The sequence below is a fragment of the Acinetobacter seifertii genome (genome assembly GCF_000368065.1).
In the GTDB taxonomy this organism is placed as follows: Bacteria; Pseudomonadota; Gammaproteobacteria; order Pseudomonadales; family Moraxellaceae; genus Acinetobacter; species Acinetobacter seifertii.
This window is the reverse complement of sequence record NZ_KB851200.1, coordinates 607,886-798,418: the sequence shown is the minus strand read 5'-3', so window position 1 is coordinate 798,418 and position 190,533 is coordinate 607,886. Positions and strand designations below refer to the sequence as shown.

Annotated in this window: 174 protein-coding genes, 8 pseudogenes and 1 other annotated feature (1 of these 183 running past the window's edge); of the genes and pseudogenes, 73 read left to right on the top strand and 109 right to left on the bottom strand. The window is 37.8% G+C overall.

All coding sequences use genetic code 11. From position 1 onward, the window contains the following. Positions 1-57 precede the first annotated feature (57 nt). The 6 genes from F985_RS25760 to pepN all read right to left on the bottom strand — a co-directional run bounded on the left by F985_RS25760 (position 58) and on the right by pepN (position 8,351). Complete coding sequence (locus F985_RS25760; RefSeq protein ID WP_004700984.1) at positions 58-267, bottom strand: hypothetical protein; 210 nt, start codon at positions 265-267, stop codon at positions 58-60. A 165-nt stretch (positions 268-432) separates the two neighbouring features. Continuing rightward, positions 433-1,455, bottom strand: coding sequence for a Csu type fimbrial protein (locus tag F985_RS11205; RefSeq protein ID WP_004700982.1), 1,023 nt, complete (start codon positions 1,453-1,455; stop codon positions 433-435). Continuing rightward, positions 1,446-3,905, bottom strand: a complete 2,460-nt coding sequence (locus tag F985_RS11200; RefSeq protein WP_004700980.1) for a fimbria/pilus outer membrane usher protein — start codon at positions 3,903-3,905, stop codon at positions 1,446-1,448. Before F985_RS11200 ends, F985_RS11205 begins: the two co-directional genes overlap by 10 nt. A gap of 9 nt (positions 3,906-3,914) precedes the next feature. Continuing rightward, positions 3,915-4,616, bottom strand: coding sequence for a fimbrial biogenesis chaperone (locus F985_RS11195; RefSeq protein ID WP_004700979.1), 702 nt, complete (start codon positions 4,614-4,616; stop codon positions 3,915-3,917). Between the two features lie 92 nt (positions 4,617-4,708). Further along, positions 4,709-5,239 carry a Csu type fimbrial protein gene (locus tag F985_RS11190; protein ID WP_004700976.1) on the bottom strand — a complete coding sequence of 177 codons (531 nt, stop codon included), beginning with the start codon at positions 5,237-5,239 and terminating at the stop codon, positions 4,709-4,711. A gap of 505 nt (positions 5,240-5,744) precedes the next feature. After that, positions 5,745-8,351 (bottom strand): aminopeptidase N, encoded by a 2,607-nt coding sequence (pepN, locus tag F985_RS11185; protein WP_004700974.1) that lies wholly within the window; start codon positions 8,349-8,351, stop codon positions 5,745-5,747. Between the two features lie 319 nt (positions 8,352-8,670). Here pepN and F985_RS11180 point away from each other — a divergent pair, with 319 nt between their 5' ends. The 3 genes from F985_RS11180 (at position 8,671) to thiM (ending at position 11,097) form a co-directional block, all read left to right on the top strand. Continuing rightward, positions 8,671-8,928, top strand: a complete 258-nt coding sequence (locus tag F985_RS11180) for a hypothetical protein (RefSeq protein WP_004700972.1) — start codon at positions 8,671-8,673, stop codon at positions 8,926-8,928. Positions 8,929-9,079: 151 nt separating this feature from the next. Further along, positions 9,080-10,237, top strand: coding sequence for a hypothetical protein (locus tag F985_RS11175; protein ID WP_025469113.1), 1,158 nt, complete (start codon positions 9,080-9,082; stop codon positions 10,235-10,237). A 32-nt stretch (positions 10,238-10,269) separates the two neighbouring features. Beyond that, entirely contained in the window at positions 10,270-11,097 is an 828-nt protein-coding gene (gene thiM, locus F985_RS11170) for a hydroxyethylthiazole kinase (RefSeq protein ID WP_004700968.1), read from the top strand. Between the two features lie 28 nt (positions 11,098-11,125). Here thiM and F985_RS0104300 read toward each other — a convergent pair. The 3 genes and pseudogenes from F985_RS0104300 to F985_RS11160 form a co-directional block, all read right to left on the bottom strand. Next, positions 11,126-11,977: pseudogene (locus F985_RS0104300) on the bottom strand (AraC family transcriptional regulator). An 81-nt stretch (positions 11,978-12,058) separates the two neighbouring features. Beyond that, positions 12,059-12,418, bottom strand: coding sequence for a 5-carboxymethyl-2-hydroxymuconate Delta-isomerase (locus tag F985_RS11165; RefSeq protein ID WP_004700964.1), 360 nt, complete (start codon positions 12,416-12,418; stop codon positions 12,059-12,061). A 43-nt stretch (positions 12,419-12,461) separates the two neighbouring features. Continuing rightward, positions 12,462-14,174, bottom strand: coding sequence for an AAA family ATPase (locus F985_RS11160; protein WP_004700962.1), 1,713 nt, complete (start codon positions 14,172-14,174; stop codon positions 12,462-12,464). Between the two features lie 230 nt (positions 14,175-14,404). Between F985_RS11160 and mdh the strand changes: the two genes are divergently transcribed. After that, on the top strand, positions 14,405-15,577 hold the full coding sequence (gene mdh, locus F985_RS11155; RefSeq protein ID WP_004700961.1) for an iron-dependent methanol dehydrogenase: 1,173 nt from the start codon (positions 14,405-14,407) through the stop codon (positions 15,575-15,577). A 194-nt stretch (positions 15,578-15,771) separates the two neighbouring features. Beyond that, positions 15,772-16,740 carry an alpha/beta hydrolase gene (locus tag F985_RS11150; RefSeq protein WP_004700960.1) on the top strand — a complete coding sequence of 323 codons (969 nt, stop codon included), beginning with the start codon at positions 15,772-15,774 and terminating at the stop codon, positions 16,738-16,740. Here the strand turns inward: F985_RS11150 and F985_RS11145 are convergent. Beyond that, positions 16,737-17,927 carry a helix-turn-helix domain-containing protein gene (locus tag F985_RS11145; protein WP_004700959.1) on the bottom strand — a complete coding sequence of 397 codons (1,191 nt, stop codon included), beginning with the start codon at positions 17,925-17,927 and terminating at the stop codon, positions 16,737-16,739. The genes F985_RS11150 and F985_RS11145 overlap by 4 nt on opposite strands. Before the next feature lie 142 nt (positions 17,928-18,069). Between F985_RS11145 and exaC the strand changes: the two genes are divergently transcribed. The 5 genes from exaC (at position 18,070) to F985_RS11120 (ending at position 24,352) form a co-directional block, all read left to right on the top strand. Beyond that, positions 18,070-19,581: an acetaldehyde dehydrogenase ExaC gene (gene exaC / locus F985_RS11140; protein WP_004700957.1), complete on the top strand. Its 1,512-nt coding sequence runs from the start codon at positions 18,070-18,072 to the stop codon at positions 19,579-19,581. Between the two features lie 220 nt (positions 19,582-19,801). Beyond that, positions 19,802-21,238, top strand: coding sequence for an ethanolamine permease (gene eat, locus F985_RS11135; RefSeq protein ID WP_004700955.1), 1,437 nt, complete (start codon positions 19,802-19,804; stop codon positions 21,236-21,238). Between the two features lie 14 nt (positions 21,239-21,252). Further along, positions 21,253-22,638 (top strand): ethanolamine ammonia-lyase subunit EutB, encoded by a 1,386-nt coding sequence (locus F985_RS11130; RefSeq protein ID WP_004700953.1) that lies wholly within the window; start codon positions 21,253-21,255, stop codon positions 22,636-22,638. 10 nt (positions 22,639-22,648) lie between these two features. After that, positions 22,649-23,464 (top strand): ethanolamine ammonia-lyase subunit EutC, encoded by an 816-nt coding sequence (gene eutC, locus F985_RS11125; RefSeq protein WP_004700950.1) that lies wholly within the window; start codon positions 22,649-22,651, stop codon positions 23,462-23,464. A gap of 165 nt (positions 23,465-23,629) precedes the next feature. Beyond that, positions 23,630-24,352, top strand: a complete 723-nt coding sequence (locus F985_RS11120; RefSeq protein WP_004700949.1) for a glutamine amidotransferase — start codon at positions 23,630-23,632, stop codon at positions 24,350-24,352. 547 nt (positions 24,353-24,899) lie between these two features. Here F985_RS11120 and F985_RS11115 read toward each other — a convergent pair. Further along, positions 24,900-26,627 carry a glutamine--tRNA ligase/YqeY domain fusion protein gene (locus F985_RS11115; RefSeq protein ID WP_004700946.1) on the bottom strand — a complete coding sequence of 576 codons (1,728 nt, stop codon included), beginning with the start codon at positions 26,625-26,627 and terminating at the stop codon, positions 24,900-24,902. A gap of 168 nt (positions 26,628-26,795) precedes the next feature. On the opposite strand from F985_RS11115, the gene F985_RS11110 reads away from it, so the two are divergent. Further along, a complete protein-coding gene (locus F985_RS11110) occupies positions 26,796-27,305 on the top strand; it encodes a peptidylprolyl isomerase (RefSeq protein ID WP_004700945.1) in 510 nt (169 codons plus the stop codon). Between the two features lie 15 nt (positions 27,306-27,320). Next, on the top strand, positions 27,321-28,040 hold the full coding sequence (locus tag F985_RS11105) for a UDP-2,3-diacylglucosamine diphosphatase (RefSeq protein WP_004700943.1): 720 nt from the start codon (positions 27,321-27,323) through the stop codon (positions 28,038-28,040). A gap of 47 nt (positions 28,041-28,087) precedes the next feature. Here the strand turns inward: F985_RS11105 and F985_RS11100 are convergent. Beyond that, positions 28,088-28,853 (bottom strand): annotated as a pseudogene (locus tag F985_RS11100) (IS5-like element ISAba31 family transposase). Between the two features lie 45 nt (positions 28,854-28,898). Further along, positions 28,899-29,138 (bottom strand): hypothetical protein, encoded by a 240-nt coding sequence (locus tag F985_RS26110; protein ID WP_004700938.1) that lies wholly within the window; start codon positions 29,136-29,138, stop codon positions 28,899-28,901. A gap of 138 nt (positions 29,139-29,276) precedes the next feature. On the opposite strand from F985_RS26110, the gene nfsB reads away from it, so the two are divergent. Then, entirely contained in the window at positions 29,277-29,930 is a 654-nt protein-coding gene (gene nfsB / locus F985_RS11090; protein ID WP_004700937.1) for an oxygen-insensitive NAD(P)H nitroreductase, read from the top strand. Between the two features lie 36 nt (positions 29,931-29,966). Here nfsB and F985_RS11085 read toward each other — a convergent pair whose 3' ends face one another. The 5 genes from F985_RS11085 to tsaE all read right to left on the bottom strand — a co-directional run bounded on the left by F985_RS11085 (position 29,967) and on the right by tsaE (position 34,935). Then, the gene (locus F985_RS11085) at positions 29,967-30,824 is read right to left on the bottom strand and encodes a DMT family transporter (protein WP_025469112.1); all 858 of its coding nucleotides are present in this window, start codon (positions 30,822-30,824) and stop codon (positions 29,967-29,969) included. Positions 30,825-30,955: 131 nt separating this feature from the next. Beyond that, on the bottom strand, positions 30,956-31,468 hold the full coding sequence (hfq, locus tag F985_RS11080) for an RNA chaperone Hfq (protein ID WP_004700932.1): 513 nt from the start codon (positions 31,466-31,468) through the stop codon (positions 30,956-30,958). A gap of 94 nt (positions 31,469-31,562) precedes the next feature. Then, complete coding sequence (gene miaA, locus F985_RS11075) at positions 31,563-32,507, bottom strand: tRNA (adenosine(37)-N6)-dimethylallyltransferase MiaA (RefSeq protein ID WP_004700930.1); 945 nt, start codon at positions 32,505-32,507, stop codon at positions 31,563-31,565. 6 nt (positions 32,508-32,513) lie between these two features. Next, the gene (gene mutL / locus F985_RS11070) at positions 32,514-34,469 is read right to left on the bottom strand and encodes a DNA mismatch repair endonuclease MutL (protein ID WP_004700928.1); all 1,956 of its coding nucleotides are present in this window, start codon (positions 34,467-34,469) and stop codon (positions 32,514-32,516) included. Next, positions 34,462-34,935, bottom strand: coding sequence for a tRNA (adenosine(37)-N6)-threonylcarbamoyltransferase complex ATPase subunit type 1 TsaE (gene tsaE / locus F985_RS11065; protein ID WP_004700925.1), 474 nt, complete (start codon positions 34,933-34,935; stop codon positions 34,462-34,464). The genes mutL and tsaE overlap by 8 nt, the downstream gene beginning before the upstream one ends. A 119-nt stretch (positions 34,936-35,054) precedes the next feature. Here tsaE and F985_RS11060 point away from each other — a divergent pair, with 119 nt between their 5' ends. The 3 genes from F985_RS11060 to F985_RS11050 all read left to right on the top strand — a co-directional run bounded on the left by F985_RS11060 (position 35,055) and on the right by F985_RS11050 (position 36,930). Beyond that, the gene (locus F985_RS11060; protein ID WP_004700923.1) at positions 35,055-35,963 is read left to right on the top strand and encodes a pseudouridine synthase; all 909 of its coding nucleotides are present in this window, start codon (positions 35,055-35,057) and stop codon (positions 35,961-35,963) included. Positions 35,964-36,074: 111 nt separating this feature from the next. Then, the gene (locus F985_RS11055) at positions 36,075-36,383 is read left to right on the top strand and encodes a type II toxin-antitoxin system RelB/DinJ family antitoxin (RefSeq protein WP_004700921.1); all 309 of its coding nucleotides are present in this window, start codon (positions 36,075-36,077) and stop codon (positions 36,381-36,383) included. A 103-nt stretch (positions 36,384-36,486) separates the two neighbouring features. Continuing rightward, entirely contained in the window at positions 36,487-36,930 is a 444-nt protein-coding gene (locus F985_RS11050) for a GNAT family N-acetyltransferase (protein WP_004700919.1), read from the top strand. On the opposite strand, the gene F985_RS11045 is transcribed toward F985_RS11050, so the two are convergent. Then, positions 36,923-37,627, bottom strand: coding sequence for a pseudouridine synthase (locus F985_RS11045; RefSeq protein WP_004700917.1), 705 nt, complete (start codon positions 37,625-37,627; stop codon positions 36,923-36,925). The genes F985_RS11050 and F985_RS11045 overlap by 8 nt on opposite strands. Before the next feature lie 103 nt (positions 37,628-37,730). Beyond that, positions 37,731-37,949 carry a hypothetical protein gene (locus F985_RS11040; RefSeq protein ID WP_004700915.1) on the bottom strand — a complete coding sequence of 73 codons (219 nt, stop codon included), beginning with the start codon at positions 37,947-37,949 and terminating at the stop codon, positions 37,731-37,733. 254 nt (positions 37,950-38,203) lie between these two features. Between F985_RS11040 and F985_RS11035 the strand changes: the two genes are divergently transcribed. After that, the gene (locus F985_RS11035; protein WP_004700914.1) at positions 38,204-38,656 is read left to right on the top strand and encodes a DUF441 domain-containing protein; all 453 of its coding nucleotides are present in this window, start codon (positions 38,204-38,206) and stop codon (positions 38,654-38,656) included. 50 nt (positions 38,657-38,706) lie between these two features. On the opposite strand, the gene F985_RS11030 is transcribed toward F985_RS11035, so the two are convergent. Both F985_RS11030 and F985_RS11025 read right to left on the bottom strand, forming a co-directional pair. After that, positions 38,707-39,627, bottom strand: a complete 921-nt coding sequence (locus tag F985_RS11030) for a LysR family transcriptional regulator (protein WP_004700912.1) — start codon at positions 39,625-39,627, stop codon at positions 38,707-38,709. A gap of 260 nt (positions 39,628-39,887) precedes the next feature. Then, positions 39,888-40,316, bottom strand: a complete 429-nt coding sequence (locus F985_RS11025) for a hypothetical protein (protein WP_004700910.1) — start codon at positions 40,314-40,316, stop codon at positions 39,888-39,890. Between the two features lie 226 nt (positions 40,317-40,542). Here F985_RS11025 and F985_RS11020 point away from each other — a divergent pair, with 226 nt between their 5' ends. Beyond that, positions 40,543-41,742 (top strand): MFS transporter, encoded by a 1,200-nt coding sequence (locus F985_RS11020; RefSeq protein WP_004700908.1) that lies wholly within the window; start codon positions 40,543-40,545, stop codon positions 41,740-41,742. 26 nt (positions 41,743-41,768) lie between these two features. Here F985_RS11020 and F985_RS11015 read toward each other — a convergent pair whose 3' ends face one another. The 8 genes and pseudogenes from F985_RS11015 to F985_RS10975 form a co-directional block, all read right to left on the bottom strand. Then, complete coding sequence (locus tag F985_RS11015) at positions 41,769-42,752, bottom strand: ion transporter (RefSeq protein ID WP_004700906.1); 984 nt, start codon at positions 42,750-42,752, stop codon at positions 41,769-41,771. Between the two features lie 138 nt (positions 42,753-42,890). Next, positions 42,891-43,325: a hypothetical protein gene (locus F985_RS11010; RefSeq protein WP_004700904.1), complete on the bottom strand. Its 435-nt coding sequence runs from the start codon at positions 43,323-43,325 to the stop codon at positions 42,891-42,893. A gap of 229 nt (positions 43,326-43,554) precedes the next feature. Beyond that, complete coding sequence (locus tag F985_RS11005; protein WP_004700901.1) at positions 43,555-46,194, bottom strand: bifunctional aconitate hydratase 2/2-methylisocitrate dehydratase; 2,640 nt, start codon at positions 46,192-46,194, stop codon at positions 43,555-43,557. Between the two features lie 257 nt (positions 46,195-46,451). Further along, a complete protein-coding gene (locus F985_RS11000) occupies positions 46,452-46,814 on the bottom strand; it encodes a hypothetical protein (protein ID WP_031944452.1) in 363 nt (120 codons plus the stop codon). A gap of 133 nt (positions 46,815-46,947) precedes the next feature. Further along, a complete protein-coding gene (locus tag F985_RS10995; RefSeq protein ID WP_025469109.1) occupies positions 46,948-48,189 on the bottom strand; it encodes a lactonase family protein in 1,242 nt (413 codons plus the stop codon). 17 nt (positions 48,190-48,206) lie between these two features. Beyond that, positions 48,207-49,366 (bottom strand): IS3 family transposase gene (locus F985_RS10990; protein ID WP_085945698.1). Its coding sequence is split into 2 segments (ribosomal slippage): positions 48,207-49,132 and positions 49,132-49,366, totalling 1,161 coding nucleotides; the frame shifts between segments, so codons are not numbered across the junction. A gap of 310 nt (positions 49,367-49,676) precedes the next feature. After that, positions 49,677-54,182, bottom strand: a complete 4,506-nt coding sequence (locus tag F985_RS10980) for a translocation/assembly module TamB domain-containing protein (RefSeq protein WP_004700893.1) — start codon at positions 54,180-54,182, stop codon at positions 49,677-49,679. 26 nt (positions 54,183-54,208) lie between these two features. Next, positions 54,209-56,713, bottom strand: a pseudogene (locus tag F985_RS10975) (autotransporter assembly complex protein TamA); the annotation flags it as partial. 384 nt (positions 56,714-57,097) lie between these two features. Between F985_RS10975 and F985_RS10970 the strand changes: the two are divergent. After that, positions 57,098-58,420, top strand: coding sequence for an MFS transporter (locus F985_RS10970; protein ID WP_004700889.1), 1,323 nt, complete (start codon positions 57,098-57,100; stop codon positions 58,418-58,420). Positions 58,421-58,423: 3 nt separating this feature from the next. Next, positions 58,424-59,059 carry a 2-polyprenyl-3-methyl-6-methoxy-1,4-benzoquinone monooxygenase gene (gene coq7 / locus F985_RS10965; RefSeq protein WP_004700887.1) on the top strand — a complete coding sequence of 212 codons (636 nt, stop codon included), beginning with the start codon at positions 58,424-58,426 and terminating at the stop codon, positions 59,057-59,059. A gap of 46 nt (positions 59,060-59,105) precedes the next feature. On the opposite strand, the gene F985_RS10960 is transcribed toward coq7, so the two are convergent. Continuing rightward, positions 59,106-59,654 (bottom strand): DUF2799 domain-containing protein, encoded by a 549-nt coding sequence (locus F985_RS10960; protein WP_004700885.1) that lies wholly within the window; start codon positions 59,652-59,654, stop codon positions 59,106-59,108. 409 nt (positions 59,655-60,063) lie between these two features. On the opposite strand from F985_RS10960, the pseudogene F985_RS10955 reads away from it, so the two are divergent. Continuing rightward, a pseudogene (locus F985_RS10955) lies at positions 60,064-60,291 on the top strand (glutamine synthetase family protein); the annotation flags it as partial. A gap of 39 nt (positions 60,292-60,330) precedes the next feature. On the opposite strand, the gene F985_RS10950 reads toward F985_RS10955, so the two are convergent. After that, positions 60,331-61,550, bottom strand: a protein-coding gene (locus tag F985_RS10950) for an IS3 family transposase (protein WP_085945696.1) whose coding sequence is annotated in 2 segments (ribosomal slippage) — positions 60,331-61,274 and positions 61,274-61,550 — 1,221 coding nt in all. Because the reading frame shifts where the segments join, the coding sequence is not laid out codon by codon here. After that, positions 61,159-61,275, bottom strand: a sequence feature (AL1L pseudoknot). (Overlaps the previous gene by 117 nt.) Before the next feature lie 50 nt (positions 61,551-61,600). Here F985_RS10950 and F985_RS10940 point away from each other — a divergent pair. Continuing rightward, positions 61,601-62,800: pseudogene (locus tag F985_RS10940) on the top strand (glutamine synthetase family protein); the annotation flags it as partial. 76 nt (positions 62,801-62,876) lie between these two features. Here the strand turns inward: F985_RS10940 and F985_RS10935 are convergent. The 11 genes and pseudogenes from F985_RS10935 to F985_RS10885 form a co-directional block, all read right to left on the bottom strand. Further along, positions 62,877-63,113: pseudogene (locus tag F985_RS10935) on the bottom strand (winged helix-turn-helix domain-containing protein); the annotation flags it as partial. Between the two features lie 19 nt (positions 63,114-63,132). After that, positions 63,133-63,834, bottom strand: coding sequence for an IS1-like element ISPa14 family transposase (locus F985_RS10930; RefSeq protein ID WP_001223318.1), 702 nt, complete (start codon positions 63,832-63,834; stop codon positions 63,133-63,135). Positions 63,835-63,891: 57 nt separating this feature from the next. Further along, positions 63,892-64,389 (bottom strand): annotated as a pseudogene (locus F985_RS10925) (response regulator transcription factor); the annotation flags it as partial. 11 nt (positions 64,390-64,400) lie between these two features. Next, positions 64,401-67,055: a sensor histidine kinase gene (locus tag F985_RS10920; RefSeq protein ID WP_004700879.1), complete on the bottom strand. Its 2,655-nt coding sequence runs from the start codon at positions 67,053-67,055 to the stop codon at positions 64,401-64,403. 38 nt (positions 67,056-67,093) lie between these two features. Beyond that, on the bottom strand, positions 67,094-67,699 hold the full coding sequence (gene kdpC, locus F985_RS10915; protein WP_004700878.1) for a potassium-transporting ATPase subunit KdpC: 606 nt from the start codon (positions 67,697-67,699) through the stop codon (positions 67,094-67,096). 13 nt (positions 67,700-67,712) lie between these two features. Next, a complete protein-coding gene (kdpB, locus tag F985_RS10910) occupies positions 67,713-69,752 on the bottom strand; it encodes a potassium-transporting ATPase subunit KdpB (protein ID WP_085945701.1) in 2,040 nt (679 codons plus the stop codon). An 8-nt stretch (positions 69,753-69,760) separates the two neighbouring features. After that, entirely contained in the window at positions 69,761-71,470 is a 1,710-nt protein-coding gene (gene kdpA / locus F985_RS10905) for a potassium-transporting ATPase subunit KdpA (RefSeq protein WP_004700876.1), read from the bottom strand. Between the two features lie 258 nt (positions 71,471-71,728). Next, complete coding sequence (locus tag F985_RS10900; protein WP_004700875.1) at positions 71,729-72,166, bottom strand: 2-amino-4-hydroxy-6-hydroxymethyldihydropteridine diphosphokinase; 438 nt, start codon at positions 72,164-72,166, stop codon at positions 71,729-71,731. Then, positions 72,123-72,503, bottom strand: coding sequence for a dihydroneopterin aldolase (gene folB, locus F985_RS10895; RefSeq protein ID WP_004700874.1), 381 nt, complete (start codon positions 72,501-72,503; stop codon positions 72,123-72,125). The genes F985_RS10900 and folB overlap by 44 nt, the downstream gene beginning before the upstream one ends. A gap of 15 nt (positions 72,504-72,518) precedes the next feature. After that, a complete protein-coding gene (locus F985_RS10890) occupies positions 72,519-73,817 on the bottom strand; it encodes an ABC1 kinase family protein (RefSeq protein ID WP_004700873.1) in 1,299 nt (432 codons plus the stop codon). Positions 73,818-73,875: 58 nt separating this feature from the next. After that, positions 73,876-74,652 (bottom strand): HesA/MoeB/ThiF family protein, encoded by a 777-nt coding sequence (locus tag F985_RS10885; RefSeq protein WP_004700872.1) that lies wholly within the window; start codon positions 74,650-74,652, stop codon positions 73,876-73,878. Between the two features lie 172 nt (positions 74,653-74,824). Between F985_RS10885 and F985_RS10880 the strand changes: the two genes are divergently transcribed. Then, positions 74,825-75,403: a flavin reductase family protein gene (locus F985_RS10880; RefSeq protein WP_004700871.1), complete on the top strand. Its 579-nt coding sequence runs from the start codon at positions 74,825-74,827 to the stop codon at positions 75,401-75,403. Between the two features lie 59 nt (positions 75,404-75,462). Here F985_RS10880 and F985_RS10875 read toward each other — a convergent pair whose 3' ends face one another. The 3 genes from F985_RS10875 to F985_RS10865 all read right to left on the bottom strand — a co-directional run bounded on the left by F985_RS10875 (position 75,463) and on the right by F985_RS10865 (position 79,237). Beyond that, the gene (locus tag F985_RS10875) at positions 75,463-77,091 is read right to left on the bottom strand and encodes an AMP-binding protein (protein ID WP_004700870.1); all 1,629 of its coding nucleotides are present in this window, start codon (positions 77,089-77,091) and stop codon (positions 75,463-75,465) included. A gap of 220 nt (positions 77,092-77,311) precedes the next feature. Continuing rightward, positions 77,312-78,448 carry an acyl-CoA dehydrogenase family protein gene (locus tag F985_RS10870; RefSeq protein WP_004700869.1) on the bottom strand — a complete coding sequence of 379 codons (1,137 nt, stop codon included), beginning with the start codon at positions 78,446-78,448 and terminating at the stop codon, positions 77,312-77,314. A gap of 18 nt (positions 78,449-78,466) precedes the next feature. Continuing rightward, the gene (locus F985_RS10865; protein WP_004700868.1) at positions 78,467-79,237 is read right to left on the bottom strand and encodes a 3-hydroxyacyl-CoA dehydrogenase; all 771 of its coding nucleotides are present in this window, start codon (positions 79,235-79,237) and stop codon (positions 78,467-78,469) included. A gap of 166 nt (positions 79,238-79,403) precedes the next feature. Between F985_RS10865 and F985_RS10860 the strand changes: the two genes are divergently transcribed. Then, on the top strand, positions 79,404-80,429 hold the full coding sequence (locus F985_RS10860) for an AraC family transcriptional regulator (RefSeq protein WP_004700867.1): 1,026 nt from the start codon (positions 79,404-79,406) through the stop codon (positions 80,427-80,429). Positions 80,430-80,445: 16 nt separating this feature from the next. Here the strand turns inward: F985_RS10860 and prmC are convergent, their stop codons facing one another. Further along, entirely contained in the window at positions 80,446-81,258 is an 813-nt protein-coding gene (gene prmC / locus F985_RS10855) for a peptide chain release factor N(5)-glutamine methyltransferase (protein ID WP_004700865.1), read from the bottom strand. Then, complete coding sequence (gene prfA / locus F985_RS10850; protein WP_004700863.1) at positions 81,258-82,346, bottom strand: peptide chain release factor 1; 1,089 nt, start codon at positions 82,344-82,346, stop codon at positions 81,258-81,260. Before prfA ends, prmC begins: the two co-directional genes overlap by 1 nt. A 398-nt stretch (positions 82,347-82,744) precedes the next feature. On the opposite strand from prfA, the gene F985_RS10845 reads away from it, so the two are divergent. The 4 genes from F985_RS10845 (at position 82,745) to F985_RS10830 (ending at position 85,770) form a co-directional block, all read left to right on the top strand. After that, the gene (locus F985_RS10845; protein ID WP_004700861.1) at positions 82,745-83,164 is read left to right on the top strand and encodes a glycine zipper domain-containing protein; all 420 of its coding nucleotides are present in this window, start codon (positions 82,745-82,747) and stop codon (positions 83,162-83,164) included. Positions 83,165-83,400: 236 nt separating this feature from the next. Then, entirely contained in the window at positions 83,401-83,919 is a 519-nt protein-coding gene (locus tag F985_RS10840) for a hypothetical protein (protein WP_004700859.1), read from the top strand. A gap of 135 nt (positions 83,920-84,054) precedes the next feature. Beyond that, positions 84,055-85,059 (top strand): LLM class flavin-dependent oxidoreductase, encoded by a 1,005-nt coding sequence (locus tag F985_RS10835; RefSeq protein WP_004700857.1) that lies wholly within the window; start codon positions 84,055-84,057, stop codon positions 85,057-85,059. A 147-nt stretch (positions 85,060-85,206) separates the two neighbouring features. Beyond that, positions 85,207-85,770, top strand: coding sequence for an NAD(P)/FAD-dependent oxidoreductase (locus F985_RS10830; protein ID WP_004700855.1), 564 nt, complete (start codon positions 85,207-85,209; stop codon positions 85,768-85,770). A 40-nt stretch (positions 85,771-85,810) separates the two neighbouring features. On the opposite strand, the gene pgaD is transcribed toward F985_RS10830, so the two are convergent. The 5 genes from pgaD to ppsR all read right to left on the bottom strand — a co-directional run bounded on the left by pgaD (position 85,811) and on the right by ppsR (position 93,010). Beyond that, positions 85,811-86,275 carry a poly-beta-1,6-N-acetyl-D-glucosamine biosynthesis protein PgaD gene (gene pgaD, locus F985_RS10825; RefSeq protein ID WP_004700853.1) on the bottom strand — a complete coding sequence of 155 codons (465 nt, stop codon included), beginning with the start codon at positions 86,273-86,275 and terminating at the stop codon, positions 85,811-85,813. After that, positions 86,272-87,519 (bottom strand): poly-beta-1,6-N-acetyl-D-glucosamine synthase, encoded by a 1,248-nt coding sequence (pgaC, locus tag F985_RS10820; protein ID WP_004700851.1) that lies wholly within the window; start codon positions 87,517-87,519, stop codon positions 86,272-86,274. The genes pgaD and pgaC overlap by 4 nt, the downstream gene beginning before the upstream one ends. Beyond that, positions 87,519-89,348 carry a poly-beta-1,6-N-acetyl-D-glucosamine N-deacetylase PgaB gene (gene pgaB, locus F985_RS10815; protein WP_004700848.1) on the bottom strand — a complete coding sequence of 610 codons (1,830 nt, stop codon included), beginning with the start codon at positions 89,346-89,348 and terminating at the stop codon, positions 87,519-87,521. Before pgaB ends, pgaC begins: the two co-directional genes overlap by 1 nt. Beyond that, positions 89,348-91,786 carry a poly-beta-1,6 N-acetyl-D-glucosamine export porin PgaA gene (gene pgaA, locus F985_RS10810; RefSeq protein WP_004700846.1) on the bottom strand — a complete coding sequence of 813 codons (2,439 nt, stop codon included), beginning with the start codon at positions 91,784-91,786 and terminating at the stop codon, positions 89,348-89,350. Before pgaA ends, pgaB begins: the two co-directional genes overlap by 1 nt. A gap of 387 nt (positions 91,787-92,173) precedes the next feature. Next, on the bottom strand, positions 92,174-93,010 hold the full coding sequence (ppsR, locus tag F985_RS10805; RefSeq protein WP_004700844.1) for a posphoenolpyruvate synthetase regulatory kinase/phosphorylase PpsR: 837 nt from the start codon (positions 93,008-93,010) through the stop codon (positions 92,174-92,176). A 147-nt stretch (positions 93,011-93,157) separates the two neighbouring features. On the opposite strand from ppsR, the gene ppsA reads away from it, so the two are divergent. From ppsA to alr, 12 genes are all read left to right on the top strand, one after another. Further along, positions 93,158-95,545, top strand: coding sequence for a phosphoenolpyruvate synthase (gene ppsA / locus F985_RS10800; RefSeq protein WP_171057798.1), 2,388 nt, complete (start codon positions 93,158-93,160; stop codon positions 95,543-95,545). A gap of 64 nt (positions 95,546-95,609) precedes the next feature. Then, positions 95,610-96,365 (top strand): RDD family protein, encoded by a 756-nt coding sequence (locus F985_RS10795; RefSeq protein WP_004700841.1) that lies wholly within the window; start codon positions 95,610-95,612, stop codon positions 96,363-96,365. Between the two features lie 317 nt (positions 96,366-96,682). Next, positions 96,683-97,735, top strand: a complete 1,053-nt coding sequence (cyoA, locus tag F985_RS10790; RefSeq protein ID WP_004700839.1) for a ubiquinol oxidase subunit II — start codon at positions 96,683-96,685, stop codon at positions 97,733-97,735. A 3-nt stretch (positions 97,736-97,738) separates the two neighbouring features. Then, the gene (gene cyoB, locus F985_RS10785) at positions 97,739-99,730 is read left to right on the top strand and encodes a cytochrome o ubiquinol oxidase subunit I (RefSeq protein WP_004700837.1); all 1,992 of its coding nucleotides are present in this window, start codon (positions 97,739-97,741) and stop codon (positions 99,728-99,730) included. 4 nt (positions 99,731-99,734) lie between these two features. Next, a complete protein-coding gene (gene cyoC, locus F985_RS10780) occupies positions 99,735-100,355 on the top strand; it encodes a cytochrome o ubiquinol oxidase subunit III (protein WP_004700835.1) in 621 nt (206 codons plus the stop codon). Next, the gene (locus tag F985_RS10775) at positions 100,355-100,684 is read left to right on the top strand and encodes a cytochrome o ubiquinol oxidase subunit IV (protein ID WP_000094534.1); all 330 of its coding nucleotides are present in this window, start codon (positions 100,355-100,357) and stop codon (positions 100,682-100,684) included. Before cyoC ends, F985_RS10775 begins: the two co-directional genes overlap by 1 nt. Positions 100,685-100,694: 10 nt before the next feature. After that, positions 100,695-101,573, top strand: coding sequence for a heme o synthase (cyoE, locus tag F985_RS10770; RefSeq protein WP_004700833.1), 879 nt, complete (start codon positions 100,695-100,697; stop codon positions 101,571-101,573). 186 nt (positions 101,574-101,759) lie between these two features. Next, positions 101,760-102,143 carry a 30S ribosomal protein S6 gene (gene rpsF / locus F985_RS10765; protein ID WP_004700831.1) on the top strand — a complete coding sequence of 128 codons (384 nt, stop codon included), beginning with the start codon at positions 101,760-101,762 and terminating at the stop codon, positions 102,141-102,143. 11 nt (positions 102,144-102,154) lie between these two features. Next, entirely contained in the window at positions 102,155-102,382 is a 228-nt protein-coding gene (gene rpsR / locus F985_RS10760) for a 30S ribosomal protein S18 (protein ID WP_000090661.1), read from the top strand. An 8-nt stretch (positions 102,383-102,390) separates the two neighbouring features. Next, positions 102,391-102,837 carry a 50S ribosomal protein L9 gene (gene rplI, locus F985_RS10755; protein ID WP_004700828.1) on the top strand — a complete coding sequence of 149 codons (447 nt, stop codon included), beginning with the start codon at positions 102,391-102,393 and terminating at the stop codon, positions 102,835-102,837. A 201-nt stretch (positions 102,838-103,038) separates the two neighbouring features. Beyond that, positions 103,039-104,484 (top strand): replicative DNA helicase, encoded by a 1,446-nt coding sequence (gene dnaB / locus F985_RS10750; RefSeq protein ID WP_004700827.1) that lies wholly within the window; start codon positions 103,039-103,041, stop codon positions 104,482-104,484. Positions 104,485-104,516: 32 nt separating this feature from the next. Then, positions 104,517-105,587, top strand: a complete 1,071-nt coding sequence (alr, locus tag F985_RS10745) for an alanine racemase (RefSeq protein ID WP_025469107.1) — start codon at positions 104,517-104,519, stop codon at positions 105,585-105,587. A gap of 56 nt (positions 105,588-105,643) precedes the next feature. Here the strand turns inward: alr and F985_RS10740 are convergent, their stop codons facing one another. From F985_RS10740 to F985_RS10725, 4 genes are read right to left on the bottom strand one after another with little or no spacing between them, the layout of a single operon-like run. Continuing rightward, positions 105,644-106,378, bottom strand: a complete 735-nt coding sequence (locus F985_RS10740; RefSeq protein WP_004700824.1) for a proteasome-type protease — start codon at positions 106,376-106,378, stop codon at positions 105,644-105,646. Positions 106,379-106,394: 16 nt separating this feature from the next. Then, positions 106,395-107,174 carry a transglutaminase family protein gene (locus tag F985_RS10735; protein WP_004700822.1) on the bottom strand — a complete coding sequence of 260 codons (780 nt, stop codon included), beginning with the start codon at positions 107,172-107,174 and terminating at the stop codon, positions 106,395-106,397. Positions 107,175-107,176: 2 nt separating this feature from the next. Continuing rightward, complete coding sequence (locus F985_RS10730; protein ID WP_004700821.1) at positions 107,177-107,773, bottom strand: alpha-E domain-containing protein; 597 nt, start codon at positions 107,771-107,773, stop codon at positions 107,177-107,179. A 22-nt stretch (positions 107,774-107,795) separates the two neighbouring features. Further along, the gene (locus tag F985_RS10725; protein WP_004700819.1) at positions 107,796-109,352 is read right to left on the bottom strand and encodes a circularly permuted type 2 ATP-grasp protein; all 1,557 of its coding nucleotides are present in this window, start codon (positions 109,350-109,352) and stop codon (positions 107,796-107,798) included. 225 nt (positions 109,353-109,577) lie between these two features. On the opposite strand from F985_RS10725, the gene F985_RS26000 reads away from it, so the two are divergent. Beyond that, entirely contained in the window at positions 109,578-110,585 is a 1,008-nt protein-coding gene (locus F985_RS26000; protein ID WP_004700816.1) for a helix-turn-helix transcriptional regulator, read from the top strand. Between the two features lie 384 nt (positions 110,586-110,969). On the opposite strand, the gene mnmG is transcribed toward F985_RS26000, so the two are convergent. Beyond that, positions 110,970-112,850, bottom strand: a complete 1,881-nt coding sequence (gene mnmG, locus F985_RS10715; protein WP_004700814.1) for a tRNA uridine-5-carboxymethylaminomethyl(34) synthesis enzyme MnmG — start codon at positions 112,848-112,850, stop codon at positions 110,970-110,972. Between the two features lie 232 nt (positions 112,851-113,082). Between mnmG and F985_RS10710 the strand changes: the two genes are divergently transcribed. The 11 genes from F985_RS10710 to F985_RS10660 all read left to right on the top strand — a co-directional run bounded on the left by F985_RS10710 (position 113,083) and on the right by F985_RS10660 (position 123,592). After that, on the top strand, positions 113,083-113,376 hold the full coding sequence (locus tag F985_RS10710; RefSeq protein ID WP_004700812.1) for a hypothetical protein: 294 nt from the start codon (positions 113,083-113,085) through the stop codon (positions 113,374-113,376). 153 nt (positions 113,377-113,529) lie between these two features. Next, positions 113,530-114,435: a 50S ribosomal protein L11 methyltransferase gene (gene prmA / locus F985_RS10705; RefSeq protein WP_004700810.1), complete on the top strand. Its 906-nt coding sequence runs from the start codon at positions 113,530-113,532 to the stop codon at positions 114,433-114,435. A gap of 13 nt (positions 114,436-114,448) precedes the next feature. After that, positions 114,449-115,291 carry a zinc-ribbon and DUF3426 domain-containing protein gene (locus F985_RS10700; protein ID WP_004700807.1) on the top strand — a complete coding sequence of 281 codons (843 nt, stop codon included), beginning with the start codon at positions 114,449-114,451 and terminating at the stop codon, positions 115,289-115,291. A gap of 374 nt (positions 115,292-115,665) precedes the next feature. Beyond that, positions 115,666-115,935, top strand: a complete 270-nt coding sequence (fis, locus tag F985_RS10695; protein WP_001086304.1) for a DNA-binding transcriptional regulator Fis — start codon at positions 115,666-115,668, stop codon at positions 115,933-115,935. 88 nt (positions 115,936-116,023) lie between these two features. Then, the gene (gene purH / locus F985_RS10690; RefSeq protein WP_004700806.1) at positions 116,024-117,598 is read left to right on the top strand and encodes a bifunctional phosphoribosylaminoimidazolecarboxamide formyltransferase/IMP cyclohydrolase; all 1,575 of its coding nucleotides are present in this window, start codon (positions 116,024-116,026) and stop codon (positions 117,596-117,598) included. Positions 117,599-117,723: 125 nt separating this feature from the next. Further along, on the top strand, positions 117,724-119,010 hold the full coding sequence (gene purD, locus F985_RS10685) for a phosphoribosylamine--glycine ligase (RefSeq protein WP_004700803.1): 1,287 nt from the start codon (positions 117,724-117,726) through the stop codon (positions 119,008-119,010). A gap of 474 nt (positions 119,011-119,484) precedes the next feature. Next, positions 119,485-120,357, top strand: coding sequence for a MetQ/NlpA family ABC transporter substrate-binding protein (locus F985_RS10680; protein ID WP_004700802.1), 873 nt, complete (start codon positions 119,485-119,487; stop codon positions 120,355-120,357). A gap of 75 nt (positions 120,358-120,432) precedes the next feature. After that, a complete protein-coding gene (locus F985_RS10675) occupies positions 120,433-121,458 on the top strand; it encodes a methionine ABC transporter ATP-binding protein (protein ID WP_004700799.1) in 1,026 nt (341 codons plus the stop codon). After that, complete coding sequence (locus F985_RS10670) at positions 121,455-122,150, top strand: methionine ABC transporter permease (protein ID WP_004700797.1); 696 nt, start codon at positions 121,455-121,457, stop codon at positions 122,148-122,150. Before F985_RS10675 ends, F985_RS10670 begins: the two co-directional genes overlap by 4 nt. A gap of 147 nt (positions 122,151-122,297) precedes the next feature. Continuing rightward, complete coding sequence (gene gloB / locus F985_RS10665; protein WP_004700796.1) at positions 122,298-123,029, top strand: hydroxyacylglutathione hydrolase; 732 nt, start codon at positions 122,298-122,300, stop codon at positions 123,027-123,029. Positions 123,030-123,388: 359 nt separating this feature from the next. Further along, positions 123,389-123,592: a hypothetical protein gene (locus tag F985_RS10660; RefSeq protein WP_000758190.1), complete on the top strand. Its 204-nt coding sequence runs from the start codon at positions 123,389-123,391 to the stop codon at positions 123,590-123,592. A 241-nt stretch (positions 123,593-123,833) separates the two neighbouring features. Here F985_RS10660 and F985_RS10655 read toward each other — a convergent pair whose 3' ends face one another. Beyond that, positions 123,834-125,132 (bottom strand): dicarboxylate/amino acid:cation symporter, encoded by a 1,299-nt coding sequence (locus F985_RS10655; RefSeq protein WP_004700793.1) that lies wholly within the window; start codon positions 125,130-125,132, stop codon positions 123,834-123,836. Positions 125,133-125,610: 478 nt separating this feature from the next. Then, positions 125,611-126,168 (bottom strand): TetR/AcrR family transcriptional regulator, encoded by a 558-nt coding sequence (locus F985_RS10650; protein ID WP_004700790.1) that lies wholly within the window; start codon positions 126,166-126,168, stop codon positions 125,611-125,613. Positions 126,169-126,303: 135 nt separating this feature from the next. On the opposite strand from F985_RS10650, the gene F985_RS10645 reads away from it, so the two are divergent. Next, positions 126,304-127,506, top strand: coding sequence for an MFS transporter (locus tag F985_RS10645; protein WP_004700788.1), 1,203 nt, complete (start codon positions 126,304-126,306; stop codon positions 127,504-127,506). A gap of 38 nt (positions 127,507-127,544) precedes the next feature. Here the strand turns inward: F985_RS10645 and F985_RS10640 are convergent, their stop codons facing one another. The 4 genes from F985_RS10640 to F985_RS10625 form a co-directional block, all read right to left on the bottom strand. Continuing rightward, the gene (locus F985_RS10640) at positions 127,545-128,696 is read right to left on the bottom strand and encodes a sterol desaturase family protein (RefSeq protein WP_004700786.1); all 1,152 of its coding nucleotides are present in this window, start codon (positions 128,694-128,696) and stop codon (positions 127,545-127,547) included. A 206-nt stretch (positions 128,697-128,902) separates the two neighbouring features. Then, a complete protein-coding gene (locus F985_RS10635; RefSeq protein ID WP_004700783.1) occupies positions 128,903-130,252 on the bottom strand; it encodes a PQQ-dependent sugar dehydrogenase in 1,350 nt (449 codons plus the stop codon). A gap of 153 nt (positions 130,253-130,405) precedes the next feature. After that, complete coding sequence (locus tag F985_RS10630; RefSeq protein WP_004700782.1) at positions 130,406-130,852, bottom strand: PH domain-containing protein; 447 nt, start codon at positions 130,850-130,852, stop codon at positions 130,406-130,408. A gap of 69 nt (positions 130,853-130,921) precedes the next feature. Then, a complete protein-coding gene (locus tag F985_RS10625; protein ID WP_081401348.1) occupies positions 130,922-132,751 on the bottom strand; it encodes a DUF1302 domain-containing protein in 1,830 nt (609 codons plus the stop codon). Positions 132,752-132,951: 200 nt separating this feature from the next. On the opposite strand from F985_RS10625, the gene F985_RS10620 reads away from it, so the two are divergent. Then, on the top strand, positions 132,952-134,286 hold the full coding sequence (locus tag F985_RS10620; protein ID WP_004699130.1) for an ISNCY family transposase: 1,335 nt from the start codon (positions 132,952-132,954) through the stop codon (positions 134,284-134,286). 37 nt (positions 134,287-134,323) lie between these two features. On the opposite strand, the gene F985_RS10615 is transcribed toward F985_RS10620, so the two are convergent. Next, complete coding sequence (locus tag F985_RS10615) at positions 134,324-134,944, bottom strand: RBBP9/YdeN family alpha/beta hydrolase (protein ID WP_081401264.1); 621 nt, start codon at positions 134,942-134,944, stop codon at positions 134,324-134,326. 290 nt (positions 134,945-135,234) lie between these two features. Between F985_RS10615 and F985_RS10610 the strand changes: the two genes are divergently transcribed. Continuing rightward, positions 135,235-136,245, top strand: coding sequence for an AraC family transcriptional regulator (locus F985_RS10610; protein WP_004700775.1), 1,011 nt, complete (start codon positions 135,235-135,237; stop codon positions 136,243-136,245). Positions 136,246-136,337: 92 nt separating this feature from the next. Here F985_RS10610 and F985_RS10605 read toward each other — a convergent pair whose 3' ends face one another. The 7 genes from F985_RS10605 to F985_RS10575 form a co-directional block, all read right to left on the bottom strand. Continuing rightward, the gene (locus F985_RS10605; protein ID WP_004700773.1) at positions 136,338-137,348 is read right to left on the bottom strand and encodes a YeiH family protein; all 1,011 of its coding nucleotides are present in this window, start codon (positions 137,346-137,348) and stop codon (positions 136,338-136,340) included. Next, positions 137,341-137,649 carry a Rieske (2Fe-2S) protein gene (locus tag F985_RS10600; protein ID WP_081401347.1) on the bottom strand — a complete coding sequence of 103 codons (309 nt, stop codon included), beginning with the start codon at positions 137,647-137,649 and terminating at the stop codon, positions 137,341-137,343. Before F985_RS10600 ends, F985_RS10605 begins: the two co-directional genes overlap by 8 nt. A 14-nt stretch (positions 137,650-137,663) precedes the next feature. Beyond that, positions 137,664-138,320 carry a DsbA family oxidoreductase gene (locus tag F985_RS10595; RefSeq protein ID WP_004700768.1) on the bottom strand — a complete coding sequence of 219 codons (657 nt, stop codon included), beginning with the start codon at positions 138,318-138,320 and terminating at the stop codon, positions 137,664-137,666. After that, the gene (locus F985_RS10590; RefSeq protein WP_004700766.1) at positions 138,317-139,666 is read right to left on the bottom strand and encodes an MFS transporter; all 1,350 of its coding nucleotides are present in this window, start codon (positions 139,664-139,666) and stop codon (positions 138,317-138,319) included. Before F985_RS10590 ends, F985_RS10595 begins: the two co-directional genes overlap by 4 nt. Positions 139,667-139,783: 117 nt before the next feature. After that, positions 139,784-140,836, bottom strand: a complete 1,053-nt coding sequence (locus tag F985_RS10585; protein WP_004700764.1) for a beta-keto acid cleavage family enzyme — start codon at positions 140,834-140,836, stop codon at positions 139,784-139,786. Positions 140,837-140,895: 59 nt separating this feature from the next. Continuing rightward, positions 140,896-141,744: a TauD/TfdA dioxygenase family protein gene (locus tag F985_RS10580; protein WP_004700762.1), complete on the bottom strand. Its 849-nt coding sequence runs from the start codon at positions 141,742-141,744 to the stop codon at positions 140,896-140,898. A gap of 11 nt (positions 141,745-141,755) precedes the next feature. After that, complete coding sequence (locus F985_RS10575; protein WP_004700760.1) at positions 141,756-142,742, bottom strand: quinone oxidoreductase family protein; 987 nt, start codon at positions 142,740-142,742, stop codon at positions 141,756-141,758. 340 nt (positions 142,743-143,082) lie between these two features. Between F985_RS10575 and yddG the strand changes: the two genes are divergently transcribed. The 4 genes from yddG (at position 143,083) to F985_RS10555 (ending at position 146,035) form a co-directional block, all read left to right on the top strand. Continuing rightward, entirely contained in the window at positions 143,083-143,994 is a 912-nt protein-coding gene (gene yddG, locus F985_RS10570; RefSeq protein WP_004700759.1) for an aromatic amino acid DMT transporter YddG, read from the top strand. A gap of 294 nt (positions 143,995-144,288) precedes the next feature. Beyond that, positions 144,289-144,861: a nuclear transport factor 2 family protein gene (locus tag F985_RS10565; protein ID WP_004700757.1), complete on the top strand. Its 573-nt coding sequence runs from the start codon at positions 144,289-144,291 to the stop codon at positions 144,859-144,861. Then, positions 144,828-145,322: a chalcone isomerase family protein gene (locus F985_RS10560; RefSeq protein ID WP_004700755.1), complete on the top strand. Its 495-nt coding sequence runs from the start codon at positions 144,828-144,830 to the stop codon at positions 145,320-145,322. Before F985_RS10565 ends, F985_RS10560 begins: the two co-directional genes overlap by 34 nt. Before the next feature lie 17 nt (positions 145,323-145,339). Then, on the top strand, positions 145,340-146,035 hold the full coding sequence (locus F985_RS10555; RefSeq protein ID WP_004700752.1) for a response regulator transcription factor: 696 nt from the start codon (positions 145,340-145,342) through the stop codon (positions 146,033-146,035). Here the strand turns inward: F985_RS10555 and F985_RS10550 are convergent. From F985_RS10550 to F985_RS10505, 10 genes are all read right to left on the bottom strand, one after another. Then, the gene (locus F985_RS10550) at positions 146,032-147,360 is read right to left on the bottom strand and encodes a sensor histidine kinase (RefSeq protein ID WP_004700750.1); all 1,329 of its coding nucleotides are present in this window, start codon (positions 147,358-147,360) and stop codon (positions 146,032-146,034) included. The genes F985_RS10555 and F985_RS10550 overlap by 4 nt on opposite strands. 29 nt (positions 147,361-147,389) lie before the next feature. Further along, on the bottom strand, positions 147,390-148,439 hold the full coding sequence (locus F985_RS10545; protein WP_004700749.1) for an SAM-dependent methyltransferase: 1,050 nt from the start codon (positions 148,437-148,439) through the stop codon (positions 147,390-147,392). 8 nt (positions 148,440-148,447) lie between these two features. Continuing rightward, entirely contained in the window at positions 148,448-149,227 is a 780-nt protein-coding gene (locus F985_RS10540) for a DUF1295 domain-containing protein (protein ID WP_004700747.1), read from the bottom strand. 29 nt (positions 149,228-149,256) lie between these two features. Then, positions 149,257-150,456: an SAM-dependent methyltransferase gene (locus F985_RS10535; RefSeq protein ID WP_004700745.1), complete on the bottom strand. Its 1,200-nt coding sequence runs from the start codon at positions 150,454-150,456 to the stop codon at positions 149,257-149,259. After that, on the bottom strand, positions 150,453-151,244 hold the full coding sequence (locus F985_RS10530; RefSeq protein ID WP_004700744.1) for a DUF1365 domain-containing protein: 792 nt from the start codon (positions 151,242-151,244) through the stop codon (positions 150,453-150,455). Before F985_RS10530 ends, F985_RS10535 begins: the two co-directional genes overlap by 4 nt. Before the next feature lie 25 nt (positions 151,245-151,269). Beyond that, positions 151,270-152,532 carry an NAD(P)/FAD-dependent oxidoreductase gene (locus F985_RS10525; RefSeq protein WP_004700742.1) on the bottom strand — a complete coding sequence of 421 codons (1,263 nt, stop codon included), beginning with the start codon at positions 152,530-152,532 and terminating at the stop codon, positions 151,270-151,272. Beyond that, a complete protein-coding gene (locus F985_RS10520; protein WP_004700740.1) occupies positions 152,529-153,500 on the bottom strand; it encodes an acyl-CoA desaturase in 972 nt (323 codons plus the stop codon). The genes F985_RS10525 and F985_RS10520 overlap by 4 nt, the downstream gene beginning before the upstream one ends. Before the next feature lie 120 nt (positions 153,501-153,620). Next, positions 153,621-154,184: a lipocalin family protein gene (locus F985_RS10515; protein ID WP_004700738.1), complete on the bottom strand. Its 564-nt coding sequence runs from the start codon at positions 154,182-154,184 to the stop codon at positions 153,621-153,623. A 96-nt stretch (positions 154,185-154,280) separates the two neighbouring features. Beyond that, positions 154,281-155,684, bottom strand: coding sequence for a heavy metal sensor histidine kinase (locus tag F985_RS10510; protein ID WP_004700737.1), 1,404 nt, complete (start codon positions 155,682-155,684; stop codon positions 154,281-154,283). Continuing rightward, positions 155,681-156,352 (bottom strand): heavy metal response regulator transcription factor, encoded by a 672-nt coding sequence (locus F985_RS10505; RefSeq protein WP_004700735.1) that lies wholly within the window; start codon positions 156,350-156,352, stop codon positions 155,681-155,683. Before F985_RS10505 ends, F985_RS10510 begins: the two co-directional genes overlap by 4 nt. 125 nt (positions 156,353-156,477) lie before the next feature. Here F985_RS10505 and F985_RS10500 point away from each other — a divergent pair, with 125 nt between their 5' ends. Together F985_RS10500 and uraH are read left to right on the top strand one after the other, a co-directional pair. Continuing rightward, positions 156,478-156,945 carry a GlcG/HbpS family heme-binding protein gene (locus tag F985_RS10500; RefSeq protein WP_081401346.1) on the top strand — a complete coding sequence of 156 codons (468 nt, stop codon included), beginning with the start codon at positions 156,478-156,480 and terminating at the stop codon, positions 156,943-156,945. A 14-nt stretch (positions 156,946-156,959) separates the two neighbouring features. Next, a complete protein-coding gene (gene uraH / locus F985_RS10495; RefSeq protein ID WP_004700731.1) occupies positions 156,960-157,361 on the top strand; it encodes a hydroxyisourate hydrolase in 402 nt (133 codons plus the stop codon). Between the two features lie 57 nt (positions 157,362-157,418). On the opposite strand, the gene F985_RS10490 is transcribed toward uraH, so the two are convergent. The 5 genes from F985_RS10490 to F985_RS10470 form a co-directional block, all read right to left on the bottom strand. Continuing rightward, positions 157,419-158,126 carry a PqiC family protein gene (locus tag F985_RS10490; protein WP_004700729.1) on the bottom strand — a complete coding sequence of 236 codons (708 nt, stop codon included), beginning with the start codon at positions 158,124-158,126 and terminating at the stop codon, positions 157,419-157,421. After that, complete coding sequence (locus tag F985_RS10485) at positions 158,116-159,783, bottom strand: PqiB family protein (RefSeq protein WP_004700726.1); 1,668 nt, start codon at positions 159,781-159,783, stop codon at positions 158,116-158,118. The genes F985_RS10490 and F985_RS10485 overlap by 11 nt, the downstream gene beginning before the upstream one ends. Positions 159,784-159,790: 7 nt before the next feature. Continuing rightward, entirely contained in the window at positions 159,791-160,600 is an 810-nt protein-coding gene (locus tag F985_RS10480; RefSeq protein ID WP_004700724.1) for a paraquat-inducible protein A, read from the bottom strand. Next, complete coding sequence (locus F985_RS10475) at positions 160,597-161,205, bottom strand: paraquat-inducible protein A (RefSeq protein ID WP_004700722.1); 609 nt, start codon at positions 161,203-161,205, stop codon at positions 160,597-160,599. The genes F985_RS10480 and F985_RS10475 overlap by 4 nt, the downstream gene beginning before the upstream one ends. Positions 161,206-161,325: 120 nt before the next feature. Further along, complete coding sequence (locus F985_RS10470) at positions 161,326-162,210, bottom strand: LysR substrate-binding domain-containing protein (RefSeq protein WP_004700720.1); 885 nt, start codon at positions 162,208-162,210, stop codon at positions 161,326-161,328. Positions 162,211-162,302: 92 nt separating this feature from the next. On the opposite strand from F985_RS10470, the gene F985_RS10465 reads away from it, so the two are divergent. From F985_RS10465 to F985_RS10450, 4 genes are all read left to right on the top strand, one after another. Next, positions 162,303-162,620, top strand: a complete 318-nt coding sequence (locus F985_RS10465; protein ID WP_004700718.1) for a carboxymuconolactone decarboxylase family protein — start codon at positions 162,303-162,305, stop codon at positions 162,618-162,620. Further along, positions 162,611-163,021 (top strand): tautomerase family protein, encoded by a 411-nt coding sequence (locus F985_RS10460; protein ID WP_004700716.1) that lies wholly within the window; start codon positions 162,611-162,613, stop codon positions 163,019-163,021. Before F985_RS10465 ends, F985_RS10460 begins: the two co-directional genes overlap by 10 nt. A gap of 598 nt (positions 163,022-163,619) precedes the next feature. Continuing rightward, positions 163,620-165,305 carry an aspartate-alanine antiporter gene (aspT, locus tag F985_RS10455; protein WP_004700714.1) on the top strand — a complete coding sequence of 562 codons (1,686 nt, stop codon included), beginning with the start codon at positions 163,620-163,622 and terminating at the stop codon, positions 165,303-165,305. A gap of 56 nt (positions 165,306-165,361) precedes the next feature. Continuing rightward, positions 165,362-166,960 carry a bifunctional aspartate transaminase/aspartate 4-decarboxylase gene (locus tag F985_RS10450; RefSeq protein WP_004700712.1) on the top strand — a complete coding sequence of 533 codons (1,599 nt, stop codon included), beginning with the start codon at positions 165,362-165,364 and terminating at the stop codon, positions 166,958-166,960. Between the two features lie 64 nt (positions 166,961-167,024). Here the strand turns inward: F985_RS10450 and F985_RS10445 are convergent, their stop codons facing one another. The 3 genes from F985_RS10445 to F985_RS10435 all read right to left on the bottom strand — a co-directional run bounded on the left by F985_RS10445 (position 167,025) and on the right by F985_RS10435 (position 169,950). After that, positions 167,025-167,789 (bottom strand): SDR family oxidoreductase, encoded by a 765-nt coding sequence (locus tag F985_RS10445; RefSeq protein ID WP_004700710.1) that lies wholly within the window; start codon positions 167,787-167,789, stop codon positions 167,025-167,027. A 121-nt stretch (positions 167,790-167,910) separates the two neighbouring features. Next, complete coding sequence (ada, locus tag F985_RS10440; protein ID WP_004700708.1) at positions 167,911-168,978, bottom strand: bifunctional DNA-binding transcriptional regulator/O6-methylguanine-DNA methyltransferase Ada; 1,068 nt, start codon at positions 168,976-168,978, stop codon at positions 167,911-167,913. A gap of 78 nt (positions 168,979-169,056) precedes the next feature. Further along, complete coding sequence (locus F985_RS10435) at positions 169,057-169,950, bottom strand: DMT family transporter (RefSeq protein WP_004700707.1); 894 nt, start codon at positions 169,948-169,950, stop codon at positions 169,057-169,059. A 433-nt stretch (positions 169,951-170,383) separates the two neighbouring features. On the opposite strand from F985_RS10435, the gene F985_RS10430 reads away from it, so the two are divergent. Together F985_RS10430 and F985_RS10425 are read left to right on the top strand one after the other, a co-directional pair. Continuing rightward, positions 170,384-170,965 carry a TetR/AcrR family transcriptional regulator gene (locus F985_RS10430; protein WP_004700706.1) on the top strand — a complete coding sequence of 194 codons (582 nt, stop codon included), beginning with the start codon at positions 170,384-170,386 and terminating at the stop codon, positions 170,963-170,965. A gap of 92 nt (positions 170,966-171,057) precedes the next feature. Beyond that, positions 171,058-171,486 (top strand): CRISPR-associated endonuclease Cas1, encoded by a 429-nt coding sequence (locus F985_RS10425; protein ID WP_004700703.1) that lies wholly within the window; start codon positions 171,058-171,060, stop codon positions 171,484-171,486. Positions 171,487-171,522: 36 nt separating this feature from the next. Here the strand turns inward: F985_RS10425 and F985_RS10420 are convergent, their stop codons facing one another. The 5 genes from F985_RS10420 to F985_RS10405 all read right to left on the bottom strand — a co-directional run bounded on the left by F985_RS10420 (position 171,523) and on the right by F985_RS10405 (position 174,438). After that, positions 171,523-172,077 carry a TetR/AcrR family transcriptional regulator gene (locus F985_RS10420; RefSeq protein ID WP_025469105.1) on the bottom strand — a complete coding sequence of 185 codons (555 nt, stop codon included), beginning with the start codon at positions 172,075-172,077 and terminating at the stop codon, positions 171,523-171,525. A 774-nt stretch (positions 172,078-172,851) separates the two neighbouring features. Beyond that, positions 172,852-173,040, bottom strand: coding sequence for a hypothetical protein (locus F985_RS10415; protein WP_081401344.1), 189 nt, complete (start codon positions 173,038-173,040; stop codon positions 172,852-172,854). A gap of 143 nt (positions 173,041-173,183) precedes the next feature. Beyond that, positions 173,184-173,654 carry a hypothetical protein gene (locus F985_RS10410; RefSeq protein WP_004700695.1) on the bottom strand — a complete coding sequence of 157 codons (471 nt, stop codon included), beginning with the start codon at positions 173,652-173,654 and terminating at the stop codon, positions 173,184-173,186. A 96-nt stretch (positions 173,655-173,750) separates the two neighbouring features. Then, positions 173,751-173,900: a hypothetical protein gene (locus F985_RS25155; protein ID WP_004700692.1), complete on the bottom strand. Its 150-nt coding sequence runs from the start codon at positions 173,898-173,900 to the stop codon at positions 173,751-173,753. Between the two features lie 226 nt (positions 173,901-174,126). After that, on the bottom strand, positions 174,127-174,438 hold the full coding sequence (locus tag F985_RS10405; RefSeq protein WP_004700690.1) for a hypothetical protein: 312 nt from the start codon (positions 174,436-174,438) through the stop codon (positions 174,127-174,129). 424 nt (positions 174,439-174,862) lie between these two features. Here F985_RS10405 and F985_RS25900 point away from each other — a divergent pair, with 424 nt between their 5' ends. Next, positions 174,863-175,015 carry a hypothetical protein gene (locus tag F985_RS25900; protein ID WP_004700688.1) on the top strand — a complete coding sequence of 51 codons (153 nt, stop codon included), beginning with the start codon at positions 174,863-174,865 and terminating at the stop codon, positions 175,013-175,015. A gap of 226 nt (positions 175,016-175,241) precedes the next feature. Here F985_RS25900 and F985_RS10400 read toward each other — a convergent pair whose 3' ends face one another. Together F985_RS10400 and F985_RS10395 are read right to left on the bottom strand one after the other, a co-directional pair. Then, complete coding sequence (locus F985_RS10400) at positions 175,242-175,481, bottom strand: hypothetical protein (protein ID WP_025469103.1); 240 nt, start codon at positions 175,479-175,481, stop codon at positions 175,242-175,244. Positions 175,482-175,630: 149 nt separating this feature from the next. Then, entirely contained in the window at positions 175,631-175,852 is a 222-nt protein-coding gene (locus F985_RS10395; RefSeq protein WP_004700684.1) for a hypothetical protein, read from the bottom strand. A 260-nt stretch (positions 175,853-176,112) separates the two neighbouring features. Here F985_RS10395 and F985_RS25995 point away from each other — a divergent pair, with 260 nt between their 5' ends. Then, entirely contained in the window at positions 176,113-176,346 is a 234-nt protein-coding gene (locus F985_RS25995; RefSeq protein WP_004700678.1) for a hypothetical protein, read from the top strand. A 15-nt stretch (positions 176,347-176,361) separates the two neighbouring features. Here the strand turns inward: F985_RS25995 and F985_RS0104280 are convergent. From F985_RS0104280 to F985_RS10380, 3 genes and pseudogenes are all read right to left on the bottom strand, one after another. Further along, positions 176,362-176,556 (bottom strand): annotated as a pseudogene (locus F985_RS0104280) (LpxL/LpxP family acyltransferase); the annotation flags it as partial. Positions 176,557-176,624: 68 nt separating this feature from the next. Beyond that, a complete protein-coding gene (locus F985_RS10385; protein WP_004700676.1) occupies positions 176,625-177,017 on the bottom strand; it encodes a hypothetical protein in 393 nt (130 codons plus the stop codon). A 401-nt stretch (positions 177,018-177,418) separates the two neighbouring features. Continuing rightward, entirely contained in the window at positions 177,419-177,874 is a 456-nt protein-coding gene (locus tag F985_RS10380) for a hypothetical protein (protein ID WP_004700675.1), read from the bottom strand. Between the two features lie 451 nt (positions 177,875-178,325). Here F985_RS10380 and F985_RS25990 point away from each other — a divergent pair, with 451 nt between their 5' ends. After that, positions 178,326-178,559: a hypothetical protein gene (locus F985_RS25990; RefSeq protein ID WP_025469101.1), complete on the top strand. Its 234-nt coding sequence runs from the start codon at positions 178,326-178,328 to the stop codon at positions 178,557-178,559. Positions 178,560-178,598: 39 nt separating this feature from the next. Here F985_RS25990 and F985_RS10370 read toward each other — a convergent pair whose 3' ends face one another. The 7 genes from F985_RS10370 to csuAB form a co-directional block, all read right to left on the bottom strand. Then, complete coding sequence (locus F985_RS10370; protein WP_004700672.1) at positions 178,599-179,117, bottom strand: hypothetical protein; 519 nt, start codon at positions 179,115-179,117, stop codon at positions 178,599-178,601. Positions 179,118-179,230: 113 nt separating this feature from the next. After that, on the bottom strand, positions 179,231-180,250 hold the full coding sequence (gene csuE, locus F985_RS10365; protein ID WP_004700670.1) for a Csu fimbrial tip adhesin CsuE: 1,020 nt from the start codon (positions 180,248-180,250) through the stop codon (positions 179,231-179,233). Beyond that, on the bottom strand, positions 180,247-182,745 hold the full coding sequence (gene csuD / locus F985_RS10360; protein WP_004700668.1) for a Csu fimbrial usher CsuD: 2,499 nt from the start codon (positions 182,743-182,745) through the stop codon (positions 180,247-180,249). Before csuD ends, csuE begins: the two co-directional genes overlap by 4 nt. After that, a complete protein-coding gene (gene csuC, locus F985_RS10355; RefSeq protein WP_004700667.1) occupies positions 182,742-183,575 on the bottom strand; it encodes a Csu fimbrial biogenesis chaperone CsuC in 834 nt (277 codons plus the stop codon). Before csuC ends, csuD begins: the two co-directional genes overlap by 4 nt. Then, complete coding sequence (locus F985_RS10350) at positions 183,569-184,084, bottom strand: Csu type fimbrial protein (protein WP_004700666.1); 516 nt, start codon at positions 184,082-184,084, stop codon at positions 183,569-183,571. The genes csuC and F985_RS10350 overlap by 7 nt, the downstream gene beginning before the upstream one ends. A 4-nt stretch (positions 184,085-184,088) precedes the next feature. Then, the gene (locus F985_RS10345) at positions 184,089-184,637 is read right to left on the bottom strand and encodes a spore coat protein U domain-containing protein (RefSeq protein WP_004700663.1); all 549 of its coding nucleotides are present in this window, start codon (positions 184,635-184,637) and stop codon (positions 184,089-184,091) included. Positions 184,638-184,711: 74 nt separating this feature from the next. Next, positions 184,712-185,248, bottom strand: coding sequence for a Csu fimbrial major subunit CsuAB (gene csuAB, locus F985_RS10340; protein WP_004700661.1), 537 nt, complete (start codon positions 185,246-185,248; stop codon positions 184,712-184,714). 584 nt (positions 185,249-185,832) lie between these two features. Here csuAB and F985_RS10335 point away from each other — a divergent pair. The 3 genes from F985_RS10335 (at position 185,833) to F985_RS10325 (ending at position 187,943) form a co-directional block, all read left to right on the top strand. Further along, the gene (locus F985_RS10335; protein WP_004700660.1) at positions 185,833-186,471 is read left to right on the top strand and encodes a TetR/AcrR family transcriptional regulator; all 639 of its coding nucleotides are present in this window, start codon (positions 185,833-185,835) and stop codon (positions 186,469-186,471) included. 201 nt (positions 186,472-186,672) lie between these two features. After that, entirely contained in the window at positions 186,673-187,074 is a 402-nt protein-coding gene (locus tag F985_RS10330; protein ID WP_004700659.1) for a DoxX-like family protein, read from the top strand. Positions 187,075-187,109: 35 nt separating this feature from the next. Continuing rightward, a complete protein-coding gene (locus F985_RS10325) occupies positions 187,110-187,943 on the top strand; it encodes an SDR family NAD(P)-dependent oxidoreductase (RefSeq protein ID WP_004700658.1) in 834 nt (277 codons plus the stop codon). A gap of 144 nt (positions 187,944-188,087) precedes the next feature. On the opposite strand, the gene F985_RS10320 is transcribed toward F985_RS10325, so the two are convergent. After that, positions 188,088-189,923 carry a monovalent cation:proton antiporter-2 (CPA2) family protein gene (locus F985_RS10320; protein ID WP_004700655.1) on the bottom strand — a complete coding sequence of 612 codons (1,836 nt, stop codon included), beginning with the start codon at positions 189,921-189,923 and terminating at the stop codon, positions 188,088-188,090. A gap of 115 nt (positions 189,924-190,038) precedes the next feature. Continuing rightward, on the bottom strand, positions 190,039-190,533 hold the 3' end of the coding sequence (gene gltS / locus F985_RS10315; protein WP_004700653.1) for a sodium/glutamate symporter. The gene runs 741 nt beyond the window's last position; 495 of the gene's 1,236 nt are visible here — the last part of the coding sequence; its start codon lies off the right edge, out of view — the gene reads right to left on this strand; the stop codon is at positions 190,039-190,041.

The window sequence follows — 190,533 nt, the reverse complement described above, 5'->3', positions numbered from 1 at the left end:
AACCGCTCTATCTCTGATTTCAGGGGTGTATTTTACTTTTTTCATCGGGACATTCTCTCAAGAAAAGTGGTCTCCGACAAACCCGGTACGGTTCACATTTATATTAGAGACTTGCTCTATATAACGTTGCAACCCTGTAGGGGAATTCAATGATGCTTCTAAAGTTTTTAAATCTTGTACACTTGCATCAAAGTTATAGGTACATTCAGCAAAAGAGTTACTCATACCCAAAACACCTACTATTGTTGCTAAAATTATCTTTTTCACGTCATTATCCCTTTTTTATATTTGAACGTTTAGTATATATAAATACATAAATAATTTAACTAAATCCGATAAATGGCATACTTATCACTTCTTAATAATTAAAAAAAACTAAATCTTATAATTAATAAAACACTATCTCTTTTAAAGAAATAGTGCCTGAAATAATTAATAAGTCACTGTAACAACAACACTATCAGAGTAGCTACCGGGTCTACTTGCAATCGTAGTACCTTGCGGAATTTTTCCATAAACTGTAGTGGTTTGAGCATTACCTGTTCCAGTGCCAGATACTCCTCCCGTTCCCCCAACGCTATTCACTCCACCTGTAGCATCCCACACCGAACTATAAGCAGCATCTTTGTATAACTGATAGGGAATAAACTCATTATTACTATTGGCCATACGCCTGAACCCTCCGCTTATACGGTTATTGCCATCCCCTAAATAAATCGAATATGGCGTTCCAGAGTTACATGTCGTATTTACAGCACCTTGAGTCGTGTAGTCACGCTTAGTAATACCAATATCATTAATATTGCCGAAATCGACATTTGAGGTTGAGTTTAATTGGCAAAGCGTCGGTACCACAAAGTTCGCTGTTAAAGTTACATTTCCAGAACTCCAACTGATGACATCTCCTAAACATAACGCCGCTAGAAGATCCATATCCCAAAATAGTTGAACCGTAGCTGTATAGGTTCCTTGAGGATATGCAATGAGTGACCCCGTTCGCGCAGGTACCTTCACATTTACCGAGTAACTAAGAATATTATTTGAAGCGATTGTTACCACTGGACCATACCAAACATTCGAAGTTTGATTGGTTGTAGAAGAACCTGCTCCGCCTACCGTTGCAGTGACTGTATATGGTAACGATACGCTATTATTTGTAGTGGTTGCTCCTGTAAATACTGTCTTCATACACATAAATGGAGAAATTTGAGGTAGTAGTCCTCCATTCGTACAACTAATTGTTCCTGAAAAGTTTACAGTTGCATCACTATTAATATTTGCTGCCGTGTAAATAAACGTATTATTTGTGGTTCCAGCTACCGTACAGGCAGCATGTGTTGGACTAAAAAAAGCATAAACGAGATAAAATAAGCAAATACCTATAAAGTACTTTAAAGATAAGGAAATTTTTTTATAGCTCTCTATTTGAGCCTTATTCATAATATTTAATGACATATATAAGGTCCCAATTTTTTAGTTGAGTACTGATTACTGTTATATGTAAATTCAACTTGGCATGAACCATGATCAAGAAGATCTACCTCAAGTTTGTTTTGTTGTAATAGGTTTGGAATAAATACTTCACCGTCATAGCCCACTACGGCATCTTGTTGCTCATTAATTCGAACGCTATAACCCGGTAATAATGGTGAGTTGTTTTTATCAACTACTCTCACCAAACCTGAAATAACCTGATGAGCACCAAAGTCGACTAAAGTCCCTTGGCGATAGCCTACTACTGTTTTTTGATCTGTAGATTTAACATTCCAATTTAAAGGCAGATATGATGGATCTAAATAAATATGGTTCTCTCTATACGGCATAAGGCTTGGTATAAGAAACCTTCCAGACTTGTCCGTTGTTCCTAGATTTATCCCACCATTTAAAATTTGGCTTTGCGGTCCAGCATTGGTGACAACAGCATAACCATCTCCAATTTCATTGGCCGCAAATATACGGCCTGCTGCTGCAACTAAAGATCCTGTCGCTGAAAGTGCAACTTGGTCATTATCTCCAATTCGGTTATAGCGACCTGTCAGGTACGCAGCTCGTGCTCGGTAAGATCCATAGACCGATGCATTATTGTCATGCGTATCCTGATTGCGCTCAACATAACCACCCCATCCAAATGAACCAACTTGCGGTTCCGATAAAACAAATACTTCTTGGCGATAACTCAGCCTGCCACTATCACTAGATACGCTAGAAATTGCATTAACTCTGGTAGATGGTGTATAGCGAAGTGCAAAGTAAATGCCATAGTCCTTATGGTTTTCATAATCCTTATATGCAGAACTATAAAAGCCCCAGTTCTTGTTTAAACTTCCGCTTAAGTTAGCAGACAGTAACTTATACGAGTTATCACTGTATTTGATCTGGTTATAACCGACATAAATGCTATAGCCCGGATAGAAGTTATAATTAATCCCTGCCCTAATAATCTCGTCTGCCAGCGCGCTGTAGTTCAAATAATTTTGTGGCTCAGAAGTAATCTGGTTATCTTTTAAATATCGAATTTGAGACACACGGGCTAAGTCAAAATAGTTATCAAATACTTTGCGGTAGCTGGTGTTAAACGAAATATTTTTGCTAATTCGCCCTTCTAAACCAAGCAGAGCCGAATAGCCATTTTCATCTTTATACTGGCTTGCTGCAATATCGGCATTAATAACGCCCACACCAAACAGATTCTTGGCAAAGCCTGTTCCAACGTTGGAAAGACCATCTGTTGAAGCTTCTGCACCACCACTTAAGGTCAGTGAGTTGCTATAACCATAACGAATTGCACCAGAGGCAAAGGTGGCATCATCATAATCGTTTGAGTACAGTCCGTAGTTATAACGCGGAACCCCAACATCGACTGAAAACTCATTGATACCTTTTGCCAAAATCTTCGATGAAAAGTAGTAAGGTTTTTTAGTAATGGTTTGCTGACCTGTTGCATCAGTTGTTACCAGTGTGACTTCATTTCCTGAAATAAATGGGAGCTGCTTAACATCAAATGGGCCTGAAGGAACAAGGCCTGAATAAATCTTTTGCTGGTTAACGTATAAGTCCAGTGTAGAAGGTAGCGCCGCTGAACCGGAAAACTGTGGCAGCGCCGAAGTAACAATATCACCACGCTGAGTATAGGCACTCGACCACTGCAAACCGGCAAGACGTACACTACTGCCCCAGTCAGAACTGTTGGAAATAAAGTCACCTAGGGTATATATCCTAACTTTTTCAGGATCTACATATTGCCACTTGCTCTCTAAGCGCACCCACTTCTCATGGCTATAACTATTTTCATTATTACCGTTGTATAAAACACCTGATGAAAAATTACCAAGCGCGCTGTTAAAAATCCCTTCTGCCGAACCTGAGAAAATATTCTCATCATTGGTAATGGTGTGATACATGCTGTAATTCAGAATTGCAGCATTTAAAGGTTTCATTTTTAGTAAGTTGGTGTTTGTAGTCGGTTGACCAGTTAAGTCAACAGAATAATCACTCAACATACTCGCAGGAACCTGTAAGTTTAGAGACTGCTCATTTTCCAGATACTTAAACTGGATTCCTTTCAATTCATTAATACATACCCATTGGCTGTCAGGGATATGCTCATCCATTTTTATTCTTAGCGTTTTTAAGTCACCAGAGCGAATATATAGTTTTTCATCCTTAGATTGTTTTACAGAAAACAAGTCTTCAGAGGCATTTGAATTAATAGAAATATTTAGAAATAGCTGAGTAAAATTATTTTCTTGTTCTTGTCCATCCGTCTTTTCGTGCATATATTTATTATTGTTACTTATAGACTTAGGAACACTGGGAACCGTAGTGTTCGTATGATCTAAAAGTTGTTCAGCAAATAAATGTGCTGGAAAATATGCGACACATAAGACACCTATAATATATTTCATATAAGCCTCTTAAAGTGTGGTTTTTTTACCATTAACTGTTAGAGAAATACTGTATTTGTGATTTGGCTGATATGTAAAATTATTAATTGAATAATTTTTTGATTTTCCTGAAAGGATATAACCATTTACGGTATTTACTTTAATCGGATAACTTTTATTCTCTGTGTTATCTATAAGAATTAAGTCATTTAAAAGTGCATGTCTGTTACCAATATTACTAATATTCAAGAAAGTATCATTTTGCTTCGCATCAATTTTCCAGTTCAGTTGGGTAATCGCATCTTTATTCACTACAAATACAGGTAATGATGAGCGAAGTAATACATTTACACCTTGAGATGCTTTACGACTATCGATGGGTTTTGGTAATTCATCAAGAATAATACGATAAGTTTTTTCACCAGAAATTGGTTCTGGCTTAATGCGGACTACACGCAAATTATAAGAATCATTCGGTTTTAATTTTAAGAAAGGCGGACTAATTGCAATATCATCTGTTGGAATTAATTGATCTTGTCCAGCATTCTGAGTCCATTCAAATATACGTATTTGTAAGTCAGCACTTTCGTTCGACTGATTATATAAACTAATTGAGGACGCAGATTGATCACTCAATATTTCAACATTCACAGGAGAAAGACGTATTGAGGCAGCATTTAACATACTAGGCAAAAATAACAATAAAGTAGCAACAAAGATATTTTTTTTCATAACTTGCCCAGAATAACTTTTCTCAAATTAAGGTAGGGCTAGCTCTTACAAAAGAGCTAGCGACAACAATGAACAGAACTGATTTAAAAAAATTAATAAGTCACAGTCACAGTTACTGTATCAACATAGCTACCAGCGCTTGGCAAAGCTGAACCAGCAGGAAGACGACCATACACGTTCACTGTTTGTACTGCACCACTACCAGTTCCACTATAAGCTGTTGTAGCAATTCCAATCGCGGTACCGCGGCCTGTATCTGAATACAAGTTATAAGGGATATATTCGTTACTTGTTGCCCCACCGATCATTCGTCGTTGAGTAGATAAAACATTTTGACCACCATCAAATGACAAAGTCCATGGCACAGTGTTGTTACAAAGGACTTTAATTGCTGTACCGCCTGTCGTTGTGGTATCTGCATCAACATTACTAGTCAGAGAACTTAAAGTACCAAAGTCCAAAACCGCATTTGTTGTGGTACCTGTTGCAGAGGTATTAAGGACACAACTATTTGTTACTGTCGCCTTAACAGTTAATGTCCCCGTTGCTGTAGCGGCATTTGCTGCATTAACAGAAATTAATGCTATAGCAAGTGCTGATAAATAAAAAAAAGTCTTTTTCATGGTCAAAACCTTTTGAATGAAATTGTCGAATTAATAGATATAAAAAAATTAACTCTTATCCTTACAATCATTTTTATTTGACTGCTCTTTTAAAGCTTATTTTTTATTCCTATTTTTAAATATCATACATAAAAATAATTAAAATGCATGAGTTTGTTATTATTTTAATTTCTAATTAACAAAATATTTTTACTAAAACTTAATTTTCAGTGATAAGAGTTAATATTAATTTAATTCAAGCAATTGATTTATATAAACTTAAACCAAATAAAACAATTTTTATTCATAAAATTTAACTAAATATTTCAATTTATATTTTTATTGAACTTGGTCACATAAATCAATTTTTTAACCAAATAATTCACTTAAAATTAAAGTATTTTATTTTTTAATATATTTAAATAATACATTTAATATTAATTAAAAAACTTTATAGTTTAAAAATACAAAATAATGGTCAAAATAAAGGCCTCATACGAGACCTTTATTAAGTATTGTTAAATAATTAAACGCTTAACATACTATTTAAAGTCTCAGAAACGTTTTTAGATTTCACTTTAGGCTGTAATGCCTGCAAAGCTTGTTGCACTTGCGTACGTTGAGGCTCTGCAAGCGTATACCAGCGTGACAATACCTGTAATAAACGTGAACCTAAAATTGGATTTTTCTCGTCAAGATATTGCGCAAGATTAATAAAGTGCGCTACACCAAAGCCCCAAGTATTTTCAGGGTTATTTGACAAGCCACCACTTACAGCACGAATACGGTTTGGCGTCGTTAGGTCATAATCAGGATGTTGAGTTAAATACTCGATTGTTTCTGCTGTCGCATTTGGATTGGCTGCCTGAATCATAAACCATTGGTCTAAAGATAATGCTTCATCTTTAAAGCGGTTATAAAAATCAGTAAGTGCTTGCTTCGCTTGAGGCGCATTTTGCCAAACTAGTACACGTAATGCACCTAAACGTTCAGACATGTTACCTGTGTTTTGATATTGCTCATAAGCCAATTCAAATGCAGTTTGATCGCTCTGACGAGCCATCATCATCAGCATGATATTTTTTAATGCACGAACACCCATCGCTAAAGAAAATTCTTTTTGCAGGTCTGGGTCAAGCGTAAGATATGTATCTTTCCAGAAAGAACCTAACTCTTGTGCTAATCGATTCAGCAAGGCTTCACGTTTTACATGAACATCGGCTGGTGCATAGTCCTGATCAATACGGCTACCCAAATAACCTTCACTAGGTACATCAAATAAACGAGATGCTAAAAGTGGGTCACGGCCAACTAGTTCAGGTAAAGTGCTTTGAATAGCTTGAATGTAAGCATCGGCAGAATGGTCTTCTAACAAAATACGCTCAAGCAAGGTTTGAGTTGCTTGCCACTGGTTAAAACCATTGGTTTCATGCTGAATTAAGAAAGCTAATTCTGCATCGGTATAGTCAAATACAAGATTTACAGGCGCAGAGAAATTACGAAGTAACGAAACAACTGGTTGTTCAGTCACACCTGTGAATTCAATGGTTGCCTCGTCTTGATCAAACAAGTACACACCATCTTTAACATCATTAACGAATAAACTATCACTGTGCAATGTATATTGCTCGCCTGTTTTAGCATTAAATAGCGCTAAAGCCACAGGAATTGGAACAGCTTTTAAATTTGGATATTTAGGATGAGCTTTCAGACTTTGTTTAAAGCTTAAACGATAAGTTTGTGCTGCTGCATCGTACTCACCTTTTGCTTCAAGCTTTGGTGTACCCGGTTGGTTATACCAAGTTAAAAATGCAGATAAATCGACACCCGAACCTGCTGATAATGCAGCAACCCAGTCTTCTACAGTTACGGCTTGTCCGTCATGACGGCGGAAGTATTCGTCTGTTCCCTTACGGTATTTTTCTTTACCAAGTAAGGTCGACATCATGCGGTTAATTTCCGCACCTTTTTCATAGACTGTCGCAGTATAGAAGTTATTAATTTCTACAAAGTGGTCTGGACGTGGTGGATGCGATAATGGACCTGCATCTTCAGGAAATTGGTGTGATTTAAGTACAGCAACGTCATCAATACGTTGAACCGCAGCAGATTGTAAGTCTTCCGAGAAAGATTGATCACGAAATACCGTTAAACCTTCTTTTAAGCAGAGCTGGAACCAGTCACGGCAAGTAATACGGTTACCTGTCCAATTGTGGAAATACTCATGGGCAATCACCGACTGCACACGCATAATCGCTGCGTCCGTTGTGTATTCTTCATCAGCAAGTACACATGAAGTATTAAAGATATTTAAACCTTTATTTTCCATTGCACCCATATTGAACTGGCTTACCGCAACAATCATATAGTTGTCGAGGTCATACGCACGGCCGTAGTGTTCTTCATCCCAACGCATTGAATGTTTTAATGCTTCCATTGCGATATGGCATTTTGGAATGTCTTTCTCAATAGCATAGATTTCTAAGGCAACATCACGCCCTTCCGAAGTCGTATAACGATCTTTAAGTACAGCTAAGTCACCAATAACACAAGCAAACAAATAGCTTGGTTTTTTAGTTGGGTCTTGCCAAATTGCAAAGTGACGGTTTTCACCCGCTTCACCTGTTTCAAGCAAGTTACCATTCGCAAGTAATACTGGATATTTTTTGTCTGCTTCTACGCGTGTAGTAAAGACTGAAAGTACGTCTGGACGGTCTGGATAGAAGGTAATCTTGCGGAAGCCTTCAGGCTCGTTTTGCGTAACAAACAAATCACCAGCTTTATATAAGCCTTCAAGCTGAGTATTGGTTTCCGGATGAATAATCACTTGAGTCTGTAAAATGACTTCATCTGGTGCGTTAGTGATCACCAGTTGCTCACTATCGAGTAAATATTGTGCATGAGTAAGCTCTTGACCATTGAGCTGAATAGATTGCAACTCAAGGTCACGGCCCAACAGCACCAAGTCTCCAGCAGTTTGACGCTTCATGACTAAAGTTGAATCAACAATTGTTTTATCATCATAGACTTGAATATCAAGATTAATGGATTCAACCAAGAACGAAGGTTTTTGATAATCTTTTAAATAAACTGTTTGATCTGCCTGAACGGGAGGCTGTGCCGCAATATTCATCTTTATTCCTTATATACTTTTCGGAAACCGTAGTACAAATTTTATGAACTTGATCATACACATTCATACATACAATGTTTGCTTACCTTAATAAAATTAATGGGACTTGATTTATACATTTCAAATTAGAATCTGATTTTATTAGCACAGATTAGACCAAAATTACGATAATCGTTGTTTATATAATCAATCTATACAATAAAAATAAAACTCCTTTCGCTTTTAACATTTTATAGGAGCTGCTTACATTTTAGGCATGGTTCTTGCCTTATTGAATATACCAGTATAAGTATTTCGATCAGAACAAGAGGTAGCTACTATGGAATTAAAAACTTATTTACATCGTTTAGAAAATATTAAAGCTATTCATGATCTAGATGCAGCGGGACTCGACCATCATGTGATTGCCGTGTTTTTAACTGCTGAAGGTATTTCAATGACTGCTCAGGAGGTAACAACTATCGTTAATACTTATGACGCATTAGGTAAAGTGAAATTACCAAGTAAAAAAGTACAGGCGCTTATTAATGCTAAAAAACTTGGACAACATGATGAGAGCTTGCCGTGCCCTGTTTAATCTTAACTTTTAATCTCTTATGAAAACCTAAAGTCAAAATAAAGATTTTAGGTTTTCTATTTTTGCACCAAACAAAAATACAATCTCAGCTATCGGCAATGCGGCTGTGTATAATAGGTCAATCATGATTGATTTAAGTGTTCGGAGCGAAATGGCCTTACAAATTCTACAGAAACAGCTAGATGAAAGTAGCCATTGCCCACTCTGCCAAGCTTCAATGTATTGGGTAGATGCCGAACAATTTGAGCAAGACATTCAGTTTCATGAATGCAGTCATTGCCAGCACCGTGTATTTAAAGACACAAAAATGACGTGTCACTGTGACCAATGCACTAAACAAAGAAAGAAACTTTTACAGCAAACCCGCCTACAAGAACAACGCCAGTTTAAGTCAAAAGACCAACCTCAGCGTAGTCTGGAGCAACTTAGTTTTTTAAATAAACTTTTTCTGCTTAGCCTGCTCGATGATTATGCACGTGACGATGTTGCGCATGATGAATATATTCACTGGGACCAAATAAAATATCAGCCTATTACACCCAACTGGATGTTCCAAAATCATCTCATTAAACAGCTTCATAAAGATGGGATTTTAAATGCACAGGATCAATCTGACGAACCACAGTGCTTTTATTTAAACATTCGCCTAGATGGCTATAGTGACCCAAGCTTATTTAGTGTAGCCCAACAACTACGTCATTGGTTCTATGAAAACTTAAGTCTTGGTATTCCATTTCGTAGTGCCGATGAAGTGAAAGACGTCCTTTTTCAAGTGCTCTATCAAGAAATTATTCAGTTTACGCAGTTCTACTGCCGAACATGGGGTATTCAAATTGCGGGTAGCTCTAACTTTCAAACTTTTTGCTACCGTTTAATGGACTCATTGGCGATTGGTCAAATTTATTATTTGATTCAAACTGCACTCGAATATCTTTATAAACAAAAAGCTCTACAGCCACGTAATGAAAAGTTTATTAATACCAATTTATTAAAGAAAACTTTAGAGCAATATCGGGAACGGGCTTTAGTTGAAAAGTGGGAAACTTCAATGTTGCCACGCCCTTACAATATTCCTTACAGTAAAATGAGCCACATTTTGTTTAACCGCTTTTTAGGTTATGACGAACACATTTTTGTACAACCTGTATGGAAAGCATGGCGAAAAATTGAACCTCGGTTAAACTTTTACTCGGTTAAGCGTTGTATGCATTGTGGTTCAAATGATTTAAGTGTTGATTATGATGCAGCAGATTATGTTTCTTTGATTTGCGAAAGATGTAAGCATCAAGATCACTATTTTACCCGTTAAATTCGTTATCTCTGGCTTATAAGGATAATCAGATGACTTCAACATCAAACCTCATTGAACAGGTGATTGAAGCTTGGCAAAACATGCAGGCTCAAACGCCTCTTGTGCAATGCATCACCAATAGCGTTGCAGCCAACTATACAGCCAATGTGTTACTGGCTTCTGGTGCTTCACCAGCAATGATTGATAATCCTTATGAAGCAGAAAGTTTTACTAAAATTTCATCGGCTTTAAGCATTAATTTGGGCACACCTACTTCAGAGCAAATGCAAGCCATGCAAATTTCTGCCAAAACAGCACAGCTTAATAATGTTCCTTGGGTACTTGATCCAGTTGGTTACGGCCCAATTTTAGCTTGGCGTAGCCAAATGACAGACGAGCTTTTACAGTTCAAGCCAAGCGTTATTCGTGGTAATGCTTCAGAAATCAGTACGCTTGCAGGCAATCAGGTTCAATCTAAAGGTGTAGACAGCACTTTAAGTAGTGATCAAGCCTATCAACAAGCTTTTTCTCTCTTAACACATGCAAGCTGTATCGCTATTTCTGGCGAGTCAGACTATATCCTGTCTCATGAAATAGATGCAGTGATTCAAGTAAACGGCGGAAGTCCTTTACAACCTAAAATTACCGCAACAGGCTGTGCTTTAGGTGCGTTAATTGGCGCATATAGCGCTGTGACAACACCAACCATTGCTGCTCTTTCAGCTCATGTTCATTTTGCAATTGCAGGTAAACTTGCAGCAAATCAAGCGCAAACCATGGGAAGCTTTAGTAGCATCTTTATGGATTATATCCATATGCTAGATGACAACCTGATTGAACAATACGCAGATATCAAACTTTTAAACATACAGGCATAACCTAAGCTATGCCTGTATCAGATTAGACTCACTTTAGAAGTAAGTAAATGTCGGTAACAAGGTCGCACTCGTTCACTTCGTGCACAAAGTTGTGATAGTGAAAGAAAACTGGATAATCCCCTGCTTCTTCTGGTTGCTCAGGTAACCAGTTTCTAAAGATTTAATACACACTATCTTTAATCTGGTCATGGCTACCCAAATGTCTTACGGTTGCATAGCGCCCCGCAGGAATTTCACCTGTCTGCACGCCGTAACTATTTTCAGGTACAGCTTTTTCAATTGAACCTGCAATATCAAATCGAAACTCGTCAGGTGGTGTCTGATCTGGGTCAGCAAAAGGAATACCATAAGTTTTAGACTTGGTTACGGGCGATAAACCTGTTTCTTTACGCCAAGCAATAAAACGCGCAGCTGTTTCCAAGACTTTATCTGGACTTCCTAAATGCGATAGATAGGCAATCTTTTCAGCAGGACGCTCAACAATATTTACATTCATTTTTAGCTCACTTTTTGGAAGTGTAAAAACAAACTTCTGGTGCCAAGATTCCCAGTCTGGTTTATCTCTAAAAGCCCGAGGAGTTTGATCAAATGAACGCTTAAATGCACGAGTAAATGCCTCGGGACTGTCAAACCCTGCTTGTAATGCAATCTCAATAATCTTGAGATCGGGTTCAAAAGCCAGTTGAAAAGAGGCCCGCTTTAAACGAGAAAGTTGAATAAACTTCATTACATTTAAGCCAATATGAATGGCAAAAATGCGATGAAAATGAAACTTAGATAAGGTCGCAATCTGGCTCAATCGGTCAACATCTAAATCTTCATCTAAATGTCTTTGAATATAATCGCAAACCAGTTGCAGCTTTTGTGTATATACAGCCATACATTTATGTCTGTTCATTCGATAGCACTACTTTTACATAGTGCTCATCGCTATTCTTGATCGAAATTGCGTTTTTTATAGTTATACAACTTGCTTAAAATAATCTTCTCTTGGCATGTCAATTAGCTCAACACACAATTGAATTTCTTTATTAAACCCTTGTTGTAAATATCTTTTGTTGCTAAGTGCTGCTAATAATTGCTCACCCATAAGCTGTTTTTGTTCAGCCGTTCTTCCCGACAAAATATACGCCTTTACATGAATATAGGCTTGATCAGCTCCTAAGCCTATTAGGAAAACATCATCTTTACGTGCACGGCTTTTAATGTCTTCTGGACTAAATAACTCTGTCTCAATCAGTGTGCTATTAATTTCTTCAAGTAATTGTTTTGCGTTTAATCCAGTTAAGTTTTCTGAATAATCGACTACTACGTGCGGCATAGCCACCTCAATTTATGTAATAAGTAATTAAGCCAATCAAACTTTATTCAATAAATAATAAAGCTAATCGAACCTGATCATATCCCATTCGAGGACTAGTTGCTTCAACAATTGGTCTTAGTTTGATCGAACCATCATCAGAAAAATGATCTGGATTCTGACGTTTTTTCAATTTCTTATAAATTTTACGGACTTCTTCAACCACTTCTTCACCAGGATGAGCAACCGAAATATCCAGCTTTTGTTCTTTATGAAGTCGAGCCAAGTGATTAATAATCGTCGCTGGTGTCAGGCCACGTTCATGCGCAATGTCTTCAATTTCGTAGCCTTCTTCAAACAATGCACGTGTTTCATCTAGCGTTGCCGTAGCGTAATTTTGCTTGCCACCTTTTGCGAGTTTCTTCTCATTACGAGAAATCTCAGTTTCGTTTAAGGTGCCGCCACAATGACGAATAAAGGCTTTATGCTGAGCCGTTAAATCTACATCTGCAAAGTTATCTTCGGCTTCTTTTGAAAGCTCTTGGAAACGGCGATCCGCTTTGACCGCTAAACTATCTAACTCTAAAGCTTGTTCATTAATACCTAATAACTTTAATCCAGTTAAAGATTTTAAGCGCGAAAGCGCAACATAACCCTGACCTTTTTCAAAGGTGTTCATGAGGTTAATTTCTGCAGCTTCCAAAGTCATGCCTTGGCTTTTATGAATAGTAATCGCCCACGCTAAACGAAGTGGAATTTGCTGAAAACTTGCAATCACTTTGCCTGCTTCATTTTCAACTGACCATGTTTCAGGGGCAACGAGCAATGTCGTGCCATCGGTTAGTTTTACTTTCGGCAGTAAGCCATTTTCGTCATCTTCTTCAAAGCCGATAACTTCACCCAAGCTTCCATTGATATATCCCATATCAAAGTTGTTTTTGACAAACATAACTTTGGCATGCTTTTTCAGTGTGAGTTCTTCTGGTGCACGTACCGAGGATTTTAAAGTTTCTACCAGTTTCTCATTACCATCTAAAACGGCATTAAATTGATGCCCTTCATTATCAATTTCATTTAAGTGCTGATAATTGATATTGTCGACATCCATATTATGCGTATAAAGACGAGTAAAGGTCTCACCAATATCATGCGAGCGAGATTGACGCAGTGCGTGTAAATGATCTGATTGAATATTCTGCGCACGAATGGCATTTAAAATTTGATTGAGAATTTCATCGTCTTGACGGTGTTGTTCTGTTAAATAACATACGCGGAATTTGGCTTCGACCCATGCATCTGACATAAAACAAAACTTGTCGCGATTGGCTTCACCATTACGTCCTACAGGTGGTAACTGGAAGAAATCTCCAGCCACAATGACTTGAATGCCACCAAATGCCTCATCACTTTCTTTAAAATATTTTAGGACTTGATTGACCAGATTGAGCTGCTTTGCATGCAACATTGAGATTTCATCGATAACGAGAACTTGCGCATTTTCAAGGTGTTCCTTGAGATATTTACGCTCTTTCATACGTTTTAGGTCATCGTCAGTTAACTGATCTTTAATACCGATGCCCGCCCACGTATGAATGGTCATGCCGTTCATATGCGTTGCCGCAATACCTGTAGACGCCGTAATAGCCACCGGCACTTTACGTGCTTTTAGATATTGGATGTACTGATTGAGTGTATAGGTTTTCCCTGCACCAGCCGAACCGGTTAAAAAAACATTTTCACCTGCTTTGAGCAGTTTAAGCGCAGTTTCCTGTTTCATAATCTCATATGTACATCTTCAACAGCCCATAGCTTAACGATTTTCCCGAAAAAATTAAATGAATGAGCCAAATTTTATATAAAGTTATTAAAAATCAATAATTAAATCCCAAGTAATATTTGGTAGGTTTTTGGTAGGTAGGAAAATAATCTTCAGATCACAATACTAAGCCCATGGTGAGGCTCACCTGTAATAACAAACAATGGATTTATGGAAAAAGGAATCACTCCATGGCTTTTAAAAATATTGCAGATCAAACAAACGGTTTTTATATTCCTTGCGTATCACTCTTTGGACCAGGATGTGCTAAAGAAATTGGTATGAAGGCACAAAACCTCGGCGCAAAAAAAGCATTAATTGTGACCGATGAAGGCTTATTTAAATTTGGCGTTGCAGACCTTATCGCAAACTATTTAACTGAAGCAGGCGTTTCGAGCCATATTTTCCCGGGTGCAGAACCGAACCCAACCGATATTAATGTTCACAATGGCGTGAAAGCCTATAACGACAATGGCTGTGACTTTATTGTGTCTTTAGGTGGCGGTTCATCTCACGACTGTGCGAAAGGTATTGGCCTAGTTACTGCTGGCGGTGGTCATATTCGTGACTATGAGGGCATTGATAAAAGCAAAGTGCCAATGACACCACTGATTGCAGTAAATACAACGGCTGGTACTGCATCTGAAATGACTCGTTTCTGTATTATTACCAATACAGACACTCATGTAAAAATGGCAATTGTTGACTGGCGTTGTACCCCACTCATTGCAATTGACGACCCGAAACTCATGATTGCAAAACCAGCTGGTTTAACTGCTGCAACAGGTATGGATGCATTAACCCATGCAGTTGAAGCATATGTTTCTACAGCGGCAAACCCAATTACCGATGCGTGTGCAGAAAAAGCAATTACGATGATTAGCCAGTGGCTACAACCTGCTGTCGCAAACGGCGAAAATATCGAAGCACGTGATGCAATGAGCTACGCACAGTATTTGGCTGGTATGGCATTTAACAACGCGTCATTAGGCTATGTTCATGCCATGGCGCACCAGTTGGGCGGTTTCTATAACCTACCTCACGGCGTATGTAACGCAATCTTATTACCACACGTATGTGAATTTAACTTAATTGCTTGTCCAGATCGTTACGCAAAAATCGCCGAGTTAATGGGTGTAAGAACTCACGGGTTAACAGTGATGGAAGCTGCCTATGCTGCAATTGACGCCATTCGTAAACTGTCTGCATCGATTGGTATTCCATCTGGCTTAACCGAGCTTGGTGTAAAAACTGAAGACCTTGCGGTGATGGCAGATAATGCTCAAAAAGATGCATGTATGCTCACCAACCCTCGTAAAGCAAACCATGCACAAGTTGTGGAGATTTTTAAAGCAGCACTTTAATCTTGATGTGATAGCTTGTCCCTCTAGTAAGTCAAATCCCTCCGACCGGTGACTTACTTTTTAGGGAATACTTAGCTCCAGCGGTATTCCCTTTTTTTAAGAACGATACTTCAACCTTCTCTAAACCTGATTGACAATTCGCCCATTTCATTGAAGGATACTCAGCATGTCTTAATTACAATAGCTCGATAACAATGAATACATCTTTAGCTACTCAAACTTATGTTCCAGATATTTTAGGTACTGGCTATGAACAGCTCACCCTCAACTTTCCTAATGATTACGAAGGTAAAGTTGTAGCTACCTTAGTGCGTAAAAAGGCCGCTCAATCGACTCAAAAAGCCGTGCTGTATATTCATGGTTTTTTAGATTATTTCTTTCAAACCGAAATGGCTGAGCAATTCAATGCTCATGGTTATGACTTCTATGCACTCGATTTAAGAAAATATGGTCGCTCAAAGCTGCCTCATCAGATTTTCTATAATGTGCTTGATTTAAATGAATACGATGCTGAAATTACTCAAGCATTAGAGATTATTGGCAAAGAACAACACACCCAAATATTACTTGCAGGACATTCGACTGGCGGTTTGACAGCAACGCTTTATGCTGCCCATAACCCAAACCACCCTCTGATTAAAGGACTTTGGGCAAATAGTCCGTTTTATGACTTCAATTTAAGCTTGGTCGAGAAAAAATTGGGCATTCCAGTACTTAGTCGTGTAGGAAAATATCTACCAAAAGTTAAATTCCCAAGTCAATTAAACAAATGGTACACCGCGAGCCTTCACAAACAGCTCAAGGGCGAATGGGACTTTAATCTGGACTGGAAACCTACCTCTGCCCCGACAGTTCAACTCAGTTTTTTACATGCGATTCATACAGCACAAAAAGAAATACATCGCGGGGTTAAACTCAATATTCCCGCGCTGATTATGCATTCTCATCAGACTAAAAACCCTAAAAAATGGGGAACAGATGCGACTCAAAGCGATATCATTTTAGATGTTAAAGACATTGCCAAATTTGGTAAAAAAATGAAAGGCGATGTCTCTGTAGTTTCTATTCACAATGGATTGCATGACTTAGTGCTTTCAGGCCAGCCAGTACGGGAACAAGTCTATCAACAATTGTTCCAGTGGCTAGATCAAAAAATCACTTAACTGAGTTTAGGTGAGTCAAGGTATTTCACCAGCAGTTGATGCGCAGGATGTTCACTCGGTAATAGCTCCATAAGGCGTTCTACCGCATCAATTGCTTCAGGAAAATGAGCTAAATGCTTAAGTAATAAATCTGTTTCTTGTGTTTTAAAAATTGCATCACTTAAGCGTGATTCAAGACAGTCACGCCATGCACATAAAAACGGACTTTCCGTTTTTGCCAGAAATACACCTGTGTAAAGCTGCAAAGCTGAAGCTGCATATCCCGCATCTAGTGCTTGTTCAGCTTGTAAAAAATCAGCTTCAACATGTACAAGTAATCGATATGGACGTGAACCAAGCAAACCGCCCAAAATATCGCGTAGTTGAGACATTTCAGCTTTAAGCGTGCCCATGCTGACTTTACGTTCGCCATAGAGTGCCTGATAAAGATGCTCTAAAGTTAGACCATGTGGACATAAAGCCAATATCGTCAATATTTCAATTTGACGCGGCGTTAATAACAGACTTTTGCCATTAAATTTAACTTGTGGTGTCGAAAAAGCACGAATATGTAATTGCTGGCGCTGCTGCTCTAGCAAAGCGGATTGAATAATGGATGCACAACGTTCAGCAGCCAATATTCCTAAACTATTATGATTCTTCCAAGTGGTTGATAAATCAACAACCCCTAGAGTTTGTTTTGAGTATGGATCGATAATCGGCGCAGCATAACATACCCAATCATGAATCGATTCCATGTAATGTTCGTTTGAAAAAACACAGCTTGATTGTTGAGTTTTTAAAGATAACGCTAAGGCATTGGTGCCTACAAATTCTTCACGCCATTGCCCACCTTGTACAAAGTGAACACGCTCAGCTGCACTTTGCATTTGAGCACTTGTTGCCGTCCAGATAATCGTACTGCCGATATCACCGACAGCAATTACCATTGAAGATTGCTCTGCAATATGACGTAAGTCGTCGGCACATTGGCTTAAGGCCATATCTAAAGCGTTTTGTGAAGCAGTTTTTTTCTCGACTAAGGGAGCCGCAAAACGCTCTTTAGGAATCGCAGCAGAGGCTGACCGTTCCCATGAGCTTGCAATACTTTGGCCGAGTTTGGCAGCATTCTGAGGAGAGAGACTATTTTGCGTGCGCAGTTGATCAATCAACGTCCGTTGCTGCAATAAATCCTTTTTTGTGAACATTTGTAAATTCCTTATATATCCACATTTCTATTCCAACCTTTCTCCAACCTTCTTCTTTATATCCTAATTATACAAAGTACGAAAGTACCTACTGACAGGGTTCTTGTTAGTCTTTAGTCCTAAAAAGCAAAGGAATATTTATATGCGCTATATCGATCCAAATCAACCAGGCTCAAAAGTTCAATTTAAATCACAATACGAAAATTTTATTGGCGGTGAATGGGTTGCACCTGTAAAGGGTGCGTATTTTGACAATGTATCTCCTGTTGACGGAAAAGCTTTTACACGTATTCCACGCTCTAGTGCCGAAGATATTGAGCTCGCTCTTGATGCAGCGCACAAAGCAAAAGCGACATGGAATAAAGCATCACCAACGGTACGCTCAAATATCCTTTTAAAAATTGCTGATCGTTTAGAAGCAAATCTTGAAATGCTTGCTGTTGCAGAAACTTGGGATAACGGTAAAGCAGTGCGTGAAACTTTAGCAGCCGACCTTCCACTTGCGATTGACCATTTCCGTTATTTCGCTGGATGTATTCGTGCTCAAGAAGGTGGCATCTCTGAAATTGATGAAGATACCATTGCGTATCATTTCCACGAACCACTAGGTGTCGTTGGTCAAATCATTCCATGGAACTTCCCAATTTTAATGGCGGCATGGAAACTTGCACCTGCTTTAGCAGCTGGTAACTGTGTTGTGATTAAGCCAGCTGAACAAACGCCAGTAGGTATTTTGTTGGTGGCTGAACTCATTCAAGACATTTTACCGCCGGGTGTCCTTAATATTGTCAATGGTTTCGGTGCAGAAGTCGGCCGCCCGTTAGCGACAAACCCACGTATTGCAAAAATCGCATTCACAGGTTCAACTCAAACTGGACAAATGGTGATGCAATATGCGACCGAAAATATTATTCCAGTTACCTTAGAACTTGGCGGTAAGTCACCAAACCTTTTCTTTGAAGATATCATGGATAAAGAAGATGACTTCTTAGAAAAAACGCTTGAAGGCTTTGCCATGTTTGCCTTAAACCAAGGTGAAGTATGTACTTGTCCTTCTCGTGCTTTAGTACAAGAAAGCATTGCTGATCAGTTCTTAGAAATGGCTGTCGAGCGTGTAAAACGTATTAAAACTGGTCACCCACTTGATACTGAAACGATGATTGGTGCTCAAGCATCTTTGCAACAACAAGAGAAAATCTTACGTTGTATTAACACTGGTCGTGAAGAAGGTGCAGAGCTCTTACTTGGCGGTAGCGGCCGTAAAGAAGTAGGCGATGGTTACTATGTCGATCCGACTATTTTTAAAGGTCACAACAGCATGCAAGTTTTCCAAGAAGAAATTTTTGGACCTGTACTTGCTGTGACAACATTTAAAGACTTTGACGATGCAATTAAAATTGCCAATGACACCATGTATGGTTTAGGTGCAGGTGTTTGGTCACGTTCAGCTCACATTTCTTATCGTGCTGGTCGTGCTATTGAAGCGGGCCGTGTCTGGACAAACTGCTATAACATCTACCCTGCACATGCTGCATTTGGCGGTTACAAGAAGTCTGGTATTGGCCGTGAAAACCATAAGATGATGCTAGATCATTATCAACAAACTAAAAACTTGTTGGTGAGTTATTCAACTAAACCAATGGGCTTCTTCTAAGTTTCGCACCAAGTTGATACCAAACTATCAACACTACAAAGAAGTAAGATGACTAATTATATAGGAAGCCAGTAATTTAGATTGCTGGCTTCTTTATTTACGATTGTTAAGCTTGAATTTTTATCTTTTAGAATAAAAAAGTTCCATCTACTCTCTGAAGTGCTTCATTTAGGCATTGCTTTTGCATTGATTCATACAAACCCACTCGCAGGAGTATTGTATGAATCAACCAGAAACAGCTTCCGTCATTTCTTCAAGTACAGCAGTCTCATCAGCAGAATATTTTGCTCAGCGTCAACTTAAACAAGGTACGGTTGGTTGGTTACTCCTGATTGGTTTAGGCGTAGCTTATGTGATATCAGGTGATTTTGCTGGCTGGAACTTCGGTATAGCCCAAGGTGGCTGGGGGGGTATGTTTATTGCCACTGCCCTCGCTGCAATCATGTACCTATGTCTATGTCTTTCTATGTCAGAAATGTCCACCATGATGCCGACAGCAGGTGGCGGTTATAGTTTTGCACGTGCTGCCTTTGGCCCTTTTGGGGGTTATTTAACAGGAACAGCCATTTTAATTGAATACGCAATTGCTCCTGCGGCGATTGCCGTATTTATTGGTGGTTATTGTGAATCTTTATTTGGCATTAATGGCTGGATGATTTACCTCGCCTGCTACGCCATTTTTATGGGCATACATCTGAAAGGTGCCGGCGAAGCCTTAAAAATCATGTTCGCAATTACCCTTGTCGCTGCTGTTGCTCTGGTTGTATTTATTGTAGCAATGATTCCACACTTTAATGCACAAAATTTATTTGATATTCCAGTTGGTACAGGTGTAGGTGCAAGCAGTTTTCTACCTCATGGCTATTTAGGTATCTGGGCAGCGGTTCCCTTTGCAATCTGGTTTTTCCTTGCAGTTGAAGGTGTGCCATTAGCAGCCGAAGAAGCAAAAGATCCCGCCAAATCTCTCCCACGTGGTTTAATTGGTGCAATGCTCATATTAACGGCGTTTGCTATGCTCATTTTATTCTTAGGTGCGGGCGCAGCAGGTGCAAGTACTTTGCAAAACTCAGGTGCTCCCCTCGTAGATGCTCTGGTTAAAGTTTATGGCACCAACACTTGGCTTGCGACTTTCGTAAACTTTGTCGGTTTAGCAGGTTTAATCGCGAGTTTCTTTTCAATCATCTATGCCTATTCCCGTCAAATTTTTGCACTCTCTCGTGCTGGTTACTTACCGACCTCACTCTCTTTAACAAATAAAAATAAAGCGCCTTATCTGGCAATTATTATTCCGGGTATTATCGGGTTCTTGCTTTCACTCACCAAAGAAGGCGATTCACTGATTTTAATTGCTGTGTTCGGTGCAACTATTTCTTATGTGTTGATTCTCTTGTCCCACATCAAACTAAGACTATCTAAACCCGACATGCCTCGTCCTTATAAAACTCCTGGGGGAATCGTTACTTCAACTATTGCCTTAGTTCTAGCAGTCGCTGCTGTAGTTGCGGGCTTTGTTGTTAATCCGAAAGTTTGGTTTATTGCTGCCGCTATTTATATCGTATTTATTGCTTACTTTTTATTCTACAGCCGTTATCATTTAGTTAAAGGTACACCAGAAGAAGAGTTTGCAAATATTAAAGCCGCAGAACAAGAACTATAAAAAAGGATGCAACTATGAGTTATCGCAATATTGTCGCCAATCAACAGTATCACTTTGCTGACTTGAAGACCTTGATGGCAAAAGCAACGCCGTTACGTTCTGGCGATCAATTAGCAGGTGTAGCAGCCAGAGATGCAACCGAACATGTTGCGGCACAAATGACTTTGGCCGATGTACCGCTTAAAACCTTTTTAAATGAATTTGTGGTCGATTACGAAACCGATGAAATTACACGACTAATTATTGATGAACATGATCTGGCAGCCTTTGCCCCTATTTCACACTTTACAGTAGGTGATTTTCGAAATTGGTTACTGGGAGAAGAAGCAAATGCCCAAAGTTTAAAAGCATTAGCATCGGGTTTAACTCCTGAAATGGTAGCAGCTGTCAGCAAAATTATGCGCAATCAAGATTTGATTTATGTCGCCAGCAAATGTGAAGTGGTCACCCAATTTCGCAACACGATTGGTCTAAAAGGCCATCTTTCTACCCGCTTACAACCTAATCACCCGACCGATGATGTGCTTGGTATTTCTGCCAGTATTTTAGATGGTTTGATGTATGGCAATGGTGATGCAGTGATTGGCATTAACCCCGCCACAGATAACCTCCATAATTTGTCAGAACTATTAAAATTACTTGATCATGTCATTCAGGAATATCAAATTCCAACACAATCTTGTGTACTTACCCATATCAGCTCAGGCATTCAACTGGCTGAAAAAAATGTGCCAATTGATTTAATGTTTCAATCAATCGCTGGGACGCAACTGGCAAACGAAGGATTTGGAATTTCACTCGATTTACTACAAGAAGGATATGAAGCCACACTCGCACTCAAGCGCGGAACCATTGGACAAAATGTTATGTATTTTGAAACGGGTCAAGGCAGTGCTTTATCCAGCAATGCTCACCACGGCGTTGATCAGCAAACATTAGAAACACGTACTTATGCAGTGGCCCGTAAATACAATCCACTTTTAGTGAATACAGTCGTTGGCTTTATTGGTCCGGAATATCTTTTTAACGGTAAACAAATTATACGTGCGGGACTAGAAGACCACTTTTGCGGTAAGTTGCTTGGTGTCCCAATGGGCTGCGACATTTGTTACACCAACCATGCCGATGCAGACCAAAACGATATGGATGTTCTCCTTACTTTATTTGGTGCTGCGGGCATTAACTTTATTATGGGAATTCCCGGTTCGGATGATGTCATGCTCAACTATCAAACGACCTCATTCCATGATGCCCTCTATTTAAGACAACTCCTCGGTTTAAAACCCGCCCCTGAGTTTTCAGCTTGGCTTGAACAGCAAGGTATCTTTAAACAGCAAAACTCTCAAATCTGTTGGGCAGACCATATGCCTGACCAATTCTCTCGTCTGCTCATGAACTAGGGAGAACACCATGAAACTGAATCGTAATATTCAATATCCATCTTCTACTCATCAAGACCAGTGGGAAAAACTCAAACAGTTTACTGATGCCCGTATTGCTCTCGGCCGTGCTGGTTGTAGCATCCCCACACAAGCCTTACTTGAGTTCCAGTTGTCGCATGCACAAGCAAAAGATGCGGTTTATCAAGATATGGATGTTTCCTATTTATCTGAGCAATTAGCACAAAGACAGCTGCAAAGTCTTCATGTCCACAGCAACGCACCTAGTAAGGAAATCTATCTTAAACGTCCAGATTTAGGCCGTCAGCTTTCAAACCCATCAAAAGAAGCCTTAATTAAGAAGTATGCAGAAAATCCGCAACAATATGATGTTTGTATTGTGGTCGGTGATGGACTCTCAGCAAGAGCGATTGAAGCGAATGCTATTCCATTCATTACCGCGCTAAGTGAACAAGTTCAGCAAGAAAACTGGACTCTTGCACCCATTGCACTGGCAACAGGCAGTCGGGTTGCTTTAGGTGATGAGGTTGCTGAAATCTTTAAAGTATCCATGCTTGTTATGCTCATTGGTGAGCGCCCAGGTTTAAGCTCTCCTGATAGTATGGGAATTTACTACACGTGGAATGCATATTCAGGCTGCCTCGACGCCAAACGTAATTGTATTTCCAATGTCCGCTCAGCAGGCTTAAGTATTCCTGTTGCAGTACAAAGGTTAATCGCACTCATGAAAAAGTCAAAACAACTTGGCTTTTCAGGCGTTAATTTAAAAGATGAACATCAACTTGCAGATATAGGCCTTGAGACAACTCAAAAGCTATTATTTTAAAAGATGGAATATGCAAACAGATTCACTCAAAATAGGTAATCGTTTGCATAACAACATTATCTTAACGAAAAATATCAATTTTCAGGTATTGATGATTTATACAGATATTTTCTTCTTTATATTTATCGCTATACTCCACCTATTGATCTTCTATGAATCATTTGTATGAGCACAACAAACGCCTTCCCAAAAACTATTTATGCCATTCAGCATCTTGCTTTCGAAGACTTAGGTTCATTAGAAGATGTCTTTTATCAACTTGGCTTCCGCGTCCGTTATTTTGAAGCGGGTGTAGATGATTTAACTGCTGCTTTTGCACACGATGGATTAACTATTATTTTAGGTGGTCCAATCGGAGTTTATGAAACTGAAGATTATCCATTTTTAAAAGATGAAATTGCTTTGCTTAAACAACGCTTGGCAGCGGATAAACCTACACTTGGTATTTGTTTAGGTGCGCAGCTAATTGCTTATGCACTTGGTGCAAAAGTATATGCCGGTCATCAAAAAGAAATTGGTTGGAGCCCACTGAGCTTAAGTTTACGCCCTAATCAGGTATTATCTCCTTTACTTAATAATGTTCATGTCCTACATTGGCATGGTGATACTTTCGATCTTCCTGAAAATGCTGCCCTTTTGGCTAGCTCAGATATTTATACCAATCAGGCATTTGAAGTTGGTAATAATATTCTCGCGTTGCAGTTCCATATTGAAACTACTGAAGAACATTTTGAAAAATGGCTTATTGGCCATACATGTGAACTTCGTAGTGCCAATATTTCAATCCAGAAACTTCGTGAAGAAAATAAAAAATATGCTCAAAACCTCGAACATGCTGCTTTTGAAATAATTCAAAAATTCCTAAAAAGAATTGGTTATAGTACTTAAATGAAGTGGTTTCTAATGTTTCATGATCACTATTTTTTAACACTTGGTATTTTACGATTATTTTTTTAACAAAAAAACTTTATATTTTATTTTTAGAAACATTTCAGAAAAATTTCAGTGTATTATTAATTTGTAACATAAAATATACGCTGATTTACTATGGATATCTGGAAGTTTATTAAAAGCTTTAATACGGTTAATACTTATTTAATGCTTTCAACTATACTTCTCCTATTATTAGTTCTTTATTTTTATGTGATTAGTCCTACCTAAGCTTGTTTGCCAAGGAAGCGAAATCATAAAGAAAAAGAATATTATGATGAGAAGACCTCCGAAAAAAAGCCCAACCTTATAGTTGGGCTTTTTTAATATTTTCTATTTACTCACAACATATTTATAGTCTTGTGAAAAAGTAAGAGATAAGCAATCTCTGCTCTCTACTCACAACATGTTGCTCGTCTTGCGAAAAAATAAGAGATAAGTAATCTCTGCTATCTACTCACAACATGTTGTTCGTCTTGCGAAAAAGTAAGAGATAATTAATCTCTTATTTTTTCTCAGGTTTGAAGCTGTCCTTCAAATCAAGAACGCGGTTAAAGACTGGTTTTTCAGGAGTGTGATCATGTTGATCAGCAACAAAATAACCTTCACGTTCAAATTGGAAACGGTCTTCTGGTTTCGCTTGAGCTAAAGCAGGCTCAATCACAGCCTGTACCACTTTCAACGATTCTGGATTAAGGTTTGCCAAGAAGTCATCATCTGCATCAGGCGCTGCTTCAGTAAATAAACGATCATAAATACGCACCTCAGCAGGAATACCTTTTGTCGCAGATACCCAGTGAATTACGCCTTTTACTTTACGGCCTTCAGGGTTCTTACCTAAAGTTTCAGGATCAATTGAACACTTCAACTCAACCACTTCGCCATTTGCATCCTTAATAACTTCATCACACTTGATGACGTATGCATGGCGTAAACGCACTTCACCATCAGTTGTTAAGCGCTTAAAGCCTTTAGGAGGTACTTCTTCAAAGTCTTTGCGGTCAATATAGATTTCCTTGGTTAAAGGAATTACACGGTCACCCATATCCACATTAGGATGGCGAGCATGGGTAAGATCCATATCTTCTGGTAAATTGGTCAAAGTCACTTTAAGTGGGCTTAAAACAGCCATGCCGCGCGCAGCAGTATTTTCTAAAGATTGACGAATGCAGAACTCAAGCATTGCAACATCAACAATACCGTCAGTTTTAGACACACCTACACGTTTACAGAAATCACGTAAGCCCTCTGGCGTAAAGCCACGACGGCGCATACCGACAACTGTTGGCATACGTGGATCATCCCAACCATTTACATAACCACCTTCAACCAGCTTACGCAATTTACGTTTAGAGGTAATCGTATAGTCTACGTTTAAACGAGAAGATTCATATTGGTGTGGAACAGATTTAGATTTAACCTTTTCAACAATCCAGTCATAAAATGGACGGTGATCTTGGAACTCCAATGTGCAAAGTGAATGAGTGATTCCTTCAATTGCATCAGACAATGGATGAGCATAATCATACATTGGGTAGATTTTCCATTTGTCACCAGTTTGGTGATGCTCTGAATGCAAAACACGATACAAAATCGGGTCACGCATATGCACGTTCGGGCTTGCCATATCAATTTTGGCACGTAGAACTGCTTCACCTTCTTTGAGTTCACCGCTGCGCATCTGTTCAAAGCGAGCAAGATTCTCTTCTACAGAAGCATCACGATATGGCGAGTTTTTACCAGGTTCGACAAAATTACCGCGATTTAACTTAATTTCTTCCGGAGATTGCAAATCAACATAAGCATCACCTTGCTCAATTAACTGAATTGCCCATGCATAAAGCTGATCAAAATAACCCGATGCATAGCGTGGCTCACCATTCCAGTTAAAACCAAGCCATTTCACGTCATTGGCAATACCATCAACATATTCTTGTTCTTCTGCATCTGGGTTTGTGTCGTCAAACCGTAAATTACAAAGGCCATTGAACTCTTCAGCAACACCAAAGTTTAGACAGATTGCTTTTACGTGACCAATATGTAAATAACCATTTGGTTCTGGCGGAAAACGCGTTACGATTTGTTTTGCACGTCCGGCAGCCAAATCATCAGTAATGACTTGGCGAACAAAATCTAATCCAGCCTGTTGTTCTTGCTGCGCAGAATCGACAGAGGCATGAGTATTCGGTGTCGGGTTGTTTGGCAGGTTCGAGACAACATCATTAGGCTTCATAGTGTATCAATCACTTCTTTGTAGGTAAAATTTCGAAAAAATAAACGCTATCTTCATTTTTCACAAAGATTTTAACGTTTTTTACTTGCCTTGTAGTTTACAGTTTGCTTATGCTTCTCTCAACCAAAAAACCCATGGTCATAAGCCCATGTTTAGGAGATTAATGTAATGAGTTTTCCTCAAGTCGAATTAAACACCAATAAAGGTCGTATTGTTCTTGAACTAAATACTGAAAAAGCACCAAAAACAGTAGCAAACTTTTTAGAATACGTACGTGACGGTTTTTATGACGGCGTTATTTTCCACCGTGTCATTGATGGTTTCATGATCCAAGGCGGCGGGATGGATGAAAACTTCAAAGAAAAAGCAACTCGCGATGCGATTGAAAACGAAGCTGACAACGGCTTAAGCAATGATGTTGGTACAATTGCTATGGCACGTACTCAAGCGCCTCACTCTGCTTCAGCACAATTCTTCATTAACGTAAAAAATAACTCTTTCTTGAACCATACTTCAAAAACTGCTCAAGGTTGGGGTTATGCTGTATTTGGTAAAGTGGTTGAAGGTATGGACGTTGTAGAAGCAATCAAAGGTGTACGTACAGGTAACCGTGGTTATCACGCTGACGTTCCTTTAGAAAACGTTGTTATCGAATCTGCTAAAATTATTTCTGAATAATTTTAGGAATAAGCTGTGACCTATCTGTTTATTTCAGATTTACATTTGTCACCTGAACACCCTCGACTCGTTCGAGGGTTTTTAGATTTGTTGATACATTATCAAAATAAGCAAACACAGCTTTACATTTTAGGTGACTGGTTTAACGCTTGGATTGGTGACGATTATTCAGCCCCTTGGCTCGATGAAATTGTCGAAGCTTTAAAAGCATTTAATCAAAAAGGTAATCGAGTATACTTTCAAGTCGGTAATCGTGACTTTGCTCTAAATCAGGTTTTCCTGAATAAGTTTAATGGTGTATTACTCCCCGATATTTATTATCTTAATATTGCAGGCCATCGATACCGTTTAGAACATGGCGATGCGTTATGTACGGATGATATTTCTTATCAAAGATTTAAAAAAATTATTCGAAATCCCATTTTAGTCGCTTTTTTACGTCGAACACCTCTAAGTTTCCGCACGAAACTTGTCAATGGTTTCCGCAAAAGAAGTCATTCCGACAAACAACACAAAAGTTATGAGATTATGGATGTGAATGAACAAGCCGTGCTCTCCGCCCTAAAAGATATAGACATACTTATTCATGGACACACTCATCGTCCAGCTATTCATGAAGTACAGCATAAACAACGGATTGTACTCGGTGACTGGAAAGAAGATCACGCACAAATTTTAGAAATTGATCCCTCTTCAAATACGCAACAGCTCGAATTGATTGTCTGGAATTATTAGTTAGAAATTAGTCACTTTTTATTTGAACTTTTAGGGTTTGTTGACATTTACTGTTCATAATTAACCCTATAAAGGTAGCCATAAAAATATACATGCTAAAGCAACAGAACTTTGATAATTTCTTTTGAGCTTGTCATATCGAGTAGCTATTCCTCTAAATTGCTTTAATCTACAAAACATATTTTCAACTAAATGCCTGATTTTATATAAATACCAGTCCATATGGTCATTGTTCGATTGGCTATTTGTTTTCTTTGGTATATTCGCTTTAGTCCCTGTTTTCCTGATCTGTTCACGCAGTGGTTCTGAATCATAGCCTTTATCTGCACATACCACTTTTGTCTCTTTTAAATCTAATGTTGATATTAAATCAGGTGCAACTTTAACATCATGTGTGGTTCCATCGGTAATCATGAAATCAATAGGATTGCCATGTGCATCAACAATCAAATGTATTTTTGAGGAGTTTCCTCCTACACTTTTAGAAATAGATTGATTCGCTATGCCGGCAGAATGTTGATGAGCACGTACATGAGAGCCATCAATAAAAATCCACTCCATATCGGGGCATGAGGCTAGTAATTTGAATAATCTAAGAAACTTACCGCTGCTTGACCAACGATTAAAACGTTTGAAAATAGAGTTTGAATGACCAAAACAGCAAGGAATATCTCGCCACGGACAGCCTGTTCTAATTCTATAGAGAATAGCTTCAATAAAATTGCGTAAATTTGAGTTGTGGTGAATGGATAAATTACGCAGAATAACTTTCAACTTTTGCCAGTGTTGATCTGTCAGCATAGTACGAGGCATAGCGAATAGTAAAATTGGGTTTGGCGATTTGATTTTACTACTTCGCTATTTTTTTAAGCTAAAAGTGTCAACACACCCTAATTCTTTAATTTTTTTATTTAAATCAGAATCGTAAATCACACACATACTAGCAATAAATATAAATTTCCAACTTATATATGCATGATTGTGATAATCAATATATAAAATAAGAAGACTCAATACAAATATAAGAATAATAAAGGCTTTAACAACTCTAATTTCTCGCAGCTTACTCTTTGCATCTTTGGGCATTAAATCAAACATTTTCAATAAATTATTAAAAAATTTATATAAGTATTATATTTCTTTATCACATTAAAATGCAGATGTTTTCCTACAAAATCGCGTATCATGCCAAAGATTAGAACACTTCGATTGTAATAAGATTGATATGGAGTAAGTATGGATTTACTAAATACGGTTAAAAGTCGCTACACCACAAAAGCGTATGATCCTGAGAAAAAAATTCCTCAAGAAAAACTCAATAAATTATTAGAAATTTTACGCTTCACCCCTTCTTCAGTGAATATTCAACCTTGGCATTTCTTGGTGGCTGACAATCTTGCTGCTAAAGAACGCATTGCTAAAGCCTTAACAGGGCGATATGCCTATAATGCTCCTAAAGTTCTTGAGTCATCACATACGCTTATATTTTGTACAAGAACAGATATTTCACCCGAATATTTAAATCAATTACTTGAGCAAGATGATTTAAGCGGTCGATTTAAAGATGAAAAAGCAAAACTTGGTCAAAAAGATACACGTCATGGCTACGTTGAGTTTTATCGCAATGAACAAAAAAATTTATTTGGCTGGATGGAAAACCAAACTTTTATTGCTTTAGGACAACTACTTTTTGCAGCTGGTCTTGAAGGCATAGATGCAACCCCTATGGGTGGCTTCGACGAAGATATTCTAAATGAAGAATTTGGCTTAAAAGAAAAAGGCTTACGTAGCTCTGTCATTGTCTCACTTGGCTATAGAAGTGAAAATGATTTCAATGCGAAGTTGCCAAAATCTCGTCTGCCAGATGAAGTTATTTTTACACATTTATAAGATTAGCAGAGTTCAAAAGAACTGTCTTTTGAACTCCTATTTCATAGCTAAGGCTAAACAAACCAATCCACTTATTCCCAAAATCGTTCCTAAAATCGTTGGGAGTTTTAATTTTTCTTTATATAAAACTACACCACAAACTATCCCAAGTAATACCACTAGAATATTCATGCTTGCAAAGACAATCGCTGGTGAATCTTTAAGTAAAATATGTGCTTTAACATACAAGGCAATGTTTGAAAAATTAAGTACACCTAGTATTAATCCAGCCACAGTATTTTTAAAATTCCATGCTGACTTTTTTTGGAATAATAAATAAATTATTGATAATACAAAGGCTGTAATAAAAATCAGATTCAAAGTTAACGTAAATTGTAGCCCCAAACTACTCGTGTATTTTAACAAGACATCTACAGCAGCATAACCAAACCAGACACTCATTAACGCAAGAATTGCCTTTTTCGATTGATGGCCTGAAGTGCCATTTATCTGTCCAAATACGATTAAAATAACAGCAAAAATTCCTAAACCAATACCTAATAATTTAAGAGAACTAAACTGTTCATGAAAAAAGAAATAAGCTGCTAACAAAGAAAGTACTACAGATAGCCGCTGAGCGATTTCAGTTTTGACAATACCAGCATATTCTAATGATTTTGCAAGACACACAAAAATACTCGGTAGAATGATCCCTAATGCGAAAATTAGCCACCAAGGCGTGTTCTGTATAGATATATGCTGTATATCTGGCTTAAACCACCAATAGCATAACAAGCTTGCACTAGCATAATTCCATGCAATCATCTGCATGGGCTGGTATCCCTTTTTCTTTAAATTTTTTAGCAGCACGGAAACCAAAACACTGCACAGTGCTGCAGCAAATATTAATATCATTCGCAAAGAACCAATTAATTAACCGAAATTTGAAGAAATGAGATGAACTGAAGGCTAGCTAATTTACTTTTATATTTTTAAAGCCATAAAAAAACCAGTCAGTTTATGACTGGTTTTTTTATGGTAATCAATTAACGATTATTTTCGTCTTCTTGACCATCTTCAAATTTAGAATCGCCATCAAAACCGCCTTGGTGTCCACCGAAGCCGCCTTGACCGCCGAAGCCACCAGCTTGACCACCGAAGCCACCTTGACCGCCGAAGCCACCTTGACCGCCGAAGCCGCCACCTTGACCGCCGAAGCCACCTTGACCGCCGAAGCCACCTTGACCGCCGAAGCCGCCACCTTGACCGCCGCCAAAGCCAGTACCTTGACCACCGAAGCCACCTTGACTACCACCCTGAGCTGGGAAACCTGCACCTTGTGCACCTGCTGGACGAGGGTTACGAGCTGGAACAACCGTAGAAATAGCGTGTTTGTAAACCATTTGACTTACAGTATTTTTTAATAAAACAACATATTGGTCAAAAGATTCAATATGACCTTGTAATTTAATACCGTTAACAAGGAAAATAGAAACTGGGATACGTTCTTTACGGAGAGAATTTAAGAACGGATCTTGTAAAGTTTGACCTTTAGACATTTTTAACTCCAAAAAAAAATTTTTAAATCAGCGCAAAAAAACTATCTTTATTTTTCAACTAAAAATTATAAAAAGACAGTGTGCAAATTTTGCTTTATCCATAAGAGTTTCGCAAGTCTTCTTTCGCCTGCTTTATCGTCAAGTAAGTTTTAAAATCGTGTATTTCTTGCAAAGAACGTAACCACGTATATTGACGTTTGGCAAGTTGTCGTGTTGCAAATAAGGCTTTATCCTCCATTTCCTGCTTTTTTTTGAGACTCATATCACTTTTTAATAGAAATTCTAGAGCTTGTCGATAACCAACTGAACGCATAGAGGGTAAATTTTCATCTAAATCGTATTTTTCAATTAGAGACTCAACTTCACTCAAAAAACCGATACCCCACATTTTGCTCAATCTTTGCTCAATGCGTTGATGTAATTCTAACCGATCTGGAAGCAAAGCATAGTTATGAAATATGTATCGATATGGTACATTTTTTGGTTGTTCAGCCTGCAATTTAGTAATTGGTTGACCTGTAATACGATAAACTTCAAGCGCTCGGATAATTCTTTGCTTATCAGAAATCTTAAATTTTCCAGCAGCAATCGGATCTACTAGCAATAAATCATTATAAACGGCTTCCCAACCTTCATTTGCCGCTTTTTCTTCAATTGCTGCACGAACATTTGCATCAGCACTTGGTAAATTACTTGATAAGCCTTCCAAGAGCGCCTTGAAATACAACATGGTTCCTCCTACCAAAATAGGAGTTTTACCGCGCGAATGCATTTCATCAATTAAAGCACATGCATCTTCAACAAACTGAGCGGCCGAATAAACTTCAAGTGGGGAAATAATATCAATCAAATGATGTGGATATAGCTCCTGCTCTTCACGAGTGGGTTTAGCTGTACCTATATCCATATCTTTATAAACAAGTGCAGAATCAACTGAAATTAACTCAAAATTTCCACGCTCATAAAGTTCACATGCCAAAGCGGTTTTTCCGCTTGCAGTCGGTCCCATTAAATTGATGACGGGCAATTGATTTGACATGTAAAACTACTCTCCTCGAGCAAATAATTTATCTAGTTGAGATAATGGAAATGCACGCCAAGTTGGACGGCCATGATTACACTGACTCGCAAATTCAGTTTGTTCCATTTGGCGCAGCAAAGCATTCATCTCAGAAAGGCTGAGTTGTCTGTGCGCTCTCACTGCCCCATGACACGCCATACCTGCTAACAGTTCATCACGCTTTTGCAATAACCCTTGTGCTTCATCATTTGGATCTAAATCATTTAGAAGTTCTGGAATAAGATTTTCAAAATCCGCTTTTTGCAAGATAGCTGGCACACCACGCACAATCACTTGCTCGTCGCCATACAGATCAATCTCTAATCCTAAGCGTTCAAGCTGAGGTTTTAAATCTTCGACCCGCACAGCTTGCATACGACTAATTGAGATCACTTTAGGTATAAGCAACTGTTGAGACGTCCAAAACTCAGGTTTATCCCAAGCATTTTTCATTTGTTGCAGCAAAATACGTTCATGTGCTGCATGCATATCAACAATAATCAACCCTTCCGTATTTTGCGCCAGAATATAAATTCCATGAAGCTGAGCAATGGCAATACCTAATGGAAATTCATCGACTTTAGCAACAGGCTCAATATTTTCATCAACTGAAAAATTGGCAGCAGGTTGATCACGTAATGGAGCCAAGTAAGTCTTTAAGGCATTATTTAACTGCGCAGAACCATTATATTTTGGAGTTTGTTCTGCATAGTGAACAGCTTGTGGACGACTGTCATTAAAATCAGTTAAAAGTTCAGTAGACGGCTGATAACTACTCGGCTTGTCTAGTGTTGTATCAACAGCTTGCTCTGTACGATGCAATGTGAATTGTTCTTGATATTTAGGCTGAGGTTGTACCCATGAGGCCTGAGTATCGTCCACCTTCATAGCTTGGGCTAAATCAGCACTCGCTGTCTGAAATTGTGCTAGGGTTTCTTTAGCGTAATGTCTTACAAACTCATGTACTTCGCGTTGATTTAGAAAACGAATCTCATGTTTGGTTGGATGAACGTTAACATCAATATTTTCAGGATCAACTTCTAAGAAAAGTAAATAAGATGAATGCTGATGACCATGTAAAATACCGTCATAAGCCATTCTTAAAGCATGTGAAATGGTTTTATCTTTCACAATTCGGCCATTTACATAGACATATTGTAAGTCTGCTTGAGCACGTGCATCTGAAGGATGTCCTAACCAACCCGACAAACGCATGTTGATACTGTCAGCATCTATCCAGTAAGCATTTTGAACAAACTGTTGACCCAATAATTGCTGTACACGCTGAAATCTTAATTCACCGCTATCGGCTATTGGTAAATTAATCCGAATATTATCGTTATGCTCGAGTACAAAACGTATATCAAAATGTGTTAAAGCCAGACGACGTACAATTTCTTCAATATGACCAAATTCAGTTGTGGGCTTTTTTAAAAATTTACGGCGAGCAGGAACGTTAAAAAATAAATCCTGAACTCGAATATGAGTGCCCTTTTGTGCAGCCACAGCTTGTACTTGTTGGTGGTCAAAGGCTGTACCATTCACTTCAACCTGATGACCAATTCCGCTTTCATCTTGGCTACTGGTTAAAGTTAATCGTGAAACCGCAGCAATAGAAGCAAGCGCTTCACCACGGAAACCTAAACTGACGATTGCGTGTAAATCTTCTGCTGTTTTAATTTTACTTGTTGCATGACGCATGACTGCCAATGGTAAATCATCAGAATATATTCCATGCCCATTGTCAATGATCTCGATTAGTGTTGATCCGCCTTGTGCAATCCGCACAATCAGTTCAGTTGCACCCGCATCAATTGAGTTTTCTAATAATTCTTTTACAACCGATGAAGGACGCTCAATTACCTCCCCGGCAGCAATCTGGTTGGCTAACGCGGCGTCTAATGTATGAATACGACGTTGTGCTAGCTTTTCATCAGTCATGAAGCTGTTCCTGCAAAGTCTGGTACAAATGCTCTGTTGTTAAAGTTAAAGTGACGAAACGATTGAGTTCATCATCTGATTTTTGAATATCAATAACAATATCTGCCTGCGGTATTTCGTCTCCACCTTTCGATGGCCACTCAAATAAAAATAGTGCATCCTGAATGTCTAAATAATCACGAATTCCCATTAATTCAAGTTCGTAGGGGTCATTCAAACGATATAAGTCAAAATGAAAAATTTCTTTATTATTGATTTTGTATGGTTCAACAAGTGTATAGGTAGGACTTTTAACCGAGCCTTTATGCCCTAAAGACTGCAAAAAATAACGGGTTAATGTCGTTTTACCGGCACCCAAATCGCCAATCAAATAAATCACACCGGCCTGAACATGCTGCGCCAATGCCTGAGCTAAACGCTGGGTATCTTCTTCATGATTTAAGACAATTTTCAATGAATACGACATAACACACATAACATGATTCAAAATAATCGATATGATAACATTGCCCTGCTTTAAAGCCTACTTAAGTCCTTAACGATGGCTTTTTTTACACCACATTTATTAAATATTGACACAGTTTTATGTCTAGTCCGATTGAATTTTTCCCACCTATGATTGATGGCGTAAGCGCAAGCCAAGTCTATCTTCCGACTCAAACAAATGCTCAGACAATCTATCAATTTCTCTGCGAAAATTTTCCTCATATAAAAACAGTTGAGTGGCAACAACGTTTTCAAGATGGGCTTATTTACGCGGCAAATGGCGAAAAATTAACATTAGACAGCCCATATATAGCAAACACCCATATTTTTTATTATCGCTTTCTTGCTTATGAAGCCCACGTTCCGTTTGAACATCAAATTTTATTTGAAAATGATGACTTGCTTGTTGTAGATAAACCTCATTTTTTAACCATTAGTCCAACAGGGCAATATGTACAAGAAACGCTATTAGTCAGATTAAAAAAACAAACGGGCAATGAGTTTTTAACCCCAATCCATCGATTAGACCGTGAAACTGCGGGAGTCGTTTTATTTTGCAAACGGCCACAGTCACGCGGGGTTTACCAACAGTTATTTGCAGATCGTCAAGTTCATAAGATTTATCATGCAATCGCTCAATATAAAGCTGAATTAAAATTTCCTCAGACTTTAAAACTCTATTTAGATAAAGGTACGCCTTTTTATACAATGTGCGTTATTCCCCATACCAAAACCAATACAGAAACAAAAATTGAGTTGCTCGAGCATAACCAATCTTGGGCTAAATACTGTTTAACACCCACTACAGGAAAACAACATCAACTCCGTGTGCATTTAAGCCATTTGGGAATTTCGATTAAAAATGATCCGTTTTACCCAGTAGTTCAACATAAAACTGATGATGATTTTTCTCAACCGTTACAGCTATTAGCTAAGCAAATTTCTTTCATAGACCCCCTCACAAAACAGGAAATGGTTTTCAATTCTCGCTTTGAATTGACACTGTAATCATATCGTAATGACAAAAAGATTATTTTTTATGCTGAAAGACATTGAAATTACATTCCGATGGTTTAAAATAAATCCCTAAAAATTAAAAATCATTTGGTTTTGTTATTCATGCGAAAAACAGAAGTTTATCAGGTTCGACTTGACTCCCAAGAGAAAAAACAGGCTTTTGCTGTTTTTAAACAATTGGGGATTACCCCTGCCCAAGCAGTGCGACTGTTCTTTAAACAAGTCGTCTTAACTAAATCTATTCCTTTTGCGATCGAAAATCAGAACATTAATATGGAACAATTATTAAAACTGAGAAAAGCGAAAGCATCTTCCTTAAATCAGAACCCTTCAAGTTTAAATGAAGATGATGACCACGAAGATTTATTTGAAGAATTAAATGCCTTATTGGGTGAAAGTGACAACACTTAACAGTGTTGCATTTTTAAACAACTTTTAACGTCAATTGGCTTTTTTTTTAGTTATGCTCTCTTTGTAAAAACATAAACATAAACATAAATACAAGGAGCGCCTAATGATTGTAAGACGAGCGACCAAAGAAGATTTAACACAACTTGCTGTCCTATTTGATGAGTACCGTCAATTTTACGGTGCATCTTCGAATCTTGATGAATCACATCATTTTTTAAAACAACGTTTTGAAAATAAAGAAAGCGTATTTTTTATTCATATTAAAGATGAAAAAATCACTGGTTTTGTCCTTCTCTATTTAGGTTTTTCTTCAGTTGCTTGTTCAACTTATTACATCTTAGATGACGTATATGTCACTCCAATGTTCCGTCGTCAGGGTTCAGCAAAACAGCTTATTGATACAGCGATTTTATTTGCAAAACAAGAAAATGCTTTACGTATTAGCCTAGAGACTCAAACGAACAATCATGAATCTCACCGCCTCTATGAAAAAATGGGCTTCATTAAAGACAGTGAATTTCAGACATTTCATTGTTTTCTTAAATAATATTTTGAGCGAGTTGTTTTTCCTGCTCAGACAAATACACCCAATCCCCTTCCTCAATTTCAGGTAAGACCAGTTGGCCTATTTGATATCGATGCAGTATTTCGACTTTATTGCCAACAGCAGCAATCATTCTTTTGACTTGATGATATACACCTTGATGAATGGTCATCGTTAACTGATGAGTTCCAAGTAGTGCTACATCTGTAGCAGCAAATATCCCTTTTTCTTGGTGTAAATTAACGCCTTGAGTAAGCATTTCAATTTGTTCAGGTGTGACTGGGTCATAAGTCGTCACATGGTAAACCTTTGGAACATGTTTACGAGGATGCGTTAAAGCTTGAAGATATTTACCATCATCAGTAAGTAACAATAAGCCAGTTGTATCTTGATCTAAACGACCAATGGCTTGCACACCACGTTGAATAATAGTTTCAGGCAATAAGCTAAAAACGCTTTGATGATGCTGAGGATTGTGCGAACACTCGAAACCTTCCGGCTTTTTCAGAGCAATATAAATTTTTTCTCGATACAGATAATTTTGACCAAAAACAGAAAATTCAAAATTTTCAGGAGAGAATTGCTTTTTAAGATCACTCGCAACCTCTCCATCAATACTTACAGAACCATTTTTTATTAACTGCTGGCAATATTTACGTGAACCGAACCCTTGTGATTGCAAAATTTTTTCCAGCAGCATAAAGCTTTCTCTTTAAAACAAAACCATTATTTTAACGCAGTTTCAGAACTTTATTACCCTTTTTGCTTTATCAACTTTGTACTTAAGTCTCACCTTTTTAAAGTTATTCTTCAATGACGCGATAAATTTTCTCGTTTTGTTCACTTTCAAATAACAGTTCAGTCGTAGGCAAGATAATTTCATTATCCACAATAATATGTTCAATTCGCTGACTTAGCTTTAGAGGCTCATTATCATGTTCAACCAAATTCTTCTTTAGTTGAGCTTTCGCATCATAAATTTTTTCGAACTGGTCTTTAATTTTAATATCAACAATGTCCATATGAATCATCCTAAAATTACGATTAATGATTATTTTTATATCACAACATTTCAAAAGAAGAGTTTTTAACTTGTTAATTTATATAACATCGTTTCCAATCGTAACCAGAAAGCAAAACTCTTTATGATTGAATCATATAGACTAAAATTGTCATTACAAATTCATTCTCTAATCTTTGCAACTTTTAAATGCTTTCACATTTTGATTCTCAATTATTATACAATTCAAATTATTTGCTTTCCTTGCCACTCTCCATGCTTGCCCAATTCGATGTTAATTTAGTTGTTTTACTGGTTTTGCTGATTTGTGGCTTATTAAGCCAAAATGCTGCTGTAACAATTGCAGCAGGTGTGCTTATTGTGATTAAGATTACCCCGCTAAATGAGTTTTTTCCTTATATCCAAGCGCACGGTCTTAATTTAGGAATTCTTATTTTAACGATTGGCGTACTTACCCCCATTGCGAGTGGCAAACTTAGTGGAGAAAGTATTTTAAAATCGTTTGTTAGTTTTAAATCTTTGATTGCCATTGCAATCGGTCTACTTGTTGCTTGGTTAGGTGGACGTGGTGTAAAACTTATGTCAAGCCAACCTGATGTAGTTGCGGGCTTACTCATTGGTACAGTTGCAGGCGTTGCACTACTTCGCGGAGTACCAGTTGGCCCACTCATTGCAGCAGGGCTATTATCTTTATTCATAGGCAAATAAAAAGGCACATCTAAGTACCTTTTATTACTACTCGGGTTAAGTACCCATGTTTAGCCTGAATAATAAGAATTTCGCTTTAAAGAGAACTTTTCTAACTGTTTTAAAAACCCCTCAAAATAGCTCTTCTCTTTTTCTTCAACTCTATAGCCTGCATATAATGTACGTCTTAAACCATTTTGAGAAACACAATCTAAACGGCGGCTAGTGACCCATCCCTTTTGCTCATATTCATTTACTACCCAGTCTGGTAAAGCAGCAATACCTCGCCCACTCGCTACAAGCTGAATAAGCATTTGAGTTAAATCTGTTGTACGAATTTGTTTAGGTTGAATATTTGCTGGTATAAACAGTTTCGACATTATGTCTAAACGATGCTTATCAACGGGATAAGTAATAAGAACTTCTTCTGCAAGGTCTTGGACCGTAATATTTTCAGCACGAACCAATCGATGAGTGTTTGATAGAACTAAACGTGATTCATATTCAAAAATTGGAAAATATTCAATTCCTTTTAATGCAATTGGATCGGCTGTAATGAGTAAATCAAACTCACCATTTTGTAAAAGCTCATGTGGGTTTGACTCAAAGCCTGAAGCAAAATCTAAATCAACATCTGGATATTGATGACGGTATTGATTGAGCAAAGGCATTAGCCAGTCAAAGCAGCTATGGCATTCAGAAGAAAAAATAATTCTACCCGTTTGCCCATGCACAATACGAGTAATATCACTTTGAGTAATTTGAATCTGTGGCAATACATCATCAGCCAATTTGAGCAAGCGCTGCCCAACATTCGAAAAACTAACAGGTCTGCTTCGACGATTCACGACCTCTACCCCATACCAATGATCTAATTCTTTTAATTGGTGAGAAATAGCAGAGGGTGTTAAACACAAATCATTAGCTGCCGCAACAAGTGAACCATGTTCACGTAATGCAACCAAAGTTTTAAGATGACGAATTTCTAACATGGGCAAAAGCCTAAATAAATAGATTTATCCATAAATTTTGAAACTTTTCTCTTATTTGAAGAAAATAGAGTGAGTTTAGATAAATCATTATTAATGAATAGTATTCATCTTATCACAATATTAATTAATATGTCTCAACTTGCTTTTTACTTGATTATTTTTAAGGTGAATAAGCCAATTAAATTTTAAAACATTGATTTTATTTAATATAATTTTTTAACATATACAAAGAAAAAGGCCTAACGGCCCTTTTCATTTCATCACTCTGCTTTTGGTTTAGGGAATGCCTGGTCAAAATCGATGAGCTTAAAACTTTTCACCAAATCATCTTGCCCGTACGTTACTTCATAAGAAGTTTCTTTCCCACTAAAATACGCCTCAGTTGGTGTTCCAAATACTTCCCATAGCCCGAATGACGCAACATCCGCTATACCGTGTCCAAATGCACGGCTGACTTTCGCCCATTTTGGATAGCCTTGTTGGAAAGTATAAATCTCGACTCTTGTACCATCACGATATTCAGAAAGTACAGGTGCTCCTAGCTCAGCAATGACATAATTGCGAGAACTACCCGGATTTAACACGTTTAAATTTTTTTTACTTGGTTGATTACCCGCCATAAAGACTGAGCAACCTGACGTAGATAACATAACCAACCCCATAAGGCAGGCAATACTTAATTTTCTCACGATTTAGATTCTCTATTTTTTAAATATTTATACAACTTATTGTAATGCCTAAAGTATTACGAACTTATCATATATAATTTATTAAAAAATTTCGATAAATTATTTAAAATAAATATAAAATGCTTTTGCTTAAAACCTGCAACTGTACGCTCAATGTTTTAGTTTTTTATTATTTTGACCTTTTTCCCTTATACTTTCATTTTTGAGCCTCCTTTTTTAATTTATTATGGCGTCCCCCCAATCTTCATCCAACACACCTCAACATTATTCACTGTTCTTAGCAATTTTCTCTCTCGCAGTTGGTGGTTTCTGTATTGGCACCACCGAATTTGTGGCAATGGGCCTTATTCAAGAAATTGCACACAACCTAAATATTACAGTACCTGAAGCTGGACATTTTATTAGTGCGTATGCATTAGGTGTTGTTATTGGCGCCCCTATTATTGCTATTTTGGGTGCTAAAGTACCTAGAAAGACTTTATTGCTTTGTCTCATGCTGTTTTATGGTATTGCTAATGCTTGTACAGCCCTAGCAGATACGCCTGAGACCGTTTTAGTTTCTCGTTTTATTGCAGGTTTACCCCATGGTGCATATTTTGGAGTGGGTGCTCTAGTCGCTGCTGAACTTGCAGGCCCATCACGAAGAGCTTCTGCAGTTGCACAAATGATGATGGGTTTAACCGTTGCTACGGTTATTGGCGTACCTTTAGCGACATGGTTAGGCCAACATTTTGGTTGGAGAGCAGGTTTTGAATTTTCAGCAACGATTGCATTTTTTACTTTAATTGCTGTAGCTTGCTTTGTGCCGAATATTCCGGTTCAAGCTACTGCCAGTATAAAAACAGAATTGGCTGGGCTTAAAAATATAAATATGTGGTTAACCCTTGCGGTCGGTGCAATTGGCTTTGGAGGCATGTTTTCGGTATATAGCTATGTCTCACCTATTTTGACTGAATATACAAAAGTTAATATTCAAATCGTTCCTATTGCGCTAGCCCTGTGGGGAATTGGGATGGTGATTGGAGGTTTAACAGCTGGCTGGCTGGCAGATAAAAACCTCAATAAAACCATTGTAGGCGTACTTATTAGTTCAGCAATCGCCTTTGTTGTTGCAAGTTTTCTAATGAGTAATATATATAGTGCTATTGCTTCTTTATTCTTAATTGGATTGACTGTAATGGGCTTAGGCGGAGCATTACAAACACGCCTGATGGATGTTGCAGGTGATGCACAAACACTAGCAGCTTCACTGAATCACTCAGCTTTTAATCTTGCGAATGCATTAGGTGCATTTTTAGGTGGTTGGGTACTCAGTCATCAGATGGGCTGGATTGCACCGATCTGGGTAGGGTTTGTATTAAGTCTTGGTGGTCTTATTATTTTACTTATTGCATTTGCTGTAGAGAAGGCAACTCAAAAAGCCTGACTAGCGCCAGACTTTTGACCAAAATACTAGTCTGTTAGCTTTCCACCACAATGTGGGCAATAACATTTCCTTTCCCTTTCCACTTCTTTTTCTTCTAATACCTTTTCGCGCATGATTTGAATAATCAGATTATGCGCTTGTTCTTTTGGCAATCCGACTTTTTGCCGAATACGTTCTATTTCAATTTCATCGTGCATGATATCTATACCACGCACTTGAAGTAACTCTCGGAACTCTTGTTCAAGGCGCTGATTACGCTGGTTCAGTTCATTAGCTAAACCAGAGGCTAAAATACCAGCCGGTAAAGCAGCAATCCCTACCCCTAAAATTGTAATCAAAGCACCTAGCAACTTTCCTAAGCTGGTTACAGGTGTGACATCACCGTATCCGACAGTAGTTAAGGTAACGACTGCCCACCACATTGCTTTTGGAATAGAGCTAAAAGCTTCTGGTTGAGCTTTATTTTCAACCACATAAATACCTGAAGCAGTCATAATAATCATAATGATTAAAATGAAAATTACTGCCTGAAACGAGCCCTTTTCCCTTTTAATGACACAAAGCAATATTTGTAAAGAGATAAAATAGCGAGTTAATTTTAATAGTCGAAGTAAACGTAAAATTCTAAGCATACGAAGGTCTATTCGTACAAAGAAATTTAGATATGCAGGCAGAATTGCCATGAGGTCAATCAGTGCCTCTCCACTCTTCATCCAAGCAAAACGCTGTTTCCAAGCAGGTTGTGTCGGATCACGTTCGACTACACTCCAGAGACGCAAGAGATATTCAATACTAAAAATTGTGATAGAGATATTTTCAAAGTAGTCAAACCATATACGATAGCTGTAATACAGATCATTTACTGTTTCTAGCAGTACCGCAATTACATTTCCTATAATTAAGAAAACCAAGAAATAGTTAATACATCGACTTACTGTCGTTTCGTAATCATGATCATGAAGGTTGTTATAGAAGAACTTACGTAATGCCTTCCAAGCTAAAATTCGCATACGGATCTGAGCCACATTATTTTGAACATATATTAAGCTCACACACGTAAATTCACCACTATAATGCTTAATAAAATATTTTATTAATTGTATTAGCTAAACAATCATAAAGAATATTTCATATTTTCTAATTATATTTTAATGGGCAGCAACATATCTAAACTCATTTTCTTCCCACCATTGCACATCATAAATACCACCATGTGATTTCAAAATGACATTAATATAATTTTGAAGCAGCATAATATGATGAGTAATATCCAATTTTCTAAAAAGAAATCTTTTCAAAATTGGTGTATTTGGTGAAATAAATATTGCGAAACCATTGCTGTATTCTTCATAAACACTAATACCAATATACATCGTGATCTCTGGTAGAGGTACTTCTATTTCCCAACCCCAACGCTCAGGATTTAATTCGATATTTAAGTGATATCTATTTTTCAAGATACTATAAATATATTGTGCAATATCTTCAGTTTTCTGTACTAATGTATTTCCGTCTTCTGTTGATAATTTTTGATCATATAACTGATAGTCATCAAATTTAAATTCAACAATTGTCTTTAGCATTTTTAAGTTCCATATATAAAATACCCGTGTTCTTTTTAATTATTTTTAAGTTCATGAAAACATTTTAAAACAAAAACTTCTTTAATATCTAGCGCTATATTTATTTTTACATTTTAAATATACAAAATATGATCTATTTAATATTTTAATTTAAAAATTGTGTATTAATTCTCTTTTAAATAAAAAAGGAGCTGAATAATCAGCTCCTTTTTTGTACTAAATTGAGGTATTAAGTCAATTGAGCAGCAGCAATTTTCTTAGTATCTACTTTATCAGCAGCATTTGTATATTCGCCCATTTGGTCGAAATTCAAATATTTGTAGATGTCAGCAGACATACTGTCAATTTGAGCTGCATATTGTTGATATTCTTCTGGAGTTGGTAATTTACCAAGTACAGCAGCAACAGATGCAAGCTCAGCAGATGCTAAGTAAACGTTAGAACCTTGACCTAAACGGTTAGGGAAGTTACGTGTAGAAGTCGATACAACAGTTGTGTTCGGCGCAACACGTGCTTGGTTACCCATACATAATGAACAACCAGGCATTTCAGTACGTGCACCAGCACGGCCATAAGTGTTATAGAAGCCTTCTTCCATTAACTGGTGTTCGTCCATACGTGTTGGTGGAGCCAACCATAAACGAGTTGTTAATGAACCGCTTGGTACTTTTTCAAGTAACTGACCAGCAGCACGGAAGTGACCGATGTTCGTCATACAAGAACCGATGAATACTTCATCAATTTTGTCACCTTGAACGTCAGAAAGAAGTTTTGCATCATCTGGATCGTTCGGGCAGCAAAGAATAGGTTCTTTGATTTCTGACAAATCAATTTCATACACTTTAGTGTATTCAGCATCCGCATCAGCTTTAAGTAGGCTTGGGTTTGCTAACCATTTTTCCATGTTTTCAACACGGCGAGCCATAGTACGAGCATCACCATAGCCTTGTGAAATCATCCACTTAAGCATTGTGATGTTAGAACGTAAGTACTCAGCAACCTTCTCTTCAGAAAGTGTGATTGCACAACCAGCAGCCGAACGTTCAGCAGAAGCATCAGAAAGTTCAAATGCTTGCTCAACTGTTAAGTCAGTTTCCATTTCTGTTAAGTCGATTTCTAAGATACGACCAGAGAAGATGTTTTTCTTACCTTTTTTCTCAACAGTAAGATCGCCTTCTTTGATTGCATAGTAAGGAATCGCATGTACAAGGTCACGTAAAGTGATACCAGGCTGCATTTTACCTTTGAACTTAACAAGAACTGATTCAGGCATATCAAGTGGCATTACACCAGTTGCAGCAGCGAAAGCTACAAGGCCAGAACCTGCTGGGAACGAAATACCAATTGGGAAACGAGTATGCGAGTCACCACCAGTACCTACTGTATCTGGAAGAAGCATACGGTTTAACCAAGAGTGGATAATACCGTCACCCGGACGTAAAGATACACCACCGCGGTTCATAATGAAGTCTGGAAGTGTATGTTGCATTTGTACGTCAACTGGTTTTGGATAAGCAGCAGTGTGACAGAAAGATTGCATAACTAAGTCAGCAGAGAAGCCCAAGCAAGCTAAGTCTTTTAACTCGTCACGAGTCATAGGACCAGTTGTATCTTGAGAACCAACTGTAGTCATCTTAGGTTCGCAGTAAGTACCAGGAATTACACCTTGACCTTCTGGAAGACCACATGCACGACCAACCATCTTCTGAGCTAAAGTGAAGCCTTTGCCAGTTGCAGCAGGTTGTACTGGAGTACGGAATAATGTAGATGGTGCAAGACCTAAAGCTTCACGCGCTTTAGCAGTCAAACCACGGCCAACGATCAAGTTAATACGACCACCAGCACGCACTTCGTCTAAAAGAACTGGAGTTTTAAGTTCAGACTCAGCGATTTGCTCACCGTTTTTGAACGCAGTTACTTTAGCTGCCGAGTGATCAATCTTAAGAACGATTTCGTCACCCATGTTCATGTTCGCAACGTCAATTTCTACAGGTAACGCACCAGCGTCTTCCATAGTATTGAAGAAAATCGGAGCGATTTTAGAACCTAAGCAGAAACCACCGTCTTTTTTGTTTGGAATGTGAGCGATTTCGTCACCGAAGAACCAAAGCACAGAGTTTGTCGCAGATTTACGAGATGAACCTGTACCAACAACGTCACCTACATAAGCAACTTGGTTGCCTTTAGCAATAAGTTCTTTGATTTGATTTAATGGACCAACTTCACCTGGTTTTTCAGGATTGATACCATCACGCTCGTTTTTCAACATTGCGTTTGCGTGTAATGGGATATCCGGACGGCTCCAAGCGTCTTGAGCTGGAGATAAGTCATCGGTGTTTGTTTCACCCGTTACTTTGAATACAGTAAGTTTGATTTCTTCTGGTACGTCTTTACGGCTAGTGAACCATTCAGCATCAGCCCAAGATTGTAAAACAGCTTTTGCATTTGCATTGCCAGCTTTAGCTTTGTCAGCTACGTCATGGAATGCATCAAATACAAGTAATGTTTTTTTCAATGCTTCAGCAGCTAAGCTACCTAATTCAGCATCATCTAGAAGCTCAACTAAAGGCGCTACGTTATAGCCACCAAGCATCGTACCTAGTAAATAAACTGCACGTTCTTTAGAAACTAGCGGAGATGTCGCTTCGCCTTTTGCAATCGCTGCCAAGAAAGCTGCTTTTACGTAAGCTGCTTGGTCAACACCTGCAGGAACACGGTTTTCAAGCAAATCAACCAAGAATGCTTCTTCACCTGCCGGTGGGTTTTTTAATAACTCAACAAGTTGAGCAGTTTGAGCATCATCAAGTGGCTTCGGTGGGACTCCGAGTGCGGCACGTTCAGCAACGTGTTGGCGGTAAGCTTCTAGCACGGTGTTCATTCCTCTTTTTTTAAAAAATTACTTGTAAATTCCAGCTTTCACAAAGCTTCACAAGTAATATGGACTACAAAATTTTACTAGAGTTCAAGCTAAAAGTTAATGCGCGCGGGGTGTTTCTCCGTGATGCCCATTATTTTGTAACTAAATACCCCTGTGTAAATAATGATCTTAATGACTGACGTATCATGCGATATTTTGAATTGAAAGAACACTCCACCTTAGTGGAGTGTTGACGATGTCTTGTACACTTAGAACTTTTTGTAGTTTGGCATTTTGTCATGTGGTGTAACTAAGCATTCATCTGCCATTTGTTTTCTAATTTTTTCTTGTAGAGCTTCTGGGTTAGTTTTTAGCTCATCTTGTGGAATAGCATAAACTTTCTCAATAATATTCAAGATGAATTTTTTGGTGATCTCATCTTCAATTTTATTTGCATGCTCAACCGCTTGAGACTTTTCAATTGCTTGCTGGCGGTCAAATACAATACTTCTAGCCGCATTACCAACACTGGTACAAAAGCCATGCCATTGTTCTTCAGGTGTCAAAGGTTTTTTCTCTGTACAGCCGACTAACAACATTCCTATCAAGACAAATAAAACTTTTTTCATCATTACTCTACACAGACTAAGCTGCCCACATCATACTGAATCTGACAGACTTTGCAAAAACTGCCATAAAAAAACCGAGATACCAGCTCTCGATCTTTTATATGAAGTGTCAAAAATATAGGTTGCTTTACTCAAATTAATTAAAGAACTTAATATCAGTAGGTGTAGATATTTTTGCAGCATCGCCAGCAGGTTTTAAGCTACCGCTTTTTGCATCAAAGCGGAACAAACTGATGTTATTACTATATACATTCGTCACATATAAATATTTACCTGTTGCATCGAAGGAGAAAGCTCGTGGTTCAATGCCATTAGCTTTATAAATGACTGGTTGACCTAACAACCCATTTTGTTGAATTTTAAATACCAAAAGTTTGTTGTCTGCGCCACGATTGGCAGCAATGACATATTTGCCATCTGGACTCAAGATAATTCCACTCGCACTCTTAAATTCAGGTGTTTTATCTTCATGTACCAACTTTAGCTCAGCTATTTTTTTCAGATGTCCATCTTGTACATTGAACGCTACAATTTCACTTCGCATTTCTGCGGTAATGTACGCGTGTTCGCCATTTGGAGAAAAGACCATATGGCGCGGCCCAGAACCATGAACAAACTTCACATCTCGACTGCTGTCTGCTTCAAGTGGTTGGGGTTTGTTAGGGTTATAACGAAAGGCATAGACTTTGTCATTTCCTAGATCGCTCGCATATAAATACTTACCATCTGGACTGAAAGTTGTCGAATGTGCATGACCACTTTCCTGACGACCTTTGACATGGCCAGAACCTTCAGCGAAAACAATATTCTGTACCATTTCACCTACATGTCCATTTGGCAAAATTGGCAAAACGGCTACACCACCACGACCTTTATCAAATGCAGAATAATTCGACACGAATAGGAATTTACCATCTAAACTGATTGAGGCGTGTGTTGGATGCCCACCATGGCTATCTACTGTATTTAGTACCTCTACCTTTCCGTTTTGAACTGATAATGCAGTGACTTCTCCTAAATTTTCTTCATTTGTTGTATATGCAAAACGACCATCTTTCGATTTCACAATCCAAGAAGGACTTTTCATTTTTAATACTTTAATAGGAGTTAAAGTCCCATCCCTATTAACTTGAAACTGGTACAAACCTTCGCTGGCCTGCTTTGGTTTTTGCACAAGTGGTGCATTAGGAATAGATGTCCATGTTCCTACTAAAGCGATTTGTTGGTCTGCGGCATTAACTATGTTACCCCACCCAAGTGATAAAAACGTCAACGACAAAGTTGCTGTTAATTTCTGAATCAATGCACGATATTTAAGCTTTATATCGTTATCCTTGCTCTCTGTAATTTCAACACAAGTAACTTTTTTCACTGGCATTTCCTTGAAAATTGATCCTAGACAGTATCGTGGACAACAAATCCCTCTAAATTCTTAAAATATTTCTTCTCAAAGGCTTCAGGGCTTAACCAGCCATTTGCAGAATGTCTTCTGACCCGATTGTAATAAATCTCAATATAGTCAAACAAGACAGCATTCGCTTCTTTTCGAGTGGCAAACACACTGCCATGGACCACATGACCTTTCAATGTATGAAAGAAGCTTTCAGTCACTGCATTATCCCAACAGTTTCCACGTCTAGACATACTCTGAGTACAATCATTTGTCAGTAACAGCGCTCTAAAATCACGACTACAGTACTGTGAACCTTGGTCCGAATGAACCATAACACCAGTTGGATAACCCTGACGAGCCATTGCATAGTTAAACGTATCACACACCAACTGGCGGTCTATTCGATGGCTGGTTTGCCACCCCACGATACGACGACTAAATAGATCCAGCATCACACATAAATACAGCCAACCTTGCTTGGTACGGATATAGGTAATATCCGTTGTCCAAACCTTGTTAGGCTGAATGACTGTAAATTGACGCTCTAACAGATTGGGTGCTGTAGGCAAACGATGGTTTGAATCAGTCGTATGCTTGTATTTACGCGCAATCCTGCTGCGTAAACCCAGATTTTTCAGCATTCTTCCAACAGTGCGTTCACTCATGCTGTAACCTAAATCATGCATGTCATGTACCAATGAAGGTGCACCCAATCGTGCATGATGCTGCCAATATACGGCTTTTAAATCATTATATTTCTCTACCGTATTGGCCTGACGTTTTCGCCAGGCATAATAGCCTGAAGTGCTGACACCTAGGTATTTACAGGCAGAAGATACCGTGACTTCATTCATATCTAGATCTTGAATTACCGTGTACTTTTCTTGGCATGATCTGTTAGAAAGTACACATGCGCTTTTTTTAAGATGTCATTGGCTTCCTTGAGCTGTTTGACTTCTTTCTCTAATTCCAAGATCCGCTGTTGTTCTGGTGAAAGTTGACGTTTGCTTGAACCCACTGGATTGGTTTCACGAATCCATTTGTCTAAAGTTGAATAACCCACACCTAATTTCTGGGCGATTGCAGCTATAGGCTCGTGTGAGTTTGAAAGTGCATAATCAATTGCTTGCTGTTTAAATTCAGCACTAAAACGTTTGGCCATTTCTTGGATCTCCAAAGTTAACGTTACGTTATCTTTAGAGGGAAGTACTGTCCATTATTTTGGCTAGGATCAAATTCACCTTATTTGTAATTATCAACAAGGCTTTATCGATCTAATTTCATTTAATGATTTTGAAAATTAATTTATAAAACAGCAATTTTCAAGTGAAGTTTCTTTAACCAGAATCGTGTTTAATATGTGATTACTTCAAAGTAAATTAATGATCTATATGAGAATTATTAATTTTTTTAAAATAGTATAGCGTTAATAAAATAAGAGCCCACTTAAAGTGAGCTCTTAATTCATACATTTAGAAACGCCAATTGTAGAATAAGTCGATCGCTCTTTCTAAAGACTGACTTGCTTCTAAATATAAGCGGCGATTCATTTGATAACGTAAGGTAAGCTTATTGACTGGCGTAAATACACCAACACCATAACGAATAAATAAGTCAGGTGTGATATATCCAGTTAAGCTTACCTGAGTATCATCCCCTGTACCTTGGGCATCTAAGGCAAGTCCACTTAAACCAAAAGTACGACCAATTTGATTCGTCAAAGCACGAGTGCCACCTAAGCCCATACTAATACCAGCAGCAGCAATAGTATTGTTTACATCAGATTTAAAACCTTCCGAATTACTTAAACCGCTTGAACCTTCATTAATACGACCCGTTACCAATGCATTCAAGGCTTCTTGTTCAGACAAACCAGCATCATTATAAACTTGAATACTTGGTGATGACGCAGTACCTGTAACACGCACACCAACCATACTTCCCTGAACATTTTTATTCGCATCAATATCTAAAGTCGGGTTTGACAGTGGCCCATTGAAACGAGCAATTGCACGATTTAAATCTAAGCTTTGACCATATGCTTCAATTTTCACTTTTTGACTTACACCAATAGCACCCATCGCGCGCATTGCCGTTTCATAACCACGTTGAGTCAAGTTCAAACGACCAACTAGAGGAATATTACTGTTAAAGCCTTGGAAGATTACTTGGTTACCAATATTCACCGAAATATCAGCACGAATATCCCAAGGTTTAGCTGCGCGTAAAATTGCAAGTGGGTCTTGGCCCTGACGGACGATACGCACATCTGAAGATGTATTAATGACAGGTGCCGTTGTTTCAGGCATTGAAATACGTGCACGAGGAACATCTACAGACCCTTTCAAACTTAAACGTTTATCGAAAGGATACATATCAAGTGTCAAATTCGGATTTGCAATTGCTGTAATTAATGGTGCTTGGCGTACCAGTAAGTTATCACCTTTTAAGTTCAACTGTAGACGCGGTGAATCTTTCCAGTCGAAACTGCCTTTAAGTAAACCTACCCCTTGTCCACTGTTAAATGCACCATCAATTGTTGCCATATCCTGACGAATAGATGAATACACTTGTACGTTGGTTAAGTTCACTGGCAGGGAGATCATACTGATCGCCCCGTTTTTCAAACGCATTTCACCCGTAAATTGAGGTTGGGTTAAAGTACCATTTACTTTACCAGCTAAAGCTAACGTACCACTCATTGAGCGTACATCTTGAATAAATGGTTTCAAAACTTTTAATTGCACATCATTAAAGGCCACCTCACCACGCATTGGCATAGAGGGTTGGTATGGATTAATAATGACATTTGCATAGCCAGTACCAATATCAGGTGTTTTCACGTCAACGCGTAACAATAGACCATCTGAAATACTTTTCGCAATTACACTGAGCTCGTCATAAGTCAATGTGGTTGGCGGATCCTGAGGGTCTTCCGCAGCTAGGCCTAGTTCACCTTTTCGAGTCACTAAACGTGCATCAAGTTTAGGATGTCCACCATTTACCCAAGAAGCTTTCGCATATCCATTGAGTTGCCCTGTCATTGCCAAACCTTCTGGCATGAAAGCAGCAAAATCGCCTAAATCCAGATTTTGGGTAACAAATGAAATATTACCCTGTGCTTTACTTACACGTACAGGTTGATCAAGACATAACTGACTATTTTTACTCTGCCAACAATGTTGCCCAACAAATAATTCAGAACGTGCTGATGAGAAAATAATAGGTGCATTTTGATTTTGTGCTAAACGAATTCGTCGCGAATCAAAACTTCCTTTTTGAATTTGGCCTAACCAATCATTATTTTGGTTAAAACCACCTGCCAATTGAACATAGAATTTAGAAACATTATTGTTTGCCTGCACTTTTAATAAATGCGCTTTCCGTGTTCCTGTTAAATTAACTTCAGCAGACTGAATTAGACGGCTACCACTACGTAAATTATCTAACTTAGCTGTAAGCTGGGTTGGTGTTGTTTCAGATGTTGGGAGTTCACCCTGTATACGCAGTTTTTTAATACTCACTAAATTAGTATACGCAAAGTTATCAACTGCAATATTCGCGGTAGCTTTTAGGCGAGGTTGAGATTGGACACTCAAATCCCCATAGGCACCCCCACTCAAGCCAGGATACAACTCATAAAGTGCAGGAGCATTGAGCTTAATTTTTAAATTTTGCGCATTACCTGTTGCTTGTAACTGGTTTTGTGCATAAACCAAAAATAGATTATTCGCTTCAAATTGTTGAGGTAAGAATCCCTTTTGGTTCGAATCCATAAGTATAGATAAATTACCTTTACCTCTCACAGGTTTGTTATTCAAAAATCCTGCAAGATTCAACTGTTGAATATCAATACGCTTTAACTTATCAGACCAAACACCTTGCGTTTTTACATTTCCTGAAATTTCGCCTTTTACACTTGAAGCAAAATATTGAGGTTTAAAACGTACAAGCGAGCTATTGATATCCCAAGCAATACGATCTTTTAAGTTTACTGAGCCAGTCGCATAGATTTTTCCAGCAACACCATCATGTTGTAACTGGTTAATTCGAATAAACTCTGGAGTACCCGCAATAGAGAACTTTAATAATCCATTCGCCTGATTAAGTGCTTTCAACGATCCATCATAATTAACTGCAAAACCTTTAAACCCACCACCTGCTTTAACATCATTAAATAATAAAGCAGCTGTACTTTTCCCTGCTAGCGCAACCGTTTCTTGGCTTGCTTGAGCCAATTGACCTTTTAAATCGATTTTTTCAAGTTGAATAATTTGTTGATTTGGCTTTGCAAAACCACTTGCTTTGATTGATCCATTGAGTAGGTTAACAGGTGCTGCTGTATGAATACTTTGCGGATTAAAATCTTTTGCATTTAATAAGGCATTCCAAGCCAACTGACGTTTTTCAGTAGGCAATAAAACTTTGGCTTGGCCTGTAAGGCTACCTTTTTGAGCAGCAAAACTAAAACTAGGAACATTAAGAATATTATCTTTAACATTCAACGTTGCGAGATATTGTCCTGCTGGTAAAAGAGTCTGTTCATGCTGATATACTTTGGTTGCGACTTTAATATCTTGCTGACCATCTCGCAAAGTCAGATCAACTTGTCCACTATCACTGCTTAACCAACCTATATATGGCATAGCACGGTCTATTTTTGACCAAGCCACATTCATAAACATTGGTTGAGGTTTTTTATTCTTTTCAGGTGCTTGGTTTAATTTAAGTTTCCAAGATTCATAACGGTCGAAGTCTACATTGGCTAATACTTCAGTGCCTTTTTCTAAAGAACCAGTGGAAGAAACTGCTGCATCTAAACTTGGTGGTAAGAAGTCCTGAACGACTTGAGGAATCGCTTTATCTTTAGGATTAACATGATCTAAACGACCTTTTATGTCCCAAGTAACATGGTCTTTCCAGCTCACTAACCCTTTAAGGTTAATTGCACCTTTCATGACTTGGCCATTAAAGTCAGTAATATTCAACTGATGTACTAAATCAGTATTCATTAAGGCGTTGTATTGGCCTTCAGGTAAGTTCGCACCTTTTAAATCTGTATCAAGTGCTAAGTTAAGCTTTTGAACATTACCCTCAAATTTAATAACACCATTTTTAGCAAATAATTTTTGATCAACTAGTAAAGGCAAGTGATAATTTTTAAGTGACAAAGCCCCTTGCATTGGAACTTCATGACGAACTGGATGTAAAACAACCCAGCCTGTTAAGAGGTCTGGTGTTGTCGTTGCTACGCCAGCTTGTAATGTATCTAAACTTCCTCTGGCTGCAACTTTTATATTTTGAATATTTAAGCTTTTTAAAGAAGGAATTCTTAAATCTGCTGTCGCATTAAGCGGATATTTCCCACTAAAATCCATGTTTCCTGTTGCGTTATGTACAGAAAGATAACCCATATCCATGCTTGAGTTTTCAAACTTCAGCTTTGTCTCTGACCACAGCGCCTCGTTTAAGTGGACATCATGAAAATTTACAACAGAACCCGAATTTTTAATTTCTAAATGATCAACATCTGCCTTATCTATACGTAAAACAAATGGTAGTTTTATAGGTTTAAATCCAAATGGTTTATCTGACGGCGGCGCTTTATTAATAATGATTAAGTTGCGTACATCTGCGTTGCTTAAATGGACTTCTTTTTCTAATAGTAAAGAACGCCATCCTAAGCGAACATCAGCTCTATCTAAAGTAACATCGACTTCTGCCAACTGAACAATAATATTTTTAAGGATAATTCCCCTAAGTAAATTACCCCCTTCATACTCATATTTAATGACTTGTTGAGCTTGTAAAACACGGTCTAATAAAAAACGGCTTCCACGGTCAGTCGACATCATAATAATGATGGAAGCAACAAGTAATAAAAGTATGATTAATATTGTCAGCAAGAAGCTACGCAAAATACGTCGCTTCTTAGGAGAGCTTGGTGCCGAAGTGGGCTGCTGTTCTACTTCCGCCATAAAATAAACCTAATAAAATTTTATTTTTAAAGTTGTGGACCAATAAAGAAATGCAAACGAATTGGATGATTTTCATCAGAAATACCTGAAGCTACATCCAAACGAATTGGGCCAATAGGTGACTTCCAACGAATACCAACACCAACGCTATAAGCTGTCGGGTTACTAAAATTCTTATCGTAAGCATTACCAAAATCAGAAAAAATTGCTGCTCGCCAACCTTCTTTGAATTGATAGTTGTATTCCAGAGAGCCTACCGCTAGAGCTTGTCCACCAATTTTATATCCATCTACTTCCGGAGAAAGACTTTTGTAGTCAAACCCACGAATTGTTTGGTCACCACCTGTAAAGAATCTTAAATTGTATGGAACTTTATCAAACTCATCGGTAAAAATATAACTAAGATCTGATCGGCCCACAAACTGATGGTCATCATTCTCACCTAAAGAATAAATAAATCTCCAACCAGCTGTTGCAATTGCCATATTGGCATCGGAAAGTAAACTGCTACTTCCCAGTTCTAACTTATAACTTTGTTTAAATGCTTTAGTTGGGTTTAAACGTGTATTACTTGAAGTTTTAGAAGTTTCATAACCAAACAATAACGCTTCTTGCTCTGAAGCGGCAGTTTTAAAAGCATCGGGTAACTCAGAAATATCGACATTTCCTTTTTGAGTTAAACGATCCAGACGATAACGAACTCCAATGGTATGTTGCCAATCACCTAACGGTTTTTTAATAACGCGCTCTCCACCAAACACGGCAGATTCGGTTAATAAACTGACATCAGGCCCAATATTATCTCTAGTCTCACGCTCATAACCACCCACAATGTTAAAGTAATCATTTAATGGATGTTTATAAGGAATACTATAACGGCCATCTATGGACTGACGAATTTGAGAAAGCTCAAAGTTCGCGTCAAATGAATGACCATATTCGTTCACAATTGAGCGACGATATTGACTACGTAAGCGAGCTCCCGTATCGGTACCATAACCCACACCAGTTTCTAGACTATTTAATCTGTCTGCATTTAGAGTCACAATAACTGGAATTCTTTTTTCTTCACGTGCTTTAGCTTGTAAACGGTCTTGTTCCGATTCTTGCTCTTGATGATCTGCTGCAGTTTTTAAAGCAGCTGGAGCTGCAGCTAATTGTGCATTTTCAGTCCCAGCAAATTGTTTTTCGTCTACAACATTTTGACTAACCTCTTTAGTAGGTGAGGCTAATTGACGTGCTTTAGCAAGTTGTTGTTGCTCTGGAGAAAGCAGTTTTGATTCATCAATCGTGACATTTTGCTGATCGACCAGTGCTTGTAAATCTGGAGGTAACTCAAGCGGCTTTTCAATTGGATCAGGTTTAATTGAATCGACCAAAGTATAGTTAAAATACCTCGAGTTAGTCAGGTTATTAGCTAAAGCATTTACACGCCAAAATGTATAGTCATCGCCCTCTTTCCAAGGCGCCATACTTTCCAAAATATTTAATTTGATAGGTAATGGTTTTGAAGGATCGCTCATACGAAACTCAACCTTACCAAGCTTGTATCGCTCACCCGTTTCATATTTGAGATTAATATCTGCTTTGTTTTCAGGTTGGCTGACTTTTACATCGTGTAACCGCCAAAATGCATCAAAGTATCCATTATTTGATGCAGCATCTACAATTCGGCTTTTAGTTGTTTCATACAGACCATGGTTAAAAATATCTCCTACATCTTGGTCTGGAACTAAACGAATAACTTGGAACTGTGGTTGTTTTGCACCTGCTCCACTAAATTCAATATTTTGTTCATTAATTCGAACAGGTTCATTTGGTGTGACTTTTACGCGTACTCGACTTGCACTTAATTTTTCAAAACGAAATTCGGCATTGTAATAACCTACAGCTTGTGCGGCTTGGTTACTTAAACTTCTAAGCTGTGGTAACGCAGAATTAAAATCTTCAAATGATTCTTGGGTAAATGTAGATAACTTACCTTTGATATTTTTAGCAAGATCATCCGGTGCACCACTAACCTCCGCAGTGATACGTGGAATTTGTTCCATCGGAGCCACACGCGGCGGACGAATTTTATTGATAATACGTTTAAAGAAACCTTTCTCTTCAGGTGGTTCTTCTGTAGCGGCTGTAAGTTCTGGTAAAGTTTTTCCCGTTTCATTTGCTTCGACTACAATCTTACTATCCGATTGAATCTCACTCATGAGTTGGTCAATATTTACAGGTGCTTGAGTAATTTCATGTAATTCTGCTTGAGATGCATCATTGACCACTATTTCCGGATGTTTTTGAGTTCCATTTTGGAAGTTTTGCGCTTCAGTTTTTGCCTCTTCTGCAACTCGATAAATTTCATTTGCCATACTCTGATCAACAGGCATAACAGGTAAGTCATCAAGGTTATCCAGCGTGATTGGCTTAAATTCTTCAATCTGATTTGGAAATTGTTCTTGTTGTTGCAATATAGCCAAGCTATCTTGTTGCTGCTGTGCTTGAGTTACAAGCGTCGCAACATCCGTAATTGGAACATCATTTTGGTTATTTGTACTGGTTTGTTGTGATGATAAATTAGCTACCGTCTGTTGGGCTGCTGATGTTACTGTTTCTGCCGAACTTTCAGCATAACAAGGAGTAACACATAAACTTAACAATAAGCTGCTACAAATAAGTTTAGGTATACTCTGCATTTTTAAGATTAAATGCATAGAGTGAGAAAGAGTTGACTGTTTAAACTTAATTTTAGAAGGCATGGAAAACTCTAAACTTATTTTTTAATAAACGCACCAATATGAGGATAAAACTCACTCGAAACCATTGATTTTTCATTTAATCAAGCGTTAAAAATATCATACATGGTTTTCGATGCAAATTAACACTCGGTCACATTTTTTAATAAAACTCAATGAAGCTTGCACATGATGAAACAAGATGAATCCCTGATGACATCACGTCGGTTTGTACCGATGTTTTTTACACAGTTTTTTGGCGCATTAAATGACAATGTTTTTAAGCAAGCTTTATTGTTAGTCATTACGTATGGTTGGATTCAACAACAATCTGCCCCAGTAAGCACACTCAATAATTTAGCAGCATTATTGTTTATATTGCCATATTTCTTTTTTTCAGCAACTGCTGGACAAATTGCAGACAAATACGAACGATCACAACTTGTACGCGGCATAAAAATCTTAGAAATTATTATTATGCTCATTGGTTCTGCTGGCTTTTTATTGGGGCATTTATGGTTGCTGCTCTTCGCCTTATTTTTAATGGGTACACATTCAACTTTCTTTGGCCCAATTAAATATGCAATTTTGCCTGAAATTTTAAAACCAAACGAACTCATGTCAGGTAATGCCTTATTTCAATCTGGTACATCGATGGCAATCTTGTTCGGTATGATTTTAGGTGGTGCCGTAATTGCATCATCAGAAGGCAATTTGCTGTGGATTAGTCTGACTGTAGTCGCTATTGCTTGCATAGGCTATGTGTTTAGTCGTTTTATTTTGCCACAGAAAGTTGCTGCGCCAGATTTAGATATAGACTGGAACTTTATTCGGACAAGCTTCCAAACCATTACATATGCTAAAAGTTTACCGTTAGTGTTCACAATTTTATTAGGTAACTCGTGGTACTGGTTTTATGGGGCAACTTATTTAACGCAAATTCCGCAGCTGACTCAGCAAAATCTTCATGCATCGGAAAATGTAGTTAGCCTGTTACTCACCTTCTTCTCTGTCGGAATTGGTGTTGGTTCATTACTTTGCCGTAAAATTGGTGGTTCGGAAATCAACATTAAAATGGTGCCAATCGGTGCAATTGGCCTTACTGTTTTTGCACTTTACCTTGCAGCCAGTCTAGCTTTTGTACCTGAAAGAACTGGAGCTTTACTGACCTTAAAAGATATTTTCACTCAAGGTTGGGTTTACTACCACGTCATGATTGCTGTTACTTTATTGGGTATTAGTGGTGGTTTTTATATTGTTCCTTTATATGCCATGATGCAGGCTTACTCACCACGCTCACATCGTGCCCGTGTTGTTGCAGCGAATAATATTTTAAATGCTGTATTCATGGTTTCTTCTGCAATTTTCTCAATCTTAATCTTAAGTGTTTTAAAAATTGATATTAAAATACTATTTATTATTACAGCTGTACTTAGTGCAATCTTTAGTATCTGGCTTCTCGCCCGACTAAAACCGATGCTTGCCACAGCACATCTTTCTTTGGAGGACTAATTTATGCGCCACTACACAGGAATTGATCAACTTATTAACTCCTTTGATCAGGCATTACGTAGTCTTGTCCCAGGTGCAACAGCAGCGCAGCGCCAAAATCCGGCTGAAACAGCTGAAACAAAACTTGGAGTAGAAGATGCTCGCCATGTTGCGGGGTTAATGCGTGTTAACCATAGTGGTGAAGTGTGTGCCCAAGCGCTTTATCATGGACAAGCATTAACGGCGAAATTGCCAAATGTGCGCCGCGAAATGCAACAGGCAGCAATTGAAGAACAAGATCATTTAGCTTGGTGCGAAGATCGTTTAAAAGAGTTGAATAGCCATACAAGTTTATTAAACCCTATCTGGTACGGGTTGTCATATGGTATGGGTGCTCTTGCAGGTATTGCTGGTGATAAATATAGCTTAGGCTTTGTTGCTGAAACTGAACGTCAGGTAAGCATGCATTTGCAAGATCATTTAAACCAATTACCTGCTCAAGATGAACGCTCTCGTAAAATTTTAGAGCAAATGAATGAAGATGAATTACATCATCGTCATACTGCGCTCGAAGCAGGCGGTGTTGAATTACCTTATGCGGTAAAAATCAGTATGACCGCTATTTCAAAGTTAATGACAAAAACCAGTTATTATCTTTAAAAAAACAAAGGATTGATCTCATTCAGATCAATCCTTTTCTCAAATATTATTTTAAACCATGGTCATATTTGAAACGTTCAATATCTCGAATCGAGTTCCAATAGTTACGATTAATACGGTCACGATCATTTTGTAGATCTCTTAAAAGCTTACGATAACGTTCACGTTCTTCTGGCTTTAATTTTTCGTTATAAGCACTGTCAGAATACTGCTTAAACTTTTCATCATAACGGTCATATTCATTTTTTGCATTGTAGTAATCTGAGGCAGCTCGATAATAAGGTCTTAAACGATTACGCTGCTCGATTGGGCATACATTAATATTACCGTTCCCCTCTAAAGCGTTATAAAAAATGTTTGCTGGCTGGCAATAATACCCTAGACCTTCTTTATATCCACGTTCATATGACTTTTGATCTGGAACAATATTGGCTTTTCCGCACGCTTTGTAATATTGATCTAAACGAGGTGAAGAACCTTTTGAACCATCTTTCTCACCCACTAATGACCAATTCGCAGTCTTACATTCTTCTACGCTCATTGCAGCACAACCCGAGAGGCTGATTGCCAAAATGGCTAAACCGATAATTTTCATATTAAGAGAACTCAAAAATAAAATTTAAAAAAACGCAAGAAATAAAATTCCAGTACATACACTATGTAAGTCCTGCTTTATTCAAAACTTATACATAAATGTTTAACTGGATAAGCATTTTAAGTTTAAATCAGTTTCACCATCTGACCAAATGATAGAGTTCAATTTCCAACCACATTTAACTTTAGAAAGTGAAATCCATAGAAGTTTTATATCTCTCCGACTATTCATATACGCTAATTTTACTTTAAAAATCCATTATCAAAATAAATCCCAATACATTGATTATAAATATAAAAAATTAAATTTTTCATAAAATATTCTTCAACCATCTTTACTCTTTTTTTACGCGATTTCCTTCAAAGGCTCAGGTAGGATTTGAATTAAATAACCACCAAGGTTTTTTATAATGAGTACGCTTATTTACCCCAATTTAAACTTAAAAGATTCTCACTTTAAGGCATTTAAAATATCAGATGATCTTATTCCACAAACGCAAATCCATACGTTTAACTCAGAACTTTTTTTTAAAGAAGTGGATGAATATTTAAGTTTATATCCTCAGACTCAACACATTGATATTTGTCTACACGACTTAAACGGGCATATTCGTGGTAAACGTATTGATGTTAAGAGTTGAACCGTACCGGGTTTGTCGGAGACTTTTTTATTTAAGTTAGGCCACCTGACCTAACGGGTTAATCTTATCATAGTACATTGCTTCAAACTCAAAAGGCGATACATAACCCAGTGCACTGTGTACACGCTTTTTATTGAACCAATCTACCCAGTTTAGTGTCGCAAGTTGTACATCTGCTAAACCTTGCCAATCTGCTTTTAAATATTCAATCACCTCTGTTTTGTATAAGCCATTCACCGTTTCAGCCAAAGCATTATCGTATGAATCACCAGTTGTACCGACTGATGCTCGTAAATTTGCTGCTTCCAAACGATGGGTGTAACGAATAGAAAGGTATTGCACGCCTCTGTCGGAATGATGAATTACATTCTTTGGCATACCGCGAGCATGTAACGCTTGTTCCAGTGCATCAAGGACCATGTCTGTATTCATCCGTGTTGATACTTTCCAGCCAACAATTGCCCGTGAGAAAACATCAATCATAAAGGCGGTATACACCCAGCCTGAATGGGTTTGAATATATGTGAAGTCTGCGACCCACAGCTGATCTGGATGATCAGCACTAAAATTCCGTTTCACCAAGTCGGCTGCTCGTTTTTGATCATCTCTGCTACGTGTCGTTTGTTTGTTCTTACCACGCCAAACACCTTGTATTCCTAGCTGTTGCATCAATCGAGCAACTGTACAGCGCGCAACAATATAACCTTCCCGTTTCAGTTTTTGCCAGACTTTACGTACACCATACCGACCTGAACTTTCCTGCCAAATTCGTTTAATTTGTTCAGCATGATGCAGGTCATGTAGATCTCTTTTCGCTCGATGTTCTGGATTGTCCGCAAGATCTAAAGTTCGATAATAGGTTGAAGTTGCGATTGGTAGAATTCTACAAATCGCCTCAACACCGTATAGGTCTTTATGGTTATGAATGAAATCCACCATTATTTGTGTGGGCGGTCGAGCTCCGCCTGGGCGAAAAAAGCAGCTGCTTTACGTAGAATTTCATTGGCTCGCTGCAGTTCTTTATTTTCGCGTTCAAGTTGTTTAATGCGTTCTTGGTCTGAAAGCTGCTGTACTTTAATTGGATTCTGTTGATTCAAATGCTTCTGATGCCAGGAACGTAGTGTTTCAGGAGTACAGCCAATCTTGGGAGCAATTGCTGTGATTGCAGCCCAAGTAGAAGGATAATCTTTTTCGGATTCAATCAATAATTGAACCGCTCTATCTCTGATTTCAGGGGTGTATTTTACTTTTTTCATCGGGACATTCTCTCAAGAAAAGTGGTCTCCGACAAACCCGGTACGGTTCAAGTCTAAAAAATCTATCGAATGGATGTTATTTTCCACTTTCTGTTTATGCCATGAGTCTTGATGGTAAAGTGATTGAAGAGACAGGCTTAGGAAAATATATCGGTGAACCAGATAGACTTTGTCTGCCCATTTTAGGCAGCTTACAACCAAGTGCCTTATCGCCAGAATTAAATGCCCAGCTTTATCTATCCATGCAAGAAGAAGATGGTACAGACTGTCGCTATGAACCACGCAATATATTAAAAAAAATATTAAATCAGTTACATGCTAATAATTACTTTCCTGTCATGGCTGCCGAATTAGAGTTTTATCTTTTCTCACCTCAGAATCAGGCTGACACATGTATAGAAAACCAATGTTTTGATATAGATGCACCCAATAACTATCAACAAGTCCTAGATGAAGTTGAAAAAGCCGCCCTACTGCAATCTATTGAAATTACCGCTATTGTTGCGGAGTCATCACCTGGACAATATGAACTAAATCTTCAACACAGCCATGACATTTTAAAGCTATGCGATCAAATTAATGCCTTAAAAAGAATTGTAAAGCAAGTTGCAAGAAAGCATGACTTAACCGCTTGTTTCATGGCGAAACCGAACTTGGCAAAAGCTGGTAGTGGCATGCATTTTCATATGAGCATGCTCAATCAATACCATGAAAATATATTTAGCTCAGAAGAAGAAAAAGATGAGCTGGCAGCCAAATTACTCAGTGCGATTAGCGGACTCATTGAGTTAATGCCTGCATCTATGGCGATTTTAGCGCCTAATATTAATTCTTATAGACGTTTTAAAATTGGGCATCATGTGCCATTAGAAGCCAATTGGGATACCAACAATCGTAATGTCGCAATTCGAATTCCATGCTCAGATATACAAAATCAACGTTTAGAATATCGTGTTGCTGGAGCTGACTGTAACCCCTATCTTGTTACAGCCACTATTTTAGCGGGCGTATCTTATGGCTTATCTCATAAGTTACCGCTACCAAAACCTGCACATCTTTTGAAGTTTCAAGATGAGCACATTTTATTAGCCAACAACCAACCAGAAGCCTTAAAAATATTTAAAGGAAGCCTTATTTTAAAAGGATATTTAGGAGCTGACTTTGTAGAGCATTGGTACACGGTTAAGCAGGCTGAATATCAAAATATTTACAGCCAAATGACTGAAGCAGAGCAGCATTGGGATATATAAATAAAAAAAAGCAAAAAACTATAAACCACTTTGCAAACCCTTAGGGAGAAATACCCTAAGGTTTTTTTATATCTCATTAATGATTTTTCTGTTTAGCTAAAAAGCGTAATCCCACACCAGGTTCAGTAGCAATATAGCGTGGCTGAATCGCGTTATCTCCTAGTTTACTGCGCAACTTACCCACCAAAATACGCAAATAATGCGTATCTTCCTGATGGGTTGGCCCCCACAGTTCTTTTAAGAGCTGTGGCTGGGTTAAAAGCTGTCCTTGATAGCGCATTAATAGGGTCAAAAGTTGAAATTCTGGTGGTGTTTCAAAAAGTATGCTGACATTAAATGAAGCCATTATTGATGTAAAAAAAGGTTAAGTCGAAAGCTTTAAAATGGTTTTCAATCTTTTTTGAAAAATTACAACTCCTTCTAAAACCACGCCTAATTCGATGCCTTATTTTGCAATTATTACCTTCAATACCTACAGTAAAAAATTTACCAATACTTTGCTTGCAGTTTTTAAAAGCAGTTATGAAACTGTCCCAATGATCACTTGCAATTCGGGTGTAGTGAATACCTAATTGTTTAAGCTTTGTTTTCAATCGTTGAACTGTAGCTAAGTCTCTTTTACCCCAAACATAAGCAACAATCTCACCTGTTTCTCGATGGTAGGCGTAAATAAGCCATTGTTTATTATTTTTATTTCCCACAAAAGTCCAAAACTCATCAACTTCAAGAGACTCATAATGACTTTGTTTAGGCTGAATTTGGTAGGTCGATTCGGTTAAAGTACGTAAAACTTTACCGATACTGATTCGCTCAACTTCAGCGATATCTCGTATACCACTACCTCTGACCATCAACTGTAATATTTTTCGAGTAATGCCTGAATTACATCCTAGATAGCTCAGAGCATGGTCACCAATAAACTGACGTTTACAGTCTTTGCACTGATAGTTTTGTTTCCCATCTACTTTGATGCCATTTTTCTTTATACTGTCACTGAGGCAGGTTGGACATTTGATTTCTAGAGTTATTCGCATTTCTCTATTTTATCAAAATTCAACCTGCTTTGTTTCAGCATACTTTTTGAAACACCACCGAAATTCTTTTCGAGTTAACGTAATTGGCTGCTGCTCGACCCAAACCAAACGTTGCGTAACATCAACTTTGAGATAACCATCGTCATAAATATGCGCTTCTTGCTGGATTGGTTGATTTCTTAATATGACACGAATGCGCGCCAAAAGCTCTTGCACACTAAAAGGCTTGGTCATGTAATCGTTTGCCCCTGCGTCTAGCAAGGCAACTTTTTCATATTCATCAGCGCGTACAGATAACACAATAACCGGCACATTCGACCAGCTACGTAACTCTTGAAGGACTTCTTTCCCGTCTAAATCGGGTAAGCCCAGATCTAGAATAACTAAGTCGGCACCTTGGGTTGCTAAAGCTTCTAGACCTTTGTAACCCGTTTCGCAGAGCGTGGTTTTATATTTTTGAGTTCTTAAAGCGATATCTAAAAATTTACGAATTTGAGGCTCATCATCAATAATCACAATGCGTGTTTCTACAGGTGATGTTTCGGAACTTATCATGAATTTACAACTTATTCTTTTACGGGGTGAATGGGTAATCTGATTTGAATTAAAGTACCTTTATTTTGGCGCCCTGAAAATGCTTCTATTGTACCCATATGAGCACCAATAATCGCTTTTACGATTGTAAGCCCTAAACCAGTACCAAATTTTCCACGGTCTCCACGCTCCATCGTGTAAAACATATCAAAAATGCGGTGTCTTTCTTCTTCAGGAATTCCCACACCTTTGTCTTCAATTTCAATTTTTACTTCATCTTCTGATGAAAGATTCGCACGAATCATGACTGGTTCATCGGGAGGTGAAAAGTTTGCAGCATTTTCTAAAACGTTAAAAATGGCTTGTTCTACCAATGCTGGGTGGACATACAAACTAATCGGTTGCTCAGGCAACTGAACTGTGACTTTGGTATCTGGTTTATAGCGCTTTAAACGGCGGGTAGCTGAACCAATTAACTCATCTACCCCAATCCAGTCTCTTTTTAAAGTTAAACCTTCATGTCCCAAACGGGTCATATCAAGTAGGTTTTGAATATAACGGTCTAACCGTTCCCCTTCTAAATGAATCGTTTCAAGTAAATCTTGTTGGTCTTGTTCTGACATATCAGCTTTAAAATTGGCAAGCGTGTCTGCTGCGCCAATAATAGAAGCTAGTGGCGAGCGTAAATCATGCGATACCGAAGATAATAAAGCTGAACGTAAGCGCTCTGTTTCACTGGTGACTTTTGCTTGTTCAAGCTCATTCACCAATTGGGTTCGAAGTGCTGCCTGTGCAATATATTCAATTACACTTTCAGTTAGTTTTTTTTGCTCAAAATTTAGAGAAACCACTTCATCTTTAAAGTAAATTCCCACTATACCTAGGCTATTTTTCTGTTCTAAAAGCGGTAGAAACCACCAGTTCGACTGACTAAGGGTATCGGTAAAGCGCCCGCATGGCTGTTGATGTTTCAAACACCATTCTGCAGCTACTTTTTCTTTATCATTTAGCTCAATATCAGATGAAATGACTCTATCTTGAATAGAAATCCACACTTTAGTTTGAAGCTGGGTTTCTAAAGTCATACGCCCTGTTTGCATGACTTCTTCAAGATTCACAGCACTAGAAAGCTTACGTGCCAAGTCTTGCATCACTGTGGTGTAAGCATTGGCAGCTTTTAAAGACAAAACTTGCTGGCGTAACTGAGAAGCCAACCGCCCAGCGATTAAAGCTGCTGCAAAAAAAGCAACAACGGTAACCACCCCTTGGTGTGCTGAAATTTGAAATGTAAAACGTGGTGCTATAAAGAAAAAATTATAGGCTAAGAAACAAATAAGAGCGGCTACTACTGCAGCAAGCATTCGGGTTTTCGTTGCTACAATTAAAACTGAAATAATGAAAATGACAGAAAAGTCTTCAATACCCAATAGAACTTCGGCAAAGTGAGCTATAAAAATACTGACACAAGTAACCGCTAAAACAAAAATACTTTCTTTTAATGATAAAAATGATGGCTTTTCAAGCTGAGTGATCTTTTTAGTGCCCTGTTCTGGATGCAAAATAGTTAAAGCAATCGAATTTTCTTGATTTAATAATTGCTGAGCTAAATTTTTCTTAAATAACTTTAACCACCACGGTGAAATACTTTTACCAATAACCAGATTGGAAATTCCTCGATCAACGGCAGCATCCATTAACACTGACGCAACTCGATGCCCATATAAGACTTCTGTTCGACCACCGAGTTGTCGAGCCAGCTCAAATGCGCGGTCGATTTCAATATATTCTTTTTTATATGAATTTCCCGAACTCTGTCCCAAGTCCAAACTTTTAGCAACATTCACTACAGTCCATGTTGCTCCATAGCGTTCAGCTAAACGACAACCTGCCCGCACTAAATATTCAGAAGAACCTTGTCCATCTATCGCAATCATCAATTCATTTTGCAACGAGATAGACTTTAAACCTTTAGAGGCATAACTCTGTTTTAAATCTGAATCGACATGCTCAGCAACGCATTGCATTGTCAGTTCACGCAATGCAGTTAAGTTTGAAATGCTAAAAAAGCCTTGCAATGCCAGATTCGCTTGCTCCGGCACATAAACTTTTCCTTGATGGAGCCTTTCAATCAGTTCACTAACAGGTAAATCAATTAAACGAATGTCTCGAATACGATCAAATACACGATCTGGCACAGTTTCATTTACTCGAATGCCCGTAATCTGATGTACCACATCATTTAAGCTTTCTAAATGCTGAATATTCATGGTGGTAAATACATCAATACCAGCGTCTAGCAATTCATTGACATCTTGCCACCGTCGTTCATGGCGACTATTTGGTATATTGCGATGAGCCAACTCATCAACCAAAACAATTTCCGGATGCCTGAGTAAAATAGCATCCAAGTCCATTTCTTCTAAAGTGTGCCCCTGATATTGCATTTCCTTTCTAGCAATTTGAGGCAAGCCTTCCAAAACTTTTAGAGTTTCTATTCTTCCATGGGTTTCAACAATACCCACAACAACATCTGTGCCCTGTTGATATAACTCTTTAGCGCGGGCAAGCATGGCATAGGTTTTTCCAACCCCAGGTGCGGCACCGAGAAAGACCGTTAGTCGACCGGCTTGATATCTGTTGACATGATTTAATAAGGCTTCAGCCTGATTTTCGCGATTGCTTTGCACTTGATATCATCCGGTAAACTAACAACTTTATTTTTAAGTTAATGTGTAGATTGTAATTGATCTAAAGCGATATTGAGTTCTAATACATTAACACGAGCTTGCCCTAGTACACCAAACTGAACTGGTTCAATATGCTTTTGTAATAACTCTTCTACAGCTTTAGGGTCTAAATGACGCGCTTGAGCCACTCTGGCAACCTGCAATTGAGCAGATTCAGGGCTAATATGCGGATCGATACCACTACCTGATTTAGTCACCAAATCACTTGGAATAGCGGTATTGCCCGTATGGTCTTGTTTTTTTACCCCAAGAATCTGAGCATCAATTTGTTTTTGAAGCTCTGGATTGGTAAGGGCTAAGTTTGTGGCCCCCATAGACATTGGGTCATAAGCAACCGCTGAAGGACGTGGATGAAAATAAGCCTCTCCAACAAATGGCTGAGCGACTAATTTTGACCCTAGAACTTTATGGTTTATTTCAATCAAACTACCATTTGCTTGATTGTTAAATAACACCTGTCCCGCACCTGTAGCGATCGCACTATAAACGGCACCACAACCAACAAGGGTAAAAATTAGAAGTCCGAAAGATGCTCTTAAGGTTTGACCCAAATTTGCTTCTGAATTTTGTACATAAGTTTTCATTTCAACCTCCAGATTACAAACCAAATAATTGAACAATCACAACATCAATCGCTTTGATGGCAATAAATGGTAGAACCACACCGCCCACCCCATAAATCAACATATTTCGACGGAGTAACTGAGTTGCAGTTGAAGGTTTAAATTTCACGCCTCGGAGTGCGATTGGAATTAATAGCGGAATAATAATCGCGTTAAAAATTAATGCAGATAAAATCGCGCTGTTTGGACTTGCTAAGTGCATTACATTCAATACTTGCATTTGTGGAATCGCAGCAGCGAACAATGCAGGCAAAATGGCAAAGTATTTAGAGACGTCATTTGCTAACGAAAATGTTGTCAAAGCACCGCGGGTAATCAACTGCTGTTTCCCAATCTCAACCACAGCAAGTAGTTTGGTTGGGTCAGAGTCTAAATCGACCATGTTGCCAGCTTCTTTCGCGGCTTGTGTACCCGAGTTCATAGCTAAACCAATATCCGCTTGTGCTAATGCTGGTGCATCGTTGGTTCCGTCACCGACCATCGCAACTAAACGACCTTGTTGTTGTTCGGTGCGAATACAAGCCAATTTGTCTTCTGGTTTTGCTTCGGCAATATAGTCATCTACCCCAGCTTCAGCAGCAATCGCGGCAGCGGTTAATGGGTTATCACCTGTAACCATGACAGTTTTGATGCCCATTTCTCTTAAGCGTGCAAAACGCTCTTTAATGCCATGTTTAATCACATCAGAGAGTTCAATCACACCTAATACATGATGTTGATTTGCGACTACCAATGGTGTTGCACCCTTTTTGGCAACTTGTTCAACACGTGCTTTTAACTCTAAATCTTGAGAATAATCTTCATCTACAAACTTCAAGATTGCGTCTAAAGCACCTTTACGAATTTGCTCACCATTCGGTAAATTCACACCAGAAATTCGAGTCGAAGCACTAAAAGAGATAAATTCGGCTTGCTCAGGTTCTTGCTGTTTTAAACCCTGTTCTTTTGCTAACTTAACAATCGACTTGCCTTCTGGTGTCGGGTCAGCAAGTGAGCTTACCCAAGCAGCAGCTCTTAATTCAGATTCAGTCACAGAAGTTAAAGGATAAAAAGAAGTCGCTTGACGGTCACCATATGTAATGGTTCCTGTTTTATCCAGTAAAAGTACATCAATGTCACCTGCAACTTCGACAGCTTTACCTGATTTCGCCAAAACATTGGCTTTGAGCGCGCGGTTCATACCTGCAATACCAATCGCAGGTAACAAGCCACCAATGGTTGTTGGAATTAAGCAGACTAACAATGCTACGAGTACAACTGGATCAAGTTCAATATGCAAATAATGAGCAATAAATGGTAGGCTAATCACCACAATTAAAAATGTAAGTGTCATCACCATTAACAAGAAGCCAAGTGCAATCTCATTTGGTGTTTTCTGGCGATTTGAGCCTTCAACTAAAGCAATCATACGGTCTAAGAAACTTTGGCCAGATTCTGCGGTCACTTGCACAACAATACGATCTGTAAGAACTTTAGTCCCACCAATAACACCTGAACGGTCAGTTCCAGCTTCACGTAACACGGGTGCTGACTCACCTGTAACCGCTGATTCATTAATGGTCGCAAAGCCTTCTACAATTTCACCGTCAGCTGGAACAAGCTCACCTGCATGTACTTCAATATAATCATTTAAATGTAGTTCGGTGGCTGCAACTTGAGTTGCTTGGCGGTCTGTCAAAGAATTAAGTCTTCGAGCAGTCAAGTTTTCTCTTGCTGCACGCAATGAAGATGCCTGTCCACGACCTCTAGCCTCTGCAACCGCTTCAGCATAGTTAGCAAATAAAATCGTAATAAACAAAATTGCTGTAACGACCAAACCAAACATCAGTGTGGCATATCCCATTAAGGTACTTAGAGCAGTGATTACTGTTCCAAGCCATACAATTGCCATGACAGGGTTTTTAATTGCATGCTGTGGTAGCAATTTTACAAAAGCATTTTTCCAAACTTCAAAACTTGGTACTGCCACAGTCGTTTTATGGCTATTTACATGAGTTTGTGTATTCATTTTCACTCGCCTCCTTAGCCTTTAACCAACAAAAGTTGATCGGCAATTGGCCCAAGGACAAGAACTGGCATAAATTGTAATAAGGTAAGCAATACAACAATCGTAATCAGCGTTAAGGCAAAGGTTGGAGTTTCAACCTGAAGACTACCTGTTGTTTCGGGTGCTTTTCTTTTTGCTGCTAAACGTGTCGCAATCATTAATGGCAAAATTAATGTCGGGAAGCGTCCTAAAAGAAGAGCAAGACTACATGTGACATTCCACCATACGGTGTTGTCTCCAAGGCCTTCAAAACCTGAACCATTGTTTGCAAAAGCAGAAACATATTCATAGAACACTTGGCTAATACCGTGTGGTCCAGGGTTTGTGATACCTGATAATCCCGGAATACTAAGACTCAAGGCTGTAAAAGCCAGAATAATAAGAGGCTGAATTAAGATAATAATCGCAAGTAACTTGATCTCTGCTGCTTCAATTTTGCGTCCAAACAATTCAGGTGTACGACCTGTCATTAAGCCTGCAATAAATACCGCAAGTAACAGATAAATCATAAACTGTTGCAGACCACAGCCCACACCGCCCCAAATTGCATTAATCAACATGTTAATGAGTTCAACCAGCCCAGTAAGCGGCGCAGAAGAATCATGCATCATATTGACCGAACCGTTATTCACCTGCGTAGTGATCGCTGCCCAAACTGCTGATGCGGCTGGTCCAAAACGTTGTTCTTTACCTTCCATTACAGCAATTTGAGATGCGGTCGATGACATACTTTCAGACCAGACAGCTGCTGCACCTGAAATAACTGACATCAAAAGCATGCTACCAAACACAAAGTAGGCAAATTTTTTACGTCGAGTAAAATGTCCCACCATAAAAACGACTGTAATTGGAATGAGTAAAATCGCAATCATTTCTAATAAATTAGATAGCGGCGTTGGATTTTCTAAAGGTACAGAACTATTTGGACCATACCAACCGCCACCGTTACTACCCAATTGCTTAACAGCAACCATGGGTGCAACTGGACCTAATGGAATTTTTTGGGTTTGTACGGTATTCGCTTTATCAATAAGCTGTACTTCCGGCCCACCCTGAAAAGTTGCTGGTACGCCTTGGCTGTTAAGCAACAATGACCAAACAAAACAAAGAGGAAGCAAGAAACGAACTGTAGGACGTATTACATCTGCCCAATAGTTACCAATTAAAATTTGATCTGGCTGTTCCGCAACGTCAGCTGCAATATGGCTAGGACGTTGATAAAAGAAAGCTCTTAAGGTCGCAACAACTAAAGCTAGCCCCATCATTGGTGTGATGACTTGCAAACCTACAATACCTGTCATTTCCGACAAATAAGACAATTGAGCTTGACCAGAATAATGCTGTTGGTTGGTGTTGGTTAAAAATGAAATAACCGTGTGTAATGCTAAATCCCAACTCATATTTGGTGCATGATTTGGGTTTAATGGCAGCCATGCTTGCGTCATAAAAATAGCAAAAACGGCTATAGCTAAAAAAATACAGCTAACAACAAATGCTAAAGAATATTGTTTCCAGTTCATTTGTTGTTGTGGAGATATACCTAACAAGCGATATACAGGATTTTCAATCCAACGAAATAATCCATCGCCGACCATCGGCTGATTTGCCATTACTTGGGATAGATATTTGCTAAGGCACCATGCTAAAAAAATAGCAATAAATAAAACAAGGATAAGTTCTAACATGGCTATTCTCCTCTATACCCCTTGGCTTGATTTGCCAAAATGGAAATAAGGAGAGATGAAGAAATATCACTTTTTTTGAGTCCGCATAAGGCTATGCCAGACTGATGCAAGATGCGCATTTGAGAATTTATAAGCATCTTTATTGTCCTGAAGTAACACTAATTTAGTGGATTTCAGTATGGATAAAATGCTCGTAAATTCTCTATTGAGGAACTCAAAGGCCGCGTAAATTTTGCGTAAATTTTAGTTTGAAAGACCTTAAAATTTAAAATTAACAACTGGGTAAAGCGTACTATCAGCCTTTAGTCTTTCACAATGCCAAAGTTCATATAAAGGAATTTTTACATCGAGCGCCAAAGGTAATTTTTTAGAATTAAATTGCATATGGTCCAAATCAGTTCCCCATGCAATCAAATCTACATCTAAAGAAATATGATGCGATGGTCGAACACGTCCAGAATCTGACTCAAGTTTCTTTAAAAAAGATTCAACTTGTTCAGATGATAACGTGCTTCGTAATAGACACGCTGAATTCCAGTAATCATCTCCAATACCATCTCGGCATGGAATTTGATAAACAGATGAAAACTGCACTTTCCCCAAAGTTGCTAATTGCGTATAAGCAAAAGTAAAGTGCTGATCTGCGTCTAAATTACTCGCTAGGGCGAGTGCAAAAATTGTTTCTGGTGCGTTCAAGACGAATTCCTACAGCATTAGCTTCTGCAATGATGGCTGGCTTACGGATGGTTATGGTAATTTTTTCAATTGTTGGAAAGGTTTCAAATAAACATTGCAAAACTAGATGAGCTGCGTGCTCGATTAACTCAGGTTTGGCTTGCTGAATGGTTTGAGCCGATAACTCACAAATCTGGGCATAGTTGAGTGTGTCCTCAAGCTTGTCAGATGCTGCAGCTCGGCTCAAATCATTATGGATGGTTAAATCCAACATTAAAGGTTGAATGATTTGTCTTTCCCAGTTGAAACAGCCAATGACTGTCTCAACCTTTAAGCCTTCAATAATAATGGCATCCATAAATCTAAACTGACCTTAATGCTTTAACAAAGAAGCAGGTTCCATATTTTGAACCATTTTCAAACGTTGGTCTGCATAAATATCAGTATATGGTGCGAGTACGCGCATAAAACGATCGAAATAAAGCATTTGCTTAAATAACAAGGCAAAATCTCGAGGGAATTTAATACCGTGACGCTCACCAACCCCTACCATATCCATCATAATGTCGTTTAAATCGGCTGGATTTGAAGACAAAATCTGCTGTGGATCGGCCATTAATACGCCATTAAACAAACGCTCTAAATCTTGAGCTAAAACCTGAACATCAACCTTGTTATGGGTCATGCCCATTTTCAGCATATTTTCAGCCATTGCCTGATAATCAGTTTTTTGTAAGGCATCCATAAACGCAATACACGCTGTCCAGACTTCTGGCTTTAACTGCCCCACAATACCGAAATCGATAAAACCAATTCGGCCATCTTCGAGTAGCATTAGATTTCCAGCATGTAAGTCCGCATGGAAACTCTTACAAAGCATAAGACTACCAAACCATGTGTTCATGGCAGTAATCAGTACCTGTGACGGATCTTTAGCATATTGTTTCACGACACTAAAGTCTGTCAAAGACACACCGTATAAACGCTGCATGGTCAACACACGGCGTGTAGAAAACTGATGATAAACTTTAGGGGCTGTCGCAGCGTGGTTTTGAGAAATATTTAAATATTCTATAAAGTCATCTAAGTTTTGGGCTTCTTCAATAAAGTCAACTTCACGCACCATACGAGTTTTAATTTCATCGACAATGTCAGAAAGAGCAGCAAACTTGATTTTAGGGACTGCACGTTCAAGTAGTTTGGCTGCCCAATGCACCACATTTAAGTCAGTGTATAAAATAGTTTCTACGCCAGGTTTTTGTACTTTAATAACGACATCTTCACCAGTCGTGAGTTTAGCCGCATGAACCTGAGCAATTGAAGCAGAAGCTAAAGGTTTTTCATCGATATAACTAAAAATCTGGTTTAAATCACGCCCTTCAAATTCAGAGGCAAGCACGCCTTGAATATAACTAAATGGCAGAGTTGGTGTCTGATCTAAACAACCTTGAAATTCTTCTACATATTCACGCGGAAATAGCGATGGTGTACTCGCGATAAACTGACCAAGCTTAATATATGTTGAGCCAAGCGACTCAAAAGTCTCTCGCATGAGTTTGGCATTACTTGGTTTATCAGTTGCATATTTAATACCAGCTTTAGCAGCAACCACTGCGGTTTCACCGATACGGGCAACTGAGCGCAATCCATCAAATAAAATATTTTTTTTCATATTTCTTTAGAACCAGAATATTCGTCTCAAGTGTAGCAAATTTTGCTTTATTTGCTGATTAGCTTGCCTGACAAAGTGGACAATTTATATCTTTATCAAAATTAACAATGCGTTGTGTCATCGTTAACCCATCCCAAAGTAGCAGTTTCTGTTTTAACGGCGTACGATTTAGCCCTAAATAAAGCAAAGTGTGATGTGCTTGTAATGACGCTATCATTACAGGAGTTGTTGCAAGCACTCCTGACTCAGCACATCGCAATCCTTCATTGTCATGTTGTTCTTTGGGGAACAAACATTCATAACAAGCAGAATCACTCTCAACCATAAACATTTGCGCCTGAAAGCCAATTGCAGAAGCACTAATTAATGCGACCTGATGTTTCTTACAAGCGCTATTCACTAAATAACGAGTTGTAAAGTTATCACAGCCATCTAAAACCACATCTTGGTGTTCAACAAGTCTATCAATGTTATGTTCGTCTAAACGTTCATTAAAGTATTCAACACAGATATAAGGGTTAATTTTCTGTAACCGTTTTGCCAAAACTTCAGCTTTATAGCGACCAATATCTTCATGACCAAATGCGATTTGGCGCTGTAAATTACTTATCTCAATGGTATCTGCATCAATGAGTGTAATTTTCCCAACCCCTGCTCGTGCGAGTAGTTCTGCACTGCTACAGCCTATGCCACCAGCGCCGATAATCATTACATTAGCAAGTTTGAGCTTTTCCTGAGCTTCAATATCCCATCCATCAAGTAAAATCTGACGGCTATAGAGATGCATTTCTTCATCACTTAACTCTACAAAATCGATATCTTGAAGCTCGGTCACACTTTAATCCTTTCACTTAGAAGCCAAATGATTTTATGACTAAGTTAATTATTATGAAAGCTATAAAATAGAAACAGTTTTTTATTCGGTTACTGCTCTATTGTTCACATTACTTCTTTCAAACTTTCTGCAACAATAGAACGAATTAGTTTCTTTGTTACTTAGGCTAAATATGTCCCAATCATATATTGCACCAGTAGAGTTAGAAAAAGCTTATCGTTTATTAAATCATGGTCCAACTGTGTTGGTTTCTGCACAACATGGTGATGACCGCAATGTAATGGCTGCCGCATGGGCATGTGCCTTAGAATTTAAGCCTGCCAAAGTGTCTGTAGTTTTAGATAAAAGTACGAAAACTCGACAGCTTGTTGAGCAAAGTGGTTACTTCACCCTACAAGTTCCTTGCTATGCACAGCTTAATATGACCAAGCAACTTGGAACCATTAGTAAGTTGGATGACCCACAAAAACTTGAACACTGTGGAGTTGAACTATTCTATCAAGAAGACCTGAGTAGCCCACTTGTATCACGTTGTATCGCATGGCTGGTTTGTAAACTTATTCCTGAACCGCATAATCAGTCAGTTCATGATTTATTTATTGGTTCTGTTGTAGGTGCATGGGCAGATAGTCGCGTTTTTAGAGATGGGCACTGGCATTTTCAAGATGCGCCAAAAGAACTTCGAAGCCTGCATTATATTGCAGGTGGAACGTTTTACTTAATTGGTGAAGAAGTGAAAGCTGATCTTTAAGATAAAAATAAAGGGAAATATTTAAATATTTCCCTTTATTCAATTTAGCTTGCATAGGCTTACTGCATTTTTGCAATTTCTTGCTGCTTCAATAATCCTCTTTGAATTTTTCCGCTCGTGGTTTTCGGCAGACTATCCACAAACTCAATTTCTTTTGGATACGCATGACGAGATAAACGGTTACGAACATATTGCTGTAACTTATCTTTTAATGTTTCACACGCTTGATAAGCAGGCTTAAGTACCACAAAAGCTTTTACTATTTCGGTTCGTTCTGGATCTGGCTTACCAATTACGGCTGACTCTAATACCGCCTCACACTCTAATAAAGTACTTTCAACATCGAATGGTCCAACTCTATAGCCCGAGGTTGTAATGACATCGTCAACACGCCCTACAAAATCAATGCCACCATGTTCGTTTAAAGTGACCGTGTCACCAGTTAAATAATATTTGCCAACAAACGATTTTCGATTATTGCCACCATAACCTTTAAACCACATCAATGGAGATTGCTCCGAGTCCATCGCCAAGATACCCACACCACCAGTTGGTAATTCTTGATAATTTTGGTCTAACACCGCAAAACGATGTCCAGGAATTGCGAAACCAGCTGAACCTACTTTTAATAGATGCTCAAGCGCATGATGATTTGCAATCACCATCCCTAGCTCAGTTTGGCCATATTGATCGAAAATATTGACCTCTAAATCCTGCTTGAACCAGTTCACAACCTCAGGAGTTAATGGCTCACCTGCACTACTCACTACGCGTAAATGTTGTTTAATTGAAGGGTCAAATTTTTCCTTAAACCCAAAGAACATTCGAAATGCTGTAGGCGAACCAGTTAAATTACTTACTTTATATTTTTTAATTAATTCTATTGCCTGATCTACATTAAATGAACGCTCATCCATAATAATGCTATGCCCCAAGCTTAAAGGCCCGATAATGCCATAGTACAAACCATATGCCCAGCCCGGATCTGCTAAATTCCAGAACATATCCTCTTCACGCAAATCGACAGCATGGGTCATATAACCTTTAAATGCTAAAATTGCTTTTAGTGGAACGGGTACAGACTTCGCAAGTCCAGTTGTACCAGAGGTAAACATCATTAAAAAGTCATCTTCAAAGCTACGACTAACTGGCTCAAATTGCTCAGAATAGCGTTGTAAAGATTGCCAAAAATCAAAGTCATGCTCAGACAAAGGACCAGTCTGATGAACAGTGACAATAACCGGAACATTTAAAGTATTCAGTTTAGGACGCTGTTCATCATTGGTCACAATCAATTTAGTTTGAGCAGTCGTAATACGGTGATCAATCGATTTTGCTTCAAAGGCAGTAAATAAAGGCTGATAAATAGCGCCTATACGCCACGCTGCCAAAATTGTAATTAATAACTCAGGCGTTCTTGGTAGAAGTCCTGCAATACAATCTCCAGCTTGAATTCCTTGTGCTTTAAAGAAGTTAGCAAGTTTTCCAGAAAGTTCAGCAAGTTGTTCGAACGTATAGTGCTCTGCCTGTCCGTTTTTTCCTTCCCAAATGAGCGCTGTTTTATTTTTTCCTACATAACGCTCACAGCACTCAACATAAGCATTTATCGCTTGGGGGTACCCAACAAGTTGCTCTTCAATGAGTTGTGCAAGATCAAATTGCTGATAAGCTTCTGCCAAAGTTTTCATGATGCTCACCTTCATTCCGTTTGATGATTAATTTTGTGTAAGGCCACAAAATCTGTCCTGACTGTTATTGTTTTAGCTAAAGCTCGAAGAATATTTCTTCAACTTTTCCATCTATTTCAAACAAAACTAATAGCAAAAATGCATGATTTCAATTGCAAGAAACCGCACATGGCATGCGGCTTCTTGCAGTTTTAAGTTTAAAAACTCAATACCTTATGATCTAAACTTGAGCCACTTCGCGAGCAATCACCAAGCGCTGAATATCAGAAGCACCTTCATAAATCTGGCTTACACGAACATCACGATAAATTCTCTCAACAGGGAAATCACTAACGTAGCCATAACCGCCATGAATCTGAATTGCATCCGAACATACTCGCTCAGCCATAGTTGATGCAAAGAGTTTCGCCATTGAGGCTTCTTTTAAACAAGGTAGCTCTGCATCTTTTAAAGTCGCAGCATGTAAAACCAGCTGATGTGCCGCTTCAATCTGGGTTGCCATATCTGCTAAGCGAAAACCAACCGCCTGATGCTGAACCAGTTCTACACCAAAGGCCTTACGTTCATTTGCGTATTGGACAGCAGCATCAAAAGCAGCTCTTGCCATACCAACAGATTGAGCCGCAATACCAATACGACCAGCCGCTAAATTAGATAGCGCAATTTTATAACCTTCACCTTCTTGTCCCGCCAAATTTTCTAAAGGAATCCGGCAGTCTTCAAGCGTAATGGTTGCGGTGTCCGAAGCATGTTGACCCATTTTGTCTTCAATACGAGTGACCAAGTAACCTTGCGTATTCGTAGGTACAAGAAAGCATGAAATGCCCTTTTTGCCAGCCTGTTTATCTGTAACCGCAAACACCAAAGCCACTTGAGCATTTTTACCACTGGTAATAAATTGCTTTACACCATTGAGCACCCAATAGTCGCCATCTCGCTCGGCTTTACATAAAATCGCGCTCGCATCGGAACCGACATGTGGCTCAGTTAAACAAAAGCACCCTAGCCATTCGCCAGAGGCAAATTTTGGCAAATAGGTTTGTTTTTGCTGCTCTGAACCGTATGCCAGTGTAATACCGCAAATCAATGAATTTTGAACACTGACGATTGTCGAAATAGCACCATCACCTGCGGCAATTTCTTCAATCGCAAGCACCAAAGAAACATAGTCCATTCCGGCACCGCCCCATTCATCGGGCACAGTCATTCCCATAGCGCCTAGTGCACCTAAATCTTTTAACTCCTGAGCCGGAAATTCATGGGTCTTATCGCGATGGGCAGCTGTTGGTTTTAACTGATTTTGCGCATAGTTACGCATCATCTCCTGAACCATGCTTTGTTCAGCATTTAGAATCATTTCAACCTCCTTATTTTATTATTTTGCTGCCATGCGAATTGCACCATCTAGACGGATAACTTCACCATTTAAATAGGAATTTTCAGCAATATGCGCAACCAAACGAGCAAACTCTTCTGGTTTTCCTAAACGAGATGGATACGGAACCATTTGCCCCAAAGCATCTTGTACATTTTGCGGCATACCCTTAAGCATTGGAGTTTCCATAATTCCCGGTGCAATGGTCATAATACGAATGGCATGTCGCGCAAGCTCACGAGCAATTGGTAAAGTCATCGCCACAATGGCGCCTTTAGATGCAGAATAAGCTGCTTGTCCAATTTGGCCATCAAATGCCGCAACAGACGCAGTGTTAACAATGACACCACGGTCCTCTTCACCTTCTTCAACTGTATTTTTACTCATTGCATCTGCTGCAAAACGCAGCATGTTAAATGTACCTGTGACATTAATATTTAAAGTCTTTGCAAATAACCCCAAGTCATGAACGCCCTCACGGCCAACTACTTTCGCAGAAGGGCCAATACCTGCACAGTTCACCAAACCATGCAAATAACCATGTTTAGCCAACACATCTTTAAAGAATTGCTCAGCAGCTGCTTCATCGGTTACATCAAGTTTTACAAAGTCAGCTTTTGGCCCTAACTGTTTCGCCTGCTGCTCACCTGCTTCTACATTCATGTCTACTAATGTGACTGAGGCACCCTGCTTTACCAAATACTCAGCAGTTGCAGCCCCTAAACCAGAGCCACCACCTGTAATCACGAAATGTTTTCCTTGAATTTTCATTATGTAACGTCCTATAGAAATGTTCTTTAACCTTAGTAGTGAGAGTAAAAGTTGTTTTTTTCCGATACAATTTCAAAAAACCTCAAAATGCTTGCAGCTTTTGATCAATCCAAATTTTGAATATGAAATATTTCATTTGAAATACGTAAAAAAATGAGTCTTTGACATGGTTGTCCAATCTTCTTTAAGTAAAGGAACAATTTCGATTGCACTGGTACATGAAGCATTAAGTGCGGCTTATGCCAAGGGTCTAAATACTCAAATCATTTTGAATAAAGCTGGCATTCCTGCTGAATTGCTCATGACACCCAAAGCCCGTGTTCCGGTAGGAACGTATGCACAATTATGGATAGAACTTGCTAATGCCATGAATGACGAGTTTTTTGGGATGGATAGCCACCCTATGCGTCGTGGCAGCTATAAATTACTTACAAAACTCGTCAGTACGGCTGAAACTTTAGAAAAGGCTCTCTACGATATTTTGAAGTTTTTTAACTTCGTTTTAGATGATATGCGTGGAGAGTTAATTCGAGAACAAGAAAAAGCTTATTTGGTCATTCGTGATCGTGAACAACCTAAACGTATGTTTACTTACGCAACCTTTTTAATGTTGGTACATGGGCTTATGTGCTGGTTAATAGACCAGCGAATTAGTTTAAACAGTATTGCTGTACGCTGTTCAAAACCAAACGATATTCAAGATTATCTAGTTCGTTTCTGTGAAAATATACAATTTAATGCCGAGATAAATCAGGTTGAGTTTGATGCCCACTATTTAGATATTAAAATTAAAAAAGATAAAAAAGCGCTTTATGATTTTTTAGAACAAACTCCACAGAATCTTTTGGTTCGTTTTAAAAATGAAAATGCCTTGAGCGTTCTTATTCGTCGTCATTTATTAAAACTTCACCCATCCCAATGGCCTGAACTCAAAGATGTCGCGCAGCAACTCAATATTTCAGAAGCTACTGTTCAACGACGCCTCAAACATGAAGGAGTAAGTTATCAGCAAATTAAAAATGAAATTCGCTGTGATATTGCGATTGAACGCTTAAGTAAAAGCAATGATTCAATACAAGACATTAGTGAAGACTTAAATTTCCATGACCCGAGTGCTTTTCACCGTGCTTTTAAAAAATGGACAGGTATCAGCCCAGGTGCTTACCGAGAAGCTACTCTTAGCTCCGCTTAAATAGTTTCCATTTTACTTATAATGATGCCAAAGTGACTCGATCATTTTGGCCATAATCTTGAATAGTTTTAATTTGGCTAAAACCATGCTCTGTGAAAAGATCTCGAACAGCTTGCCCCTGATCATAACCATGCTCTAATGCAATCCAGCCTTGTGGTTTTAACCAGTTTTTCCCTTGAGCAATAATAATTTCAATATCAGCCAGTCCCTGATGGTCTGCAACCAATGCACGGCGCGGTTCTGTTGCCAAAGCTTGCATGTGTTCATCTTCAGGGTCGATATACGGCGGATTAGAAACAATTAAATCAAACTTTTGTGGCTCTAGCGCCTCAAACCACGCGCCGCAAGCGAATTTCACACGTTGTAAATTATGAGCTTGTGCATTTTCTTTTGCGACATCTAAAGTAGGCGCATAAATATCAGTTGCGGTTATCTGCCAATCTGGACGTTCACTCGCTAATGCAAGTGCAATTGCCCCTGTCCCTGTTCCCAAATCCACAATATTTGCGTTATTTGGCAAATTTAGATTTAAAACAGTTTCAACCAAAACCTCAGTATCCGGACGTGGTACTAAAGTATCAGATGTTACTTTTAAATCGAGTGTCCAAAATGGTTGTGAACCCGTCACATAAGCTAAAGGTTCACCATTTTGGATACGTTCAAGACCAGCTACATAGTCTTGCTCTTGCTGGGCTGTTAACTCTTGCTCAAGTCTAAACTTTAATTCAAGCGAATTGATTTTTAGAAAATGCTCAAGCAGCCAAGCATTTTCTTGTCGTTCATAACTGTCAGGCTCACCACGAATTGCAAGCGCTTGAGCAATATTCATTAGCCGCCATTTTCCTGTGCAAGCATTGCAAGCTGATCTGCTTGATATTCACGATGTAAGCTATCGAGCAATTCAGTTAAATCGCCTTCCATGATTGCATCTAACTTATATAAAGTTAGGTTAATACGGTGATCAGTCATACGACCTTGCGGGTAGTTATACGTACGAATACGTTCAGAACGGTCACCAGAGCCAACTAAATCACGGCGCATTTCAGAAGTCGCTGCATCGGCTGCTGCACGTTTTGCATTTTCTAAACGTGATACTAACAAGGCCATCGCTTTAGCTTTGTTTTTATGCTGTGAACGTTCTTCTTGGCATTCAACAACTGTACCCGTTGGGATGTGCGTAATACGTACTGCCGAATCAGTTTTGTTAATGTGCTGACCACCCGCACCAGATGCACGGTAAGTATCAATACGTAAATCTGCTGGGTTAATTTCAACGTTAGTATCAACATCAATTTCAGGCAAAATTGCAACTGTACAAGCTGAAGTATGTACACGACCTTGTGATTCAGTCGCTGGCACACGTTGTACGCGGTGCGCACCACTTTCAAACTTCAAGCGGCCATAAACACCATCACCATCTACACGGCAAATGACTTCTTTAAAGCCACCATGTTCGCCTTCATTTTCAGAAAGGACTTCGATACGCCAGCCTTGTGTCTCGGCATATTTGCTGTACATACGGAACAAATCGCCTGAGAAAATTGCAGCTTCGTCACCACCTGTTCCAGCACGAATTTCTAAATAAGCAGCATTAGAGTCATTTGGATCTTTTGGAATCATCAAAATATTGAGCTGGCTCTCTAATTCTTCAAGCAATGCTTTATTCGCCTGAATTTCTTCTTCTGCCATATCTTTAAAGTCAGGGTCCGACTTCATCATTTCCGCAGTTTCAATGTCTTCTTCTGCTTGACGGTATTTGCCCCAAACTTCGGTAATTTCACTTAAATCACTATGTTCACGAGACAGTTTACGGAAACGTTTGTTATCGGAAATCACTTCTGCATCTGCAAGCAATGCGGTAAGTTCTTCATGACGATCACAGAGTTGATCAAGTCGTAAACGGAGTGACGCTTTCATAAGAGGAAATATCTCAAAAGTCCAAAAAACTTATCTAGATAAATATAAGAAGATAAGCCAAATCATAAAAATAGCGCATAGTTTACAGATTATGCTGATTAAATGACATATGTAATCCTTCAATTCCTGAACTTTAGAATAGTCTTCTCAACATTCCTAAGTACATTAAATTAGATATTTTCCCTATCAAACGCTCACTACTTATTTTCAAACATTTGTATTGGTCAACTTTTCGGTCAGATTGATGGTTTTACATACGTTTTTAATAGAAAGCATACAAACGAGACACTAAACTCCAATAATCAAATGAGGGTTCTCCACATTTAAAGAGAAGTGTTTTGTTACATTTGCCGTAACGAAAGATATATGGTCCTGCAACTTGGGACATGGAGTAAGTAATGAAATTAAATACTTTATTATGTAGTGCAGTTTTGGCTACTTCTATGATGACTGTAGCACATGCTGATAATACAACTCACGTAGCAGCTGCTTCAGCTTTAGGTAGTGTTGCTGGTACTGCAATTGGTAAAAGCATGGGTGGTACATCTGGCGCAACAATTGGTGCTGCTTTAGGTGGTGCTGGTGGTGCAGCAGTTGCTAGTGATCGTCGTCACCGTACAGAATCTGCAATTGGCGGTGGTTTAGGCGGTGGTGCTGGCTATACTGTTGGTAAAAGCATGGGTGGTACAAACGGTGGATACATCGGTGCTGCTTTAGGTGCAGCAGGTGGTGGTGCTTTAGGTAATAAAATCTCTAAAGACCGTGATTATGATCGATCTTCAAAACACTGGAAGAAAAAACATCGTCATCGTCACTAATCATAGTGAAGAGAATATCTTAAAACACCTTCGGGAGTTTTTTTATGATTAACATTTTTGTGGTCTTAAAATCTTTTGCTCATGATTTATTCACATCTTAATACAACCAATACAAAGCAGACACAAAACTATTGTATCGGCATTGCCCTTCTCCATAATTTTCACGAAATTTTTAATTACATTTAGCTCAAGATATTAAAGATTGCTCTTCAGCAAAATGAGCATGGAGTTCCAAAATGAAAATGAATATTTGGTTAGCAAGTGCATTAATCGCAACAACCTCTATGGTGTCAGTTGCACATGCAGATAATGGTACCCGTGTAGCAGCAACTTCGGCTCTAGGTAGTGTAGTCGGTACAGCAATTGGTAGAAGTATTGGTGGTACATCTGGCGCAACAATTGGTGCTGCTTTAGGTGGTGCTGGTGGTGCAGCCGCAGCAAGTGACCGTCGTAACCGTACAGAAGCGGCTATTGGTGGCGCTTTAGGTGGTGGTGCTGGTTATACCGTTGGTAAAAACATGGGTGGTACAAACGGTGGGTATATCGGTGCAGCAGTAGGTGCCGCTGGTGGTTCTGCTTTAGGTCGTAAAGTTGGTCAAGACCGTAACTATGATGACCGTTATGACCGTCGTTATGATCGAGATGACCGCCGTTACGATCGTCGCTATGATCGTGAAGACCGTCGTTATTACAATGATCGCGCTTATTATCGTCATGATAATGGCTTACACCGTGGATGGTATAAACATCACTAATTGGTATACAGATATTAAAAAGCACCCTAGCGGTGCTTTTTTTATTTGGGAGTGAAATTTATATCGAAAAAAATCGATATACATCACCTCATTTATATCGTATTATTTCGATATAACGTTTTTTGAGAATATCGCATGCGATCACTTCAAGACACCAAATTTTCAATTTTGGAGTTAGCTCCAATACGTGATGATAAAACAATCGAGTTTTCATTACGTCATGCATTAGAGCTCGCCCAACATGCAGAAAAATTAGGTTATGACCGTTTTTGGCTTGCAGAACATCATAATATGGATGGAATTGCGAGTTCAGCAACTGCTGTTTTACTTGGCTTTATCGCGGCTCATACCCAGCGCATTCGTTTAGGTTCAGGTGGTATCATGCTACCAAACCATGCACCATTAGTGGTTGCAGAACAATTCGGTACATTAGCAACCTTATATCCAAATCGTATTGAGCTAGGTTTAGGTCGTGCTCCGGGTACAGATCAGCTCACTATGCGTGCCTTACGTCGTGGGCAACAGGAAACGGAAGATCAGTTTCCTAGAGACGTTGTTGAGATTTTGCAATATTTTAAAGCACCTCAACCCGGCCAAAGAATTACTGCCACTCCTGGACAAAATACTCATGTGCCTGTCTGGTTATTGGGTTCAAGCTTATTTAGCGCACAATTGGCTGCGAAGCTAGGATTACCCTATTCATTTGCATCGCATTTTGCGCCACGCATGCTTGGTCAAGCGATTGAACTTTATCGTGTAAATTTCGAACCTTCTGAATATTTGGACAAGCCTTATGTCTCAATGGGCGTACCTGTTGTAGTTGCCAATACAGATGAAGAAGCTCAGTTCCTAGCAACAAGCGCATACCAACGTGTTTTAGGATTAATTCGTGGTGAAAGCTTAAAACTCAAGCCACCAGTTAATTCAATGCAAGGACTATGGAACACAGCAGAACAACTTTCAGTTGAAAATTTCTATCAGATGGCACAAATCGGTTCTGCTGAAACAGTACGTTCAGGTTTAGAAAAGCTTTTGGCTACATATGAAGTCGATGAGTTTATTTTTACTTGTGACGTCTATGATACAAATAAACGTTTAGAAAGCTTTACTCAATTAATGCAATTAAAATCAAGTCATTAATATCTAAACAAAGTCTCATGCTTGGCTCAGTTCCAAGCCTGAGATAACCACCCATCTGAAAATACTTTACCCAGCTACCTTGCTTGGTTATTTATATTAAAACGATAAAAAATCATCATAAATGAAAACCAAAAGGACTTTTGGAAAATGAGTATTGAACTTAAAAATAGTGTTGCAAAATCAGCTACTTTTCAAAATTCAGTTCAGGATTTTGACGCTTTTAATGGTCAAGTTCTTTTATCAAATACAATCAAAGCATATGATTTTTCTAATTTAAATGTAGCGATTATCGGAACGGATCAGGAAACTGTCACACACTTAGACAAAATCTGCCAACAAGCAAAGTTTGTAACTGTATTTCAAATCACACCACACTTTATTTTGCCCCATAGTCAAATTGGTATACATCGTCTCATTACCCATCCACTTATTGCTAAAAACAGGAGGCTATTTAATAACCGTGTAAAAAGTATCTTAGCTCTACGTTTTTTGGAAACCCAAGTAAATGAAACATGGCTGAAGCGTCTTTTGACTCCTAATACTGCAAAAGCCCATAAAACATTTTTTAAATCTGATAACTATTATGCAGCTCTACAGAGACCAAATTGCAAATTACAGACTTGGCCAATTGTGAAAGTTACTCAAACGGCTATATATAGTATGGATGGCACTCAGCAAACCATTGATGTCATTATTAGAACAACTTCTTGAAAATAAAAAAAGCATGGTTGAAATACCATGCTTTTTTCATTCAGTTCAAATCATATTTTTGCAAATGCCCATGCTCATCATAATGCAGAATGACACGTTGAGCTTTTTGCAATTCTGATAATGACGCTGTACTTACTGTAAATTTAAAAGCCAATAAATCATCAGAACTATTTGGCGCTTTACTACGTCGATCATCACCATGAAATCTAAGCCAGTTATAACTTGCCCATAAAATTAGAACCAAAGCACTTAAGCAAATTAAAAGAAGTAAATGCAGTAAAGTTTTGACTTCCGAAATATGATCTACCCACACATAGTCATAAATAAGATGTCCTTCAAAAAACCAAAGAAATAATGACACTAGCGGAAAAAGCAGCCACATTAAACAAAACCAACCTATTGTTTGCAAGGTATAGTTCGCGGTCTTATTTTTTACATATTCAGGCTGATCAATATATTCAGGTATGTCTAAAACTTCTACGTCAGTATTTTCTTCATTTTTCATGAATTATCTCCACGGAAGCCTCGATCGGGACTAACCCAGCGGGCACGTTTTTTTGTGTTAAATATAGTTTTAGGTACCGCAACCACGCTGGTAAATAACGTTAGTAACCAGAAAAACAACGGATACCAAATTACCCAAAAGTAATTTCTAAAAAGACGCCCACGGTCATAACGATGATCGATCCATAAACTGACTAAAAATTGGATGAGACATGTTCCACCCAATATCACGCCATACCACTGTGGCATTAGAGAATTGATCTGCCACTGCTGAGGCAATTCAATAAATAGACCAATCAAGAAAAGTAAGAAAATAAAGATCATCACATATGACCAAACAATACTGACTAAAGCTTCAAGCATGACTGGCCACATACGGCGCAAGCGGACTTTGAGCATTTTTGGAATATATTCCAATAAGACTTCTACCCCACCTTGTGCCCAACGCAAACGCTGTTTCCAAAGACCTTTAAAAGTTTCAGGCATGTAGATATAACAAAGTGCTTGAGGAATATATTGAATATCCCAATGGTCCATCTGAAGCTTCCAAGAGATATCAATATCTTCGGTAATTTTGTCGTCAGACCAAAAACCGACCCGAGCTAGGGCTGTTTTTCTAAACGCTACAATTACTCCTGATACTGTAAAAATACGTCCATACGTGCGCTGTGCTCGCTTAATTAATCCAATAATTGAAGAGAACTCCCCAACCTGTAATTTCCCTAAAATACTTGAGCGATTTAAAATTCTTGGGTTACCAGTGACAGCCCCAATACGTGGAAATTTTAAAAACGGCTGCATGAGCCAAAGTACAGCATGAGGATGTAATAAAGCATCTCCATCAATACAAACTAAATATTCGTATTTGCTTACTAACACTCCCGATCTTAAAGCAACTGCCTTACCTTGGTTTTCTGCTAAGTGCACGACTCTCAGACGAGTATCTTGTGTTGCTAACTCATCAAGAATCTTTGCTGTTCTGTCACTACTACCATCATTTACAGCAATCACTTCAAAATTTGGATATTTTGTTTGCAAGGCATAACGAATGGTTTGCCGCACTTGAGCTTCTTCATTAAAACAAGGAATAATAATGCTGCAACCTTCATTTGAAGGCTCAGGTAATTGCTGTTCATGATATTCCCGTTTAAAGAAAAACCAGAGACCACCTACCATCCATGTCCACGCCATAAGTAGCGGATATAAAAAGGCAAAAGCAAATAGAATATCGAGTAATACTCTCATTACTTTTTCCCCTCATTCGCTAGACCCACAAAGGGCTGATACATCACAGAACTGGAATTTAAGCTGATTGGGTTATATAAATATTCGTGAACACTTTTTGAATTTTTAGGGCTATAGCCATCAACACCAAATTTCTGAATACCTATACGTTGAATATCAAAAAGACCTTGTTTCACTTCTTGCCAAGCATTTTTCTGGTCATTTTCTGGCAATGTTAATGTCAGCATAATTCTTTGCTTGTATTTCGCATCAAGCGTGTTTAAAAGCTCTAAGGCTTGTTTAAATTGTTTTTGCTTACCCACCATATTAAATTTTAGGTTCACTAAATCATTCTGGGTTAAAAGTGATTTTAAAAGTGTTGGTAACTGCTCAATATGCTCTAAGTCTGGTGTCAGCAACAAACTAAACTGGGCCTGATTACTCATATTCAAATAAGGCTTTGCGGCTTTTTGAGTCAGTTGATTCAGTTGTGACAATTGCTTCACTTGTTGAACACAGTTACTTTCGTTCAGCGTTGTATTTTGCATTGCACAATTTAAAGCAGTTCCAGCATTAAGTTGAATACCACTTAAATTGCTATTAAAACGCGCAATATCTTTAGCTAAATCTGCCACCAAAAACGGTTTATTTTTTTGAGGATAAATAGGTAGTTCTAAAATAACCGCCTGACCTGCACGAGTTTGTGCCTGCCATAAACTACGGTTCAAAATATCTTGCTTAACTGGCATTTGAGTTGTTGGGAAATAAGCAACGTCATATTGTCCATCTCCATCTTGGTCATCTAAAGGTTTCAATATCAGCGTATTGTTTTTTAAGCTATAAAGTTTGGATAACAATAACCCTAATTTTTCATCTGACTGAGTATTGCTTAAAGCAGCTAATTGCTTTAAATCCATACTCACAAAATGTTTTGGCTGCTTATATAAATCCTTCTCTGCAGAGTTCAAAATATTAAGCAACGTCTCCGATAGCTGCTCAGCTGTAGAGTTATCCACCATAAGACTGCGTTTGAAGGTAACGTCATTAATTTGGTTCACCCCATCACGCCCTAAACTAAAGGAAAAATTAAACCCTGCTTGTTGAGCTATTTTTTCTAACTGCTGATTGACCGCACCATACGGCCATACAATCGCTTTCGGCTCTACACCCAATTCTTTTTTTAAGACATCATGAGATTTTTTTAAATCGTTCAAAATACGTTGTTGATATTCCGCGTCGGTTTCGTAACGTGCCTGTGATTTTAAATACATATAAGAAGTTGCTGCGGGTTGTTCATTCCCTTGAGGGTTAGCAAGCACACCATGATGCAAATCATCACTATGGCTTGCAAACTCAGCTAAGCCAGAAGCCTGCATTTCTCGTACTTGCTTCCAATTGACCAAGTTCCCTTGTCCATAGGCTTCATAGCCAGCTTTTGTATTACCATTTAGCCAACTGGTTGGGAGTGCAAAAACTGCCGGAATCTGATATTGCTTAAGCAGTGGAAATATACGACTGTAGCTACTTAAAGCACCATCATCAAAGGTTAACAAAATGGCATTATGAGGTAGCTCTTTGCCTTGCTTACGAGCCTCTTCAATATCTTTTAAGCGTATTGGCTTCCACTCAGATTGACTGAGCCAGTCAAAGAACTGCGCTAAATTTTTAGTTTGAATTGCATAAATATCCCGATCGCCCTCTTTTAAAACATCATCTCTGACGTCATGAAAAGTTAAAGAAACCACATGATTTTTTGGTAAATCTTTTTCTATCTGGGCATATGCAAATTGCAGAGGTAACAATGTCGAGGCCAAAGCACAGCCCAACATTTTCGAAAATAAATTATTCATTAAAAACGCCCTTCAAATCCGAAAATACCATAGGTATGCTGTTCACCATGTCCATCGTAAGGATGGTATTGCCAGCCAATTCCATAATTGAGTTGCCATGTCCGTGATAGCTGCCATTGATGTTGATACTGCAAAGAATAGGTTGGTTTAGTGGAATAATCGGCTTGTTTATAAAAGCCCACCCCAGCCTCGAAATGCTGTTTAAATGAACGCTCATATTCACGCCAAGTCACCCATTCATGACTTAAGTTCAACTCTGCGCTGTAATGCGAACTTGGGCTAAAATAAGCAGTTTGATCTTGGCTATTACTGCCGAAAAAACCACGGACAGTGCCATAAGTAATGTGATGCGGCGCTGCAAATAGTCTTTCACGCCAAAAAGTTGAAAATTCTTGTTGTTTATTGCCATCACTAATATCAGTCAAACCGTAACTTGCGCCAATTTGACGTGATTCGTCCTTTTGCCATGTCAATGCAGCTCGATAAGATTGACCATCTTCTCCTGCATCAATCGCTTGTAGAGGAATATCAGCCTGACTGTTATATTGCAATTGATACTGCCAGTGATCATTTAGCCACTGTGACCAATCAAGACGAACACCAGCTTGTCCGCCATCTGTACTTTGCGACAAGATCGCAGATAACGCCTTACGATTGGCTTGCCATTCGCCCCCAACACCATAGCGCTGGTTATGCACGTCGCCAAAATTGTATTCGCCATAACGATCTTGATGCCAAGCGAATAAACGATAATTATCTTTTATCCACGGACTATTAAGGCGAGTTTCCATCTCACGGTCTTTTAAACCGTTTTGTCCACTTACAGAATCGCTATTATTAGCTTTACTTTGGCCCCAAGTCGTTGAATGTGAAATCGTAGCTCTATTACGATCATCCAACTCTTTGCGGCTTTTAATAACGCCACTATCTTCGGGATAAAACTGCACTAAGTTTTGCGTTGTTTTACGCCATGTCTGGATATCACCTAAAGCCTGAGCATTTTGCATTTCATTAATGCGAGTATCTTTAGCAATCGGATCTAAACCATTTAAACGAGAAATTGTTTTTTTTGCTTCTAAAGGCTTTTCTCTCCAGCGCTCCACACGGGCAAGGTTATTAATTAAACTCTCATTTGCAGGTGCCTGCTCTACTGTTTTTTGAAAGTGTTTTTCAGCTTGATCTAAATGATTTGCATAAGCTAAATGCATTCCTTTTAAAGCAATATAATCGTCTCGGTCAGGATGGCTCGTTTTATCTACACCCTTTGCCTGACTATATTTATAAGTCGGAATAAGGTGATCAACTTTTGCCAAAAGCTGTTCAGCTTCCTTATATTTTTCTTGTTCAATATAAGAATAATACAACCCGCTATAGACGATCATATCCGGATAATTTTTTTCGGTTAAAAGTGTCTTATAAACAAGTTCAGCTTGCTTCGGCTTTTGCTCAGCTAAATAACTATCAGCAATTGCATGACGTACATATGCAGGTAATTTCTCAAGCGGAATACTTAATTGAGTAAAATTATCTAAAACCGCTTTCGCTCGCCCTCTAAAATCTAATGCATATAAATAATCGTAGTGAAACCTTAAATAGTTAGGATCTTCTGGCTTTATTTGCTGTTGTAACTTTTGCCCCTTTTCTAACACGCTATCTAATTCAGCAAAACTTTCTGTATCTGATAAGCCTTGGCGATTTAAATATTTATAACGGGTAATTGAATTATTGACCTGCTGAGAAAATTCACTGACTTGTAAAGTTTGCTGTAATTGCGCAGTTTGCTGATTTTTTTCGCTTGTTTGGAGTAATTGCTGAGCTTTTTTATATGCACCAATAGCAATCAAGTCATAGACATACTCTTGTAAAACGGATGAAGACTTAGGTTGTTGCTGATAAGCATGCTCAATTGTAGCTAAAGCATCTACAGGCAAATTAATTAGACGGTAAGCATATGCAATACGTACCAATTGATCAGCATTTAAATTTTTAATATTGATTTTAGATAACAGAGTCTTAGCATTCACTGTGTCTTGCGATTCAGCATATAAAACAGATAATAAAATGCGCCCATCAATCGTTTTGTGAATATTAAGCTTATTTGCCCATTCAAGCGCTATTTTAAAATATTTAAAATCTCGAAAATTTTGAATTAAAGGTAGCTTTGCATATTCCGGAAAATTCACATAATTAATATTTACCAATAAATCTGTAAGTTTAGTCAGATCCTTTTTTTCATTAGACATAACAATTAAATAATCAGCTAACAATTTTTGATCATGTGGAGACTGTTTTAACAATTGATGTAGCTGATAAACAGCCTGTTGGGTTTGCCCTGCTCTATAATCTTGAATAGCCTGCTCACGCAAGACATCCACTTGAGCAGCGTACAATTGAATTGGCAAGAGATATACCAATGAAAAAACACATTTTTTTAGCATTTTGATAATCGGATAGTCCCATATCGAGATGGGAAATTATAATTAAAAATGTGAACTTCATCACAATAATCAAAATGCGCATGACATTTACAACAAATGTAAATTATGAATAAAAAAAGTATTTGTATTTTTAAAAAATAATTAAAAACAAATATTTATAAAAACATAGATTATTATTTTATATACATTTCTTTTCAAAAAGCTTATTTTAACTCACAAACTGTAGTGTAAGAGTTTACTCGCTGATAACTAATCAGAAACGATTCATTAACTTGGCGTTTTATATTTAAAACTTTTATTTTTAATATGTATATAAATTTAAAACCATTCAATCTAATTAACTTTAAATTATTTAAATTGAATGGCCAAAATAAACAGTTGATTTAATTAACCGATACGTCGTTTTAAACCAGTCATTTGTAAAATACGAGTAGAGATTTCTTCAATTGACATTTCAGTGACATTTAAATATTTAATACCTTCTGAAATATAAATACCTTCAATCGCTCTTAATTCCATTTGACACTGACTAAAACTTGCATATCGACTATTTGCTTTGCGCTCGCTTCGAATAGCAACTAACCGTTCTGCATCAATCATTAAACCAAACAGTTTGCTACGATGTTCTCTTAATACTGCTGGTAGACGGTTATCGTCCAAATCTTCTTCTGTCAAAGGATAGTTAGCTACACGAATACCAAACTGTAGTGAAAGATAAATAGAAGTTGGGGTCTTACCTGAGCGAGAAACACCAATTAAAATCAAATCTGCTTTATCGTAATGACGGGTACGCGCCCCATCGTCGTTATCAAGTGCGAAATGCACTGCATCAATACGTGCTTTATAATACTCAGAATCAGTAACTGCATGTGTTTGCCCAACTAATGTTGTTGGCGGCGTTCCAAGCTCCTGCTCAAGTTTACTGATTAGTCCTTCAAATACATCTAAATTAACCGCTTTTGCAGTATTAATAATTTCACGGACATGCGGATCAACTAAAGTATCAAATACTAATGGTAAGCATCCATCACGGGTTTGACATTTATTAATCTCAACCACAATAGCCATTGCTGCCTCTTCAGTTGTGATATAAGGCATGATGTGAATGTCAAAATCTACATTAGGGAATTGTGCTAATAACGAATGTCCAAGAGTCTCGGCAGTAATTGCAGTTCCATCAGAAATAAAAAAAACACTCCGCTTATACTGTTTACTTTCTGACATTAAAATTCTCCTTAAACATTTGTCTTAGTGCTATATAATCTTTATAGTAAACTGATCTTACATGACTGTCGCTTAGTAAAATTCTCAACTAAGCACTTTATTTTTTTAATTTCATGCCAAGATAGACATTAATACTGCAAAAGTGGAGTGAAAACTTTGGAAGCGCGCGTAATCGGTCTAGAAAAATTAGGGAAACACGATGTCGAACTCGTAGGTGGGAAAAACTCATCTTTGGGTGAAATGATCAGCCATTTATCAAATGCTGGTGTATCGGTACCTGGTGGTTTTGCAACAACTGCTGAGGCCTATCGTGAGTTCTTAGACCAAAGCGGTCTTAACGCTCGAATTCAAGCAGAACTTGCACAACTTAACGTCGATGATGTAAATGCACTTGCAGAAACAGGCGCTAAAATTCGTCAATGGATTGTAGAGACTCCACTCACTGCAACCTTAGAACAAGAAATTCGCGCCGCTTTTACAGAACTCTCTAACGGCAACCCTGATATCGCGGTTGCCGTTCGTTCATCTGCAACTGCTGAAGATTTACCAGATGCATCTTTCGCAGGTCAACAAGAAACTTTCTTGAATATTCGTGGTATTGATAACGTACTTATCGCCATCAAAGAAGTATTTGCTTCTTTATATAATGACCGTGCTATTTCTTACCGTGTACACCAAGGCTTCGATCATGATGTTGTCGCATTATCTGCGGGCGTTCAGCGTATGGTTCGTTCTGAAACTGGCGCTGCGGGTGTAATGTTTACACTCGATACTGAGTCTGGTTTCCGTGATGTTGTATTTATTACTGCATCTTATGGCTTAGGTGAAATGGTTGTACAAGGTGCAGTTAACCCTGACGAATTTTACCTATCTAAACCATTATTAAATGCTGGCAAACATGCGGTATTACGCCGTAACTTAGGCTCTAAGCACCAAAAAATGATTTATGGTGAAGAAGGTTCAGCTGGCAAATCAGTTGTTGTTGTTGATGTTGAAAAACAAGAGCGTCAACAATTCGCATTAAATGATCATGAATTACAAGAATTAGCAAAACAAGCGCTTATTATTGAGCAGCACTACGGTGCACCAATGGATATTGAATGGGCAAAAGATGGTGACGATGGTCAAATCTATATTGTCCAAGCTCGTCCTGAAACCGTTAAGAGCCGTCAAAATGTCGGCACAATGGAGCGCTACCTACTCAAACAAAGAGGTACTGTTCTTTGTGAAGGTCGTTCAATTGGTCAACGTATCGGTTCTGGTAAAGTTCGTATTGTTAGCTCAATTAAAGAAATGGACAAAGTACAAGACGGTGATGTACTTGTATCTGACATGACTGATCCAGATTGGGAACCAGTAATGAAACGTGCTGCCGCGATTATCACTAACCGTGGTGGTCGTACGTGTCACGCGGCAATTATTGCTCGTGAACTTGGTGTTCCGGCAATTGTAGGTTGTGGTAACGCAACTGAGGTATTGACTGACGGCCAAGAAGTTACTGTTTCTTGCGCTGAGGGTGATACCGGTTTCATCTACGAAGGTGCATTAGATTTTGAAGTTCAACGTAACTCTGTTGAGTCTATGCCTAAACTTTCATTCAAAATCATGATGAACGTAGGTAACCCTGACCGTGCTTTTGACTTTGCTCAAATTCCAAACGAAGGTATTGGTCTTGCTCGTTTAGAATTCATTATTAACCGCATGATCGGTGTTCACCCTAAAGCGCTTCTTAATATTGAAAGCTTACCTCGTGAAACTCGTGCTGCTGTAATGACACGCACAGCTGGCTATGCATCACCTGTAGAATTCTATGTTGAAAAACTAGTTGAAGGTATTGCAACACTTGCTGCAGCGTTTGCTGACAAACCAGTAATCGTTCGTATGTCTGACTTTAAGTCAAATGAGTACGCAAACCTTATCGGTGGTAAGTTATACGAACCGGAAGAAGAAAACCCAATGCTTGGCTTCCGTGGTGCAAGCCGTTATGTTTCAGATAACTTCCGTGACTGTTTTGAACTCGAATGCCGTGCACTTAAAAAAGTTCGTGATGAAATGGGTCTAACCAATATCCAAATCATGATTCCTTTCGTGCGTACAGTATCTGAAGCAAAACGTGTAATTGAGCTACTTGCTCAAAATGGTTTGAAACGTGGTGAGAACGGCTTAAAAGTAATCATGATGTGTGAATTACCAACTAACGCATTGTTAGCTGAACAATTCCTTGAGCACTTTGATGGTTTCTCTATCGGTTCTAACGACTTGACTCAATTAACACTTGGTCTAGACCGTGACTCAGGTATTGTTTCTCACTTATTTGACGAACGTGATGCTGCTGTTAAAGCACTTCTTTCTATGGCAATTCATGCTTGTCGTAAAGCGGGCAAATATGTGGGTATCTGTGGTCAAGGACCGTCTGATCACCCTGACCTTGCAAAATGGTTAATGGAACAAGGTATTGAGTCAGTGTCTCTTAACCCTGACTCAGTTTTAGATACATGGTTCTTCCTTGCTGAAGAAAAAATCAAGCAAATCTAATTTGTTATAGAAAAAGACCCATCCGTGGGTCTTTTTTCATCTTTAGAATAGAGAATTTTTACTTATGCAAATTTACTTGGCACGTAATAATCAACAAGCTGGGCCTTATACCTTAGAACAACTAAATCAGATGTTGGCAAGCCAACAAGTTTTACTCACTGATTTAGCTTGGCATGAATGCATGACAGAGTGGAAAGCTTTAGGAGAATTAACCCAAGGTAAACTTGTATATCAACCTACGGGTTATTCTGCTTTTTCAGCAAATACAAATACGACTCATAATGAGACAATTCAGCACATTCGTGTAGAAACTAAAACACATGAACTTGCTTCAATTTCATCTCGTGCTCTTGCAAAAATTATTGACCTATTACTTTGGTTACCTATTGCAGCCATTCCTTCTTTCTTCTTTAACGAAGCTCAATATAAACAACTTTTTGAGTTACAAAAACAGATGCAATCTGCAGAAGTTGCCTCAACTAAAGCAGCGGAACTTCAACAACAGCTTTTTACGCTTATTCCGATTGAAGCATGGCATACAATGTTAGTTTATGTCGTCATCATGCTCGCTATCCAAGCTTTTCTTTTAACCAAATTTGGTCAAAGTATAGGGAAGAAAATTGTCGGAATTAAGATTGTAGATGCTGAAACTAATGGTAAAGTTAATTTAACGCGTGTCTTCTTACTCAGAAGTATCGTTTTCATTATATTGAACTTACTGTTTATGCCTATTAGCACAATTATTGACTATGCTTTTGCATTAGGCCAAAAACGACAGGCTCTACATGACAAAATTGCAAGAACAAAAGTGATCAAATGAGTGTGAATGACTCATTCATTTAAAGTCTAAAAAAAAGGAGGCACCCCACCTCCTTTTTTCTATAGAGAATTGATATTTAAATAAAAGCTCCATCAAGATTCGATACCCTACAAAAAGAATCGGGTTTTAAAACAATTATTTCAAGCTGCTTTATGTGTAGCTTAGTTTGTCGATATGAGGCATAATGCCCTACAACGTAGCGGTGTCGCATCATTGAGAAGTCTAAATTTTTTAAGACTAGCATTCTCAATCATGCGACACTTTAATCGCTATCCCATATTTAATTAGGGAATGGGACTCTTCACCGAGGTTGTAAAATGAGACAAACGATTTTAGCTGTATTGTCTTTATCAACGCTTGCCGCACTTTTGACTGGGTGTGGTGGTGATATGGTACTTCTAAACTCTAAAGGTCCAGTTGGTCAAGGTCAAAGTGACCTTATGATGACTGCGATCTATTTAATGTTACTTGTGGTGATTCCTTCAATCATCATGGCATTATGGTTTGGTTGGAAATATCGTGCGTCAAATAAAGATGCAGACTATAAACCTACATGGGCACACTCAACTGCAATTGAAGTTGTAGTATGGGGTATCCCTGTCATTATTATTGGTATTTTAGCTTGGTTAACTTGGTGGGGTTCCCACAAGTATGACCCATACCGTCCTTTAGAATCAGATAAAGCACCTTTAACTATTCAGGTTATTGCTGAACAGTTCAAGTGGATCTTTATTTATCCTGAACAAAACATTGCGACTGTTAACGAAGTACGTTTCCCAGAAAAAACTCCGTTAAGCTTCAAAATCACTTCTAACTTCACAATGAACTCATTCTTCATTCCACAGTTAGGCGGTCAGATTTACGCAATGGCAGGTATGCAAACTCACCTTCATTTGTTAGCAAATGAAACTGGTGTATATCGTGGTTTCTCTTCTAACTACTCAGGCTATGGTTTCTCTCAAATGCGTTTCAAAGCGCATAGCGTTACAGAGCAACAATTCAATGAATGGGTAGCAGCTGTTAAAGCTGGTAAGGGTTCAACTATTAATCCAGAAGCAGTTCAAAAAGCTACGCTTGACCAAGCTGAATTGGCAACCTTACGTGATGGCGACCGTTCTAAGCACCAAATCGAGCATTTAGTAAATCGTGCTAAAGCTGCTGGTGATCAAGAAGCACTTGCTAAAGCAGAAGCGATGAAACCGTTCCCGACTAAGCCGCACCCTGTGACTTATTACTCTTCAGTTGAACCAAAACTGTTTGAAACAGTTATCAACCATTATATGAGTAACTATCATGGTGTTGACCACTCTGCTGAACATGCAACAGCTGACACTCATGCTGCAGCTGAACACGCTGCTCAAGGGGAATAAGACATGGATATGATTTTTGGTAAACTGGGTTGGGACTCTATCCCGACAGAGCCAATCGTACTTGTCACCATGGTCCTTATGGCAATTGGTGCAATTGCAGTGCTTGGCGGTATCACCTATTTCAAAAAATGGGGATATTTGTGGAATGAATGGTTTATTACTGTAGACCATAAAAAAATTGGTATCATGTATATCATCGTATCTGTCGTCATGCTTTTGCGTGGTTTCGCCGATGCAATCATGATGCGTTTACAACTTTTCCTCGCTAAAGGCGGCGGCGAAGGTTACTTACATCCTGACCACTACGACCAGATCTTCACCGCACACGGTGTAATCATGATCTTCTTCGTAGCAATGGGTCTCGTTGTAGGTATGATGAACATCTCTGTACCACTACAGATTGGTGCTCGTGACGTTGCTTTCCCATTATTAAACTCTTTAAGCTTCTGGTTATTCGCGGGTGCTGCTGGTTTAATGATGCTTTCACTTGTATTAGGTGAATTTGCTGCGACTGGTTGGATGGCTTACCCTCCTCTATCTGGCATTCAATATTCTCCTGGTGTAGGTGTTGACTACTATATCTGGGCACTTCAGGTTTCTGGTCTAGGTACGCTTTTATCTGGTGTTAACTTCTTCGTTACCATCATTAAAATGCGCGCACCTGGCATGAAATTGATGGACATGCCTATTTTCACGTGGACTTCACTTTGTACGGCTGTACTAATCATTGCATCATTCCCTGTATTAACAGGTACGCTTGCAATGCTTACTTTAGACCGTTACTTCGGCTTCCATTTCTTCACAAATGAGCTTGGCGGTAGCCCAATGCTTTACGTGAACTTGATCTGGACATGGGGTCACCCTGAAGTATATATCTTGGTATTACCAGCATTTGGTCTATACTCAGAAATCGTTGCAACCTTCTCTCGTAAAGCGTTGTTCGGTTACAAGTCTATGGTGTATGCAACTATCGCGATTACTGTTCTTGCGTTCGTTGTATGGCTTCACCACTTCTTCACCATGGGTGCTGGTGCGAACGTTAACGCGTTCTTCGGTATCATGACCATGGTTATTGCGATTCCTACTGGTGTGAAAATCTTCTCTTGGTTATTCACCATGTATAAAGGTCGCATCACCTTTACTACTCCAATGTTATGGACGCTTGGCTTCCTTGTAACATTTGGTATCGGTGGTTTAACTGGTGTACTTATGGCTGTTCCACCTGCGGACTTCTTAGTACACAACTCATTATTCTTGATCGCTCACTTCCATAACGTAATTATTGGTGGTGTGGTGTTTGGTATGTTTGCCGGCATCATTTACTACTGGCCGAAAATGTTTGGTTGGAAGCTCAATGAAGCATGGGGTAAAGCTGCGTTCTGGTTCTGGTTCTTTGGTTTCTATTTTGCATTCATGCCACTTTATATCCTTGGTTTCATGGGTATGACTCGTCGTTTGAATACATATGACAACCCTGAATGGGACCCATACCTTGCGATTGCATTATTTGGTGCTGTTCTTGTTGCTATTGGTATTGCATGTTTCTTAATGCAAATCATCGTTGGTTTCGTACAACGCAAAGACAACATGGACCTTACAGGCGATCCATGGGATGCTCGTACGCTTGAGTGGGCAACTTCTTCCCCTGCTCCATTCTATAACTTTGCGCATGAACCAGATGCAAGCGGTGTTGACCGTTTCTGGACTGATAAAGAAAATGGTGTAGCATACGCACGTAACACTAAATATGAAGACATCCACATGCCGACTGATCGTGCTGCTGGTTTTGTCATTGCAATGTTCATTACACTTCTTGGCTTTGCACTCATCTGGCATATTTGGTGGCTTGTTGTTGTTTCATTCGCTTCAGCTGTTATTAGCTTGATCGTAAGCTCATTCACTAAGAATGTTGATTACTATGTTCCAGCTGCTGAAGTTGAGCGTATTGAAAACGAACGCTATGCTTTACTTGAAAAACACTTGAAGAAGGACTAAGGAAATGGCTGAAGTACTTCATCACGACAACCATGGCCACGATGGTCATCATGAACATGATGATACAGATTTAACGGTCTTTGGTTTCTGGACATACTTGATGAGTGACTTGATTCTTTTCGGATCACTCTTCATTGCGTTCGCTGTATTAAGCAGTCATGTTCCAGAAGGTACTCCAAGTGCATATAAACTATTCCATGAATCACTAGGCTACGTGTTAACTGAAACATTTGCCTTATTGATTTCATCGGTAACATTTGGTTTTGCTGTACTTGCATCTTATAAAAAGAATGTAAATCAAGTGATCACTTGGTTATTTATTACATTCCTTTTTGGTGCAACCTTCATCGGTATGGAGCTCTATGAATTCCATCACCTTGTAGAGGAAGGTCATGGTCCAACTCACAGTGCATTCTTGTCATCGTTCTTTACTTTGGTTGGTACGCACGGTATCCACGTAACTTCTGGTTTAGTGTGGATGTTAGTATTGATGTATCAAATCAAGACTAAAGGTTTGACTTTACCGAATACACGTCGTCTTGCTTGTTTAAGCTTGTTCTGGCACTTCCTTGACATCGTTTGGATCTGTGTATTCAGCGTCGTTTACTTACTGGGAGTTCTCTAATGAGTAGTCATGAGCATAATGCTGCTGGTGCGTCACACGGTAACTTTAAGCAATACACTGTAGGTTTTATTCTATCTGTTATTCTTACCATCATCCCATTCGGGATGGTGATGGCGGGTGGTTTTAGTCGCGGTCTTTTAGTTACAGTGATTGCAATTACTGCCGTTGCTCAGGTTCTTGTACAACTTGTGTACTTCTTACACATGAATACATCATCTGAACAACGTTGGAATATGATTGCATTTATCTACACAATCCTATGTATCGCTGTACTTTTAATCGGTTCTGTGTGGATTATGAATTACCTTCACTACAATATGATGATCTAAACTGATTGTCATGTTGAGAAAGTATCTATTCCTGACCAAACCAGGAATTCTCTTCGGTAATTTCATTACCACCTTGGGCGGCTTCTTCTTAGCCGCCCAAGGCTCTATAGACATCTTATTATTATTACTCACCCTTATTGGAACAACGTTAGTTGTTGCTTCTGGCTGTGTTGTTAATAATGTTATAGATCAAGATATTGATATAAAGATGCAGCGCACACAAAACCGTGCACTTGTTAAAAAAACCATCTCTCCTACTGTTGCACTTGTATATGCATTTGTACTTGGATTAATTGGTTTTAGCATTTTATGGTTTGGTGTAAACGGTTACGCATTTTTATTTGCAGTCATTGGTTTTGTTGTCTATGTCGGTTTTTATAGCTTGTGGACTAAACGTACCTCAATCCATCAAACCGTTATTGGTAGTATCTCCGGAGCGAGCCCTCCTGTTATTGGTTATACAGCAGTAACTCATCAATTTGATGTGGCAGCCCTGCTTTTGTTTTTAGCATATGGTTTATGGCAAATGCCCCACTCTTGGGCAATTGCAATTTATCGTTTTGATGATTACAAAAATGCAGGAATTCCAATTTTGCCTGTAGCACGTTCTATTTATCGTACGAAAATTGAATGTGTAATATATATCCTGTTATTTGCAGCTGTTTTGAATGGGTTATATTGTTTTGGTTATACCAATGTATTCTTTTTAATTACCTTTAATGCTTTGACTGCATACTGGTTCTATTTATCGATTATTGGGTTTAAAGCCGAAAACGACCAACTATGGGCTAAACGTTTTTTCCTCTACTCGGTCATATTAATTACCCTGTTAAGTTTGAGCTTTAGCTTTACCTATCAATCCCCTGCTCCAAATCTTCCTCTCTTTTAATTAAGGGAGGATTTCCTCCTCAAAAACAACTTTTTATATTTCTTATCAAAAGATTTGTTTTTAGTCTAATTTTTACCTATAATTCACCCTTCGCATTTTATGCGACGTAGCTATTTATATTATATTTTAGCTATGACTCCTTGCTTCTAATTTTTTAGGGGCTGTTTAAACCGTAAGGAGCTGACAATGCGTCATTACGAAATCGTACTTTTGGTACACCCAGACCAAAGCGATCAAGTTGTAGGTATGGTTGAACGCTATATCTCTCAGATCAAAGAAGCTGAAGGTCAAATTCACCGTTTAGAAGATTGGGGCCGTCGCCAATTGGCTTACCCAATTAACAAAATTCACAAAGCGCACTACATTCTTATGAATGTTGAATGTGGTCAAGCTACGCTTGATGAGTTAGAAGAATTATTCCGTTATAACGACGCAATCATTCGTAACCTTATCATCCGTCGTGAACACGCAATCACTGAAGAGTCATTGCTTGCTAAGAGTGCTGAAGAAAAGCGTGCGCGTAAAGCTCAACGTGAAGAAGCACAGCAAGTTGCTCAAGAAGCTGAATAAGGAGAACATCAATGGCACGTTTTTACCGTCGTCGCAAGTTCTGCCGCTTTACAGCTGAGAATGTTGCGTACATCGACTACAAAGATATCGACACTTTAAAACAGTACATCACTGAAAACGGCAAGATTGTTCCTAGCCGTATCACTGGTACTAAAGCTCGTTATCAACGTCAATTAGCACTTGCTATCAAACAAGCTCGCTATTTGTCTTTGATTCCGTACACTGACAACCATAAGTGAGGTGATCTGTGGACGTTATCTTATTACAACGCATTAAGAACCTTGGTAAATTAGGCGATAAAGTATCAGTTAAAGCTGGTTACGGCCGTAACTTCCTTATCCCTCAAGGTAAAGCAGTTGCAGCTACTGAAGCTAACACTGCTGCTTTTGAAGCTCGTCGCGCTGAACTTGAGAAGCAAGAAGCTGAAATTTTAGCTGCTGCTCAAGCACGTGCTGAACAATTGAACGAAGTTAACATCGTTATCACTGCTAAAGCTGGTGACGAAGGTAAACTCTTCGGTTCTATCGGTACTCGTGACATCGCTGACGCATTAACGAATGCTGGTCTTACAGTTGACCGTGCAGAAGTTCGTTTACCTAATGGTGCGCTTCGTCACACTGGTGAATTCAACATCGCAATTCAATTGCATCATGATGTTGTTGCAGAAGTTCTCGTTACTATCGTATCTGAGTAATTTCTCATCAAAAAAAGAGCATGCTCACGCATGCTCTTTTTTTATCTCTTAAATTTATGCAATAAAATTAGATATATTAATTCCTGATCAGTTCTTCAGTTTAATTGGTTTTTTAATTAGGTAGTTTATTTATTTTTGTTTTAAGATAGTTCTCGGCTTAAAACCCTTTTTTGTGTACACATTTTATCATCAGGTCTAATTATGTCTCAGGCGAATGCCACTTCTTTAACGCTTTCATCTCCAACAGAAAATAAGACGAGTGAATCAGGCCAACTTAAAGAGTTTCGCACTCCCCCACACAATTTAGCCATCGAGCAAGCTGTGCTTGCTGCGCTGATGACTGTTGCTGAATCTTTTGAGCAAGTCAGCGATCTACTCAAAGAAAATGATTTTTATGCCACTCGCCATAAATATATTTATCGCGCGATTGAAAAATTGGCACAGGAAAATTCACCGTACGATGCGGTCTTAGTGAATGACTGGCTTTTAAAACAAAATTTACTTAGTGCAATCGGTGGTGAAGAATATTTGATGCAGCTTATGGCTGACTCGCCTTCGAGTTTCTATAACCTTGAAACTTATGCGACCAAAATTAAAGAATTCTCTACGCTACGTAGCATGATTAAAGTCAGTACTGAAATTTTGCAAAATGCTTATGACACAAAAGGTCGCGGTGTTAGTGAAATTTTAGATTTGGCTGAAACCAGTATTTTTTCTTTAGCAGAGCAGCATAATAACAACAAAAAAGATTCTGGCCCTAAAGCAATTAGCTCTGTAACTGCTGATGTGATTAGCAAACTTGATGAGCTCTCAAAACTCGATGGCAATATTACAGGCTTAACCACAGGCTTCTTAGAACTTGATAATAAAACTTCTGGTATGCAACCGGGAGATTTAATTATTGTCGCAGCACGTCCATCTATGGGTAAAACTACCTTTGCAATGAACTTGGTTGAAAGCGTCTTGCAATACAACCAACTTCCAGCTTTGGTATTTTCGATGGAGATGCCAGCAGACTCAATTGCAATGCGTCTAATTTCGGCAATGGGCAAAGTTCACCAAGGACATTTGCGTTCTGGTAACTTAGATGCTGATGAATGGACTAAAGTTACAGGTACCATCCTGCAACTTCAGCAAATGCATTTGTATATTGATGACTCGTCAGCCTTACCTCCAACCGAACTCCGTGCCCGTGCTCGCCGCGTTGCCAAAATGCACGATGGTAAAATCGGCTGCATCATGGTCGACTATTTACAGCTCATGAAAGTTCCGGGTATGGGTGACAACCGTGTTGGCGAGATCTCGGAAATTTCACGTAGCTTAAAAGCATTAGCGAAAGAGATGCAATGTCCTGTTATCGCACTTTCTCAGCTTAACCGAAGTCTGGAAAACCGACCAAACAAGCGCCCAGTAATGTCTGACTTACGTGAATCGGGTGCGATTGAGCAGGATGCCGACTTAATCATGTTTATTTATCGTGATGAAGTCTATAACAAAGAATCTAAAGAAGCAGGCACCGCAGAAATTATCATTGGTAAACAACGTAATGGTCCAATTGGTACTGTTCGTCTTGCCTTTGAAGGTCAATACACTCGTTTTAGTAATCTCTCTCCTGAGTATTACAGCCAATATGATGATGAAGAATAAACTCTATCTCTAGCCCAAAGGAGTAAATGAGGGTGCGTCAAGCAACAGTTTATATTGATCGCCAAGCGCTTCAATATAATTTAAACCGTGTCAAACAACTCGCAGCAAATTCAAAAATCGTAAGTATGGTCAAAGCCAATGCTTACGGACATGGAGTCAAAGACTGTTTAGCAGCCTTAAATGCCTCAGATGCCTTTGGTGTCGCCTGCTTACAAGAAGGCTTAGAAATTCGACAACTCGGATTTAAGCAACCTGTAACTTTAATTGAAGGGGTATTTTCTGAAGATGAAATGCCTATCGCAATTGAAGAAAAATTTGAATGTATAATTCACCATCAACAACAGTTTGAGTGGTTAATTAAATATAAACAAGCCTATATCGCCCAAGGTCTAAAAGTATGGGTTAAGCTGAACAGCGGTATGAACCGCTTAGGTTTTAAAAATCCGGAAATTATTGAAGTTATTAAAACTTTAAAATCTGAAGGATTTACTTGTGTACTTACGATGCATTTTGCCAATGCAGATGTAGACCACCCACTTAACGAGCAGCAAAAACAACAATTTTTGCACGTAAAACAAGCTTGTGATCCAGTTTTAGCATCTTGCTGTAATTCAGCTGCTATTTTTAAATGGCCAGAACTAAATTTCGACTACGTACGTCCTGGTATCATGCTCTACGGTGCTTCACCTTTTGCAGATAAAACAGTACATGAGCTTGATTTAAAACCAGTCATGTCTTTCACAGCAGAAGTTATCGCGTTAAATCATATTCAAGCTGGTGAACATGTGGGTTATGGTTCTACTTTTTGCGCTCAAAAGGCTATGGATATCGCTATAGTTTCTATTGGTTATGGTGATGGTTATCCACGAGCTTATATAAAGCAAAATTTTGTCGCTGTTAATGGCAAACTTTGTCCAGTTGTAGGGCGAGTTAGTATGGATATGATTGCAATTGATGTCACAAATACCCAAGTAAAACTCGGTACTCAAGTTGAACTTTGGGGTAAACATCGTTTAGTTGATGATGTTGCTGATGCAAATGGCACAATTGGTTATGAATTACTTTGTCGCTTAAGTACTCGACCAGTCCGCCAAAGCACTTAATAATTTAATCAATAAAAAATCCAAGCTCTGCTTGGATTTTTTATTTAAAGTCATTTTTAACGCCAATAATCATCGGTAGGTTTTGGCATTTCTTGCAGTCCACGGCGTAAAGTATCCGACCACTGATGACTTATTTGTGAAAAATAAGGATCATCTTCACTAATTCGCTTCCCCATAGGGATTACAAAACTATCTTTAGTATAGACTAGCGCATCTAAAGGTAAACCTACCGAAACATTAGAACGCAACGTCGAGTCAAACGAGATTAAGCTACAGCGCAGCGCATCATCCAATGGCATAGCATAATATAAAGCACGATCTAAAATAGGCTTACCGTATTTACTTTCACCAATTTGAAAGTAAGGCGTATCTGTCGTTGCACAAATAAAATTACCTTGTGGATAAACATTATAAAGCTGCATATCGCCGCCTTTAATTTGCCCACCCACTAAAATACTACAGGCGTAATTCATTTGTTCTTGAGTATCCGAGCTAATATCCTCTAAAACATTTTTTAAAGTCTTACCAACTAGATCAGCCACTTCAAACATTGTGTTAATGCTATATAGATTAGGCTCTTGTTGCAAAGTAAGGGCATTTTGCAAATGCCCGATAACCGCTTGTGTTGTTGCTAAATTACCTGCTGTTTGCAAAGCAATAAATCGCTCACCCGTCACACCAAAAGTATGAAGTTTACGAAACACAGAAATATGATCGACCCCTGCATTAGTTCGAGTATCACTTATAAACACCAAACCCTGCTCTAATCTCAGTGCACAACAATAGGTCATTTCGCTCTCTTCACATTCAACAGGCCAACACTTGAACCACAGACATCATATTTTCGACTCCACCTTTTTCTCTCACACCTCTAATCGGCGCAACATCAAGATAGTCTCGACCAACCGCAAGATAAATATGATGCATTGGTGTAAACAATTGATTGCTTACATCAAAACAATACCACTGATTATCTAAAAATACCTCCGCCCAAGCGTGACTGGCAAGGTGGGGGGAATTTTGATCAAATAAATAACCAGAGACATAACGTGCTGGTAATTGTAACGCACGGCACATAGCAATTAAAACATGTGCATGATCTTGGCATACCCCCTGTCCTGCATGAAAACCCTCTGTAGCAATCGTATGAACAGAGGTACTATCTGGTTGATAAGGCATCTTTTGCAAAATATTTTCACTGAGTAAAGCAATATGTTTTCTATCTTTTACCGTTACAATTCTCCGAGCAAAATCCAACATTTCGGAATCATATTTTGTGGCTTCAGTATTTTGAAGAAATAGGCTCATAGGTATAGATACATCTACTCCACCTATTTCTGTATTAAGAAGCTCCACAATCCCTTGCGCCATAAAAGTTAAATGCTGATACTCGTAGCGCTGAGTAGCGGTTAACCAAATATTATTAAAGATATCCCTTTTGAGGGTTTTATCTCCAGGCACACTGATTGCCCAATTCAAGACATGCTGATGTAATGATGTTTGAGGCATCATTTTAATATACTGAATACTGTTTTTAGCAGTTTCCGTATAGTGATAATGCGTTTGATGATTGATCATCAGTTTCATAATTATGCCTCGAACATATATTCCAACTGCTGTGTGAAATTATAGTAACTCTCCCAATTTGGATGATCTTTCAACAATGTCCACAATTCATTTAATTTATCCCACCCTAAGTCATTAAGTTGTTTGAGTAATTTTTCCAAATCTTGTAAAAGCACTGTAAGGTCTTGTTGAAAACGTAGTTGTATATCGAATTGTTCTATCTTTTGGCCCAATTGCAGAAAGAGGGCAATATCCTCATGTTCAGCACTAAGTATTTGATTACATTTATCCAAAGCCTGATTTAATGAATCAGGGTTAGCTTGAATAGACTTAATCGCATGATTCAATTCCGCATACGCACTTGAAGATAATATTCCTCTTAATTCATGGATATTATCTTTGGCAATAGCAAACTGGTTCAGTAATGAATATGTTTGTTGAGTATCTAACATATAGCAATTCAGTAATTCCGCTTGCTCAATAACCAACCCAAATGCTGATGCAAATTGACTTGCTTTTTCATCATTTTTAAATGGCAAGTGTGATACAGCAAATTTAATCCGCATTAAATAACGGCCCAACCAATAAATGTGGTGTGCACTCGAATTGAGTAAAACCATAAATTTCCTCTTTAACCAACAATTAGGAATGTAATGTCTCAACGACCCATGTATCTTTAATACCTCCTCCTTGTGAGGAGTTTACGACTAAAGATCCTGCCTGCATGGCTACTCGGGTTAAGCCTCCAGGCACAATTTCTGTGCGATATGGAGAACTCAATACAAACGGTCGTAGGTCAATGTGACGTTCAGCCACCCCTGATGTTGTTAAAGTCGGTGCAACAGATAAAGCTAATGTTGGCTGCGCAATATATTCATGCGGTGTAGCAATCAGTTTTTTTCTAAATTCATCAATTTCACATGAGCTCGCTTTAGGTCCAATTAACATGCCATAACCACCAGAACCTTGAGCTTCTTTAATTACTAATTGGTCAATATGAGTGAGTACATAATCTAAATGTTCTTTTTCTCGACATTGATAAGTAGGTACATTCTTTAAAATTGGTGTTTCTCCCAAATAATATTGAATCATCTGATCAACATATGGATAAATTGATTTATCGTCAGCAACCCCTGTACCTGGTGCGTTGGCAATCACTACATTTTTCTGTAAATAAGCAGACATAAGCCCCGCCACCCCAAGAGCACTATCAGGTCGAAATGCAAGTGGATCTAAGAAATCGTCATCTAAACGTCGATAAATCACATCAACTTTTTGACGCCCGCGAATTGTTTTAACAAAAACTTGATCATTTTCTACAAATAAATCTCGGTTAGTAACCAGTGGTACATCCATTTCACGCGCTAAAAAAGCATGCTCATAATAAGCACTGTTAAAACGCCCTGGAGTTAAGACCACAATAAAGGGTTGATCAACTTCTGAATTTTCTTGAAGTATTTCTTTTAATAAACTTGGATAATGTTCAATTCCTTGTAAATTATTGGCAGTACAAAGCTCAGGCATAAGTTGTTGACTAATATTTCTACTTTCAATCATATATGACACCCCTGAAGGTGTTCTTAGGTTATCTTCTAGTACAAAGAACTCTCCATCGCCATCACGAATAATATCTATTCCACTAATTTGAGAATAAATTTTACCTTTTAGTGAATGCTTGAGCATATGTGGCTGAAAGGCTTCATGACAAACAATCTGGTTCTCTGGAATTAATTTCTCCTTCAAAATATGTTGACCATGATAAATATCATCTAAAAAGTAATTTAAAGCTTTAACTCGCTGCGCACAGCCTGCTGCAATTTTTTCCCATTGTTTTTTTTCAATAACTCTTGGAATTAAATCAAAGGGAATCGTTCGTTCTGCGCCCTCTTTATCACCATATACATTAAAAGTAATCCCTTGATAGAGAAAATGTTGCTTGGCCTGAGCATTTAATTGCTTAAGTTCATCTAAAGTACGAATACTCAACCATTGCTCAATTTTTTTAGAAGCTGCTCCATTAAACGTTACATCATCTAACATCTCATTGAAAAACTGCGATTTTAGTTGTTCAAATAAATTCGTCTGTACAGAAAGATTTTCTATAAACGATGGACTCTGGTTAAGTAATGCTGCGTTGGTCGCCTGCTCTTGTAAAAAATATTCAATATCGGCTTGTAGGTCTTTCTCTTGTTCTGACATAGCAACCTCGTCTTATCATTTATATATATTTCATTTTTAAATAAGCAATTTCAGTGCCACTTATATATCTATAATACTTATTGGCTTTCATTGTTATAACTTCCTTCTAAATTTTAGCATTGATTGTAACGATAGCCACAAACTGAATCCGACAAACTTGCTAAATGTGTAAAGTTTTTTTATTGTGGTGACACCAAAGCAATTGGATATAGATTTATTACGCTTATGTCTGTAATAGAAAAAGAAACTTCAAATAGTTTATATCGCCAATGGCAGATTTTATCTCGCCTCCCTACCGGTAAATGGATCGGAACTCGAGAATTACAAGAAATGCTTGAGCGTGAAGGTATTGAAATCAGTTTAAGGACAATTCAGCGTGATTTAAATCAAATTGCTCAGCGCTTTCCAATTGAAAGCAATAAAGCCGTACCTCAAGGCTGGCGTTGGCAATCAGATGCTCCAATTCAAAGCTTACCGCATATGACAAGCTCTCAAGCGGTGACCTTTATGATGGTTGAAGAACATCTCAAACATTTGCTTCCACCTAGCCTACTAGATGAAATGGGACCCTGGTTTGACTTGGCAAAACGGAGTCTATCTACACAGAATAATGTAAGGCAATGGATTAATCGTGTACGCATTGTGCCAGCAAGTCAGCCGCTTATTCCACCTGTGGTCGATCGTGCTGCTCAACAAGCTATATACGAAGGCTTGCTACAAGACAAACAAATTGAATGTGTATATCAAGCTCGTGTAAACCAAGGTGAAGACAAAACTTATATTTTAAATCCACTTGCTTTGGTCCAAAAAGGTGCTGTCATTTATTTAATTTGCACCCGACATGACAAAACTGAAGTACAAACATTTGCTTTGCACCGTTTCAGATCAGCAAAAGTTTTAGAAAGTCGTGCGCTTCACCCTGTCAACTTTGATATTGATCACTATATTGACTCAGGTGCTTTAGGTTTTAGAGTAGATTACAACCAACCTACAGAGTCTATTCAACTCACATTAACAATGACTGAGCAAACCGCTAAAACTTTTTATGAAAGCCAGTTAAGTAAAGATCAAACAATTACTCCAATTGAAGAAAACATTGTCGAAGTTACTGCGACTGTTCCATTTACATCTCAACTGGTGTGGTGGCTACGAAGTTTTGGGAAAAAACTACTACGTATAGAACCTATTCAAGTAAACAATGCTGTACGAGAAATTGATTCTGAGAATAAATAGATATAAAAAAGAGAACCATAAGGTTCTCTTTAGATTTTGAATTATCATTTTCTTAATTTTATATTGGCATTTATATTTTTAGTTATGTTCAGATCAATATGTTCTCCCCCGCCAAAACTGATCTGCCTCTTGTCTTGTTTTGCGCTATTTTGAAAATGAGCATTGGCATGCCATTTCATCTCTATTGTAACGAATCGATTTCATTGTCATATTTAAAGCCCTCTTGTTTGAACGTGAATTTAATATAACCTTCGTTTTGAAACCTGTGAAATAAGAAAAAAAGGAAGTGAAATCTATTTTCTTCCTTAGGAAATTTCCATATATTTTTTGATCAGAAAATAAAAAAGCCCAGTATAAACTGAGCTTTTTTACATACTAAAATAATTAAGCTGTTTTTCTCATCATGTTATTTTTACGAATCGTGATCATTACAAGCTGAACAGCAGCTGGGGTAACACCAGGAATACGACTCGCTTGAGCTAACGTTTCTGGAAGAACAGTTTTCAATTTCTGAGTAATTTCACGCGATAGACCAGAAACAACATCATAATCGAAATCGGCTGGAATTTTGGTTTCTTCAAGACGCTTTAATTGAGCTACATCTTCATGCTGACGGTTAATATAACCTACGTATTTAACAGCAATTTCAATTTGATCACCAACTTGTTCAGAAACTTCCGAACCTGTAAGCTCTGCAATTTGAGCAAAACTAATATTAGGACGTTTGAGTAAATCAATCGCACTACATTCTTTACTCAAGTCAGCGCCAGTCATTTCGACAAATTTCTTACCCATTGGATTGTTAGGCGCCGCCCACAAATGTTGTAGACGCGATGTTTCGCGCTCAACTGCTTCCATTTTTTCACAATAAGCAGCCCAACGAACATCATCAACCAAACCAAGTTCACGACCAATTGTTGTTAAACGTTGATCGGCATTATCTTCACGTAACATCAAACGATATTCCGCACGTGAAGTGAACATACGGTATGGTTCTTTTGTACCCAAAGTAATCAAGTCATCAACCAATACGCCCATATAAGCTTGGTCACGTTTCGGTGTCCACTCTTCTTGTTCCCAAGCACGGCGTGCAGCATTTAAACCAGCAAGTAAACCTTGGGCACCCGCTTCTTCATAACCGGTAGTACCGTTAATTTGCCCTGCAAAATACAAGCCGTTAATTGCTTTAGTTTCAAGGGTGAATTTCAAAGCTTGCGGATTGAAATAATCATATTCGATTGCATAACCCGGACGCAAAATATGGGCATTTTCCATACCACGAATTGAGCGAACAAGTTCAAACTGAACATCAAATGGTAATGAAGTCGAAATACCATTTGGATAAAGCTCATGAGTATCGAGACCTTCTGGCTCTAAAAATACCTGATGTGAGTCTTTATCAGAGAAACGATGAATCTTGTCTTCAATTGAAGGACAGTAACGTGGACCTACACCTTCTATGACACCGGTATACATTGGTGAACGATCTAAACCACCACGAATAATGTCATGCGTTTTTTCGTTCGTATGCGTAATATAGCAGTTCACTTGTTCAGGATGCATCGAAGCATCACCCATGAATGACATCACTGGAGACGGAAAGTCACCCGGTTGTGGTGTCATAACAGAGAAATCAACTGAGCGCGCATCAATACGTGGTGGTGTACCAGTTTTTAAACGACCTACTGGTAGTTTTAATTCACGAAGACGCTGAGCAAGTGCAATAGAAGGAGGATCTCCTGCACGACCACCACTTGATTTTTCTAAACCAACGTGAATAACACCGCCCAAGAATGTACCTGTAGTTAACACAACAGTTTTTGTGTCAAAACGAATACCCATTTGGGTAACAACACCCTTAACGGTATCGCCTTCAACAATCAGGTCATCGGCCGCTTGTTGGAAAATATCAAGATTTGCTTGGTTTTCTAAAGTCTCACGAATTGCAGCTTTATAGCGAACACGGTCAGCCTGAGCACGCGTTGCACGTACTGCCGCACCTTTACGTGAGTTTAAAATACGGAATTGAATACCACCTTTATCAGCAGCCAAAGCCATCGCACCGCCAAGCGCATCAATTTCACGTACTAAATGTGATTTACCAATACCACCAATTGCTGGGTTACAGCTCATCTGACCCAAAGTCTCAATGTTATGGGTCAAAAGCAAAGTCTGTCGTCCCATACGCGCCGCAGCAAGTGCCGCTTCCGTACCTGCGTGACCGCCACCGATAACGATAACATCATAAACTTTAGGATAGTGCATGAGTACAAAAACACCAGAAAAAAAAGACGGAACATTATAGCAAAATTATCTGGTTATTGATGTACATAATTACAAAATTGTCATCACATGATTTACGCTACACCACATGTTTTGACATTTTGTTGCATGAATTCAATACAAAGTGAATGTTTTTTGAAATATTTCATTTTAGAATAAAAATTGTACAGCACTTATATGACTTTAAAACTAACGTAACTAGAAGGAACACAAAATGAAAAGTACCATGTTAAAAATCTTAACTGCATCTCTCCTTTGTTTTTCAGGAGTAACGTTGACCCACGCTGCCACCAATCATACTGCAAAGTCGACTCATACGGCTAAATCCAGCAAAGCAACTCATCATGCTGCCGATTCAAGCAAATCAGAGATGCAAAAACAGCTAAGAGCTTGTGCTAAAAAACGTCAGGGTGAATGGGTATCTTATAGCCATAATGGCGCAACTTTTAACGGTACTTGCCAACCAAATGAAAACGGCAAATTACAGTTTAAAGCCCCTGCTCCTTAATGTAATTTAAATTTAATATGTAGAAGAACATTTTAGTTTTTCTATAACACAGTATGATTTTCAAAAGCGGTCCATTAAAGATGGGCCGTTTTCTTTTTTAAAATACTCCAGTCAGCTACAATAGACCTTTAAATAAAATTTTAGGTCCTTTTCGTGAAGTGGTTACAAATACACATTACCGTTGATCAAGAACAAGTTGAATTCACAGAAACACTATTAATGTCTCTAGGTGCGGTAAGCGTAACTCTGGATGATGCCGAAGATCAGGCTCTACTTGAACCATTACCAGGTGAAACACCTTTATGGAATAAAGTCATTGTTACAGGTATCTATCAACAAGACGAACAAGACCCAATCGATGTCGATACATTAGAAGCTTTCTTAAAAGCTCAACTTCCAGATGTGCCAATGCGTCATGAAGAACTTGAAGACCAAGTTTGGGAACGCGCATGGATGGATTATTATGAACCTATTCAAATTGGGGAAAAATTCTGGATCGTACCTGAATGGTTAGAGCCACCAGAAGCAGACGCGACCAATATTAAACTTGATCCAGGTCTAGCTTTCGGCACAGGTAACCATGCAAGTACATTCTTATGCTTACAATGGTTAGGCAAAACTGATGTTAAAGATAAAATCGTAATTGATTATGGTTGTGGTTCAGGTATTTTAGGTGTTGCAGCTTTATTATTAGGTGCTAAAAAAGTCTATGCGACAGATATTGATCCGCAAGCTGTTTTAGCAACAAAACAAAATGCTGAGCTCAATGGCGTTCTAGATGGTTTATATATTGGCCTCCCTGAAGAGTTTGATCAAGAATTCAAACCTCAACAAGCAGATGTTTTAGTTGCAAATATTTTAGCGGGACCATTAATGGCACTTGCGCCAGAGTTTGCAAAATTAGTTAAATCTGATGGTGAGTTCGCACTTGCTGGTGTAATTGAAGAGCAAGTTGCTGATGTTTCAGGTGTTTATTCTGAATTTTTTGATATATTAGATATCGAAAAGCGCGAAGAAAATTGGTGTCGCATTTCAGGAAAACGCAAAACAATAAACTGAGACTATTTAACTCATGAATGAAAAACAAACCCGCTGCCCTAAGTGTTTAACAGTTTATAAAGTTTCTCTTACCCAGTTAACTGTCGCTCAGGGTATGGTTTGTTGCCCTAAATGTAATTTAAATTTTAATGCTCTTACCAACTTGGTTAGTATTGAACTGCCAGAACCAACAAACTCATCTGTTTTAGCCAATGGTTCTATTCAAACACGATATATGACTCACTCTCATGTGTTAGATATCTTTGATCAAAAAGTTGAAAACTCTAATATTGATCTTCTGACATATTTAAATAATTTAAATTATTTTCATAATGAACCAATCAATGCACTACCGAATCTCAACTTAGCAGAGCAAGCAACCTCCCCCGAACAAGATCATGGTAAAAAACATAGTTGGTTATATTATACGCTTTGGAGTTCGGCAAATCTGATTCTGCTTTTGGTTTTCACTTTTCAGATTCTCTGGTTTAACCCAAAACTCATGCAACAGAGTCCTGCTATTAGTCATGCATTTAATTATGTATGCGAAATTTTGCATTGCAGTAAGTCAGCTGAACAATACGAACTTCTTAATATAGAGAAAGTGAAACTACGTAGAATTGATTCAGAACATACACAAGTTTCAGGTGTTTTGGTCAATCAAAATAATAAAAGTATTGAACTACCAAGCCTAAAACTCAGTTTTGGTTCACAAACTGATCAAGAACAAATCATTTTTACACCTAATCAGTACTTGGTAGAAAATTTACGTGGAATTCAACGTATTCCAACCAATACACCTTTTAGATTCCAATTTGTCTTAAATAAAAGCAAAAAGAGCTTACTAAATTATCGATTAGAAATTGTCCACCCCTAAATTGTAAAAAAAGTGAAAAAAAAATAAAAAAAATGCAGTTAATTTGCTCACTTTTTCCTAGACAATGGTATGATACGCGCCACGAAAGCTTTGACTCATATACTCCTCGCTCTCAATTCAAAAAATATACTGTTAAGCATGTGTGCTTTTCTAAATTAAGCGCATAGCCTAACTTTTTTTGTTTTTGAGGGGGCTGTAACAAATATTTAACTATTGTTACGCTTATTTTTTACTCAATACGAAGATTTATGGCAAGCTAATTGTTCTTATGTTTTAGAGTCACTGTTTTAGGATCTAAAACAGGACTCCGTATTTTAGACCACATTTATATACTACTTTACCCAAGCTAGTATTTGATTTTCGGATTAACTCGCATGAATAGCAAATCTCCTATTTTTACTGCACAATCTGATGTTGCTCTTCGCATCCACGTGGATCGCGCAGTTCGTCATTATTTTGCACAATTGCAAGGTGAGCAACCATCTCAGGTATATGACATGGTGCTAGCAGAAATGGAGAAACCTCTTTTATCTGTAGTTCTTGAATATACTCGTGGCAATCAAACACGTGCCGCAGAAATTCTTGGACTAAACCGCGGCACTTTACGCAAAAAGTTAAAAGCTCACGGTTTAATGAGTGAATAAATGATAAAATGCTCACGACGTCGTGGGCATTTTTTTATGCTTCTAATTGGTTTTAATCCGTAGACTTGAAATTGTTGACTTGAACATCATGACTATTAAACGTGCTTTGATTTCTGTATCAGACAAAACAGGAATTGTCGAATTTGCTCAAAACCTTGCAGCTTTAGGGGTAGAATTATTATCTACAGGCGGCACATATAAGTTGCTTAAAGATAATAACATTGCTGTTGTTGAAGTATCTGAACATACTGGTTTCCCAGAAATGATGGATGGCCGTGTAAAAACACTACATCCAAAAATTCATGGCGGCATTTTAGCTCGTCGTGGTCTAGACGAAGCAGTTATGCAAGAACACAACATTGATCCAATCGATCTAGTTGTAGTCAACCTTTATCCATTTGCAGCTACAGTGGCTAAACCTAACTGCTCACTTGCTGACGCTATCGAAAATATCGACATCGGCGGTCCAACAATGGTTCGTGCTGCTGCTAAAAACCACGCTTCTGTGGGTATTGTTGTAAATGCTTCAGATTACGATACAGTGATTAACGAATTAAAAGCTGCTGGTTCACTTTCTTATGAAACACGCTTCGATTTAGCTGTTAAAGCATTTGAACATACTGCTCAATATGACGGCATGATCGCTTCTTACTTAGGCGCTCGCGTTGGTAAGACCGAAGGTGAAGCTGATTTATTCCCTCGTACGTTCAACACTCAATTAAACAAAGCACAAGACTTACGTTACGGTGAAAACCCACACCAATCTGCTGCTTTCTATGTTGAAGCAACCGCAAAAGAAGCATCTGTTTCTACAGCAAAACAATTACAAGGCAAAGAATTGTCTTATAACAACATTGCTGACACAGATGCTGCACTTGAATGTGTTAAATCATTTGCTAAACCAGCTTGTGTAATTGTAAAACATGCTAACCCTTGTGGTGTTGCGGTTTCTTTAGACGGCATTAAAGCTGCTTATGATTTAGCTTATGCAACAGATCCAGAATCTGCTTTTGGTGGCATTATTGCATTTAACCGCGAGTTAGATGTTGCAACTGCTCAAGCAATTGTTGACCGTCAATTCGTTGAAGTTATTATTGCTCCAAGTATTGCTGATGGCGTACTTGAAGTGACTGGTGCGAAGAAAAATGTTCGTGTTTTAGTATGTGGTGAATTACCTGCAATTGATGCACGTGCTCCACAACTTGACTATAAACGCGTTAACGGCGGCTTACTTGTTCAAGACCAAGACTTGGGCATGATCACTAAAGATGATCTTAAAGTTGTTACTAAAATCGCTCCAACTGAACAAGAAATTGATGACCTTATTTTTGCATGGAAAGTTGCGAAATATGTAAAATCAAACGCTATTGTTTATGCAAAAAACCGTCAAACTATTGGTGTAGGCGCGGGTCAAATGAGCCGTGTTAACTCAGCGCGTATTGCTGCAATTAAAGCAGAACATGCTGGTTTGGTTGTTGAAGGTGCTGTTATGGCTTCTGATGCATTCTTCCCGTTCCGTGACGGTATCGATAATGCAGCTAAAGCTGGCATCAAGTGCATTATTCAGCCAGGTGGTTCTATGCGTGATGAAGAAGTTATTGCAGCAGCTGATGAAGCTGGAATTGCAATGGTCTTCACTGGTATGCGCCATTTCCGCCACTAATTTAAATTTAGTCCTCCCTAACCCTCCTTTTATTCAGGAGGGTTTTCCACAATAATGGAACTATCTCTCCACTTTGAGAAATAGAGGGGGATGAAAAAGGATTAAAGTTAAGGAACAAATTAAAAATGAATATTTTAGTTTTAGGTAGTGGTGGCCGTGAACATGCTTTAGCATGGAAAATCGCACAAGATACCAAAGTTACTCAAGTTTTTGTTGCACCTGGTAATGCTGGTACTGCAACAGAAGAAAAATGCGTTAATGTTCAACTTGATATTTTAGACAACCCAGCAATTATTGCTTTTGCTAAAGAAAATAATGTTGAACTCGTTGTTGTTGGTCCAGAAGCACCATTAGTAAATGGTGTAGTAGATGCTGCACGTGAAGCTGGTGTAAAAATTTGGGGTCCGACTCAATATGCAGCACAACTTGAAGGCTCAAAAGCATTTGCTAAGCACTTTTTAAAACGCCATAACATTCCAACTGCTTTTTACGATGTATTTACTGAAGTTGATGCAGCGAAAGCTTACGTTGAAAAAAATGGTGCACCAATCGTTATTAAAGCTGACGGCCTTGCTGCTGGTAAAGGTGTAATCGTTGCAATGACCAACGAAGAAGCTTTTGCAGCGATTGATGACATGCTTGCAGGCAACAAATTTGGTGATGCTGGTTCACGCGTTGTAATTGAACAGTTCCTGGCTGGTGAAGAAGCTTCTTTCATTTGTATGATTGATGGTAAAAATATTTTACCAATGGCAACTTCACAAGATCACAAACGTATTTTTGAAGGTGATCAAGGTCCAAACACTGGTGGTATGGGCGCTTACTCTCCTGCTCCAGTTGTAACTCCAGATGTTTTTGAACGTGTAATGACTGAAATTATGCGTCCAACTGTTGATGGTATGGCTGCTGATGGACATGTTTACACTGGATTCTTATATGCGGGTTTAATGATTGATGAACAAGGTCAACCACGCGTAATTGAATTTAACTGCCGTTTTGGTGACCCTGAAACTCAACCAATCATGATGCGCTTAAAGTCATCTCTTGTTGATTTGGTTGAAGCAGGTATTGCAGGTAATTTACCAAAAGAAGCTGAGTGGGATGAGCGTAAGTCAATCGGTGTTGTACTTGCAGCAGAAGGATACCCAGATAGCGTACGTAAAGGCGATGTGATTTCTGGTATCGGCCAATCACCTGAAGATACTAAAATCTTCCACGCAGGTACTGCAACTCGTGAAGATGGTCACATTGTGACTTCTGGTGGACGTGTGCTTTGCGTAACTGCTTTAGGTGACAGCGTTCTTGAAGCACAAATTAATGCTTTAGAAGTATGCGGCCAAGTAACTTTCACAGGTATGCAATACCGTAGTGACATCGGTTACCGCGCGATTGCTCGTGAAAAAGCTGAATAAAAGTTAGCAAAAAAAAAGCTTCCTATTTAGGAAGCTTTTTTTATTTTGTGCACCAATAGAAGAAAATGATATAAATTTTTAGAAGATTTATTAAGATATCAACAAATAGAAAAAAGCCCTCTATATCAACTACATTTTTATTGCTATCATTAGTACATAGTTGTAACTGTCATCAGACACTGCTGTTTTAATAATTTCCATAAAGACTTGCTCTACAAATTATGCCTGTAGAGAGTTTTTTAATATTCTAAATTTATGAATGCTCGTTTGGCTACTGTTGGGGATGAACTGTTTGGGGAAACAGTTTTTGTTTATTAAACAATTACCCTCTGTTATAGCCAAAATATGCAAGCAAATTATGGAACCCCAGAAAAAGATCACAGAGTTTAGACTAGTTGTAATTCCAACTCCTCTCTTTTCATATTGATATAGATCAATCGTTATTGTTCTATATCTTAATCAGGACTTTTTTAAATGAAAAAGCTGATCAGCCTTTTTTTAAGCATGTCAGTAGTATTATTGACAGCATGTAGCAAACAAGAAAATGCTCAACAAGCCGAACAAAACAATGATAGTACCAAAGTACAAACGGTAGTAATTGCCTCTACAGGTTCGGATGCTGACATTTGGCGTTATATCGCATCTTTACCTGAAACCCAAGCTGCTGGACTGAAGTTAGAAGTAAAAAACTTCTCAGACTCCGTTTCAATGAATACAGCAGTTGCAAATAAAGAAGTAGATTTGAACGCATTCCAAGCTTATTCTTATCTTACTGTATTTAATAATTCAAACCCGGATAAGATTGCAGCGGTTTCTACCACTTATATTGAGCCAATGGGGATTTATTCAAGTAAATACAAAAAAATTGAAGAACTTCCTGAAGGTGCAATTATTTCAATCCCGGATGATGCTGCCAGCGAATCTCGTGCGCTACTCTTGTTACAAACTGCTGGCTTAATCAAGCTTAAAGCTGACTATAATCCCGTTCAGGGCAGTCCAATTGATGTTATCGAAAATCCCAAAAAGATCAACATCAAACCAATCAAAATGGAAACTGCATTACGTCTTAAAAATGAATTTGATGCAGTTGTATTAAATAATACCATAGCACTCGAGGGAGGTTTAAACGTACTCAAAGATTCTATGTTCTATGAACCTATTGATCAAATCTCAAAAATTAGTGTAAACGTTCTAGCAACTGCTGAATCACGTAAAAATGATCCTGTCTTGCAAAAAGTTGGTAAGCTTTACCACACTGCAGCTGTTAAAAAATACATTGAAGAACACTTTGGTGGAACAAAAGTTGACGTAGACAAACCAATCAGCTATCTCTCAGAAGCTAAATAGTAATATAATAGCCCAAACGTGAAACAGGCAAATTATCTTTGCCTGTTTTTTCTTTCAAGCATAGTTTCTGACGATATGATTCAATTTAAAAACATTTCAAAGCACTATCAGCTCAAAAGCCAAACCATACGCGCACTCGATCAAATCAATTTAGAGATTCCAGAGGGCAGTATTTTCGGCATTATTGGCTATAGTGGTGCAGGTAAAAGTACTTTAATTCGCCTGATTAATTTACTCGAACGACCAAATGAAGGTCAGATTATTATTAATCAAAAGGACTTCACTGCTTTAGATGCACGTTCATTACGTCAGGAGCGTGCAAATATTGGTATGATTTTTCAGCATTTCAATTTGCTTCAAACCAAAACAGTTGCTGAAAATATCGAAATGCCAATGCGCCTGCTAAATTACAAAAAAGCAGAACGTGAAAAGCGTTTAAATGAATTATTAGAGTTTATTGATCTTAAGCATAAAAAAGATGCCTATCCAGATGAACTGTCTGGCGGTCAAAAGCAACGTGTTGGTATTGCTCGTGCTTTGGCAAATCATCCTAAAATTTTATTATGTGATGAAGCCACATCTGCACTAGATCCGCAAACCACTCAATCAGTTCTAGAGCTTTTAAAGAAAATCAATCAAGAACAGAAAATCACAATTGTTATGGTTACTCATGAAATGGATGTCATTGAATCTATTTGTGACCATGTTGCAGTTATGGAAGCTGGTAAAGTGATTGAGCAAGGCTCAACTATTGATATTTTTAGTAATCCTCAGCATCCAACAACTAAAAACTTTATACAAACTGTCTTACATCAGCAGTTGCCAGTTAACATTCTAAATCAATTAGAAAATCAACATCACCACAGCATCTATTGCCTACAATTCTTAGGGCGTTCGGCTCAAGAACCTGTGATTCAGTCACTTATTAAACAATATGATATTAGTTTAAATATCTTATTTGCCAATATGACTGAAATTAATGGCACAGTGATTGGTCAAATGTTTGTACAGCTTTTAGGTGACCCGCAGTTGATCGGTCAAGCGATTGATTTTTTAGAGAAAAATGAAGTGAGCGTAGTTCAATCAGGAGATCAAGTATGAGAGATTTAATCGTACAATGGTTAACTGAACTTACTCAGCCTTTCTGGCAAAGTTCCCTTTCTATGGACCAGTTTGTAACTGCATTACAAGAAACCTTTAATATGGTGTTCTTTGCGCTTATATTTGGTGGTATTTGGGGCTTCATCCAAGGCATTATTCTGCTTGTAACTCGCCCAGAAGGGATCTTACCAAACAGATTCATTTATCATTTGCTTAACCCAATTGTAAATGCATTGCGTTCTCTGCCATTTATTATTTTACTTATTGCAGTTATTCCACTCACCAAGTTCTTGGTAGGCACTTCAATTGGTACATGGGCGGCAATCGTTCCTTTAACGATTTATGTTGGACCATATATGGGCCGACTTATTGAAACTTCCCTACTTGAAGTAAATGAAGGAATTATCGAATCTGCTCAAGCAATGGGTGCAACACCTTGGCAGATTATTTCACGCTTTATTTTACCTGAAGCTCGTAGTTCTCTTATTTTGAACTTGACGACTGCTACGATTAGCCTTATTGGTGCAACCGCTATGGCTGGTGCAGTTGGTGCTGGTGGTATTGGTGACTTAGCCATTTCTTATGGCTATCAACGTTTTGATACAAGCGTTGTGATTTTAACAGTGATTATCCTCTTGCTTTTAGTGCAAATTGTACAGACTTTGGGCAACTGGCTCTCTAAGATCCGCTAAATCATTTATATAGAAAGCTCCCTAAACGGGGGCTTTTTTGTTTTTATAAGCTCTTGTCATTAAAAAGTTGAGTGCATGGCTTAATGCCATTTTCTGTTATTATCAAAATTAGTGGTTACTCTTTGGATTTGGTTTCAGGATAAAACAATGCGTTATAGAATTCATTTTATTGATGTGCAAAATGCCCTACAAAACTATATCTGGATTTTAGAAGATACTGAAACTCATGAAGCCGTTGCAGTTGATCCAACAGAAGCTGAGTTAGTCACTCAATTTTGCAATGACCATCATTTAACCTTAAAGCAAATTTGGCTTACGCATTGGCATAAAGATCATATCGGTGGCGTTGCAGATTTAACGGCTAACTCCACTTTGGCTGTATATGGCCCAAGAGATGAATTAAGTAAAATTCCTGGTATTACCCATCCCCTTCAACATGATGACCATTTAAAATTTAATGATTTAAAGGCAGAGATTATTGCCACACCAGGTCATACCTTAGGGCATATTGTGTATTTTATTGAGGAACTGAATGCCCTCTTTTGTGGTGATACTTTGTTTGCAATGGGGTGTGGCCGACTATTTGAAGGTACGGCAGAGCAAATGTATCACTCATTAAATCGTCTTGCAGCCCTTCCAACCACAACCAAAGTCTATTGCACGCATGAATATACACTTTCTAATGCTGAGTTTGCTTTAAGCGTAGAACCTGAAAATCATGCCTTACAAGAACGTGCAGAACAAGTCCGCATACTTCGCACGGAAGGTAAAATTACCCTACCAAGTAGTATTGAACTTGAATTGGCAACTAATCCATTTTTACGTGCTGAAAGTGTAGATGAGTTCGCCCATTTACGTAGTTTAAAAGATAATTTCTAAATTTATGGGCTCTATAGAAAGATACAGTTTCATTTTAAGAACTGTATCTTTTTGAATAAAGCATGTTTCATGAAATTATTTTTTACATTTATTGATTTTAAATTAACTTGTTTTGATTAAATTTCACCCTAATCTTTTTATTTTAAAATAACCATAAAAATTAAATACTTAAATTTTATTAGTACAAAAATTGATTACATAAAAACCGAATAATTTTATAAAGTGAAAGAGATTACATTATCTATTTTACTTTTTTTACAAGTTGCAAAATAAAACAAAGTTTTCCCCCTTTAAAAAATCTAGGTAAATCCCTATTAATAAATAAGGTGTAAGACACGGATAGAAGAAGGAGTTCTCACGTGAAAAAGGTTGTTAAAGCTAAAAATTTAATTGCGTTCCGTATTTGGTTAGAAAAATTAGGGTATTCGGTTAAAAACTTGGCCGATGGAAAAGGTTTCACTTTCAGTTTTAAAAAAGAGTATGGCTTAGTCACGTGTGATTTGGCAGGCAATGCTTTAGCAATGCAATTAGGTGAAGAATTTGAGGATCACTTAAAAGCGTAAGCTTGAGCTGTTTTGCATATACTATTTTCAGTATAGGCAACTTAAAAGTTCTGCTTTCAAAGTAGATCTATATGAGAGTTTGTGAAAATTTTATACTGGCCTCCCATAATTAAGCATTTACATACAAGATAGTTTTTTTAAATTAAATTTTCGACTAGATATAATAAAACCTGTAGCATGGCGCCTCTCCCAAATTGCCAATTGCTACAGGTTTTTTATTTCGAATTAAAATTTTAAATAATTAATTCGTTTTAGATTTACCTAATGCTTTATCTAGAACGTCCTTGTCCAGAGCTTTGTCCCAACGAGCAACAACAATTGTTGCGCATGCATTACCAATTAAGTTAGTTAATGCGCGGCACTCAGACATAAAACGGTCAATACCTAAAATGAGCGCCATACCTGCCACAGGTACAGATGGGACAACTGATAAAGTAGCAGCGAGTGTAATAAAGCCTGCACCTGTTACCCCTGCTGCACCTTTTGAACTCACCATTGCGACCAACAATAATGCAAGCTGTTCACTAATAGTTAAGTCTACATTACATGCTTGTGCAATAAATAAAGCAGCCATGGTCATATAAATGTTAGTACCATCAAGGTTAAATGAATAACCTGTAGGAATAACTAAGCCCACTACAGATTTTTCACAGCCTGCTTTTTGCATTTTATCCATTAAAGATGGTAAAGCTGCTTCAGATGAACTTGTACCTAAGACTAACCAAAGCTCGTCTTTGATATAGCGAATCAAAGCAATAATTGAAAAGCCATTGTAACGTGCCACTGCACCTAAAATGATTAGTACAAACAGTACAGCCGTGATATAGAAAGTCATAATCAATAGTAATAAATTACCGATTGATTCGATTCCATAAGCACCAATAGTAAATGCCATAGCTCCAAAAGCACCAATTGGCGCAAGTTTCATTAACATTCCAACCAAGTAGAAAACTGGTGCCGTTAAGTTATTTAGGAAATCAGTGATTGGACGTGCACGATCGCCTAAAGCAGCTAAAGAAATACCAAATAGTACTGCCACAAATAGAACCTGCAAAATTTCACCACCAGCAAGCGGACTTACCAGTGTTTGCGGGATAATATTCATAAAGAAGTCAGTAATATTGGTGGCATGAGCCTTCTCAACGTAAGTATTTACCTTATCGCTGACTAAGGTTGCTGGGTCAATGTTTAGACCTTTACCCGGTTGAATGATGTTTGCCACAATCATACCAACCACAAGTGCAAGACTTGAGAAAGTAATGAAATACAGCATTGCTTTACCAGTCACACGCCCGACACGACTCATGTTCGTCATGCTGGCAATACCAGTGACCACAGTCAAAAAGATTACGGGAGCAATAATCATTTTAACAATTTTGATGAATGCATCACCAAGCGGTTTTAAGCTCTGTCCAAGTTCAGGGTAAAAATGACCAATTAAAACGCCTAAAATAATTGCAAATATGACCTGTACATACAAAATTTGGTGAAATTTCTGCTTTTTCTGTACCGTTTCTTGGTCAAGGGTATTGAAATCCATTATCTAAATACCTGTTCGATGGGGATAAAAAAATAAAATATAAAGCGGGCACCACAAGCTGCTTTAAGGGAAGTGAAGCCATTGTAAAGAATAAAAAATACCCTGTGTCATAAATTTAAAAAATGTTAAAACCAAAAATCATGTAATTTATTGTATATAAAGTTCATATTTTTCTGCATTATTTAACAATTAAATTTGATAAAAATTATCATTAAATCTCATAAGAATATGTTTATTATTAAATTTATTCTATTAGTGATTTAGCTAAAGATTTTTAAATCTAATTTTGGAACCAACCGAATACACATTTTAATAATAAATGATTAAATCAACTTCATGTTTATTTTAAATTATGAGAATTTAATTTTTAAATAATAAGAAAAATTGATATATAATTATTTAATAAAAAACAAAAACCTATATATCCCGCTATTTAAATTAGCCATTTTCATCTAAAAAAACGAAGAGACTTATATGCTTAAACAAATAGGCGTTTTAAAAGACTATGTACGTAATCCAAATTTAGTTCCTGATTGGTAAATAGAATCCGAAATAACATGGGTGCAATTACAGTTTCAATAATTTCTTGGTTTAGTATAGTGAACTCATTTCTTAATTTTGCACGATTTTGAATAATATCGAGTTGTTGAATAATTAAACTTTCACACATACGGGCATTAGAATCAGAATTTGATGTATAGAGCACATCTCGCAATAAATCTTGACCGACTTCGGAAGAATACTCTTCAAAATATTGTTCAACCCAAGCTGTGATATCTCGTTTAAATGAACCTAAATCTTTAGGTTCCATGTCTGGTTTGAGTTCATTTAAAGCTACATCTGAAAACAGTTGGTTGATATCACCCCATCGACGGTAAATAGTTGAAGGAGTTACCCCTGCTTGTGCTGCAATCATTGGAATTGTAATTTGGCTTTGCTCGAAATCTTTTTGTAATTCTTTTACAGCATTATGTACCGCAGTTTGTATTCTTTCGCTGCGACCGCCAGGGCGTAATCCACTAACAACTTTTGCCATTTATAAACTCTGTAAAGGGATAAAAATTTATAAATATTTATATCTATATACAAAACACACTAAAGCTAAAGATTTGCTTTAGTGTCAAAATAATGTATAAAAGCTAAATATTCGCTTTTATGTTATTCATGTTATATGAACAATTCAAGTTCAAAACGGTCAAGAGCTGTTTTTAAATTAGATGCTGCAAGTGCATTGGCACTCAATACTATTACGCTGATGACATTTATGGCTGCATCTAGTGCACCAACGCCGCTCTACCGCCTATACCAACAGATATGGCAATTTTCACCTGTCACATTGACTCTAATTTTTGCAACTTATGCTTTTACCCTGCTAGGATCATTACTGATTATTGGTTCTCTGTCTGACTATATTGGGCGTCGACCAGTCATTATTGCAGCCATTTCTCTGCAAATTATTTCAATGAGCTTCTTCTTATTTGCTTCAGATGTTTCGATGTTATTTATTGCACGAGGCTTACAAGGCATCGCAACTGGGCTTGCTGTTTCAGCTATGGGTGCAGCAATTTTAGATTTTGGTAAGCTTCATGGTTCACTGATCAATAGTATTGCCCCAATGGTCGGTATGGCTGCCGGGATTTTTCTGACCTGTTCTATCTTGCAGCTCTCCACTCACCCGTTACAGCTTGTTTTTGAGTTTCTATGCTTTCTTCTTATTTGTGAACTTATTTTAAGTTTTTTTACTCCAGAGACAGTCCAAAAAAGAACTGGTGCACTTGCTTCTTTGAAACCCGCGATGGCTATTCCTCCACAAACGAAAAGTGCTTTATTAAGTATTAGCCCTATTAATATTGCACTTTGGATGGTCAGTGGTTTCTTCTTGTCACTTATGCCATCTTTACTGGCAAAAATTTTCCATACTTCATCGGCATGGCTAAACGGTATTATGTTTATGGCGCTCGCCCTTTCTGGTGCAGTAGGTATATTAACGCTTAGAAAATCGACAAATTTCCGTATTTTATTAACTGGTACTCTTTCAATTGCTATTGGTTCAATCATTTTATTTTTAGCAATTAATCTTACAAATGCAGTTGTGTTATTTCTAGGTTCAATTATTACTGGAATTGGTTTTGGTACGGCGTTTATGGGAGCCATTCGTAGTGTAATGCCGCTGGCTCTTCCAGAAGAACGTGCAGGCCTTATGGCTGCATTTTTTGTGGAAAGTTATTTGGCTTTTAGTATTCCTGCAATTTTAGCTGGATATTTTGTAGGGAAAGTTGGACTGATGCATACAGCAAATACTTATATTTGTTTTATTGTCTTACTTTCGCTTGTTGCCCTTTTCATGATTTTTAAAAATTTTAAAAATAAATAACCATATAAAAAGCCTCGAACTGAGGCTTTTTTTAACATTTACTGGTCACGCCAGCGTTTTAAAAAGCGTTTTACGTATTTTTTAAATGGCCAAGTAAACTGTTTTACAAAGCTATTTGGAATTTTATAGCCAACCGTACCATACACGCTCGCCAAGTGATTCGGCATATATACAGTTTTAAATAAGACATCATAGAGTGGAATAAAAGCAGCGTAATTTTTATCAATCGCAGGTTTTTCTGAAGAATGATGCCAATGATGAAATTCCGGTGTTGCGATAAACCAACGTAGATATGGAAAGCGAAAACGTACATTGGAATGAATAAAAATAGCGTGAAATGAAATAAAGATTAAATAGGCAAAAACAGCAGAAGTATGAAACCCTAAAAGAAAAATCGGTAAGGTGGCAATAAAACGAGTCATTAAAACTTCAATAACATGTAAACGGGAAGATGCTAACCAATCCATATACTCGGTCGAATGATGAATCGCATGAAAACGCCATAAAAAGTTAACTTCATGCATAGCACGATGTAACCAATACACCGTAAAATCGACCACAATAAGCAATTCAATAAACTGTAGCCAAATTGGCTGAGCTTGAACGTAGGGCACAATTGGATTATCAGGTAAATGCGTAATCCAATATTGAATTGGCATGACAGTTAAAAAGCTAAATAGTTGAATACCAATATGGCTGACCATGAAATATTTCATATCGGTCACCCAGCCCACTCTTAAGATCTTTTGTTCAGGGTTTTTAGCAAAAAAGCCTTCAAGCGGTATAAAAATAAAAGCCAAGATGACTAGGGTAAGTACAAAATAATCAATGCCTGCATAAAATGGTACGCTTGGAATAACTGGAGCATGAATAACACCACAGCCTAATACTGCTGCTATGAGTGCAAAGCATAAACCATAAAAGCCATATCGATTTTGTCGGATGATTGCACTAAATGCGCCAAAACCAGCGCTAATAATAATGCCTGTGATTAGTCCATAATAAAAAAGATTATAGTGCTTTGCATAAAGTGGACGTAACTCTGGGGTTGTCAGCACACTGGGAAACAAAAAACATAAAGCTCCAAATAAGCAAAGTAAGCTTAATGCCATGGATATAAAGGCACTAATTTTTCCTAAACCCGCATTAAGCTCTAAATTTTCAAATCTTGCTCTTAATTGATCGGTCATAATTCATATCAACAATTCTTCTTATCTATACGGCGCATGCTAACAAAATTTAATTATTAATTGTAAAAAGAACCTTATTTAGCTCAGACTAAAAAATAGATATATAAATAAAACTAACTAATCAATCTAAAATAAGGATAAATTAGTTAGTTATTTTAAAATATTAAAATAAAATCAAAATAATGAAGTCATCAACCGAGTAAAAGCTATTTATTTTTATATGGGGTCTCATAAGTTGTCTCTGCAACTGGTGAAACACGCCAAATTGTATTGCCTACATCATCTGCAACTAACACGGCACCCGAAAAATCTATTGCCACCCCAACTGGACGTCCATAAGCCTTTCCTTTATCACTGAGGAATCCAGTCAAAATATCTTGCGGTGGACCTGAGGGCTGACCACTTCTAAATGGTACAAAAATGACTTTATAACCACTATGAGGCTTGCGGTTCCATGAACCATGCTGACCGATCAATGCCCCACCTCTAAATTGTGGCATCAGCTCGGCTGCATAAAATGTAAGACCTAAAGAAGCAGTATGGTTGCCTAGTGCATAGTCAGGTTTAATTGCACGAGCGACCATTGCTGGATTTTGTGGTTTGACTCGCACATCTACGTGTTGACCATAGTAACTATAAGGCCAGCCGTAAAAAGCGCCATCTTGTACCGATGTCATATAATCGGGTACTAGGTCACTACCGATTTCATCGCGCTCATTTACAACCGTCCATAATTGACCGCTTTGAGGTTGCCAAGCCATACCATTTGGATTACGCAGTCCTGTTGCAAATGGACGAGACTGACCGCTTGCAATATCAAACTCTGTAATTTGTGCACGGCTTTTTTCTTGATCCAAACCATTTTCGCCAACATTACTATTGGAACCGACGGTAATGTAGAGCTTGGTACCTTCACGGTTAGCAATGACATTTTTGGTCCAATGATGATTTAAAGGACCGCCCGGTAAGTCTAATACTTTAGTTCCGCTCGCAGTAATCTGTGTTTCCCCTTCTTGATAAGGGAAACGTATGAGTGCATCTGTATTGGCTATATATAAGTTATTATCTACTAAAGCCATACCAAATGGTGAGTTTAAGTTTTGAAGAAATATCGTTTTTTTATCAGCAACTCCGTCTCCATTGGTGTCACGAAGTAAAGTAATACGATTAGCACTTGGATGAGATGAGCCTGCCCGTCTCATCACAAACGTCATGATTTTACCTTTAATGCCTTTGCTATCTTCTGGTTTAGGCGGAGCATCCGTTTCAGCGACCAATACATCACCATTCGGTAATACATAGAGCCAACGTGGATGTTCAAGTCCTTTAGCAAATGCTTTTACCTTTAAGCCTTCAGCTGGTGTTGGCATAACACCACTCGGCCAGCCTTGTGCCGGGGCTATATTTACGGTTGGAATTAAACTTGTTTTAGGTTCAGGTAATTTTGGATCTGGTCCATAACTCTCTGTAATTGGATATTGAGAGGATGAAGCACACCCTGCAACAAGAATGACAACTGTTGTACCTAAAAGTGGCATTAAAAAACGTGTAAGCATCATTTATCTCCATTTCTTATTTTTCGCAATAGGCATAGGGTAATGCTTTAGGAGAGAGACTTATAGTTTATTTATTTAACTATACTAAGGAATACCGTCCATATTTTTAAACTTTTAATACATAACTAGTGTTTTCTAGACACGCAGATCAATTTAGCCATTAACTTCAAAAGCTTCAGACAAAAACTTGTTATACGGATTTTTACGTAAAGTATTTAAAAAGCCCTCTTTATCTTTTGGCGAAATCATCACCTTTGCTATTCTTCCATTTTTCATATAACTAATTTTAAGCCGATCTAGCGATAGTGCTGGAGATGAAAGTGGGTTATACGTCGGTTCTATTTGGATAATATCATCAATATTAATTTTCCAACGGAAAACCAGACTCTTAATGACTAATGTACTATTTTCTACCACATAGTAAGTGCTAAAGATTGGGAACCAAATAATTACAATGACTAAACTATAAATTATGAGATGCGAAAAATTGGTGCCCATAGAAGAATGATGAACTTCTTGATAAATTTTAAAAATAATATTGGCAGTGATCACAACAAATATTAATAAAAGCCACCAATCAATTTTTGATCTAAATTTCAAAAGTTATCCTCCACGTCTAAATCTCATTTTTAACGAGTATTTCTATATATTTTTTATAAAATAATCGAACTAAAAATTAGCTTTAAATGTTAATGATACAAAATCTCGATCATCTATGGTGCTAAATTCATTAGAACCAAAAAAGTTATTATAGGCAATCTCTGTTGTATATTTTTGCTGATAAGTCATAGATAACGCTGCACTTACACTCATTTGCCCTTCTTGAAAGTTTTGGCTATATCCATAAACATCATGTCTAAAACTAAGACTTGGCGTAATCACTGTAGAGGGTAAAATATCTTGATAATTTAATGCGCCACGTAATCGGTAACCAAATGACCATTCATTAAAAAAACCATTTTTATTACAAAAGCGTTCATTCAAGTTATCAATTTCTGTATTTGTAAGATGAGCTGTACCATACGGCGTACATTTAAAGTCACCTGTTTCAGGATTATAAGCACCAGTTGAAAGCTCACTACGGCCAAATGCGCCTGTCCGGCCAAACCGATGATTACCAATATCTGCAATATGGTTTAAGGCAAACTCTGTAGACCATGTCATCGAATTTGCACCCCAAATATTGAATATGCTATCAGTTGCTCCAACTGAAAATTGTGTTACGGGCAAGCGTACATATCCTTGAATATATTGACCTAATTCAACAGTTTTTCCCGGCGGCGCAAATGGTGTTCCTTCCGATAGCACTTGAGCATAGACAATGTCTGTACCGTTTAGTTGTAAAGGTTGATTAGGTTTGTGGGTTAATTCACTAAAAACGGTTGTTGTTCCAACTTTCCCAGTCAGACTTAATCCAAACATTTTGATATTTTCAGGATAGATAGAAAAATAACTCGCGGTATTAAAATGTTCGGGTCCTGCTGCTGTTACAGCGGTTCCATCAAAGTTTGCATTACGGCTATGGTAGTTCGCATAGTAAATACCTAACTCAGCATTATTTAAACTTGGTAATGTCTGTTTTAAAGCAATACCATATTGGCCATTATCCTTTGCTTTTCTACTTTCTGCACGTGGAATATAGGTACGTAAACGAATTGCGGTATCTGATAATTTATCTCCACCTCCAGCAATCAGAACTGGACCTGCATTTTCGGGGACAAAGTCTGAAATCTCAAAGAAAGTTCCGTTACCATCAACAACTGAAGGTCTAAATTTAAATTGATAGAACCCTTCTATTTTCAAATTTTTATTAATGCTTGTGTCGAATGAAATCATTTCGGTTGGAATGATTCTTTCTTTTGCATCACCACCCGGTCGGTTAATCGCGGCAAAATCAAATGCACTCACCGAATTTAAACCGTTTTGAAAAAACTGAGATTTCCCCCAATTTAAAGTCTGTTTGCCTAATTTTAAATTGATGCTTTTTCCATCGTCTAATTCAAAATCTTTCCATATATAGGCATTCCATAAATCGATACCTTTGAATTTTGCAAGCCTTGGCCACGCTGAATCATTAAAGGGTTTAAAATCTCCGTGCCCTGTCTCATAAGCATGGTCATACCAGTATTTAGTGCTAATGACCGCACCTTGTTGTTCTCCATTTAGCTTAACTTCAGTTATGCCTCTGATAATCTGTGAAATGGCATCATATTTACTAAAATTCATACGTCCATCATCACCATTCACATCAATGCTAGCGCCTTGTTTGACTATTTTGTTTGCATCTGGCCGGTAAAGTAATGAAACGGTTGGATCTTGTGTACTCCAACTTGCACCTAGGCTTAATGTCGTTTTTGTCTCGAACTTCCAGTCTTTATCAACATCAAAACTGGCTGCGTTCGCTTTAGACATGAATAAAATCAGACTTAATGAAACACCTATTTTTTGAATATATAAAACGTGATTATTTCTTTGATTTAAATAGACGTAATGACCCATCATATTATCTCCCTATCAATATGATTTTTCTTATTTATTGCTTATTACTCAAAGCCATCCATTGGCTTTTAAATGGTTTACATAAGCAGGTATTTTTTGTACTAGGCATGTTAGAACCCATTTAAAGTGTCTATATTCTCACCAATAAAAATGTCTAGTTTATGATGGCTTAAACATCATGGACTGGATATGAAATATAGATGCTGATCACTATGTCTGACAAAGAAATTCAACGTCTTGCTGTTCTGCAAGACGTTCGAGATCATCGTATTACACAAGTCCGTGCTGCTGAAATCCTTAATCTTTCAACCCGTCAAATTACCCGGTTATTACAGAAGCTCAATCAAGATGGTGTTTCAGGTATGGCGCATGCCAGTCGTGGTCAACCTGGCCATCGTCGCCATGATGATTTATTAAAATCAAAATGTCTTTCCATTATTTCTGAACATCTGCTGGGATTTGGACCTACCTTGGCCCATGAGAAGCTCAGCAGCATGTTTGACCTGAATATCCCGGTAGAAACGCTTCGGCGCTGGATGACTGCAAATGACCTCTGGATTCCACGATCCAAGCGCCTTAAACGTCCATATCAGCCACGTTATAACCGGGATTGCTTCGGTGAGCTAATCCAGATTGATGGCTCATATCATGACTGGTTCGAAGGACGCGCTGCTAAGTGCTGCTTGCTGGTTTATATCGATGATGCCACTGGAAAGCTGTTGCATCTGCGCTTCTGTGAGGCGGAAACGACCTTCGACTATATGCTTTCAACCCGAGCCTACATTGAACAATACGGTAAGCCTCTGGCCTTTTATAGCGATAAACATTCGGTCTTCCGAGTGAACCAGAAATCGAGCCAGGACAGCCAGATCACGCAATTTGGGCGGATTCTGAATGAGTTAAATATTGATATTATCTTCGCCAACTCACCCCAGGCCAAAGGCCGTGTGGAACGTGCCAATAGAACACTCCAGGATCGCCTGATCAAGGAAATGCGCCTAGAAGGTATCTGTTCAATTGCCGAGGCAAATGCCTGGCTGCCCTGCTTTATTGAGCATTTCAATCAGAAGTTTGCCAAGTGTGCGCGAAACTCAAAGAATTTACATCGGCCATTAACCGAATCTCATCTTGAACTGGATGATATTTTTACCTGGCAGGAACCGCGTAAGGTCACCAAGAATCTGACCCTGACCTATGACAAATGTATTTATCTGCTTGAACCGACAGAGCTGAATCATAAGCTTGTTGGGCAATATATTTCATTTCTGGAGTACCCAGATGGCACTGTGGCCCTCATGTACGAGGGACGAAAGCTCAACTACAGCATTTTCAATAAATTAGCTGGGCTACAGCAGAATGAGATCGTTGAGAATAAACGGTTAGGTACAGTTCTGGCACATATTCAGCAACAGCATGAAGAGTTGGAAAAACAGAATAAACGTTCCCGTCTCAAGAAAAGTATGCCGAGTCGTAAAGCTCAGAAAGCTGTTATTGAACAAAGAAAGTTAAATCCTGTGCTTGACTCTTGTGGTTAAAAACAGGACATTTTAAATGGTTTATCGCATAGACATTTTAATTGGTGAATAACAAGGCAGGTTGTTCGACCTGATCTAACTGTTGAATGAATTGTTCAGCTAAAGGCCAATAGCCAAAGCCAGATGCAGGGTTTAAATGTCCCACTTCCCCCAGATTTACGAGTTGACTACCCCACTTTTCTGCCATTTCACTTACAGCTTCATAACGAGCTAAATGGTCATTGGTGCTTGCAACCAAAATGCTGGGGAAAGGTAGTGTTTGATCTGGTAAAGGACTCCATCCTTCTAGATGAAGTACGGTTGGGCTTGGATAATTTTCTGGCCAGCTTTCGTTTAAGTCAGGTGGAGCCACAAGCAAAGCACCTTGAATTGGTCTTTGATATTTTGCAGCCCAATGTATTGTCATTAGCACGCCTGCGCTGTGTGCAACTAAAATGACAGGCCCTTGTATTTGTTCTAGTTGTGCTTGTATTGCAGCAACTCTATTTTCACAATTGAGTTTATTAGTTTCTACAGGTGGTACAGAGCGAACCTTTGCTAGCTTTGTTTCTAAGATCGTTTGCCAATGCTCGGGAACATGATCGCGTAACCCCGGAATAATTAAAATTGTTGCTTTAGTTTGTATTTTTTCCATTTCGACGCCTGTGAATTTTGCCATCTAGGAGGCTTAAGAATTTTTATAAAACTCCATTCACAATAAAGGCTCATTTCAGTTAATGGTGTACATAAGGCGTCACGGACTTTTCATTTGACGACACATCTTTTTAAAATTTCGTAAATTAATTAAAATAGTTTTTGTAATTACAAGTGAATTAAAAGAACAGGTTTAAAATTGAATCGACATCAAGATTAGGCGCTTAAATAAAAGCTTTTGTAATGCAGATATTTTAGTTATAACTAGATATCAGCTGTAAGGAATATGGCTGATTAAGAACAGGAGATAATAAAATGGTGCCTCTTGCGCATACCGCCTCTTTAAAAAATTATTTGGCAGTTGCTCAGCAATTAGATCTAAATCCCTACCATTTATTATCACGTGTTGGGCTTAGCCAAACTCAATTGAATGATCTTAAACAACGTATTCCTGTAGATAAAGCCATTACTTTGCTGGAAGACTCAGCCCAGATGAGTAACTGTGATGTTTTCGGTTTACATATGGCAGAGCAACGTGAAATCGCAGATTTTGGTGAACTGAGCTTATTATTAAGTTACCAATATACTTTGAGAGAAGCGCTACAAACGATTGTTCGTTATAGGAATTTACTCAATAACTCACTTGAAATATATATAGAAGAAATTGACGATACAGTAGTTATTCGAGAAGAAGTTATAACCACAACTTGCGGATATAGCCGCCAAGCCACAGAACTTGCTTTAGGAATCACCCATCGTTTTTGTGCAGCACTCATGATGCAAAAATGGCGACCGTTAAGTGTACACTTCACTCATAACCCGCCCAGTGATTTAACTTTGCATCGGCGGATTTTTGGCTGTGCGCTCGAGTTCGGTAGTGACTTTAATGGCATTGTTTGTACGGCGGCCGAACTTGATACAACAAACCCTCAAGCAAATTTGGCTATGGCTAACCATGCGCAGCGCTATTTAGATATTTTGCAAAATAGCAATGAATCGACCATGATTTTTGATATTCGTAAAAGTATTTATCTTCTTTTGCCAATGGGCCGCGCTACGATTGATCAAGTCGCTCAAACACATGGTATTCATGTACGGACTTTACAACGTCGATTAGAAGAAGCTCAGACGAGTTTTAGTGATTTAATGAATGAAGTACGTAGAGACCTCGTATTTCGTTATTTAAAAAATCTAAATTATTCACTCGCTCAAGTGTCTGATATTTTAGGTTATTCAATGCCGAGTTCTTTTACGCGTTGGTTCATTAGCCAATTTGGTATGTCACCGAATATGTGGCGTAGTCACAATAAAGCCCTGCTCAATTAATTTCTCTTTATTTGACACCCCATGAAGTCATTTAAAGTATAAGGAAGCTGGAGAACTATTCCATAACTTCCTTAAAAATCTAATTTTTAAAATTAAAACCACAAGCGCATAAGTCCAAGAACCAATACCACTAAAAAGATGCTTTCGCCGATCATTAAAAGAATTGGTTTAATGCCGACAGATGCTAATTCTTTTAACTGAGTTTTCATTCCTAAAGCACTAATTGCGATGACTAAAAACCAGCGTGATAAGTCATTAATTCCATTTTGAACCATCGCTGGTACCCATCCTGTACTATTAATACAAGCGAGTAGTAGAAAGCCAACAGCAAACCAAGGCAGTAATGGTGGTCGCTCTCCGGTTGAATCTGCTCCTTGCATACGGGTAATCATAGCCGCACAAACAATTACTGGAAGCAGCATTGCTACACGCATAAGTTTAACTACAGTCGCCGTATCACCTGTTTGAGTAGACATGCTATAACCAGCGCCGACCACTTGCGCCACATCGTGAATCGTAGCACCAAGAAACACACCAGCCGCTTGTGGCGATAACTCTAGCCACTTCGCAATCATCGGATAGACAATCATTGCAAAGGTTGAAAGTGCTGACACACCAATCACGGTAAACAAGGTCGCTTTTTCTTTTTGCGGATGATTTGGAAAAGCAGCCGATAGTGCCAATGCGGCTGAAGCACCGCAGATTGCCGTGGATCCACCAGTGAGCATGCCAAATAGTTTTTGGAAGCCTAAGATTTTAGCGGCAATAACAGAAACGGCAATTGTGACAATAACCAGAGTAACGACTAACGCAACAGGCTGCCAACCTAGTGCGGTAATTTGTCCTAAAGTTATACGCATGCCGAGTAACGCGATGCCCATCCTCAGCACACTACGTGCGGTGAACTCGATACCTACCTTACATTTACTTTCAGCCGCTAAAAAATTCACGCTCATGCCGAGCAGTAGTGCAAATAGCATGACTGGCGCACCATAATGCTCTGATAAAAAACAGGCAGCCGCAGCAACGACCGAACTGACTACAAAGCCTGGTGCTAATTCTCTTGTACGCTGGGAAAAATTTTTCAAAACTAAACTACTCATGATTTTCCCCACAGCCCATCACAATAAATACCCTGTCCTCGATCACTTCTACGGGATAGGTTGCAACTTTGAGCTGAGAAGAATTAACTAAACAGCCATTTGTTAAATCAAAGCGTAGACCATGGGCACAACACTGAATCACTCGTCCTTCTAGACGTCCACTAAATAGCGATGCCCCCTGATGAGGACAACTATCATCGATTGCATAAAATTGAGTTGCAACGTTAAATAATGCGAGAGTTTTATCTCCAATTTTTAAAAAAGCCCGCTCACCTGAATTGGGAATTTTTTCAAAAGGCACTTCAAATCGGTTGGTCATATCAACTCTCCTTGTGCCAGCATTGCCTCTTGCATCGCTTGATAAAGTGCATCTGCTGATTGCGCGCCAACTAAGGCAGAAGCCCGATCAAAAATAAAGTAAGGCACGCCATTACCTCCTGTACTTGCAGAGATAAGATCTTGATGATCTTGAATAAGTAAATCTTTTATAAGCTCAGGTGAGAAGTCACAACTTTTCGCGATTTTGTATAAAGTGCTGGTATTTCCGATGTCTAACCCATCATAAAAATATGCAGCAAAGAGTTGTTCTAACAACGCATTGCACTGCTCAGGAGTGCCTATCTTTAAAGCTTTATCAAATAAGCGATGAGCTTTGGCCGTATTTGGCATTCGTTTAATTTGCTCAAAATCGATCTTGAGCCCAACTTTATGTGCAGCTTTATTGACCTGTTCTTGTCTCATACGAACTGCTGTCAAGCTACCTAACCGTTTCAAATAAAACGTTTGAAACGGTACACCTTCAACAGCTAAGTCAGTTATAAGCTGAACACCTCGCCAATGCACAACAACTTTGACTTTGGGGTGAAGCTGATAAAATCTATTTATAGCGATCAGTAACTGACGTTTTCCGATCAAACACCAAGGACAAATAAAGTCAAAAAATACATCAATATGTAATTGCCGAATCATCATTTGTTATTCATCCCGCATTTTTGTATTTGGTTACCTGAATGATTTTTAAGCTCATTTATTCCTTGCTGCTCAAAGCATGCGATATCTTTGTGATAATGGCGTTTGGCATAAAAAAATACGGCTGCTGCTGCAATACTGACCAATGGCATAAGTTGAAATGCGCTGTGTAAACCAATCACATCAGATACTTTGCCAACGACTAAAGGACCAAGCGCTAAACCAAGAAAATTGTTAGCTAAGGTGAGTGTTGCAAATGCAGAGCCATGAACTGAGTTATGTGTGAGATTGGCCACCATGGCACTAGATGGCCCATTTGTTCCTAGGGCAATAAACATTCCAAGGCAGATGAGAAGTAACTGGTTACGTCCCGCAGGCACAGTAAAAGCAATGAATAAAAGAACACAACCGAGCAAGCAGTATGTAATCGCTAAACTGACCTTGCGATCTGGACAGTTACGGCCCAAATAATCACATAACATGCCGCATAGAATTGTGCCTACTGCACTACATAGCAAAATGACCGCAGCCATCACACCTGCCTTGTCGGTACTCATGCCGTAATAGCGATTGAGATAACTCGGCATCCAAACAATTACTGTGCCACCAACAAATAATTGCAGACCACTACCAATGTAAGTGGCAATGACTGAACGACTTGAATATAAAGTTTTTAAAGGGCTTTTTATGTGCTGGGTTTTACTACGAATTTTATTTTGAGGTGCTGCGTTTATTCTGTTTTCTTTCACTAAAATTGGATATAGAAAAGCCAAAATGAGACCAAATAAAGCAATTCCTCCAAATGCCCAACGCCAACCGAAATGCTGTGCGAGTACACCACCTAAAGCCACACCCAAAAACGAGCCAAATACGCCACCCGCCATAAAAGCACTGGCGAGTGTTGCACGCATTTCTCGTGGAAAAACAGCCACAACCACCGCGATTCCAACGCTGCCATAAGCAGCTTCACCCACACCAACCATAAAACGAGCAATAAACATTTGCTCATAATTTTCAGCCAGTGCACATCCTAGAGTCGCCAAACTCCATAAAGCCGCCATAATAGCCAAGCTTTTCACTCGCCCAAAACGGTCTGCCATTAAAGACAACGGCAGAGTCAATAAACCCACCATTAACGCCACAATGCCACTGAGCAAACCTAACTGGCTATCGCTGAGCAACCACTCATTTTTAAGTAAAGGAAAGACTGCATTTAAGACTTGCCTTGACATGTAATCTGAAATGAGCAAACCAAATGTCAAAGCAAAAACAAGCCATGCATAACGACGAGGTATACTGATTGACGTATCAACATCGCTCATCTGATCTGAATACTGATGTGCATTCATACGACCTCCTTGTATTTTTTATAATTTCTATTTAGCTAGTGCAGCAACGCACTTTTAAAAACAAAGCGAATAAGCTGCACTACATTTGAGGTCTAAATTCCGTTAGACCTTGTCACATTAGTTACGCTGCGGCACACCCTTTTGCCCTACTTTACGATTAGGTGCCATACCATTTGCGATTAGAGTTTCTTCAATACTGTTGTATTGCACCCCAATACGATAAATTTCACGGGCTTCTTTTCCTGAGGCAATTTCACGGCCTAATTCATGGGCAATCCGAACAGTTTGTTTAATTTGCTCTACAGATGAAAAACGGCGTCCATGATGATCAATGATCGTGTCTTCATTACCCACACGGGCATGTAAACCCATTGCCATCGACATGGTGTTAAAAGGCAATACATTTTTGAGTAGAGATTCTGATGTCAAAGTACATCCATCAGGTACGCGATGAATAAAATTAAAGAAATTAAATGGGTTTGGACCATCAAAACCGCCACCAATTCCAATCCAAGTTAAGTTTAACGGCCCCATATATAAGCCTTTACGCACCATACGTTCTAGCGTCTCAAGACCATGCATACCGGTTAACTGAAAGTGCGGTTGAATATTGTTTTTGCATAAACGTTTAATATGTTCAGTCACCCATGCAGGCCCTGCTGGCACAGTCATCTCTGCATATGCTGCTTGAGTCGCAGGATGTGCCAATGAAGTCCCTTCTAAATATTCAGGATAGAGCAATTCCATAATATTCATTTGTGTGGTGTTAATTGCTACCGTAACTTGATCGGGCTTTGGTGTAAGTTCAGCCAACATATGTCGGGTGTCATCACTTAGCCATAGAGCCGCTTCACCTTCACTCTCTGGTGCAAATGAAATCGAACCGCCTACCTGAATAATCATGTCAGGCACAGCCTCACGAACACCTGCAATGAGTTCATTAAATTTTGACAAGCGTTTAGAGCCTTTCCCATCAAGCTCACGGACATGTAAATGCAGCACTGTCGCACCCGCTTCATAGCACTCAACCGCTTTTTGTATTTGCTCATCCATGGTCACTGGAATATCTTCGGGAAAGTCTTCCGGCATCCATTCGGGGCCATACGGCGCAACCGTGATTACCACTTTTTCCATATTTTCTGGGTGCAATGAGTCGTCAAAGAATTGCATGTGCATCTCCTCATATATTTTTAGAATTTTCAAATAGATAAAATTATTAACCTATAGATTTAATAGGTTGCATCACCAATAATGCCGGCCCGCTCCATTTTTCGGTGGCAAGGTGGGTAATCCATGACTGCATAATGTTGTGTGCTGCGATTATCCCAGATGGCAATGCTGTTAGGCTTCCAGCGCCAACGCACTTGAAACTCTGGAATATAGGCTTGAGAAATTAAGTAACGCAGTAGTTCAGCTGCGCCCGGATTGGCATCTTGTCCAAATCTGACGCGCTCTTTGGTGTGATAGTTACTGAAGTGGGTTGTGAACGCGTTGACGTATAAAATTTTCTCACCTGTTTCAGGATGAGTACGTACCACTGGGTGCTCAGCATCGGGAAACTTTGCTTTTAAGTCCAAGCGTTTTTCAAGTGGCATAGCCGCACCAAAACTCGCTTCTATGCTGTGATAAGCACGTAAGTCTGCAATCTTCTCTTTAATATCGTTAGGTAAAGACTGATAGGCCATGACCATATTGGTCCACATAGTGTCACCACCTACAGGTGGGCATTCAACACAATGCAACACGCATCCCATCGGTGGAACCTTGCGCCAGCTTGCATCACTGTGCCAAGCATTTTCATAACGATCGACAGGACTTTCAGGATGTTTATAAATCTGCACCAAACCCGGATGATCAGGATGACTGCCTACCGCAGGATGATCTTCTAACTGTCCAAATTTTTCCGCAAATGCGACATGATCCTGACGAGTTAAGTGCTGGTCTCGTAAAAACAACACACGATGTTTAAGGAGTTGTGTGCGAATTTCAGCAAATAATCCATCATCATAGATCGCATCGGCAAGTTTGACGCCACTGAGCTCTGCACCAATATTGCAAGTTAACTGTTCAATTTGCATAAGAAATCCCTTCAAATTACAAAGATTGATGAACCTATTGTTTTACGTGCTTCCAAATCACGATGAGCTTGCACGGCATCCTTTAGCTCATAGCGCTGATTAATTTCAATTTTGATTCGTCCATGTCGAACATGATCAAATAATTCATTTGCCAGTTCTTTCTTCTCGGCAGGATCTGCAATGTAATCTGCCAAAGCTGGACGTGTGACAAACAATGAACCTTTCACGGCAAGTAATACCGGATCAAAAGCAGGAATTGGACCAGACGCTGTTCCTACGCAAACTAACAAACCACGGCGTTTGAGCGAGTCTAATGAGCTCATAAAAGTGGCTTGGCCAACACTATCGAAAACGACATTTACACCAATGCCACCTGTTAACTCGCGTACACGTTCGGCAACATTTTCATGGCTGTAGTTAATGACATGATCACAACCGTGAGCTCGTGCTACAGCAGCCTTTTCTTCTGAAGATGTGGTCCCGATAACAGTCAAGCCAAGTAATTTGGCCCATTGAGAAACAATCAGCCCAACACCACCTGCGGCTGCATGTAATAAAATTGAATCGCCCGCTTTAAAGTCATAAATACGGCGCATCAGGTAAGCAGCGGTCAACCCTCGCATGGTCATGGCTGCCGCTGTTTCACAAGAAATTTCTTCGGGTAATTTAATTAAAGCATTTGCTGGAATTAGACGGTGGGTGCTATATGCACCTAACGTATTTAAAAAACCTGTATAAGTAACTCGATCACCTACTTTAAGCTGAGTTACTCCTTTACCTAAAGCCTCAACGACACCTGAAGCTTCGACGCCCATGCCATTAGGCATTGGAATTTGATAGGTTCCATTACGAAAATATGTATCGGCATAATTTAGGCCGACTGCTACATGACGTAGGCGTACTTCTCCAGCTTTTGGATCTCCTACTTCTACATCTTCATAGCGCATTACTTCTGGCGTTCCTGTTCCATAGAAACGTATAGCTTTCGTCAACGTCATGTCCTATTCCATATTTTGGTTTTTTATTGAGTGCCTATAAAAGCAATAACTAAAATTACAACAGTTAGGATATGGGCCACTTTACATTTGACGACACAGGCTTAACGTTTAATGACAGCCGAGCTTTACTAAATTTGGTTTTATATTTATCTGAAAAAATAAGGATGAAACACATATCTAGGAAAAAATTAAAATAATTTTAAATATTTACGATTTATTTTCTTAAGTTAGCTTTTTAAATGCACTATTTTTTAATTAAAAATTCCTTTACCCTGACCTACTTTAACTATTTTTAACTTTCACGGTAGCTCAGGCGTTTAATTAAGTTCATTTATTTCTTATGTCAAAAAAATTAGCAACATTGATTGGTTTAAGTGCCATCCTGATGTGGGCCTCTATGGTGGGTTTTGTAAAACATATCACGACCGTCATCGGGCCAGATGTTGGAATTACACTGATCTACTCCTTAAGTGCGTTGCTACTCCTTATTATTTTTAGAGTGCCAAACTTTAAGTTAATTTCTAAAAAATATTTAATTTTAGGTGCAATTTTATTTATCGCTTATGAGCTCTGCTTTTCGTTTGCACTTGCCTATTCAAAAACTGCTCAACAAGCGATTGAAGTAAGCATTGTGAACTACCTTTGGCCAAGCTTGACGATTTTAGCTTTTGTCATTTTTAAAGAGCTAAAATTTAATGTATTTATTATTTTAGGCTTAATTATTTCAATTTTTGGCATTATTTTTATTCAGACCGGAAATGGAGATTTTAGTCTAAGTCGAGTTATCGATAACTTTTATAGCAATCCTCTAAGTTATATTTTGGCATTTATAGGTGCCATTATTTGGGCTTTTTACTGCGTGTTGACTAAGAAAATAGGTAAAGGACAAAATCCTATTTCTATTTTCTTTATTGGCGTCGCTCTAACATTGTGGTTAAAGCTATTGTTTAGTGGCCAAGCCGTTTTGCCATCACTCGATTTAAATACAACTTTATCTTTAGTATTCGCCTCCACGGCAATTGGGCTAGGTTATGCGGCATGGAATATTGGCATTATTCATGGCAACACCACCATGCTAGTAGTTGCTTCTTACTTTACGCCCATCATCTCTTCTCTGCTTGCCATGTTGGTTTTACAAACCGAGTTATCAATCAGCTTTTGGCAAGGAACAGCTATGGTTACAGCAGGTTCACTCATCTGCTGGCTTTCAACAAATTGGACAGTTATCAGTTCTTATTTTAAAAAGGATTAAAAGCTTTGGTCATACTGATATAGACTTATCTGCAACAGAGTTAGTTTTAGTTTTTTGCTCTAAAGCAAAATTTACAGCTTCTTTTGCATGAATAGAAACACATTGCTGTTTATCTTTTCTTAGCCTAGTTATTTTTAATATTAAAAAATATTAGCGCCTCAAAAATATCTTCAAACAAGCGAACAATAATCAATGATTCTCCCTTCAACGTAAAAAACTAAAAACTCAAGAATTCACGCAAATTTCACGACAGCCTCTTTAATTTAATCTTATAAAGTTGGCTAGGATTCATTCATGAAAATTATAACTACTGCCCTAGGGCTGATTACCTTAGTAGGTCTAACAGCATGCAAAAGTGTGCCTAGTTATTCAGGTGATTATGGTAAAGCCGAACAACAAATTACTGGTGTTACATTAAATGATGAACAAGCACTAGAGATTGGTAATCACTTTGTTGCTGCATTTAATACTTTGGGCACACCATCCTTTGTAAGTAATGCAAGTAATCTTTATGCAGATCAGCTCTATATCAACGATACACTCTCACAGTTCTCTCAGAAAAAAGATTTGATTAAACACTTTGAGGGTATGAACACACGCGTCAGTAATGTCACAGTCAAACTCATAAGTGCAACTCATCATCAAGATAGCGCTTATATCCATTGGTACATGACCTATGACTTTAAAATGCTAGGACGCTCGAAAACCATGGCTTCTTACGGAATTAGCCAAATCAAAATTAATGATCAACAGAAAATCATTTTCCAACAAGATTTCTGGGATCCAGCAAACGGTCTTTATCGTTCTTTACCTGTATTTGGAGGAGTTTATAAATGGATATTGCCGTTCAAAAAAGCGGAATCTTAATACTTCTGGGTATTTTAATTGCATCTCACGCAAATGCGGCTGAACTAAAGAAATGTAGTTCAGCACCTTTAATGGTAACGAGTCAAAAAGTAGGAAATGTCAGTTACTTTGCTGAAGATTGCTTAAAAAGCTGGCAAAACCAAAGCATAAAAATGGATTTTAGCTATAATCGAGATATTCCCGAATGGGCATTTAAGCGGGCGGCAGCACACTATTTGAAGAAAAATATTAGTGGATTTGATGCAAAATCTCCACTTAATCATATTAATGAACTTTATAGACCAATTAAGAGCGGAGATTTATATAGTCTTTATTACCAACATGAAAATCAAAAACTGGAGTTAAAATTAAATCAAAAACTACTGGGTTCTATAAATAATCCAAATGCAAATCAATATTTTAAAATCTGGTTTGGTAGCGAACCATTTAATGCTAAATTAAAACAACAACTATTAAATTAATGGCTTAATAAAATCTTATGGGTAATCACTTTATCCTCATGGTTGAGGACCATTTTGAACTGGCGGCAACAGTCTGTGAATTTCTTGAAGTGCATGGATATGTCATCGATCATGCCCGTAATTTAGATGCTGCACGTTCTTTTCTTAAATCGCAGCACTATCATCTTTTACTGCTCGATATAAACTTACCCGATGGCTCAGGTTATGACCTATGTAATTGGCTACGTACCGAACAAGGAGTTGATATTCCGGTGCTGATGCTAACTGCAAGAGATACTTTAGATGACAAACTCAAAGGATTTACTGGCGGTACAGATGATTATTTAGTTAAGCCTTTTGATTTTAATGAATTAGTAATGCGTATTAGGGCCTTAATTAAAAGAGCGGCAGGTGAAGTCGCCAATCATAAAATTCAGATTCATGATTTAATTCTTGATAGCGCAACTCAAACCGTAGTTCGCGCTGGAAACAATATTGAATTGCCACCTATTCAATTTAAATTATTAAAAATTTTGATGCGTCAGTCTCCGAAAGTGGTTACCAAGCAAGAGCTTATGATGGAGCTGTGGGGAGACGAAGAACCTGAAAGTGATGCTTTACGCAGTCATATTTATAACTTAAGAAAAATGGTAGATAAACCATTTGACCCTAAACTATTACACACGGTAGCAGGTGTCGGTTTAAAGATTTCTTTGGAAAATTCGGCCGATTAACTTAGATATACCACAACAATTAAACCTGTTGCTTGTTCTAAGTCTAATTCAGGATGTGTAGCTAAATAGTATTGCCGATCAAACAATTCGACTCGCCATCCTAATTGTTTGCAAAGCTTCTGTACCAGTTGCAACCCAATGCCATGACCTTTAACTTTTAAAGAAAGCTGTGAATCGCTAAGCTCTTGCACCTTCACATCATTAGGTAAAGAAATTCCGATCCCATTATCAGCAATAATCAAACTGTTTTTTTGTTGAATAATATCAATTTGTGAGCCTTGAGAGTAATTGAGGGCATTGCGCAAAATATTACCTAGAACCATTTTGGTCATAGAAGGATATAACCAGCGCGGTTGTTCTGCTGAGTCTGGGTGAATATGAATATGTATACCCTTACTCTCACTCATGACTTGCAAGCTTTCGACTAAGTCTCGCACAATTTGTGATAGGAAATTTTTTTCCGATGGTAGGCTTTTTACTGTATTACGTGCAATTGCGAGTAAAGTGTCGACTAATAATTGCATATCTTCAATCGTATTATGAAGTCGAACTAAGGCTTTATCATCACCGTATCTAGCCTGACAAAGCTGAACATTACCCTTTAAAATCGTAAGTGGAGTACGAAGTTCGTGACTTACATCTCCAGTGAACTCTCGCTCGCGTCGAATAAACTCACTTAAGACCTGATGATATTTTTCCAAGGCTTGTTTCAGATACTCTGCTTCCATATTGCCATTGGTATTTATATCTTTAAAAGGTGAAGCTTGTGTATCTTGATGTGCCCAATCAATATTTTCTAATGCATTTGCCAAACGGGTAATTGGGGAAAAATAGCGTCTTGCTCTTCGGTTTGACCACCACAAAAAACTGTATAAAACAGATAAACTGAACATCAATGGAGCAAGTCCAAATAACCAAATCAGCTTGTTGACGTTACTCTCGCCAAATACCAAAAGTACATGCTGTCCATTACGCTCACCGTATACGGTCATACGTTCTTTACCATCAATAAAGATTCGATGTACCCCACTCTCTAAATGCATATCTTTAAAAGGTTGAGGTGCTATCTGGGTATTCCACCGATATCCATATAAGTTTTTAGTATCTGGCAAATCTGCATTTGGGTTACGATCTATACGTAACCAGTAATGTTCCATTTCCTGTTCTAGAGCCGTTTTAAGCAAAGAACCCTTAATTACCCAAGCACTACAAGCCAACCCGACCACAATCGACAATGCGATTAGAGCAATCTGCAACCAATAATATCGATTGAACATTTTGGCTAATGGATGGCTAGATTTGCCATCGCGTCGAGTTCTTATCATATCGTTATCGCCGGGATAGGCTGTAGAAATTACAAAGGTCTCTTTTTAAATAAAAAGTGACCAATGACCCATTCTTGTCCTTGCTCAAACCCAAAAAGTTCAGCACAAGCCATGAAAAAAATACGCCAGCGTTGCCACCAAATATTGGCATCTTTTCCATAGATTTTTTTAAATAACGGTTTAAGTTCTTCCTCTTGATTATCCATATTATCAAGCCAAGCATTCGCTGTTCTCATATAATGCTCACCTGACCACTGCCAGTGTTGAGCCAGTTCTAAATGCTCTTGAAAATGTAGAAAAGTGGAAGTTGAAGGCATTAAACCGCCAGTAAAGAAATACTTGGACATCCAATCATAGTCTGATTTTACTTCAAAAGGATAATGCAAAAAGCGATGACAAAAAATATGACACCAGAGTAACCCATCTGGCTTTAACCATCCCTGAATTTTTTCAAATAGACGTTGATAGTTCCGCACATGTTCAAACATTTCGACCGATACAACACGATCAAATTGGCCCTTGTCTAATTCGAGTACATTTACATCACAAGTGAGTACTTCAACATTGGTAAGCCCTCTCAACTTTGCTTGCTCGAGAATATGTTTTTTCTGAGTCGCGGAGTTTGAAACAGCCGTAATTTGTGAGCGTGGATAATTTTCCGCCATCCATAAGGTTAAAGAACCCCAACCGCAACCTAACTCTAAAATGTGTTGACCATTTTTAAGTTGTGCTCTTTCACAGTAAAGCTGAAGTGCCAACTCTTCTGCCTGATCTAAAGTTGTTGTTTTAGTTGGAAAGTAACATGCACTGTATTTAAGCCTTTTTCCAAGTACTGTCTGAAAAAACTCGGTCGGTAACTCATAGTGCTGTTCATTTGCTTTATCTGTTTCTACAGCAATTTCACTCTTTTTGAGTAAATTAAGAACGTCCATATAGCGCTGCGCCCCTTGCTCAGGATCATAACGGCCTTCTTGAATTAAGCGCTTTTTACTTAAAGCACGAATCGCAGCTCTAATCGCATGATCTGGAATCACACCACTTTCAACAATTTTTAAAGACTGATGAACAATAAAATCCATATGAGCACCTATTTTTTTGGTCTTCGCGGAATAAACATTGAAGTTCTTTGTTGATAATCAAGATAATTTTGACCGCGGCTTTTGATTGCTTGTTTTTCACTAAATGGAATACCCGTGACGTAGTATAAAAATAGCCACATCAACACAGGATAAATCCACAATAAATATTCGTCTGCAGCTAAACCAATAATGGGATAGGCAAACCAATGTAACCATTCAAAAAAGTAATTTGGGTGTCGTGAATAACGCCATAATCCTTGATCCATGGTTTTGCCATGGTTTTCCGGATTTAACTTAAATCTGTATAACTGCTGATCGGCAAGCTGCTCACCTATGAAAGCAATCGCCATAACTACTGTTGCAATCAATAAAGCGATTTTATATTCACTACTCCATAGAGCTGCCTCTACGTTAAGCAATGTCCACATTGGTAAAAAGAACAGAAACACTAAGAATGTTTGAAATATAAAGAATAATAAAAAGCCAAAATGCTGGAACTTACCCATGGCCTGACGCATATTTGCATATCGACCATCTTCTTTTTGTTCAGACTGATAACGTCTTAACAGGTGCCAAAATAGTCTTAAAAACCATAGACCGCTAAACACGCCGATAAATAGCCTTACTTCAACTGGAGCAACTGAAATGAGTAAAGAAGACACAATAATATTAATTGCCAGACAGAAGCTCCAAGCAGCATCTACTATTCCAGCACGACCATTTAGAGTTGCAAGTAACCAGCTTATCAACATGATAAGTAAGTCCAGAATGAGCAAATTCCATAACATGAGCTGTCTCCTTGCTAAAGGTGTTTGAACTAGTAACTGGTACTTTCAAACAACAAGTGAACATTGCTTGTCACGCCTTCTTTAAAACCGCCCTCGCAATAACATAAATAGAAATCCCACATGCGAATGAAGTTTTCATCGAAACCTAGAGCCAATACCTCTTCCCTTGCAGCTAAAAAACGCTCTCGCCAATGATGAAGTGTTTGCGCATAACTTAGACCAATGTCATTTAAATACTTTAGCCTTAAACCACTCTCAGACGCGGTTTGAGTTAGTACACTCACACTCGGAATGAAACTACCGGGAAAAATATAGCGTTTAATATAGTCAACAGTATTGAGTGCTTTTTTATAGCGAAAATCTTCAATGGTGATGGCTTGAATAAGAGCCAAACCTTTAGGTTTTAAAAGTGCTCTACATTGATCAAAATATGTCGATAGATACTGTGCACCAACTGCTTCAACCATTTCAATTGAAACCAGCTTATCGAACTTACCTTCGAGCAAACGGTAGTCTTTTAATTGCACATCAATACGATGTGCTAAACCTGCTTCATTTACGCGGGTAATCGCTTCATCGTATTGGGCTTGCGAAATGGTAATGGTAGTCACTCGGCAGCCATAATGCTGAGCTGCATAAATTGCAAAACCACCCCAACCACTTCCGATTTCCACCAAGTGATCTAATGGTTTTAAATCCAACTTTTTACAGATAATTTCTTTTTTTAAATCTGATGCTTCTTCGAGTGTCATATTTTCATTTTCAAAAACGGCGCTCGAATACATTAAAGATGGATCTAGAAATAACTTAAAAAAGTCATTGCTTAAATCATAGTGCTCGGCAATATTTTTACGGCTACCACTTATAGAATTCTTTCTATTTTTATACCAAGCTTTAAGAAAAAACTGGCTCGCTTGGGCAAACATATTTTGATTAAGCTGGTCTAATACATCTCGATTACGCGCCAAGATCTGAATCAACTCGACAAGTTGCTGGCTGCTCCAATCTCCACGGATATAACCTTCTGCTGCACCTAAAACGCCATTTTTTAAAATGAGTTCCATCAATAAAGGATTATGTACTTCAACCACAGCATGCAAGTCTGATACTTCACCCACCGTACCATTCCATGCACCCTGAAAAGTAATCTGCCCATGACGTAATTTGAGAAGGCTTTTGAGTAGTAATGGTAGTGAGTCATCTTCACCATACAGAAATGTTTTTATCATATCTTATCTACCTTGATCTTTTTAGGGTGACGATAAAATGGCACTTTTTTTCGCCACAACTTAAATGCCTCTAAATATATTGAAAACAGCATTTTAAAAGGCGCCAAGCTGTTATTAACAGCATATCGATATTGTTGTGAAGGAAATGTGATGGGTATAAGTTCAAAGCGCATAGTGGCGTCAAAGACTTGATTTTGTTCTTCAAAGAGCTGCATATGAATGACATTTTGCTGATCTGAAAAACTAAAGCGCCAACGGTAAGTCAACTGCATAGGCATAAACGGCGAAACATGAAATGATTTTTCAAATTTAAAATCAAAACTTTCATAATCCTTTATGTGACTGTATTGGTTCGTACAATCATGAACATAAACTTTTCGTTCATTCCAAGGGGTGTTGGTAATTTCACTAACAATAAATACAGGTTTTCCAGTTTTAGTTAGAACAAAATAAAATACGACCGAGTTAAAACGAAAACCTAAACATCGAGGTAAAGCCAATACTCTGATTTGCCAGTCTGGTCGGAAATGTGTGTTGTTATTTTGAAGTATTGCTTTCTCTACTCTATCCCTTATAGAACCACGATACATATTTAAAAAATCATTTTCAGATAGTTTTAGTACATTCCAATGATCGGTAGACCAAAGTGAGCAATCTTTTGAAATTTCATTTAATTGATCTGGATCGAACCACAAATAATTTAAAGTCGAAGTGAATTGGTGCTCTTTAGGGCTATAACGTCTATGACGAATAAGTGCAGGAGCTATAGCAAGTTTATTTAATAACATTTGAGAAGCCTCCTGCTTTTAATATTTATAACGCTAAGATTTGCTCTACAACACGAGCTGCACTACGGGCCCCATCTTCATGAAAGCCCCATCCCCAATACGCTCCACAAAATGAAGTACGATTTTGTCCATTAATTTCGTGCCAGCGTGATTGGGCTTGAACTGCTTTTGCATCAAATACCGGATGACGATACTGACGTTCCACCAAAATATCCTCGGGTTTAATTTTCATATTTGGATTTAAGGTAGAGAAAATTTGAGTTTTGCAAGATAAGTTCTGCAAATTATTCATCCAATATGTAAACCCGTAATGTATAGCGGACGTATCATTTTCAACTTGTGATGTTGGCGTTACATGTACATGCCAACTTGCCCACTGCAAACGGCTTTTAGGCATAATTGAAAGATCACGGTGAACTACCATTCGATTATCTTGATAACCAAATTGGCTTAATATTTCTTGTTCCAGAGATGACGCATCTTTTAATAAACTTAGGCTATCGTCAGCGTGGCTTGCAAAAATTACCCAGTCATATTGTGATTGTCCTTCAACGGTTTCAATCAACACCTTTTCTTGCGAACGGCTCACAGCTTTTACTTCTGCAAACTTCCATTCAAGAGATGGACAGTTCTTTTGAATCGCACGAATATAACTTGCCGAACCGTGTTTAACCGTTTGCCATTGCGGTCGTTCTTTTAGCTGTAACATGCGATGATGCTGAAAAAAGCTCACCACAAATCGATATGGAATTTGACCTACTTGCTCAACCGGAGCCGACCATAAGGCACCGCACATCGGATAAAGATGCTCATAACGGAACTCATGACTATATTTGTGAAGGTCCAAATACTCTTCAATCGATAAATTTGGATCAATATCTGCCACATCAATATTCTTATTGTCATCATAAAAACGTAGTAAATCTGACAACATTTGCAGAAACTTTCGGTTTAAAAAGTTTTGCGGACGCGCAAACAGCGACCATTTTTTGGAAGGGTTATATTGAAGTCCACTCACCAAATTATTTACCGAAAAACTCATATCGCTGCTTTGATTTTCTACACCTAATTTTTTTAGCATATCGGTAAATAACGGATAGTTATAATCATTAAACACAATAAAACCACTATCTACCGCGACTTTAGCACCGTCAATATTCAGCTCATGCGTGTCAGTATGACCACCAAAATAGTTATTTTTTTCATATACCGTAACCTGATGTTGTTTTGACAATTTCCAAGCGGTATAAAGCCCCGATATACCTGAACCAATAATGGCAATCTTCATAACACTTCCCCATTTTCAATTTTTTCTATTGGTAGATCTTTAATTTTTTTATATTGGTAAACTTTATTCGGTACGGGTTTTAACCCCCATACCAAACCAAATAAAGACATGATTTTGAGAATATAAAAGGTAATATCAATCTGCCACCAATGAAAACCTTGTCGCACACTGCCCGCGTAAAAGTGATGGTTGTTGTGCCAGCCTTCACCTAGCGTAATTAGAGAAAGTAGAAAGTTATTACGGCTATCATCTGGGGTATTAAACTCACGTGAACCATAGCGATGAGCAAGCGAGTTAATACATAAAGTTGCATGAATTAGAAGAACAGTAGAAATCACAAATCCCCACACTAAAAGTTGTAAGCCATTTGTCCCTAGTTCGGGATGATGTCGAGCTAACCATGAACCTAAACCATAAATTGCCAAAGCCGTCAAAATCACAATAGGCAGACAAAATCGATCAAGCAAAATTAGTTCTGGATATTTCAACCAGTCTTTAATGACTTTTTTTCGAGTGGCAAAATTTTGCTCATTTAAAAACCAACCAACATGTGAATACCAAAAGCCTGCTTTTGCTGAATGAGGATCTTGATCGGTGTCGGTAAAATGATGGTGATAACGGTGATGCGCTGCCCACCATAATGGTCCGCGCTGCGCGCTCATGGTTCCAATGAGTACAAATATGAATTGGACAATACGTGATGTTTGAAAAGTTTTATGCGAAAGATAACGGTGAAAAAAAGCGGTAATCGCAAACATACGTATAAAATAAAAACCGAGCATAAAGATCACAGCGAACCAAGACACGCCGACCCAAAACGCAGCCAAACAAGCGATATGTAATAGAATAAAAGGAATAATTCTTAACCATTGAATTTTCTTCTCAATGACATATTCGCTAGAAGTATCCATTTGCGCATTTTCTGAATCTGACCAGCTATCGATCCAGCGTAGAAAAAATTTAGACATTGATTCTTCCTGATCTAAAGCATTTCTTTTCTGTTTTTAATTTAGAAAATGCGCAATGAATTTTATGTGAAGATCTTAAAATTACGAATAAAATTTAAGATCTTCTTCATCAGTTATTTTCTATTTAGACTGTGTAGTTTTAACAAGTTTAGAAACATCATAACCATACTGTTTCGCAGTTTGCAGATAAGACTGGTATGTCGCTTCATCAAGTTGAGGGCTACGAGAAAGAATCCATAAATATTTATGGCTAGGGCCACCCACTAAAGCAACCTTATAGTCCTGATCTACTCTTAGAACCCAATAATCACCCTTGGTAAAAGGAATCCATCTGAGACCAGAAGGTAAAAAGCTCACCTTTAATTTACTGTTGCCTTCATTTTGCGGATAAGCCACACCTTCAGATGAAATCATTTCACCTTTTTTATTGGTACAGCTATTTAATACACCTACGGTTTTGTCCGCGTTAATAGAATAGTTTGCTGTTGTATTGGCTACACAATTACGCTGAAAAAACATAGGTAAATGCGCAATTTCATACCACTTACCTGCGTATTTATTAATATCAATAGACTCAACCGCGATAGGTTTCGTGTTGTTGTCTGCATACGTACTAAAAGGAAGCGCTACACTAACCATAGCAAGGCCAGTGCTCACAACAAGTGATTTAAATGATAATTTCACAATGATCCTCCTATATTTATTTAATATGCTTAACCATACTCCAGAGTGCTGTGAACAAAGTGTGAATTTTAAAAATTAATGAGCGCTATTAAGTATTTAATTTAATATTTTTGAAGTGTCTAGAACTGGAAAATCAAGCTCAAAGCACACACCTTCAACCGTGTTATAAACGCGGTAAAGACCCTCATGTAAATCCATAATTGAAGCGACAATTGATAACCCTAATCCACCTGTCTGGTTCTCATCACTTCGACTTGAGTGGCATTGGTAGAATCTTTCAAAAAGATGCTCAAGTTGATGTTCAGCAATTGAAATACCACTGGTTATCACACTTAGGCTCACCACTTTCTTGTGATCAAGTGTCTTATATTTACTTTTAATAAAAATAGTTCGCTTATTCCCACCATGAACCAGTGCATTTAAAATCAAGTTATAAACTGCTCTTTGAAATAGCTCAGGATCTGCAAATAACTTTTGGGCTTCTAAATTTAAACTAAAATGGCAGTCTTGTTCCTCGGCTTGATATTCAAAAATTTGGCATAGGTTATCTATAACGTCTTGGATATTTATATCTTGTTTGTTTACAAGAACCATTCTCTGATCGGCTCTTGCCAAGAAAAGCATGCTATCAATCATGCGTTTTAATCTGTGGTAGTCATCTAAATGAGACACCAGCAAATCTTCATATTGCTCAATCGAACGTTCACCAGTTAAAGCAATCTCGGTTTGCCCAATCAAATTATTTAAAGGCGTACGGAACTCATGAGCGATATCTTCAGAAAAACGGTTGAGCTGCATATAGCCTTTTTCAATACGCTCAAGCATGTGGTTTATATCTTTTGAAAGCAGCTCAACTTCTAAAGGAGAATTTGAGAGATTTAACCGTTTCTGTAGCTGGTTTACGTTAATAGAGTGAGTTTGCTTGCGAAGCTGTTGTAGCGACCGTAAACCTAAATGGCACGCTAAAATGCAAAGCACAAAGATCGCAAACACGCCCCCGACCACATACATCAAGAGACTTTCTTGAAAAGGTAAAAGAATATTGATGCGTTCCGACCACTGTTTACCTGCAATGAGCAAATAAGGCTCTTGATTAATCGTTATGGTTTTCCAAGCAATTCGGGTTGGATATGGGTTATTGGCTAAATCTTGAAATTGAAGAGTGTTTTTTTCTGTAAACTCAGGTAACTGAATATGAAGCGGATTGATATTAATTAAAGCTTTATCTTTATGGATGAGCAGAAACAAGTTGTCTTGATTGCCAAGCATGTTTTGATACAGCTTAGGCCGCGCAATAATTTGCTCTACATTTTCGCTGTCTTGTAGCAAAATTTCCAAACGGTTAATTCGCTCTGCTAAAGCTTTATCTTGCTGCTTTAATAAAATCTGGTTAATACCTAAATAGGTCATAAAGCCGACGGAACATAAAATTAAGGCAGAACAAAGCGTGACCAGTAATGTAATACGGACTTCAAGCGAACGTAGTAATTTAAAGTTCATAAGCTAACCGAAATTTTATAGCCCAAGCCACGTATGGTATGAATGAGTTTTAACTCATAGGCTTCATCAATTTTGCTTCGTAAACGGCGTACCGCGACGTCAATAAAGTTGGTATCGGTGTCAAAGTTAATATTCCAAACCTCGGAACCAATTTGTCTGCGCGTCACGATTTGCTCTTTGTTGAGCAACAGGTAACGCAACAAATTAAATTCGGTCTTACTCAGCTCAATTAACTTGCCACTACGCCATACTTTATGACTAACCAAATCCATTTTTAAATCGCTAATAGACAGCTCGTTTTCTTGCAGATATTGCTGTCGTCTTAACAAACTTTTAATGCGTGCCAACAGTTCAATATAGGAAAAAGGCTTAGCCAGATAATCATCTGCACCTAACTCTAACCCTTTCACTCTATCCATCACCTGATCTTTTGCCGTTAAGAAAATCACCGGAATTTTTGAAAACTGGCGTAGGACCTGTAATACGCTCCAGCCGTCTATGTCAGGCAACATCACATCAAGAATAAGCAAATCATATTGATCCCTTTTTAGCATTTCCAAACCTTGAAGCCCTAAGTGAACACACTCTGCTTGATAGCCGGATTCTTTTAATCCTTTGACCAAATAAGTGGCGATCTTGATCTCATCTTCAATAATAAGGATACGCATTTTTTAGAGACTCATTTGAAAGATGACAACTTTGTAATGTGATTGTCATGCTTGAAATTAAGCAATTTGTTTAAGATTTTCAAAGCAACATAGAGGCAATCAACATGAAAAAATTGAACTGGCTGATGTTAACAGCCGTGCTATTTGGTAATAGTACTTTTGCACAGCCCCCTGCTTTGAATCAAGTTTATTCGTTAGATCTAAAAACTGCCCACCTGTTAGCTGACAGTGCTAAAGAGGCATGCAAAAAATTAAATCAAAACATTGCGGTTGTTGTTGTAGATCGCGGCGGTAATCCTTTAACTGCCGAACGGCATGAGCTGGTGGGGCCACATAATTTAATGGCTGCCGAGAAAAAAGCCTATACCGCGTTATCTACCAAAACATCGACCTTAGTTTTAAGCCAAAACAGTAACCAAAACCCCGATGCAAAAAATTTAACCACCATAGCGAATTTACTTTTGTTAGGCGGTGGCGTACCTGTCCGTTTTGAGAACCAAGTAATCGGAGCAATTGGCGTTGCGGGTGCTGGCGGTGCACAAAATGACAATCAATGCGCAAGCAAAGCCATTGAAACCGTTTTTAATTCATAAGGAGTTAGTTCAACATGGCAAAATCATTTATTGCTTTATCTTCGTTATTTATAGCTTCGGCTACATTTGCACAAACTAATCCGCTGAGTGTGCATGTGTTAAATTTAGAAACGGGTTTACCCTCTTCTCAGGTTGAAGTCGTTTTAGAAAAAAACACCAATAATCAGTGGGTAAAACTCAACCAGCAAGTGACTGATTCAAATGGCCGTATTACTGCACTCTATCCAGAAAATAAAAAACTAGAGCAAGGGGTTTATAAAGTTACCTTTAAAACTGAAGACTGGTTTAAAAAGAACAAACAGCAAACGTTCTTTAGTGAAGTACCTGTGATTTTTAAAGTGGACGGCAGCGTAAACCACTACCATATTCCGTTACTGCTCAGCCCTTACGGTTACTCAACCTACAGAGGCAACTAAAATAAAAAAGCCTTTATCTGTTTTTAGACAGATAAAGGCTTGTGTTAGCAAATTTTACTACGAACAAACACCATTCGTGATCACTACTTTTTTGTTTGAATCTAATGCCACAATTGAAGAAGAAACCGAATTAATAATCTGGCCCATCGCCTCACTTGAAGCACTTACAATTGCATCCATTTTCTTAGCTTTCTGATCAATTGACTGTTTAAACGCAATTCGACAATTGAGCTGAGATCCTGCATTGGTAATGACTTTTGGATTAGATGACTCTAATTGAGTTGGGGGTATTTGACGCTTCACGACCCAAGACACCGCAATATTAATATAACTTTTATCAACAATATCAAAATGAGAAAAGTCTGTAGAAACTCGATATAAAGGCTGATTGTTTCCAGCAAGCCCACTGCTATAACTGTCAATTGCGCCTAATTTTTGCTGTAAACCTGCCGATAGTGTATCGCGTAATTGTGTACTCATAGTCGACGTCCAGCGCTCATTGTTTAACACCGTAGACTTGCCACTACTGTCTTGTAGCACCAAAGGCGCACGGTCTAAACGGTCTGGAAGACCAACCGGTAGAACTTCAATAACTCGAATACTTGAACTAACTGCCGGAGTTATTTTAGGACTAATCGTATAGTAGTTCGGCGTTGGTGAACTCGAACAGGCCGTCATAGCAACTGCCATAAAAAACAGGCCGCTCCCAAGCAGCCATTTGGCTGCTTTAGGATGTTGAAAAGATAGAGTATTTTTATTTTTCATCATCGGCCTCTGGTGTCTTACCACGAATAATTGATTCAGGATGTTGCTCAATATAATCTGCCATGAGCTGTAATGAAGCTGCTGCACGTGTCATTTGCTGCAATGCTTTACGTACGTCTTGTTGTAACGGCGCATCGCTCGACAAAATAGACTCGGACGATCTTACAGTTTTACGAACATCGTCTAAGGTTGCTTGTAAACCAGGTGCAACTTTACCATCTAACTGTTTAACCAGCTTGTCGGTAGACTCAATAGCTGTATTCATATTCTTAAGCGTTTTACGAACATCTTGCCCAATTTCAACTAATGGGAATTTAGTTAACTTATCGGCAATTTGAGAAACCTGTGCCTGTAAGCCACTCAACTCTGTTGGAGTGGTTGGAATCACCACACGGTTATCACTCAAAATTTGTAAGCTAGCTGGTTTCGCTTTAGGGAACTTATCTAAGGCAATATAGTTTTGGCCTGTTAAGAGGTTGCCCGTTCTCATCTGCGCACGCCATCCATGCTCAACAAAATCTTTGAAAATGTTGCTATTTGGATTGAGTGCCTGTCCATTTTCAACACGTGACGGATAAATGACCGCCTCAACGCGCATACGAATTTGCTTATAGTTATTATAGAACTCCGCATTAATCGATTTAACATTACCAATTTCAATACCCATGAAATCAATTGGCGCACCAGCAGCTAAACCGCGAAGTGAATGATCGAAGTACATAATCACGCCACGTGGCTGACCATCTGGTTCTTTGAGCGCATCGGATTTTGAGTCCCAAAGATTAAAGCTGCTCTTATTGGCCGCTACAGTCGCATTTGAGTTTTCAGGGAAACCAAAAGCAATACCGCCAGCAACAATACTCGCAAGCGACTGAGTATCTAAATTAAAGCCTGAAGCATTCAAACTCACATCAATACCACTTGCTTGCCAAAAGCGTGCATCTGTAGTCACAAACTTATCGTATGGTGCACGAATAAAAGTCTGAAGCTGCACACTTTTACCGTCATCAGCTAGCTTATAAGCAGTAATTTGTCCGACGTTAATTCGACGGTAATAAATCGGCGAGCCGATATCTAAAGATCCCAAATCCTCAGCTTTCAAAAAGAATTCTTTACCCGGTACATCGGAAGTAATCACTGGTGGTATTTCTAAACCTGTAAATTCAAGTTTTTTCTCGGGTGACTTACCGCCATCTACTTCAATATATGAACCTGACAATAAGGTGTCTATGCCTGAAACGCCACCTGTCCCAATACGTGGTCGTACTACCCAAAAACGTGAATCTTGCGCGGCAAAGTTGCTGGCATTTTTACGTAAATCAATTCGCGCAATAATATGTGAGCGGTCATCGGCCAGATCAATTTGCCGTACAACACCAATATCAACCTGCTTATAGCGCACAGTTGTTTTACCTGCAACTAAGCCTTCTGCTGTACGAAAAGATACTTCAATTGTTGGCCCATTAGAGAGCAACGCTTTCACTGCGAGTGAAAGTGCAATTAAAAGTGCAACCAATGGAACTATCCAAATTAATAGAGGTTTCCACCGATTTTTCTTTTCTTGCGGTTCTGGTAAATCATTCATGTTTTCCAGTTCAACATCAGTCTCATGATGATCTGATGTACCGCCGTTTGTTTTGTTTTCAGACATACTCATTTTTCTTTTATTGACTGGGATTAATGGGATCATTATTCAAGGACGAATGCTCTGCCTGAATAACTGTGGTTTTTTCCGAAGAAAAATCATTGGGTTTATTGGTATTTTGGGATGCGTAAAAATTATCCCAAATAATACGTGGGTCAAAACTTAAAGATGCAAACATGGTTAAGACTACAACTGCACCAAACGCAATTGAACCTGGCCCTGCCAAAATAGTCGCAAGCGATTGAATCTGAATAAGTGCAGTTAATAAAGCGACCACAAAGACGTCAATCATAGACCAACGTCCGACAAACTCTACAATTCGGTAAAGTTTGATACATTGCTCTGGTGAAAATTTCCAAGCTGCCGATGACTGTATATATACAACCAATAATAGGAAATACAAAATAAATAGCTTAAGCATCGGAATAAAAATACTGGCCATGAAAATGACCACCGACACTAAATAGTCTCCATTTTGCCAAAAATAAATCACACCACTCATGATGGTATCTTTCTGGCTGCCTAAAAGTGAGTCGGTTATTGTCATCGGCAGTACGTTAGCCGGTATATACAAAATAGTCGCAGCAACAACTAGGGCAAAGGTACGGTTTAAACTTCCCTGTTTGCGCTCATGCAGTACACTACGACATCTAACGCAGCGTAAAACTTTATTCTTTTTAGCAGCGACTACTTTATCTACTTTTGATGAGTTTAATAACCCACAGCAGTGACACAATATCAGCGATAGATCTTTGGCTCGTGGATATTGCTTTAGAACCATGTCTGTATTTTCGGCCTTGAGTGCAGTCACTTTTTTTATCGTTTTCATAGTGGTGACCTATCAATTTCGTTCCATATATCGCTCACCTTTATGGACGTAATATAAACCATCAATAGGCTCAAAACCGCAAATGCCCACAAGGCAATTTCTGGAATAACAAGCACCATACCCATTAACTTTACAAGGGTGACCAAAATTCCAATCAGGAATACCTCAACCATTCCCCAGACTCTCATAAAATAAAGCGTTCGTAAGACAACTACTAAAAATTTTGGTCGTCTTTTAAATATACTGACCGTACCCAGTACATAGGCCATTAATAACAAATATGAAAGTGGCACAATAAACGTGGTAATTAAAATTAAGACACCGACAAAAGCTCGATCATAATGAAACATGACCCATACGGCACCCAATAAAGTGGTTTCAGATATATTCCCTTGCAATTCAATCTTTACAATCGGAAAGCTATTGGCAATAACAAATACGATTAAGGCCGTTAAAATAAGGGCCAATAAAGTCGTAAATGGCTTAGTATGCCGATAAAGCTCTGCACCACAGCAAACACAATAAGCTCTTTTTCCATAAGCAAGCGGAACTCTACGATAGACGGTATCGCACTCCTCGCAACCTGCTAATTCTTTAAGCTTCATAGGCATACTCTAAGGGCTATTCTTTAACTGTTTTACACAAACTCTTTTATTACTAAGTTAAATTAAAATATAAAGCAATCTAAAAACTATACTGGGCAATACAAATTTGACAATAAAAAATTACCGCAGATGCTGTTCAATATATTGTTGAAACTGCTGAATAATATGTACTGATTGTGTGGTGGAATTGAAATAAAGACCAAAGTTTAAAGTCTCCAGTTCAGGCAGTACATCAGTTTCTATGGTCTGAATATCTAGTGGAATTTGAAAACATGATCTTAGACTAATGCCAATCCCCGCCCTTATAGCAGGCCATAGTCCTTGGACTGAGTTACACTCATAAGCAATATGCCAAGCAATACCCTTTTGCTCAAGTACCTCAATAGCCATTTGTCTTAAAATACAAGGTTGTTGTAATACCACAAGTGGTATGGAGGCTCTATTTTCAATGATTTGCAAGATATGGGGATGAGGACAGAATAACCATTTTGTCTCTACACTTTTAAGCTCATGAAAGTTTTCAATTACTGGTTTTTGCTGCCATATAAGTGCTAAATCAAGCTCTTGCTTTTGTACTTTATCAATCAAGTTAAGGTTGCGGTCAACCCGAATTTGAAACTGTACGTTTGGATGCTGCAACATAAACTGAGCGATAAGTTGCTGTAAGGTTCCTTCAGCAAAATCTTCTTGTAAACCAAAACGAATGACTCCACTCGCTTGAGTCTGATGCAGCTTTAAAAGCACAGTATCGTTCAAAGCCAACATGTTTTTTGCATGGCTCAACAATAATTCACCACTTGGGGTTAATTCTAATAGCCGCCCCTGTTTTCTAAGAAGCTGGCAACTTGTTTGTTGCTCTAGCTTTTTTAATTGCGCACTAATTGCGGCTGGTGAACGACATAAGTGTTGTGCTGCTAGCTGATAACTCCCTAGCTCGATTCCTTTAACGAATGCACGTAAGGCATCTAAATCAAGATTGGTTGGGGGTTTAGTATAATCATTCATAAAAACCGAATTATTAGTTAGAAAAGTTTTGATTTTTTTAACTATATCAAACTGCCATATTAGCAACAACAGCATCAATGTTGAGTTCTAAAATGTTCAGAAAAATTGATATTCATAATTTGGAAATGATTTCGCCCAAACTTTATGAGTTCGGCAAAGACTATTTATTTGCGGATATCTGGCAAAGACAGATGCTTGATACTCAAACACGTTGTTTTATTACGATCACTGCGCTTGTTTTACAAGGGCGTTATTCGCAGCTTGAATGGCATATAAAAAATGCCTTAACTGAAGGCATCACAAAAGAACAAATTATTGAAGCCATTACCCATATTGCTTTTTATGCAGGCTTACCTACGGCCATTTCAGCACTAGAACATATGCCAGAGGAGATATGGTCATGCCCATGATTCGCTTTACAACCAGTTATGCATATACAGATCATGAAAAAGCTCAGATATCGAAAATTGTGCAGACTTGTATGGAAAGTTATTTTGATACTCCCCCAAATGATTGCTTTCATTTCTTTGAGCACTTGGCTCAAGGCAATATATATGTTGATCCTGATTACTGGGTGGAATCTTCCCGCACTGAAAAATTCATGCTACTATACATCACTTCTGGTAAAGCCAGAACAGCTCAGCAAAAATCAGATTTAATGCAGCATGTAACAGCACAGCTCCATCAAAAATTTAAGATTCCAGAGCAAGATATCATGTTTGTGATTGTGCAAAATAGCCCAGAAGATTGGTGCTTTGGTCATGCGCATCGAGCAGATATTTACTTAAAAATGTTAGCTTCGAAACAGTAATTTCAAAGTTTTAAATCGCTATAAACCACTATTTTAACGTAATAAATATTTTTAAATATCAAGCTTCCATAACACGAAGCTTTTTATTTAAAAATGAAAAACCCTCAAGTTGAGTTTATATTGCTTCTTTAAAATAAGTCTTATTATGAAGATTTATTTAAATGTATTCCAAATATATTGAAATTTAAATTATGCTATCTAGTTAACAGAAACTCATTTTTAAGTAGATTATTTTTTAATTTGAATAAAAACCATTACTTAAACGACAGCAAAAAATATTAAATCACCATATATCAATAAATTACAAAAAACATATGCAAAAAAATTAATTCAAAGACAATTTTATTTCATAAAATATTCTTTATATTATTGTAAAAAATTTTTACCTTACATTCAAAACCAAAGCTGATTTAATCACTCAGAATTAGTGACATACATACATCACAAGCACTTTAAACGACTTATTTTCTATAACTAAACTTAAGAAAATCATTAGACTTGAAGGTTTGCTTAAGTAATTTTCATATAGTATTTTAAAAATGAAAAATAAATAAATTTATATATTAAAGATAGATCTAATAATAAAAGTGAGATCAAAATGATTGAATGGTTACAAGGTGTTTTAAAACATAGCCCCGAAATATTATTGTTCTTATCACTCGCAATTGGCTTCTGGATTGGACAGTTCCAGTTTGGAAAATTTCAGTTTGGTGGAGTCGCAGGCTCCCTACTTGTAGCAGTCGTTCTAAGTCTTATTGGTGTACCTGTTGATAACGGCGTTAAAGCAATTTTATTTGCGCTCTTCATTTACGCGGTAGGCTTTGAAAGTGGACCCCAGTTTTTTAAATCACTTGGTCCACAGTCTATAAAAGAAATTCTTTTAGCCGTATTTATGGCAGTGTGTGGTTTAGTCACCGTTTTAGTCATGGCTAAAATTTTCCATCTCGATAAAGGCTTGGCTGCCGGACTCGCTGCTGGTGGCATGACTCAATCTGCGATTATTGGTACTGCCGGAGATGCCATTTCTAGACTCGATCTGCCTCTGGCTGAGATTCAAAGACTTCAAGCAAATGTCGCGATTGGCTATGCGGTGACTTACATTTTCGGTTCTTTGGGCGCAATCATTGTATGTGTAAATATCTTGCCTAAATTTATGGGTAAAGAAATTCACGACGATGCTCTAAAAGCTCAAAGTGAACGACTTAAAGGTGCTTTTGAACTCGCACCGGGTCAAGAACTGGCAATGCCGGAAATTGTTGGACGTATTTATAAAGTTAAACAAGCCAATGGGCACACTATTGCGGAACTTGAAGCAAAAGAAGCAAGCATTACGATTGAACGGTTAAAACGTAAAGATCAGTTTATTGATGTTGCTCCTGAACTAACCTTACAAACAGACGATGTGGTATTGCTGGTCGGTCGCCGTGCCAGTGTCGTTTCCGTAGCCGAGCAAATCGGGCCCGAATTGCAATCATCGCAGGGTATGGAAATGATTATGGATACCAGCGATGTCATCTTAAGAAATTCCAAATACATTAACCGCACCTTAGGTGATATTAAGGCCAATACTCCAGCCTATTTGAAGCACGGTATTTATGTACTTGCGATTAAACGTAACGATGAAACTCAACCTTTAAGTGACGATACCGTTTTAAAACAAGGTGATGTCGTTACTGTCTATGGTACAAAAAGTGACCTCGACCGTTTAGTGAAAGAAGCTGGCAAAGCCTTACCTGAAAGCCTAAAGACAGACTGGATTTTTCATGGTGCAGGTCTTGTCGTTGGTTTAGTGATTGGTCTTTTTGTGATTCGTTTAGGCGATGTGCCATTAACGCTTGGCGCTGGCGGTGGTGCTTTACTGTCGGGTCTTCTATTTGGTTGGATTCGTAGTAGAAATCAGGTGCATGGCAATATGCCGTTAGCGGCTTCACAGCTTCTTAAAGACTTAGGGTTGGCGGGCTTTGTTGCAGCGGTTGGCTTACAATCAGGTTTACAGGCCATTCAAACCATTAAAGAAAGTGGTCTTTCACTCTTTATGATTGGAGTAGTTGTAACACTGGTTCCGTTGCTGCTTTCTATGCTGTTTGCTCGTTATGTTCTGCGTTATAGCAACGTTGCGGTAATGGCTGGAGCGCTATCTGGTTCACGCAGTGCAAACCCTGCTTTTGGTGCCATCTTAGACAAAGCAGGCAACTCAATTCCGACTGTTCCTTTCGCAATCACCTATGCCCTTGCAAATGTGTTCTTGACCTTACTCGGACCACTAATCGTAGGTTTAGCCTGATTTTATACATTGAATTAGAAATTTTATTCATCTCACTATAATTAAGGAGACGTCCCATGGGGAAAGTCGATTATTCTAAATACGCAAAACTCAGTCCATTTGAACTGAAAGATAATTTAATAGAATTAGCTCAAAGCCGAACTGACCGCATGATGTTAAATGCTGGCCGAGGCAATCCGAACTTTCTTGCGACTATCCCACGCCGAGCATTCTTTCAACTAGGTCTGTTTTCGGCAACCGAATCCGAGTTTTCGTTTTCTTATATGCCAGAAGGTCTAGGCGGCTTCCCTCGCCCTGTTGGACTCCAGTCACGTTTTGACAACTTCATTTTGGAAAACCGCGATAAACCGGGCGTTGTCTTTTTAGGTAAAGCCGTATCTTATGTACGCGACCAATTAGGCTTAGATCCAGATCTTTTTTTACTTGAAATGGTTGAAGGTATTCTGGGCTGTAACTATCCCGTACCAGACCGTATGCTCCGAGTAAGTGAAACGATTATTAAAGAGTACGTCTTACGAGAAATGGGCGTACAAGGTATGCAAAAAAGAGACTTAGATTTGTTTGCTGTTGAAGGCGGAACAGCCGCAATGGCCTATATTTTTAACTCATTAAAAGAAAATAAAATTATTAAAAATGGCGACCGCATTGCGATTGGCAGTCCTATTTTTACGCCATATCTGGAAATTCCGAAACTTAATGACTACCAACTTGAAGAAGTGCTCATTGAGGCAGACCCTAAACTCGGTTGGCAATATCCAGAATCGGAGCTTAGAAAGTTAGAAGATCCGTCTATTAAAGCATTCTTCTTAGTCAACCCAAGTAACCCGCCATCGGTAAAAATGAGTGATGAAGGTCTTGCGATTTTGGCGGATATTGTCAAAAAACGCCCCGATCTGATTATTTTGACCGATGACGTTTACGGTACTTTTGCCGATAACTTCAAATCACTTTTTGCGATCTGTCCTGATAACACCATTTTGGTTTACTCATTCTCTAAATACTTTGGTGCGACTGGTTGGCGACTTGGTGTCATTGCACTTTCAAATAACAATGTGCTTGATAAACAAATTGCGAACTTATCGAAAAAAGAGAAGAAAGAGCTTGAAGAGCGATATTCATCTTTAACTACAGACCCATCAAGTATTAAGTTTATTGACCGTTTAGTTGCAGACAGCCGTAATGTTGCTCTAAACCATACTGCGGGCCTGTCTACCCCACAACAAGTGCAAATGGTTTTATTTGCATTGTTTAATATGATGGACTCACGCCAAAGCTATAAAAAAGCGGTCAAATCTGTTGTACGTGAACGCGATGCAGCACTGTATCGACAACTTGGTGTTGATGTTCCAACAGATCCAAATGCGGTGGACTACTACACTCTTGTTAACCTTGAAAACACCTCACGCACTCTCTATGGTGATGAGTTTGCCGACTGGGTAATGAAAAATAAAAATCCGACCGAGCTTTTATTTAGAGTAGCCGATGAAACAGGTGTGGTTTTATTACCGGGTTCTGGTTTCGGTGTACAGCACCCTTCTGCCCGTGCGTCATTGGCTAACCTTAATGAATACCAATATGCTGCTATTGGTGACTCTTTAAGACGCTTCGCAGATGAAGCTTATGCCGAGTATTTAAAAACCAAAAAAGGAAAATAAGTACATATAAAAAGTGAGGCTCTAGCAGCCTCACTTTTTTACGACCTATCTATTCATTGTTTATTTAGGTTTTACAGATAGTCACTCCACCATCGGCGAGTACAGCACTGCCTGTAATAAAGCTTGCATCATCACTCACTAAAAAGAGCGCCACTTTTGCAATTTCATCGGGTTCTGCTAAACGTTTCATCGCATGTATGCTTTTTACAAACTCTAGAACTTCTGGCGAAGAAGCGGCCTCTTGACCCATTGAAGTATTTGTTCCACCGGGTAAAAGTGCATTTACTCGAATGCCTGAGGTTGCATATTCTGCTGCCATTACTTTGGTTAGACCAATGAGTCCTGCTTTGCTTGCAGCATAAGCCGCCATTTGAGGAAACCCGATATGATGCCCCACAAAAGATGAGGTAAACAGGATTGAGCCATATTCCTGCTTTAACATGACTTTAAGCTGCTCTCTAGCCGACTGAAACGCACTGGTTAAATTATTCTGAAGGACATAATTCCAATTTTCATCGGTTGTGTCGTGAGTCAGTTGATATTCTCCCAACAGGCCTGCGTTATTAAATGCAATATCTAACCTGCCATAATATTGCGTAGCCATATCAATTGCTCTTTGCATGGTTGTAGGGTCATTAAGATCCCCTGCAATAAAATGCGCAACGACTCCGTCTCGATTCAAATTATCGCAAAGCTCTTTTAAAACACGCTCACGGCGTGCAACCAGAATAACTTTCGCCCCTTCGGCTACAAATAGCGATGCGGCACTTAAACCTATACCTGAACTTGCACCCGTAATAATAGCCACTTTGTCTTTTAATCTGCTCATACTCACAATTCCATCTTGATTAAATTGATGGATATATTTTGAGTAACCCGAAGAAAATAGACTCTCTGATTCTTGCTGTTTTGAAAAAATTACCTATATAAAACAGCCTACTAAAACAATTTTAGTTTCGTGCCAGTTCTGCTTCTTTCTCTAATAATGCACGTTTACGCTCCACGCCCCAACGATACCCAGAAATAAAACCATCATTTCGAACAACACGATGACATGGAATAGCAACAGCTAACATGTTTGCTGCACACGCCCCTGCAACAGCCCGAACCGCTTTAGGTGAACCTATCTTTTGGGCTATATCGGAATAACTTGCTGTCTGCCCCGCAGGAATTTCTTTCAAGGCTTGCCATACTCTTTGTTGAAATGCAGTCCCTTGAATATCTAGTGGTAAATCTAATCCGATTTGTGGCGCTTCAATAAACCCGACAATATGCGCAATCAGTTGCTCAAACTCATCATCACAGCCAATTAAATCGGCTTCAGGAAATTTATCTTGCAAATCATTTAAAAGCTTTTCAGGGTCATCACCTAGCAAAATTGCACAAATGCCTTTCTGACTTTGAGCAACTAAAATGTCTCCTAAAGAGCACGCTCCTATGGCGAAAAAAATACGTACACCCTTACCGCCAGATTTCCATTCTTTCGCTGTCATACCTAATAGCGAATTTGAATTTTCATAGAACTGACTATTTGAATTAAAACCTGCATTAAATATTGCATCAGTCACACTAATATTTTCGTCTAGGTTGTCTCTTAGCTTTTTACTTTTATGGGCATCGGCATAGCCTTTAGGTGTTAGGCCTGTAATTTGCTTAAAAACTCGGTGAAAATGATATGCGCTCATTCCTACATGATCTGCCACATCTGATAAAGACAAGTTTTCTTCATGTAGTTCGATGTATCTACAAGCTTTCTCGATTTTCTCTACAAGCTTTGGATCGTGTGCATTTGAGAGTCTGTTTTGTATTTTTTGGCTTGCTCGATAACCATTTTTCTCGGCTTGCGCGACGCTCTCAAAGAAAACTACATTTTCTTTTTTAGGCAGTCTTTTGGTACTTGATGGCAGACAGTACATACCTGAGGTTTTCACGCCATAAACAAAATATGCATCAGCTTCTGCATTACGATCAACAATTGCTTGCCATCTATCTTCGTCTGTTATCCACTGATTTTTCATTTTGCTCACCTCAATTGCAATTTAATATTTAATGACTTATTTTCGCAACTTTGTTGATAAGCAAAACTCTTCGTATTGCTATTTTAATCTTTTCAACGCAAAAACATTCCAATGCAACTTTACTCCGAGCACACCCAATAAAATTAAAGCTGCACCTAAAATTTGAGTATGGGTCAGCACATGATCAAAGAAAAAATAATCAATTACTATGGTCGATATAGGATAGATAAAAGATAATATCGCAATGTTATTTAAAGGTATTTTCTTAATTGCCGAGTACATCAAATAATAAAGAAATGCTGTGTGTAAAACCCCTAACACAAGTACAAACAGCCATTGTTGGCCTATCGGTGGATTTGCAAAAACCGATATAAACGGAGTCATAACAATGGCTCCACTTAAGGTTTGTATAAGCACAATTAATAAAGGCGGCGTGTTAGTTAGTTTTTTAGTCATTAGAACCGATATTGAGTACAGTGTAGTAGCAACTAAAACCAGCCCCAAACCGACTAACTGATTAGAGTTCACCGAGGCACTGCCCAAACCAATAATTACAATTAGCCCAGCAAAAGCAACTAGGGTCCATAGCACATCATTTTTATTTAGCTTTTCATGAAAGACCAAAGCCCCTAAAAATAAAATCACAAACGGGTTTACGTGATAAACAATCGTGGCTAAAGAGATAGAAGTTTTAGGAAAAGCAGCAAACAGCAGAACCCAGTTAAAAATAATAAGTAAGCCCGAAGTCACCATTAGAAATAGTTCTTTTTTGCCAAAATATACTTTTTTAAAATGACCATAAAACAAACAGATGGGTATTAAGCATAAGGCTGATATAAGGCAGCGGAAAAATACGATGTTAATTGGTGATTGACCTGATTTAATCACAAATAGGCCAATACTCCCTGAAAGCAGCATAGCTACGACCATTTCAAGTGTGCCGACTTTTGTTTTTAACTTGTGTTCATCCACAGCTTTCTCCAATAGTTTTATATCTTTAATTATTCGGCTCATTTATGTTTATCTAACTGAGTAGATTTTTTTAAGGTAAATCTTTTTAGTTTCAGATATATAAAATTTAAATTATTCAGTTATTTAATATAAAAAAATAATATATCTTACTCATTTAAACTTTAAGAAAAAAACAACTATTTAAGAATTTATCTGGAAAATAGAGACATACCGAACGATGTGCCAAATGAAGCAAAAATCTCTAAAATTTGATAAATCTTATTAAATTAAACATTAAATTTTTATAGATTAGATCATAATCCAAGATATGCGGTTAAATACATACAGTTCTGTCTTTCTTTTGTTTAAATTTCAACCATATCGACTAGTCTAACAGTCCCTCTATCAACTAAAATACCAAGCTTAATTCTTCAACAAAATGCAATAAGCCCTTATGAATGCACAAATAAAATTAAAAAAACCATCAAAACGAGAAATTATTCTAAGAACAGCAACTCAGCTCTTTATTCAGGAAAGTTATATTGCTGTCGGTATAGACCGAATTATTGCTGAATCTGATATTGCCAAAGCGACCTTTTATAAACATTTCCCATCTAAAGAAGAATTGGTGGCCGCTTGCCTACAGGAACTAAAACTTGATATCCAGATTGCGGTAGAAGAGCAAATATCTGCACGATCAGTTCCTTTAGAAAAATTAGAACAACTCTATATGTGGTATATCAATTGGGTAAATCAAAATGGTGCCAGAGGGTGTCCATTTCATAAAGCACGAATGGATGTAGGAAGCTTATATCCAACTATTCATGTCGTGCTAGATGAATATCGAAATTGGTTATTTGACACTACCAGTTCTATTTTTAAAGAATTAGAAATAAAGGATCCTATAACGCTCACTCATTTATTCCTCTCTCTCCTCGATGGCTTGATTAATGCGTCTGTTTGCGAAGAAAATCCAATTGAACCAGAGAAAACGTGGAACTATATCAATACATTAATTGAGCTAGAGACAACCTAACTGGAAATCCAACCCTGTATTTTCTAAAGAATTGAATTTAAGTGAAAATTTAATCTCAGAAATATAAAATTTAATTTATTCAGTTATTTAATATGAAAATTAATTTTGACGTTAAATTTGTTTCTGGTTTAGTAGGTTCATTAAATATTCAAGTGATACCTATGGACCTCGATAGAAATGAAAATTGTATCGGCTCTATAGTTGTTGATGAAATTGCTTTTTCACTCGTTGAAAATTTATTTAACCGAGATAAAGAAAAGTTTTTTCATTGGGGAAATACTTTTATAGACTCTGAAAATATCAAAGAAATTATAAAAGATTTATATAAGCTTCATTCATTTATAAATCAGTTAGATAAATACGATAAGACGTTAAAGCTCATTTTCGAAAAAGAAACAAAATGGTTTGCAAATCACTTCAATTTTTTTAAACCACAAGCTCTCAACATGATCATAGAAATTACCAAATTTCTTGAGAGAGTCGAAAACAAATATGACGGCATTACCGTAATAGGTATTTAGCAACCCAAGCTCAATAGCTTGGGCAGCAATGAGTTGTTAGATTACCCTCATCAAATAGTAATCTAACAACTTAGTTTGTTCTTCAATTTTATCTGAAATTAAAAGCCTCAAAATTGCTCCATCTATCATAAATACCAACAACTCAGCTTCTGTATATGAAGCCATTTTTTTAGTTTCTGCTATAAGGCAGAAAATCTCATTTTTTAGCCAACGTCTATAACGCACAGCACTTTGGTAAGCATGAGGATAAAGTAATTTAGTTTCAAAAACCGCTTTAAACAGTAGGTAATAAGCGCTATTTAAGTCGGCATGTAAAAGATAAATTTGCCTGAGTTTATTAGTCAAAGTGGAATATTGGGTTATTTCTAGTACCTCTCTTACTTTTTCCATGAGCGTTTCTTTTTGCAGTAACAGGCATATTTCAATAAGGCCTGCTTTTGAGTGAAAATAGTTGTAAAGCGTACCTTTTGCAATTTTGGTTTCTTTAGCAATCAGGTCTACGCCTACATTATGGAACCCATGTATCGTCATGAGTTGAATGGTAGTTTGAATTACATGTAGTTTTTTGGAAGATGTTTCTAAATTTCGCATAGTTTTACCGCTTAAAATAATTTTTTGTTGTATAAAAAAAGAGATATAAATACCTTCACTCTTAAAATGAGTGCTAAATACAGGCATAAGAAAGCCGCACAATAATGGTGTGCTCGCCTATCTCGGTTTTATTGTGGCTATGATTTTTGGTCGTAACGATTCTTAAGGCGTAGAAAACCTAGAGTCGATTAAACCGTTTTATAGACTTCTTAAGCGGTATGGGCAGAGAGAATTTGGCAAAGGCCAATGAAGAAGAATTAGTACGCATGTGCGAACTCCTTTGGGTAATAAAGAAGTTTCACCATATTACTGTCAAATAATGGTGGCGAAACGAGAGAAGGTTGACAGACTGATACCCAAAAGATCAGCACACCCGAAGGTGTCCCCCTCCCGTTCCGCCGCAGAGGGGGCACGCAGGGATGCCCACAAAAAAGAAATTCTTTTTCGTGTGCTTTGGGTATCCGACCTGTCAAAGTCGGCTGGCAATGTAGGCCAGCAGGCAAAGAATAGTGCTCTACCCTATTACAGTCAAGCATACAAAATGACATTTGTTTTAATTTAGAGCATTAAAAAAGTAAGCTAAATAATTAAAATTTATTGTTAAATTGGGGTTTATAAAGTGATGATCTGTACGGGAATCTATAAACTACCAGCAAGGAGATACTCAGTCTAAAATTTAAACAATATAAAATAGATCATTTAAAGCCAGATTAGATAACACCTTATTGTTATCTTTGAAAGTTAGTGTATTAACAAATATGATTTCTTTATTAATTACCGAATATAGAGGGGATCTTCTTCAACAAAAAAGATCTCACCCGAAGAAGGTAAAATCCATTGATAAGTTCCTTCTATTTTCTTCATTTTTTCTTTAAAACTATTATATATCGCTATAAGGTTATGTTTTTCATCATATTCTCCTATATAACCATGATCCTTTTCTTCATGAAACTCTCTAAACATTTTATGCACTTTAACAGCTCTACGTTCCATAACCGTTCTCCTTTTTTATTATCAATAAAATTATTATGATCTCTTTTTATTTTAAATTCAAAAAAAGCTCTAAGATACATTACAGAAATACCACTTAAATATTTATTATAAATCTAATATTTATCAAACCTAAATTTTTTCATGTCATATGGTATATCTAGCCTCACACTCCACAGGCTTAAGTTTTCACTAATTATAACCGCATCAACTTCAAAAGCATCCCTTTTATTAAAACCTTTTATTTTCAAAAAATCAGAAAAACTATGAGCATTTATTTTATTAAGATATCCTACTCTTAAAGTATCAATATATACTGCTATTTTATATGTTTCTTTTTCTAGACATATTACAGCATTTTTAAAAACAGTAACTCTATCACCATCTTGCTCACCTACTAAAGTTATTAATTCTTCCTGATATAAAGTTACAACTATTTCATGCTCAAAAAAATTTTTATTTTCAGTAAATATTTTTCCAGCTATTTTTATAGTTTTCTCAGGCAACTCTAAATAAACTTTTGAAAAAAAATTAATTAAAAAATAAGCACCAATAACTAAAAAAACAATTACTATAATAAAAAACATTTCAAAATATTCCTCTTAATCTTAGAAATTGGCAAAAAGAATAGAAACTCTTTCTACCAATTAATATTTTAAGAAAAAATAAATTTTATAATAATATTATTTTTTCTGATTTTTATCATTTTGATTTAATTTTTCTAAATCATTCTGATCAGGACTTTTAGGAACAAACTCTTTACCATCTTGCTGCTGCTGTTGTTGCTGTTTTGATTTTTCTTGATCATTTTTAACTTGGTCATGTTGAGACATTAGAGTCTCTCCTATTTAATGATGTGCAGATGATTATCTAGCACTTACTGACAATATTCCCTTTATACCAACTTAGATACTATACAAATGTATCTAAATGTCATCACCTTGTTTATTATTAAGATAATTAATAATTATATTTTTTCATTTTAATTTTCAACAATCTACAAAATTAATAAAATTTTAGATAAAAAACTCTAAATTAAAATTCTTATGGCTATATATTTTATTTTCTTTCGGCAGAAATACTTTTTATAAAACTCGCCAACCACATAATATACTCATGTTTGTTATCTAAACTAGGCAGTAGACTTAAATCTATTTTGACAACACGTTCTTTCATTGGTCTATTTAAGCAGTTTTCAAAATCAATATTACTATACATCAACCTTAATTGATGGATAGCAGCTTCTTTTTTTATCTCAACTAGTAGCTTATTAAGATAGTCGACTCTCCCCTTATTAGTCTGATTTTTAAAACTAATATTCCTATAAACACTTTCAGCAACATCAAAATATTTTTTTACTTCAGTATCCATATTATTTCTCATTTTTAAATTTAATCTAACTAAGTATGCATTATTTATCTAAAAATGTATCTTTAAGTTGTTCAAATATATTTACAAGTAAGTAGTTAAAGACTTTTACACTTCAAAAATTTCAACCTCATGTTTTATATCATTAAATAAATTAAAAACCCACACATTTAAATACATTTTCTAAAATTATTTATTTTCAAAACTCATAAAATAAAATATTAATTTATATGTTACATCCTGTATTTCATTAAAAAGTGTTTTTTCATATATATCAACACTCAAATTAATTTTTAGAAACATTATGTCGATAACTAACCTATTTTTAGAACATATCACTACATAGTGTTCTCACAACTACCGCAATGTAACTAAATTAAAGGGCTAGTATAAAGCTTCCTTACTACTATTATTAAAGAAGTTTAAAATGTCTGATTTTAAAGATTTTTCAAAAAAAGCAACTCAAGAGCAAAATAATTTCAACCCTAAATCAAACGCGGATAAAATTGAGAAACCTATTCAACCCACTGAAAATGACACTCCTTTACCAGAAAACAACGAGAAGGAAAATAAACATTAAAATTAATTAAATATACTCTTTATTTAATATAAAAGCCCTATTTAATATAGGGCTTTTATATTAAATATTTAAAAAAATTCATTGATTTATTATCATTTCTTTTCACTCATCTAAAATCTATCAACTATTTTTAAAAAAATAGAATTCAATATTTTTAAGTTAATATTTTATTTCTTTCAAATTTATTCAAAACAAATTATTATTTTTAGCAATATTTACTACTTATTCAATTTGGAAACTGAGTTAAATCCTTTAAGTTAAACTCTGGCTCTATATGTGTTTGGATCAGTAAAATCAGCTCTTCATTAACTTGTCTAATTAGCAGAGCCTGTAATCGACTATCTTCAATTTCATCAAGCAACCGAATAATAATATTTCTAAGCCATTCACACTCTAACTCCTTTTCAGCATTTTTTTGAGTTAGATATTTTAAAAGTTTATCTCTTTCAATTAATTGATCACTCATACCCATACCTACAACCTACTTTATTTTTTATATTACAATTCAAAAAAGAAAAAAGCATTAAGTTTTATGTATAGAGAAATTTCAAAAATTAAAATTATTAAAAACTAATTCTATATTAATTAACTTATTTTCCGACATGTACATTTAATTTAAATATTTTCAATATCTATTAAATATAATTCAATTTTCTTTTGAGCTTCAAAAAAGTCTATTTCTTTACTAATCCAAAATGAAAAAATTTGACCATTTAAATGAAAATACTCTTTAGTATATTCGGAAAAACAATCAGAATAGTGATTCTCTACTTTAAAAAAGCTTTGATTATCATATCTTTTTTGACCATTAAGTAGGCCACCAATACAAATATCCATTTTATACCAAAAATTATTTAAAATTGACTATAACACACATACGCTTATTGTTTTAAAAGAGTTGTTATTTTTGATAATTAAACGTTAACCAAAATATTTAAAAATTTGTTATATCTAGTTAATTTTAAAAGGAATAAAAATTTATAGCATATGATTTTTAATAAATTAACTATGAATAATATTAATTTTTTAAAATATTTCTTTTTAGAGAGTGTAAATCTCTATATGCTGTAATGAACCACTTATAGAAAATTATTCCAATGTCCCAGCAGACCCTGCTACAAGAGCTAAACGCTCGAATTGAATATTACTCTACAAGAACCGACTATCCCTTACATAGAATTTTGGTTGGCTACCGTGCCTATGCAAAACTCATGCTATGCTCATCTTTCTCAGATGAAGTCATGAACTCTGCACTTGATCCAAACAAACGAAAATATAAAAAGTTAAAAATCAAAGTCACCAAAGATGATAACCAACTCGATCTTGAATAATGAAAGCAAAATCTATCAATAGAACTTTGTCTCACCGAAAGGACGAATTTTAAATTGTCTGTGCAACCACATGTATTGTGTGGGCGCGATTCGGATCTGATTTTCAATAATTTTATTGACGTGCTCAGCATCATTTACTTCGCATTCACTTGGAAAGTTTTCAAGTTTAGGTGTGACTAGTCCATTGTATTGAGGATCTCTAATATCCCCAATAAAACAAATAATCAAAAATTAATTCAATCTTAGTAACTAGAATTAATTTAAATAGTATTTAAAGTCTAATTGACTGCTTTTGAATGTTTTTTTAAATTCGATGATATATCATTAATTTGATTACATGCTGTTACTGCATGCACTAATGGAGCTAGCTTGTTTAAAAGCTCAATCAAGCTCGGCATATTATATGCAACAAAATAATCGACATTTGCTCCTACTGGGCAATATTCAATTAAATATTTGGGCAGTCTTGAACCATTTTGTAATTCATATACTTCAATTGGATTTCCCAGTATTGAATCATCTATTTGATAAACTCCATATTTTCCAAAATATCCAAGTGCAATTATAGCTTTAGATATATCATGCTCATTAAATAAAGTGAGATAAGCGGCAAGAAAATTATGCTGTTGAATCCAACCCTTTTTAAAATGATATCCCCATATTTCGTTCATTACACACCTCACCAACTTAAAAAGTAATAGTGACCTATGCTATAAAAATTAACATACCTCACTGTAATATTCAGTTGTGAGAAAGTAATATCAGATTCCCTTCTTGATCAGTTCATAGCACATTAACTGTGAGAAAATCCTAAGTTTTGTTATTAGAATAAATAAAACTTTAAAAAGTCTTTTCTCTTTCAATCATATGTAAAACAAAAAAGCCAATTCTTTCGAATTAGCTTAATTACAACAGACCAGCTTTACTTGAAAATTGCTTTTTGATTTTGTTGTTCGCAACAATCTTCATCTTTTCTTTTTATAAGCTTAAATTAGCTGTTCATTATGACAAGATGATTAAAAAAAAATCGCCCGAAGGCGATTATTGAAAAATTGAACCTTTTATAACACTTTTACTTTCCCATCTTTTTTGTAAAAGCTTGAGAGTTAAAGTATTCGGTTATTTCTTCACCCTGATTTTCAGTTTTTTCATCTGGCAAAGCCACTGAATCAAACTCTAGTCTTAAACTAATAAACTCAGGAATAAACTTCTTAATTGGAGGTGGAGTTTTAGGTCCGCCTTCAGTAATTTTTTCAATAAATCCCGCCAACCATAAAACATACTCATTTTCATGATTGAAATGCGGAATTAGGCTTACATCTATTTTTACATTACACTCGTTAAGTGGTTTGCTAAATAGTTCATTAAAATCAATATAGTTGTACTTAAGTTTAAATACAGTCCCAACGATTTCTTTGCGGATAAATGTCATTAGATGATTAAGATTTTCAATGGTATCTTCTGTGAAGAGCTCACTGTCTTTAACTTTCCTATACACACTTTCTGCAATCATCAGATATTGAGGCATTAAAGTATCCTTATTTACTAAGTGGTATTTGGAGCGCTTTTTAGGTAAGTATGATTTATGTTATGTAACAACTTGTAAATATATGAAACATCATGTAAGCATTGTTTATTTTAAGTTAATATATATTTCCAATAATTTTATATTTCTGACATTATATTTATTAAAATTATTTTATATGAATAAAATCAATTAGTTAAATTTTATTTTTTTAATTTAATCATTTAATCGTAAATATAAATGATTCAAAAAAAAATCTAACTTTTTATAGTTTTTTTGGTCTTAGTAAAGCAAAACTAAGACTCAAACATTCTATCTAAAAATGAAAAAATTCATACATTTAATTAAAAGTGAAAACTATATCACATTTCAAACAAATTAGTATTTTGACTACATATTCCACTAAGCCTATAATTCTATTATGCTTGAATTAACAAATTGTTAAATATGTATGATGGAACAGCAAACTTTATTACAAGAACTGAATTCTCTCATTGAATACTATTCAAAAAGAACCGATTGCCCACCTACGCGAATACGCATCGGCTATAGAGCATATGCAAAACTCATGCAGTGCCCTCCCTTTGCGGATGAAGTAATGAACTCGGCACTAGATCCAAATAAACGTAAATATAAAAAGATAAAGATTAAAATTACCAAAGATGATGACCAATTAGAGCTTGAGTAGTTATTTCTTGCAAATATCTCAAATTAGTTTGTATCTACCTTAAAAATTTCGTTTTAAGATTTCTATTTCTTCGGCTGTAATATGAGTTAGTAGTATTGATGATAGCTCTTTATTAGAGTTCAAACCAAAATACAATTCTTCATTTTTAAAATAAAATATTGATTTTTCATAATTTAAAAAATTTAATACTAAGTAATCTAAGCCTATAACTAATTGTAGTTCACAACCAAAATCATCTTTAAATATGCTTGAATAATCCTCAGACATTATATTCCAATCTGAGACATCAAATTTAGGTAAAAAATTTTTCACAGGAAATGTAAATTCAAAATTACTGCTATTTTTCAATATATTACTATTGTTTATTGATACAAGAGTAATATGAATTACCTCGCCAGTGTTACTTAAACCTAGTTCAAATAAACAAGTTTTTCCATTTCCACATCGCCAGTATAGATCAGCTAATCTACTGTCAGTGAATTCAATAGAAAAAGGAATGTATGAATCGATGCTAGTCAAAATATGCTTAGGCAGTTGCTTATCAGACATAACTAACATACATCATCCCTATCGTTCTAAAGTTAAATCCTAAAATAATTATTTGATTGTAGACTAATTTTCAAGAAAAAAAGCCCATGAACTGAGCTTTTATCTTTTATACAAAACAGCTTTTAAAACTCGACTTGTACTGTAACCGTATCTTGATACGTTCCCGCTGGTGTGGTGTCTGCATTTTCATCTATAATTTTTGTGGTAAACACATAGCTCTGCTGCGTCACCCCGTTATGTACACCGGGATTAAGAGTCGCATTTAAACTCGACCAACGCTCGTTACCACTTCCCCATCGGTCATTCGATGAGTTTTTGAAAATATCGTATTTTAAATAAGTATTTCCCGTTTGTGACTTCATAGCACGCTGGTTACCATTTTGCGGAGAAAGTCCATTATTTAAACTTACATAATATGGTGTATTTACAGAGCAACGTATTCCCATAGATGACTGCACAGGCTCAAGCTTAGAAGCAAAAGCTGCCGTTCCAAAGTTTACGTCTTGCGTTAAAATTCGGCAGTCTGGAAGCACAGTAATGGAAAGTGAACCAAGCGAGTCCGCTCCACTTCCCCAGTTAAAACCAATTCCTAATGCCCCACGTCTAAACCCTGGGCTTTCAAAAAAGACCCCAATTCCAATAATTGCAACTGCCGGTACAGAATAGAACCATTTTACTTTCAATGGTGAGTCAGCCTGATACACACCCGGAGACACACTTTGCCCAGCAGGAAGGCGGATATAGAAAGGCAAATTGCCATCTGGCCCACTAAAAAGATTGACCAGCGTAAAGCTACTCATGTCTTTTTCTTGGCCTAAGCTAATGATTTCATTATTACTATCTAAAATAACAGCATTGAGTTTTTCTCCAGTTTGAGCATTGGTAAATGAATTCGACATTTGCTCAACCCGATATTTTAAATAAGTCATGTTCGCCAAAGCCAAGCTAAAACCCGTACATGACAAACCTGAATTAAACTGTGAAGAGTTTTCACCGTTTTCTGTTAAATAGATTGATGGAACCGAAATAGAGGATGAACCCGAAGCACTCACGCTACAAGCAGCATGAGTCAAATTTCCAGCCAGCATCAATCCAGAAAACATGCCTAAATGGCGAAGTAATTTTTTTGTTTTTATATTCATGGTAAAGATACCTCATGACACGTAACAGGCTTAACCACCACAATCTGTTGCTTGGCTTGTTCTACATCTACAGAAAAGTCTGCTTTACAAATGCTTTGATCCGAACGTTGAACCGTCACGGTGTTGTTCGGTTTTAAATTTTCTAAATAGACAATGCCATCCATTCCCACATAAGAAGACTCTTGGTCAGCTCTATGCACCACAGAACCAACAGGCATAGGTTTGCCGTCCGCTTGAGTTAAATAAACGTTGGCAGCAATAGACTGATGAACTGGGAACTTAATCACAACACCCGAGCCGCGTTTAGCAGCAATGCGTTGTTCAACTTGTGTGATGGTGAAGTTTGAAGGTAAGTCGATTGGGTCGACGCTGTATTTACCCGAATAATAAGGCGTCACCGATGGCACAAAAATATGGCCTTTTTTATTACTACGACCAATTAAACTGTTTTCGTATCTAACCAACACATCTGGTACTTGGTTGGTATCAATCAAGGCAAACGAATCACCTAAACGGTTTGAAGCAAATACTTCACCCGCCATATAAATAAGTGAACCTGATAGACCAAACCAGTAGTTATAGTCATGGTTTCCAGACATACCAAAGTCGGTATTGATATAACCATTACGGTAATTGATGCGTGCCTGATTTAAATCTTCACTATTTTCATTATAACGTCGGGTTAAATCGACACCGAAACCACCTTCAGACGGTACAGAACGGTTGAAATTAACATAGCCCGTATCGCCCTGTTTATTAAATGCATAACCCGAGTTTACAGTCGCGTTTCGTTGGAACAGTGGTATCGAAAGCTGGAATGCAGCACTCCACTCTTTTTCGATAAAGTCACGGTTGGCACTTAGTGAAACGGTTACGCCATTCATATAAGTCGGTAAAACAGGTGCCCATGACAAGTTTAAAAAGCGGTTTTTAAAGTCATTTGCTTTGGTGTTGATATAACCCACACCGAAGGTGCCTGAGTTTTTGGTAGCAAAGTACGTATTGGCCGTTAAGCTTTTATTACTATTGACCGAAATTAAATTGCTATATTGCAGCCGTGAAAGATCGGTATATTCATCATCACGCTGGTTATGGTTAATGCTAAAACCAAACCTATTACGGTTATAGCTGTACCCGACTGTATATTGCTTGCCCTCTAAGTCTTTGGCTCGATCTTCAGACATAGACTTATCGGCTTTACTCTGGCTAAAAGAGGCACTCAGCACACCTAAGTTTGCAAGCTTGAGTACAGACCCAGCACCGAATAACTGTAGGTCTGAAGAAAGCTCAGTACGCCCTTCTAAGGTAAACCAGTCATTTACCCCATAACGGGCATCGGCTGCACTTGCAAACTTTCCATAGGAAAAATTCTTCAGTCCGTAGTCTTCTCGAATTTTTCCTAAAGACAATGAGTAGTCAAATAAGCCCGGTTTTAACAATGTATTGGAAATATAAAAAGGAACGGCTGTTGCGACCTGTCGCCCGACTGCATCGGTTGTGACGACAACGGCTTCACCTTTACCATTAATAAAGGGAACGTTGTTTAATATAAATGGGCCAGACTGTACTTCCGTTGAGCTGGTCTTTTGTCCATTAATAATTAAATCGACTGTGCTTGGTAAAGCAGCTTGTCCAATAAACTGCGGTAAAGGATAGGTAATTAAATCTGGTCGAGTTGAATAGTTTCTTTGTACCTGAAAACCACCCAGACGAACTGAACTTCCCCAAGTCGTTTTACTACCCGTAATAATGTCACCTAGCACAAAAGACGTGGCGTTATTCTGGTTATCAAATTGCCAAGACGTGTCATAACGACGGTAACCGTCATTGTCTAGAGACTCGGCATTACCTTCATTTTTATATTGGTTTTTGACATACACACCAGAGTTTTTAATCACTCCTAACGGAGAGAAAAAGCGCTGTTCTGTAAATAAACTGCTAGTTGAGCCACCCTGATGCGGTCTATAAGTATAAAAATCATAGTTATTGAGCAGCCCTATACCCGACTGAGCAACGACAGGTTTATACCATGAGTCTTTACCCAAAACTTGGGTCGGCATCCAAGCAGGTGGAAAGTTAAGCTTAAAATATTGGTTTGATGATTGATATTCATAGCTTACATCTTTCAACTTATCTAAAGATATCCAGTCATTCGCATCGCCACTAAACCCCAAAGTTAAAACATCTTGATTGGTTAAAGTAGTCTCGTTGTTGGTCAATAGTTCTTGAGGAATTTGAATTTCCAAATCATTTATTAGCTTGTTTTTTTGTATAAAGTACTCATCATTTTTAACAATAACGGGCACAACTTGCTGAACTGAATATTGGTTTACCACCAAATCTAGATACAGCTTAAACAGTTGATTAATTTCGTTAATATCTTTTGGTGGTGGGGGTAAATCGCCAGCCAAAGCAATATTTGGAATATTTAAGCATCCACCCGACAACAAAATTAGTAAAATACTTTTGCATAAATTATTATGCCGAAGGATCATGTTGGATCCTCCATTTTAGTGATTTCGATCAACTCTTGTTTTATGCCTGAGCTATCAACACCATAAATTTTAGATGTTTTTAATAACTCATTTGCAGTCGACTTATCGATAGAAAACTTTACGGTACTATTCGATAAAACATAGCCAAAAGCAGCTTTCCCTAAAGAAATATCATTACCAGTTTTTGAAGTTTTAAGCGCCGAAAGACGTGCAAATTTTTGGCCATTATTTTTCAGATATAGCTCAGACTGGCCTTGGTCATTATTGCGGACTGACCACTGTAAAACGGGTTTGGCCAAAGGATTTTTTGCATTGGCTTTTTGGCTTTCTTCAGTTAAACCACTACCAATACCCTTTCCATAGGCAAATAATGGAATTGAGTAACGCATTTGGAAACTCACTTTAGAAGCGTCTTGCTCGTTTCCATCAGAAAGGCGAATCGGCAATTCATCTACAATCAAACGATATGACCGTTCTTTGCCATCTGGCAAATTGGTACTTTTAGTTAAACGAAGCATATGCTTCTCGCCTGCTTTAATTTTAGCTACAGGCGGGCTAGGTATAATGTCTGATTGCTCACTATAATTATCTTTTAAGCCATCTTGATTCCATTTGAATACCCGAACTTGCACCATCGCATCGGTCTTGCCTGTGTTTTGAAGCCAAACTGCGGTCGCTTTTTCATTGGCTTCTATTTTTGGATAAATGGGCCAAATTAAAAAAGTCGCTTGCGCCATCACAGGCGTCACAAGTGATAATGTACTTGCAAATAAAAAAGATTTTAAAATGCTATTTTTAATAAATGCAGAGTTGTTCATACAAATCACCATGTAATCATTATTGAAACAGTATCTTTATAAATTCCGGCGGCATGTGATTCATTATTATTTCCTAAATCAACCACACCATATATTTCAAAATTTACAAGACGGTTTGTTGGAGTAGTTGTAGGTAATAAATATTTATTACCCACAATATATTCAGTTGTTAAATTACTTGAGTTATACAACTTATAAGATAAATAATTAGATGATGAGTTCTTCATACGTCTAATATTATTATCAAGATTTTCACCACCATCAATAGAAATACTCACCGGTAAATTTTCAGTACAACGTATATTCCATGAGTCTTTACTATTTATAATATTTGAAACTACTTTATCTTTTGATAAAGCTGAGTATTGACCAAAATTAATACTTTGCTCAATATTATCTATTGAACATCCATTTTCAATTTTAGCTTGAACTTTGAAGCTTGAACTTAATTGAGGATCTGCTGCGTAGATACACTGACTAACTGACAGCAATAATATTGCTTTCAAACAAAAGTATTTCATTTTCTTAAAACTCAATCGTAATCGGCACTATATCTGTATATTCACCCTTAGATATACGACTACCATCATGGGTGGCTTGGCCATAAATATCGATATTTTTCTTAGTATTCAAATCATTAAGAATAAAAACATCGTTTGCTCTAACAACTTGTTTGTTTAAACCATAGAGCAAGTTATAAGCAATAAAATCTCTACCATTACTTAGAGCATGATAATAATTTTGTGAAAAATTAGTGGGAACTTGACTGTCATTATTTCCAGCTCCAAAAGTTATTTTTAAAGTTGAAATACCAGAGCATTCAATCTGTAGACCTGAGTTTCCATTATTAATTAAGCTTGATTCTAATATTCCATTAAAACCTGTCGTAGCATCTCCAAAATCAATAGTTCCTAAGTCTAAGTTTGTAGAATTATTTTCAACAATTTTATTATTAATAGAACAAGAAGGTAAAAGTTCAATTTGCGTTGTTAGTTTTGCTCCAATTTGTCCAGCATTTACTGAAGTAAATAATGAGTATAAAATTATAAATACTGAACTACGATTAAATATCATTTCCCCTCCATCTCAAACAGGTTTACTTATATTGAAGTAAACCTGCTACTCAATTAATTATTTCTTTTTTATTTTTAGAAATTTACTGTGACTAATAGAGTATCTTTATAATCACCTTGCGCTTTTGCTGTGCCAGTATTTGGAGCAATTGCACCGAAAATTGGAACGGCTGTTGCTTGACCGCTCACAGTGCTAAATTGTTGTGGTTGATTCACAACATAAAGGTTAGTACGTGCAGCATCACGGTAAACGTTATATGCAACTACATCAGCAGAAGCTGTATTTTTCAAAGTACGATCAGTACGCTCACCACCATCAATTGCAACTGTAAAATCAACAGGATCTGTGCCATCACAAGTCACAGAAATGTTGCCACCTGTTGCTGCTGAAGCAACTTCAGCTGTTAATACGTTGTTCCAAGTGCCAGAAGTTTTACCAAAATCTAAAGTACCAAACTTGTTCATATTCCCTTCAGTTTGACTACCACCTACAGTACAGCCTGTTGAGATATTTAATTTAACATCAACTTGTCCAGTAACAGCCGCTTGAGTATTTACTGCATAACCAGCAACTATTAATGCTGCAAGAAGTGATTTCTGAATGTTTTTCATATTCATAACCTACATATATAATGATTAGTTTTGTAGAACAAAATGAATCAAACTCGATAAATAAAATGCGAACAATTTGTTTTACATATAAAACAAACTACCCTTTACTATTGTGTGATTCTTTTCACAATTTAATAACAATTATTTAACTTGTATACACATATTACAAAAAGACTATGTTGATTTATTTAAACCACATTTTTTATTGTCTGTAAAAATAGCCAATTAAATACCCACCCCTACTTTATAAAATCAAGGAAAATATATAAAAAATTAATATCAAAAATCATATAAAAATTAGTCAATATGCATTCAAATACAATTATTTATAATTCATCCAAATTCCACATTTATCTCCAACCATTTAAATAGGTCATATGACCTATTTAAACCAGAACTAAACAAAATAAAATAAGTCACCTGACCTATTTTTTTGGTTTTAATTAAGTCAATTGACCTATATTAAAAAAACAATAGGTCATATGACCTAATTTTAGTTTAATAGAATTTAAATATTTTATTTATATTTTTCTAATTTCATGGTTTAGAATGCCTTTTTTTAAATAGTACTTACAGGCTGGATAATGATCAAAATTGATACCTTTGATACTATACAAATTAAGAAGTCCTTTACCACACTAAAAGGACAAGAAAGAATAAAGCAAATCTTAAAAAATGCTGAAATAGTTTTTCTAACCAAAGGTTATTCTGGCTTTAGTATGAGAGGAGTTGCTACACAATCAAATATTAGTTTAAGTACCTTGCAACATTATTTTCCCAATAAAGATATTTTATTACAGGCTTTACTTAATAAACTCACTTGTGACTACATACAAAGAATTGAAATTTTAATCAACTTAAATGCGAATGAACCACCTTTACATCGTTTTATGAATATTATTACCAATATAATATATGAAATAGAACAACCAATTATTACCAATACATTTAAGGAGTTTTTTTCAATTTCAGATCATTTACCTTATGTATATGAATCATTGTCAACTATACAAAAGTATAATCTTGAACTTATATATAAGATTATTCTACCCATTCATAATGAAATATCATCAGAAGAATATAAAGAAAGAGCCATTATTATAATTACACAACTCAATGGATATTTAGTTCAGCATTCGAACAAGAATACAGATGAATGTTATAAAGAATTTCTAAGAAATATAGTTTTAAAAAATATATCAAGATTAGTGAGTGAACCATAAGATTAAAAACATAGGAGTCATTTCTCCTATGTTTTTAATATAAAATCAGAATATAACATTTCGATCACTTCCTGCATTACTTTAAAAAATAAAAATGATTAAAAAACAGACTATAATTATTTTAGTTGAACAATAAATTAAATAGAAAGATAATAACTTTAGTAATGAAAATTTAACTTTTTAAAATTTTAGAGAACTTTAATGAATAATGCTAAAGAATTAAAACTTATAAACTTTGTGTTAGCCTTCCTGTGGATATATCAGGGACTTGTCCCTAAAATAATTTTTATTAATGCTGATGAAATTTTTGTGTGGCAATCAATAGGTCTTTCTTTTGAATATGCAAAGCTTGCAGGCCGTGCAAGTGGTTTAGGAGAAATTATTTTTGGTTTATTGTTTGTATTTATAAACCAAAAATATATTCACTATTTAAGTATTTTGGGGTTGTTGGGTCTATTGCTTTTAATTGGTTTTCTCATACCTTCAACGCTGATCTCACCTTACAACCCTATCGTCATGAATATTTCGATGATAAGTTTATCAGTCATCTATCTGCTTTTATTAAAAGAGCAAACGACTTATTTGCATAAAACTGCTCAATAACAGCCTAAATTTTTTAAAATTATATAGAGATTTCAATGAGTTTATCAAACCATGAAGTTGGATGTGTGGTGATTACTGGAGGCACTAAGGGTATTGGTTTAGCACTCGCCCACGCGTTTTTAGAGCTTGGATGTTCGGTTGTGATCGCTGGCCGCAACTTAGAGTCTATTAACCACGCACTTAGTTATTTAAAAACTCATTTCAATAAAGAAAAGTTCACTGGCCTATGCTGTGATGTCACACAAATATCAGACCTACAAAACCTATGGGATGTTGCCATACAGCATTTTGCTCAAGTCAATGTATGGATTAATAATGCAGGAAGCTGCCACCCTACCAAGGACTTTGTTGACCTTCAATCCGATGAATTAAACGCAGCCATTTCTACCAATATTTTAGGCACAATGCTTGGTTCTCAAGTCGCTTTAAAAGGCATGCTCAAACAAGGTCATGGTCAAATCTTCAATATGGAAGGTTGGGGAAGCAACGGCGAATGGAGTGCTGGTATGACTGCCTACGCTACAACTAAAAGAGCGGTAAGTTATTTTAGTAAAGCACTTTATAAAGAGACTAAGTCGACCTCTATTTTAACTGGTACTCTCAGCCCAGGCATGGTGGCAACCGACTTGTTAGTTTCGTCTTGGACAAATGGCAACGTACAAAACTGGAAAAAGATGAAACGCTTATTTTTCTTTGTGATTGACCCACCTGAGGTTGTTTGTGCGTATTTAGCAAAACAAATTCTTCAAAACAAAAAAACCAACCGACGCATCGCGTGGATGACGCCTTGGAAACTTTTCCTTAGATTTTTACAGCCGTATTACTGGCGCAGAAACCCGGTTAAAGGCACGGCGTTAGAGCATCTATAGGTGGGTTTAATATGATTAACCAACTCACTTCATTAAATGACAGTTTGATTGGTAAACCCAGTGAATTTAGCAGTTAGCTACTCTTTCCTCTAGAAAAGCCTCAGTAAAAGTACTTCTAAGAAGACTTATTACTGAGGCTTATAACTAATCAATACTCTCATTCTCTGAGACATTATCTTTATTTAAAATCTGTCCTTCTCGTTTTGGTCGAATCAATGGTGCAGTTGGTCTAGGGTGATGAGTATGGGTGTATTGCATGCCCACTCCCGCATTTACATCATCTGCTGCAATTTCAGTTTCAAAACGCTCATTATCCAAATCTCGAATTTCTTCGGTAATTCTTTCTACTTCGTCTTCATCTACACCAAGCTCTTGCAAAATAACGCCACCAAACTTAATTGCAGACTCGAACGTTTCACGGATCATAAAGTCCACTTTTTGTTTGACTAAATGCAATGAATGCTCACGGTCATATGAGCGTACTAATAATTTCGCCAAAGGAAATTCGTGGGTCACGAGTTCTACGATTCTATTGGTCGTGTCCTTACTATCTACACAAACCACTATCGCTTGTGCAGTTGCAGCGCCAGAAGCATGTAAAATATCGAGGCGACAACCATCGCCATAATAAATTTTAAAACCAAACTTTTCGGCGTTTCGAATCATGTCAGTATTATTATCAATAATGGTGACATCTACGCCTCTTGCCAACAGTAATTGACTAGTTACCTGCCCAAAGCGCCCGAAACCAATCATTAAAACACTACCGCTTAGCCCATCAGCAATATTAATGTTTTCCAATGAAACCGTTTCTTTAGCTTGAGTAAACCGTTTAAAAATAATACCCACTATTGGAGTCAATACCATTGAAAGTACAACAATAGCAGTAAGGTTAGATTTAACGGTACTATCAATAACTTGAGCACTTAATGCAGCAGAGAAAAGTACAAAAGCAAACTCGCCACCTTGTGCCATAAGTAAAGCGCGATCTAAGGCTTCAGTATGAGGGCTTTTCGTTAATCGAGCCACTATATAAATCATGAGTGCTTTAGCAAACATCAGGGCAATTACACCACTCACAATCAATTGCCAGTTTTGAGCAACTACGGATAAGTCCAGTGACATACCAACCCCAAGGAAAAACAGACCCAGTAAAATTCCTCGGAATGGTTCAATATCGGCTTCAATTTGATGTCTAAATGTAGATTCAGATAGAAGCACACCCGCTAAGAAAGCACCCATTGCCATTGTCAAACCACTGACTTGCATGAGCAATGCGGCACCCAACACAACCAATAATGCAGCGGCTGTCATGACTTCTCGGGCTTTTGCAGCAGCCAAGAGTCTAAATAATGGATTAAGTAACCAATAGCCTGCCGCAATAAGTCCCGCAATTGCTAATAAACCAATTCCAATGTTTTCTAAACGTGCCGATGTACTTTCGACAACATGATTTGGTGCCATAAAAGCAACAATAGCCAGCAATGGCACAATCAATAAATCTTCAAATAATAATATGGCTACAATTTTTTGACCGCGAGGTTGCGTCAAGTCACCTCGATCGCCCAATAACTGCATAACTATGGCAGTCGACGTTAATACAAACCCTGCTGCACCAATAAATGCCACTTGCCACGTAAAACCAAATAATAGTCCTACCCCAGTCAAAGCCAGTGCACAAATGATGATCTGTAGTGTACCAAGACCAAAAATTTCGCGCCTTAAGCTCCACAAATGTGATGGCTGCATTTCCAAGCCAATCACAAAGAGGTACATCACAATTCCTAACTCGGCAATATGCAGAATTGCAGTCGAATCTTGAAAAAAAGCAAAACCAAATGGACCAATAATTAAGCCCGCAATTAAATAACCTAATACCGAACCCAAACCAATACGTTTGAAAATAGGGACTGCGATTACAGCCGCTGCCAATAAAACCACTGGAGCAACCAGACTCATTGAATGTGCTTCTTCGCTCATACATTTCTCATTTTATTTATTTGCAATTCATTCTATGTGAAAAAGAGGTTTAGGGGCGATGCTTAGTGATGAGAAAACGTACCCATAAAAAAAAGCCCTTACGGGCTTTTTCTAATTAAGCAATAAATTTCAACATAAGCTGAATCACTGTTGCATTAATTAAGTCGACAAAGAAAGCACCACATAGTGGAACAATCAAAAATGCCTTATGCGAAGGACCATACATGTTAGTAATAGCTTGCATGTTGGCAACAGCAGTTGGCGTTGCACCCATACCAAAACCGCAATGGCCTGCTGCTAAAACTGCCGCATCATAGTTTTTACCCATTACTCGGAAAGTCACGAAAGCTGCATATAAAGCCATGGTCAGTGTTTGCGCACCTAAAATAACCACAAGCGGACCAGCTAAGTCGGCAAGTTGCCAAAGCTTTAATGAAAGCAATGCCATTGCTAAATAAAGGGATAAAGAAGCATTACCAAAAACATCAATCGCACGGTCGAAAATATCAATTTTCAACACGCTTTCTAAAATGTTTCTTAAAATTACGCCGCCACCAAGTGCCCAAACGAAGGTTGGCAACTCAAACCATGTTCCCTTACTAAAACCTGT

What these genes read in the sequence shown, in the direction of transcription:
- F985_RS11205 (WP_004700982.1), bottom strand. Translation starts at nt 1,455, where the DNA reads ATGTCATTAAATATTATGAATAAGGCTCAAATAGAGAGCTATAAAAAA.
- F985_RS11200 (WP_004700980.1), bottom strand. Translation starts at nt 3,905, where the DNA reads ATGAAATATATTATAGGTGTCTTATGTGTCGCATATTTTCCAGCACAT.
- F985_RS11195 (WP_004700979.1), bottom strand. Translation starts at nt 4,616, where the DNA reads ATGAAAAAAAATATCTTTGTTGCTACTTTATTGTTATTTTTGCCTAGT.
- F985_RS11190 (WP_004700976.1), bottom strand. Translation starts at nt 5,239, where the DNA reads ATGAAAAAGACTTTTTTTTATTTATCAGCACTTGCTATAGCATTAATT.
- pepN (WP_004700974.1), bottom strand. Translation starts at nt 8,351, where the DNA reads ATGAATATTGCGGCACAGCCTCCCGTTCAGGCAGATCAAACAGTTTAT.
- F985_RS11180 (WP_004700972.1), top strand. Translation starts at nt 8,671, where the DNA reads ATGGAATTAAAAACTTATTTACATCGTTTAGAAAATATTAAAGCTATT.
- F985_RS11175 (WP_025469113.1), top strand. Translation starts at nt 9,080, where the DNA reads ATGGCCTTACAAATTCTACAGAAACAGCTAGATGAAAGTAGCCATTGC.
- thiM (WP_004700968.1), top strand. Translation starts at nt 10,270, where the DNA reads ATGACTTCAACATCAAACCTCATTGAACAGGTGATTGAAGCTTGGCAA.
- F985_RS11165 (WP_004700964.1), bottom strand. Translation starts at nt 12,418, where the DNA reads ATGCCGCACGTAGTAGTCGATTATTCAGAAAACTTAACTGGATTAAAC.
- F985_RS11160 (WP_004700962.1), bottom strand. Translation starts at nt 14,174, where the DNA reads ATGAAACAGGAAACTGCGCTTAAACTGCTCAAAGCAGGTGAAAATGTT.
- mdh (WP_004700961.1), top strand. Translation starts at nt 14,405, where the DNA reads ATGGCTTTTAAAAATATTGCAGATCAAACAAACGGTTTTTATATTCCT.
- F985_RS11150 (WP_004700960.1), top strand. Translation starts at nt 15,772, where the DNA reads ATGAATACATCTTTAGCTACTCAAACTTATGTTCCAGATATTTTAGGT.
- F985_RS11145 (WP_004700959.1), bottom strand. Translation starts at nt 17,927, where the DNA reads ATGTTCACAAAAAAGGATTTATTGCAGCAACGGACGTTGATTGATCAA.
- exaC (WP_004700957.1), top strand. Translation starts at nt 18,070, where the DNA reads ATGCGCTATATCGATCCAAATCAACCAGGCTCAAAAGTTCAATTTAAA.
- eat (WP_004700955.1), top strand. Translation starts at nt 19,802, where the DNA reads ATGAATCAACCAGAAACAGCTTCCGTCATTTCTTCAAGTACAGCAGTC.
- F985_RS11130 (WP_004700953.1), top strand. Translation starts at nt 21,253, where the DNA reads ATGAGTTATCGCAATATTGTCGCCAATCAACAGTATCACTTTGCTGAC.
- eutC (WP_004700950.1), top strand. Translation starts at nt 22,649, where the DNA reads ATGAAACTGAATCGTAATATTCAATATCCATCTTCTACTCATCAAGAC.
- F985_RS11120 (WP_004700949.1), top strand. Translation starts at nt 23,630, where the DNA reads ATGAGCACAACAAACGCCTTCCCAAAAACTATTTATGCCATTCAGCAT.
- F985_RS11115 (WP_004700946.1), bottom strand. Translation starts at nt 26,627, where the DNA reads ATGAAGCCTAATGATGTTGTCTCGAACCTGCCAAACAACCCGACACCG.
- F985_RS11110 (WP_004700945.1), top strand. Translation starts at nt 26,796, where the DNA reads ATGAGTTTTCCTCAAGTCGAATTAAACACCAATAAAGGTCGTATTGTT.
- F985_RS26110 (WP_004700938.1), bottom strand. Translation starts at nt 29,138, where the DNA reads ATGTTTGATTTAATGCCCAAAGATGCAAAGAGTAAGCTGCGAGAAATT.
- nfsB (WP_004700937.1), top strand. Translation starts at nt 29,277, where the DNA reads ATGGATTTACTAAATACGGTTAAAAGTCGCTACACCACAAAAGCGTAT.
- F985_RS11085 (WP_025469112.1), bottom strand. Translation starts at nt 30,824, where the DNA reads ATGATATTAATATTTGCTGCAGCACTGTGCAGTGTTTTGGTTTCCGTG.
- hfq (WP_004700932.1), bottom strand. Translation starts at nt 31,468, where the DNA reads ATGTCTAAAGGTCAAACTTTACAAGATCCGTTCTTAAATTCTCTCCGT.
- miaA (WP_004700930.1), bottom strand. Translation starts at nt 32,507, where the DNA reads ATGTCAAATCAATTGCCCGTCATCAATTTAATGGGACCGACTGCAAGC.
- mutL (WP_004700928.1), bottom strand. Translation starts at nt 34,469, where the DNA reads ATGACTGATGAAAAGCTAGCACAACGTCGTATTCATACATTAGACGCC.
- tsaE (WP_004700925.1), bottom strand. Translation starts at nt 34,935, where the DNA reads ATGTCGTATTCATTGAAAATTGTCTTAAATCATGAAGAAGATACCCAG.
- F985_RS11060 (WP_004700923.1), top strand. Translation starts at nt 35,055, where the DNA reads ATGTCTAGTCCGATTGAATTTTTCCCACCTATGATTGATGGCGTAAGC.
- F985_RS11055 (WP_004700921.1), top strand. Translation starts at nt 36,075, where the DNA reads ATGCGAAAAACAGAAGTTTATCAGGTTCGACTTGACTCCCAAGAGAAA.
- F985_RS11050 (WP_004700919.1), top strand. Translation starts at nt 36,487, where the DNA reads ATGATTGTAAGACGAGCGACCAAAGAAGATTTAACACAACTTGCTGTC.
- F985_RS11045 (WP_004700917.1), bottom strand. Translation starts at nt 37,627, where the DNA reads ATGCTGCTGGAAAAAATTTTGCAATCACAAGGGTTCGGTTCACGTAAA.
- F985_RS11040 (WP_004700915.1), bottom strand. Translation starts at nt 37,949, where the DNA reads ATGGACATTGTTGATATTAAAATTAAAGACCAGTTCGAAAAAATTTAT.
- F985_RS11035 (WP_004700914.1), top strand. Translation starts at nt 38,204, where the DNA reads ATGCTTGCCCAATTCGATGTTAATTTAGTTGTTTTACTGGTTTTGCTG.
- F985_RS11030 (WP_004700912.1), bottom strand. Translation starts at nt 39,627, where the DNA reads ATGTTAGAAATTCGTCATCTTAAAACTTTGGTTGCATTACGTGAACAT.
- F985_RS11020 (WP_004700908.1), top strand. Translation starts at nt 40,543, where the DNA reads ATGGCGTCCCCCCAATCTTCATCCAACACACCTCAACATTATTCACTG.
- F985_RS11015 (WP_004700906.1), bottom strand. Translation starts at nt 42,752, where the DNA reads ATGCGAATTTTAGCTTGGAAGGCATTACGTAAGTTCTTCTATAACAAC.
- F985_RS11010 (WP_004700904.1), bottom strand. Translation starts at nt 43,325, where the DNA reads ATGCTAAAGACAATTGTTGAATTTAAATTTGATGACTATCAGTTATAT.
- F985_RS11000 (WP_031944452.1), bottom strand. Translation starts at nt 46,814, where the DNA reads ATGATGAAAAAAGTTTTATTTGTCTTGATAGGAATGTTGTTAGTCGGC.
- F985_RS10995 (WP_025469109.1), bottom strand. Translation starts at nt 48,189, where the DNA reads ATGCCAGTGAAAAAAGTTACTTGTGTTGAAATTACAGAGAGCAAGGAT.
- F985_RS10980 (WP_004700893.1), bottom strand. Translation starts at nt 54,182, where the DNA reads ATGGCGGAAGTAGAACAGCAGCCCACTTCGGCACCAAGCTCTCCTAAG.
- F985_RS10970 (WP_004700889.1), top strand. Translation starts at nt 57,098, where the DNA reads ATGATGAAACAAGATGAATCCCTGATGACATCACGTCGGTTTGTACCG.
- coq7 (WP_004700887.1), top strand. Translation starts at nt 58,424, where the DNA reads ATGCGCCACTACACAGGAATTGATCAACTTATTAACTCCTTTGATCAG.
- F985_RS10960 (WP_004700885.1), bottom strand. Translation starts at nt 59,654, where the DNA reads ATGAAAATTATCGGTTTAGCCATTTTGGCAATCAGCCTCTCGGGTTGT.
- F985_RS10930 (WP_001223318.1), bottom strand. Translation starts at nt 63,834, where the DNA reads ATGCGAATAACTCTAGAAATCAAATGTCCAACCTGCCTCAGTGACAGT.
- kdpC (WP_004700878.1), bottom strand. Translation starts at nt 67,699, where the DNA reads ATGAAAACTTATGTACAAAATTCAGAAGCAAATTTGGGTCAAACCTTA.
- kdpA (WP_004700876.1), bottom strand. Translation starts at nt 71,470, where the DNA reads ATGTTAGAACTTATCCTTGTTTTATTTATTGCTATTTTTTTAGCATGG.
- folB (WP_004700874.1), bottom strand. Translation starts at nt 72,503, where the DNA reads ATGGATGCCATTATTATTGAAGGCTTAAAGGTTGAGACAGTCATTGGC.
- F985_RS10890 (WP_004700873.1), bottom strand. Translation starts at nt 73,817, where the DNA reads ATGAAAAAAAATATTTTATTTGATGGATTGCGCTCAGTTGCCCGTATC.
- F985_RS10880 (WP_004700871.1), top strand. Translation starts at nt 74,825, where the DNA reads ATGTCCCAATCATATATTGCACCAGTAGAGTTAGAAAAAGCTTATCGT.
- F985_RS10875 (WP_004700870.1), bottom strand. Translation starts at nt 77,091, where the DNA reads ATGAAAACTTTGGCAGAAGCTTATCAGCAATTTGATCTTGCACAACTC.
- F985_RS10870 (WP_004700869.1), bottom strand. Translation starts at nt 78,448, where the DNA reads ATGATTCTAAATGCTGAACAAAGCATGGTTCAGGAGATGATGCGTAAC.
- F985_RS10865 (WP_004700868.1), bottom strand. Translation starts at nt 79,237, where the DNA reads ATGAAAATTCAAGGAAAACATTTCGTGATTACAGGTGGTGGCTCTGGT.
- F985_RS10860 (WP_004700867.1), top strand. Translation starts at nt 79,404, where the DNA reads ATGGTTGTCCAATCTTCTTTAAGTAAAGGAACAATTTCGATTGCACTG.
- prmC (WP_004700865.1), bottom strand. Translation starts at nt 81,258, where the DNA reads ATGAATATTGCTCAAGCGCTTGCAATTCGTGGTGAGCCTGACAGTTAT.
- prfA (WP_004700863.1), bottom strand. Translation starts at nt 82,346, where the DNA reads ATGAAAGCGTCACTCCGTTTACGACTTGATCAACTCTGTGATCGTCAT.
- F985_RS10845 (WP_004700861.1), top strand. Translation starts at nt 82,745, where the DNA reads ATGAAATTAAATACTTTATTATGTAGTGCAGTTTTGGCTACTTCTATG.
- F985_RS10840 (WP_004700859.1), top strand. Translation starts at nt 83,401, where the DNA reads ATGAAAATGAATATTTGGTTAGCAAGTGCATTAATCGCAACAACCTCT.
- F985_RS10835 (WP_004700857.1), top strand. Translation starts at nt 84,055, where the DNA reads ATGCGATCACTTCAAGACACCAAATTTTCAATTTTGGAGTTAGCTCCA.
- F985_RS10830 (WP_004700855.1), top strand. Translation starts at nt 85,207, where the DNA reads ATGAGTATTGAACTTAAAAATAGTGTTGCAAAATCAGCTACTTTTCAA.
- pgaD (WP_004700853.1), bottom strand. Translation starts at nt 86,275, where the DNA reads ATGAAAAATGAAGAAAATACTGACGTAGAAGTTTTAGACATACCTGAA.
- pgaC (WP_004700851.1), bottom strand. Translation starts at nt 87,519, where the DNA reads ATGAGAGTATTACTCGATATTCTATTTGCTTTTGCCTTTTTATATCCG.
- pgaB (WP_004700848.1), bottom strand. Translation starts at nt 89,348, where the DNA reads ATGAATAATTTATTTTCGAAAATGTTGGGCTGTGCTTTGGCCTCGACA.
- pgaA (WP_004700846.1), bottom strand. Translation starts at nt 91,786, where the DNA reads ATGCTAAAAAAATGTGTTTTTTCATTGGTATATCTCTTGCCAATTCAA.
- ppsR (WP_004700844.1), bottom strand. Translation starts at nt 93,010, where the DNA reads ATGTCAGAAAGTAAACAGTATAAGCGGAGTGTTTTTTTTATTTCTGAT.
- F985_RS10795 (WP_004700841.1), top strand. Translation starts at nt 95,610, where the DNA reads ATGCAAATTTACTTGGCACGTAATAATCAACAAGCTGGGCCTTATACC.
- cyoA (WP_004700839.1), top strand. Translation starts at nt 96,683, where the DNA reads ATGAGACAAACGATTTTAGCTGTATTGTCTTTATCAACGCTTGCCGCA.
- cyoB (WP_004700837.1), top strand. Translation starts at nt 97,739, where the DNA reads ATGGATATGATTTTTGGTAAACTGGGTTGGGACTCTATCCCGACAGAG.
- cyoC (WP_004700835.1), top strand. Translation starts at nt 99,735, where the DNA reads ATGGCTGAAGTACTTCATCACGACAACCATGGCCACGATGGTCATCAT.
- F985_RS10775 (WP_000094534.1), top strand. Translation starts at nt 100,355, where the DNA reads ATGAGTAGTCATGAGCATAATGCTGCTGGTGCGTCACACGGTAACTTT.
- cyoE (WP_004700833.1), top strand. Translation starts at nt 100,695, where the DNA reads ATGTTGAGAAAGTATCTATTCCTGACCAAACCAGGAATTCTCTTCGGT.
- rpsF (WP_004700831.1), top strand. Translation starts at nt 101,760, where the DNA reads ATGCGTCATTACGAAATCGTACTTTTGGTACACCCAGACCAAAGCGAT.
- rpsR (WP_000090661.1), top strand. Translation starts at nt 102,155, where the DNA reads ATGGCACGTTTTTACCGTCGTCGCAAGTTCTGCCGCTTTACAGCTGAG.
- dnaB (WP_004700827.1), top strand. Translation starts at nt 103,039, where the DNA reads ATGTCTCAGGCGAATGCCACTTCTTTAACGCTTTCATCTCCAACAGAA.
- F985_RS10740 (WP_004700824.1), bottom strand. Translation starts at nt 106,378, where the DNA reads ATGACCTATTGTTGTGCACTGAGATTAGAGCAGGGTTTGGTGTTTATA.
- F985_RS10735 (WP_004700822.1), bottom strand. Translation starts at nt 107,174, where the DNA reads ATGAAACTGATGATCAATCATCAAACGCATTATCACTATACGGAAACT.
- F985_RS10730 (WP_004700821.1), bottom strand. Translation starts at nt 107,773, where the DNA reads ATGGTTTTACTCAATTCGAGTGCACACCACATTTATTGGTTGGGCCGT.
- F985_RS10725 (WP_004700819.1), bottom strand. Translation starts at nt 109,352, where the DNA reads ATGTCAGAACAAGAGAAAGACCTACAAGCCGATATTGAATATTTTTTA.
- F985_RS26000 (WP_004700816.1), top strand. Translation starts at nt 109,578, where the DNA reads ATGTCTGTAATAGAAAAAGAAACTTCAAATAGTTTATATCGCCAATGG.
- mnmG (WP_004700814.1), bottom strand. Translation starts at nt 112,850, where the DNA reads ATGCACTATCCTAAAGTTTATGATGTTATCGTTATCGGTGGCGGTCAC.
- F985_RS10710 (WP_004700812.1), top strand. Translation starts at nt 113,083, where the DNA reads ATGAAAAGTACCATGTTAAAAATCTTAACTGCATCTCTCCTTTGTTTT.
- F985_RS10700 (WP_004700807.1), top strand. Translation starts at nt 114,449, where the DNA reads ATGAATGAAAAACAAACCCGCTGCCCTAAGTGTTTAACAGTTTATAAA.
- fis (WP_001086304.1), top strand. Translation starts at nt 115,666, where the DNA reads ATGAATAGCAAATCTCCTATTTTTACTGCACAATCTGATGTTGCTCTT.
- purH (WP_004700806.1), top strand. Translation starts at nt 116,024, where the DNA reads ATGACTATTAAACGTGCTTTGATTTCTGTATCAGACAAAACAGGAATT.
- purD (WP_004700803.1), top strand. Translation starts at nt 117,724, where the DNA reads ATGAATATTTTAGTTTTAGGTAGTGGTGGCCGTGAACATGCTTTAGCA.
- F985_RS10680 (WP_004700802.1), top strand. Translation starts at nt 119,485, where the DNA reads ATGAAAAAGCTGATCAGCCTTTTTTTAAGCATGTCAGTAGTATTATTG.
- F985_RS10675 (WP_004700799.1), top strand. Translation starts at nt 120,433, where the DNA reads ATGATTCAATTTAAAAACATTTCAAAGCACTATCAGCTCAAAAGCCAA.
- F985_RS10670 (WP_004700797.1), top strand. Translation starts at nt 121,455, where the DNA reads ATGAGAGATTTAATCGTACAATGGTTAACTGAACTTACTCAGCCTTTC.
- gloB (WP_004700796.1), top strand. Translation starts at nt 122,298, where the DNA reads ATGCGTTATAGAATTCATTTTATTGATGTGCAAAATGCCCTACAAAAC.
- F985_RS10655 (WP_004700793.1), bottom strand. Translation starts at nt 125,132, where the DNA reads ATGGATTTCAATACCCTTGACCAAGAAACGGTACAGAAAAAGCAGAAA.
- F985_RS10650 (WP_004700790.1), bottom strand. Translation starts at nt 126,168, where the DNA reads ATGGCAAAAGTTGTTAGTGGATTACGCCCTGGCGGTCGCAGCGAAAGA.
- F985_RS10645 (WP_004700788.1), top strand. Translation starts at nt 126,304, where the DNA reads ATGAACAATTCAAGTTCAAAACGGTCAAGAGCTGTTTTTAAATTAGAT.
- F985_RS10640 (WP_004700786.1), bottom strand. Translation starts at nt 128,696, where the DNA reads ATGACCGATCAATTAAGAGCAAGATTTGAAAATTTAGAGCTTAATGCG.
- F985_RS10635 (WP_004700783.1), bottom strand. Translation starts at nt 130,252, where the DNA reads ATGCTTACACGTTTTTTAATGCCACTTTTAGGTACAACAGTTGTCATT.
- F985_RS10625 (WP_081401348.1), bottom strand. Translation starts at nt 132,751, where the DNA reads ATGGGTCATTACGTCTATTTAAATCAAAGAAATAATCACGTTTTATAT.
- F985_RS10620 (WP_004699130.1), top strand. Translation starts at nt 132,952, where the DNA reads ATGCTGATCACTATGTCTGACAAAGAAATTCAACGTCTTGCTGTTCTG.
- F985_RS10615 (WP_081401264.1), bottom strand. Translation starts at nt 134,944, where the DNA reads ATGGCAAAATTCACAGGCGTCGAAATGGAAAAAATACAAACTAAAGCA.
- F985_RS10610 (WP_004700775.1), top strand. Translation starts at nt 135,235, where the DNA reads ATGGTGCCTCTTGCGCATACCGCCTCTTTAAAAAATTATTTGGCAGTT.
- F985_RS10605 (WP_004700773.1), bottom strand. Translation starts at nt 137,348, where the DNA reads ATGAGTAGTTTAGTTTTGAAAAATTTTTCCCAGCGTACAAGAGAATTA.
- F985_RS10595 (WP_004700768.1), bottom strand. Translation starts at nt 138,320, where the DNA reads ATGATGATTCGGCAATTACATATTGATGTATTTTTTGACTTTATTTGT.
- F985_RS10590 (WP_004700766.1), bottom strand. Translation starts at nt 139,666, where the DNA reads ATGAATGCACATCAGTATTCAGATCAGATGAGCGATGTTGATACGTCA.
- F985_RS10585 (WP_004700764.1), bottom strand. Translation starts at nt 140,836, where the DNA reads ATGCAATTCTTTGACGACTCATTGCACCCAGAAAATATGGAAAAAGTG.
- F985_RS10580 (WP_004700762.1), bottom strand. Translation starts at nt 141,744, where the DNA reads ATGCAAATTGAACAGTTAACTTGCAATATTGGTGCAGAGCTCAGTGGC.
- F985_RS10575 (WP_004700760.1), bottom strand. Translation starts at nt 142,742, where the DNA reads ATGACGTTGACGAAAGCTATACGTTTCTATGGAACAGGAACGCCAGAA.
- yddG (WP_004700759.1), top strand. Translation starts at nt 143,083, where the DNA reads ATGTCAAAAAAATTAGCAACATTGATTGGTTTAAGTGCCATCCTGATG.
- F985_RS10565 (WP_004700757.1), top strand. Translation starts at nt 144,289, where the DNA reads ATGAAAATTATAACTACTGCCCTAGGGCTGATTACCTTAGTAGGTCTA.
- F985_RS10560 (WP_004700755.1), top strand. Translation starts at nt 144,828, where the DNA reads ATGGATATTGCCGTTCAAAAAAGCGGAATCTTAATACTTCTGGGTATT.
- F985_RS10555 (WP_004700752.1), top strand. Translation starts at nt 145,340, where the DNA reads ATGGGTAATCACTTTATCCTCATGGTTGAGGACCATTTTGAACTGGCG.
- F985_RS10550 (WP_004700750.1), bottom strand. Translation starts at nt 147,360, where the DNA reads ATGATAAGAACTCGACGCGATGGCAAATCTAGCCATCCATTAGCCAAA.
- F985_RS10545 (WP_004700749.1), bottom strand. Translation starts at nt 148,439, where the DNA reads ATGGATTTTATTGTTCATCAGTCTTTAAAAATTGTTGAAAGTGGTGTG.
- F985_RS10540 (WP_004700747.1), bottom strand. Translation starts at nt 149,227, where the DNA reads ATGTTATGGAATTTGCTCATTCTGGACTTACTTATCATGTTGATAAGC.
- F985_RS10535 (WP_004700745.1), bottom strand. Translation starts at nt 150,456, where the DNA reads ATGATAAAAACATTTCTGTATGGTGAAGATGACTCACTACCATTACTA.
- F985_RS10530 (WP_004700744.1), bottom strand. Translation starts at nt 151,244, where the DNA reads ATGTTATTAAATAAACTTGCTATAGCTCCTGCACTTATTCGTCATAGA.
- F985_RS10525 (WP_004700742.1), bottom strand. Translation starts at nt 152,532, where the DNA reads ATGAAGATTGCCATTATTGGTTCAGGTATATCGGGGCTTTATACCGCT.
- F985_RS10520 (WP_004700740.1), bottom strand. Translation starts at nt 153,500, where the DNA reads ATGTCTAAATTTTTTCTACGCTGGATCGATAGCTGGTCAGATTCAGAA.
- F985_RS10510 (WP_004700737.1), bottom strand. Translation starts at nt 155,684, where the DNA reads ATGAACTTTAAATTACTACGTTCGCTTGAAGTCCGTATTACATTACTG.
- F985_RS10505 (WP_004700735.1), bottom strand. Translation starts at nt 156,352, where the DNA reads ATGCGTATCCTTATTATTGAAGATGAGATCAAGATCGCCACTTATTTG.
- F985_RS10500 (WP_081401346.1), top strand. Translation starts at nt 156,478, where the DNA reads ATGTTAACAGCCGTGCTATTTGGTAATAGTACTTTTGCACAGCCCCCT.
- uraH (WP_004700731.1), top strand. Translation starts at nt 156,960, where the DNA reads ATGGCAAAATCATTTATTGCTTTATCTTCGTTATTTATAGCTTCGGCT.
- F985_RS10490 (WP_004700729.1), bottom strand. Translation starts at nt 158,126, where the DNA reads ATGAAAAATAAAAATACTCTATCTTTTCAACATCCTAAAGCAGCCAAA.
- F985_RS10485 (WP_004700726.1), bottom strand. Translation starts at nt 159,783, where the DNA reads ATGAGTATGTCTGAAAACAAAACAAACGGCGGTACATCAGATCATCAT.
- F985_RS10480 (WP_004700724.1), bottom strand. Translation starts at nt 160,600, where the DNA reads ATGAAAACGATAAAAAAAGTGACTGCACTCAAGGCCGAAAATACAGAC.
- F985_RS10475 (WP_004700722.1), bottom strand. Translation starts at nt 161,205, where the DNA reads ATGAAGCTTAAAGAATTAGCAGGTTGCGAGGAGTGCGATACCGTCTAT.
- F985_RS10470 (WP_004700720.1), bottom strand. Translation starts at nt 162,210, where the DNA reads ATGAATGATTATACTAAACCCCCAACCAATCTTGATTTAGATGCCTTA.
- F985_RS10465 (WP_004700718.1), top strand. Translation starts at nt 162,303, where the DNA reads ATGTTCAGAAAAATTGATATTCATAATTTGGAAATGATTTCGCCCAAA.
- F985_RS10460 (WP_004700716.1), top strand. Translation starts at nt 162,611, where the DNA reads ATGCCCATGATTCGCTTTACAACCAGTTATGCATATACAGATCATGAA.
- aspT (WP_004700714.1), top strand. Translation starts at nt 163,620, where the DNA reads ATGATTGAATGGTTACAAGGTGTTTTAAAACATAGCCCCGAAATATTA.
- F985_RS10450 (WP_004700712.1), top strand. Translation starts at nt 165,362, where the DNA reads ATGGGGAAAGTCGATTATTCTAAATACGCAAAACTCAGTCCATTTGAA.
- F985_RS10445 (WP_004700710.1), bottom strand. Translation starts at nt 167,789, where the DNA reads ATGAGCAGATTAAAAGACAAAGTGGCTATTATTACGGGTGCAAGTTCA.
- ada (WP_004700708.1), bottom strand. Translation starts at nt 168,978, where the DNA reads ATGAAAAATCAGTGGATAACAGACGAAGATAGATGGCAAGCAATTGTT.
- F985_RS10430 (WP_004700706.1), top strand. Translation starts at nt 170,384, where the DNA reads ATGAATGCACAAATAAAATTAAAAAAACCATCAAAACGAGAAATTATT.
- F985_RS10425 (WP_004700703.1), top strand. Translation starts at nt 171,058, where the DNA reads ATGAAAATTAATTTTGACGTTAAATTTGTTTCTGGTTTAGTAGGTTCA.
- F985_RS10420 (WP_025469105.1), bottom strand. Translation starts at nt 172,077, where the DNA reads ATGCGAAATTTAGAAACATCTTCCAAAAAACTACATGTAATTCAAACT.
- F985_RS10415 (WP_081401344.1), bottom strand. Translation starts at nt 173,040, where the DNA reads ATGTTTAGAGAGTTTCATGAAGAAAAGGATCATGGTTATATAGGAGAA.
- F985_RS10410 (WP_004700695.1), bottom strand. Translation starts at nt 173,654, where the DNA reads ATGTTTTTTATTATAGTAATTGTTTTTTTAGTTATTGGTGCTTATTTT.
- F985_RS25155 (WP_004700692.1), bottom strand. Translation starts at nt 173,900, where the DNA reads ATGTCTCAACATGACCAAGTTAAAAATGATCAAGAAAAATCAAAACAG.
- F985_RS10405 (WP_004700690.1), bottom strand. Translation starts at nt 174,438, where the DNA reads ATGGATACTGAAGTAAAAAAATATTTTGATGTTGCTGAAAGTGTTTAT.
- F985_RS25900 (WP_004700688.1), top strand. Translation starts at nt 174,863, where the DNA reads ATGTCTGATTTTAAAGATTTTTCAAAAAAAGCAACTCAAGAGCAAAAT.
- F985_RS10400 (WP_025469103.1), bottom strand. Translation starts at nt 175,481, where the DNA reads ATGAGTGATCAATTAATTGAAAGAGATAAACTTTTAAAATATCTAACT.
- F985_RS10395 (WP_004700684.1), bottom strand. Translation starts at nt 175,852, where the DNA reads ATGGATATTTGTATTGGTGGCCTACTTAATGGTCAAAAAAGATATGAT.
- F985_RS25995 (WP_004700678.1), top strand. Translation starts at nt 176,113, where the DNA reads ATGTCCCAGCAGACCCTGCTACAAGAGCTAAACGCTCGAATTGAATAT.
- F985_RS10385 (WP_004700676.1), bottom strand. Translation starts at nt 177,017, where the DNA reads ATGAACGAAATATGGGGATATCATTTTAAAAAGGGTTGGATTCAACAG.
- F985_RS10380 (WP_004700675.1), bottom strand. Translation starts at nt 177,874, where the DNA reads ATGCCTCAATATCTGATGATTGCAGAAAGTGTGTATAGGAAAGTTAAA.
- F985_RS25990 (WP_025469101.1), top strand. Translation starts at nt 178,326, where the DNA reads ATGGAACAGCAAACTTTATTACAAGAACTGAATTCTCTCATTGAATAC.
- F985_RS10370 (WP_004700672.1), bottom strand. Translation starts at nt 179,117, where the DNA reads ATGTTAGTTATGTCTGATAAGCAACTGCCTAAGCATATTTTGACTAGC.
- csuE (WP_004700670.1), bottom strand. Translation starts at nt 180,250, where the DNA reads ATGAATATAAAAACAAAAAAATTACTTCGCCATTTAGGCATGTTTTCT.
- csuD (WP_004700668.1), bottom strand. Translation starts at nt 182,745, where the DNA reads ATGATCCTTCGGCATAATAATTTATGCAAAAGTATTTTACTAATTTTG.
- csuC (WP_004700667.1), bottom strand. Translation starts at nt 183,575, where the DNA reads ATGGTGATTTGTATGAACAACTCTGCATTTATTAAAAATAGCATTTTA.
- F985_RS10350 (WP_004700666.1), bottom strand. Translation starts at nt 184,084, where the DNA reads ATGAAATACTTTTGTTTGAAAGCAATATTATTGCTGTCAGTTAGTCAG.
- F985_RS10345 (WP_004700663.1), bottom strand. Translation starts at nt 184,637, where the DNA reads ATGATATTTAATCGTAGTTCAGTATTTATAATTTTATACTCATTATTT.
- csuAB (WP_004700661.1), bottom strand. Translation starts at nt 185,248, where the DNA reads ATGAAAAACATTCAGAAATCACTTCTTGCAGCATTAATAGTTGCTGGT.
- F985_RS10335 (WP_004700660.1), top strand. Translation starts at nt 185,833, where the DNA reads ATGATCAAAATTGATACCTTTGATACTATACAAATTAAGAAGTCCTTT.
- F985_RS10330 (WP_004700659.1), top strand. Translation starts at nt 186,673, where the DNA reads ATGAATAATGCTAAAGAATTAAAACTTATAAACTTTGTGTTAGCCTTC.
- F985_RS10325 (WP_004700658.1), top strand. Translation starts at nt 187,110, where the DNA reads ATGAGTTTATCAAACCATGAAGTTGGATGTGTGGTGATTACTGGAGGC.
- F985_RS10320 (WP_004700655.1), bottom strand. Translation starts at nt 189,923, where the DNA reads ATGAGCGAAGAAGCACATTCAATGAGTCTGGTTGCTCCAGTGGTTTTA.